Origin of the sequence: Streptomyces sp. DH12 (assembly GCF_020873895.1) — a bacterium.
In the GTDB taxonomy this organism is placed as follows: domain Bacteria; phylum Actinomycetota; class Actinomycetes; order Streptomycetales; family Streptomycetaceae; genus Streptomyces.
On record NZ_JAHWGT010000008.1, the window covers coordinates 56952 to 234181 of the forward strand.

At 75.8% G+C, this 177230-nt stretch carries 146 protein-coding genes, 2 pseudogenes and 1 riboswitch; of the genes and pseudogenes, 54 read left to right on the plus strand and 94 right to left on the minus strand.

Translation table 11 applies throughout. The features are described from left to right. Positions 1–109: 109 nt before the first annotated feature. A complete protein-coding gene (locus tag LPA54_RS09365) occupies positions 110–1033 on the minus strand; it encodes a S1 family peptidase (protein ID WP_228975693.1) in 924 nt (307 codons plus the stop codon). 605 nt (positions 1034–1638) lie between these two features. Beyond that, a complete protein-coding gene (locus LPA54_RS09370) occupies positions 1639–2868 on the minus strand; it encodes a cytochrome P450 (protein ID WP_228975696.1) in 1230 nt (409 codons plus the stop codon). A gap of 299 nt (positions 2869–3167) precedes the next feature. Here LPA54_RS09370 and LPA54_RS09375 point away from each other — a divergent pair, with 299 nt between their 5' ends. Further along, a complete protein-coding gene (locus LPA54_RS09375; RefSeq protein ID WP_228975699.1) occupies positions 3168–3554 on the plus strand; it encodes a rodlin in 387 nt (128 codons plus the stop codon). A 147-nt stretch (positions 3555–3701) separates the two neighbouring features. Here the strand turns inward: LPA54_RS09375 and LPA54_RS09380 are convergent, their stop codons facing one another. Continuing rightward, entirely contained in the window at positions 3702–4895 is a 1194-nt protein-coding gene (locus LPA54_RS09380; protein WP_228975701.1) for an anhydro-N-acetylmuramic acid kinase, read from the minus strand. Between the two features lie 63 nt (positions 4896–4958). Further along, positions 4959–6272, minus strand: a complete 1314-nt coding sequence (locus tag LPA54_RS09385; protein ID WP_228975704.1) for an MFS transporter — start codon at positions 6270–6272, stop codon at positions 4959–4961. Between the two features lie 386 nt (positions 6273–6658). Between LPA54_RS09385 and LPA54_RS09390 the strand changes: the two genes are divergently transcribed. The 9 genes and pseudogenes from LPA54_RS09390 (at position 6659) to LPA54_RS09425 (ending at position 15048) form a co-directional block, all read left to right on the plus strand. Beyond that, positions 6659–8158 (plus strand): ATP-binding protein, encoded by a 1500-nt coding sequence (locus LPA54_RS09390; RefSeq protein ID WP_228975977.1) that lies wholly within the window; start codon positions 6659–6661, stop codon positions 8156–8158. Continuing rightward, positions 8155–8565: a roadblock/LC7 domain-containing protein gene (locus LPA54_RS09395; RefSeq protein ID WP_058942805.1), complete on the plus strand. Its 411-nt coding sequence runs from the start codon at positions 8155–8157 to the stop codon at positions 8563–8565. The genes LPA54_RS09390 and LPA54_RS09395 overlap by 4 nt, the downstream gene beginning before the upstream one ends. Next, the gene (locus LPA54_RS09400) at positions 8562–8924 is read left to right on the plus strand and encodes a DUF742 domain-containing protein (protein WP_228975707.1); all 363 of its coding nucleotides are present in this window, start codon (positions 8562–8564) and stop codon (positions 8922–8924) included. Before LPA54_RS09395 ends, LPA54_RS09400 begins: the two co-directional genes overlap by 4 nt. After that, positions 8905–9555, plus strand: coding sequence for an ATP/GTP-binding protein (locus LPA54_RS09405; RefSeq protein WP_228975715.1), 651 nt, complete (start codon positions 8905–8907; stop codon positions 9553–9555). Before LPA54_RS09400 ends, LPA54_RS09405 begins: the two co-directional genes overlap by 20 nt. Further along, positions 9552–10988: a cytochrome P450 gene (locus tag LPA54_RS09410; RefSeq protein WP_228975717.1), complete on the plus strand. Its 1437-nt coding sequence runs from the start codon at positions 9552–9554 to the stop codon at positions 10986–10988. The genes LPA54_RS09405 and LPA54_RS09410 overlap by 4 nt, the downstream gene beginning before the upstream one ends. A gap of 163 nt (positions 10989–11151) precedes the next feature. Then, the gene (locus LPA54_RS09415) at positions 11152–12279 is read left to right on the plus strand and encodes a selina-4(15),7(11)-diene synthase (protein WP_228975720.1); all 1128 of its coding nucleotides are present in this window, start codon (positions 11152–11154) and stop codon (positions 12277–12279) included. Between the two features lie 214 nt (positions 12280–12493). Beyond that, a pseudogene (locus tag LPA54_RS09420) lies at positions 12494–13861 on the plus strand (rhodanese-like domain-containing protein); the annotation flags it as partial. 72 nt (positions 13862–13933) lie between these two features. After that, a pseudogene (locus LPA54_RS42630) lies at positions 13934–14215 on the plus strand (rhodanese-like domain-containing protein); the annotation flags it as partial. Continuing rightward, positions 14212–15048: a sulfite exporter TauE/SafE family protein gene (locus LPA54_RS09425; RefSeq protein ID WP_228975723.1), complete on the plus strand. Its 837-nt coding sequence runs from the start codon at positions 14212–14214 to the stop codon at positions 15046–15048. The pseudogene LPA54_RS42630 and the gene LPA54_RS09425, both read left to right, overlap by 4 nt. Before the next feature lie 23 nt (positions 15049–15071). Here LPA54_RS09425 and LPA54_RS09430 read toward each other — a convergent pair whose 3' ends face one another. Further along, positions 15072–15359: a metal-sensitive transcriptional regulator gene (locus LPA54_RS09430; protein ID WP_228975724.1), complete on the minus strand. Its 288-nt coding sequence runs from the start codon at positions 15357–15359 to the stop codon at positions 15072–15074. A 273-nt stretch (positions 15360–15632) separates the two neighbouring features. Here LPA54_RS09430 and LPA54_RS09435 point away from each other — a divergent pair, with 273 nt between their 5' ends. After that, positions 15633–17015, plus strand: coding sequence for a cytochrome P450 (locus LPA54_RS09435; RefSeq protein WP_228975725.1), 1383 nt, complete (start codon positions 15633–15635; stop codon positions 17013–17015). Between the two features lie 55 nt (positions 17016–17070). Next, the gene (locus LPA54_RS09440; RefSeq protein ID WP_228975726.1) at positions 17071–17349 is read left to right on the plus strand and encodes a hypothetical protein; all 279 of its coding nucleotides are present in this window, start codon (positions 17071–17073) and stop codon (positions 17347–17349) included. Positions 17350–17465: 116 nt separating this feature from the next. On the opposite strand, the gene LPA54_RS09445 is transcribed toward LPA54_RS09440, so the two are convergent. Then, entirely contained in the window at positions 17466–18617 is a 1152-nt protein-coding gene (locus LPA54_RS09445) for a PEP/pyruvate-binding domain-containing protein (RefSeq protein WP_228975727.1), read from the minus strand. Between the two features lie 150 nt (positions 18618–18767). Next, complete coding sequence (locus LPA54_RS09450; protein ID WP_228975731.1) at positions 18768–19661, minus strand: universal stress protein; 894 nt, start codon at positions 19659–19661, stop codon at positions 18768–18770. A 250-nt stretch (positions 19662–19911) separates the two neighbouring features. Between LPA54_RS09450 and LPA54_RS09455 the strand changes: the two genes are divergently transcribed. Continuing rightward, entirely contained in the window at positions 19912–20214 is a 303-nt protein-coding gene (locus LPA54_RS09455; protein ID WP_228975733.1) for a DUF1876 domain-containing protein, read from the plus strand. Positions 20215–20383: 169 nt separating this feature from the next. Here the strand turns inward: LPA54_RS09455 and LPA54_RS09460 are convergent, their stop codons facing one another. Together LPA54_RS09460 and LPA54_RS09465 are read right to left on the minus strand one after the other, a co-directional pair. Then, entirely contained in the window at positions 20384–21013 is a 630-nt protein-coding gene (locus LPA54_RS09460) for a CBS domain-containing protein (RefSeq protein ID WP_228975738.1), read from the minus strand. Between the two features lie 123 nt (positions 21014–21136). Next, a complete protein-coding gene (locus tag LPA54_RS09465; RefSeq protein WP_228975740.1) occupies positions 21137–21595 on the minus strand; it encodes a Crp/Fnr family transcriptional regulator in 459 nt (152 codons plus the stop codon). 246 nt (positions 21596–21841) lie between these two features. Between LPA54_RS09465 and LPA54_RS09470 the strand changes: the two genes are divergently transcribed. Continuing rightward, the gene (locus LPA54_RS09470) at positions 21842–22525 is read left to right on the plus strand and encodes a pyridoxamine 5'-phosphate oxidase family protein (RefSeq protein ID WP_228975743.1); all 684 of its coding nucleotides are present in this window, start codon (positions 21842–21844) and stop codon (positions 22523–22525) included. A gap of 120 nt (positions 22526–22645) precedes the next feature. Further along, a complete protein-coding gene (locus LPA54_RS09475; protein WP_228975746.1) occupies positions 22646–22993 on the plus strand; it encodes a DUF3040 domain-containing protein in 348 nt (115 codons plus the stop codon). Between the two features lie 158 nt (positions 22994–23151). Here the strand turns inward: LPA54_RS09475 and LPA54_RS09480 are convergent, their stop codons facing one another. Next, on the minus strand, positions 23152–23412 hold the full coding sequence (locus tag LPA54_RS09480) for a hypothetical protein (protein WP_228975750.1): 261 nt from the start codon (positions 23410–23412) through the stop codon (positions 23152–23154). Between the two features lie 346 nt (positions 23413–23758). Between LPA54_RS09480 and LPA54_RS09485 the strand changes: the two genes are divergently transcribed. Continuing rightward, positions 23759–23965 (plus strand): hypothetical protein, encoded by a 207-nt coding sequence (locus LPA54_RS09485; protein WP_228975752.1) that lies wholly within the window; start codon positions 23759–23761, stop codon positions 23963–23965. A gap of 75 nt (positions 23966–24040) precedes the next feature. On the opposite strand, the gene LPA54_RS09490 is transcribed toward LPA54_RS09485, so the two are convergent. After that, the gene (locus LPA54_RS09490; protein WP_228975754.1) at positions 24041–24325 is read right to left on the minus strand and encodes a hypothetical protein; all 285 of its coding nucleotides are present in this window, start codon (positions 24323–24325) and stop codon (positions 24041–24043) included. Positions 24326–24548: 223 nt separating this feature from the next. Here LPA54_RS09490 and LPA54_RS09495 point away from each other — a divergent pair, with 223 nt between their 5' ends. After that, entirely contained in the window at positions 24549–27314 is a 2766-nt protein-coding gene (locus tag LPA54_RS09495) for a SpoIIE family protein phosphatase/ATP-binding protein (protein ID WP_228975756.1), read from the plus strand. Between the two features lie 11 nt (positions 27315–27325). After that, complete coding sequence (locus tag LPA54_RS09500) at positions 27326–28057, plus strand: class I SAM-dependent methyltransferase (protein WP_228975758.1); 732 nt, start codon at positions 27326–27328, stop codon at positions 28055–28057. Positions 28058–28090: 33 nt separating this feature from the next. Here the strand turns inward: LPA54_RS09500 and LPA54_RS09505 are convergent, their stop codons facing one another. Further along, entirely contained in the window at positions 28091–28282 is a 192-nt protein-coding gene (locus LPA54_RS09505; RefSeq protein ID WP_228975760.1) for a DUF2795 domain-containing protein, read from the minus strand. 234 nt (positions 28283–28516) lie between these two features. Here LPA54_RS09505 and LPA54_RS09510 point away from each other — a divergent pair, with 234 nt between their 5' ends. Then, positions 28517–28726: a DUF5133 domain-containing protein gene (locus LPA54_RS09510; RefSeq protein ID WP_058941940.1), complete on the plus strand. Its 210-nt coding sequence runs from the start codon at positions 28517–28519 to the stop codon at positions 28724–28726. Positions 28727–29051: 325 nt separating this feature from the next. On the opposite strand, the gene LPA54_RS09515 is transcribed toward LPA54_RS09510, so the two are convergent. Further along, positions 29052–29975, minus strand: coding sequence for a MurR/RpiR family transcriptional regulator (locus tag LPA54_RS09515; RefSeq protein WP_228975979.1), 924 nt, complete (start codon positions 29973–29975; stop codon positions 29052–29054). A 129-nt stretch (positions 29976–30104) separates the two neighbouring features. Between LPA54_RS09515 and LPA54_RS09520 the strand changes: the two genes are divergently transcribed. The 3 genes from LPA54_RS09520 (at position 30105) to LPA54_RS09530 (ending at position 36513) form a co-directional block, all read left to right on the plus strand. Further along, on the plus strand, positions 30105–32744 hold the full coding sequence (locus LPA54_RS09520) for a SpoIIE family protein phosphatase (RefSeq protein WP_228975762.1): 2640 nt from the start codon (positions 30105–30107) through the stop codon (positions 32742–32744). A gap of 100 nt (positions 32745–32844) precedes the next feature. Then, positions 32845–35310: a SpoIIE family protein phosphatase gene (locus tag LPA54_RS09525; protein ID WP_228975765.1), complete on the plus strand. Its 2466-nt coding sequence runs from the start codon at positions 32845–32847 to the stop codon at positions 35308–35310. A gap of 171 nt (positions 35311–35481) precedes the next feature. Beyond that, positions 35482–36513: a DNA topoisomerase IB gene (locus tag LPA54_RS09530; protein ID WP_228975767.1), complete on the plus strand. Its 1032-nt coding sequence runs from the start codon at positions 35482–35484 to the stop codon at positions 36511–36513. 40 nt (positions 36514–36553) lie between these two features. On the opposite strand, the gene LPA54_RS09535 is transcribed toward LPA54_RS09530, so the two are convergent. Next, a complete protein-coding gene (locus tag LPA54_RS09535) occupies positions 36554–37303 on the minus strand; it encodes an SDR family oxidoreductase (RefSeq protein WP_228975769.1) in 750 nt (249 codons plus the stop codon). Between the two features lie 296 nt (positions 37304–37599). On the opposite strand from LPA54_RS09535, the gene LPA54_RS09540 reads away from it, so the two are divergent. Together LPA54_RS09540 and LPA54_RS09545 are read left to right on the plus strand one after the other, a co-directional pair. Then, the gene (locus tag LPA54_RS09540) at positions 37600–38991 is read left to right on the plus strand and encodes an MFS transporter (protein ID WP_308112824.1); all 1392 of its coding nucleotides are present in this window, start codon (positions 37600–37602) and stop codon (positions 38989–38991) included. Positions 38992–39475: 484 nt separating this feature from the next. Then, positions 39476–40417: a GNAT family N-acetyltransferase gene (locus LPA54_RS09545; RefSeq protein WP_228975776.1), complete on the plus strand. Its 942-nt coding sequence runs from the start codon at positions 39476–39478 to the stop codon at positions 40415–40417. Between the two features lie 159 nt (positions 40418–40576). Here the strand turns inward: LPA54_RS09545 and rfaE2 are convergent, their stop codons facing one another. The 11 genes from rfaE2 to LPA54_RS09600 all read right to left on the minus strand — a co-directional run bounded on the left by rfaE2 (position 40577) and on the right by LPA54_RS09600 (position 53109). Beyond that, entirely contained in the window at positions 40577–41989 is a 1413-nt protein-coding gene (gene rfaE2 / locus LPA54_RS09550) for a D-glycero-beta-D-manno-heptose 1-phosphate adenylyltransferase (RefSeq protein WP_228975778.1), read from the minus strand. Beyond that, positions 41986–42663, minus strand: coding sequence for an SIS domain-containing protein (locus tag LPA54_RS09555; protein ID WP_228975780.1), 678 nt, complete (start codon positions 42661–42663; stop codon positions 41986–41988). The genes rfaE2 and LPA54_RS09555 overlap by 4 nt, the downstream gene beginning before the upstream one ends. A gap of 81 nt (positions 42664–42744) precedes the next feature. Next, the gene (locus LPA54_RS09560; RefSeq protein ID WP_228975781.1) at positions 42745–43986 is read right to left on the minus strand and encodes a glycosyltransferase; all 1242 of its coding nucleotides are present in this window, start codon (positions 43984–43986) and stop codon (positions 42745–42747) included. Next, on the minus strand, positions 43983–44948 hold the full coding sequence (locus tag LPA54_RS09565) for a glycosyltransferase (protein ID WP_228975782.1): 966 nt from the start codon (positions 44946–44948) through the stop codon (positions 43983–43985). The genes LPA54_RS09560 and LPA54_RS09565 overlap by 4 nt, the downstream gene beginning before the upstream one ends. Continuing rightward, the gene (locus tag LPA54_RS09570) at positions 44945–46633 is read right to left on the minus strand and encodes a carbamoyltransferase C-terminal domain-containing protein (protein WP_228975785.1); all 1689 of its coding nucleotides are present in this window, start codon (positions 46631–46633) and stop codon (positions 44945–44947) included. Before LPA54_RS09570 ends, LPA54_RS09565 begins: the two co-directional genes overlap by 4 nt. A gap of 106 nt (positions 46634–46739) precedes the next feature. Next, positions 46740–47714, minus strand: a complete 975-nt coding sequence (locus tag LPA54_RS09575; RefSeq protein WP_228975787.1) for an NAD-dependent epimerase/dehydratase family protein — start codon at positions 47712–47714, stop codon at positions 46740–46742. Between the two features lie 221 nt (positions 47715–47935). Continuing rightward, positions 47936–49030, minus strand: a complete 1095-nt coding sequence (locus LPA54_RS09580; protein WP_228975789.1) for a glutamate--cysteine ligase — start codon at positions 49028–49030, stop codon at positions 47936–47938. 245 nt (positions 49031–49275) lie between these two features. Continuing rightward, entirely contained in the window at positions 49276–50229 is a 954-nt protein-coding gene (locus LPA54_RS09585; RefSeq protein ID WP_228975791.1) for a glycosyltransferase family 9 protein, read from the minus strand. Next, positions 50226–51233 carry a glycosyltransferase family 9 protein gene (locus tag LPA54_RS09590; RefSeq protein ID WP_228975794.1) on the minus strand — a complete coding sequence of 336 codons (1008 nt, stop codon included), beginning with the start codon at positions 51231–51233 and terminating at the stop codon, positions 50226–50228. The genes LPA54_RS09585 and LPA54_RS09590 overlap by 4 nt, the downstream gene beginning before the upstream one ends. Next, positions 51230–51769, minus strand: a complete 540-nt coding sequence (locus tag LPA54_RS09595) for an HAD-IIIA family hydrolase (RefSeq protein ID WP_228975981.1) — start codon at positions 51767–51769, stop codon at positions 51230–51232. The genes LPA54_RS09590 and LPA54_RS09595 overlap by 4 nt, the downstream gene beginning before the upstream one ends. Positions 51770–52089: 320 nt before the next feature. After that, entirely contained in the window at positions 52090–53109 is a 1020-nt protein-coding gene (locus LPA54_RS09600) for a glycosyltransferase family 2 protein (RefSeq protein WP_228975797.1), read from the minus strand. Positions 53110–53510: 401 nt separating this feature from the next. On the opposite strand from LPA54_RS09600, the gene LPA54_RS09605 reads away from it, so the two are divergent. After that, the gene (locus tag LPA54_RS09605) at positions 53511–53924 is read left to right on the plus strand and encodes an SRPBCC family protein (RefSeq protein WP_228975799.1); all 414 of its coding nucleotides are present in this window, start codon (positions 53511–53513) and stop codon (positions 53922–53924) included. A 34-nt stretch (positions 53925–53958) separates the two neighbouring features. Here the strand turns inward: LPA54_RS09605 and LPA54_RS09610 are convergent, their stop codons facing one another. Continuing rightward, positions 53959–55203 (minus strand): aromatic acid exporter family protein, encoded by a 1245-nt coding sequence (locus tag LPA54_RS09610; protein WP_228975801.1) that lies wholly within the window; start codon positions 55201–55203, stop codon positions 53959–53961. Positions 55204–55342: 139 nt separating this feature from the next. On the opposite strand from LPA54_RS09610, the gene LPA54_RS09615 reads away from it, so the two are divergent. Next, the gene (locus LPA54_RS09615; protein ID WP_228975803.1) at positions 55343–56140 is read left to right on the plus strand and encodes an SDR family oxidoreductase; all 798 of its coding nucleotides are present in this window, start codon (positions 55343–55345) and stop codon (positions 56138–56140) included. 172 nt (positions 56141–56312) lie between these two features. On the opposite strand, the gene LPA54_RS09620 is transcribed toward LPA54_RS09615, so the two are convergent. The 7 genes from LPA54_RS09620 to LPA54_RS09650 all read right to left on the minus strand — a co-directional run bounded on the left by LPA54_RS09620 (position 56313) and on the right by LPA54_RS09650 (position 62346). Continuing rightward, positions 56313–57944, minus strand: a complete 1632-nt coding sequence (locus LPA54_RS09620; RefSeq protein WP_228975807.1) for a catalase — start codon at positions 57942–57944, stop codon at positions 56313–56315. Between the two features lie 84 nt (positions 57945–58028). Further along, positions 58029–58826, minus strand: coding sequence for a metallophosphoesterase (locus tag LPA54_RS09625; protein WP_228975809.1), 798 nt, complete (start codon positions 58824–58826; stop codon positions 58029–58031). Beyond that, the gene (locus LPA54_RS09630; RefSeq protein ID WP_228975811.1) at positions 58823–59077 is read right to left on the minus strand and encodes a hypothetical protein; all 255 of its coding nucleotides are present in this window, start codon (positions 59075–59077) and stop codon (positions 58823–58825) included. The genes LPA54_RS09625 and LPA54_RS09630 overlap by 4 nt, the downstream gene beginning before the upstream one ends. Then, on the minus strand, positions 59074–59697 hold the full coding sequence (locus tag LPA54_RS09635; protein ID WP_228975983.1) for a nucleotidyltransferase family protein: 624 nt from the start codon (positions 59695–59697) through the stop codon (positions 59074–59076). Before LPA54_RS09635 ends, LPA54_RS09630 begins: the two co-directional genes overlap by 4 nt. A 218-nt stretch (positions 59698–59915) precedes the next feature. Further along, entirely contained in the window at positions 59916–60719 is an 804-nt protein-coding gene (locus LPA54_RS09640; RefSeq protein WP_228975813.1) for an amino acid ABC transporter ATP-binding protein, read from the minus strand. Further along, positions 60716–61516 (minus strand): amino acid ABC transporter permease, encoded by an 801-nt coding sequence (locus tag LPA54_RS09645; RefSeq protein WP_228975816.1) that lies wholly within the window; start codon positions 61514–61516, stop codon positions 60716–60718. The genes LPA54_RS09640 and LPA54_RS09645 overlap by 4 nt, the downstream gene beginning before the upstream one ends. Next, complete coding sequence (locus tag LPA54_RS09650) at positions 61513–62346, minus strand: ABC transporter substrate-binding protein (protein ID WP_228975818.1); 834 nt, start codon at positions 62344–62346, stop codon at positions 61513–61515. Before LPA54_RS09650 ends, LPA54_RS09645 begins: the two co-directional genes overlap by 4 nt. 288 nt (positions 62347–62634) lie before the next feature. On the opposite strand from LPA54_RS09650, the gene LPA54_RS09655 reads away from it, so the two are divergent. Beyond that, positions 62635–64608 (plus strand): NAD(P)-binding protein, encoded by a 1974-nt coding sequence (locus tag LPA54_RS09655; protein ID WP_228975985.1) that lies wholly within the window; start codon positions 62635–62637, stop codon positions 64606–64608. A gap of 223 nt (positions 64609–64831) precedes the next feature. Here the strand turns inward: LPA54_RS09655 and LPA54_RS09660 are convergent, their stop codons facing one another. Both LPA54_RS09660 and LPA54_RS09665 read right to left on the minus strand, forming a co-directional pair. Next, positions 64832–65110 (minus strand): hypothetical protein, encoded by a 279-nt coding sequence (locus LPA54_RS09660; RefSeq protein ID WP_228975820.1) that lies wholly within the window; start codon positions 65108–65110, stop codon positions 64832–64834. Between the two features lie 56 nt (positions 65111–65166). Continuing rightward, a complete protein-coding gene (locus LPA54_RS09665; RefSeq protein ID WP_228975821.1) occupies positions 65167–65646 on the minus strand; it encodes an NUDIX domain-containing protein in 480 nt (159 codons plus the stop codon). 51 nt (positions 65647–65697) lie between these two features. On the opposite strand from LPA54_RS09665, the gene LPA54_RS09670 reads away from it, so the two are divergent. Further along, complete coding sequence (locus LPA54_RS09670; RefSeq protein ID WP_228975823.1) at positions 65698–66597, plus strand: uracil-DNA glycosylase; 900 nt, start codon at positions 65698–65700, stop codon at positions 66595–66597. Positions 66598–66699: 102 nt separating this feature from the next. On the opposite strand, the gene LPA54_RS09675 is transcribed toward LPA54_RS09670, so the two are convergent. Further along, a complete protein-coding gene (locus LPA54_RS09675) occupies positions 66700–67437 on the minus strand; it encodes a GntR family transcriptional regulator (RefSeq protein WP_228975826.1) in 738 nt (245 codons plus the stop codon). Between the two features lie 209 nt (positions 67438–67646). Here LPA54_RS09675 and LPA54_RS09680 point away from each other — a divergent pair, with 209 nt between their 5' ends. Further along, positions 67647–68837: a zinc-dependent alcohol dehydrogenase gene (locus LPA54_RS09680; RefSeq protein ID WP_228975828.1), complete on the plus strand. Its 1191-nt coding sequence runs from the start codon at positions 67647–67649 to the stop codon at positions 68835–68837. A gap of 6 nt (positions 68838–68843) precedes the next feature. On the opposite strand, the gene LPA54_RS09685 is transcribed toward LPA54_RS09680, so the two are convergent. The 16 genes from LPA54_RS09685 to LPA54_RS09760 form a co-directional block, all read right to left on the minus strand. Further along, positions 68844–70259, minus strand: coding sequence for an FAD-dependent monooxygenase (locus LPA54_RS09685; protein WP_228975830.1), 1416 nt, complete (start codon positions 70257–70259; stop codon positions 68844–68846). Between the two features lie 84 nt (positions 70260–70343). Then, positions 70344–70949, minus strand: a complete 606-nt coding sequence (locus LPA54_RS09690) for a PadR family transcriptional regulator (protein ID WP_228975831.1) — start codon at positions 70947–70949, stop codon at positions 70344–70346. A gap of 69 nt (positions 70950–71018) precedes the next feature. Further along, positions 71019–73046, minus strand: coding sequence for an FAD-dependent oxidoreductase (locus tag LPA54_RS09695; RefSeq protein WP_228975835.1), 2028 nt, complete (start codon positions 73044–73046; stop codon positions 71019–71021). 144 nt (positions 73047–73190) lie between these two features. Continuing rightward, positions 73191–74078, minus strand: a complete 888-nt coding sequence (locus LPA54_RS09700) for an ATP-binding cassette domain-containing protein (protein ID WP_228975838.1) — start codon at positions 74076–74078, stop codon at positions 73191–73193. Beyond that, complete coding sequence (gene cbiQ, locus LPA54_RS09705) at positions 74078–74824, minus strand: cobalt ECF transporter T component CbiQ (RefSeq protein WP_228975840.1); 747 nt, start codon at positions 74822–74824, stop codon at positions 74078–74080. Before cbiQ ends, LPA54_RS09700 begins: the two co-directional genes overlap by 1 nt. A gap of 4 nt (positions 74825–74828) precedes the next feature. After that, entirely contained in the window at positions 74829–75167 is a 339-nt protein-coding gene (locus tag LPA54_RS09710) for an energy-coupling factor ABC transporter substrate-binding protein (protein ID WP_228975841.1), read from the minus strand. Beyond that, positions 75164–75856, minus strand: coding sequence for an energy-coupling factor ABC transporter permease (locus tag LPA54_RS09715; RefSeq protein ID WP_228975843.1), 693 nt, complete (start codon positions 75854–75856; stop codon positions 75164–75166). The genes LPA54_RS09710 and LPA54_RS09715 overlap by 4 nt, the downstream gene beginning before the upstream one ends. A 28-nt stretch (positions 75857–75884) precedes the next feature. Then, positions 75885–76115: riboswitch (cobalamin riboswitch) on the minus strand. Between the two features lie 66 nt (positions 76116–76181). Beyond that, complete coding sequence (locus LPA54_RS09720) at positions 76182–76631, minus strand: PTS-dependent dihydroxyacetone kinase phosphotransferase subunit DhaM (RefSeq protein WP_228975845.1); 450 nt, start codon at positions 76629–76631, stop codon at positions 76182–76184. Next, positions 76628–77245, minus strand: coding sequence for a dihydroxyacetone kinase subunit DhaL (dhaL, locus tag LPA54_RS09725; RefSeq protein ID WP_228975987.1), 618 nt, complete (start codon positions 77243–77245; stop codon positions 76628–76630). The genes LPA54_RS09720 and dhaL overlap by 4 nt, the downstream gene beginning before the upstream one ends. 5 nt (positions 77246–77250) lie before the next feature. Beyond that, a complete protein-coding gene (gene dhaK / locus LPA54_RS09730) occupies positions 77251–78237 on the minus strand; it encodes a dihydroxyacetone kinase subunit DhaK (protein WP_228975989.1) in 987 nt (328 codons plus the stop codon). A gap of 59 nt (positions 78238–78296) precedes the next feature. Next, positions 78297–79874, minus strand: a complete 1578-nt coding sequence (locus tag LPA54_RS09735) for a polyamine aminopropyltransferase (protein WP_228975847.1) — start codon at positions 79872–79874, stop codon at positions 78297–78299. A 10-nt stretch (positions 79875–79884) separates the two neighbouring features. Next, positions 79885–80322 (minus strand): DUF350 domain-containing protein, encoded by a 438-nt coding sequence (locus LPA54_RS09740; RefSeq protein WP_228975849.1) that lies wholly within the window; start codon positions 80320–80322, stop codon positions 79885–79887. A gap of 58 nt (positions 80323–80380) precedes the next feature. Further along, positions 80381–80788: a DUF4247 domain-containing protein gene (locus LPA54_RS09745; protein WP_228975851.1), complete on the minus strand. Its 408-nt coding sequence runs from the start codon at positions 80786–80788 to the stop codon at positions 80381–80383. Beyond that, positions 80785–81279, minus strand: coding sequence for a DUF2617 family protein (locus tag LPA54_RS09750; protein ID WP_228975854.1), 495 nt, complete (start codon positions 81277–81279; stop codon positions 80785–80787). The genes LPA54_RS09745 and LPA54_RS09750 overlap by 4 nt, the downstream gene beginning before the upstream one ends. 348 nt (positions 81280–81627) lie before the next feature. Beyond that, a complete protein-coding gene (locus tag LPA54_RS09755; protein WP_228975857.1) occupies positions 81628–82089 on the minus strand; it encodes a hypothetical protein in 462 nt (153 codons plus the stop codon). A gap of 43 nt (positions 82090–82132) precedes the next feature. Further along, positions 82133–83554 carry a family 2B encapsulin nanocompartment shell protein gene (locus LPA54_RS09760; RefSeq protein WP_228975858.1) on the minus strand — a complete coding sequence of 474 codons (1422 nt, stop codon included), beginning with the start codon at positions 83552–83554 and terminating at the stop codon, positions 82133–82135. Positions 83555–84409: 855 nt separating this feature from the next. Here LPA54_RS09760 and LPA54_RS09765 point away from each other — a divergent pair. Together LPA54_RS09765 and LPA54_RS09770 are read left to right on the plus strand one after the other, a co-directional pair. After that, positions 84410–86224: a S8 family serine peptidase gene (locus tag LPA54_RS09765; RefSeq protein ID WP_228975860.1), complete on the plus strand. Its 1815-nt coding sequence runs from the start codon at positions 84410–84412 to the stop codon at positions 86222–86224. A 209-nt stretch (positions 86225–86433) separates the two neighbouring features. Continuing rightward, complete coding sequence (locus LPA54_RS09770) at positions 86434–89319, plus strand: LuxR family transcriptional regulator (protein WP_228975862.1); 2886 nt, start codon at positions 86434–86436, stop codon at positions 89317–89319. A gap of 101 nt (positions 89320–89420) precedes the next feature. Here LPA54_RS09770 and LPA54_RS09775 read toward each other — a convergent pair whose 3' ends face one another. Both LPA54_RS09775 and LPA54_RS09780 read right to left on the minus strand, forming a co-directional pair. Next, positions 89421–89636, minus strand: coding sequence for a hypothetical protein (locus LPA54_RS09775; RefSeq protein ID WP_228975865.1), 216 nt, complete (start codon positions 89634–89636; stop codon positions 89421–89423). Positions 89637–89791: 155 nt separating this feature from the next. Next, entirely contained in the window at positions 89792–90997 is a 1206-nt protein-coding gene (locus LPA54_RS09780) for a DUF6777 domain-containing protein (protein WP_228975866.1), read from the minus strand. Positions 90998–91088: 91 nt separating this feature from the next. Here LPA54_RS09780 and LPA54_RS09785 point away from each other — a divergent pair, with 91 nt between their 5' ends. Continuing rightward, entirely contained in the window at positions 91089–92396 is a 1308-nt protein-coding gene (locus LPA54_RS09785) for a streptophobe family protein (protein WP_228975867.1), read from the plus strand. A gap of 57 nt (positions 92397–92453) precedes the next feature. Here LPA54_RS09785 and LPA54_RS09790 read toward each other — a convergent pair whose 3' ends face one another. Genes LPA54_RS09790 through LPA54_RS09800 form a run of 3 tightly spaced genes read right to left on the minus strand, consistent with a single transcriptional unit; the run spans position 92454 to position 96968 of the window. Next, positions 92454–93461, minus strand: coding sequence for a serine/threonine-protein kinase (locus tag LPA54_RS09790; protein ID WP_228975869.1), 1008 nt, complete (start codon positions 93459–93461; stop codon positions 92454–92456). Then, positions 93461–94450, minus strand: coding sequence for a hypothetical protein (locus tag LPA54_RS42635; RefSeq protein WP_306806485.1), 990 nt, complete (start codon positions 94448–94450; stop codon positions 93461–93463). The genes LPA54_RS09790 and LPA54_RS42635 overlap by 1 nt, the downstream gene beginning before the upstream one ends. 7 nt (positions 94451–94457) lie before the next feature. Further along, positions 94458–96968 (minus strand): FHA domain-containing protein, encoded by a 2511-nt coding sequence (locus tag LPA54_RS09800; RefSeq protein ID WP_228975872.1) that lies wholly within the window; start codon positions 96966–96968, stop codon positions 94458–94460. A gap of 107 nt (positions 96969–97075) precedes the next feature. Here LPA54_RS09800 and LPA54_RS09805 point away from each other — a divergent pair, with 107 nt between their 5' ends. After that, complete coding sequence (locus LPA54_RS09805) at positions 97076–97966, plus strand: SDR family oxidoreductase (RefSeq protein ID WP_228975874.1); 891 nt, start codon at positions 97076–97078, stop codon at positions 97964–97966. Positions 97967–98054: 88 nt separating this feature from the next. Here LPA54_RS09805 and LPA54_RS09810 read toward each other — a convergent pair whose 3' ends face one another. After that, positions 98055–99053 carry a YihY/virulence factor BrkB family protein gene (locus tag LPA54_RS09810; RefSeq protein ID WP_228975877.1) on the minus strand — a complete coding sequence of 333 codons (999 nt, stop codon included), beginning with the start codon at positions 99051–99053 and terminating at the stop codon, positions 98055–98057. Positions 99054–99147: 94 nt separating this feature from the next. Here LPA54_RS09810 and LPA54_RS09815 point away from each other — a divergent pair, with 94 nt between their 5' ends. After that, a complete protein-coding gene (locus LPA54_RS09815; protein WP_228975879.1) occupies positions 99148–100539 on the plus strand; it encodes an NADP-dependent succinic semialdehyde dehydrogenase in 1392 nt (463 codons plus the stop codon). Between the two features lie 124 nt (positions 100540–100663). Here the strand turns inward: LPA54_RS09815 and LPA54_RS09820 are convergent, their stop codons facing one another. Together LPA54_RS09820 and LPA54_RS09825 are read right to left on the minus strand one after the other, a co-directional pair. Beyond that, positions 100664–101647, minus strand: a complete 984-nt coding sequence (locus LPA54_RS09820) for a glutathione S-transferase family protein (RefSeq protein WP_228975882.1) — start codon at positions 101645–101647, stop codon at positions 100664–100666. 76 nt (positions 101648–101723) lie between these two features. After that, positions 101724–102548, minus strand: coding sequence for a helix-turn-helix domain-containing protein (locus LPA54_RS09825; protein ID WP_228975885.1), 825 nt, complete (start codon positions 102546–102548; stop codon positions 101724–101726). Positions 102549–102902: 354 nt separating this feature from the next. Between LPA54_RS09825 and LPA54_RS09830 the strand changes: the two genes are divergently transcribed. Next, positions 102903–103964, plus strand: coding sequence for a hypothetical protein (locus tag LPA54_RS09830; protein WP_228975887.1), 1062 nt, complete (start codon positions 102903–102905; stop codon positions 103962–103964). A gap of 325 nt (positions 103965–104289) precedes the next feature. Here LPA54_RS09830 and LPA54_RS09835 read toward each other — a convergent pair whose 3' ends face one another. From LPA54_RS09835 to LPA54_RS42255, 3 genes are all read right to left on the minus strand, one after another. Beyond that, positions 104290–105312, minus strand: coding sequence for a PHP domain-containing protein (locus LPA54_RS09835; protein ID WP_228975991.1), 1023 nt, complete (start codon positions 105310–105312; stop codon positions 104290–104292). Further along, on the minus strand, positions 105312–107411 hold the full coding sequence (locus LPA54_RS09840) for a SpoIIE family protein phosphatase (RefSeq protein ID WP_228975889.1): 2100 nt from the start codon (positions 107409–107411) through the stop codon (positions 105312–105314). The genes LPA54_RS09835 and LPA54_RS09840 overlap by 1 nt, the downstream gene beginning before the upstream one ends. Before the next feature lie 227 nt (positions 107412–107638). Then, positions 107639–109207, minus strand: a complete 1569-nt coding sequence (locus tag LPA54_RS42255; protein ID WP_267486937.1) for a helix-turn-helix transcriptional regulator — start codon at positions 109205–109207, stop codon at positions 107639–107641. Positions 109208–109545: 338 nt separating this feature from the next. Between LPA54_RS42255 and LPA54_RS09850 the strand changes: the two genes are divergently transcribed. After that, on the plus strand, positions 109546–112092 hold the full coding sequence (locus tag LPA54_RS09850) for an alpha-L-arabinofuranosidase C-terminal domain-containing protein (RefSeq protein ID WP_228975891.1): 2547 nt from the start codon (positions 109546–109548) through the stop codon (positions 112090–112092). A 249-nt stretch (positions 112093–112341) separates the two neighbouring features. Next, a complete protein-coding gene (locus LPA54_RS09855; RefSeq protein ID WP_228975994.1) occupies positions 112342–113367 on the plus strand; it encodes a LacI family DNA-binding transcriptional regulator in 1026 nt (341 codons plus the stop codon). Positions 113368–113483: 116 nt separating this feature from the next. Here LPA54_RS09855 and LPA54_RS09860 read toward each other — a convergent pair whose 3' ends face one another. From LPA54_RS09860 to LPA54_RS09895, 8 genes are all read right to left on the minus strand, one after another. Beyond that, positions 113484–114233 carry a tyrosine-protein phosphatase gene (locus tag LPA54_RS09860; protein WP_228975893.1) on the minus strand — a complete coding sequence of 250 codons (750 nt, stop codon included), beginning with the start codon at positions 114231–114233 and terminating at the stop codon, positions 113484–113486. 225 nt (positions 114234–114458) lie between these two features. Then, positions 114459–115205: a hypothetical protein gene (locus LPA54_RS09865; protein WP_228975895.1), complete on the minus strand. Its 747-nt coding sequence runs from the start codon at positions 115203–115205 to the stop codon at positions 114459–114461. A 44-nt stretch (positions 115206–115249) separates the two neighbouring features. Further along, positions 115250–117661, minus strand: a complete 2412-nt coding sequence (locus LPA54_RS09870; protein WP_228975897.1) for a glycoside hydrolase N-terminal domain-containing protein — start codon at positions 117659–117661, stop codon at positions 115250–115252. Next, positions 117658–119631, minus strand: coding sequence for a beta-galactosidase (locus LPA54_RS09875; protein ID WP_228975899.1), 1974 nt, complete (start codon positions 119629–119631; stop codon positions 117658–117660). The genes LPA54_RS09870 and LPA54_RS09875 overlap by 4 nt, the downstream gene beginning before the upstream one ends. Continuing rightward, positions 119631–121811: a sialidase family protein gene (locus LPA54_RS09880; protein WP_228975901.1), complete on the minus strand. Its 2181-nt coding sequence runs from the start codon at positions 121809–121811 to the stop codon at positions 119631–119633. The genes LPA54_RS09875 and LPA54_RS09880 overlap by 1 nt, the downstream gene beginning before the upstream one ends. Before the next feature lie 105 nt (positions 121812–121916). Beyond that, a complete protein-coding gene (locus tag LPA54_RS09885; RefSeq protein ID WP_228975902.1) occupies positions 121917–122831 on the minus strand; it encodes a carbohydrate ABC transporter permease in 915 nt (304 codons plus the stop codon). Further along, positions 122831–123811, minus strand: coding sequence for a sugar ABC transporter permease (locus LPA54_RS09890; protein WP_228975996.1), 981 nt, complete (start codon positions 123809–123811; stop codon positions 122831–122833). Before LPA54_RS09890 ends, LPA54_RS09885 begins: the two co-directional genes overlap by 1 nt. 256 nt (positions 123812–124067) lie before the next feature. Continuing rightward, entirely contained in the window at positions 124068–125759 is a 1692-nt protein-coding gene (locus LPA54_RS09895; protein WP_228975905.1) for an extracellular solute-binding protein, read from the minus strand. A gap of 353 nt (positions 125760–126112) precedes the next feature. Between LPA54_RS09895 and LPA54_RS09900 the strand changes: the two genes are divergently transcribed. Together LPA54_RS09900 and LPA54_RS09905 are read left to right on the plus strand one after the other, a co-directional pair. After that, positions 126113–128974 (plus strand): glycoside hydrolase family 3 C-terminal domain-containing protein, encoded by a 2862-nt coding sequence (locus LPA54_RS09900; protein ID WP_228975907.1) that lies wholly within the window; start codon positions 126113–126115, stop codon positions 128972–128974. Positions 128975–129159: 185 nt separating this feature from the next. Further along, positions 129160–131289: a SpoIIE family protein phosphatase gene (locus LPA54_RS09905; protein ID WP_228975909.1), complete on the plus strand. Its 2130-nt coding sequence runs from the start codon at positions 129160–129162 to the stop codon at positions 131287–131289. Positions 131290–131456: 167 nt separating this feature from the next. Here the strand turns inward: LPA54_RS09905 and LPA54_RS09910 are convergent, their stop codons facing one another. From LPA54_RS09910 to LPA54_RS09940, 7 genes are all read right to left on the minus strand, one after another. Beyond that, positions 131457–132617: an aldose epimerase family protein gene (locus LPA54_RS09910; RefSeq protein ID WP_228975911.1), complete on the minus strand. Its 1161-nt coding sequence runs from the start codon at positions 132615–132617 to the stop codon at positions 131457–131459. A gap of 98 nt (positions 132618–132715) precedes the next feature. Beyond that, complete coding sequence (mmsB, locus tag LPA54_RS09915; protein ID WP_228975913.1) at positions 132716–133948, minus strand: multiple monosaccharide ABC transporter permease; 1233 nt, start codon at positions 133946–133948, stop codon at positions 132716–132718. Between the two features lie 9 nt (positions 133949–133957). Next, on the minus strand, positions 133958–135493 hold the full coding sequence (gene mmsA, locus LPA54_RS09920; RefSeq protein ID WP_228975915.1) for a multiple monosaccharide ABC transporter ATP-binding protein: 1536 nt from the start codon (positions 135491–135493) through the stop codon (positions 133958–133960). A 38-nt stretch (positions 135494–135531) separates the two neighbouring features. Then, positions 135532–136647: a multiple monosaccharide ABC transporter substrate-binding protein gene (gene chvE / locus LPA54_RS09925; protein ID WP_228975916.1), complete on the minus strand. Its 1116-nt coding sequence runs from the start codon at positions 136645–136647 to the stop codon at positions 135532–135534. 3 nt (positions 136648–136650) lie between these two features. After that, on the minus strand, positions 136651–137619 hold the full coding sequence (locus LPA54_RS09930; protein ID WP_228975917.1) for a hypothetical protein: 969 nt from the start codon (positions 137617–137619) through the stop codon (positions 136651–136653). 254 nt (positions 137620–137873) lie between these two features. After that, positions 137874–138842, minus strand: coding sequence for a zinc-binding dehydrogenase (locus tag LPA54_RS09935; protein ID WP_228975999.1), 969 nt, complete (start codon positions 138840–138842; stop codon positions 137874–137876). A 131-nt stretch (positions 138843–138973) separates the two neighbouring features. Then, positions 138974–140137, minus strand: a complete 1164-nt coding sequence (locus LPA54_RS09940) for a mandelate racemase/muconate lactonizing enzyme family protein (RefSeq protein ID WP_228975918.1) — start codon at positions 140135–140137, stop codon at positions 138974–138976. A gap of 278 nt (positions 140138–140415) precedes the next feature. Between LPA54_RS09940 and LPA54_RS09945 the strand changes: the two genes are divergently transcribed. The 5 genes from LPA54_RS09945 (at position 140416) to LPA54_RS09965 (ending at position 143758) form a co-directional block, all read left to right on the plus strand. Then, positions 140416–141186: an IclR family transcriptional regulator gene (locus LPA54_RS09945; protein WP_228975919.1), complete on the plus strand. Its 771-nt coding sequence runs from the start codon at positions 140416–140418 to the stop codon at positions 141184–141186. After that, complete coding sequence (locus LPA54_RS09950) at positions 141183–142034, plus strand: SMP-30/gluconolactonase/LRE family protein (protein WP_228975920.1); 852 nt, start codon at positions 141183–141185, stop codon at positions 142032–142034. Before LPA54_RS09945 ends, LPA54_RS09950 begins: the two co-directional genes overlap by 4 nt. Before the next feature lie 182 nt (positions 142035–142216). After that, positions 142217–142750: a SigE family RNA polymerase sigma factor gene (locus LPA54_RS09955; protein WP_228975922.1), complete on the plus strand. Its 534-nt coding sequence runs from the start codon at positions 142217–142219 to the stop codon at positions 142748–142750. Then, positions 142750–143448 (plus strand): hypothetical protein, encoded by a 699-nt coding sequence (locus tag LPA54_RS09960; RefSeq protein WP_228975924.1) that lies wholly within the window; start codon positions 142750–142752, stop codon positions 143446–143448. The genes LPA54_RS09955 and LPA54_RS09960 overlap by 1 nt, the downstream gene beginning before the upstream one ends. 103 nt (positions 143449–143551) lie before the next feature. Next, complete coding sequence (locus tag LPA54_RS09965; protein ID WP_228975926.1) at positions 143552–143758, plus strand: hypothetical protein; 207 nt, start codon at positions 143552–143554, stop codon at positions 143756–143758. A 187-nt stretch (positions 143759–143945) separates the two neighbouring features. Here the strand turns inward: LPA54_RS09965 and LPA54_RS09970 are convergent, their stop codons facing one another. Further along, positions 143946–145550, minus strand: a complete 1605-nt coding sequence (locus LPA54_RS09970) for an FAD-dependent oxidoreductase (protein WP_228975928.1) — start codon at positions 145548–145550, stop codon at positions 143946–143948. Positions 145551–145652: 102 nt separating this feature from the next. Here LPA54_RS09970 and LPA54_RS09975 point away from each other — a divergent pair, with 102 nt between their 5' ends. Both LPA54_RS09975 and LPA54_RS09980 read left to right on the plus strand, forming a co-directional pair. After that, entirely contained in the window at positions 145653–145886 is a 234-nt protein-coding gene (locus LPA54_RS09975; RefSeq protein WP_228975930.1) for a DUF6480 family protein, read from the plus strand. 184 nt (positions 145887–146070) lie between these two features. Continuing rightward, positions 146071–148359 carry a serine/threonine-protein kinase gene (locus LPA54_RS09980; RefSeq protein WP_228975932.1) on the plus strand — a complete coding sequence of 763 codons (2289 nt, stop codon included), beginning with the start codon at positions 146071–146073 and terminating at the stop codon, positions 148357–148359. A gap of 143 nt (positions 148360–148502) precedes the next feature. On the opposite strand, the gene LPA54_RS09985 is transcribed toward LPA54_RS09980, so the two are convergent. The 3 genes from LPA54_RS09985 to LPA54_RS09995 all read right to left on the minus strand — a co-directional run bounded on the left by LPA54_RS09985 (position 148503) and on the right by LPA54_RS09995 (position 150999). Further along, complete coding sequence (locus tag LPA54_RS09985) at positions 148503–148679, minus strand: hypothetical protein (RefSeq protein WP_228975933.1); 177 nt, start codon at positions 148677–148679, stop codon at positions 148503–148505. Between the two features lie 166 nt (positions 148680–148845). Then, a complete protein-coding gene (locus LPA54_RS09990) occupies positions 148846–149046 on the minus strand; it encodes an antitoxin (RefSeq protein WP_228975936.1) in 201 nt (66 codons plus the stop codon). Positions 149047–149166: 120 nt separating this feature from the next. Next, complete coding sequence (locus LPA54_RS09995; protein ID WP_228975938.1) at positions 149167–150999, minus strand: serine hydrolase; 1833 nt, start codon at positions 150997–150999, stop codon at positions 149167–149169. A gap of 206 nt (positions 151000–151205) precedes the next feature. Here LPA54_RS09995 and LPA54_RS10000 point away from each other — a divergent pair, with 206 nt between their 5' ends. Further along, the gene (locus tag LPA54_RS10000) at positions 151206–152384 is read left to right on the plus strand and encodes a calcium:proton antiporter (protein WP_228975941.1); all 1179 of its coding nucleotides are present in this window, start codon (positions 151206–151208) and stop codon (positions 152382–152384) included. A gap of 3 nt (positions 152385–152387) precedes the next feature. Here the strand turns inward: LPA54_RS10000 and LPA54_RS10005 are convergent, their stop codons facing one another. Further along, entirely contained in the window at positions 152388–154763 is a 2376-nt protein-coding gene (locus LPA54_RS10005; RefSeq protein WP_228975943.1) for a penicillin acylase family protein, read from the minus strand. Positions 154764–154828: 65 nt separating this feature from the next. Beyond that, the gene (gene paaK / locus LPA54_RS10010; RefSeq protein ID WP_228975945.1) at positions 154829–156160 is read right to left on the minus strand and encodes a phenylacetate--CoA ligase PaaK; all 1332 of its coding nucleotides are present in this window, start codon (positions 156158–156160) and stop codon (positions 154829–154831) included. Between the two features lie 402 nt (positions 156161–156562). Here paaK and LPA54_RS10015 point away from each other — a divergent pair, with 402 nt between their 5' ends. Continuing rightward, a complete protein-coding gene (locus tag LPA54_RS10015) occupies positions 156563–157063 on the plus strand; it encodes a hypothetical protein (RefSeq protein WP_228975947.1) in 501 nt (166 codons plus the stop codon). Positions 157064–157083: 20 nt separating this feature from the next. Continuing rightward, entirely contained in the window at positions 157084–157482 is a 399-nt protein-coding gene (locus LPA54_RS10020; RefSeq protein ID WP_228975948.1) for an RNA-binding S4 domain-containing protein, read from the plus strand. 117 nt (positions 157483–157599) lie between these two features. On the opposite strand, the gene LPA54_RS10025 is transcribed toward LPA54_RS10020, so the two are convergent. Then, positions 157600–159819: a terpene synthase family protein gene (locus LPA54_RS10025; protein WP_228976000.1), complete on the minus strand. Its 2220-nt coding sequence runs from the start codon at positions 159817–159819 to the stop codon at positions 157600–157602. 325 nt (positions 159820–160144) lie between these two features. Continuing rightward, on the minus strand, positions 160145–161260 hold the full coding sequence (locus tag LPA54_RS10030; RefSeq protein WP_228975950.1) for an aminoglycoside phosphotransferase family protein: 1116 nt from the start codon (positions 161258–161260) through the stop codon (positions 160145–160147). A gap of 231 nt (positions 161261–161491) precedes the next feature. Here LPA54_RS10030 and LPA54_RS10035 point away from each other — a divergent pair, with 231 nt between their 5' ends. After that, the gene (locus tag LPA54_RS10035; RefSeq protein ID WP_228975952.1) at positions 161492–162988 is read left to right on the plus strand and encodes a hypothetical protein; all 1497 of its coding nucleotides are present in this window, start codon (positions 161492–161494) and stop codon (positions 162986–162988) included. Positions 162989–163139: 151 nt separating this feature from the next. Here LPA54_RS10035 and LPA54_RS10040 read toward each other — a convergent pair whose 3' ends face one another. Continuing rightward, positions 163140–164612 carry a PP2C family protein-serine/threonine phosphatase gene (locus LPA54_RS10040; protein ID WP_228975954.1) on the minus strand — a complete coding sequence of 491 codons (1473 nt, stop codon included), beginning with the start codon at positions 164610–164612 and terminating at the stop codon, positions 163140–163142. Positions 164613–164923: 311 nt separating this feature from the next. On the opposite strand from LPA54_RS10040, the gene LPA54_RS10045 reads away from it, so the two are divergent. After that, positions 164924–165958 (plus strand): NAD-dependent epimerase/dehydratase family protein, encoded by a 1035-nt coding sequence (locus tag LPA54_RS10045; RefSeq protein WP_228975956.1) that lies wholly within the window; start codon positions 164924–164926, stop codon positions 165956–165958. A 54-nt stretch (positions 165959–166012) separates the two neighbouring features. Here the strand turns inward: LPA54_RS10045 and LPA54_RS10050 are convergent, their stop codons facing one another. Then, positions 166013–166822: a VOC family protein gene (locus LPA54_RS10050; protein ID WP_228975957.1), complete on the minus strand. Its 810-nt coding sequence runs from the start codon at positions 166820–166822 to the stop codon at positions 166013–166015. A 205-nt stretch (positions 166823–167027) separates the two neighbouring features. Between LPA54_RS10050 and LPA54_RS10055 the strand changes: the two genes are divergently transcribed. Further along, the gene (locus LPA54_RS10055; protein WP_228975959.1) at positions 167028–168521 is read left to right on the plus strand and encodes a DUF6056 family protein; all 1494 of its coding nucleotides are present in this window, start codon (positions 167028–167030) and stop codon (positions 168519–168521) included. 35 nt (positions 168522–168556) lie between these two features. Here the strand turns inward: LPA54_RS10055 and LPA54_RS10060 are convergent, their stop codons facing one another. From LPA54_RS10060 to LPA54_RS10070, 3 genes are all read right to left on the minus strand, one after another. Beyond that, on the minus strand, positions 168557–169531 hold the full coding sequence (locus LPA54_RS10060; RefSeq protein ID WP_267486938.1) for a glycosyltransferase family 2 protein: 975 nt from the start codon (positions 169529–169531) through the stop codon (positions 168557–168559). A 272-nt stretch (positions 169532–169803) separates the two neighbouring features. Then, positions 169804–170013 carry a hypothetical protein gene (locus tag LPA54_RS10065; RefSeq protein WP_228975961.1) on the minus strand — a complete coding sequence of 70 codons (210 nt, stop codon included), beginning with the start codon at positions 170011–170013 and terminating at the stop codon, positions 169804–169806. Between the two features lie 343 nt (positions 170014–170356). Then, complete coding sequence (locus LPA54_RS10070) at positions 170357–170629, minus strand: hypothetical protein (protein WP_228975963.1); 273 nt, start codon at positions 170627–170629, stop codon at positions 170357–170359. A gap of 220 nt (positions 170630–170849) precedes the next feature. Between LPA54_RS10070 and LPA54_RS10075 the strand changes: the two genes are divergently transcribed. Then, positions 170850–171683, plus strand: a complete 834-nt coding sequence (locus tag LPA54_RS10075; RefSeq protein WP_228975965.1) for a lytic polysaccharide monooxygenase — start codon at positions 170850–170852, stop codon at positions 171681–171683. A gap of 92 nt (positions 171684–171775) precedes the next feature. Here the strand turns inward: LPA54_RS10075 and LPA54_RS10080 are convergent, their stop codons facing one another. Continuing rightward, entirely contained in the window at positions 171776–172552 is a 777-nt protein-coding gene (locus LPA54_RS10080) for an NIPSNAP family protein (RefSeq protein ID WP_308112828.1), read from the minus strand. A gap of 90 nt (positions 172553–172642) precedes the next feature. On the opposite strand from LPA54_RS10080, the gene LPA54_RS10085 reads away from it, so the two are divergent. Further along, a complete protein-coding gene (locus LPA54_RS10085) occupies positions 172643–173629 on the plus strand; it encodes a YafY family protein (protein WP_228975967.1) in 987 nt (328 codons plus the stop codon). A gap of 84 nt (positions 173630–173713) precedes the next feature. On the opposite strand, the gene LPA54_RS10090 is transcribed toward LPA54_RS10085, so the two are convergent. Further along, complete coding sequence (locus LPA54_RS10090; protein WP_228975968.1) at positions 173714–176167, minus strand: SpoIIE family protein phosphatase; 2454 nt, start codon at positions 176165–176167, stop codon at positions 173714–173716. A 112-nt stretch (positions 176168–176279) separates the two neighbouring features. Next, positions 176280–177074, minus strand: coding sequence for a VOC family protein (locus LPA54_RS10095; RefSeq protein WP_228975970.1), 795 nt, complete (start codon positions 177072–177074; stop codon positions 176280–176282). Between the last annotated feature and the right edge of the window lie 156 nt (positions 177075–177230).

Consider the following 177230-nt stretch of genomic DNA (forward strand, 5'->3'; position numbering starts at 1 on the left):
GGCCGGCTGATGCCGCGCGAGGCCGTAGGCGCGAGACCGCGCGCCCGGCCGCACGCGCGAGGCCGGCGGCCCGCAGGGAGCGGACCGCCGGCCGGGGTGGGACGGGAGATCAGATGATGCTCACGCCGTAGGCGCTCAGGGCCTCGGTGACGGGCTGGAAGAACGTGGTGCCGCCCGTGCGGCAGTTGCCGCTGCCGCCGGAGGTCAGGCCGAGGGCGGTCGAGCCGGAGAACAGGGCGCCGCCGCTGTCGCCGGGCTCGGCGCAGACGTTGGTCTGGATCATGCCGTAGACGACGTCGCCGCCGCCGTAGTTGACCGTGGCGTTGAGGCCGGTGACGCGGCCGCTGTGCAGGCCGGTGGTGGAGCCGCTGCGCTGGACCGTCTGGCCGACGGTCGCGTTGGCGGCGCCGGTGATGTCCCGGTAGCTGCCGTTGTACAGGGAGACCCGGCCGTCGGCGGCGGCGGAGTTGGAGTGGCGGATGATGCCGTAGTCGTTCACGGGGAAGCTGGAGCCGGTCCGCGAGCCGAGCAGGGCCGTCTGCCCGGAGTTCGTGTACCAGGTGCTGGCTATCTCGGTGCAGTGGCCGGCCGTGAGGGCGAAGGTGGCGCCGCTGCTGTTGCGGACGTTGAAGCCCAGCGAACACCGGCCGCCGCCCGCCGCGTAGATGGCCTGGCCGCCGGCGATGAGCTTGTTGAACTTGCCGGGCGTGCGCTTGATCTCCAGGGCGCCGGCGCGGTCGCCCGCGGCCTTCCGCAGCTCGGCCAGCTCGGCAGCCGAGACGGTGGAGTCGGCGGTGATGACCAGCTTGCCGGACTTGGCGTCCGTGTACCAGGCGGTGCCGGGCACGTCGGCGTCCAGGACGGCCTCGCTGACCTGGGCGAGTTCGGCGGTGGTCGCCCGGGTGGCCTCGGCGGTCTGCGCCCCGGCGCTCGGGGCGGCGAGCGCGGTGGCGGTGACCAGGGCGGCGGCGACGGCGGTCAGCCGGGCGCCTCTCGCGAGACCGCCGCGGGGGGTGAAGCGCTTGACGTTCACTGCGTCCTCCGGTGGGGGATGAGTGAGGCCCGCTGGGTGGACGGGCCCGCCAGGCAGTGCCCGCCCCGGCGGTTCCCGAGGAGGTCATGTGCCTGACAAGTGGTGACCCGGGAATCGTGGCGTCCGGTTCACCCTCCCGACAAGACCGGCTTTCGGTCGCGCTACGCGCGTCCCGGCGATACGGGCGTCGAACGACCGGTTTCGCCATGACACGCCGTCGCCGCGCCCGGTGCGGCCCGACCGCCCGGCGCCGCCCGGGCGCACGGCGGTCGAGGGACGCGGCGGCGGCCCCCGGCGCGGGGCGGACGCCCGGGCCGGGGGACGGGGCGGGCCGACCGTTCGCGCTGTTCAGCGTTGAACGGACGGCCCGTCACCCTTCGTTCACCCGGCCGCGCCGCACCGGCCCGGCGGACCGGCCGCCCGCGCCCGCTGCCCGCCCCGCGCCGGGTGGCGGGAGCCCGGGCCGGGACCCGTCCGGGCTCCGTGGGAACGGTCCCACGCGCCTCGCCCTTATGCGTCAATCACGCCCGTTCGCCCGGGACGGCCCCTGTCCGGATTCCGACCCTCGGCCACCGGGGACCGGAACCGGACCGGCGGACACGCCGTCACCACGTGACGGGCAGCGCCTGCGGACCCCGGATCAGCGCGCTGCGCCGCCACGGCACCCGCTCGGCGGGCACCGCGAGGCGCAGGTCCGGCAGCCGGTCCAGGAACGCCTCGACCAGCAGCTCGATCTCCATCCGCGCCAGCAGTGCCCCGGTGCAGAAGTGCGGCCCGTGCCCGAACGACACATGCGGGTTGGGTGAGCGGTCCACGTCGATCCGCTCCGGGTCGGGGAAGACCTCCGGGTCGCGGTTGGCCGCCAGGTACGACACGTACACCGCGTCCCCCGCCGCGATCCGCATGCCCCGCAGCTCCACGTCCTCCAGCGCGATCCGCGCCAGTCCCACCGACGAGCGGTGCGGGATGTACCGCAGCAGCTCGTCCAGCGCCCGGGGCCGCGCCTCCGGCTCCTCGCGCAGCCGCTCCCGCAGCCGCGGCCGGGTCAGCAGCAGGTAGAGCATGTTGCCGCAGTTGTTGGTGACGGCCTCCCCGCCGATCTGCACGGGGCCGACGAGCCCCACCGCCTCCTCCTCGGTGATGTCGCCGGCGGCGACGGCCGCGCCCAGGAGCGACAGGATGTCCTCACCGGACCCCGGGGCCGCCCTGCGAGCCGCGATCTCCCGGGCGAACCACCCGTACATCTCGTCCTTGGCCCGGCCCGTCGCCGCGGCGCCCTTCGCGGTGAACAGGATGTCGTCCACCCAGCCGCTCATCCGCTCCCGGTCGCCGTCCGGCACGCCCATCAGCTCGCAGATCACCGCCGTGGGGAACGGGCCCAGCACCCGCTCGACCAGGTCCGCCGGGGGCCCGTCGCGCAGCATGCCGGCCACCAGCTCGTCGAGCATCTCCCGCGCCCGCTCCCGCAGCCGCTCCACACCGCGCGCGGAGAACGCCGGTGCGACGGCGCGGCGCAGCCGGTTGTGGTCCGGCGGCTCGGCGAAGGCCAGCGACCCGGGCTTCGGCTTGAAGTGCGGGGCGACCCGCGTGACCGCCATGTCCGGCACCGGCGCGCGGCTGAAGCGCGGGTCGTTCACGACCGCCTTCACGTCCTCGTACCGGGTCACCAGCCAGGCCCAGCCCTCGCCGTGCGGCAGCTGGATCCGGCTCACCGGCCGCTCCCGCATCAGCTCTTCGAGCACCGGGTCGAAATCGGTGGCCTTGAGGTCGAGCGCCGGCCAGGACCGCACGGGCGGCGGTTCCAGGGGCGGTGGTGCGACGGTGTCCTCGATCACGCGCGTGTCTCCGTTTCCTGACTGACGGTGGTTCCCGACGGCGCTCCCCGGCGGTGTCCGGGCGCCCCCTCCCTCACCTTCGGCCCCACCCGCGCGGACCACCCGCTGGACTACTCCGGACGGTCCGCCCCCGGCCGCCCGGACCGACGGCCCTCGGCCGCACGGCCCCGGGACCCGGCCCCGAACCGGAGACGAACGGGTGAATCCGGCCACGTCAGCGCCCCCGGAGCGTGACGGGCCCCGGGGCCCCGGGTTAGCAAGGCGGCCCGGGATCCGGCCCCTGACGAGAAGGAAAAAATATGATCAAGAAGGTCGTTGCCACCGCGAGCGTCGCCGCAGCCGCCCTCGGTCTCTGGTCGCCGGCGGCCTTCGCCGTCGGCGACCACTCCGTCGACACGCAGAACGGCAACCACTCCCAGCAGGTGTACGGCAACACCGTCACCGGCGGCACGGCGAGCCCGCAGCTGGGCCTCGTCCAAGGCTCCCTGAACAAACTGTGCGCCGGCGTGCCCGTCGCGGCCGACGTGCAGAACATCCTGCTCCTCAACGTCGGCGTGCAGGACCTGGCGAACGACGACCAGAACCAGCAGTGCGCGGAGAACTCGACGGCGGTCAAGGGCGACAGCGCCCTGTCGCACCTCCTCGGCAACGTCCTCTCGGAGAACGGCTCCGCCTCCGTCCGCTGACGCGCGCCCCGCGACGGGCCGGCCGGGACCTCCCGGCCGGCCCGTCGGCGTGCGCGGTCGCGAACCGGCGCACGCCGACGGCGGCGGCACGCCCCACGGCGGCGCCGGGCGCGCACCGCGCCCGGCGGGACCCGGACCGGACACCCCCTAGGGCCACGGGGGCGGCAGGACGTCCAGCCGTACCGGTGCCGCCGCGGCCGGCTCCGGCAGCCGCAGGCCGCCCGCCCCGGGGGTGAGCGAACCGAGGACCCGCGCACCGCGGGCACCGGTGCACCCCGGCAGCGTGCCGGGCAGGCCCAGGACCGTGAGGAAGCCCAGCACGGCGAAGGCGTACGCCTCCTTGGCCGCCGCGGGCAGCCCCAGCTCGTCGGAGACGCGCAGCGGGATCCGCCCCAGCGCGGCCCGCAGCATCGCCGTGAGCGTCGGGTTGCGCACGCCGCCGCCGGACGCGACGACCTCGGTGCCGCCGAGGCCGCGCACCGCCCCCGCGACCGTCTCGGCGGTGAGCCGGGTGACCGTGGCGACCAGGTCCGCGGCCGCGACCGGGGCGCCGTGCGCCGTGAGCGCCGCCCGCAGGTACTCCGCGTGGAACAGCTCCTTGCCGGTGGTCTTCGGCGCCGGCGCCGCGTAGTACGGCTCGGCGAGCAGCCGCCGCAGCAGGGCCGGGTCCACCCTGCCCCGCGCGCCGAGCGCGCCGTCCTCGTCGATGTCGCGCGCGCCGTCCGTGACGAGCCGCACGGCCGCGTCGACGAGGGCGTTGCCCGGGCCGGTGTCGAAGGCGACCGGCCCCGCCGGGCCCGCCGGGCCCGCCGCGACGGTGACGTTGGCGATGCCGCCCAGGTTCAGTGCGACCGGCCGGCCCGGGCGGCCGCTCAGCCACAGCACGTCCACCAGGCTCACCAGCGGCGCGCCCTGGCCGCCCGCGGCGACGTCCCGGGTGCGCAGGTCGGAGACGACCGTTCGGCCGGTCGCCTCGGCGATCCAGGCCGGCGCCCCCAGTTGCAGCGTGCCGTGGACGCGGCCGCCCTCCACCCAGTGGTAGACGGTCTGGCCGTGGGAGACGACGAGGTCGGCGCGCCCGCCGCACAGCTCCCGGTCGGCCCGTACGGCCACCTCGGCGAAGGCCCGGCCGACGCCGGTGTCCAGCCGGCACACCTCGTGCAGCGTCGTCGCGGCCGGGGGCAGCGCGGCGGCCAGTGCCGCGCGCAGCGCGGGCGGGTAGCCGGCGCTGACCAGGCCCAGCGGCCGCAGCGCGAGGGTGTCCCCGGTGAGCGTCAGCTCCGCGGCGGCCGCGTCGACCGCGTCGTACGAGGTGCCCGACATCATCCCGATGACCCGCATGACCTCCGCCTTCCCTGTGCTCCGGCCCCCCGGCGCGCCGGCCCCGACCGGCCGGCAGTGCGGTCACTCCCGCAGCGCGTGCCGGTGGTCGTCGCCCCGCAGCGTGGCCAGGGCGAGCGTGCCGACGGCGCAGCAGGCGATGACGTAGTAGGCGGGGATGTCGGGGCTTCCCGTCCGCCGGGCCAGTTCGGTGACGAGCAGTCCGGCGCAGCCCGAGAAGACCGCGTTGGCCAGCGCGTACGTCACCCCGAGCCCCGTGTGGCGGACCCGGGTGGGGAACATCTCGGCGAGCATGGCCGGGCCGGGCCCGGCCATCAGCCCCACGACGGCCCCGGCGGCCGCGACCCCGGCGCCCTTCGCCCACGGCGGTGCGGCCGGGTCCTGGAGCAGGCGCAGCAGCGGCAGGGCCACCACCGCCGCCAGGAGCGCGCCGCTCACCATCACCGCCCGCCGGCCGACCCGGTCGCTCAACGCGCCGGCCGGCAGGATCGCCGCGGCGAAGCCGAGGTTGGCGACGACGGTCGCGGCCAGCGCCTCTCGCAGGCTCGCGCCGAGCGACGCCTGGAGGTAGGAGGGCAGCACCACGAGGAAGGTGTAGCCGGCCGCCGACCACGCCATCAGCCGCCCCGCGCCGAGTACCACCGCCGCGGCCGACTCCCGCGCGGAGGCGGCGGCCCGCGCCGCCGGAGCGGCGGCGCTGGCCCGGCGGAACGCCGGCGTCTCCTCCAGCGCCAGCCGCAGCCACAGCGCGGCCAGCCCCAGGGGCAGCGCCATGAGGAACGGCAGCCGCCACCCCCACGCCTCGACCTGCGGGCCGGTCAGCGCCGTCGCGACGAGGGCGGCGGCGCCGGCCCCGGCGAGCAGCCCGAGCGCCACCGTGAACGACTGCCAGGCCCCGTACAGGCCGCGCCGCCCGGGTGGCGCCGACTCGGTCAGTACCGCGACCGCGCCTCCGAACTCGCCGCCCGCCGACAGGCCCTGCACGACCCGCAGCGCCGTCAGCAGCCAGGGAGCGGCGGCTCCGGCGACGGCGTACGTGGGCAGCAGCCTGATGAGGGTCGTCGCCGCCGTCATCAGCGAGAGCACCAGGACGAGCGTCGGCCGCCGCCCGATCCGGTCGCCGAGCCGGCCGAAGAGGAGGGCGCCCACGGGGCGGAAGAAGAAGGCCAGCGCGAACGCCGCGTAGGTGCGGACGAGCGCCTCGGCCCCGTCCCCGCCGTCCGGGGTGAAGAAGTTCCGGGCGACGACCGTCGCGAGGTACCCGTAGACGCCGAACTCGTACCACTCGATGAAGTTGCCCACCGACCCGGCGACGAGGGCCCGGGTGGGGCGCGCCGCCCCGGGGGTCCCCGCCGGGTCCCGCACGGACGTGGTCATGGACCGAGCCTGCCACGCGGCGCGGTGTTCACGGGAGCAACCGGAAGGTCGGCGCGTTGCCCCGGCCGGGTCCGCGCGGCCGCGGTGCCACCCCGACGGCCGGGGGAGTACCGCCGCCCCGCGTACGGGCGTCCGGCGCGCGCCGGACGGGGCGGGCGTCGCGGCGCGTGAAGGAGAGCCGGGCACGCGCGGGCGCCGGGCGGAGGCGGGGGAGAACCTCGCCAACGGGGATCAAGTCCCGTTCACCGCCCCGGACTCACCGGAAGCGGAACCTTGGGCAAACATCGGGCCATTACGTGACCCTGCGTCAAGAGCGCTCACTCGAAAGGGCTATGCTCGGCGATCGTCGTCATTGATCTTTCTCGTCGATGGGTTTGAGGGTGCTGATGGTCCGCGAGGAATCGTCGCCCGGAAGTGGAAGCCCGCGGTCCGCGGCATCTTTCGTGTGGCTGCTGCCCGCCGCTCTGATCGCCGTCGCCACCGGGGTCGCCGTGGCCCTGGTGCCGACCGCCGCACGGGGGCCGGTGGCGGCCTGCGGGGTGGTGTCCGCGCTCGCGCTGGCCCTGCTCGGCGCCGAGGTCGCACGCCGGGGACGGGTGATCGAGGAACTGCGCCGTACGGTCGCCGCCCGGGACACCGCCCTGGCCCGGCGGCACGCCGAGACCGCCCACCTGGCGGGCACGCTGCTGCCGGACGCCGTCCGGCGGCTGCGCCAGGGCGACTTCCCCGAGGACGTCCTCGGCGCGCTCACGGCCCCCGACGAGCACCAGGCCGTCGTCCGCGTCGTCGTCGACGCCGTCGTCGCCGAGGAGGACCTGCGCGAGTCCGCGCAGCGCGCCTTCGTCAACATCGCCCGCCGCGTCCAGGCGATCGTGCACCAGCAGGCCCAGGAGCTGCGGGAGATGGAGGACCGGCACGGCAACCGCCCCGAGGTCTTCGGCGACCTGCTCCGCATCGACCACGGCACCGCCCTGATCGGCCGTCTCGCCGACTCGATCGCCGTCCTCGGCGGCGCCCGCCCGGGCCGCCAGTGGAGCCGTGCCGTCCCCCTGTACAGCGTGCTGCGCGGCGCCATGTCGCGGATCATCGACTACCAGCGAGTCGAGCTGCACTCCGTCACCGAGGTCGCCGTCACCGGTCCCGCCGTCGAGCCCCTCATCCACGCGCTGGCCGAACTGCTCGACAACGCCACCCGCTACTCGCCGCCGCAGACGAAGGTCCACCTGACCGCCGTCGACGTGCAGTCCGGCATCGCCGTCGAGATCGAGGACGGCGGCGTCTCCATGAGCGAGGAGGCCCGCAAGCGCGCCGAGCGGATGCTGCGCCAGGCCCAGCAGGGCATCGACCTCAACGACCTGGGCGAGACCCCCCGCCTCGGCCTCGCCGTCGTCGGCCGGCTGGCGCAGGCGTACGGCTTCCAGGTGTCCCTGCGCTCCTCCGCCTACGGCGGCGTCCGGGCGGTCGTCGTCGTGCCGCAGGAGCTGATCACCACCGTCGCCGCGGCCTCCGGCCTCGCCCACGGCATCGGCGCCTCCTCCGTGCCCCGCACCGCCGTCCCGGCCGTCCCCGCCGCCTCCGCCCCCCTCCCGGCCCGCGCGGAGCGTCCCGCGACCGGACCGGCGGCGGACGGCGAGGCCCCGCCGGTCGTCGAGCGGGCCCCGAACGGCCTGCCGCAGCGGCGCCGCAGGCAACCGCTCGCCGAGCCGCCGCAGTCCGCGGCCGCCGCACCGGCCGCACCCTCGGGGCAGGCGTCGCCGACGCCCGCGACCCCGGCTCCCGACCAGGAGCCGTCACCTCAGGTGCAGCCCGGGATGTGGCTGGCCGCCTTCCAGAGCGGCCTGACCGGGGAGCCCAACGACGCAAGCAAGGGGAACTCGCAGCAATGATCAAGCAGCAGGCCAATATGGACTGGATGCTCAAGGACCTCGCGGAAGGCGTGCCGCAAACCCGACACGTGGTCGTGCTCTCCGCCGACGGTCTGCGCATGGCCCAGTACGGCACCGACGACGACACCGCCGACCGGCTGGCCGCGGCCTGCGCCGGCCTCCAGTCGCTCGCCGGCGCCGTCGCCTCGGAACTGCCGCACAGCGACGGGCGCATGCGGCTCGTCGTGATCGAGATGGACGGCGGCTTCTTCTACCTGATGGCCGCGGGCGTCGGCGCGTACCTGGCCGTGCTCGCCGGCGAGGGCGTCGACGCCGGGCTGATGGGCCAGCGCATGAGGGACCTGGTCCTGCGGATCGGGGAGCACCTGAGCAGCCCGCCGCGCCAGGACGGGCAGGGCGCCAGGTGAGTGACGCGGGCGGCGGTGACTGGGAGGAAGCCAGTCCCGAGCGGCTCTACGTGATCACGGGGGGACGCAGCGGCGGGTCGGCGCCCGCCGAACTGGACCTCGTCACGCTCATCGTGGCGAAGTCCGGGGCGAAGCCCGGGATGCAGCCCGAACACGCGGCGATCGTGCGACTGTGCCAGTCGCCGCTGTCGGTGGCGGAGGTCTCCGCCTACCTGGGCCTCCCGGTCAGCGTCGTCACGGTGCTGCTCGGCGACCTCCTCGCCGACAACCGCATCGTCGCCCGCGCCCCCGTCCCACCCGCCCGACTCCCCGACCGCGCGTTGATTGAGGCAGTGATCGATGGACTACAGAAGCTCTGAGCAGCCCGGCTCCGAGCAGCACGGCGAGGGCGCGGTGCGGGGACCGCGCACCGAGGACGTGCTGCCGGAGACGGCCACCACCGCCGTCAAGGTGGTGATCGTGGGCGGGTTCGGCGTCGGCAAGACCACCTTCGTCGGCTCCGTCAGCGAGATCCGCCCCCTCACCACCGAGGAGACGATGACGCAGGCCGGGGTCGGCGTCGACGACACCTCCGGCGTCGACGGCAAGACCTCGACGACCGTGGCCATGGACTTCGGCCGGATCAGCATCAACCACGAGCTGGTCCTCTACCTCTTCGGCACGCCCGGCCAGGAGCGCTTCTGGTTCCTGTGGCGGGGACTGTTCGAGGGAGCGCTCGGCGCGGTCGTCCTCGTCGACACCCGCCGCCTGGAGGTGAGCTTCGACGTGCTCGGCCGCCTGGAGGAGCGGCGTGTGCCGTTCGTGGTCGCCGTGAACACCTTCCCCGACGCGCCGGCCTACCCGCTCGAGGATCTGCGCACCGCCCTGGACCTGCCCGCGTCCGTGCCGATCGTGCCCGTCGACGCCCGGGAGCGCGGTTCGAGCCGGGACGTCCTGATGACGTTGATGCGCTACCTCCAGACCCTCGCCATGACCCAGGAGGCGTCATGACCACCCACGGGCCCGACCCGGCCGCCGGCCTGACCCCGCCTCCCGGCTGCCCCGCGCACGCCCTCGGGGCCGGTACCCCCCGCCGCATCCACGGTCCCGAGGCTGAACGCGACCCGCGGGCCTTGTACGAGGAACTGCGCCGCCGCCACGGCCCGGTCGCCCCGGTCCTGCTCCACGGCGACCTGCCCGCCTGGATCGTCCTCGGCCACCGGGAGAACCTGGAGGTCATGCGGTCGCCGTCGCGGTTCTCCAACGACTCGCGGCTGTGGCGGATGTTCGAGGAGGGGCGGGTCCCCGCCGACTCGCCGCTGCGCCCCATGGTCGAGTGGCAGCCGCTGTGCGTCTTCACCGACGGGGCCGAGCACGAGCGCCTGCGGTCGGCCGTCCGCGACGGCCTGGAGCAGTTCGACCGCCGCGGCGTCCGCCGCTACGTCATCCGCTACACGGACCAGCTCGTCGACGGGTTCGCGGCGGAGGGCCGGGCCGACCTCATCGAGGACTTCGCGGAGAAACTGCCGATGCTGGTGATGACCCAGCTGTTCGGCATGCCCGAGGAGTACGGGCCGCACCTCGTCGACGCCACCCTCGACCTGATGAAGGGCACCGAGACGGCCGTCGCCAGCAACGAGTTCGTCGTCGGGACGCTGCGGACGCTCATGGAGCGCAAGAAGGCCGACCCCGGGCAGGACTTCGCCAGCCGGCTCATCGGCCACGAGGCCGGCCTCACGGACGACGAGGTCCTGGAGCACCTGCGGCTCGTACTGATCTCCGCCAACGAGACCACCGTCAACCTCATGGCCAACACGCTGCGGCTGGTCCTCACCGACCGCCGCTTCCGCGCGAACCTGGCCGGCGGCCACATGACGCTGCCGGACGCGCTGGAGCAGGTCCTGTGGGACGACCCGCCGCTGTCGGCGATCACCGGCCGCTGGGCCACCGGGGACACCGTGCTCGGCGGGCAGCGGATCCGGGCGGGGGACATGCTGCTGCTGGGGCTCGCCGCCGGCAACGTCGACCCCGAGATCCGCCCCGACCTCGACCGCCCGCTGCTCGGCAACCGGGCCCACCTTTCCTTCAGCAGCGGGCCGCACGAGTGCCCCGGCCAGGACATCGGCCGCGCCATCGCCGACACCGGGGTGGACACGCTGCTCTCCCGCTTGCCCGACCTGCGGCTCGCCGTGCCCGAGGGCGAACTACGCTGGTCGGCCTCGTGGTTGTCCAAGCGGCTCGCGGCCCTGCCGGTGGAGTTCACGCCGCCCGCCTCCGCGGCGGTGCCGAGCGGGGCGGGCGCGCCGAAGGACTTCGCGTCGACCGTGCCCGGACCGCTGCCCGCGCAGGTGCCCGGTCCGCCGTCGGGCGCTGCGGACGCGCCGCGGGCCCCGGCGCCCGCCCGGAGGAGCCGGTGGAGCGCTTTCTTCCGCTCCGCTGACTGAAGTCGGGTGACATGTCCGGGTCGGGGGTGATCGTCCCGGTGGGAACGGTGACGACAGCTGGCTACTATGCGCCGTAGTTGATCAGATTCAGGCGCGGATGGCGTCTTTTTGACGCTTCGTCGCGCCGGAACGACACGTCGCACCGCGACGAGAGGAGGCCGCAGTGGGGCCCGGTCTGAGAGTGCCGCCGCTCTTCTCTCCCATCCCGCCGGCGATCCACCCGTGCCACGCGCGGGCCGACGTCCAGACGGCGGCCTGGGCCGAGACCTTCCGCATAGGCTCCGACGAGCTGCGCGGACGGCTCGTCTCCCAGTCCATCGGCACCTTCGCCGCCCGCATCCTCCCCGAGGGGCGCGAGGAGGTCGTGTCGCTCCTCGCCGACTTCGTCCTGTGGCTCTTCGGCGTCGACGACGGCCACTGCGAGGAGGGCGCACTCGGCCGCCGCCCCGGCGACCTCGCGGGCGAGCTGCACCGCCTGCTGCGCGTGGCCCAGAACCCCGAGGCGCCCCTGCTCCTCGACGACCCGCTGGCGGCCGGCCTGCGGGACCTGCGGCTGCGGATCGACCGCTACGGCACCCCCGGCCAGGCGGCCCGCTGGGTGGACGCCCTGCGCGAGTACTTCTTCTCCGTGGTCTGGGAGGCGTCCCACCGCCGGGCCGGCACGGTCCCCGACCTCAACGACTACACGCTGATGCGCCTCTACGACGGCGCCACCTCGGTCGTCCTGCCCCTGCTGGAGATGGGCCACGGCTACGAGCTCCAGCCGCACGAGCGCGACCGGACGGCGGTGCGCGCGGCGGCGGAGATGGCGTCCTACGTCATCACCTGGGACAACGACATCCTCTCGTACCACAAGGAGCGGAAGGAGAGGGGGGCCACCGGCTACTACCTCAACGTGCTCAGGGTCCTCCAGCACCACGAGGGGCTGACCCCGCAACAGGCACTGCGCGCGGCGATCTCCCAGCGCGACCGGGTCACCTGCCTGTACCTGCGCCTCACCCGTCACCTGGCCGCGCACGGCAGCCCGCAGCTGCGCCAGTACCTGCGCACCCTCGACAGCTTCATCCGCGGCGCCCAGGACTGGGGCGTCAGCTCGGTCAGGTACACGACGCCGGATGACCCGGCCTCGATGCCCGCCACCTTCCGCGACACCCCCGCGGACGACAGCGGCGAACCCCTCGACACCCCGGCCGTCTCCTGGTGGTGGAACCTCCTGGCCCCCGGGGGCCCAGCCGACGCGACAGCCGGCCCGTCGTCGCGCGACGCCGCCCGGAAGACCTCGCAGAGCTAGGCGGGCCGCGGAAGCCGACACCCCGGGCGGCCTTCGGCAGGGCCCGGCCCGCTCCCGCTGCGCGTGGTTCCGCGGACCGCGCGGACGGCTCGATCTGCCCTTGTGCCGTACCGGCGTACCGGCGAACGATACCCCCGGGGGTACCGCGCCACACTCGCCCGGACACCCCCGCAGGTACGTTCCGCGACCCGGAAACGCCGAAAGGAGTGTGCCGGTGTTCTTCGTCGACACCATCCGGACCGAGGGGTTGGGCAACCGCAGCTACCTGGCGGGAGGGGCGGAGCAGGCGGTCGCCGTCGACCCGCCGCGCGACGTCGACCGGGTGCTCGCCGCCGTCGCGGCGCGCGGCGTCCGCCTCACGCACGTCGTCGAGACGCACGTCCACAACGACTACGTCACCGGCGGCCTCGACCTCGCCCGCCTCACCGGCGCCGCCTATCTCGTCCCCGCCGGCGCGCGGGTCTCCTTCGCCCACGTCCCGGTGGCCGACGGCGACCGCGCCGCGATCGACACGGGGCTGGCGCTGCGGGCCATCGCCACCCCCGGCCACACCCCGCACCACACCGCGTACGTCCTGGAGGACTCCGGCACCCCGGTCGCCGCCTTCACCGGCGGCTCCCTCCTCATCGGCACCGTCGGCCGCCCCGACCTCGTCGAACCGGGACTCACCGAACGGCTCGCCCGCGCCCAGCACGCCTCCGCGCACCGGCTCGCCGCCGAACTCCCCGACGACACCGCCGTCCTGCCCACGCACGGCTTCGGCAGCTTCTGCGCCTCCGCGCGGAGCGGCGCCGGCGGCGAGACGTCCACCATCGGCGCCGAGAGGACCGGCAACACCGCCCTCACCGCCCAGGACGTGGACGCCTTCGTCGCCGACCTCCTCGCCGGCCTCGACGACGTCCCCGCCTACTACGCGCACATGGGCCCCCTGAACGCCGCCGGCCCCGCCCCCGTCGACCTGACGCCGCCCGCCCTCGCCGACGCCGACGAGATCGCCGCCCGTCTCGCGGCGGGGGAGTGGGTCGTGGACCTGCGCAGCCGCGTGGCCTTCGCCGACGGGCACGTCGCGGGGTCGTTCAACATCGAGGCGGACGGGCAGCTGGCCACTTGCCTCGCCTGGCTCGTCCCCTGGGGGCGCCCCGTCACCCTGCTCGCCGAGACCCCGCGGCAACTCGCCGAGGCGCAGCGCGAACTCGTCCGCGTCGGCGTCGACCGCCCCGCCGCGGCCGCCACCGGCGATCCCGCCGGCTGGATACGGGACGGCGAGACCCTCGCCTCCCACCCCCGCGCCACCTTCGCCGACCTCGCCGAGGCCACCTCCCGCGACCCGCGGGACGTCGTCGTCCTCGACGTGCGCCGCGACCGCGAACGCGCCGCAGCCGGTCACGTCGAGGGCTCGGTGCACATCCCCCTGCACCTACTCCGCGCACGACAGGGCGAGATCCCCGCCGGGACGGTGTGGGTGCACTGCGCGGCCGGGACGCGCGCCGCCGTCGCCGCGTCGATGCTCGGCGCGGCGGGCCGCGACGTCGTTGCCGTCGACGACTCCTTCGACGCCGCCGCCGGCACCGGACTGCCCCTGGTGCGCCCCCTCTGCGAGCGGGTGACCGCCCGTCAGGCCCGCCACCGGACGGCGCCCGCCGGCGGGGCGGTCCTCCTCGACGTCCGGGAGGAGCCGGAGTGGCGGGCCGGCCACGCCCCCGGGGCGGTCCACGCGCCGCTCTCCGCGCTCCGCTCCGGCGCCCCGCTCCCCGCCGCCGCGCGCGACCGGCCGCTCGTGGTGATCTGCCGCTCCGGGCAGCGCTCCCAGCACGCGGCGGCGCTCCTCACCCGGCGCGGCCGGCGGGCCGTCGACGTCGAGGGCGGCATGCACGCCTGGGCGGGCGCCGGCCTCCCCGTCGTCGACGCGGGCGGGAACCGCGGCTCGATAGCGTGACCGTCCTCGTCCTGGCCCTCACCGCGGGCACCGTCGTCGGCCTGGCGCTGGGGGCGCTCGGCGGGGGCGGCGGAGTCCTCGCCGCACCCGCCCTGATCTACCTGCTCGGCTTCGGCCCCGTCGAGGCCACCACCGCGGGGCTGGTCGTCGTGGCCGTCACCTCCGCCACGGCGCTCTACGGGCACGCCCGGGACGGCCGGGTGCGGTGGACGGCCGGCGCGCTGTTCGCCGCCGCGGGTGCGGCACCGGCCGTACTCACCGCGTCGCTGGCGGACGGGGTGCCGCGGCCGCTCCTCACCCTGGCCTTCGCCGCCGTCGCCGCCCTCGCGGCCGTGCGGATGCTGCGCCCCGCCGCCGGGACGGAGGAGGACCCGGAGCCGGTGGAGGCCCCGGAGCCGGTGGAGGCCCCGGAGGGACGGCCCTCCACCGGCGGCGGGCCCGCGCGCGCGGGTTCGCGGCCCCGCCCGCTGCGGGCCGCCGGGGCCGGGGCCGGGGTGGGGGCGCTGACCGGGTTCCTCGGGGTCGGGGGCGGTTTCCTCGCCGTACCCGCCCTCGTCGGCATGGTGGGGCTGCGCATGCGCGCGGCCGTGGGCACCAGCCTGCTCGTCATCACCGCCAACGCGCTGACCGCGCTCGTCGCCCGGGCCGGCACCGCGGCCCCCGTGGACTGGGGCGTCGTGGCCCCCTTCACCGGAGCGGCCGTCCTCGCCGCCTGGGACGGCCGGCGCCTCGCCGCCCGGGTCCCGGCCGCCCTTCTGCGCCGGGTCTTCGGGTGCGCGCTGCTCGCCGTGGCCGCGCTCATGGCCGCCGACGGGGCCGTACGCCTCCGGTGAGCGCCGGCGGCGGAGAGCGGCCCTCAGGCCAGGGAGAGGAAGAGCTTCTCCAGCCGGGTACGCGCCTCCTCGCGGTCGCCGACCGGCCCGCCGCCCTCGCCGTCCCCCGCCAGGCACTGCCGGAGGCCCGTGGCGATGATCGCGAAGCCCGCCCGGTCGAGGGCGCGCGCCGCCGCGGCCAGCTGCGTCACGACCTCCTCGCAGTCGCGTCCCTCCTCCAGCATGCGGATCACCCCGGCGATCTGCCCCTGCGCCCGCCGCAGCCGGTTCAGCACCGACTTCAGCTCGGCGCCCGCGAGTTCCAGCTCCACGACCCCTCCAACACCGCGCCGGGGCCCCGAACGCCCCGGACTCCCCGGATACCCCTGGGGGTAAAGTACCCGCCCCGCCGCCCCGGCGGCGGACGGGGCGGGCGTCAGGGCCGCGCCCGCACCCCGGCGCCGCGCGGGGCACAACGGCCGGAAAGGGCGGCTGCCCTGACGCGATCACGGCTCCCGCGTCGGGGCTCGTGCGGAAGAATCACCCCGTGCGCGGCCGCCCGCACCGGGTCGTGCCCCCGTTCCGACCGGCGCAGGGAGAGACCGATGACGACCAGCACCAGCACGCGCGTCCCCGGCCCGTCGGGGCTGCCCCTCGTCGGCTCGCTCCTCGACCTCAAGCGGGACCTCCTCGGCACCCTCATGGCAGCCCACCGCGCCCACGGCGACGTCGTGCGGATCACCGCCGGGCCGCCGGGACTGCGTTCGGAGCTGTACGCCGTGTTCTCCGCCGAGGGCGCCCAGCAGGTCCTGGCGACCTCGGCGGCGAACTTCCGCAAGGACAACGCCTTCTACCAGGAGGTGCGCCTGTCCTTCGGCAACGGCCTGCTCACCAGCCAGGACGACGAGTACCTACGGCAGCGGCGGCTGGTCCAGCCGCTGTTCACCCCCCGCCGCGTCGACCGCTACGCCGACGCCCTCACCGCCGAGGCCACCGCCCTCACCCGCGCCTGGCGGGACGCCCCCGGCGCCACCGTCGACCTCGCCGACGAGATGAACGAGCTGACGCTGCGCTCGGTCGCCCGGATCCTCTTCGGCGCCGACGTCGAGTCCGCCGTCGACGTCATCGCGCGCTGCTTCCCCGTCATCAACGACTACGTCCTCGGCCGCTCCTACGCGCCCGTCACCCTCCCGCGCCAGTGGCCGACCCCCGGCAACCGCCGGGCCGCCGCCGCGGCGGCGGAGCTGTACGCCGAGTGCGACCGCATCATCGCCCGCCGGCGCGACCACGGGGCGCCGGCCCAGGAGGACCTGCTGTCCCTGCTCACCCGGGCCGGCGGCGAGGACGGCGACCGCCTCGACCCCTCGGAGGTCCGCGACCAGGTGCTGATCTTCCTGCTCGCCGGGCACGAGACCACCGCCAGCTCGCTCTCCTTCGCCCTGCACCTGCTGGCCCGCCATCCCCGGGAGCAGCGCCTCGCCCGCGAGGAGGTCCGCGGGGTCCTCGGCGGCCGCGCCCCGCGGGCGGAGGACCTGGCGGCGCTGCCGTACCTCGGCCAGGTCGTCAAGGAGGCCCTGCGGCTCTACCCGGCCGGCCCGATCGTCAGCCGCCGCGCGGTCGCCGCCACCCCGGTCGGCGACCACGTCATCCCGGCCCGCGCCGACGTCTTCGTCGCCCCCTGGGTCACCCACCGCCACACCCGCCACTGGCCCGACCCGGAGCGCTTCGACCCGGGACGGTTCACTCCCGAGCAGGAGAGGAAACGTCACCGCTACGCGTGGTACCCCTTCGGCGGCGGGCCGCGCGCCTGCATCGGCCAGCACTTCTCGATGCTGATGTCGACCCTCGCCCTGGCGGTGGTCCTCCAGGAGTACGAACTGGAGGCCGAGACGCACGACGTGCCGGTCGACACGGGCCTCACCCTCTGCTCCAGGGTGCCCCTGCGCTGCCGGGTGCGGCCCTCGTCACACTCGCGCCTCCGAACGTGACCGAGGCGCCCCTCGCACCCTCATCCCCGGTGTGAGCGAAGGAGACGGGAGCCCGATGAGCGGTGTGAGCGACGAGGAGATCGTCCGCGCGGTGCGCGCGATCGCCGAACTGGAGGAGCGGCGCGAGGCCCTGGCCGAGCGGGTGGGGGAGCTGCGTCTCGCCGCGGCGCCCGAGGAGCTGGCCGAGCGCGACCGCACCGGCACGGAGATGGCCGCGGTGACCGACCTGATCCTGCTGGAGTGCGTCGAGACGCTGGACCGGCTGGGCCTGACGACGGCCGCGCAGGCGGTCCAGCACATGATCGACGAGGAGGGGCTCGCCGACGAGGAGTGACCGCCCGCCGGGCCGGGGAGACACCCGGCCCGGCCGGTCCCGTCCCTTCTCCGGCCGGTCCCGTCCCGACCCGGCGGGCCTGGGCGGGACAGGCACTCGACCCGGTCGCCCGGACCTCAGCCCTGCCCGCCGCCCGCCGCCGGCCCCGGTGCCGCGCCCTCGGCGGCGGGGCGCGCCACCGTGCCGGCCGCAGCCCGTACGGCCGGCTCGCCCACGTGGCTCCGCAACGTCCACAGCCGGCCGCGTTCCACGGTGAAGTCGAGGCCGCACACGTCCCGGTGGTGCTCCTCGAGCCGCCGCAGGTGCCCGCACAGCGCGCCGTACGCGGCCGGGGCCAGCCGGGCGAATTCCGCCGGCGGCAGCGCCTCGCGCGTACCGGAGGCCACGTCCTCGCCCTGCGCGCCGGGCAGGTAGCCGCCGCACACCCCGGGCCGGCCGGTGGCGGGGTCGTGGGTGAGGGCCACGCCGCTGCCGGACTCGGCGTCCCGGTTGCCGAAGACCATCGTCTGCACCGTCACGGCCGTGCCCGGCTCGTCCGGCACCCCCGCCCGGCGCCGGTGGAGCCGGGCCGGCTCCCCGTCCCACGACGCGAACGCGGCCCGCACGGCCCGGCGCAGCTGCTCGAACGGGTCCTGCGGGAAGTCCTCGCCGGTCCGCTCGCGGACGACGTCCTTGTACGTCTCGACGATCCGGATCAGGTCGCAGGCGTCCAGCCGCGACTCGTCGGCGACGTGGTGCTGGTCCTCGACGCGGTGCAGCACGCCGTCGAAGAGCGCCGGGTCGACGCCCATCACCGCCGTGCCGAACGCCCGCACCAGGCGCCGGTAGGAGTCCCACGCGAACCGCTCCCGCGCGGGCGTCCCGGCCAGCCCCAGCACGGCGTGGTCGTTGAGCCCGACGTCGAGGACCGTCGGCATCAGCCCCGGCACGGCGACCCGCGCCCCGGGCCGCACCGAGAGCAGCAGCGGGTCGTCCACCCGTCCGAGCCGTCGCCCGGAGACCCGCTCCAGACGGGCCAGGTGCTCCGCCAGCTCCGTTTCGAGCCCCGGCGGCGGCGCGCCGGTCGCGCGGAAAACCCGGTACGCCTCGGTCGTCACGGTGAAGCCGGCCGGTACCGGCAGGCCCAGGCGCGCGAGCCCGGCCAGGTCGGCTCCCTTGGCGCCGAGCAGCCCGGCGGCGTCGGCCCCGGGGCGGCCGGGAGCGCCCGCGCCGGGCTCGTCGCGGCCTTCTCCCGGCTCCTCGGCGATGTCGTACACGTATCGGACCATCGCGGCACGTCCTCCAGCTCCAGGGTTCGACGCGAACCGGGCGGCTGCCTCACGACCAGCGTGCCACCGCGGGCGCCCGGGCCGCCCGACCCGTCCGCGCCGCCGTGTCCCCGCCCGGGGCGGCCACGGCGGCGCGCGGCACGGGGCAGGTCACGCGTGGGGCACGACGGCGACCGGGCCCGGCGCGTGGTGCAGCACCGCGTGCGCCACCGAACCGATCCTCGTCCCCACCGGCGAGCGCCGCACCCGGCGGCCCACGACGACGAGGCTCGCGCCGGTGACCACCGACAGCAGCACCTGGCCCCCGCTGCCCAGCTCCACGTGCTCGGTCACCGGCACGTGCGGGTAGCGCTCGCGCCACGGTGCCAGCGCCTGCGCCAGCGCCTTCTCCTCGTACGGCACCAGGCCGCCGGCCTCGTCGACGGGCGCCAGCCCCCCGGGGCCGTAGGCGTACACCGGCGGCAGGCTCCAGGCCCGCACCGCGCGCACCCCGACGCCCCGCGCCGCCGCGGCGGCGAAGGCGAAGCCCAGGACCGCCGCGCTCTCCTCCGGGTCGCCCTGCTGGCCCACGACGACCTCGCCGCGCTCCGTCCCCGGCGCCGGCCCGTCCCCGCGCGGGGAACGCACCGCCACCACCGGGCGCTCCGCCGCCGCGATCACCTGCTGCCCGGACGACCCGAGCAGGAAGCCGAGCAGCGCCCCGTGCCCACGCGAGCCGATGACCAGCATCTCGGCCGCGTTCCCGGCGGTCAGCAGCGCGGGTACGGGCGGCGCCGGCAGGAGCTCGGCGGTCACCTCCACCTCGGGGTGCCGGCCGCGGACGTCCGCCGCCATCTCGTCCAGGGAGCGGCGCGCCCGCCGCTCCTCGGCCTCGCCGTCCTTCTCCGGCGCCCCGTCCACGGCCTGCCACAGCCAGGCCCGCACCAGGCGCAGCGGCAGCCCGCGCAGTGCGGCCTCCCGGGCGGCCCACTCGGCCGCCGCCAGGCTCTCGGGCGAGCCGTCCACTCCCACCGCGACCGCGCGGTGCGCCGGGGCCTGCGCCATGGTTCCTCCTCCGTCTCCGCGGTCCGGGTGCCGCGCCGCCGGGTGGTCCCAAGCGGCCCCCGGTCGACCCCGAGGGGTCGGAGGGCCCCGGTTCCCCGGCCCCGGCACGGCAAACCGGCCTCACCCGGCCGGTCCCGTCCGGGGCCCGCGCGACGTTCCGGCTCGTCCATGCGGGGCACACGGGTGGATCCTGGAGTCGAGGCCGGCAGCGCACCGGCCCGCACCCGATCGACGTGTCGAGGAGGACACCATGGCCCGGACGCTCGAGTGGAAGATCAGCATGGAGCTGGTGGAGGACGGGGACACCACCGAGGCGCGCGCGGTGCTGGACACCGGCAAGTCGACCGTCACCGGCCGCGGCTCCGCCCGCCGCAACCCCGAGGACGCGGACGTCCCGCTGATCGGTGACGAACTGGCCGCCAGCCGCGCGATGGGCGATCTGTCCCGGCAGCTGATGCGCCTGGCCTACAAGGACATCGGCGAGGCGGGCGCTGGCCTCTCCGACCAGGTCGAGGAGGACGCGCAGTACGGCTGGACGACGCCGGTCAGCTGAGGCCGGGGCAGGCCGCACCCCGGCCCTCGCGGGCCGGGGTGCCCGAGTACGCTCGCCCCCGGCGGCGGCGCCCCCGGCAGCGGGGCGCCGCCGACCGGGGCGCCGCCTGCCGTCGGCACGCCGGGCGAGGGCCGCCCGCCCGTCGGGGGCGGCCTGTGCAGGGCGCCGCTCAGCCCGGGACGTCGCCGGAGGCCAGGGCGCCCGTGTCGTCCGTCTCGTACGCGAGCCGGTCGTCCACCGCGACCACCCCGTCGACGGTCTCGCAGAGCCGCACCAGTATCGGCACGAGGCTGCGGTGCTCCAGCACGCCGCTGAGCGTGACCGTCCCGTCGTTGACGTCGATGGTGACGGCGGACGGCGGCAGCCCCATGGTGCGGGTCACGACGTCCTCCAGGATCTCCTCCTGGATGGCCCGGTCGCGCCGCAGGAACAGCTGGAGCAGGTCCCTGCGGCTCAGCACGCCGATGAGCCGCCCCGTGCCGTCCACGACGGGCAGCCGCTTGATGCGCCGGCGCTCCATGACGCGGGCCGCCTCGACGGCGCTCCACCGCGGCCGCGCCACGACGGCCGGGCTCGACATCAGCCCTTCGGCGGTGCTCGGCCCCTGCTCGCCGGAGGTGTGCCGGTGCAGCAGATCCGCCTCGGACACCACGCCGACGGGCCGGCCCTCCTCGTCGACGACGGGCACGGCGGTGATGCCGAACTCGTCGAGCAGCCGCGCGATCTCCTTGAAGGAGGTGCCGCGCTGTACCGCGACGACCTCCGGCGTCATCAGATCGGCCACGCTGCGCTGCCTCATCGCTCGCCCGTCCCTTCGCTCGGTCCCCCCACCGAGGATGGGGGACGCGCCGCCCGCGCGCGCCGGCACTCGCCGGTGACACCCCGGAAACGGACGGAACGCCGCAACCGTCCCCGCCCGCCCTCAGAGGACCCCGCTGCCGTGCGGGGCGTACAGGTCGAGCAGCCGCTCCCGCGTCGCCTGCAACCGGTGGGACAGCACCTGTCCCACCCACTGCGTCAGCGCCAGCCCGAAGGGGGGCTCCGCCTCGCACAGCGCCCGCACCACCGCCGCGTCGAACTCGTACGCCCGCACCAGGCTCATCGCCTCCGCGCCGAGCTCCCACTCGTACGGCGGGAACAGCCACGACAGCCCCACGAGCTCGCCGTGGCCGAGCATCTCGATGACGGCGGGGCGGCGGCTGCCCGGCACCCGCGAGTCGAGGTTGACCGCGCCCGTGCGGACGACCCAGAACCGGTCCGCGGGCCGGTGCTCGTCGAAGACCCGCTCGCCCGGTTCGAACGACACCTCCTCGGCGAGGGCCAGCAGCCGCTCCCGGTGCGGGGCGGGCAGGGCGTTGATCCTGGGTGCTGTGGTGCTCATGTGTACCTCCTGGTGGACCCGCGCACCAGCGTCGTCCGCGCCGCCGCCGAACGGCGGCGGCCCCGGGTGCGCCGGGCGCACGCCCCGCCCCCGTCCGCGCGTCCCGCCCGGTACGACGGTGTCTTTCGAGCCTACTCACCAACCGGCCGGTAGGCCCCGGCCGCGGACCACCGGCCCGCCGGACCCCGCGCCCGCCCCCGCCCCCGCCGCAGTGCGGGCGTCCGGCGGCGCGGCTAGCGTGAGGCCATGTCCGGAGCCGAGCACCCGAGGAGCGGCATCGGCCGCCGCGTGGCCGCCCGCCGCGTGCAGCTCGGGCTGTCCCGCGAGGAGGTCGCCCTGCGCGCGGGGTCGGCCCCCGGCTACATCCAGTACCTGGAGGAGCAGGCGGCCACACCCGGCACGGGGTTCCTGCTGCGCCTCGCCGAGGCCCTGGAGACCACCGCCGTCGCCCTCGCCGACGGCACCGGCGGCCTGCCGCCCGGCGTAGGGCGCGGGATCCTCCACCCGGAGCTCGTCGAACTGAGCCCCGCCCAGTGCTGGACGCTGCTCGGCACCCACGGGGTGGGCCGGGTCGCCGTCACGACCCGCGAGGGACCGGCGATCCTGCCCGTCAACTACCTCGTCGCCCGTGGCGAGGTGGCGTTCCGTACCTCCTCCGAAGCCCTCCCGGCCGGGGCCGAGGGCACGGAGGTCGCCTTCGAGGCGGACCACATCGACGAGGCGTTCAGCCGGGGCTGGAGCGTCCTCCTCGTCGGCGAGGCCCACGCCGTCACCGAGCCCGGCGCGGTCCGCGAACTGGCCGAGAGGGCGCACGGCACGCCGTGGGCCGACGACGGGCGCGACCTGTGGGTCGCGCTCACGCCCCACCGGGTCGGCGGGCGGCGTTTGGAGGTCCGGCACGGCGACGACGAGCCGGTCCGCGACGCCTGACGGCACGGGGCCGGGAAAGGTCCGTGCGAGCGGGCCCCTGGCGGGTACCCGGTGCGGGCGGCCGGGCGTCACCCGGCTCGGCAGCCCGCACCAGCAGGACGAGGACCGGAGGTGGTCGCGATGGCGCCCGGCATGGACGAGGGCCGCCTGCTCGCCGAGATCGAGCGGCTCCTCGCACGCGAGGACCCCGAGCTCGACGCCCGGATGTCGGCCCTCGGCAGGCAGCTGACCGGCGATCCGTACGACCACGCCGGGCCCCCGGCCGACCTCCCGCCCGACTGTCCGGCCGTCGGGCCGGGGCCGGACGGCCCGGTCCGACGCGACTGGCGCAAGGTCGCCTTCCTCGTGGCCGTCGTCGTGGCGGTGGTGGGACTGGTCCTCACCGCGGTGCTGACGCAGCCCGCCGACCCGGGTACCGACCCGGCACCCCCGCCCGCGCCGCCCGCAGGGGCGCCCCTCCAGCCGTGACCGGCCCGAGGGTCGGAGGCCGCGCGCGGCCTCCGACCCCGGCGGCGGCCCCCACCCCGCCGCGGCGGCCGCAGGCCACGACCGGCCGGTGACCCCCGCCGCCCGGTGACTGCCGCCCCCCCGCCCGGCGACTCGGCCCGTCCGCCGGCCGCCCGCCGTCACATCCCGGCCGGGGCGCCGCCTTCGGCTCCGCCGGCCGGCTCCGCCTGGGGACCGTCCGGCAGGCCGGGCAGCAGCAGGAGCAGGTCCGGCACCCCGCAGACCCGTACGTACGGCGACAGCCCCGCCAGCACCGCCATGACCTCCGGGCGGGCACCCGCCGCGCGGGCCGCCGCGCACAGCCCGTCCCTGCCGACCCAGCCCGAACCGAACGCCCCCCGGGTACAGGCGGTGATCTCCTGCCGCGTCACCCTCGTCATGGCTGCCGTCCTCCCGCTCCGTCCACCCGCCGTCACCGGCCGCGATCGTACCGTCACACCGAGCGCGCGCACCCGCCCTTCCGGCCGGGCGCCGGTGAACGGCGCGGGGCGGGCGCACGGCGTCCCCGCGACCTCGCGGGGAATTGCCCGGAGCGCCCCCGCGCAGCGGTCCGACAGCGCGTTCGAGGGCCCCTCCGCTGCGCTAGATTGGTGCCGCGCCGACACCCCGCGCCCCGCAGGCCCGGGGAGGCGCCCGAGCCGCCCCGGGCGGCCGCGCCGACCGCTTCGCGACACCCCGCCGTACCCACGCCGCCGACCTCTTCGCGCGCTCACACCTGGGGGAGCCATGGCAGACGACGTCACCCGCACCGAGATCGCCGACCACCTGTCCGCCGTCTTCGCCAACGGGGCGCTGACCCGCAGCGACCTGCTGATCGCCGCCGCCTCGGCCCGCCCGGAGGTCCGCGCGGTCCTGGAGGGCCTGCCCGACCGCCGCTACACGGAGCTGCGGCAGGTGTGGGAGGACCTCCCGGCGCTCCCCGTCGGCCCCTGACCGGGGCGCCCCCCAGGCGGTGTCCCGTCGATCATGCCGGGCGCCGTGGCCCAGGCGGGACTTTCCGGACAGGGCCTAGCGCCGGGCCCGGTGGGCGGCCTCGGCGACGTCCCGGACGCGCGAGGGCGGCAGCCGCAGCAAGTACACAGTCCGGCCCAGGACCGCGCGGACGCAGCCGCGGGGCACGTACCACGGCTCCGCGAGCCGCACCTCGGCCAGGGGCGCGCTGTCGATCTCGCTGCCCCGGCTGTTGAGCAGCGTCAGCCGCCCCCCGGCCACCCGGACCCGCCCGGCCGTCGTCAACTGGCGCCACCCCCGCCGGATGAGCACGCCCCGCTCCTCGAACTCACGCTTGGCCACGCTCCGTGCCCCCAGTCCCCACCGTCGGCCCTGCGGGGACCATACCCGCGCCAGGACGGCGGGAAATGCACCCTCGGCACGTCATCGCCGGAGCACCCCGCGCCCGCGTCGACGCCCACCGGCGGCGCGGGGCGCCGGCGCCCAGCGGAGCGAGACGTGCCGGATGGCACCGTTGGTCCCCCTGATCTGGCGCCGGACGAGGGGGACAGTGTTACAAATAGGCGTGGCCGCATTCACAGACCGGTTCCGGGGCGTGTCGGTCCGGTCACTGGCCGAAAGGCTTCCCCGCAGCGTCGCCGGGCAGGTGTTCGCCCTCCAGGTGACGCTGATCGTGCTGCTGGTGCTCGGCGCCGTCCTCGCCCTGCTCCTCCAGTCGCGGTACGACGGCGACCGCGAGGCCCGCAACCGGTCCGTCGCCGTGGCCGAGACCTTCGCCCACTCCCCGGGACTGCTGGAGGCGCTGGAGGCATCCGCCCCGTCCCGGGAGCTCCAGCCGCTCACGGAGACCGCCCGCAGGCGGGCGGGCGTGGACTTCATCGTCGTCATGGACACCGACGGCACCCGCTACACCCACCCCCAGCCCGAACGGATCGGGCAGCGCTTCGTCGGCACCATCGAGCCGTCCCTCGCCGGTGAGGTCCTCACCGAACGCGTCCAAGGGCCGCTCGGCGACGAGGTGCAGGCCGTCGTCCCGGTCACCGACGCGGACGGCGAGGTCGTCGCCCTCGTCTCCGCCGGGCTCAAGGTCGACAACGTCACCGGCGTCGTCAACCGCCAGCTGCCCGTCATCCTCGGCACCAGCGCCGCCGGGCTGGCCGTCGCGACCGCCGGCTCGGCCCTCGTCACCAGGCGCCTGCGCCGCCAGACCCACGGCCTGGGCCCCTCCGAGATGACCCGGATGTACGAGCACCACGACGCGGTCCTGCACGCGGTCCGCGAGGGCGTCGTCATCGTCGGCGGCGACGGCCGCCTCGTCCTCGCCAACGACGAGGCCGTCCGGCTCCTGAAGCTCCCGCCCGGGGCCGAGGGCCGGCCCGCCTCCGAGCTGCCCGGCCTCGACCCCCGGATCGCCGAGCTGCTCGCGTCCGGACGGCCCGCCACCGACGAGGTCGTGCCCGCCGCCGGCCGGCTCCTCGCCGTCAACCAGCGCCTCACCCACCCCTACGGCGGCCCGGGCGGCACCGTCGTCACCATCCGCGACACCACCGAGCTGCGCGCCCTCACCGGCCGCGCCCAGGTCGCCCGCAAACGGCTCAACCTGCTGTACGACGCCGGCGTGGGCATCGGCACCACCCTCGACGTGGGCCGCACCGCCGAGGAACTCGCCGAGGTCGCCGTGCCGCGCTTCGCCGACTACGTCACCGTCGACCTCGCCGACCCCGTGCTGCGCGGCGAGGAACCCACCGGCACCGGCACCGAGATGCGCCGCACCGCCTCGCGCGGCATCCGCGAGGACCACCCGCTGTACGCGGTCGGCCGGATGATCGCCTTCGTCCCGTCCACGCCGCAGGCCCGGGGCTTCGGCTCCGGCCGCGCCGAGCTGGTCCCCGACCTGTCCCGCGCGCCCGGCTGGCAGGCGCAGGACCCGGAGCGGGCGGGGCAGATCGTGGCGTACGGCATCCACTCCCTGATCACCGTGCCGCTCAAGGCCCGGGGGGTGGTCCTCGGCGTCGCCAACTTCTGGCGCTCGGAGAAGCCGGAGCCCTTCGAGGACGAGGACGTCACGCTCGCCGAGGAACTGGTCGCCCGCGCCGCCGTCGCCATCGACAACGCCCGCCGCTACACGCGCGAGCACGCCATGGCCGTCACCCTCCAGCGCAGCCTGCTGCCGCGGGCGCTGCCCGAGCAGAGCGCCGTGGAGGTCGCCCACCGCTACCTGCCCGCCCAGTCCGGCGTCGGCGGCGACTGGTTCGACGTGATCCCGCTGCCCGGCAGCCGGGTCGCCCTCGTCGTCGGCGACGTCGTCGGGCACGGGCTCCACGCCGCCGCCACCATGGGCCGGCTGCGCACCGCGGTCCACAACTTCTCCACCCTCGACCTGCCGCCCGACGAACTCCTCGGCCGGCTCGACGACCTGGTGGGCCGCATCGACCAGGACGAGGCCGACGCGGGCCAGGGCGGCCCCGACGCCGGCGCCGGGATGACCGGCGCCACCTGCCTGTACGCCGTCTACGACCCGGTGACGCGGCGGTGCGCGCTCGCGCGGGCCGGGCACCCCATGCCCGCGCTGGTCCACCCCGGCGGCCACGTCGAGTACCCCGACATGCCGGTGGGCCCGCCGCTGGGGCTGGGCGGCATCCCGTACGAGACGGCAGAGCTGGAGCTGACCGAGGGGAGCCAGCTGGTCTTCTACACCGACGGGCTCATCGAGGAGCGGACCCGCGACATCGACGTCGGCCTGGACCTGCTGCGGCGGGCCCTCGCCCCGCCCGACGGCGTCGACCGCACCCCCGAGGAGAGCTGCCGGGCCGTGCTCGACGCCCTCCTGCCCGCCCACCCCAAGGACGACGTCGCGCTCCTCATCGCCCGGACCCGCTCCCTCGGCCCCGACCGCGTCACCGACTGGGACGTGCCCTTCCACCCCGGCGCGGTCGCCGGAATGCGGGCCGCCGCCGCCGAGCAGCTCGCCGCCTGGGGCCTGGACGACGCGGCCTTCACCACCGAGCTGATCCTCAGCGAACTCATCACCAACGCCATCCGCTACGGCACCGCCCCGGTCCACGTGCGCCTCATCCACGACCGCGTCCTCACCTGCGAGGTCTCCGACGGCAGCAGCACCTCGCCGCACCTGCGGTACGCGGCCACCACCGACGAGGGCGGCCGGGGGCTGTTCCTCGTCGCCCAGCTCTCCGAGCGGTGGGGGACCCGCTACACCGGGCAGGGCAAGGTCATCTGGGCCGAGCAGCAACTGACCGGACCGGGCGCCGCGTTCGGCGCGGGGCGCGGAGCGGAGTTCTTCCTCGACACCTTCGACGCCGACCCCCTCTAGACGAGGCAGGCATGTTCACCCCCACCGGACCGACCGCCGCGGAGCTGGCCGTGCAGGCGCTCTCCTCCACGCGGCGGGGGTACGACCTGCTCGCCCCGAAATTCGACCGGACGCCCTTCCGCACACCGCCGCAGGTGCTCGACGCGGTGGCGGACGCCCTGCGCCCGCTCGGCCCGTTCCGGTCCGGGCTCGACGTGTGCTGCGGGACCGGGGCCGGCGTCTCCGTCCTGCGGGGACTGTGCGGCGAGCGGGTGACCGGGGTGGACTTCAGCGCGGGGATGCTCGCCCGCGCCCGCGCCACGGCCCCGCCCCGACCGGGCCGCCCGGACGCCGCGTGGGTACGGGCCGACGCGCGGGCGCTGCCGTTCCGGGAGGCGTTCGACCTCGCGGTGAGCTTCGGCGCGTTCGGACACTTCGTGCCCGCCGAGCGGCCGGGGCTCTTCGCGGGGGTCCGCGCCGTGCTGCGGCCCGGCGGGCGGTTCGCCTTCCCCGTGGCGGCGCCGCCCCGCCCGGGCTCGGCGGCGTACTGGGCGCTGTGGGGCTTCGACGCGGCGATGCGGGTGCGCAACGCCCTGTGGCGGCCGCCCTTCGTCATGTACTACCGGACCTTCCGGCTCCCGGAGGTACTGGCGGACCTGGAGCGGGCCGGCTTCGCCGCGGAGCTGCTGCCGCTGCCGGCCCTCGGGTCCCGCGCGGACGGCGCGCCGCGCTGCCGCCTGGTCGTGGCGCGCCGCCCCGGCTGACGCGGGGGCGGCGCGGCGCGGGTGGGACCGGTGTCAGGAACCTCTGCCGACCTCCTTGTTCACGGCGGCGGGGGAGTCGTACTCCTTGTCCGGCATGGACTTCAGCGCGTCCACGACCTTCTCGCTGGCGCCGTGCTGCTCCGCCTGCCGGACGATCTCGTCCTTGGAGGCCGGGTAGCTGACGCCGCCCAGGTTCTTCTGCATCTCGATGGGGTTCACAGCCATGGCCGCCGAGTACCACCGGCACGGTCGGCCACACCTCGCGGCGCTCCGCAGGGCGAAGCCATCACGGTTGCATCACAATGTCGTGTGAAGGTCGGTCAGTGCGGGCATATCCCGCGCGGGGGCGGTGCCCCGCGCCCGGGAGCGCCGCCGTCACCCGACCTCATCGCAAGGCCCCCGGGAGACGTGCGTCGCCGTCCTCCCTCACCCCATGGCGTCGGAAAGGCAGGTACGCCCATGCTGTTGGCGCATCCCGCTGTGCTTCGCGAACTCGTGGCCCGGTACGAATCCCTCTGCGCCGCCGCGCAGGAGCGCGCCATCGCGCCGGATCTGCAACGCCGCCTGGAGGACGTGACGTACACGCTGTGCGTGACCACCGGGACCCGGCAGCTGGAGCACGCGCTGGCGGCCGCCCGCGCCAGGCTCGCCGCGACGGCGGCCGGCTGAGGTGAGGGTTCGGCGGCCCCGGCCCAGGGGTAGACCGGGGCCGCCACGGGTGTCCGCAGGGGAGAGCGGAGCACCCGGTGACGAACACGAGGGCGGCGCGAGGAGGGAGCGCCGCCCCGCCGTGTTCGGTCAGCGGGCACCGCGTGGCGCCTATCGGTGCCGCGGTGTCGTGCGAGCAGTAAATATATATACCGTTGAGTAAGCAAGGGCATGAAAAATTTCATGCTCGCCGATGGCCGAAAAAAGCCGGCGCCGCCCTAGCGTGCCAGGCCCACCGGGACACCCGCCGGAGCACCGGACGGAGCCGTCCGCGCACCGGCCGCCCTCAGTCGTCGATGAAGAAGTCGTGCTGCATCGCGACCTGCTCGTACCCCTCCAACCGCGCCTGGGTGCGCTCCGGTTCGGCGTCGGCCATCGCCTGGAGCACCGCCGCCGACAGCACCCCGGGCGCGGCGTACGAGTCGAACACCAGCCGTGCGCCGGTCGGCGCCGTCAGTGTCACGTCCGCCTGCTCCACCAGCGGCCCCATGGTCAGATCCGTGATCAGCGCCACACGCAGCCCCGCGCTGCGCGCCGCCCGCACCGCCGCCAGCGTCTCGTTCGCGTGCCTCGGCATGGCGAAGGCCAGCGCCCACGAACCGCCCGCCTCCCGCGCCTGGAGCAGCGTGTCGTAGGCGACGCTGCCGCCCCGCGTCACCACCCGCACGTCCGGGTGGATCCGGCGGGCCGCGTAGGCGAAGTACTCCGCCAGCGACACCGAGATCCGCAGTCCCACCACCGTCAAGGGCACGGAATGAGCCAGCTGCCGACCCACCTCCAGCACCTGCCCGGGATCGGCGAGAACCCGTCGCAGGCTCTCCAGGTTCTCGATCTCCGCGTCGATCGCCGCCTGGAGCTCGTTGTGCCGGACCCCCTCCCGGGTGTCCGGGGAACCCGCCACCGCGCTCAGCGCGATCGGCTGGAGCGCCTCGCGCAGCGCCGGGAAGCCGCTGTACCCGAGCGAGGTGGCGAACCGGGTCACCGACGGCTGGCTCACCCCGGCCCGCTCCGCCAGGTCCGTGATCGACAGGAACGCCGCCTCCGTCAGGTGGTCGACCAGGTACTGCGCGATGCGCCGCTGCCCCGGCGACAGCCGGTGCCCCGTGAACAGGGCCCGCACCCGCTCCGCCGGAGTCCGGTCCGGCTCCGGTGCCTGCCGCCCCTGCCTGATCGCGGCCGCCTGCGCTCGCGCCTGCTGACCGGATGGCACTGATGGCACGATCCGCCTCCTTCTCGTCCCAATTGCGCACAACATAACGCACGCCCGGTCCGCCCCCACCCGGCCCGACCCCGCTCGACCGGAGTGCGGCGGCCCCCCGACCGGGCGCATCCTGACTGTGTGACCCGGTACGGAGCCCCCGGCCCCCTCCCGCCCCCGCCGGACGGGCCGGGACGGGGCGGCGGGCCGCCGGACGACGGACGTGCCACCGACACCCTGGCGACGGCGCTCGCCCCCGCCGCCGTCGAGGCCGTCGACTCCGTCGGCGGCTACGCCGGGGGCGTCTACCTGCGCTCCCGCTCCCAGGGGCTGCTGCGCCTCGCCGTCCTCGCCGGACTGCCCGTGGACCTCTTCCGGCCCTGGTGGCGCATGCACATCAACCGCCCCTTCCCGGTCGCCGAGGCGTTCCGCTCCGGGCGACCCGTCCACCTCGCCGACGCGGAGGAGGCGATGCGCCGCTTCCCCCAGCTCATGGCGGGCCTGCCCTACCCCTTCGGCTCCCTGTACGTGCCCGTCGCCGCCGGGCGCGACCGGTACGGCGTCCTCGTCGCCCTGCGCACCGCCACCCCCGGCCGGCCCGTCGACGACGCCGACCGCCGGCGGATGCGCGACGCCGCCTCCCGCCTCGGCGCCGACCTCGCCCGCCTCGACACCGCCGGCGTCCCCGTCGCCTGGGACCGCGCACCGGAACCCGTCCACCTCCCGGCGAGCGCCACGCCCCCGCTCCGCATCAGCCACCTGGAGTGGCACGTCGGCAGCGGCACCCTGACGGCCGACGCCGAGCTGTGCCGCATCCTCGGCGCCGACCCCGAGGACGTCCCGGGCAGCGTCGCCGCCCTGGAGGCCCTGCTCGCGCCCGAGGACGTCCTCGGCCTGCGGGCCGCGGCCCGCCAGGTCGCCGCGGCCCCCGACGGCGGCCGCCCGGGGGCCCGCCGGATCTGGCTGCGCGGCCGCGACGGCCGGCCCCACCTCCTCGAACTGACCCGCCGCTTCCCGCCCGCCGCCCACGGCCCCGGACCCCGTCCGGCGCACCTCGCCGGCGTCCTCGTCGACCCCGGATCCGGCCCGATCGCCGCGGCCGCCGTCGACCGGCTGACCACCGGTGTCCTCTCCCTCGACCGGCTCGGCCGCGTCACCCACGTCAGCCGCCGCGCCGAGACCCTGCTCGGCCGGGCCGGCCCCGCCCTCCTCGGGCGCGTCCTGTGGGACGCCCTGCCCTGGGCCGGCCACCCCGCCTACGAGGACCACTTCCGTGCCGCGCTGATCTCCACGGACCCCGACCCCGACCCGATCGAGTTCCTCGCCCACCCCGCGCCCTCCTCCTGGCTGTCGGTCGCCCTCCACCCCGGCCACGACGGGCTCACCGTCACGCTCGCCGCCGTCGACGAGCCCGCCTACGCCCCCCGCTCCGTCGCCGCGCCCGGCGGGGGCCTCGGCTCCCCGGCCGACCGCGCCGCCGTCCTCTACCGGCCCGTCGCCCTCGCCATCGCCCTCACCGAGGCCGTCACGGCCCGCCAGGTCTCCGAGGTCGTCACCGAGGAGCTCCTGCCGGCCTTCGGCGGCCGCCAGCTCGCCATCTACCTGCTGAGCGAACGCCACCTCCACCTCGCCTGGGAGACCGGCTTCCCCCAGGGCTTCCTCGACCGGTTCGACGGGGTCGGCCTGGACGCCCGGCTGCCCGGCGTCGAGACGCTCACCTCCGGCCGGCCGATCTTCTTCGAGTCCATGCAGCGCCTCGCCGCCGCCTACCCCGGCATCCCGCTCGACGCGCACGTCGGCGCCCGCGCCTTCCTCCCCCTCATCGCCTCCGGCCGGCCCGTCGGCTCCTGCATCCTCGGCTTCGACCAGCCCCGCGGCTTCAGCCCCGAGGAGCGCACCGTCCTCACCGCCCTCGCCGGGCTCATCGCCCAGGCCCTCCAGCGGGCACGGCGCTACGACTCCGAGGCCGCCCTCGCCCGCGGGCTCCAGGACGCCCTCCTGCCCCACCGGCTGCCCCGCCTGCGCCAGGTGGACACCGTCGCCCGCTACCTGCCCGGCACGCAGGGCATGGACGTCGGCGGCGACTGGTACGACGTGGTCATGACGCCCCGGGGCCTCGCCCTCGTCATCGGCGACGTCCAGGGGCACGGCGTGTCCGCCGCCGCCACCATGGGCCAGCTGCGCAGCGCCGTACGGGCCTTCGCCCTCGCCGGGCACGACCCGAGCGAGGTCATGAGCGGCACCAACCGCCTCCTCATCGACCTCGACCCCGGCCAGTTCGCCAGCTGCTGCTACGGCGTGCTCGCGCCGGGGACCGGGCTCCTCCAGGCGGTCCGCGCCGGCCACCTCCCCCCGCTGCTGCGTCACCCGGACGGCCGAACCGAGGTCGTCGACCTGCCCGGCGGGGTCGTCCTGGGCGTCGACGCGGACGCCCGCTACCCCGTCACCGAACTGCGCCTCTCCCCGGGCGCGGTGCTCGCCCTGTTCACCGACGGACTGGTCGAGCAGCCCGGCGTCGACATCGACGTGGGCATCGAACGGGTGCGGGCCGCGCTGTCCGTCGTCGGCCCCGCCTCCCTCGCCGCGACGGCCGACGCGCTCATCGCCGGGGCCGGGCAGAGCGAGGACCGGGCCGACGACGTCGCCCTGCTCCTGGCCGCCCGCCGACCCGGCCGGGACGGACCCGGCCCCGCCCCCCGACCGGCCGGCGGGCCGGCCGGCGGCGGGGGAGACCGGCGGCCGGGCGGGAGCGGTCCGCACCGTGACGGGCCCAGCCGGTGACCGGCCGCCCGCGCGGCCGGCCGGTGACCCGCCCGGACCACCGCGGTTGTGGCCCCGCGAGCGGCGGCCGACGATGGGGACGACGGACGAGGCAGGTGCCATGGGCGCGGTGAACGCAGCGGAGGGCTCCGACTTCCGAGGCCCCCTGGACGCGACGAGAGCGGCGACGGCCGTACTGGACGCCGACGACCGCATCGTGGGCTGGAGCCCCGCGGCCGAACGGCTGCTCGGCTATCCGCCCGACGAGGCGCTCGGCCACCCCATCGGCCGCCTCGTCGTGGACCGCGCGGGCGCCTACCAGGTCGCCACCGAACTGCCCGGCGCGGCCCACGCCCGCCGCCAGGTGCTGCACATGCGCCACCGCGACGGCCGCATCGTCCGCGTCACCACCGCGACCCTCCCGCTCGCCCACGGCGAGGCCGGCCCCGCCCGACTCCTCGCCGTCGCCGACGCCGACGACACCGAACGGTGGGAAGCCCTCCAGTCGATGCTCCGCGGCCTGGCCACCCAGTCGCCCGTGGGCCTCGCCATCTACGACACCGGCCTGAGGGTCGTGTGGACCAACTTCGCCCTCTACCGAGAGATGGGCAGCTTCCAGTACGCCGGCCTGGGCCCCGACGAGATGGTCACCGGCGGCGAGGTCCTCTCCGCCGGCTACCCGCCCACCCTGGAGGAGACCATGCGCCGGGTCCTCGACTCCGGGGAGCCGGTCATCGAACTCCACTACCGGGGCCGCCCGCCCGTCGACCCCGACCACGACCGCGTCTGGTCCTGCTCCTACTACCGCCTCCAGGACACCGACGGCACCGTCCTCGGCGTGTGCGAGGAGACCGTCGACGTCACCGACCGCTACCTCGCCCAGCAGCGCCTCGACCTCCTCGTCCGGGCCGGCGGCCTCGTCGGCACCACCCTCGACATGAGCCGCACCGCCCGGGAGCTCTCCGCCGTCACCGTCCCCCAGTTCGCGGACAGCGTCACCGTCGACCTGGTCGACTCCGTACTGGAGGGCGACCAGCCCGCCCCGGGCACCGCGCGCTCCGGCCGGCTCGTCCGGGTCTGGGGCCGCTCCGAGGGCACCCCGGCGGACGCGCCGGCCACCGGCCCGGCGGACGGCCCGGACGGCGCCGCTCCCGCCGCCCGGGAGGCCGTCGACTACCCGCCCGACGCGCCCCAGCTGCGCTGCCTGACCACCGGCCACGCCGTCGTCACCGGGCGGGGCCCCTCCACGCTCGTCGTGCCGCTGCGCACCGACGGCGCCCCCCTCGGCGTGGTCACCTTCCGCCGCGAACGGCACCCCGACCCGTTCGACGCCGACGACCTGCCCGTCGCCGACGAACTCGTCGCCCGTACCGCCGTCTGCATCGACAACGCGCGCCGCTTCACCCGGGAGCACACCGCCGCGCTGACGCTCCAGCACAGCCTGCTGCCCCGCAACCTCCCCCGGCTCACCGCCGTCGACTTCGCCCACCGCTACCTGCCCGCCGACAGCAAGTCCGGTGTCGGCGGCGACTGGTTCGACGTCGTCACCCTCTCCGGCGCGCGCGTCGGGCTCGTCGTCGGCGACGTCGTCGGCCACGGCCTCGGCGCCGCCGCCACCATGGGCCGGCTGCGCACCAGCGTCCGCGTCCTCGCCCGCCAGGACCTCGCCCCCGACGAACTGCTCACCCGCCTCGACGACCTCATCACCCAGGCCGCCGACGAGGAGGCCGCCGCGCCCGGCTCCGTCACCGGCGGCCCCCCGCCGCCCGCCGGGCCGGGAACCGGCGACATCCCCGACGACCAGGCCGTCGGGGCCACCTGCCTGTACGCCGTGTACGACCCGGTCACCGGGGTCTGCCGGTTCGCCCGCGCCGGGCACCCCGCGCCCGTGGTGCTCGACGCGGCGACCGGTACCGTCACCGTCGCCGACGTCCCGCCCGGACCGCCCCTGGGCCTCGGCGGCCTGCCCTTCGAGACCGCCGAACTGCACCTGCCCGAGGGCAGCCTCCTCGCCCTGTACACCGACGGACTCGTCCGCGACCGGGCCCGCGACGACGACACCGGGCTCGACGGGCTCGGCGCCCTCCTCGCCGACCACCGGGACCGCCCCCTGCCGGAACTGTGCGACCGGGTCGTCACCGCCCTGCTGCCCGGCCCGGTCGAGGACGACGCGGCGCTGCTGCTGGTGCGCACCCGGATGCTCGACGGCGACAGCATCGTCACCTGGGACCTCGCCGCCGGACCTGAGGAGGTCGGCCGCGCCCGCGCCCTCGCCGCCCGCCAGGTCGCCGCCTGGGGGCTGGACGAGCTGGGCTTCACCACCGAGATCGTCGTCAGCGAACTGGTCACCAACGCCCTGCGGTACGCCGCCGGTCCCGTCCAGCTGCGCCTGGTCCGCGACCGAGCCCTGCTGATCTGCGAGGTCTCCGACACCGGCCACACCGCTCCCCACCTGCGCCGCGCCGCCATCGACGACGAGGGCGGCCGCGGGCTCTTCCTCGTCGCCCAGATGACCCAGCACTGGGGCACCCGCTACACCGCGACCGGCAAGACCATCTGGGCGGAACAGGCCCTGCCCCCGCCGTAGCCGGTGCCCGGCCGGGTTTGCGGACCACGGCGTCGGCAATCCGTTGAGTGCGCGCGGTGCGCACCGCACCGCGTGCGACGCGCACCGCGCGCACGCCGTACGAACCGACGGGAGCACACCATGGCAGCGTCCGCCCCGACCACCGCCGACCGGCGGGCGTGAGGGACGGCCGTGCGCCTCGCCCACGTGCGTCCCACGGACCCCGGCTACACCCGCCTCCGCCACGGGCGCGGCTTCCGCTACCTGGACACCGCCGGCCGGCCCCTGCGCGACCCGGCCGAACTCGACCGCGTCAAGGGCCTGGTGATCCCCCCGGCCTGGCGGGACGTGTGGATCTGCGCCCGCCGCAACGGCCACCTCCAGGCCGTCGGCACCGACGCCGCCGGTCGCCGCCAGTACCTGTACCACCCGGCGTTCCGCGCCCAGCAGGAGCAGAGCAAGCACGACCACGTCCTCGACGTGGCCGAGGCGCTGCCACGGGTTCGCGAGGCGGTGGAGGCGGCGCTCGGGGACCGCGGCCTGACCCGCGAGCGGGTCCTCGCCACCGCCGTGCGCCTGCTCGACCTCGGCTTCTTCCGCATCGGCAGCGAGCGGTACGCCGACCAGAACCAGACCTACGGCCTGACCACCCTGCTGCGGGACCACTCCCGGTGCAGTCGCGGCGAGGTCCTGCTGAGCTACCCCGGCAAACACGGCAAGCAGCGCCTCCACGTGGTGGCCGACCCGCCGACCTGCCGCAGCCTCACCGCGCTCATCCGCCGCCGCGACGACGGCGACCGGCTCCTCGCCTACTGGGAGGGCCGCGCGTGGCACGAGGTGAACGGCGCCGACGTCAACGCCTACCTGCGCGACCTGGCCGGCATCGAGGTGAGCGCGAAGGACTTCCGCACCTGGCACGCCACCGTCATGGCGGCCGTCGCCCTCGCCGTCTCCCAGTCCGTGGCGCACAGCGAGACGGCCCGCCGCCGGGCCATCGCCCGCGCCGTCCGCGAGGTCTCCGGCTACCTCGGCAACACGCCCGCCGTCTGCCGCGCCTCCTACATCAACCCGCGGGTCATCGAGCTGTACGAGGAGGGCGTCACCGTCGCCGCCGCCCTGCCCGGCCTCGGCGCCGACACCACGCACGGCGTGCCCGCCACCCAGGGCCCGGCCGAGCAGGCCGTCCTGCGCATGCTCCGCACCGGACGCCCGCCGGGCGGCTGACCCCGCCCCGTCCGCCGACCGGCCCGGCCGGCGGGAAGCGCTACGGCCAGGAGGGCTCCCTGCGCGGTACGACGACGATCTCGCCCGCCACGCTGCCGGCCGGCACCGACAGGGCGTACAGCACCGCGTCGGCGACCACGTCCGGGCTCTGGAGCATCGACACGTCGGCGTCGGGGAAGCGGTCCATGATGAACGGGGTCTCCATGCCGCCCGCGATGATCCCGGTCACGCCGATGCCCGGGCAGTCGCGCTGCGCCTCCTTGAAGAGCGTGTGCGTGAACGCCCGCAGCCCCGTCTTGCCCGCCGCGTATGGACCGGCCTCCGTCCAGGTGCGGTTGGCGGCCGTCGACAGGATGTTCACGATGTGTCCGCCGCCGCGGGCGATCATCCGCCGGTAGCCCTCCAGGCAGAGGTACACCGGGCCCAGCAGGTTCGTGGTGACCACCCGGGTGACCTCGTCGGCCGTCAGGTGCTCGATCGGCTTGGACACGTCGACGGCCGCGTTGTTCACGAGGACGTCCACGCCCCGGCCGGCGCCGTCCAGCTCGCGGAAGACACCGGCCACCGCGTCGGGGTCCCGCACGTCCAGCTCGACGAAGCGGGCGTCACCGCCGTCGCCGTTGAGCTCCTCGCACAGCTCCCGGGCCAGCTCCTTGCGGACGTCCGCCACCAGGACCGACGCGCCCGCCCCGGCCAGCCGCCGGACGATCGACGCCCCGAGGCCCCGGGCGCCCCCGGTCACCAGGGCCTGCCGGCCGTGCAGGTCCACGCGCACTCCACCGCTGCTCATGCCGCCTCCGCCTTCCGTGGATGTGGTGCCACTGCCACCCACTGTGACCCCGGCGTCGCGCTCCGGCACCCCGGGCGGTCACTGTGAGCAACCCCACGCGGGGCGCCGGAACCCAGACGGCACAAGGGCCACACGCCCCGCCCGGCCGGCCGGCGCGGTCCCCGGCGGCGCAGGTCACGGCCGGGGCGGCGGCGGGCCTGCCACCATGGTCGACGCACATTCCCCGGTGGCGGGGCCGCGCAGCGCGGCCGGCGTCGACCGCCCGCCCCGATCCGCCATTCGAGCCCCTGATAGACGTGTCGCTTCCTCCTGCCCCTGCGCCCTCCTGCGCCTCCGCCCCCTCGGCGCCCTCCGCCCCCGCCGCGCCCGGCGACCGCTCGCCCTGGCGTTCGCTCCGGTACCGCAGCATGCGCTGGTGGTCCCTCGCCAACTTCGTCTCCAACGCCGGTACCTGGATGCAGCTGACCGTGCAGAACCTGCTGGTCCTGCAGATCACCGGCTCCGCCGCGGCGACCGGCCTCTCGCTCTCCGTGCAGGCGGCGCCCGGCCTGCTGATGGGCGTGGCCGGCGGCGCGGCCGTCGACCGCTGGCCCCGCAAGGCGACCGCCGCCGTCAGCCAGGCCCTGCTCGGCGCGGTCGCGTTCACCACCGCCCTCCTCGTCGCGTTCGACCAGCTCGGGCTGGGGGTGCTCATGGGTCTCGCCGCCGTCACCGGCCTCGTCGCCACCGTGGACGGCCCCGCGTGCGCCCTGCTCGGCAACGACCTCGTACGGACCGAGGACGTGCCGTCCGCCATCGGTGTCGGCTCGCTGGTCCACAACGCCGGCCGCCTCGTCGGCGCCGGACTCGGCGGCGCCACGGTCGCCTTCCTCGGCACGGCGGCGGCGTACGCGGCGAACGGCCTGTCGTTCCTCTTCGTGACGGCCGTGATCCCCTTCCTGCGCCCCCTGCGGGCGGCCGCCCCGGCGGCGCCGCGGGCGCCCCGGACCGGCCGCCGGCGCGGAGAGGGTCGCCGGGCGCGCGGCGCGGAGGGGATGACGGTCCGGGAGGGCCTGGTCTTCTTCGCCCGCCGCCCGCGCCTCCTCGGCCTCGCGGTGATCACCGGAGTCAGCTCGGTGTTCGGGCGGAACTACAGCCTCACCCTCGCCGTCCTCGTCACCGGTCCGCTCGCCGGCGGGGCGGGCGCCTTCGGCACCGTCTCCACCGCCCTCGCGGTCGGCGGCATCGTCGGCGCGGTGCTGGGCGCCCGGCTGCGCAGGCCCTCCGTGCGCCTGGTGGGCGTCCTCGCGGCGGCCGGCGGCCTGCTCCAAGCCGCCGCCGGCCTGTCGCCGTCCCTGGCGGTGCTGGTCGTCCTCGTCCTGCCGATGGCCGTCGTGGAGTCCCTCTCCGACACGGCCGGCACGACCGTCCTGCAGACCGACCCGCCGCCGCGGCTGCGCGGCCGCGTGCTGGGCGTCTGGGGCAGCGTGCGCACGGTGTGGGCGCTCGCCGGGCCGCCGGCGCTGGGCCTGCTCATGGAGGTGGCGGGGGCCCGCGGCGCCCTCGTGGCGGGCGGCCTGCTGATCGCCGCGGTGGTCACCGCCGGGTACGCCGCCCACACCCGCCGCGCCCCCTTCCCGGTGCCCGTACCCGCCGCCGCGCCGGCCCTCGCCGCGCGTCCGGCGGCCGCCCTGGGCACCGCGGCCTGACCGCGTCACCCCCGGACAGCGGTTCGCGCTCCCCGTCGGCGAACGCGCGCGGGAACCCGCGGGCCCGGTCCGGGGCGGTGTCGAGCGCCGCCGCCACCTCCCGCCAGGTCGCGGCCGGCCCCGCGGCCTCCCGGACCCGGGGCGCCACGCCCGTGGTCCATCTACCGGCGGATGCACTCCCGCGGGGCAGGCCCGGCCGGCGCGCCGCCGGCGTCACCGCGATCGGCATGGCCGGACGAGGGGAGTCGGTCGCGGAACAGCCCGGCGTCGGACACGACGGAGAGGGACTCCCATGACCGCTGACCACCGGGGCGCCCCGACGGCACTCGTCGACTGGACAGAGGGGGACCGGCCCGGTCCCCGGATACCGGTGCACCCTTCGCCTCGCTCACGGCGGACGCCTGTGGTGCGATGAACCAGGGAGGTCCGGAAGGAGAGAGCGATGATCCCACCGGCAGGGGAAGGCAGGAGCGGCACCGGCCCCGTGTCGGTCCGCCCGCTGGGCGAGGCGGACCTGGATCGGGCCGACGAGATCTTCAGGGTCGCCTTCGGGACGTTCTTCGGAGCTCCCGAACCGGAGACGTTCTTCGGGACCGCCGACTACGTCCGCACTCGCTGGGCGGCCGATCCGCGGGCGGCCTTCGCAGCGACGGTCGGTGGCGAAGTCGTCGCGTCGAACTTCGCCGTCAACTGGGGCAGCGTCGGTTACTTCGGCCCGCTGACCGTACGTCCGGACCTGTGGGACAAAGGCATCGGCAGGCGTCTCATGGAACCGGTCATGGATTGCTTCGAGACCTGGGGGAACCGGCATCGGGGCCTGTTCACCTTCTCGCACAGTCCCAAGCACCTCGAGCTCTACCGCCGGTACGGTTTCTGGCCGCGGTTCCTCACAGCCATCATGCGGAAGCAGGTCGCGGGCGGCGGCCCGGCGGTCGCGGGCCGAGTACTGTACGGCGGGCTTCCCGCCGCCGAGCGGCTCGATGCCTTGGGCCTGTGTCGCACGCTGACCGGGGCCGTGTTCGAGGGCCTGAGCGTGGAACGCGAGATCGTGGCCACGCACGCGCAGGGACTCGGCGACACCATCCTGCTCCAGGGGGCCGGCTCAAAGCTCGACGGCCTGGCCGTCTGCCACTGCGGAGCCGGGTCGGAGGCCGGAGAAGACGTGTGCTTCGTCAAATTCGGCGCCGTGCGCCCCGGCCCGCAGGCGGCCGACCGGTTCGAACGGCTCCTCACCGCGTGCGAGCAGCTCGCCGCCGAGCGCGGCCTCGGGCAACTGGACGCCGGGACGAACCTGGCGCGCCAGGACGCCTACCGGCGGATGATCGACCGCGGTTTCCGCACCTGGTTGCAGGGCGTGGCCATGCACAGGCCCAACGAACCCGGCTACAGCCACCCCGACGCCTACGTGATCGACGACTGGCGCTGAGACCTCGCCACACCCGGCTCGCCCGTGGCAGCACGCCCGTGGCAGACGCGATGCAGGCTCGGTGCTGCCCCGGTGGGCCGGCGGCGCCGTGCGGCGCCGCGGGCGTCGAGCCGCCGGCCGGCCCCCTGCGGGCCGGCCGACCGGGGCGTACCGGGCCCGTCAGCCGGCGGGGCGGCGGACGGCGGTCGCCGCGGCCCGCGCCGCCCGGTGGGCCAGCTGGGTCGTGGAGCGCCCGTCCAGGTAGGGCAGGACCACCGCCTGACCGCCCCACGCCCGCAGCACCTCCGCCTCGGGCAGGTCCTCCGCGGAGTAGTCGCCGCCCTTCACCCACACGTCGGGCCGCAGCCGCGTCAGCAGCTCCGCCGGGGTGTCCCCGTCGAAGACCGCGACCGCGTCGACGCTGCCCAGACCCGCCAGCACCCTCGTGCGGTCCGCGATCGGGTTCAGGGGGCGGCCCGGCCCCTTCAGCCGGCTCACCGACGCGTCGGAGTTCACGCAGACGATCAGGCAGTCGCCGATCCGCCGGGCGCTCTCCAGCAGGCCCACGTGGCCGGCGTGCAGCAGGTCGAAGCAGCCGCCGGTCGCCACCACCGTGCCTCCGCGCGCCCGTACCCGCTCCGCGACGGCGAACGGGTCGGTCACCGGCGCCGCGTGCCGCCCGGTCGGCGGCGGCGTCCGCCACAGCGCCGGGTTCCCCGCGCCGCCGGCGGCGACGAACGCCGCCGCCTCCGCGACGCCGCGCTGCACGGCCTCCTCCGGCAGCGCGCCGTCCGCCAGGGCCGCGGCGGTGGCCGCGGCGAAGCAGTCGCCCGCGCCGCAGGGGTCGCCCGACGCCCGGTACGGGGCGGGCACCAGCATCGGCGTACCGGCGTCCGGCCCCGGCCGGGTCAGCAGCACGCCCCGCTCGCCGAGCGTCACGGCGACGGCGGCGGCGCGCCACCGCTCGGCGAGCGCCGAACCGCGCTCCGCGTACGCCCGCAGGGACTCGCCGCCCGCGCCCGGCTCCAGCGACCGGGTCTCCGCGGCGTTCGGCGTGACGACCCGCACGCCCGGCACGGGGTCCCCGCCCCGCGGGTGCGGGTCCCACACGAGCGGGACGCGCGGGGCGATGGCCGCCAACTGCTCGCGGACCGCGCCCGCCGTACGCCGCCCGTAGTCGGCGACCAGCACCGCCTGGGCGGCCGCCAGCGTCTCGCGGACCGCGTCGCCCGGCCGCCCCGGGGCGCCGCCGCCCCGGTCGATCCGCACCAGCGGCCGACCCGACGCCAACACCCGCGTCTTGACCGGCAGCGTCCCGCGCAGAGGCAGCTCGACGAGCCGGACGCGGCCCTCCAGGGAGCGCCGTACCGCGTCGCTGGCCGGGTCGTCGCCCAGCGCGGTCACGAGGACGACCTCGCGGCCGCCGCGGGTGGCCAGCGCGGCCGCCAGCGCGGCGCCGCCGGGCCGCCGGTGGTCGCCCGTCACGTCCACGACCGGAGCCGGCGCGTCCGGCGCCAGGCGTGTCGCGACGCCCTCGACGTCCTCGTCGAGCAGGGCGTCGCCGACGACGACCAGGGGGCGGCGGGCGTTCACGACATCCTCCGCCGGGCCGCCGCCGGCGCGAACGCGCCCGCCGCCCGGCCGCCGCGCATCGGCGGGCCCGCCGCGAGCGCCGCGTCGAACGACTCGCACAGCACGTGCACGGCCACCAGGTGCGCCTCCTGCACGGTCGCCGTCGTCGCCGCGTCGACGCACAGCGCCTCGTGCGCCGCCTCGGCCAGCGGGTTGGGCCCGGGGCCCGTCAGCGCCCACACGCGCAGGCCCGCGGTGCGCGCGGTCGCCGCCGCCGTGATCAGGTTCGCGCTCCGCCCGGAGGTCGACAGCAGCAGGAGCACGTCACCGGGGCGGCCGTGCGCCGCGACCTGCCGGGCGTACACCTGCTCGAAGCCGTAGTCGTTGCCGACGGCCGTCAGGCTGGAGGTCTCGGCGTGCAGGGAGATCGCCGAGTACGCCGGCCGCTCACGCCGGTAGCGGCCCACCAGCTCGGCCGTCAGGTGCTGCGCCTGGGCGGCGCTGCCGCCGTTCCCGGCGGCGAGGAGCCGCCCGCCGCCCGGGAGGACGGCGGCGAGCCGCCCACCCCAGTCGGCGATCCGGTCCAGGTGGGCGCCGCGGAACCGGCCGAGCGCGTCCTCGAGCGACAGGCAGTGCCGCCTCGCCGCCTCCAGGGCGGCGGCGGGGAACTCTTCGGGGAGGGGGAGTTCGGTCATGTCTGGTCGGGGCGCCTGCTCCGGCGTGGCCGCCGCGGCGGACCCGCACCTCCTTCGGTCCGTTGGCTGTGGTCCGCGGCGTCAGACCGCGTCGGTCACGGCGGGCCGTGCGGCCCGCACCTGCACGTACACGGCCTCGGTGGCCGCCCCCACCCGCGCCCAGTCGTACCTGCTGAGCACCCGGCGCCGCCCCGCCGCCCCGCACGCCGCGCGCAGCGCCGGGTCGGCGAGGAACCCGGCCACCGCGCGCGCCAGAGCGTCGGGGTCGCGCGGCGGGACGAGCCGACCGCACTCCGGGTCGGCGACGGTGTCGAGCTGCCCGCCCACGGCGCTGGCCACGACCGGCCGTCCGCAGGCCATCGCCTCCAGCGGCACGATGCCGAACGGCTCGTAGTCCCCCGGGCACACCACCACGTCGGCGCTCCGCAGCAGCGGCGCCACCTCGTCCCGGCTCACCGCGCCGGTGAACAGCACCCGGTCGGCGACCCCGGCGAGCCGGGCCACGTCCCGCAGCCGCCGCACCTCCGGGTCCCCGTCGAGCCGGTCCGCGGGCGGGCCGCCCACGATCACCAGCTCCGCGTCGGGCAGCCGGGTCAGCGCCGTGACGGTCACCGCCGCGCCCTTGCGCGGCACCAGCCGGCCCAGTTGGAGCAGCCGGAAGCGGGCCGGGCCGCGCCCGGCCGCGGGCCCCGTCGGGCTGAACTGCTCGGGGTCGACGCCGCAGGGGACGACGCTCACCCGCTCCGGCGGTATGTGCATCCGGCGCAGCTCCCGCACCTCGTCGCGGCAGGTGGCGATGATCCGGTCGCAGGCCAGGCCCACCTCGCACTCGGCGGCGATCCGCTCCGGCGGGCTCGTGTCGGACGCCCGCTGGTGGCGTCGCTTGACCGTGCCGAGCGCGTGGTACGTGTGCAGCAGCGGCACCCGCAGCGTGCGCGTCGCGAGGACCGCGGCGACGCCCGACATCCAGAAGTGCGAGTGCATCACGTCGGGCGGACGCGCCTCCAGGGCCCGCGCCACGTACCGGCCGAACGCCGGCATGTACGGCAGCAGTTCGTCCTTCGGGACGGGCTCGGGCGGTCCCGCCGGGACGTGGTGGACGACGACGCCGGGACGCATCGTGACGAGCTCCGGTGCCGTGGGGTCGTCCCGCCGGGTGAACACCGTCACGTCGTGGCCGCGGTCGGCCAGTGCCCCGGCGAGTCGCGCGACGTGCACGTTCTGCCCGCCCGCGTCCACGCCGCCGAGCGCCGCGAGCGGGCTCGCGTGCTCGGAGACCAGCACGATCGACAGGGGCTCCACGGAGCCGTGGGTGGTCGTCATGAGCGCACCTCCGTCAACACGCGCTCCCAGTCCGCCAGGAAGCGCTTGAGCCCGTACCGTTCGAGGGCCGCCTGCCGGGCCCGGGCGCCGTCCTCGGCGGCCGCGCCGGGCTCCGCCACGTACCGCCGCACGGCCCGCGCGAGCACCTCCGGCCGGGTCGACACAATTCCGGTGCCCGCCGGGACCGCCTCGACCGCCTCCGTGGTGGCCAGTGCCACCACGGGCATGCCCAGGTGCATCGCCTCCAGCAGCGACAGTCCGAGCGACGTCCAGCGCACCGGGTGCAGGTACACCCGCCGCTCCGCCATCGCCGCGTGCAGCTCCCGCTGGGGCAGGTCGCGGGCGCGGCACCGGTCCTCGGGCAGGCCCAGGTGGGCGGCGAGGCCCTCGGTGCGCATCCCGAACACGTCGAGCGGCGCCGCGTCGGCGAACGCGGGCAACAGGTCCGTCCCGGTGTACCGGCCGCGCCGCACAGGCTCGTTGACGACAACGGCCGCCCGGGCCAGCCGTCCCGTGTACAGGTGGCCGGGGTCGACCACGCCGTGCTCGATCACCACGGCGCGGGCCCGCCCGCTGTCCCAGAACAACCGGTTGAAGTGGGTGACGTGGACGAGCGTGAGGCCGTCGCGGTCGGCGCACGGGTGCCGGGTGTCGGGCACGTCGCCGTCGGGGGCGTTGTGCTCCAGGTACACGGCCGGCACGTCACGGCCGGGACGGCGTCCGCCAAGCCACCGCTCGGCGAGCGCGAACTCCTCGGGCCGCTGGAGCAGGACCACGTCGACGTGCTCCTCGCGCAGCTGCTCCGGCGTCACCTCCCGGACGCTGTCCGGCCAGCTGAAGGTCCGCGCCCGGCCGCGGCCGTCGGGGCCGCGGTCCGGCAGCACGGGGACGAGGTAGGTGTGGGGGCCCTGGACGAACGCCGTCGTCCACGAGCCGTGCACGTGCCACAACAGGATGTTCACCGCGCGGCCCTCCTCACGGACTGCGAGTCCTGCGAGTCGGAGGTGAAGAAGGGGCCGCGGCGCACCGCGTACGGGCCGATCGCCAGCAGGTCGACGGGGGTGGAGCCGAAGCACTCCAGCGCGTCGCGCGGGTCGTCCACCATCGGCCGGCCGGCCGTGTTGAGGCTGGTGTTGACCACCACGGGCAGTCCGCTGAGCCGTTCGAACTCCTCCAGCATCCGCGCCACCAGCGGCTCGCCGACCCGGTCGACGGTCTGGATGCGGGCCGTGCCGTCGACGTGCACCACCGCCGGGATGCGGTCGCGCCACTCGGGCGCCACCTCGTGCACGAAGAGCATGTACGGGCTGGGCAGCTGCCCGGTGAAGATCTCCGATGCACGGTCGGCGAGCACCATCGGCGCGACGGGCCGGAACTGCTCGCGGCCCTTCACGTCGTTGAGCCGCTCCAGGTTCCCGGCGTGGCCGGGGTGGGCCAGCAGCGAGCGGTGGCCCAGCGCGCGCGGTCCGAACTCGGAACGCCCCTGGAACCAGGCGACGATCGCGTTGTCGGCGAGCGCCTCGGCCACGGTCGCCGCGATGTCCGGCGGCCGTTCGAACGGTACGGCCGCGGTCTTGAGCCAGGCGCCCAGCTCCGCGTCGGACCAGTCGCGGCCCAGGTCGGCGCCGCCCATCGGCAGCACCTCGTCCCCGCCGCCCGCGGCGAGCAGCACCGCCCCGCCCAGCGCGGTGCCGGCGTCGCCCGCGGCGGGCTGTACCCACACGTGGGAGAAGGGGCCCTCACGCGCGATGCGGGCGTTGGCCACGCAGTTCAGGGCGACGCCGCCGGCGAGGGTGAGGAGGGAGTCGTGGGTCTGGCCGTGCAGCCAGCGCACCAGGTCGAGCAGCGTCTCCTCCAGCACCGCCTGGGCGCTGGCCGCGAGGTCGGCGTGGTCCTGCGTCCACGCCTCCTGCGCGCCGCGCGGCGGGCAGAGCTCGCGCCACGGGACGCCCGCCGCGTGGAAGCCGCCGTCGCCGGTCGGGTACACGTACCGGCGCAGCTCCTCGCGCATGCGGGGGCGGCCGTACGAGGCGAGGGCCATCACCTTGAACTCGTCCGAGGAGCGCAGGAACCCGAGGTGCTCGGTCAGCTCCTCGTAGACCAGGCCCAGCGAGTGCGGCAGGTCCTGCGCGGCGAGCGGCTCCAGCCGGTGGTGGACGCGCCGGGCCGCGAGGTGCGAGGCCCGCTCACCGCGCCCGTCCAGGACCAGCACGGACGACGTGTCCGCCCCCGCGCCGTCCGCCGCGAAGGCGCTGGACGCGGCGTGCGCCATGTGGTGGGGGACGAACCGCACCGCCTCCGGGTCGAGGCCGGGCAGCGCGGTGCGCAGGAAGCCGGGCGCCTCACGCGCGTAGGTGAGCCGCAGGTGGTCCCACGGGTCGTCGAGCCCCATCTCGCCCGCGGGGCGGGCGAGCGCGGGGTCGAAGGAGTACGCGACGGCGTCGAGGTCCTGCGGGCGCAGCCCGGCCCGTTCGAGGCACCACGCGGCGGCCTTCTCCGGGAGTTCCCAAGCGGAGAACGGCAGTGGTCGCTTGCCGTGCTTGCGCCGAGAGAAGCGTTCCTCCTCCGCGGCGGCGACCACACGTCCGTCGACGACCAGCGCGGCGGCGGGATCGTGGAAGAGGGCGTTGATTCCGAGAATGCGCATGGGGTCCCTGTCTTTCGGCACGTCGGCCGGGGAGGCGACGGCGGGGGGAAGGGGAGGAGGTGGAAGGGGAGGAGGAGGGAAGGGGAGGGGAGCGGCTGGGGGGGTGTCAGGCGCCCGGGTCCGCGGCGGCGGTCGAGCGGAACCAGTCGATCGTGCGGCGCAGCCCGTCCTCGGCCGTCACGCGCGGCTCCCACTGGAGCTTGTCGCGGGCCAGGGTGATGTCCGGGCAGCGCACGGCCGGGTCGTCGGTGGGGCGTTCGATGTAGCGGATCTCGGAGGAGGAACCGGTCAGCTCGATGACCAGGCGCGCCAGCTCGAGCATGGTCAGCTCCGCCGGGTTGCCGATGTTCACCGGCCCGCGCAGCCCGTGCGCCGCGGCGGCGAGCACACCGCGCACCGTGTCGTCGACGTAGCACAGCGAGCGGGTCTGGAGCCCGTCCCCGGTCACCGTCAGCGGCTCGCCGGCGAGCGCCTGGCGGACGAACGTGGGCACCGCGCGGCCGTCGTGGCCGCGCATCCGCGGCCCGTAGGTGTTGAACAGCCGCACGATGCCCACGTCCGTGCCGCAGGTCTCGGCCTGGGCGGTCGACAGGGCCTCGCCGAACCGCTTCGCCTCGTCGTACACGCTGCGTGGGCCGACGGGGTTGACGTTGCCCCAGTAGCGCTCGTTCTGCGGGTGCTGCTGCGGGTCCCCGTACACCTCCGACGTGGAGGCGAGGAGGAAGCGCGCCCCCGCGCGGTGTGCCAGTGCCAGCGCGTGCCGGGTGCCGGAGCTGCCCGTCTCCAGGGTGTGCAGGGGCAGTCGCAGGTAGTCGGCTGGCGACGCGGGCGAGGCGAAGTGGAGCACCAGGTCGGGCGGGCGGTCGACGTCGAACGGTTCGGCGACGTTCGCCTCCAGCAGGGTGAATCCGGGGTCGTCCAGCAGGTCCGCGACGTTCTCGCGGCGTCCGGTGCTGAAGTCGTCCACACAGGTCACGGCCGTGCCGTCGGCCAGCAGCGCGTGGCAGAGGTGCGAGCCCACGAAACCGGCGCCGCCCGTCACGACGGCGTGCTGCCACTTCTGCGCGGGGGACGTGCTCATACGTGCTCCTTCGGTCGTCGGTCTTCGGTCGGCCGGCCGTCCGCCGGTCCCGGTGGGTCCGTCCGGCCCGTCCCTCGTCGGTGGGCCGTCGGTCGCCGGGGGCGAACGGGTCGTCAGGTGGTCGGCGGTTCGGTGGGATGGCTCGGGCCGGCCGGGTCGGTCGGTGGGGTGGCTGGGGGCGGTCCGGTCGGTCGGGGTCGCGGTGGTCGGGCGGCGGACCGTCAGGGCGCCACGGTCTCGGAGATGAGCAGGTCGGCCAGTGCGGACGTGCCGCCCTCGGCGAGCACCCGGCGTTGCAGATCGGCCGGGGTCCCCTGCTGGAGCAGCCGGTGGACCAGGGAGGCGACCTCCCGGTCGTCGCCGGCCTCCTCCAGCGCCGGGGTCACGGAGTCGAGCAGCCGCGCCAGGACGTCGCCGGCCCGTCGGCACCTGCCCTCGGGGTCCATGAGCAGGTCGCTCAGACCGTGCCGGGCGGCGTACCAGTTGGCGGCCTGGAGCCGCTCGGGCGGGCAGTCGGGCGGGGGCTCCCCGGTCTCCTCCGCACGCAGGGCGGTGGACACCATGGCCCGTACGAGCCCGACGAACATGACGGCGGCGTCCGCCCTCAGCTGCACGTCGGTGCAGCGCACCTCCAGGGTGGGGTACCGCTCGGAGAGCCGCGCCTGCCAGTAGATCTGGCCGGTGTCGCTGATCGCCCCGGAGTCCAGCAGGACGCGCACGCGCCGGTCGTGGTCGGCGGAGTCGGCGAAGGAGGGGGGCGGGCCGCTCACCGGCCACCGGCCGAAGATGACCGTCCGCCAGCTCGCGAAGCCGGTGTCGCGGCCGTCCCACAGCGGCGAGTTCGCCGACATCGCGACGAGGACCGGCAGCCAGGGCCGGATCCGGTTGAGGACGGCGACGGCCCGGGCCCGGTCGGGGACGGCGACGTGCACGTGCATGCCGCTGACGAGTTGCTCGTCGACGAGCTGGGGCGCCTGGGAGCGCATCGCCAGGTACCGGGCGCTCGCGGTGACCGGCTCGGGGCCGGGCCCGCGGAAGGGGGCGGTACCGGTCGCCACGATCCGGCAGCCGTTCTTCTCGGCCGCCGTACCGAGGGCGTGCCGCAGTCGCAGGAGGTGGCCGCCCACCTCGTCGAGGTGGGAGCAGATCGGTGTGGCGACCTCGATCTGCGACTGGAGGAGTTCCGACTGGACCTCCTGGTCGTCCACGATCGGGCCCAGCCCCGCCGCCGCGCGGACCTCGTCGGCGAGGGGCACGGGGAGGCAGGTGACCGGATCGACGAGGAAGTACTCTTCCTCGACCCCAACTGTGATCATGTCGCCTCGGGTACCCGTAAAAACCCCAACAAATCGGGCATAAGGCGCGTAGCGCTGCGCTCACCCGAACGGCTCACGGCGGCGTGCGGAACGCGGCCGGGCAGGTCAGCGCGGTACGCGCCGGCACAAAAGGCCGGAGCGCGCAGCCGGCGGCAGGGGCCCGGCGGCAGGGCTCCGGGGGCCCGCGGGCCCCGACCGTATGGCCCCGGAAGATGCGGGCCCCTGCCCCGCGGGCCAGGGAGAGGTCACCCCCCTCGCCCGTCCAGGCGCTCCAGGACGGCGTCGAGGACCTCGTCCGGGCCGATCCGCAGCAGCCGCGGGTCCGGCCGCGCGGCGTGCGGGTCGCCGGGCGGGCCCGGGTGCCAGAGCGCCGCGTGCCGCGGGTCCGGCGGCGGGCCCCACAGGCGCGGCGGCACCGGACCGAAGAGGGTCACCGAGGGCGCCCCGTACGCCACCGCGACATGGGCGACCCCCGTGTCCCCGCTGACCACGGCGGCCGCCCCGGCGCACAGCGCGGCGAGCCGCCCGAACGGCAGCCCGCCCGCCAGCACGTCCGACCCGTCCAGGCCGGTGGATCCGGCGATCCCCGCGAGCAGCGCGTCCTCCCCGGGCCCGCCGGTCAGGACGACGCGGTGGCCGCGCCGCCGCAGTTCCCGCACGACCGCCGCGTATCGCTCCGGCGGCCAGCGCCGCGCCGCGCTCGCCGCGCCCGGGTGGACGACCACGGCCCCGGGGGCGGGGGACGGCCCGCCGGGGGGCGGCAGCCGGAGGTCGCCGGGGTCCGCCGGGGCGCCGTACCACGCCAGCAGCCGGCACCAGCGGTGCCGCTCGTGCTCGTCCGCCGTCCACGCCGGGCCCGCGATGTGCGGGGTCCCCGGGTGGGCGAAGGCCAGCAGCCGCCCGGGCCGCGTCCGCTCCAGCAGCAGATGGCTGGAGGGGCCCTTCCCGTGCAGGTCGACGGCGGCCTCCGGCGGCGGCCCGGACCACGGCAGCCGGGCGGGCACGGCGCGCCCGGGCGCCGACGCGGGCAGCAGCGCGTCCACGGCGTCGACGGCCGCCACCACCCCGCGCAACGCCTCCGGGGCGGCGAGGACCACCTCGTGGCCGGGAAAGCCGCGCCGCACCGCCCGCAGCGCCGGCACCCCGGCCAGCAGGTCGCCGAGCCCCAGCGCGCGCAGCACCAGGACGCGGGGCCTCACGCCCCCGTCCCCAGCAGCTTGTCCACCGCCGCGACCACGTCCTCCGCCGTCACCCCGTCGAGGCAGGGGTGGCCCGCCACCGGGCACACGCGGGCGCGGGTACCGGCACAGGGGGCGCCCTGGTCCCCCAGGAGGACGTGCGGAACGCCGTGCGGCCCCCAGCGCTCGGCGGGGACGACCGGAGAGAAGAGCGACACGACGGGCGTCCCGACGGCCGCCGCGAGGTGCGCGGGGCCGGTGTTGCCCGTGACCACCGCACCCGCCCCCGCCAGCACCGCGGCCAGCTCCGGCGGCCGGGTGCGGCCGCCCAGGTCCACGCCGTGGGCGCCGGCGACGTACGCGGTCAGCTCCCGTTCGTCCGGGCCGCCCGTCACCACGACCCGGTGGCCGGCCACGGCGAGCAGCCGGACCGCCTGCGCGCACCGCTCGGGGCTCCACCTGCGGGCGGGGACGCTCGCGCCCGGGTGCACCACGACGTAGGGGCCGGGGCCCGTCAACTCCGGCGCGGCCGGGGCGTGCCGCACCCGCAGCCGCCCGTCGTCGCCCGGCGGGCGGGGGTGGCCGGCCGCCTCGGCGAGGGCGAGCGCCGCCTCCGCCTCGTGGGCGTGCGGCGCCCGCCGGTGGCGCACGTCCAGCAGCGAACCGGGCGCGTCGACGCTGTCCGCCGCGATGTACGCGACGCCCGCCATGCGCAGCAGCAGCGCCGCGGGCAGCGGGCTCTGGTGGAACGAGGTCAGGACCAGCGCCGCGTCGAACCGGCCGGCGGCCACCCGGTCGACGAGCCGGCCGACGTCCGCCCGGTCCACGGCGGGCGGGTCGAAGCCCACCCAGGGCGCCTGCCACACCAGCACCTCGGCGACGCCCGGCAGCAGCCGCGCGGCCGGCGCGCCCTGCGGGCCGCACAGCATCGCCACCCGGTCCGCCCGGTGCGCGACCGCGCGGACCGCGGGGCCGGCGAGGAGGACGTCACCGAAGCTGTCCAGGCGGACGACGAGCGCCCTCATGCGGGCCTCCGGACGGTCGAGGGGCGCCCCAGCACGTGCCGGACGGCGCTGAGCAGGTCCCGGCAGACGTCCGGCGCCTCCGCCACCTCGGCGGGCAGCGTCCGCGTCGTCGGGACGAGCACGCCCCGGGCGCCCGCGGCGCGCGCGGCACCCATGTCCGCGCCGATGTCACCGATCACGACGCACCGCTCCGCGGTCACGCCCAGCGCGGCCGCCGCCCGCAGGACGAGACCGGGGGCGGGCTTGCGGCAGGCGCAGCCGTCCTCCGGTACGTGCGGGCAGTGCACCCACACGTCCAGGGGGCGGCCCAGCAGGGCGTCGACCTGGGCGTTCACCTCCCGTACCGCCGCCTCGGTGAGCAGCCCGCGGCCGATGCCCGACTGGTTGGACACGACGCCCACCGGCACGCCGCGGGCCCGCAGCAGCCGCACCGCCGCCCGCGCGCCCGGCATGAGCCGCACCCGCTCGGGATCGCCGTTGTACGGCACGTCCACGACGAGGGTGTCGTCGCGGTCGAAGAGCACCGCGGCGGGCAGGCCGCCGCCGCGCCCCCCGGCCCCGCCGCCGTCGGCCGGTGCGGTCGAGCCGTCGACGGCGCGGGGTGCGGCACCCGCCCGCCCGGGGCGGCCGGTTCCTTCTCCGGCGGGCCCCGGGCAGGCGCCGCTCGTACGCGTCCGGGCGCGGCCGGTACCGGCCCGGGCGACACCCCAGGCGTCCGCCTCGGCGGCGCTGTCGGCGGCCGCGCCGCCGTCCGCGGCAGCGGCCCCGGCGGTGCCCGTACCGGACGGGCCGACGCCCGCCGTGGCCGCCCCGGCTCCGCCGCCGTCCGCCGCCGCGCGGACGGGGTCCGGCCCGCTCACGTCCCGCCGCCGTTCCAGCACCCGGCCGAGCGGTGCCGCACCTCGCCCGCGAGCCGGTGCCAGGTCGCGAGCACCGGGATGGCGGCGCTGGTCAGCGCCATGGTGACCACCTCGTCGCGAGTGCGGGGCCCCGGGGCGATACGGGCGCGGGCGAACTCCGCCGTACCGAGCAGCCAGGCGCCCGCGGCCCAGGCGGCGGCCGTGCGGCGCCCGCCCGCCGCCAGCACCACGGCGAGCGCGCCCGCCGCGGTGATCGCCGCGTGGCGGCGGATGCGGCCGCGCGGGGCCGCGGCGCGCTCCCACCAGTCGGGGCCGTGCAGCCGCGCCATGAGCGCGTCGTCGGCGTTGCCCCGCTGGACCCGCAGCGAGACCCACCGGTCGGCGGGCCGTACCGGGTGCTCGGTGCGGCGGGTGCCGCGCCGGATGGCCCAGCCCGCGTCGATCAGCCGCAGGGCGAGGTCCGCGTCCTCGCGGAAGGCCCGCGGGAACCGCTCGTCGAAGCCGCCCACGGCGCGCAGCGCCTCGGTGCGGTACGCCATGTCGGCGGTCGCCCACAAGGCGCGCTCCAGACCGGCGGTGTTGCGCTCCCAGTCGGTGGGGGGCCGCCCGCCGGGGAGTGGGACGCGCAGGACGCCCTGCACGCCGCCCGTGCCGGGGGCGGCCCCGGCGAGGTCGCGGGCGAGTTCGGCGCGCCAGGTGGGGCCGACGCGCACGTCGTCGTCGAGGAGGACCGTCCACGGCTCCCGCACCGCCCGCAGCCCGGTGTTGCGGGCCGCCGCCGGACCGCGGCCGCCGCTGCGCAGCACGACCGCCCGGTCGGCGAGCGGACCGAGCGCGTCCAGGGGCAGGGGGGCGGGGCACTCCCCGGGGGGCGGCTCGCCCGGCCGGTCGTCGACGAGGACGACGCGGGCCGGCTCCGGGCCCTCGCCGGTCGCGAGGGCCCGGAGGCAGTCGGCGAGACAGGGCCGCCCGATGGTGGGGACGACCACGGCGTACGGCGCGGGCGGAGAGCTCATGGGGCGGCGCCTCCCGATATGGGCCGGTCATGAGGGCGGGTGATGCCCGTTTCGGTCACCTTATGCATGGATCACCCGGTTCCGCAGGGTGATCCGCCGCGGGCGGGGTGGCGGCGGATCGGGGCGCGCGGGGGAGTGGCGGAGGGCCGGACGCGGGCTCGGTGGGGTGTTTCGGCCGATTGGCTCGAACGGCCGAGGATGGTTTATCGTTCATCTATGCGGAGGTGGGGCAGCCCTTCACCACCGCGTGAGCTGCCCCGGCTGGTTCCCCCGTCCAGCCGGGGCTTCCCCTTTTCCGGGCCGGGCGTCCCACGGCCCGAAGGGCCCGCTCCCCGCGCCCCCGCCTGCCTCCCTCGCCACCTCCCGGGCATGACTTCGCCGTGCCGAGGAACTGTGGAGGGATGACCGAATACGAACGCTCACGCACCATGCCCGCCCCGCCCGAGCAGGTCTTCGACCAGGCCGCCGACGTCAGCCGGCTGGACGACTGGCTGCCGGGGGACCTCCACGTCCGGGCCGGCGACCCGCCGGCGGTCACCGTCCACGAGGACCGCACCGACGAGGACACCCCCGCGCTGCTGCGTCCGCGCAAGGAGCAGATGCGGCTGGAGTGGGGCACCCGCGAGCAGGGCTCCTACGCCGGCTGGCTCCAGGTCGCCGGCATCGACAGCGGCGCCAGCGAGGTCACCGTGCACCTCTCGTTCTTCGAGGGGTCCCACGACCCGGGCGAACAGCGCGTGAACGAGGCCCTGGACGGCAGCCTGAGCAGCCTGGCCGAACTCGTCCGGCTGCGGGTCGACACCCCCGGCGGCTGACGGCGCCCCGCCGGCCGGCGGCGGGGCCCTCGCCTCACGTCTCCACGCTGGGCCGCGAGGGCCCCGAGCCGCTGCCCCGCAGCCGGGCGGCCAGCGCCGCCAGTCGGGGATGGCGCTCACCGAGCTCGGCCGACCTGCGGTCGAGCTCCTGCATCAGCCGCTCACCGCGCTTGTCGACGTCCAGCTCGTCCAGGATCCGGTCGACCTCGCTCAGCAGCGCGCCGTGCAGCTGCCACTGGCGGGGATGCTCCTGCACGTCCTCCAGGAGCAGGTCGGCGACCCGGTCGCGGACGGCCCGCCCGTCGGCGAGGGCCTCGGTCAGCCGGGTCTCCGCCTCCTCGGCGCTGGCGGCCACCTGGGTGGTCGTCAGCCGGGCGAAGCTCTCCACGGCCCGCGCCATGTGCCCGAACAGCTCGCGCAGCAGCGCGGCCACGTCCGCGGGGACCAGCGCCTCGTCCGTACGGAACTTGGCGAGGTCCGTCATCGTGCGCGACAGCACGCGCAGCACCACGGCGCAGATCTCCAGGGTGTCCAGTCCGGTCCGCAGCACCACCCGGGCGAGCAGCCCCTGCCGCACCCGCGGGTTGAGCAGGAGGCTCTCCTCCGCCTGCCGCAGCGAGGCGTCGACCTCGACGATGGCGTGGTCCAGCCGGCGCGCCTCGTGCAGCCGGGCCGCCGCGTGCGCGACCGGCACGTGGCCGAGCCCGGCGACGTCGTCGCCCATGGCCCGCAGCATGCGCCCTATGTCGTCGGCCAGGCCCTCGATGGACGCCCCGGCGGGCTGCACCCACACGGGAGGGGCGAGCAGCAGGTTGAACAGCAGGCCCACCCCGGCGCCGATGAGGGTCTCCAGGATCCGGTGCCAGGCCGCGGAGCCCACCTGGGTGACGCCGAGCACCAGCATCGCGCTGATCGCCACCTCGGGGACGAACTCGCTCACCCGCACCAGGTGGCCCACGATCAGCGCGGCGAAGATGGTGAGGCCGAGGCTCCACCAGGTGAGGCCGACGAGCGCGCTGAAACCGATCGCGACGACCACGCCGGCGATGACGGAGTTCACGCGGCGGATCCCGGTGGTGAGCGTCGCGTAGAGGGTCACCTGCACCACGAGGAGCGCCGTCAGCGGGGCCGTCAGGGGGGCTGGTTGGGCGGGCAGCACCATGAGGGCCACCACGTAGGAGATGACGGCGGCCACCGTCGAGCGGAGGGTCTGCACGGCGACGGGTTCCCTGGTCCGTCGCACGAGTTTGAACACGGGGGCTGTCGATACGTCCGGCATCCCGTTCCCCTGCCCTCCCGTGTCGACCTGTCACTCCTGCAACTCCGGCTAATTCGGGTACATGACTGTCACTCCTGTCACGTCCGCCACTCGCATCAGGGTGTGTTTACCGTCGACCGGGCGTGGTACCGGCCGCCACATGAACCAAGGCACGCGCGTCGCCGTCGTCACCGGCGCCGACTCCGGGATCGGCCGGGCCACCGCCGTCCGGCTCGCCCGGGACGGCATGGACGTCGGCATCACCTGGCACACCGACCGTGAGGGCGGACTGCGGACCGCGCAGGAGGTGCGGTCGCACGGCCGCCGCGCCGCCGTGGCGCGGATGGACCTCACCGACCTGCCCGGGGCGGCCGGGGCCGTCGACGACCTCGCCGACGAACTCGGCAGGCTCGACGTCCTCGTCAACAACGCGGGCACCGGCACCGCCACGCCCTTCCTGGACATCGACTACGAGGCCGTGCGGGAGGTGGTCGACGTCGACCTGATCGGCCCCTTCCTCTGCGGCCGGCTCGCCGCCCGGCGCATGATCGCGCAGGGCGGTGGCGGGCGGATCGTCAACGTCACCTCCGTGCACGAGCACCAGCCCCGCGTCGGGGCCGCCCCCTACTGCGCCGCGAAGGGCGGGCTCGGGCTGCTCACCCAGGTCATGGCCCTGGAACTCGCCGAGCACGGCATCACCGTCAACGCCGTCGCCCCCGGCGAGATCGCCACGCCGATGACCGGCCAGGAGGACCGGGACGTGCACGCCGAGCGCCGGCCGGGCGTCCCGATCGGCCGCCCGGGGGACGCCCGCGAGGTCGCCGCGGTCATCGCCTTCCTGGCCGGGGAGGAGTCCTCCTACGTCACCGGGGCGTCGTGGGCCGTCGACGGCGGCATGCTCCGCATGGGCCCGATGGCCGGCTCCCACCTGGAGGGCGACGCCTGGCGGCGCCCCTGACCCCGTACCGCGGCCGAGCCCGTACCGGCCCCCGACCCCGTGCGGTCCGTGTGCCGGCCCCCGACCCCGTACCGACCCCTGGCCCCGTGCCGGTCCGTGTGCCGGCCCCCGCGCGAAGCGGCCCGCCCCGAGGCTTTGGGGCGGGCCGCCTGCGTACGCCGTCGACCTCGGGTCACCGCGTGACGACGAACCGCTCGTTCGGCACGCAGTGCGTCATCGTCAGCCCGGACACGTCTCGCGGCGGGTTGTCGCCGAGGTTGGCGAGCCGCTTGCGGTCCTCGTCCGTGAGGTTCTGGTTCGGCAGCGGCTCCAGCCCCGCCACGTCCCGCGCGGAGATGCCGATGCCCTCCCCGACCCGCTGCCCCAGCTCGTTCTCGACCAGCAGGAAGTGCCACACCATGCGCTCCTGCACCGGGCGGTCGCACTGCTTGAGCAGGGTGACGAAGTTGTGCACCAGGTCGTCGCGCTCCCACTCCTCCATGAGGCGGAAGCGCTGCCCCGCCTGGAGGTAGTCGTTGGTGCGCGGGATCCGGCTGCGGGTGAGCCGGCCGCGGATCTCGGGGCCCTGCTCGTCGTGGCCCGGGTGGTCCGCCTCGCTCAGCCCGCCCGTCACGGACGGCTCGTAGTTGACGATCGGGTTCTCGCCGCCGCCGTCCACGTGGTACGCCATCTGGCCGTCGCGCTGGTTGGTGCGCACCTCGGCGTTCTTGGCCTGGTTCACCGGGAGCTGCAGGTAGTTCGGGCCCACCCGGTAGCGCTGGGTGTCGCTGTACGAGAAGGTCCGCCCGACCAGCATCTTGTCGTCCGAGAAGTCCAGGCCGTCGACGAGCACGCCCGTGCCGAAGGAGATCTGCTCGTTCTCCGCGAAGAAGTTCTCCGGCATGCGGTCGAGCACCATGCGGCCCACCGGCTTCGGCGGGAACTCCTGCTCGGGCCAGACCTTGGTGTCGTCCAGCGGGTCGAAGTCCAGCTCCGGGTGCTCGTCGTCCGACATGATCTGCACGAGCAGCTCCCACTCGGGGTACTCGCCGCGCGCGACCGCCTCGTACAGGTCCTTGGTGGCGTGGCCGAGGCCCTGCGCCTGGACGTTCGCGGCGTCCTCCTCGGTCATGCTGCGCACGCCCTGCTTGGGCATCCAGTGGTACTTGACCAGCACGGTCCCGCCCTCGGCGTTCACCCACTTGTAGGTGTTCACGCCGAATCCCTGCATGTGGCGGTAGTCCGAGGGGATGCCGCGCGGGCTGAAGAGGTTGACCAGCATGTGCATGCTCTCCGGCGTCTGCGACATGAAGTCGAAGATCCGCCGCGGCTGCTGCTCGAAGGTGACCGGGTCGGGCTTGAGGGCGTGGATCACGTCCGGGAACTTGATCGCGTCCCGGATGAAGAACACGCCGAGGTTGTTGCCCACCAGGTCCCAGTTGCCGTCCTCGGTGTAGAACTTCACGGCGAAGCCGCGCGGGTCGCGGGCCGCCTCCGAGGAGTCGCGGCCGCCGATCACGGTCGAGAACCGCACGGCGAGGTCGGTGCGCTTGCCGCGCTCCTGGAACAGCTTGGCGCGGGTGTAGCGGCTGATCGGCTCGTCGCCCCACGACCCGTAGGCCTCGAAGTGCCCGTAGGCGGTGACGCCGCGGGCGTGGACGACGCGCTCCGGGATGCGTTCCCGGTCGAAGTGGCTGATCTTCTCCAGGAACTGGTAGTTCTCCAGCGTGGCCGGGCCCCGGGCCCCGACCGTGCGCTGGTTCTGGTTGTCGTGTACCGGGTGCCCCTGGCGGTTGGTGAGCACCTTCCGGCTGTCGTCCGTCACGATCTCCGACTCCTCTCGGGGTACTGCGCTGTCGGATTAATCCGATAAGTCGCAGTACCCCCGTTACCCGCCCCGAGGGTCGGCCTAACGGGCCGGGCCGCCCCGACCGGCGGCCGCCCCCTCCGCCGCGCCGGCCCCGGCCGCCGCCCCGGCGGGCTCGGGCACCGGCAGGTGGTACACGGCGAAGGCCCGTCCGAGCACCGGCTGCGCGACGTTGCGCACCCGGACGCCGCCACCCGTCATCCCGTGCTCGGAACCCATGTGCGCGTGGCCGTGCACGGCCAGGTCGGCGCCGGCGTCGTCGACGGCCTCCGCCAGCAGGTAGCTGCCGAGGAAGGGGTAGATCTCCAGCGGCTCGCCGGCCAGCGTGTCCGGCACCGGCGAGTAGTGCGTCAGGGCGATCCGCACGGCGCAGCCGTCCTCCTCCAGCCGTCGCAGCGAGGCGCCCAGCCCGTCCGCGCACCGGCGGGTGTAGCGGATGAAGGACTTCATCTCCGGCTCGCCGAACTCGCCGCCGCTGCGCCCGGCGAACCCGCCGCCGAACCCCTTGGTACCGGCGATCCCCACCCGCGTCCCGTCGACCGTCACGACCGTGCCGCCGCCCTCCAGGACGGTCACCCCGGCCTCCTCCAGCAGGCCGGTCACCTCGTCCTCCAGGTCGCTCTGGTAGTCGTGGTTGCCCAGCACCGCCACCACGGGCACCGGCAGCCCGGCCACCTCGCCGGCGACCACCCGGGCCTCCTCGACCGTGCCGTGCCGGGTCAGGTCCCCGGCGAGCAGCAGCAGGTCGGCGCAGTCGCCGAGCGTCTCGAACGCGGGCCGCAGGGCGCCGGCGCTCTCGGGGGACAGATGGATGTCACCGACCGCGGCCACCCGGATCATGAGAGCTCCTCGGGGTGGGTCGGGGCGTCCGAACAGGCCACCAGCAGGTCCTCGTGGAGCGGCAGCCCGGCCAGCTCCTCCCGGGCGATCCGCAGGACCTCGCTGCGGCAGGCGTCGCTGGAGACCGTCCCGTACAGCATGACGCCCGCGCCGCGCTGCTCGATCCGTACGCCCAGCTCGGCGATGTCGTCGCTGGCAAGCCGGTCCCGCAGGTGGGCGATGCGGTACTCGGCCGTGTCGGCACCGCTCATGCGGATGCCTCCCTCCGCTCGATCACGTTCAGCCGCTCCAGCAGGAAGAGGAACGCCTCCGGCATCGGGGCGCCCTCGTTCTCCCGGCGCAGCAGGTCCCAGTCGATCTTCTCCCGCAGCACCCGGGCGATCGGCAGGACGGACCCGAAGTCGCAGTGGTGCTCGGAGAAGGCCGCGAGCTGGCTGGCCATGAGGTCGGTCGGCGCGAGCACCGGCATGTGCACCGAGTCGACCGGCAGGACCTCCGCCCGCTCCAGCATCTCGACGGTGACAGGGTGCCGGGCCAGCTCGAAGATCAGGTCGATCTCCTCGCCGCGGCACGTGGCCTTGATCAGCCAGTCCTCCGGCGGCTTGCGCACCCTGATGCCGGCGTTCTCCAGCTCCCGCGTGACGGCCTCCTCGTCCTCCCGCAGGATGGCGAAGTCGGTGTCGTGCTGGAACCTGGCGGGCACCCCGTGCCCGTACGCGGCCACGCTGCCGGCGAGGGCGAAGCGGTGCCCCCCGGCCTTGAGCAGCCCGGCGACCTGCTTGGTCGCCTCCAGGATGGACTGCGTGCGGTCCGGCGGCAGGGGCAGGGGCGCCCCGCTCGCCAACTCGCCGGGCGTCGGTGCCACGGCCAGGTACGCGGCCTCGTCTGCGCGTTCCTTCACGGTCTCCGCCCCCTTCTTCGGACTGGGAGGGCGATCGGGTACCCCGCCCCGGCCCGGCGTATGCTGCCCGCCCGGCGATCACTCACCCGTCCGGTGGACGCAAGCCGCTTCCCGCCACCCGCACGGGCCCGTCCGGGCGGCTCCCACCGGTCCCGGGCACCCGTCCGCTCCGGGCCGGATCCGACCCGTCACGAGGCCCCGTCCGCGTCCGGGTCCGGCCCCGGCGGCGCGGCGGCGGCCGGGTCCAGGACGCGCAGCAGGAAGTCACGCGTACGGGCCTCCCTCGGCGCGCCCACGACCTGCCGCGCCGGGCCCTCCTCCACCACGCGCCCGGCGTCGAGGAACACCACCCGGTCGGCGACCTCCCGGGCGAAGCTCATCTCGTGCGTGACCACCATCATCGTCATGCCGTCCCCGGCCAGCCCGCGCATCACGGCGAGGACGTCGCCGACCAGCTCGGGGTCGAGGGCCGAGGTCGGCTCGTCGAACAGCATGACCTCCGGGTCCATCGCCAGCGCCCGCGCGATCGCCACCCGCTGCTGCTGCCCGCCCGACAGCTGCGCCGGGTGGGCGCCGGCCTTCGCGGCCAGGCCGACCCGCTCCAGGTTCGACCGCGCGACCCGCAGGGCCTCGGCCCGGTCGCGCCGCAGCACCCGGCGCTGCGGCAGGACGAGGTTCTCCTCCGCCGTCAGGTGCGGGAAGAGGTTGAACTGCTGGAAGACCATCCCGATCCGGCGCCGCACCGCGTCGATGTCGACGTCGGGGTCGGTCACCTCCGTACCGCCGACGAGGATCCGGCCCGCCGTGGGCTCCTCCAGCAGGTTCACGCACCGCAGCAGCGTCGACTTGCCCGACCCGGACGGGCCGATGACGCACACCACCTCGCCCCGCGCCACCTCCAGGTCGATCCCGCGCAGCACCTCGGTGTCGCCGAAGGCCTTGTGCAGGCCACGGACCTCGATCTCGGCACGCCCACCCGCGTCCATGGTCATCCGGCCTTCCCGGTACGGGCCTCGAGGCGGCGCACCACGAAGCTCAGCGGAACCGTCACGAGCAGGTAGCACAGGCCGGCCACGAGGATCGGCGTGGAGTTCGCCGTCTGGCTGGCCAGGTCCCGGCCGAACTTGGTCAGCTCCCGCTCCGTCAGCGTGACCCCGAGGAACAGCACCAGCGACGAGTCCTTGAAGAGCAGCACCAGCTCGTTCGTCAGCGGCGGGATCACGATGCGGAACGCCTGCGGGATGATCACGGACACCATCGCCCGCCCGTGCGAGAAGCCGAGCGACCGCGCCGCCTCCATCTGCCCCCGGGGCACCGCCTGGATGCCCGCGCGGATCGTCTCCGCCATGTACGCGGCGGCGACGAGCCCCAGTCCCAGCGCGACCTTGCCGTACGTCCCGCCCGGGATCGCCGTGCCGGGGAACGCCAGCGGCACGGCCACCCCGACGAAGATGAAGATCAGCAGCGCCGGCAGGCCCCGGAAGAGTTCGATGTACACCGTGGCGAGCCACCGGTACGGCGCGACCGACGACAGCCGCATCAACGCCACCAGTAGCCCCAGCAGCAGGCCGAAGACGAAGCCGGACACCGTGTACACGACCGTGTTGCGCAGGGCCGTGGTGATGATCTCCGGGAACAGCTGCCGCGCCAGGTCCACCTGCGCGAACTGGTTGCGCAGCCGCCCCCAGTCCGCCTGGAGGGCGACCACCGCGACGACGGCGACGAACAGCGCGTACTGCAGGCCCTGCGAGACGCGCCGGCGCTGGCGCCTGGTCAGCCGCGAGGTCACGGGCGCGCCTCGGGCAGCGGGCCGATCCACTCCTCGTACAGCTTGTCGTACGTGCCGTCGGCCTTGGCGTCCGTGATCGCCTTGTCGATCGCCGCGCGCAGCCGGTCGTTGCCCTTCTTCACCGAGAAGCCGTACCGCTCACCGGTGTCGACGTTCTCGCCCAGCACGAACGCGGCGGCGTTCGCCTTGTCCTTCAGCCACCCCTGCACCACCGGGTAGTCGATGACGACCGCGTCGACCTGCCCCGTCCGCAGGCCGTTGAGGACGGCGTCGGAACTCTCGAACGCGACCGGGTCGAAGCCCTGGCTCTTGGCGTGGCTCTCGCCGGTCGTCTCGGCCTGCGCGCCCAGCCGCAGCTTGCGCGCCTTGACCTCCGCGAGCGTCCGCACCCCGCTCCGCCTGGACGCCAGGACGGCCTGGGTGGCGTCGAAGTACGGCACGGAGAAGTCGACGTTCTTCTTGCGCTCGTCGGTGATGGTCATGCCGGCGGCCGCCAGGTCGCACTCGCCGGAGTTCAGGAACGCCCCGGTCTTGAAGTTCTCGAACGGCGTGTCCAGGATCTCCTGTTCGACGCCGAGGTCCTTCGCCACCAGGTCGACCAGGGCCACGTCGAACCCGACGACCTTCCCGCCCCGCTCGAACTGGAACGGCGGGTACGGCAGGTGTGTACAGGTGGTCAGCTTGCCCTTCTCCACCACGGGGACGCCGCCCGCGGCCTCTCCGGGGCCCTCCCCGCCGGACGAGCAGCCGGCGGTGAGGAGCAGCGCCGCCGGGACGGCGGCGAGGGCGGCGCGGACGCGGGTGCTCGTGCGGCCGTCAGTCGTCGACACGGTGGACCTCCAGGGGCGCGGGCGGCGGACGCGAGGGGGGAGCCGTCGGCGGCGATCGTATGCCACGAACGTCACGACATGGCGGAGATCGCCCGATTCCACCGTCCGGTTCCGGCCGGGTGATCCGCCCGGCCGAACGCACGCCCGCGGAACCCGGCGGGGACCCGCCCGCAGTGATCACCGTCACCTCCGGCGGCGCCCCGTGGACAGCGCCCGCGGGGGCGGCCCCATGCTGGGACCGTGTTTCCGATACCCCCTCAGATACCGGGCCCCGCCGGCCGCGGCCACATGGTCGTCTGCGGCGACGACGCGCTGGCCGACCGCCTCGCCGACGAGCTGAACGACGTCTACCGCGAGCGGGTGACCCTCGTCGTGGCCGGGCGCCGCGAGGCCGCCCCGCACCGCCCCGACGGCCGCGCGGGCCGCGGCCCCTTCGCCCTGTTCGGCCGGGTCTCCGCGGCGATGGCCCGGCCCCCCGGCGCGGCCGACCCCCGGGCGGGCGGCCCGACCGGGCGCGCCGGCAGGACGGCGCCGACCCCCGCGCCCCCCGCCTCCCCGTACGACACGCTCGGCGGCGGGGGGACCCGCCGGACGGTCGAGGTCGTAGAGGTCCGGGAGACGGACGAGGCGGTCCTCGTCGCCGCGGGCGTCGAACACGCCGCCGCGCTCGCCCTGGTCCACGAGGACGACGAGACCAACATCCGCACCGCGCTGCTGGCCCGCCGCCTCAACCCCCGGCTGCGCCTGGTCATCCGCATGTACAACCGCCGGCTCGGCCAGCACCTGGAGCAACTCCTCGACCAGGCCGCGGCCGTCGCCGTGCCGGACATCGACCCGGAGGTGCTGGACGCCTCCACCACCGTCCTGTCGGACGCGGACACCGCGGCGCCCGCCCTGGCCGCCACCGCCGTCGCCGGTACCAGCAAGATCGTCCACGCCGGCGGGCTGCTGCTGCGGGCCGTCGAACGCACCCCGCCCGCCCCCGGCGAGGTCGCCGACCCGGGCCTGTGCACCCTCGCCCTGCTCTCCTCCACGGCCAGCGACCCCGCGGGCAGCGAGGGCGCCGACAGCAGCGGCGAGCAGGGCCCCCGCCTCCTCCCCGACGACCGGGCCGCCGCCTCCGCCACCGGACGGGGCAGCGTGGTCCTGGAGGCGATCACCTACGCCGGGCCGAACCTCCCCGCGACCCGGCTGCCCGCCTCCTCCCTCCCGCTCGCCTCGCTCTTCTCACGCCGCCTGCGCTGGTCGCTCACCGGCCTCTTCGGCGCCGTGGCCGCCATCGCCGTGGCGACCTGGCTCACCACCGACCACCACCCGCTGCACGCCGCCTACCTGACGATGCTCGACATCTTCGCCATCGGCGACCCCGCCCTGGAGGACCCCGCCGAGCGGCAGGTCCTGCAGATGCTCGCCGGCTTCGTCGGGCTCCTCCTGCTGCCGATCCTCGTCGCCGCGCTGCTGGAGGCACTGGGCACCTTCCGCACCGCCACCTCGCTGCGCCGCCCGCCGCGCGGGCTCTCGGGCCACGTCGTGCTGCTCGGCCTCGGCAAGGTCGGCACCCGGGTCCTGACCCGGCTGCGGGAACTGGGCATCCCCGTCGTGTGCGTCGAGTCCGACCCGGAGGCCCGCGGCATCGCCACGGCCCGCCGGCTGCGCGTGCCGGTCGTCCTCGGCGACGTCACCGAGGACGGCGTCCTGGAGTCCGCCCGCGTCCACCGGGCCCGCTCGCTCCTCGCCCTGACCAGCGTCGACGTCACCAACCTGGAGGCCGTGCTGTACGCCAGGTCCGTCCGCCCCGACCTGCGGGTGGTGCTGCGCCTGTACGACGACGACATCGCCACCGCCGTCTACCGCACGCTGCGCGCCGCGCACCCCCGGGCCCTCACCCGGAGCCGCAGCGTCTCGCACCTGGCGGCGCCCGCCTTCGCCGGCGCGATGATGGGCCGACAGATCCTCGGCGCCATCCCGGTGGAGCGGCGCGTCCTGCTCTTCGCCGCGGTGGTCGCGGCGCGCCACCCGGAGCTCGCGGGCCGCACCGTCGCCGAGGCGTTCCGACCGGGCGCCTGGCGCGTGATCGCCCTGGACCCCACCGAGCCGGGGGAGCGCCGCCCCGACCTGACGGCCCTGGACGCCGACGACACCGACCGGCGGACCGGCCTCGTGTGGGACCTGCCCCCCGGCTACGTCCTGCGCCCCGAGGACCGCGTGGTGCTGGCCGCGACGCGCCGGGGCCTCGCCGAACTCCTCGGCCGCCGGCCGTAGACGCGCGCCGGGCGCGCCGGGCGGGACCGGCGGGCGGGCGCCGCCCATGGATCCGGCGGGCGGACGCGGCCGTGGCGGACGGACGGGCGGGCGGCGTGCCCGGTGGAACCGGCGGGTCGGCACGGCCGTCCCGTACGGGCGGGCGGCGGGCGGCGGGCGCGGCCCGTGCGGGCGGGCTGCCGTGCCGGGTGGCATGGCCGCGCCGGGAGGGGAGCCCGGCCGCCTAGGCGGGGTCCCGCGGGCCGCGCCCGGCGCCGTCCCGCGACGGTCCCGGTGGCGCGCCCTGACCGCGCAGGGCCGCCGCGAGGCTCAGCAGCCGGGCCTCGTTGCCCGCCAGGCCCGCCCGCCGCAGCGCCTCGTCGGCCTCCGCCATGGGCGACGACAGGTACGCTCCGGCCAGGGGCGCGAGGCCCGGGTCCGCCAGCACCGCCCGCGCCGTCTCCACCAGACGGAGGTAGGCCTGCGCCGCGGCGCGCTCCCGCATCGTGAGGCTGGTGGTCATCTCTCGCTCCCTGTCGACGGCTGTCCGGCCCCCACTGTCGCGCACGGCACTGACAGTCAGCCCGCGCCACTCCCGCCCAGGTGCGCCAAGAGCCGTTCCACGAAGACCCGCTGACCCGCCACCAGCCGCTCGGCCGCCTCCTCCGGGGTGCACCAGGCGACCCGGTCCACCTCCGGGAACGCGCGCGTCTCACCCGACCCGCGCGGCCACTCCATGGTGAACGTCCCCGGCACCACCAGCGCCGGGTCCAGGTCGCCTTCGACGGCCCACACCGTGACGACCTTGCCGCCCGCCTGGCGCGCCTCCCCGAGCGGCAGCGGCGGCCCGTCCGGCGCGGGGAGGCCCAGCTCCTCGGCGAACTCGCGGCGCGCCGCGGCCTCGGGCGCCTCGTCGTCCCCGTACTCGCCCTTGGGCACCGTCCAGGCCCCCGCCTCCCGCTCCGCCCAGTAGGGGCCGCCCATGTGGGCGAGCAGCACCTCCGGGCGGCCACCGGACGTACGGAACACCAGCAGACCCGCGCTGCGCTTCACGACCATGGCGCCAGTGTGCCCGCCGCACCCCGCCGCGCCGCGTTACCGTCGTCCGGTATGCGACACGACCACCCCGAAGGCCGCGAAACCCCCACCGGCACCCCCGCGGAGGCCCGCCGCGAACCCTCCGGCTCCTCCGGTCGTCCGGGTCCTCCAGCCGCCTCGGGCTCCGCGGGTGCCTCCGGCACTTCAGGGCCTTCCGGCCCCGACGACCCGGCGTTCCCCGACCGTGCCGGGCGCGCGGCGGCAACCCTGGGCGCCCTGGACGCCGAGGTGGCGCGGTGCCGGGCCTGCCCGCGGCTGGTCGCGTGGCGCGAACAGGTGGGCCGGGAGGGGCGCCGCGCCTACGCGGGATGGGAGTACTGGGCCCGCCCGGTCCCCGGGTACGGCCCCGACGACGCCTCCCTGCTGGTCGTCGGGCTCGCCCCGGCCGCGCACGGCGGCAACCGCACGGGCCGCATGTTCACCGGCGACCGCTCCGGCGACGTGCTGTACGCGGCACTGCACCGCCTCGGCCTCGCGAGTCAGGCGGAGGCGGTGCACCGCGACGACGGGCTGCGCCTGCGCGGGGTGCGGGTGACCGCCCCGGTCCACTGCGCGCCGCCAGCGAACCGGCCCACGCCCCGCGAGCGCGACACCTGCCGTCCGTGGCTGGCCCGGGAGCTGGAGCTGGTGCGCCCCACCGTGCGGGCCCTCGTCGTGCTCGGGGCCTTCGGCTGGCAGGCGGTGTTCCCGGCGCTCGCGGCGGGCGGCTGGACGGTGCCGCGCCCGAGGCCGCGCTTCGCGCACGGCGCCCGGGTGCGGCTGCCGGCCCGGGACGGCGGGCCGGACCTGGAGGTGTTCGGCTGCTACCACGTCAGCCAGCGCAACACCTTCACCGGACTGCTGACGCCGGACATGCTGACCGACGTCCTGGGCGCCGCCGCCCGCGCCGCCGGCCTCCCACCGGCCCCGTGACCCGGACCGCGCGGGAGGCCGCGCGCCGGACGGTGGGCGGGCCCCGGACCGCGGGCCGGGGCGCGGCGGGCCGGCCCGGCGGGCGGCGGGCGGCCGCAGGGCTCAGCCCGTGAACTCGTACGTCAGCGGCGCGGATTCCGGCGCGAAGCGGATGTCGGTCACCTCCAGCACGTGCCCGTGCTGGTCGTACACCTCCCGGTGGACCGTCAGGCAGGCCGCCGCCGCGGGCGCCCGCACGCCGATCGACTCGCGCCGGGTGAGCCGCAGCCCCGCCCGGTGCATCCAGTGGTACAGCAGCCGGAGGTCCGGACGGCGCCCCACCCGCGCCTCCGGCCGCCGGTAGCGTCCGAGTTCGGGCACCTCGGTCAGCGCGTACCGGGAGAAGCGCGAGACGGCGTGCCGCTCCACGGAGCCGTCCGCGCCGAAGACCCGCTGCCGGTGCACCAGGGAGGACTCGCCGGGCGGCAGCCCGAGCAGCCCGGCGGTCTCCGCGGGGGCCGCCTCCCAGGTCAGTACGGCTTCGGCGGGCCGGTCGCGGCCGCCTCCGCCGCTGGGGAACTCCAGCAGCCCGGGTGCCAGGACGGGGCCGGAGCAGCCGCTTGCCGCATCGGCGTCCGCCGCGTAGGTGCCGCGCCGGTCGGTGACGACGAGCCCCTCGTCGCGCAGCAGCCGCAGCGCGCTGCGCACGGTCTGGCGGTTGACCCGGAAGCGGTCCACCAGGGAGCGCTCGGAGGGGAGCCGGGAGCCGGGAGCGACGCGCCGCCCGGTGAGATCGTCGCGGAGAGCCGCCGCGACCTGGAGGTAGAGCGGAAGCGCCGCGGAGGCGTGGGGTTCAGCCATGTTCAACCCTCAAATTTCGCTCAGCGTAGCTGAATGAGCCGTGTCGGTGAGCACATCCCTATCATTGGTCTAAACCTATTAGGAAGGGGAGCCCCGGCATTCCCCACCGCGCCGCCCGAACTCTGGCCGAAACGGATTCGCGGGGAGCCGCCCGGGTACCCGGGCCAGCGCATGCCGCAAGGACGCCCCGACGGAGGGAGGACGGCGCCATGAGGGCCGTGACCTGGCAGGGAAAGCGCGACGTCCGGGTCGAGGACGTCCCCGATCCGCGCATCGAACAGCCCACGGACGCCGTCATCCGCGTCACCTCCACCGGACTGTGCGGCTCCGACCTCCATCTGTACGAGGTGTTCGGCCCGTTCATGACGCCCGGTGACGTCCTCGGCCACGAACCCATCGGCATCGTCGAGGAGGTCGGCCCGGACGTGCCGGACCTGCGGCCCGGCGACCGCGTCGTGGTGCCCTTCCAGATCGCCTGCGGCAGCTGCTGGATGTGCGTGCGCGGATTGCCCACCCAGTGCGAGACGACCCAGGTGACCGGGGAGGGCATGGGCGCCGCGCTCTTCGGCTACTCCCGGCTCTACGGCTCCGTCCCCGGCGCCCAGGCCGAGTACCTGCGCGTCCCGCAGGCCCAGTTCGGCCCGATCAAGGTGCCGCAGGGGCCGTCCGACGACCGGTACCTGTACCTCTCCGACGTCCTGCCGACCGCCTGGCAGGCCGTCCGGTACGCCGACGTGCCGCCGGGCGGCTCCCTCGCCGTCCTCGGGCTCGGGCCGATCGGCGAGATGTGCTGCCGCATCGCCCTGCACCAGGGCGTCGAACGGGTCGTCGGCATCGACCTCGTCCCCGAGCGGCTCGGCCGGGCCCGGGCGCGCGGCGTGGACGTCCTGGACCTCACCGCCTTCGACGGCCAGGACGAGCTGGTCGCCGCCGTACGGGACCTCACCGGCGGCCGGGGCCCCGACTCCGTCGTCGACGCCGTCGGCACCGAGGCCCACGGCAGCCCGGTCGCCAAGGCCCAGCAGCAGGTGGCCGGGCTGCTGCCGCGCGCGTGGGCCGCCCGCCTCCACCAGAAGGCCGGCTCCGACCGGCTCGCCGCCCTCTACCTGGCCATCGAGCTCGTGCGCCGCGGCGGGACCATCTCGCTCAGCGGCGTCTACGGCGGCGCGGCCGACCCGCTGCCGCTGCTGACCCTCTTCGACAAGCAGGTCCAGCTGCGCATGGGCCAGGCCAACGTCCGCCGCTGGGTGGACGAGATCCTGCCGCTGCTCACCGACGACGACCCGCTCGGCGTCGACACCTTCGCCACCCACCACCTGCCGCTCTCCGACGCGCCGCACGCCTACCGCATGTTCCAGCGCAAGGAGGACGGCGTCAGCAAGGTCGTCCTGCGTCCCTGACCGGGCTCAGTGGTCGTCCGCGGCGCGCCACAGGGGCGGCTGCCGGGGGCCTTCCGGCGCCGCCCCGAAGAGGACCGCCCGCGCCACGGCCGGCGCGAACAGCGCCGCCGCCGGCTCGGTCAGCATCACCACCGACCGGAAGGCCCGCCCCACCTCCGGGACGCGCGGCGCCCGCGCCACCACCCGGCGCATGTACCAGTCGGCGGCCCGGCCCAGCGGCCCGGGGGCCGGCGTCCCCCCGGCCACGCCCGGCATCTTCCTGTCCGCGCCCGCGGAGATGTCCCACGCCTGCCGCGACGCCGCGCACAGCGCCCGCTGCACGCGCACCGTCGTCGGCGTGCGCCGCCGGTCCGCCAGCGCGTCCCGCAGGGCCACCGCCGTCAGCGCCGCGACCGCCATCCCCTGGCCGTAGACCGGGTTGAAGGTGCACAGGGCGTCGCCGACGGCGAGGAAGCCCGCCGGCCGGCGCCCGGGCCGGTCGTAGCGGCGCCTGACGTTGGCGGTCCCGCGGAAGCCGTGCGCCGCGGACACCGGTTCCGCCTTGGCCAGCCAGTCGCGCACCAGGGGGTGCGGCAGCCGGCCGGCGAACTCCTCGAACGCGTCGCCGTCCGTCGGCGGCTCCTGGCCCCGCAGGCCCGACAGGGTGACGACGAAGCGGCCGCCCTCGACCGGCAGGGCCACCCCGCCGTACGTCTGCTCCGGATTGGGGATGATGTTGAAGCCCAGCGCGTCCGTGTCGGCGTCGTGCCGCTCGTTGCGGTAGAACCGGGTCGCGTACGCCAGCCCCGTGTCCAGGACCTCCTCGAGGGGCGGCTCGGCGCCGAGCGCCGACAGCCATCCGGGCGCCCGCGACCCCCGCCCCGACGCGTCCACGACCAGGTCGGCGTCGATCGTCCGGGGCTCCGCGTCGCGGCCCGCGCCCCGCTCGCGCACCAGGACGCCCCGCACCCGGGCGGCGTCGCCGGTGAGGCCGACCGCCTCGGCCCCCTCCACGGCGGTGATCCTCGGGTCGGCCAGCACGCGCCGCCGCACCACGTGCTCCAGCAGCGGCCGCGACGCGCTCAGGATGTGCGCCGTCGCGGGCGTGCGCCGGTACCACCGGCCCCCCTGCCACTGCACGAGGTCGGCGGGCATGCCGACCCGGGGCGCGCCGGCCGCCGCGACCTCGTCGACGACACCCGGCAGCAGCCGCTCGATCGCCTGCCGGCCACCCTCCAGCAGCACGTGCAGGTGGCGGCCCTGGGGCACCCCGGGCCGGGGTTCGGCCTCCTGGGGGAAGCGGTCGCGCTCCACGACGGTGACCTGCTCCGCGTGGTCGGCCAGCGCCCTGGCCGCCAGGAGCCCGGCGACGCTCCCGCCGATCACCACCGCGTGCCGTGTGCCGCCCGCCGCCTGGTGACCGCTGCCCAACTCGTCGACCATGTCCGCCCCTTCACGTCGCAGAACCGGGAGCGACCAGTATCCACGGTCCGCCGCCGCGCGATGGGCGGCCGGGCCGCGAACCGTTCAGCTCCCCGCGCCCCCCGGGCCGCGCGCGCCCCCGCCGCGCTCCGTGCCGCCCCCGTCCGGCGCGGTGGCCGGCAGGGCCGCCACGCCCGCCAGCGCCTCCGTCAGCCACGTGACCCAGAAGCGCTCCAGCTCGATGCCGCCGCGCAGGACGAGGTGGCGAAGCCGGTCCGGCTCCGCGTCGCGCTCCGGGGGGAACTGACGCCGCTCCATGGCCAGGTACTCCTCCAACTGCGCCCGGTGCAGCTCCAGGTGGCGGCGCAGCTCCTCGGCCATGCCCTCGGTCCCGACCACCGCCGCGGCGCGCAGCCGCAGCAGCAGGGCGCTGCGGATCGGCTTGGGGTCCTCGACGCGCCGCGTCCAGTCCGCCAGTTCGGCCCGGCCGGCGGGCAGCACCTCGTACTCCTTGCGCTGTCCGCGCGCCGGCGCCGTGGCCGACAGGGCGCGGATGTGGCCGGCCTGCTCCAGCTTCCCCAGCTCGCGGTAGATCTGCTGGTGGGTCGCCGACCAGAAGTAACCGATGGACCGGTCGAACCGCCGGGTCAGTTCGAGTCCCGAGGACGGCTTCTCGAGCAGAGCGGTGAGGATCGCGTGCGGGAGTGACATGCCCGCATCCTAGGGACCGGGCCGACCGGGCCGCCCTGCCCGGGCGGGGTGCTGCCGGCGCCGGACGCCCTACAGGGTCGCCGCGAGGCGGGTGCCCTGGTCGATCGCCCGCTTGGCGTCCAGCTCCGCGGCGACGTCGGCGCCGCCGATCAGGTGGGCGCGGACGCCCGCGGCCGTCAGCTCCTCGTACAGGTCGCGGCGGGGTTCCTGGCCGGTGCACAGGACCACGGTGTCGACCGGGAGGGTGCGCGCCCGGCCGTCGACGGTGATGTGCAGGCCCTCGTCGTCGACGCGCTCGTACGACGCCCCGGCGACCATCTCCACGCCCCGGTGCCGCAGCTCCGTGCGGTGGATCCAACCGGTCGTCTTGCCCAGTCCCGCGCCCACCTTGGTGGTCTTGCGCTGGAGCAGGGTCACCTGCCGCGGCGCCCGCGGCCGCTCGGGCGCGCGCAGGCCGCCGCGCTCGCCGTAGGCGGTGTCGACGCCCCACTGGCGGAAGTACGTCTCGGCGTCGCGGCTCGCGCCCTCGCCGCCGTCCGTGAGGTACTCGGCGACGTCGAAGCCGATGCCGCCGGCGCCGAGGATCGCGACGCGCTCGCCGACGGGCACGCCGCCCCGCAACACGTCCAGGTAGCCGACGACGCTCGGGTGGTCCACGCCGTCGAGGTCCGGGACGCGCGGGGTGACACCGGTCGCGACGACCACCTCGTCGTACCCGTCCAGCATGCCGGCCGAGACGCGGGTGCCCAGGCGCACCTCGACGCCCCGCAGGTCGAGCTGGGTGCGGAAGTAGCGGAGCGTCTCGTCGAACTCCTCCTTGCCGGGGACCCGCCGGGCGACGTTCAGCTGGCCGCCGACCTCGTCGGCGGCGTCGTAGAGGACCACCTCGTGGCCGCGCTCGGCCGCCGACACGGCGCAGGCGAGGCCGGCCGGGCCCGCGCCCACGACGGCGACGCGCCGGCGCAGCCGGGTGGGGGAGAGGACCAGTTCCGTCTCGTGGCAGGCGCGCGGGTTGACGAGGCAGGAGGTGATCTTCCCGCTGAACGTGTGGTCCAGGCACGCCTGGTTGCAGCCGATGCAGGTGTTGATCGTCTCGGGGCGGCCCGCGCGGGCCTTCGCCACGAACTCCGGGTCGGCGAGGAAGGGGCGGGCGAGGGACACCATGTCGGCCCGGCCGTCGGCGAGGACCTCCTCGGCCACCTCCGGCGTGTTGATGCGGTTGCTCGTGACCAGGGGCACGGAGACCGCCCCCATCAGCCGCTTCGTGACCCAGGTGTACGCGGCCCGCGGCACGGACGTGGCGATGGTGGGGATGCGGGCCTCGTGCCAGCCGATCCCGGTGTTGATGATCGTCGCGCCGGCCGCCTCGATCTCCTTGGCCAGCGCGACCACCTCCTCCAGCGACGACCCGCCGGGCACCAGGTCGAGCATCGACAGCCGGTAGATCAGGATGAAGTCCTCGCCCACCCGCTCGCGGGTGCGGCGGACGATCTCCAGCGGGAAGCGCACCCGGTTCTCGTACGAGCCGCCCCACCGGTCCTCGCGGTGGTTGGTGGCCGCGGCGATGAACTCGTTGACGAGGTACCCCTCCGAACCCATGATCTCGACGCCGTCGTAGCCGGCCGACTTCGCCAGCTCCGCCGCCCGTGCGTAGTCCTCGACCGTCTGCTCGACCTCGGCGTCCGTCAGGGCGTGCGGGACGAACGGGCTGATCGGGGCCTGGAGGGCGCTCGGCGCCACCAGTGCCGGGTGGTAGGCGTAGCGGCCGAAGTGGAGGATCTGCATCGCGATCCTGCCGCCTGCCGCGTGCACGGCCTGCGTCACGACGCGGTGCTGCTCCGCCTCCTCCGGGGTGGTCAGCTTGGCGCCGCCGTCGTAGGGCCGGCCCGCCTCGTTCGGGGCGATGCCGCCCGTCACCATGAGGGCCGCCCCGCCGCGGGCGCGGGCGGCGTAGAAGGCGGCCATCCGCTCGAAGCCGTTCTCCGCCTCCTCCAGGCCGACGTGCATCGACCCCATGAGCACCCGGTTCGGCAGGGTGGTGAAACCCAGGTCCAGGGGGCTGAGCAGGTGCGGGTACGGGGTCGTGGTCGGGGTCATGAGGGGCGCCTCCTCGCGCGCGGTGTCATCGCCCCTGTTGTAGACGACCGCGACCGCTTTATGCAACAAGTTGCACAACGATCGCGGCGTGAGGTGCGCTACGTCCCCGCAGCCGCGCCGCGCGGCGCGCCCCCGCTCCGGCCCTCAGCCGCGGCGCGCGAGGTGCGCCCCCCACGCGTCCAGCCCCTCCGGCGTGCACGGCACCGTCCCCCACGGCGTCGCCTTCCCGCCGCCCGGCGGCGCGGCGGCGCCCGCCTCCGGCAGCCCGTGCGCCCGCAGCAGCCGGGCCACCGCCATCGCCCACGGCCGCCGCAGCCGCGCCGCGGCCAGCAGCTCCGCGTCCGCCAGCAGCTCCTCCACCGGGCCCGTGCGCACCCCGTCCGGTGTGAGCACCGCCGCGTCGTCCGCCCAGCGCAGCGCGAGGTCCACGTCGTGCGTGGCCATCACCACGGTCGTCCCCGAAGCCCGCAACCCCTCCAGCACCGCGAGGAGCCGCTCCTGCCCGTGCGGGTCCAGCCCGGCCGTCGGCTCGTCCAGGACGAGCACCCGGGGCCGCATGGCGACGGCCCCCGCGATCGCCGCCCGCTTGCGCTGCCCGTACGACAGCAGGTGCGTCGGTCGGTCCTCCAGCGCCACGATGTCCAGGGCCTCCAAGGCCCCGCGCACCCGGTCGCGGACCTCCTCCTCCGGCAGGCCCAGGTTCATCGGGCCGAACGACACGTCCTGCCCGACCGACGCGGCGAACAGCTGGTCGTCCGGGTCCTGCACCACCAGCTGCACCGCCATCCGCAGCCGGGTCAGGCCCGCGCGGTCGTACGCCACGTCCTCGCCCGCCAGCCGCAGCCGCCCGCTCGCGCACCGCAGGCCGCCGCTCAGCAGCCGCAGCAGCGTCGTCTTGCCGCCGCCGTTGCGGCCCAGCACCGCCAGCGACCGCCCCTCCGGCACCGCGAAGTCGATCCCGCTCAGCACGGCGGGACCGCCCTCGTAGGCGAACCCCGCTCCCACCAGCTCCACCACCGGCGACCCGGTCATCACACCACCCGTTCGAGTCCGAGGGCGGCCGCCACCAGCACCGCCAGCAACACCGCCGTGGCCGCCAGGAAGCGGCGGTCCAGCCGCGCCGGGGGCACCAGCACCCGCAGCGTCCCGTCGTAGCCCCGCCCGGCGAGACCGCTCTGCAGCCGCGCCGCCCGGTCGAAGGCCCGGACGAACGCGGTCGCCCCGAGGCCGGCCGCCGACCGCCACGCCGCCGCCCGGCTCGCCGTCCCCAGCCGCGCGGCCTGCGCCTGCCGGATCCGCGCCACCGCGTCCAGCAGCAGGAAGCCGATGCGGTACATCACCAGCGCCACGTCCACCACCGGCGCGGGCACACCCGCCCGCACCAGCCGGGGCAGCACGTCCGAAACGGGCGTGGTGAACGCGAAGAGCAGCACCCCCAGCGACGCCGCCGACGAGCGCAGCAGCAGCTCCCCGGCCCGCTCGGCACCGCCGGGCGCGGGCGCCACCCAGCCCGCCGGGCCGCCCACCTGGAACAGCAGCGGCACCACGCCCGTGACACAGAAGCCGAGCGGCACCCGCCACGCCCGCCACAGCTGCCGCGGCGCCACCCCGGCCGGCCCCAGCAGCACCACGACGGCCACCACCGCCACCAGCGCCGCGCCCGGCCACGGCGGCAGTGACACCGCGCAGACCGTCAGACCGAAGCCGAGCACGGCCTTCTCGCCCGGGTGGCGGCGCCGCCAGCGGCTGCCGTGCGCCGCCACGTCGATGGGCAGCACCCCGCTACTCCCCGCCCGCCGGGGGCCGCCCGGCCGCCCCGGCCCGCTCCTCACCCTGCCGGCGCCCGCGGCGCAGCCCGAAGTAGTACGCCAGCACCCCGGCGCCCAGCGCGGCCTGGAGGGAGAACAGCGCCGACTCCACCTCGCCCGACGGCGGTTCGTACAGCGGGCTGAACCACGGCTCGTAGTCGGGGGCGTTCTCGGTGATCGCCACCTCCGCCTGGGCGTCCGCGCCCGCGAACGGCTCCTCCTTGTGGTCGCCGAGGCCCAGCACCAGCGGCAGCACCGCCAGCACCACCACGACCAGCAGCAGCAGCGCGTTGATCCTCGTGTTCCGGCTCATCGGACCGCCGCCTCCTTCGCTCCGCCCGCCGCGGGGAGCACGCCGAGCCGGGCCAGCTCGCCCCCGCTCGACTGCCGCAGCAGCCGCATCACCAGCACCGTCAGCAGGCCCTCGCTCACCGCCAGGGGCAGCTGCGTCACCGCGAAGATCCCCCCGAACTTGGCGAGCGCGCCCGTGAAGCCGCTGCCCGGGTCGGGGAACGCGAGCGCCAGCTGCACGCTCGTCACGCAGTACGTGGACAGGTCCGCCGCGAACGCGCCGAAGAAGACGGCCACCATCAGCGGCGCCCCGCAGCGGCGCAGCAGCCGGTACAGCCCGTACCCCGCCCACGGTCCGACGACCGCCATCGAGAAGGCGTTGGCGCCGAGCGTCGTCAGACCGCCGTGCGCCAGCAGCAGCGCCTGGAACAGCAGCGTGATCGTGCCGAGCACGGCCATGACGGGCGGCCGGAACAGGATGGCGCCGAGACCCGTACCGGTGGGATGACTGCAACTGCCCGTCACCGACGGGATCTTCAGCGCGGACAGGACGAACGTGAACGCCCCGGCCGCGCCCAGCAGCAGCGTGGACTCGGGGTTGGCCCTGACCTCCCGGGTCAGCGCCCGAACGCCGTGGACGACGAACGGAGCGGCCGCCAGTGTCCAGGCGACCGCGTGTTCCCGGGGTAGGAACCCCTCGGCGATATGCATGTGTGGGAGACCCTCTCCAGCACCTCGTGGATGGACAACGCGCCCTGGCCGGTCTCCTGGCTGACGGGTACTACCGCCTCGACCCCGCCTTCCCGGACGCCGCGGTCACCCGCGGCGGTCCAGTGGCTTCCCCGCTCGCGCGGGGGGTGGGGCCGGACTTCCCGATCACAGTGGCGAGGGCCGCGCCGGCTTCGCACCGGCTTCCCGTACACCAAGGCCCTGCGACACTAGTGCGTTGACCAGGTACATCACAACCACGCGGGCCGGGGGGTGTCCCGTCGACCAGGCGGGGCTCCCGGCGCCCGGCATGATCGACGAGACACCCCTACCGCTTGCGGTAGCCGTACGCCTCCGAGGCCGCCGCCTCCACCGCGTCGAGGTCGCCGCCCGCCGCCGCGGTCACCACGGCCGCCACCGCGCCCTCCACGAACGGCGCGTCCAGCAGCCGCGTCCCCGCCGGCAGTTCCCCGTCCTCCTCCAGCAGCGCCTTCACCGTCAGGACGGCGCTGCCCAGATCCACCAGGACCGCCACGCCGGCGCCGCCGTCGGCCTCCCGCGCCGCCCGCGCGACGAGCTCGGCGCTGGTCCCGAACCCGCCGTCCGGCCCGCCGCCGGCAGCCGCCACCGGTACCCCGCCGGCGCCCCCGGCCAGCCCCCGGGCGAGGTCGGCGACGGCCCGCGCGACCGGGGCGCTGTGCGAGACGAGCACGACGCCCACGGGCGCCCCCGCCCGGCTCCCGCCCGTCCCGCCCTGGGGCGTTCCCGCCCCGCTCACGCCGTCGCCCCCGTGGCGTCGGCGAGCGCCGCGAAGAGCAGCGCGGCCGACGCGGCGCCCGGGTCCCGGTGCCCCACCGACCGCTCGCCGAGGTAACTGGCCCGCCCCTTGCGGGCGCGCATCGCGACGGTCGCCTCCGCGCCCTCCGCGGCGGCCCGCGTGGCCGCCGCGACGGCGTCCGGCCGGTCCTGCCCGAGCACGGCGACGGCCGGCTCCAGCGCGTCCAGCATCGTCTTGTCCCCGGCCCGCGCCCCGCCGAGCCGGGCCACCGCCGCGACACCGGCGCCCAGCGCCTGCGCCAGCCGCGCGGGGGCCACCTGCGGCTCGTCGCCCAGCTCCTTGCCGGCGCCGCGCAGCAGCGTGCCGTACAGCGGCCCCGACGCCCCGCCCACCGTGGAGATCAACCGCCGCCCGGCCAGCACCAGTACCGCGCCGGGCGTCGCCGGGGGCTCCTCCTCCAGCGCGGCCGCCACCGCCGTGAAGCCGCGCCGCAGGTTGACCCCGTGGTCGGCGTCGCCGATCGCGGAGTCCAGCTCGGTGAGGAGGTCGGCGTCCCGGTCCACGGCAGCCGCCACCGCGGCCATCCACCGCAGGAACGTCCCGGCGTCCAGCACCGCGCTCACCACCCCCACCGCAGCGCCGGCGTCCGCACCGGCGCGTCCCACAGCCGCAGCAGCTCCTCGTCCGCCCGGCACAGCGTCACCGAGGCGCCGGCCATGTCGAGCGACGTGACGTAGTTGCCGACGAGCGTCCGGGCCACCGGCACCCCGCGCTCGGCCAGCACCCGGTGCACCTCGGCGCCGAACCCGTACAGCTCCAGCAGCGGCGTCCCGCCCATGCCGTTGACCAGCAGCAGCACCGGGCCCGACGGCCCCAGGTCGTCGAGGACGGCGTCCACCGCGACGTCGGCGATCTCCCGCGACGTCATCATCGGGCGCCGCTCGCGCCCCGGTTCGCCGTGGATCCCGACGCCCAGCTCCAGCTCCCCGGGCGGCAGGTCGAAGGTGGGGCCGCCCTTCGCGGGCGTGCTGCACGCGCTCAAGGCCACACCGAAGCTGCGCGACGCGGCGTTCACCCGGCGCGCCACCGACGCGACCCGCTCCAGCGGCGCGCCCTCCTCGGCGGCGGCGCCGGCGATCTTCTCCACGAACAGCGTCGCCCCCGTCCCGCGCCGCCCGGCCGTGTACAGGCTGTCGGAGACGGCCACGTCGTCGTCGACGAGCACCCGGGCCACCTGCACGCCCTCGTCCTCGGCGAGCTCCGCCGCCATGTCGAAGTTGAGCACGTCACCCGTGTAGTTCTTCACCACGAACAGCACGCCGGCGCCGCTGTCCACCGCGGCAGCGGCCCGCACGATCTGGTCGGGCACCGGCGAGGTGAACACCTCGCCCGCGCACGCGGCGGAGAGCATCCCCGGGCCGACGAACCCCGCGTGCAGCGGCTCGTGCCCCGACCCGCCGCCCGACACCAGGGCGACCTTCCCCGCGACCGGCGCGTCGCGGCGGACCACCACCCCGTTCCCGACGTCGACGGTGAGTTCCGGATGCGCCGCCGCGAAGCCCCGCAGGGCGTCGGCGACGACGGTCTCGGGCACGTTGATCAGCATCCTCACGGCTACTCCTCACGAGACGTACCCGCACAGTACCCACAAGGGAGGCGCGGCTCTCAGTAGTCGCGCCACTCGTGCCGCGCGTACTCCAGCACCGCCGGGTCCATGAGGGTGCTGGGCCGGGCCTCGACGGGGCGGCGGTCGCGCGGGAAGACCGTCGCCGCCTGAAGCACGGCGCCGTCCAGGAAGCGCAGCGGCGGCGCGTCCGGGGCGAGCCGCGGCGCCGGCGGCGGCCCGCCCGCGCCCGGGACGGCGAGGACGAAGCCCCAGTTGCCGAAGCTCGGCACGTCCACCTGGTACGCGGTCGTCGCGTACCCGGCCTCCCGGATCGTCGCGGCGACCGACCAGTACGTCCGGGGCGCGAAGAAGGGCGACCCGGCCTGCACCACCACCCGGGCCTCGGGCTCCAGGGCCCGGCCGAGGAGGTGGTAGAACTCCACGCTGTACAGCTTCGCCAGCGCGGCGGTGTCCGGGTCGGGGAAGTCGACGACCACCGCGTCGTAGCGCCGCCCCGGGTCGCGGAGCCAGGTGAACGCGTCGGCGTTGACGACGGTCACCCGCGGGTCCTCCAGGGCGCGCCGGTTGAGGTCGACCAGGGGGGCGAAGGTGCGGGCGAGGCGGGTCACCGCCGGGTCGAGGTCCACGAGCGTCACCTGCGAGACGTCGTCGTAGCGCAGCACCTCCCGCAGGGCCAGGGCGTCGCCGCCGCCCAGCACCAGCACGGACGCCCGTTTCCCGGAGAGCGCGGGGTGGACCAGGGCCTCGTGGTACCGGTACTCGTCGACGGACGAGAACTGGAGGTCGCCGTCGAGGAACAGCCGCGTGTCCGGAGCCCCGGTGAACGCCGTCGACCGGGTCACGACGACGTCCTGGTACGGCGTCGTCTCGGCGTGCACGATCGGATCACGGTACAGCTGCTGGCGCGCGGTGACCTCGATGTCGTCGGCGAGGACGTACACCGTTCCCAGCACGGCGAGGACCGCGCCCACCCCGGCGAGCAGCCCCGCCCGCACGGCGCGGCGGGTCTCCCGTCGGAAGATCCACAGCACGACGCCGCCGCCGGCCACGGCGTTCACCGCGCCGACCACCAGGGCGCCCTTCAGCTGCCCGAAGACCGGCAGGAGCAGCAGCGGGAAGCACAGGCCGCCGACGAGTGCCCCGACGTAGTCCGCGGCGAACAGGTCGGCCACGGCGCTGCCCGCCTCCTGCCGCCGGATCCGCTGGAGCAGTGTCATCAGCAGCGGTATCTCCGCGCCGATGAGCAGGCCGACGACGAACGACACCACGACCATGGCCGGCATGTAGATCCGCAGCCACGAGAACGCCACGTACAGCAGGAGGACGGAGAGGCCGCCGACGAGCCCCAACACCAGCTCCACCAGGGCGAACGCCCCGACGGCGCGCCGTTGGAGCGGTTTGGCGGCCAGCGAGCCGACGCCCATGGCGAAGACCATGACGGAGATGACCACGGAGGTCTGCATCACGGAGTTGCCGATGAGGTGGCTGCCGAGGGCGGTCAGCGCGAGCTCGTAGACCAGTCCGCAGGCGGCGCAGACGAACACCGCGAGGAGCAGCAGCACCCGGGTGCCCCGCGGGTGGAGCGCCGGCGGGGCCGGGGCGGTGGTGGCGGTCATGGCGGGCCGGTCAGGAGACGGCGGCGCCGACCATGAAGGCCGTACCGAGGTACAGGGCCGCCTGGACCCAGGCGGCGGGGTGGGGGCGGCCGTCCTGGTCGTCGAGGACGGCCGCGCCGAGCCGGCCCGGCGTCAGCACGCCGACGACCAGCGAGGCCAGCGTCATGACGACGACCCCGGCCAGCCCGTACAGCAGGGTGCTGAACAGCCCCATGACCAGGCCGAGTTCGGATTCGCTGGCCCGGATCGACTGCTCGATGACGAGACCGACGGCGAGGGTCTGACCGGCGAGGATCACCGCGGCGCCGCGGTTGCGCTCGGTCCACACCACGTGGAAGAGCTTGCCGGGGGTCACCCAGTCGAGCGCGACGAAGCCGGCCGCCATCACGGCGAAGCCGACCAGGCCGTACAGCACGGCCGTGCCGGCCGACTCGAGGATCTCTGCCACGGGGGTTGCCTTTCGGGGACGTCGTCGGGGGTCGCGGGCGCGCGGGCGGGCGCGCGGGTCACTTGCCGGAGCCGGGCCCGCCGCCCCGGAAGCCGGCGCCGTCGGGGTCGGGCCACACCCTCCCGAGGTGCGACTTCCAGCGGCGGTAGCCGGTCCGGTAGTCGGCGACCTCGATCCGGCTGCCGGCCAGGTGCGGGCTGATGGCGACGATGTCGTCGCGGTAGCGCAGGAACACCCGGTCGCCGGAGTCGAACCGGGCGGTGGCGCCGGCGTGGCCGTCGATCTCCCGGGCCACCGTCGCCGGCGCGTCCCGGGGGTCGTGGCGGTCGGCGCCGAGGGCCCGGTACTGGCGGCTGATCCAGCCCGACGGCACGGTGTCGCCGTCCCCGTCGTCGGGGGCGCCGCCGCACCCGCCCAGGGCGGCCGCGACCAGCAGGAGCGCGCAGGCGCGTCGGACGGTCCTCATCGTGCCTCCAGCCGGGAGCGGGTCGCCACGATCCGGCGGCTCCCCGGGTACGTGTGCCAGGTGCGCCAGGTCAGCGCGCTGCCGTCGGTGTCGACGGTCAGCGCGGTGACCGCGTCGGCGGAGCCGGGGAACAGGCCGTACAGGGCCCGCGGGTGGGCGTCGGCCCGCTCCCGTATGCGCGCCACCTCCGCGCCGAACGCGGCGGGGTCCAGGGTGCTGGTACGGGCGCCGAAGGAGTAGCGCCGGCCGGCGAAGTCCCGCGCCGCGCTCTCCGGCAGCCCCCGCGCGGAGCCCGGCAGGCAGGCGACGGTCTCGCGGACCGGGCCGGCGAACACCTGGTGCGAGGCGCCCAGGAGGCGCAGGCGCACGTCGACCCCGCCGACGGTGAGGGTGCGCTCGGCCAGGGCCCGGCGGGCGGGGTGCCCCAGGGTGAAGGCGAGTTGGTCGGCGTCGGTGTCCAGGTAGGGGGTGTCCAGGACTATGCCGTTCATGATCCCCCGAGAGCCGTACCGCACCTGAGCGCCGCCGAGTATGGCACAGGGCGCGGGGGCCGCCGCGCCGGGGAGCGCGGTCCGGCCGCACGGGGGAGCGGGGTCCGGAGGCACGGGGGAGAGGCCGGACCGCACGGGTGCGGCCCCGACCGCACGGGAGGCGGCGCACAGCGGCCGGCCGCGGCACGGTGGCCGCGGCCGGCGGGCGGGGGGACCCCTCTCACGGTCAGCCGGCCGAAGCCGGCCGTCCGCGTCCGGTCGGCCGGCCGGGCACTCCCCGGCCCGCCGGACGCGTCGCTCGTCGGCCCGGACCCGAGCGCGGGGGGCGTCGCGTCCGGCCGGTGGGCCTTACCCCCGGGGCTCGGGTGGTCCGGGGCGTGCGGCCGGTGCGGGGGCCGGGAAGTCGACCGTCGCGTCCCGCAGATCGAGGAAGGGCAGCTTCGCCGCGGCCGTACCGACCCCGTGGGCTCCCGCGAGGCCCTCCACGAGCGCGCCCGGCACGAGCGACCCCATGGTCACCGCCCGGTGGGCGACCGCGCCGGCGCGGGCCGCAGCGGGTGACGGTCCGGCCGGTACGGGCGGCCGCCGGCCGGCGGCGCCCTGCGGGCGGGGCGCCGTCCGGGCCGACGTGCCCAGGCCCGTGGGCCCGGTCGGCAGCCGGTGCGCGGCCGGCGGCGCGGTCGCCGGGTCCGGCGGGCCCGGCGGGTTCGGCGGGGCGACGTGGGCCGCCGGACCCGCGAGCGGCGCTCCGGCCGGCCCGGCCGTGTCGCGCGCGGCCGGTGCGGCGGACGTCCGGGAGGGCAGTGTCACCGCTCAGCCCTCCCGCAGCCGTGCCGCCGCCGGGGCGGGGCGCTCACGCACGCGGCCTGACCTCGACGTTCTCGAGGATCCCGATCGCGTCCGGGACCAGCACCGCGGCCGAGTAGTAGGTGCTGACCAGGTACGAGATGAGGGCCCGCTCGTCGATGCCCATGAAGCGCACGTTGAGGCCGGGCTCGTACTCGTCGGGCAGCCCCGTCTGGAACAGGCCGATGACGCCCTCGTTGTCCTCGCCGGTACGCATCGCGAAGATCGACGACGTGTGGTGCTCGCTGATCGGGATCTTGTTGCACGGCAGGATGGGAATGCCCCGCCAGGCCGGGATGTGGTGGCCGTCGACGTCGGCGCTGCCGATGTACAGGCCGCGCTTGTTGCACTCCTTGCCGAACGCGGCGATGGCGCGCGGGTGGGCGAAGATGAACTGGGTGCCGCGCCGCATGCTGATCAGGTCGTCCATGTCGTCCGGCGTGGGCGGCCCGTCCGGGGTCTGGATGCGCTGGCCGTAGTCGGTGTTGGCGAGCAGGCCGAAGTCCGGGTTGTTGACCAGCTCGTGCTCCTGGCGCTCGCGCAGGGCCTCGATGGTCAGCCGCAGCTGCTGCTCCGTCTGGTTCATCGGCTTGTTGTAGAGGTCCGCGACCCTGGTGTGGATCTTCAGCACCGTCTGGGCGACGCTCAGCTCGTACTCGCGGGGCGCCGACTCGTAGTCCACGTACGTGGTGGGCAGGGGCGGCTCGCCCTCGTGGCCGGAGAGGAAGTCGATCGCCTTCTCGCCGTACTTGTTGGTCTTGTGGCCGTTCGCGGTCATCCCCTGCACGTGGTCGCGCAGGACCTCGTACTGGTCGGCCACCGCCTTGTACGCGGACTGGCTGAGGGCGAGCACCGTCGTCGAGGTCAGCGCGCGGACCGTGAACTCCCAGGTGCCGCCGGAGCCGGCCATCATCCGGCCGCCGAAGGAGTCGCCGTCGGCGAGCATCCCGAGGCGGGACTCCTGCTGGTCGTACTTGCTGCGGCCGACCTTCTCGACCTTGCCGTGCGCGATGAGGAAGACCTGGTCGGCCTTGCGCCCGGCCTCGACGATCAGCTGGCCCGGCTGGTACTCCTTCTGCGTGAACTTGGCGGCGAGGGCGGTGAGCGCCTCGTCGTCGTCGAAGCCGTTCAGCAGGGGCAGTTCGGCCAGTTCGGCGGGGACGACCTGCACCTTGGAACCGGTCTGGACGAACGTGACCCGGCCGTCGCCCACGGCGTAGGACAGCCGGCGGTTGACCCGGTAGGTGCCGCCGGGGATGTGGACCCACGGGAGCTTCCGCAGCAGCCAGCGGGAGCTGATCTCCTGCATCTGCGGGCGGGACTTGGTGGTCGTCGCGAGGTTCCGGGCCGCGTGGGTGCTGAGGCTGAGCCGGTCCTCGTCCGTCATCCGGCTCTCCGTCGCCCGGACCGTGCGCGTCTCGACAGACATGAATGCCCTTCGGCTGGGGTGGCGGGCGGCGTGCGCCCGCCTCGATCACTGTCGGCACCCAGAAGTAACGGAAAGTGGTGGTCGAGCGTTCGAGACACGCACGCGGGCTTGGCCCGCGTCGGGTGGCGGGAGCAGGTGCGATCGACGCGCGCCGATCGAGTGCGCCCCAAGTGCGCCCCCCGATCGTGGGCTGCCGGAACGATTCGTCGGTGGGTGGTGCCAGGGGGGCTGTCCCGTTCCGCTGTTGTGCGTTGCGTTCCGTCAGCTTCTTGCCGGAATGTGGGGCTTCATGCCGGTTGTCCGTGATTCGGGGGTGCCGAGACGCCCGCCCCCCGTCCGGGGGCTTCCCGCTTGCCCGTTGACCGGCCGTCACACCGGGCGGTTGGCCGGTGTCGGGCCTCGCGGCGGCGGCCGGTACCCTCGCCCGGTCCGGCCGCGGCGGGGGCGACGGGGCGGGAAAGCGCCTGGTGCGCGGAGCCCTGGGTGGAGGTGCCCCCTCCCTCCACCACCCCCCGTCCGGGGGTGACAAGGGTTTTCCCCGTATCGGCTTCATGGCGCGTTTCCCTACTGTTCCGGCACCGGCGGTTCCCCCTTCTGGCACGTGAATGTCAGGTGCATGTAACCCCATGCATGCGACCCGGGGGCCCCACCGGTGACGGCCCCGATGGCGAGGCCGTCGCGCCGGCGGCGGCGCGGGGGCGTACCCGGCCCCAGGGACTGTGGAGGCACCCCACAAGCAGCCAGAGTCCCGCGCCGCCGCCCGCGCTCCGCACCGTCAGCTGCTCCGGGAGTCGCCGGAGACGCCCCTTGAAAGGGAACACCTTGAACGGTTCCAGGCGGAGACTCATATCCGTCGTGGCAGCGAGTGCCACGATCCTCGGCGTCACGGCCACCTCGGCGGTGGCGCTCGCCGTGGAGGCCACCCCCTCCCCGAAGCCGGCCGCGCCGGCCTCGCAGGCCATGAACCCGGCCGCCACCACGCCGACGGCGCCCGTCGAGAAGGTCATCGTGACCTACAAGGCGCGCACGGCGGAGGCCACCTCGAACGCCGCCGCGAAGACCGACACCGCCGAGAAGGCCGCCGAGACCGGCGAGCGCCTCTCCTTCGAGCGCCGCCTCGCCGACGGCGGCGCGCTGGTCGACCTCGGTGCCACGCCGACCCGGCAGGACGTCGCCGAGGTCATGGACGCCTTCCGCGCCGACCCGGCCGTCGCCTCCGTCGAGGCCGACATCCGCGCCTACCCGATGGCCGTCACCCCCAACGACACCGACTACGCCAAGCAGTGGGACCTCTTCGAGCCCACCGGCGGCATGAACGTGCCCGGCGCCTGGGACAAGACCACCGGCAGCGGCGTCACCGTCGCCGTCATCGACACCGGCTACGCGGCCCACTCGGACCTGGCCGCCAACACGGTCGCCGGTTACGACTTCATCTCCACCTCGGCCGACGCCCGCGACGGCAACGGCCGCGACGCCGACCCCAAGGACGAGGGCGACTGGAACGCCACCGACGGCGAGTGCGGCACCGGCTCCCGCGCGAGCAACTCCTCCTGGCACGGCACGCACGTCGCGGGCACCATCGGCGCCGTGACGAACAACGCCAAGGGCATCGCCGGCATCGCGTACGGGTCGAAGGTCCAGCACGTCCGCGTGCTCGGCAAGTGCGGCGGCTCGTCCTCGGACATCGCCGACGCGATCACCTGGGCCTCCGGCGGCAGCGTCCCCGGCATCCCGGCGAACCCGAACCCGGCCAAGGTCCTCAACCTGAGCCTCGGCGGCGCCAGCGCGACCTGCCCGACCGTCTACAAGAACGCCATCGACGGGGCGGTCGCACGGGGGGCGACCGTCGTCGTCGCCGCCGGCAACAGCAACGCCAACGCGTCCGGCTTCACCCCCGCCAACTGCGCGAACGTCATCAACGTGGCGTCCACCAGCCGCGAGGGCAACCGCTCGTACTACTCGAACTTCGGCACCGTCGTCGACGTCTCCGCGCCCGGCGGTGAGACCCGCCGCGCCACCGACACGCCCGGCACCGTCACCACCCCCGAGAACGGCATCCTCTCCACGCTGAACTCCGGCACGACCGGGCAGTCGCTGGAGAACTACAAGCCCTACCAGGGCACCTCCATGGCCGCCCCGCACATCGCCGGGCTCGCCGCGCTGCTCAAGTCGGCCAAGTCGACCCTGACCCCGGCCCAGATCGAGTCCGCGATCAAGAGCAACGCCCGCCCGCTCCCCGGCACCTGCTCCGGCGGCTGCGGCACCGGCATCGCCGACGCCGCGAAGACGGTCGCGGCCGTCACCGGCGGCTCCACCACCCCCGGCGGCGCCACCTTCACCAACGCCGCCAACGTGACGATCTCCGACAACGCCACCGTCACCTCCCCGATCGCCGTCACCGGCGTCGCCGGCAACGCCCCCGCCGCCCTCAAGGTGGACGTGGACATCAAGCACACCTGGCGCGGCGACCTGGTCATCGACCTCGTCGCCCCGGACGGCAGCGCCTACCGGCTCAAGGGCTCCAGCGGCGACGACTCCGCGGACAACGTCCTCGCCACCTACACCGTCGACGCCTCCTCCGAGGTCGCGGCCGGCACCTGGAAGCTCCAGGTCCGCGACGTGGCCACGGGTGACACCGGCTACATCGACTCCTGGAGTCTCACCTTCTGAGACCCGGCCCGTACCCGCATCACCGCAGGTCACAACCGCGCCCCCGGCTTCCCGCCGGGGGCGCGCCCGGTTCTGTGAGCGGTGCCCGCCGTCCACATGCCGGACACCGGCCCTGGACTCCCGGCCCCTACTTCGTATCCTCACAGGGCGCGGGCAGGGGGCCCGCCGCGTGCGGGCGGGGCCCACGCGCCGGAGGGTGGTGGTGGCACATGAGGACGACGCCGTACCCCGCCGCGCCGGTCGGGCGGGCACACCTCCTCGACCGCCTCGACCGCACCCTGCACACCCGGGGCCGCGCCGTCCTCACCGGACCGGCCGGCGTCGGCAAGACCGAGGTCGCCCAGGCGGCCGCCGCCGAGGCGGCGGCCCGCGGCGAGACGGTCCTGTGGCTCGCCCCGCAACCCGCCGACCGGAACATGCCCGGCGCCGCCGCCGCCGCGCTCGTCGCCTCCGTGCCGCCCTCCGCGCTCGACGGCCTGCCCGGACCCCAGCGCGCCGCCGTCGCGGTGCTCTGCCGCGAGGCCGCCGCCCCGGACGCCGGCCGGGACCCCATCGCCCTGCGCCTCGGCCTCTCCCGCGTCCTGCGCACCCTCACCGACAAGGGCCCGGTGCTCCTCGTCGTCGACGACACCCGCCACGTCGACCCCGACAGCGCGGACCTCCTCCGCTTCGCCCTCCACCTCGCCCCGCCGGGACTGCGCGTCCTCGCCGTCGAGACGCCCGCCCCCTACGGCCCCGACGCGCCCTACGGCGACGCGGGCGGCCCGTGGCGGGACCAGGCCGCCGGCGGCGCCGACCCCGAGACCGCCGCCGACGGGACGCCCGCCGCCCTGTGGGTGCCCTCCGAGGCGGACGTCCTGCTCGTCCCGCCCCTCCAGGCGGACGAGATCGCCGAGCTGCTCGTCCACCACCGCCTCGCCTCCCGCATGGCGGGGCGCATCCACAAGGCGAGCGGCGGCAACCCCCGCCTCGCCCTCGCCGTCGGCCGCTCCCTCGCCGACTCCCGCACCCCGGTGCACCACGCCGAGGCGCTGCCCCTCTCGGGGCGCGCCCGCGACCTCGCCCGGCGCATGCTCGCCCCCGCACCGCCGCCGGTACGCGCCGCGCTGCTGCTCGCCGCGCTCGCGCTGCGCCCCACGGCCGCCCTGGTGCGGCGGGCCGGCCGGCCGACGGCCGAGGCGGAACTCGCCGCCGCCGAACGCGCCGGGCTGGTCGCCCTCACCGAGGACGGCGCCGTCACCTTCACCGCCGGCCTGCTCCCCACCACCCTCGTCCACGACACCTGCTGGACCGAGCGCAGCGAGGCGCACACCGCCCTCGCCCGCGTGGTCGACGACCCGGTCGAGGCGGTGCGCCACCGGGCCCTCGCCACCGACGTGCCCGACGAGCGGCTCGCCGCGGAGGTCGCCGCCGCGGTGGAGACCGTACGGCGCCGCGGCAACAGCGCCCTCGCCGCCGAGCTGGCCCTGCTCGCCGCCGAGTCCACCCCCGTCGACCTCGGCCCCCGCCGCATCGCGCGGCTCGCCGACGCCGCCGAGGAGGCCGCCCGCGCCGCCCGCGCGGACCTCGCCGTGCGCGCCGCCGCCGACCTGCTCGCCCGCGACGCCTCCCCGCAGGACCGGGTACGGGCACGCCTCGCCGTCCTCGACACCGCCGGGCAGGGCCTCACCGACCTCGACGAGCTCTACGTGCACGCCATGGAGGACTCCGAGGACCACCCCGCGCTCCGGGCGGCCGTGCAGCTGCGCCTGGCCGTCAAGCACGTCCTCGCCGACGGCGACCCGGTCCGCGCCCGCGCCGCCGCCGTCGAGTCCGCCGCGCTCGCCGGCTCCGTGGGCGACCGGCACACCGCGGCGCGCGCCCTCACCCAGCAGGCCCGCATGGACCGCGTCCTCGGTTCGCCCGACGCCGAGCGGACCCTCGCCGAGGCCCGGGCCCTGGAGACGGCCGACCGGCCCCTCGGCGTGCACAACGCCGCACAGATCCTCACCATCCGGCACGCCCTCTTCGACGACCGGCTCACCGAGGCCCGCGACCGGATCAACGCCCTGCTGCCGCTGGTCGAGCGGCGCGGCCCGGTCGAGGACCGGATCGAGCTGCTCCACACCCTCGCCGCCGTCGAGGCCCGCCGCGGACAGTGCGCCGCCGCCCTCCAGCACGCCCACCGGTCCCTCGCCCTCACCCTGGAGGCGGGGCTGTCGCCCGGCCCCGCCTGGTACACCCTCGCCCTCGCCGAGACCGCGGGCGGCTCCTTCGCCCGCGCGGCGAGCTACGCGCGGCGCAGCGCCCAGGCGTCGGAGGAGGAGGGCGACCACGTCTTCCTCTCGCGCAGCCTGTACGCGCTCGGCCGGGTCCAGCTGGTCACCGGCGACGTCGCCGGCGCGCTGGAGACCCTGCGGCGGGTGCGGGAGGGCGAGCGGGCGCAGGGGAGCGTCGACCCGTCGATGCTGCGCTGGCACGAGGAGCTGGCCGAGGCGCTGCTCGCCCACGACGCCCGGGAGGAGGCCGAATCGCTCCTCGCCGACGTCGGCCCGGTCGCCGAACGCCTCGGCCGCACCACGGTGCTGCTGGGCTGTGACCGCGCCTACGCCCAGTGCCTCGCCGCGGGCGGGAAGTCGGAGGAGGCGGCCGGTCTGCTGGCGGAGACGGCGGAGCGGTTCGGCGCGCTCGGGCTGGTCCTGGAGCAGGGGCGCTGCCTGATCGCCCTGGCGCGGGTGGAGCGCCGGCGCCGCAGGCGCTCCGCCGCCCAGCAGGCGCTGCACGCCGCGGCCGCCGTCTTCGAACGGGCCGGGGCGGCGCCCTGGCTCGACCTGGTGGCGGAGAGCCCCACCCGGACCGAGGCGGTCGCGGCGGGGGACGGCGCCCTGGCGCGGCTCACGGAGGCCGAGGTGCGCCTGGCGCGGATGGTGGGGCAGGGGGCGAGCAACCAGGAGGCCGCCGCCCGGCTGTACCTCAGCGTCAAGACCGTCGAGGCGCGGCTGACCCGGATCTACCAGAAGCTCGACGTCCGGTCCCGGGCGCAGCTGGCGACGGTCATCAACACCGGCCCGGCGCCCCGGCCGGGCGCCGCCGCGGCGGGCGACGAGGCGGGCTGACCCGAATCGGCCCGGACCCGACCAGGCCCGGACCCGACCTGACTCGGCCCGGACACGGCTCCGCCGCGCGGCACCGGGGTGCGGCGCGGCGGAAGGGCGTCTCAGTGCTGTACGGTCTCGCCGCCCGCGTGGGCGGTGGAGCCGGCGTTGTCGTCCGTGGCGCCCTCCATCAGGGAGTTGACGGTGTCCGTGCCGAGCAGGGAGCCCGGGTCGGGCAGGGCGCTGCCGCCGACGACGGCGTGCGAGGAGGGGGTGACGAGGGCGGTGACGACTCCGGCGGCCAGGGACGCCACGGCGAGCATGCTGCGCTTCTTCATGCCCAGAACAACTGCCGAGGCGCCCGGGGGTCACGGGCGGGACACGGAGAAATTCAGCGTTCCGCCGCGCCCCGCGCCCGCCGCACCCGCTGTGCCCCGGGCGGCCGTGGCCGGGGGCCCGCCGGCGCCGGGGGCCCGCCGGCGGCGGCCCCGGCTCAGGCACCCGGGGCGGCGGCGCCCGGGCCCATTCCGTCTTCGGTTCCGGTGTCCGTCTCCGTCCCCGTCTCGGTGGCGGGGTCGGTGGCGGTGCGCTCGGACGGCGAACCCGGGCTGCTGGGCGGCGCGTCCGGGGGCGGGGCGTCCGGGGACGCGGTATCGCCGGGGCTCTCCGGGGGCCTCGGCTCGTCCGGCGCGTCAGGGGGCGGCGGTTCGGGCGACACCGGCGGCTTCGACGTCGGCGGGGACGTCGGAGGCGAGGCCGGCGGTGACGTGGGCGGTGACGACGGCGGCTCGGGGCTCGGCGACCGGCTGGTGACACCCTGGTGCGGGCGTTCGGCGCGCTTGCCGGTCCGCACGTCCACGAGGGTGAACGTGGGCACGGGTGTCGGCGCCGGCACGACGACGACGATCTCCTCCTGCTGGAAGCCGGGCCACGTCTTCCCCTGGACCTTCTCAGGCCGCTGGACACGGGGCCGGTCGAGCGGGTTCCCGCAGGCGCAGCGCACCCGTGGGACGCCGTACTCGTCGATGAGCACGGCCGTACCGGCCTGGAGGACCGCCTGGTAGGGCCGGGCCCTGCCGTCCCGGTAGCCGTGGTTGGTGACCAGGGTGTCCAACCGCAGCTGCACCGACGTCAGTCCGCGCAGATGGTCGGGGAGGGCCTGCGGGGCCACGTCGAGCACCGAGGCGAACGCGCGGGTCTTGGCGGGGTCGGAGGCCAGGTACGAGATCTGCCGTTCCACGTCGCAGGCCGCGCGGTCGCCGCTGCCGCCGTACAGCTCGGGGGCCGACCCCGCGTACTGGTGGCGCTGCTGCGTCGGCAGCCGCTCGACGCCGCGGTCGGCCGTCGAGGTGCTGGGGGTCCAGCTGTCGGGCGCCCGGTAGGAGACGCTCTCGGCGTTGACGGCGGCCTGCGCCTGGTCGGGGCGCGACAGCACGACGGCCAGCGCGACCGCGGCGACGACGACGCCCGCCAGGGAGGCCACCACCGGGACGGACCGCCACCAGGGACGGCCGCCCCGGCCGCCTCCGGGACCGCCCCCCGTGCCCCCGCCGTCGCCACCGCCACCGCCGCCGCGGCCGCCCGTGGGCGGTGGCGGCGGGGCGGGGGGCTGCTCGGGGCCGGAGGGCTCGGGCTTGGGGTGGGAGAGCGGACCCGACGGGGGACCCGTGGGGCGGCCGGACGCGGGGTCGGAAGTCACATTCGTCCCTTTCTTCCTTTCCGCGCCATTGTGTGCCCCGTCCGGGTGCCGTCCGCAAGCCGAGCGCCCGGCGCGGGCCTAGCGTGACAGTGTGAGCAGCCAGCCAGCCGCCGAGCGCGGCACCCCGCCGGACGGCCCGCGCCGCGCGGCGCGCGGAGCGGGCGACGCGCTCGCGGCCGTGCTCGCCGCCGTCGCCGCCATGGCGGTCACCGCCGCCCTCGGCCTGTGGGCCGCCGGCGCGGCCGGCCTGCCGGGCGGCGCCTTCCCCAGGGTCGTCGCCGCGGTCGTGGTGATGGCGGCGGGCGGTGACGTCGAACTCGCGGGCGGCGCCGGCGACCTCGCCCGCACGGACGCCGAACTGACCGCGGTGCCGCTGTCCGTCTCCCTCGTCGGCGCCCTCGCCCTGGGCGCCGCGTTCGTGAGGCCGCTGCGCCACCGGGCCGTCGTCCCCGCGCGCGAACTCCTCGGCCGGTCGGCGGCCACGGTCGCCCTCTGGCTGGTCGCGCTGGCCGTGCTCGCCGCGGTGGCCCGGCACACCTTCACCGACCTCCTGCCGGCCGACTCGCCCGCCGACCTCTTCGGGGACCTCCTCGGCGCCTCGCCGACCATCGGCTTCCGCGCCGACACCGGCGTCACGCTCCTCTACGGCCTGCTCTGGGTGCTCGGCGTCCTCGCCGTGACGCTGCTGGTCTCCCGCCGGGCGCCGCTCCCGCCCCGGCTGGTGCGCTACCAGGAACCGGTGCGGCCGGCGGCGTCCGCGATGCTCTTCCTGCTCCTCGCGTACGTCCTCGCCGGCCTCGTCGCCGGGCTCGTCGTGGCCGCCACGCGCGGTCACGCGTCCGACACCCTCGCCGTGCTCCTCCTCGGCCTGCCCAACGTCGCGTGGCTCGCCCTCGGCCTGGGGATCGGCGGGTCCTGGGACGGCCGGGTCGACGGGCCCTTCGGCCTGCCCATGCCGCACGTCCTCGACCAGGTCCTGCGCGGCCCCCGGAACACCACCCTCGACGTGCGGGCGCTCGCGGCGCACGACGAGCGCGCCTGGTGGCTGCTGCCCGCGGCGGCGGTCCTCCTCCTCGCCGCCGGATGGGTGGCGGCGGTGCGCTCGCCCGCCCGCACCCGGTGGTGGCAGCACGCCCTGCGCCTCGCGGTGGCGTCCGCCCTCACCCTGCTGGTGGTGGCCCCGCTCACCCGGCTCGACGCGCGGCTCGGCCTGTCGGTGCTCGGCATCTTCGAGGTGGAGGACATCGGCGGCCACGTGGCCCTCCACCCGCACCTGTGGGCCCTCGCGGGCCTGGCCTTCCTGTGGGGCGGGGTCGCCGGGCTCCTCGGCGGGCTCCTCGCCTCCCGGGCACGCCACCACGGCGAGGTGGACCACCGCAGCGACCGCGCCTCCGGGTGACCGGCCCCGGCCCGCCTCCCGCCCGTCCGCCGGGGGCCTGCCGGCGCACCGCGCCGCTCACCGCGGCGGGCCACCGCCGCGGAAGACCGGCAGCGCCCACCGCGGTGGCGCCGGCGGCGGAGGCGGCGGCCCCGCGGGCGGCGCCCCGCCCGGTCGGCTCAGCGCCCGGCTCCCGCCGCCGCCCGCCCGCTCCAGCGCGACCTGCCGCAGCTCGGTCACGAACCGCAGGCACGAGGCGTACCGGTCGTCCGGCGCCTTCGCGAGGGCCTTGGCGAGCACGTCGTCCACCCCGGCCGGCAGCCCGGGCCGCTCCCCGCTCAGCGGTGGAGGCGGGTCGTACTGGTGCGCCCACAGCAGCGCCATGTCGTCGTCCCGGCGGAACGGCGGGGCGCCCGCCAGCGTCTCGTACACCACGCAGCCGAGGCTGTACACGTCGCAGCGGCCGTCGACCGGCCGCCCGGAGATCTGCTCCGGCGCCACGTAGTCGAGGGTCCCGACGAACTGGCCCACGCTGGTGAAGCCCGTCAGCGACAGCGACTTCTTCGTCAGGCCGAAGTCCGTGAGGTACACGTGTTCGGGCCGGTCGCTGTCGGTGCCCTCGGCGACGAGGACGTTGCCCGGTTTGACGTCCCGGTGCACCAGGTCGTGCGCGTGCGCCGCGTCCAGCGCGGACGCCACCTGCACCGCGATGCGCACCGCCACTGCCACGGGCAGCGGGCCCGCGCGGTCCAGCAGCGCCCGCAGGTCCTGTCCGGGGACGTACCGCATCGCGATGTACAGCAGCCCCTCCGTCTCGCCCGCCTCGAAGACCGGCACGATGTTCGGGTGGTCGATGGCGGCGGCCACCCGCGACTCGTGCGCGAACCGCCGGCGGAAGGTGTCGTTGCGCGCCAGCTCCGGGGCGAGGAGCTTCAGCGCCACCGTCCGGCCGAGCCGCAGGTCCGTCGCCCGGTACACCACGGCCATGCCGCCGCGGCCGATCTCGGCCTCGATCCGGTACTCGGCGACGCGCCGCCCCACCAGTCCCGAGGCCCGTCCGGCGGGCAACTCCTCGTGCGGGTCCATCAGCCGTCACCCGTCCCCGTGCGACCGCCCGCGCCCTTTCCCGCGTCCGGGGCGCGTCCGGGGGGCCGGTCCACCGCCCGGGTGGGCTCGGCGGCCGCCCGGTCCGCGGCGGGGCCCGGCCGGTCCGCCGGGTCCTCCGGGTCCGCCGGGTCCTCCGGGTCCGGCCGGTCCGCCGCCCGGTCGGCTCGGTCCCGTGCGTCCGGTCCGGGCGCGGGGGAGGCGCCCGGGCCGTGGGGGCCGGCCGGGCCGTGCCGCCCCTCCGGGCCGGTGCGGGTGCCCGGCGCGCCGCCCGTACCGCCCGGCCCGGTGATGCGGACCGGGCCGCCCGTACCTCCCGGCCCCTCGGGCAGCGGCACGACCTGCGTCGGCTCGGGTGCGGCGGGGGGCGCCGCCGGGCCGGGCGTCACCACGCGGGTCGGCTCGTGCCCGGACCCTTCCCCGGCCGCCCGGTCCGCCGGCGCGCCCGCCCGCGGGGTCCCGCCCGGGGCACCGGCGTACTCGGCGAGTCGGGACCCGTCGCAGTACAGCCAGCGCTCGTGCCCGGCGTCGTACAGCCACATCGCCTCGCCGTCGACGACCACCCCGATCCGCAGCCCGCCTGTGTTCCGCCGGAACCGCTCGCCGTCCGACCTGCCCGCGGCCAGGTCCTCGACGGCCCGCCGGTACCGGCCCAGCGACTCCTCCGCGCGGGCCAGCAGCGGCCGCGGGTCGGCGGCCCGCGCGGTGTCGCGGGCCGCCGCCGGCGGGTCCTCCGGCACGGACACCAGCAGCCGCCCGTCCACCCACGCCGACCAGCCGTTGGCGCAGAGCACCCGCGCCCAGTCGCCCGTCCGCTCCAGCAGCCGCACCGGCAGGAAGGGGTCGAGCGGCACCGTCGGGCGGGCCGTGTCCGGCGACTCCCACGCCGCCATCCCGTGGCGCGGCACCACGTGCGTGGGGCGGAAGTCCGGTACGGCCGGCTCGTCGGCGGGGACGGCGGCTGAGGCCATGGGGCGCCTACTTTCGCATGATCACCGGCTCGTGGCGGCGCAGCAGCCGCACCACCGCGAAGCCGAGGACGACGGCGAGCGCCACGAGCGCGCCCATGTCGAGGAGCCAGGCCGTCAGGGTGTGGTCGAACAGCGGGTCCTGCGTCCGCTCGCCCGGGACCGTCGCGCCGAGGTCCACCGTCGACGCCATGGCGGCGAAGGCCCACCGGGAGGGCACCAGCCACGCCAGCTGCTCCAGGACGGGCGTGCCCCGCACGGACAGCAGCGCGCCGCAGAACACCACCTGCACGATCGCGAGGAGGACCAGCAGCGGCATGGTGACCTCCTCCTTGCGCACCAGCGCGGAGACGAAGAGGCCCAGCATCATCGCCGTGAACGACAGCGCCGCCACGGCCACCGCCACCTCCACGAGTGGCGGCAGCAGCACCCCGCGCCCGTCCGGCACGCCCATCGGCACGCCGACGAGCGCGACCAGCGTCAGCACGACGGCTTGCACGACCGTGACCAGCCCCAGCACGGTCACCTTCGACATCAGGTACGCCGACCGGGACAGGCCGACCGCCCGTTCCCTGCGGTAGATGGTCCGCTCCTTCACCAGCTCCCGCACGGCGTTGGCCGCGCCGGTCAGCACGCCGCCCACGCAGAGGATGAGCAGCACGTTCAGCGTGGACTCGCCGCCGAGCCTGCCCTCGGACAGCGCCCGGGCCATCGCGCCCATGACGAACGGCAGCGCCACCATGATCGCCAGGAAGGTGCGGTCCGCGCTCAGCGCCGCCGCGTACCGCCGCACGAGGGTGCGCCACTGGGCGCCCCAGCTCTGCGGCTTGGGCGGCGGCGCCGGGGGCGGCGTCGCGGCCGTGCCGGGGAGGTCCGGGGCGGGGCGCCGCATCGCGGCCTCGACGTACCGCTCGTGGTACGCGGAGGAGCGGAAGCGCCCCGCCCAGTCCCGCTCCCGGTCGTTCTCGAAAGCCTCGAACGCCTCGGGCCACTGCGCGCAGCCGAAGAAGTCGAGCGCCTCGGCGGGCGGCCCGTAGTAGGCGATCCGCCCGCCGGGGGCCAGCACGAGCAGCCGGTCGCAGACGTCCAGGCTGAGCACGCTGTGGGTGACGACGACGACGGTCCGCCCGTCGTCGGCGAGCCCGCGCAGCATGTGCATCACCGACCGGTCCATGCCCGGGTCCAGCCCCGACGTCGGCTCGTCGAGGAAGAGCAGCGACGGCTTGGTGAGCAGCTCCAGGGCGACGCTGACGCGTTTGCGCTGACCGCCGGAGAGGCTGTGCACCGGCTGCCCGGCCCGCTGGTCCAGGCCCAGCTCGCGCATCACCTCGTCGACGCGGGCCCGGCGTTCGGCCGCGCGGGTGTCCTGCGGGAAGCGGAGCTCCGCCGCGTACCCGAGGGCCCGCCGCACGGTCAGCTGGAGGTGCAGGATGTCGTCCTGCGGGACGAGGCCGATGCGCTGGCGCAGCTCGGCGTACTGCCGGTACAGGTCCCGCCCGTCGTAGAGGACCGTGCCCCGGTCGGCGGGGCGCAGCCCGGTCAGGGCGTTGAGCAGCGTGGACTTGCCCGCGCCGCTGGGGCCGACCACGCCGAGGAGGGTGCGCTCGCCGACGGGGAACGAGACCCCGTCCAGCAGGGTCCTGCCGCCGTCGACCGTGACGGCGAGCCCCTGCACGTCGAGGGAGACCTCGCCCGTGTCGGTGTACTCCACCAGGCGTCCGCCGACGACGCAGTAGGCCCGGTGGCCGATGCCGATGATGTCGTCGGCCGTGACGCGGGCGTCGTCGACCGGGCGGCCGTTGAGGTACGTGCCGTTGTGGCTGCCCAGGTCGTGGATCCGGTACGTGCCGTCCGGGAGGGAGCGCAGCTCCGCGTGGTGGCGGGAGACCACCAGCTCGTCCACGACCACGTCGTTGTCGGCCGCGCGGCCGATGCGCACGGCCCGGGTGGGCAGGGGCCGTACGGAGGTGGGGCGCCGGAAGGTGCCGGTGGCCCCCGGCATCGACACCGACGACGGCCGCGCCGCCGGCCCCGACGGGGGCTCCGGCCCCCGCTCCGGCGCGCTGGGCTCCGGCAGGGGCCGCGCGACGTCGGGCGGCGGCTCGGGTGATGCGGCGACGGGCCCGGACCGGGGCCCAGGCTCGGCGGCTGACGGTTCCGGCGCCGCGGCGGGCGGTCCCGGCTCGGCGGCGGGCGTCCCCGGTACCGACAGCACGGCCAGGGGGCCGTCCGCCGGGTGACCGAAGCGCAGCGCGGTGCCGTTCCCGACCTCCTGCCCGGCGCCGACGCGCGCTCCGTCGGCGAACGTGCCGTTCGTGCTGCCCTCGTCGCGCACCGTCCACCGGCCGTGCTCCGGCCGGAGCACGGCGTGGTGCCAGGAGACGCGGACGTCCGCCAGCGCGATGTCACTGGCGGGGTCGCGCCCGACGCGGTAGTCGCGGTCGGGGCGCAGCACCGTATGGCGCCCGCCGACCTCGACGACCAGCTCGGGTGCGGTAGGCGTGCCGGGCCGCTCTCCCATGAGGGAATTTTATCTTTTCCTCCTGGAACGCGCCCTATGTGCTGTTTGTACGTGGGGGAGGCGGGGGAACGCGAACAGCGGAACCCGACAACCGACAGGAGGCCCCCGTGCCGCAGGAGCAGACGCCGCGCCCCGACCCCACGACCGCCCACCCGCGTCCCGACTACCCCGAACAGCAGCAGGAGCACCCCGGCCGGACCGAGGAGATGAGCCCGCGCCCCGACCACGGGGAGGAGTCGTACCGCGGCAGCGGCCAGCTCAAGGAGCGCGCCGCCCTGGTGACCGGCGGCGACTCCGGCATCGGCCGCGCCGTCTGCCTCGCCTTCGCACGCGAGGGCGCCGACGTGCTCTTCACCCACCTCCCGGAGGAGGCCGAGGACGCCCGCGAGACCGCCCGCCTCGTCGAGGACGCGGGCCGCAAGGCTGTCGCCGTGCCGTGCGACATCCGCGACGAGGACGCGTGCAGGGCCCTCGTCGAGCGGGCCGTGACCGAGTTCGGCCGCATCGACGTGCTGGTCAACAACGCCGCCTACCAGATGGCGCGGCAGGAGGGGATCGAGGCCATCCCCACCGAGCAGTTCGACCGCGTCATGAAGACGAACCTGTACGGCATGTTCTGGATCACCAAGGCGGCCCTGCCGCACATCCCGGCGGGCGGCTGCGTCATCAACAGCGCCTCGGTGCAGGCGTACAAGCCGAGCCCGCCGCTGCTCGACTACGCCATGACCAAGGGCGCCATCGTCACCTTCACGCAGGGACTCGCCCAGGACCTCGCCCCGCGCGGCATCCGCGTCAACGCCGTGGCCCCCGGTCCCGTGTGGACGCCGCTGATCCCGGCGACCATGCCGGACACGGCGGAGTTCGGCAAGCAGTCGCCCCTGGGACGGGCCGCGCAACCGGCCGAGATGGCACCGGCGTACGTCTTCCTGGCCTCCCCGGGGGCGAGCTACATCACCGGCGACATCGTCAACGCCACCGGCGGCACCCCGCTGCCCTGACCCCCGCCCGGTACGGCACCCCGAGCCGCGGCCGTCCGACCGCCGGCCGCCTCGGCCCGGCGGCGGGCGGGCTGAGGCGGACCCGGTGTCAGGCGCCCCCGCCGCCGGCCTCCGCGCGGCGCTCCCGCTTCCACAGGGCGGCGCGCCCGCGGAGCCCGGCCGGCCACTTCCTGGTGTCGCGCGGCTCCACGTACGGCTCCTCCGTCGGCGGCAGCCCGCCGCGGATGGCCCGCTGCCGGGCCAGCTCCGCGTTGAGCTCCAGGCCCAGCAGGATCGCCAGGTTGGACAGCCAGAGCCAGACCAGGAACACCACCACACCGGCCAGCGTCCCGTAGGTCTTGTTGTACGAGGCGAAGTTGGCGACGTAGAGGGCGAGGCCGCCGGACGCCAGCAGCCACAGGAGCACCGCGAGCACGCTGCCCGGACCCAGCCAGCGCAGGCCGGGGCCCCGCACGTTGGGCGCACGCCAGTACAGCAGCGCCACCATCAGCACCACGAGCACCACCAGCACCGGCCACTTGGCGATGTCCCACGTGACCACGGCGGCCTCGCCGACACCGATCGCCTCACCGGCGCGCCGCGCGACCGGCCCGGTGAAGACCACGATCACCGCGCTGACCGCCAGCAGCACCATGAGCACCAGGGTGAGGAGGACCCGCAGCGGCGTCAGCTTCCACACCGGCCGGCCCTCCGGCACGTCGTACACGGCGTTGGCCGTGCGGATGAAAGCCGCCACGTACCCCGACGCCGACCAGACCGCCGCCACCAGGCCCACGACCGCCATGACCCCGCTCGTGGACCCGCTGCCCTGCAGCTGCCGCACCGCGTCGCTCAGCAGGTCCCGCACGGCGCCGGGCGCCAGCCCGCCCAGGTTGTCCAGCACCGACCGGGTGGCCGAGTCGCCGACCACGCCCAGCAGCGAGACCATGACGAGCAGGGCGGGGAAGACCGACAGGACGCCGTAGTAGGTCAGCGCGGCGGCCCGGTCGGGCAGCTCGTCGTCGAGGAACTCCTCGGCCGTGCGCTTGAGTACCGTCCGCCACGAGCGGGCGGACAGGTCCGCCGGCCCTCCGCCAGGGTTCGTCATACGGGCAAGGGTTACCCGGTACGGGTGGCTCAACCAGGCCGTCGGCGGCTGCCGCGCGGACGTGACGAGAGACCAGAGACGAGAGAGGACCTCCATGCCCATCGCGACGGTGAACCCCGCGACCGGTGAGACGCTCGAGACCTTCCGGCCGCTCGGACCCGACGGGATCGAGGAGCGGCTGGCCGCCGCCGACCGGGCGTTCCGCGCGTACCGCGCCACCGGCTTCCCCGAACGGGCGGCGCTGCTGCGGCGCGCGGCCGACCTGCTGGAGGCGGACGTGCCGGAGATTGCCCGGACCGTCACCACCGAGATGGGCAAACCGGTGACGGCGGCCCGCGCCGAGGCGGCCAAGTGCGTCAAGGCCATGCGCTGGTACGCCGACCGCGCCGAGGCGCTCCTCGCCGACGAGCGCCCCGACGAGGCGGACGTGCGCGACGCGGGGGCGTCCGGCGCCCGGGTGCACTACCGGCCCCTCGGCCCCGTCCTGGCCGTCATGCCGTGGAACTTCCCGCTGTGGCAGGTCGTGCGCTTCGCCGCGCCCGCCCTGATGGCCGGCAACACCGGACTGCTGAAGCACGCGTCCAACGTCCCCCGGACGGCCCTGTACCTGGAGGAGCTGTTCCGCCGGGCGGGCTACCCAGAAGGGGTCTTCCAGACGCTGCTCACCGGCTCGGACGCGGTCGAGGGCGTCCTGCGCGACCCGCGCGTCGCCGCGGCCACGCTGACCGGCAGCGAGGCCGCGGGCCGCTCCGTCGCCGCGGTGGCGGGCGACGAGGTGAAGAAGACCGTGCTGGAGCTGGGCGGCAGCGACCCCTACCTCGTGCTGCCCTCGGCCGACGTGGCCCGCGCGGCGGCGACCGCGGTGACGGCCCGCGCCCAGAACAACGGCCAGTCGTGCATCGCCGCGAAGCGGTTCGTCGTGCACGCGGACGTCCACGACGAGTTCGTGGAGCGGTTCACCGCCGGGATGGCCGCCCTGGAGGTGGGCGACCCGCTCCGGGAGTCCACCGAGGTCGGTCCGCTCGCCACCGAACGGGGGCGCGCGGACCTGGAGGAGCTCGTCGACGACGCCGTGCAGCGCGGTGCCGAGGCCCGGTGCGGGGGCCGCCGTCCGGCGGGCCTGGACCGGGGCTGGTACTACGAGCCGACCGTCCTCACCGGCGTGACGCCCGCCATGCGCGTCCACCACGAGGAGACCTTCGGCCCGGTCGCCGCCGTGTACCGCGCGGAGGACCTGGACGAGGCGCTGCGCATCGCCAACGACTCGCCGTTCGGGCTGAGTTCCAACGTCTGGACGCGGGACGACGCCGAGGTGGAGCGCTGCGTACGGGACCTGGAGGCGGGCGGCGTCTTCGTCAACGGGATGACCGCCTCGCACCCGGCACTGCCGTTCGGCGGGGTCAAGCGGTCCGGGTACGGGCGCGAGCTGGCGGGCCACGGCATCAAGGAGTTCTGCAACGCCACGACGGTCTGGCGCGCGGACTGACCCGGCGGGCCGGGCAGGGCGGCGCGGGGCGCGCTCCGCCCGGCCGTCCCCGCCGCGAACCGCCCCGTCGGACCGCCGGGCCCGCGCCTCGGAGCGGCGCCCCGAGAGCGGCGCCTCAGAGGGGTCAGAGGGGGACGACCACCTCGTCCGGCGGAGGCGGCGGGGGAGGGGTGCCGTCCCCGAAGGGGCGGCCGCCCAGCTCCTCGCGGTGGTGCGGGGAGCGCCAGCTCCGCAGGTCCGGGCCGCGCGGCACGATCCTCGTCGGGTTGATGTGCTCGTGCACCGTGTAGTAGTGGCGCTTGATGTGGTCGAAGTCCACCGTGTCGCCGAACCCGGGCGTCTGGAACAGGTCCCGCGCGTACGCCCACAGCACCGGGTCCTCGGTCAGCTTGTTGCGGTTGCACTTGAAGTGGCCGTGGTACACGGCGTCGAACCGGACGAGTGTCGTGAACAGCCGCACGTCCGCCTCGGTGAGCGTGTCGCCGACCAGGTACCGGCGGGTCGCCAGGTGGTCCGAGACCTGGTCGAGCCGTGCGAACAGCCGGGCGTACGCCTCGTCGTAGGCGCCTTGCGCGGTGGCGAACCCGGCCTCGTAGACGCCGTTGTTGACGTCGCGGAAGATGCCCTCCATGCGCGCGTCGATCTCGTCGCGCAGGTGCTCGGGGTAGAGGTCGGGGGCGCCGGGCCGGTGCAGCGCGGTCCACTCCGTCTCCAGGTCGAGGGTGAGGCGCTGGTAGTCGTTGGTGACGAGGCGGCCGCTCGGCACGTCGACGACCGCCGGGACGCTCACCGCGTCGGTCCGCTCCGGGTCACGGGCCTCGTACGCCTCGGCCAGGTACCGGATGCCCAGCACCGGGTCGCGACCGTCGGGGTCGAGCGTGAACCGCCAGCTCCGGTCGTCCTGCACCGGGTCCGCGACGGCCAACGACAGCGCCTCCTCCAGCCCGAGCAGCCGCCGCACCACCAGCGACCGGCTCGCCCAGGGGCAGGCGCGGCTCACCACCAGCCGGTAGCGCCCCGCCTCCACGGGCCAGCCGTCCCGGCCGTCGGCCGTGATGCGGTCGGTGAAGTGCCCGGGGGCCCGCCGGAACCGTCCTTCGTCTGCCATGCGCCCCGGGTACCCGCCCCGTCCCGCCCGAAGCCCGGACCCGCCCGGACGCCGGGCCGGCTCCGGGCGGCGTCCGTCAGCCCCTGGCCCGCAGGGGGCGCAGCCGGCCCCCGGAGTGGTGCTCCCCGGCACGGAACGGCAGGATCAGCAGCCGCGCGCGGGGCGCCGCCATCGGCTGCGCGGCGCACACGGTGATCCAGCCGGGGCCGTGCTCGGCGTGGTGCACCGGCCGCTCGCTGCCGTCGGGGTGGACGTACGCGCTCGCGGACTCGTAGACGCGGGCGGCCGGCGGGTCGTCGAGCACCTCCTTCTCGATGCCGCACAGGGTCGGGTCCTGCGGGTCCGCGGCGATGGCGGCCCGCAGCTGCGGCAGCAGGAGCGGCGCCCACGAGGTCTCCCAGTGGCGCAGCACCGACCGCGCCTCGGGCTCGACCGTCATCCACCGCATCACGTTGGCCGGGACCCGGCGGCCCGGGAAGAGCGCGGCGAACGGCTCGTTGTACGCCAGCAGGTTCCACGACCGGTCACTGATGTACGCCATATGGGTGATGCCGTCGAGAGCCAGCTGCCACGTGCCGGGGACGGCCTCACCGGCCCGCGCGTTCAGCGGGTGCGGCGGGTCCTGGCCGAGGGCGTACCGCCACAGGGCCACCCACTCGTGCTCGTTCATGCCGAGCAGCCGCGCCACGTCCTCCAGCAGGTCGACCGGCGGGTTGGGATACCGGCCCGACTCCAGGCGGCCGTAAGTGTCCGGCGCCCGGTGCAGCAGTTGGTCGATCTGCGCCTGCGACAGGCCGGGGGCCCGCCGGCCCTGCCGGGCGGGGCGTGACAGCCCGTGGCTCTCGGGCGCGATCAGGGCACGGCGCTCCCGCAGCAGGAAACGCAGGGCGACCTTGTCCAAGACGGGTCCCTCCCCCAGAGGGACGGCCGCCCGGTGGTCGTCGGTCGGCGGCCGTCGCGGCGAACGGTGTGGCGGTTCAGCGGTGCGGCGCCCGGTCCGGTGCGAGGGCTGCCGGGCCGGGTGCGGCCGGGGCGGCCGCGGCCGGGGGGTGGCGGGCGGCGGGGGAGGGGCGTTGCATCGGGACGCGTCCGTTCATGGGCATGCGGAAGGGACGGCGCCCGCCACCGCCCTCCAGGGGGCGCGGGGCGCGGGCAGCCGCACCGGTACGCTGACGCGTCGTGCGCCGGCGATCAAGTGCCCACGTGGTGCGTACCTGCGCACGGCGCACACACGCAGTCGTGAACGGGGGCAGAGATGAGCGAAAGGGACGGTCCCAGCCGGCCGGAAGGACCGTTGTCGGGGGCCGCCAGAGAGCTCTACGCCCGGATCACCCGGGGGGAGCCCGTCGGGCCGCAGGACGCCGACGCGCTGGCCGAACTCGTCGGCTGGCGGCTCGTGACCGTCGACGCGGACCGCCCCGGCCCGCCGATCGCCCTGGACCCGCAGGAGGCGGCCCGCCGCCGGCTGGACGAGGAGCTGCGCGACATGGCCGCCCGCGCCGCCCGGATCGCCGCCGTCCCCGGCGTCGGCGACGAACTGGGCCTGCACTTCGAGCGGGCCAAGTGGCGCTCCGGCAGCGGCAGCGAGTTCCTCGCCGGGCGCGAGCAGGTGTCCGCGCGGATCGGGGAGGCCGTCGACCGGGCGGAGAGCGAGGTCCTCACGGCGCTGCCCGCCGGACCGGCCTGCCCCGACCTGCTCGACGACGACACCGCCCGCGCCTCGCGCGCCCTCGCCCGCGGCGTGCGGATGCGCACCCTGTTCGGCGACGGGGTGCGCGACGACGCGGCGGCCCGCGCCTGGGCGAGCGTCATGTCCGGGCGCGGCAACCGCTTCCGCACCCTGCTCGCCCCCTTCCAGCGGTGCGTCGTCGTCGACCGGCGCCAGGCGTTCGTCTCCGACCACGTCGTCGGGGGCGACCCCGAGCAGACCGCCTGGCACGTCATGGACCGGGCGTTCGTCGCCTTCGTCGCCGAGGGGTTCGAGGACGCCTGGCGCCGCGCGGACATCTGGCACGGCGACCCGCGCCGCGCCGTACCGGACGACGGCACCGGCCGGCTGACGGACCGCCAGCGCGAGATCCTCATCGACACGGCCGCCGGCGTGGACCAGCGCATCACGGCCCGCCGGCTCAACATCGGCCTGCGCACCCTCACCAAGGAGCTGGGCCTGCTGCGCGCCCGCTGGGGCGCCACCACCCTCGCCGCCCTCGCCTACCAGTGGGCGCTCTCGCCGGAGCGGCTGCGGACGGCCGACGCGGGCGGGGCGGGCGGCGACCGGAGCGGACAGCGGGACGGGAGCGACGGCTCCGACCCGTGACCGCCCGCACCCGGTCGGTTTTTAAATGAAAAAGCATCAGAGGAAAAACGGGGCGGGGCTGCTGCATCCTGGAGGAGGTCGGGAGGTCAACCGGCCCTTCGAGGAGCGCCGAGACTCCGCGGAGCCGTTATTACGGGGGTCGTTATCCGCGCCTCATGCCAGAACCGGGCAGAGCAGGGCACGGGCAGCGTGTCCTGCCGGGCATCGTGCGGATACCGCAAGGTCACTGCCAGGGCCTTCCGGACGCAAAACCGATCCTCTCGGTACGTCCCCCGTGATACGGCCTCCCCCGCGGCGCTCCCGCCCCCCGCCCCGGCCCCGCGCCTCACCCGGGTGGTGTCCGGGTCCGCGTCCACTCCAGGAGCTCCGCCGCCGACCAGGTGTTGACCACCCGTCCGGCCGGGACGCCGCACTCCTCGGCCCGCGCGCACCCGAGGATCTGCCAGTCCAGCTGGCCGGGCGCGTGGGCGTCCGTGTCGATCGCGAAGTACGCCCCCGACGCCACCGCGAGGCGCAGCAGGCGGCGCGGCGGGTCGAGCCGCTCCGGGCGGCTGTTGACCTCCACCGCGGTACCGGCCTGCGCGCACGCCGCGAAGACCCGCTCCGCGTCGAACTCCGACTCGGGCCGCCCGCGCCCCGACACCAACCGTCCGGTGCAGTGCCCCAGCACGTCCACCAGCGGGTCGGAGACGGCCCGCACCATCCGCCGGGTCATCGCCGGCGCGTCCATCCGCAGCTTGGAGTGGACCGACGCGACCACCACGTCCAGACGGTCGAGCAGCTCCGGGTCCTGGTCCAGTGACCCGTCGGGCAGGATGTCGCACTCGATGCCCGTCAGCAGCCGGAACGGCGCCCAGCGCGCGTTCAGCTCCGCCACCACGTCCAGCTGCTCGCGCAGCCGCTCCGCCGACAGGCCGCGCGCCACGGTCAGCCGGGGCGAGTGGTCGGTCAGGACCGCCCACTCGTGGCCCAGCTCCGCCGCCGTGCGCCCCATCTCCTCGATGGGGCTGCCGCCGTCCGACCAGTCCGAGTGCAGATGGCAGTCGCCCCGCAGCAGCGCCCGCAGCTGCGCGCCGGCTCCGCTCGCCGGCCGGTCCGCCTCCTCCTCCAGCCGCCGCAGGTAGGCCGGCACCTGCCCGTCCAGCGCCTCGCGCGCCACCTGCGCCGTCTTCGGGCCGACGCCGCGCAGCGCCTCCAGCGTCCCGGCCCGCGCCCGCTCGGCGACTTCCCGCGCGTCGAGCGCGCGCAGTGCCGCCGCCGCCGTGCGGAAGGCGCGCACCCGGTACGAGGGGGCCAGCGACCGCTCCAGCAGGAAGGCGATCCGCTCCAGGGCCTCCACCGGCTCCATCACGGCACCCCCCTCACACCCATGCCGTCCCGCCCGGGAGCGGGGCCGATCTCGCACCACACGGCCTTGCCCTCGCCCCGCGGCTCCACCCCCCAGCGCGCCGCCAGCGCGTCGAGCAGCAGCAGGCCCCGCCCCGACGTCGCCGCCTCACCGGGCGTGCGCCGCCGGGGCCAGGCGCTCGACCGGTCCTGCACCGCGAGCCGCACCCGGCGCACCGGTTCCGGCAGCACCTCCAGGGTGAGCACGGCGCCTCCCTCCGTGTGCAGCAGCACGTTGCCCAGCAGCTCGCCGGTGAGCAGCTCGGCGTCGTCGGCGTACTCGCGCATCCCCCAGTCGCGCAGCGCCCGCCGCACCACCGCCCGCGCCTCCGAGAGCCCCTCCGGGTCGGCCTGGTGGATGTACTGGTGGATGCGCGGCGCCCGCGTCGTGCCCGGGTCGGGGCTGCGCCGCAGCACCAGCAGAGCCACGTCGTCGCCCGCGCCCCACCGCTCCCAGAACCGCTGGGACAGGTGGTCGGCGAGCGCCTCCGCTCCCGGCGGGCCCGCGCCGATCGCCTCGGCCAGCGCCTCCATGCCCTGCCCGATGTCCGTGCCCGGCTCCTCGACGAGTCCGTCGGTGAACAGCACCAGCGTCTCGCCCGGCACGAGGTCGAGCCGCGTCTCGGGGTACTCCTCGTCCCCGAAGACCGACGCGATGCCGAGCGGCAGCCCGCCCTGGAGCTTCGGCACCCCGACCCGGCCGTCGGTGTGCCGGATCAGCGGGCCCGGGTGCCCCGCCCGTACCGCGCGGGCGGTGCCGCTGCCCAGGTCGACCTGGGCGTACGCGCAGGTCGCGAAGCGCTCGGTGTCCAGCTCGGCCAGGAAGCGGGAGGCGCGGGCGAGGACCGTCGACGGCGCGTGGCCCTCACCGGCGTACGCCCGCAGCGCGATACGGAGCTGACCCATGATCGCCGCGGCGTGCGTGTCGTGCCCCTGCACGTCGCCGACGACGATCCCGACGCGCCCCTTCGGCAGCGGGACGACGTCGTACCAGTCGCCGCCGACCTGCCGGCCGCTCCACGCGGAGTGGTAGCGCACCGCGATCTCACCGCCGCGGATCTCGGGGATGCGGCGCGGGAGCATCGTCGCCTGGAGCCCCGTGGCCAGCTCGCGCTCCTCGTCGAAGAGGATGGCCCGCTGGAGCGACTGGGCGACGATCGCCGCGAGGCCCAGCGCGAGGTTGCGCTCGTCGGCGGTGAACGTGGTGTGCCGCCGGTACAGCAGGGCCATGCCGCCCAGCGTGCGCGCCTGCGCGACCAGCGGAAGGTACGCCGCCGCCCGGAACGGCAGCCGCCCGGCGTGCGGGGCGAGCAGCGGATACCCCTGGATCAGCTCCTGGAAGGCGCTCGTGAACAGCGGGCGGCCGCTCAGCACGGTCTCGTGGAGCGGGAGGCCGTCCTCCAGCCGGCGCAGCCGCAGGTCGTCCAGGACGTCGAGGGACTCCCCGCTCAACGCGATGATGTTCAGCGAGCCGTTCTCGACCAGGCCCAGCGCCAACCCGTCGGCGCCCAGCCGCGCGAGCCCGCCCGGCCCGGTGAGCGCGGCCGTCACGTCGTCCACCGTCACCGCCCGCGACAGGGCGCGCGTCGACCGCTCCACCATGTCGGTCTGCCGCTTGCGGCGCTTCTCCAGCTCCATCACGAACTCCGAGTGCGTGACCTCGGACGTCGCGTCGCGGACGATCCCCACGATCCGGTGCGCCCGGCCGTCGCGGGCCCGCAGGATGCGCGCCTGGACGTGCGTCCACTGCTCGGAGCCGTCGTCGCGTTCCAACCGGAAGTACGCGGCGTACGAGGACCGGCCGCTGGTGAGCGCGTCGCGGATCACGCCGTCCAGCCGCTCCCGCTCCGGCTGGTCGAGCCGCCGCACCAGGGTCGCCGGCCGCGCGTCGAACGTCTCGGGCGCCTGCCCGAAGACCAGCAGCCCGGCGTCGTCCACGTCGATGGTGCCCGCGTCCACGTCCCAGTCGAAGCTGCCGGTGCGGTTCATGGCGAGCCGCTCGGTCGGCTGGATCTCGCCGCCGTGCTGCCGCTCCGCGCCGAGTGCCCGGTTGTCCGTCATCCCCCTCATTGTCGAGCCCGGCCGCGGCGAACGCCAAGGCATCGGCGGGCGCGTCGGGCCGACCGGGTGGCGGGCACCCCCGGCGTTCCGCCCCCGCCCGCCCCGGGTGCGCGAGGGCCGCCCCGCACCGCCACCGCCCGCCCCGGCGCGCAGGGGCTGCCCCGCACCGGCCCCCCGCCGCCCGCACCGCCGGTCGGGCGGCACGGTCGGTCGGGCCGCGCGCTCGGTCAGCCCGCCTCGAAGGGGCCCCAGCCGGCGGACCCGGGCGGGAACTGGTACGTCGGCATCCCCCGCACGGCGCTGGTGGAGAACGGCCGCCCCCGGTCGTCCAGCCGGAGCGTGCCGCTGCGCCCGCCGCTGCTCCACTCCAGCTCCAGGTACCAGCGCACGTGGCGGGCGCCGGTGTGCGCGGTGATCCTCAGCACCTGCGGGTCGTCGCGGGAGACGGTGTACGGGAAGTCCGACGCCGGCAGGAAGCGGTCGCCCTGATACCCGGCCACCGGCACGGGGCGCGGCCGGGCGGCGTCCAGGTTGACGTCGTGGCCCTGCAGCCGTGCCTCCCCGCCGCAGCCGACGCCCATCACGTAGGCGTTGCCGGGCAGCGGCTGCGAGGTCTCCACCGTCCGCACGTGCAGCGCCCTGAGGACGACGGTCTCGTCGCCGACTCCCTGGAGGGACACCTCGATCACCATCTCCCCGCCCGGTGTGCCGTCCAGCGGGGTCACCCAGCCGCGGGCGTCCTGCTCGGACGGCGGGGGAGGCACCCGGGCCGGCGGCCGGTCCAGGACGTAGACCTGGCTGCACGGGTCCTCCCAGACGTACGGGTCGACGTCGGCCGTCAGGGGTACGGCGGGCACCGGCCGCGCACCGGCGGCCCCGGGCGCGGTGCCTCCCCCGGTCGGGCGGCCGGAGGCCCCACCGGGGGAGGGGCGGGCGGACGGGGCGCCGCCGGCGGACGGGGAGGCGGCGGACGGGGGCCTGGCCGCGGGCGGCCGGGCGGCGGTCGTGGGGCCGGATCCGGGCCGCGTGCGCGTGGCGGAGGCGGCGGCGCTCTCCACGACGGCGGGCGCGTCCGCGTCGGACGTGGGCAGCGAGCGGTGGGTGAGCGCGACGGCGGCCCCGGACACCGCGAGGACCGCCGTCCCCGCCGCGGCGGCCAGCAGCCGTACGCGCCGACGGCGGCCCGCCGACCGGCCGGGGCGCCGCTCCGGCGGGTCCGCCTCGGGCCGCGGCCCGGGGCGCGCCTCCGCTCCGGGCCCGGTCGGAGGGTCCTCGGAGCGGGCCGTGTGTTCCCGCGCGGGCCGCGGAGCGGCATCGGCGTCCGGCGCAGACGCGGACGCGGGCGCAGACGCAGAGGCAGACGTGGGCGCCGGCCCTGGCCTCGGCCCCGGTACCGGTGCGGTGTCCGCCGCGGCTTCGGTTTCCGGGCCCGTGCCCGGGGATTCCGCTTGCGGGGCCGGCTCCCCTTCCGCCGGCGCGGCGGGTGGCGCGGCGGTGGGACCTCCGCCCGGCGCGGCCTCCTCCCCGGTGACGGGCGGCGCGGCGGCCCTGGCCCGGCGCCGCGCCTCGTCCGCCACGATCCAGGCCCGGTGCAGCCGCAGCAGCTCCGCGCGGTCCGCCCCGCACAGCCGCGCCAGCCTCTCGACGGGCGCGAACTCCGTCGGTACCGCGTCACCGTTGCAGTACCGGTGGAGCGTCGACGTGCTCATGTGCATCTGCTTGGCGAGGGCGCCGTAGCTCCGCCCGGACCGCTCCTTCAGCTCCCGCAGGAGGTCCGCCAGACCTGCCCTCTCCATCCCCACCCCGTGTGTTCCCTTCGGTTCGGCCGTCGCCGGAAAGGCGCCCGGGGGACGAACGTTCCCCGAGGTCGGACGCCGCGTGCGGGCGTTCCGGTTGCCTGTCATTGTCGCCGCCGCGCGCCGCGGCCGGCGACCCGGCCGGCCCGGTGGCCCCCGCGACCGCCCGTTTGGGGCGCGGCTGGTGACGCGGCGTCAGCCTTCACGGGCGGGGGCGGGCGGTCGTCACCGATCCGGTCCGCACCGTTGACGCGTCCACGCCCCCTGCCTATCTTCTGTTCGAAGTCCTGGTCAACGTCCGATATATCGAACAGATGAGATCCCAGGAGCACCCACACATGACCTCCATACGGCCGAGGCTCGTCCTCGCGCTGGCCGCCGCCCTGGTCGGCACCCTGCTGGCCGCCCCCACCCGGGCGGACGAGGCCCCGGCGGCCGAACCGGTCGACCACACGCTCACCGTCCACCCCGACCGCGCCGGCCCCGCGATCGACCCCACCATGTACGGAGTCTTCTTCGAGGACATCAACAACGCGGCCGACGGCGGGCTCTACGCCGAACTCGTGCGCAACCGCTCCTTCGAGTTCTCGGCCGCCGACAACCGCTCCTACACTCCGCTGACGGCCTGGCGGGAGACCGCGCACGGCGGCGCCACGGGCACCGTGCGCGTCGTCGACGACGCGCACCGCCTCAACGAGCGCAACCGCGCCCACGCCCGCCTGGACCTGTCGGGCGGCGGGGCGCCCGGCGCCGGTTACGGCCTCGTCAACGCCGGCCACGGCGCGGGCGTCGCCCTGCGCGCCGGGGCGCGCTACGACTTCTCCGTCTGGGCCAGGACCGACCAGCGCCGCGGCACCCGCCTCACGGCGCGGCTCCAGGACGCGGCCGGCGCGCCCCTGTCGGCGCCGCTCGCCCTCACCGTGCGCGGTGACCGCTGGACGAAGTACACCGGCACCCTCACCGCCGGCGCCACCACACCGGGCGCGCACCTCGCCGTCACTGCCCAGGGCGCCGGGGTGCTGCGCCTCGACATGGTGTCCCTCTTCCCGCGCGACACCTTCAAGGGCCGGCCCGGGGGCCTGCGCCAGGACCTCGCCGAGAAGATCGCCGCGCTGCGGCCCGGCTTCCTCCGCTTCCCCGGCGGCTGCCTGGTCAACACCGGCTCCCACCAGGCGTACGAGGCCCCGAACTGGGAGCGCGCCCGCTCCTACCAGTGGAAGGACACCATCGGCCCGGTCGAGCAGCGGGCCGTCAACGCCAACTTCTGGGGCTACCACCAGAGCTACGGCCTCGGCTACTACGAGTACTTCCAGTTCGCCGAGGACATCGGCGCCACACCCCTGCCCGTCGTGCCCGCCCTCGTCACCGGCTGCGGCCAGAACCGCGTCACGGACGACCCGGCCCTCCTGCGGCGCCACATCCAGGACACGCTCGACCTCATCGAGTTCGCCAACGGCCCCGTGACGAGCACCTGGGGCCGCAAGCGCGCCGAGATGGGCCACCCCAGGCCGTTCGGCCTCACCCACCTCGCGGTCGGCAACGAGGAGAACCTGCCGGACGCCTACTTCGAGCGCTTCCAGCAGTTCCGCGCCGCCATCGAGGCCAGGTACCCGGACGTCACCGTCGTCGGCAACTCCGGACCCGACGACTCCGGCGCCACCTTCGACCGCCTGTGGCGCCTCAACCGCGACGCGGGCGTCGCCATGGTCGACGAGCACTACTACAACAGCCCGCAGTGGTTCCTGGAGAACAACGAGCGGTACGACGCCTACGACCGCGGCGGCCCCGACGTCTTCCTCGGCGAGTACGCCTCCCGCGGCGACCGCTTCTCCAACGCCCTCGCCGAGGCCGCCTTCATGACCGGCCTGGAACGCAACGCCGACGTCGTCAAGATGGCCTCCTACGCCCCGCTCCTCGCGGACGTGCGCGAGAACCAGTGGCGGCCCGACATGATCTGGTTCGACTCCACCCGCTCCTGGGGCTCCACCAGCTACGAGGTCCAGAAGCTGTTCATGAACAACACCGGCGACCGGGTCGTCCCCAGCGAGGCCACCGGCACGCCGCAGTCCGCCGCCCCGATCACCGGGGCCGTGGGGCTGTCCACCTGGGCGACCAGCGCCGCCTACGACGACGTGCGCGTCACGGCGGCGGACGGCACCACCCTCCTCGCCGACGACTTCTCCGCCGGCGACGGCCGGTGGACCCGGGCGGCGGGACGCGGCACGTGGACCGTCAGCGACGGGGCCCTCGTCCAGTCCGACGAGACCGCCCAGGACACCCTCGTCACCGCCGGCGACCCCGCGTGGCACGACTACGACCTGCGGGTCAAGGCCACCAAGAAGGCCGGCAGCGAGGGCTTCCTCGTCGCCTTCGGCGTGCGGGACACCGGCAACCTGCACTGGTGGAACCTCGGCGGCTGGAACAACACCCGTTCCGCCGTGGAGAAGGCGGTCGACGGCGCCAAGGAGACGCTCGTGGAGGACGCCACCACCGTGGAGACCGGGCGCACCTACGACCTCCACGTCCAGGTGCGCGGCCGCCAGGTGACGCTGTACCTCGACGGGCAGCGGTGGGGCGGCTTCACCGACGAGAACCGCGCCGAGCCGTTCCGCCAGGTCGTGACCCGCGACGAGGCCACCGGCGACCTCGTGGTCAAGGTCGTCAACGCGCAGGCGGCCCCCGCCCGCACCCGGATCGACCTGGGCGCGGAGCCCGCCTCCGGGACCGCCCGGGCGACGACGCTGAGCGCCGCGCCCGACGCCGTCAACACCGCCGACGACCAGCCGGTCCGGCCGGTCGCCTCGACCGTGCGGGGGGTGGCGAGGACCTTCACGCACACCTTCCCGGCGCACTCGGTCACCTTCCTGCGGATCGCCACCCGGTAGCGGGGCCGGGGACCCGGCCGGCCGCGGCGCGCGGCCGGCCGGACCCGGGAGTCCGGAGCCTTCACTACCCTGGGCCCCGGGGGTCCCCGTGTACTCCCCCCCCCCACCCCCGCCCGGGCAAGGCCGTGGCAGAATCTGTCGAAGCGCTTCGACGGCCACCCTGGACAGAGGTCGGTGGCGCCTCTAATGTCAGTGGACAATCAGTCGAAGCGCTTCACTTCGCCTGTGCCCTACCGTCCGGGAGAGCCGATGGTCACCCTCGCCGATGTCGCTCAGCACGCCGGAGTCTCCGCCAGCACGGTGAGCTACGTCCTGAGCGGCAAGCGGTCCATCTCCGCCTCCACCCGGGCCCGTGTCGAGCGCAGCATCGCGCAGCTCGGCTACCACCCCAACGCCGGCGCCCGCGCCCTCGCCAGCAGCCGGTCCAACATCATCGCGCTGATGATCCCGCTGCGGACGGACATGTACGTCCCGGTGATGATGGAGATCGCCATCGCCGTCGCCACCACGGCCCGCGCCCACGGGTACGACGTGCTGCTGCTGACCGGCGAGGAGGGGCCCGCCGCGGTGCGCCGCATCGAGGGCAGCGCGCTCGCCGACGCCATGATCCTCATGGACGTCGAGCTGGACGACGACCGCCTGCCCCTGCTCCGCGGGGCGACCCGCCCCGGGGTGCTCATCGGCCTGCCGGCCGACCCCGCCGGCCTCAGCTGCGTCGACCTCGACTTCGAGGCCGCGGGCGCGCTCTGCGCCGACCACCTCGCCGGGCTCGGCCACCGGGAGATCGCCGTCATCGGCGAGGCCGCCGCCGTCTACGAGCGCCACACGGGCTTCGCCGAACGCACCCTGAACGGACTGCGGGAGCGCAGCGCCGCACTCGGAGTGCGGCTCCTGCACCGGCCCTGCGAGGGCAGTTACGCGGCCGTCGCCGCCACCCTCGCCCGCGTCTACGACGAGCGCCCCGGCACCACCGCCTTCGTCGTGCAGAACGAGGCCGCGACCGATCCGCTCCTGGCCCTTCTGCGCCAGCAGGGCCGCGCGGTCCCCGAGGACGTCTCGGTGGTGGCGATCTGCCCCGAGCAGGTCGCCGCGCACGCCTCCGTACCCCTCACCTCCGTGGCCGTGCCGGCCCAGCGGATGGGCCGGCACGCGGTCGAGCAGGTCGTCGCGAAGCTGGAGGGGCGGGGCACCGACGCGCTGGTCCTGCTCGCGCCCGAGCTGACCGTCCGGGAGAGCACGGGCCCCCGCCCGCTCGTCCCCGCCCCCCGCCCCTGACCTCCCGCCCCTGAGCCACCCCCGGCCTTCCGCCCCTGCGCCCCCGCGCCTGGGTCCCCGCCCCCGAGCCGTCCCGCCCCGGGTCCGTCTCCCGGTCCCGGCCCGCCGGTCGGCCTTCAGCGGGCGGCGGCGGCCGGCTCCAGCAGGTTCCGGCGCAGCGCTTCCACCAGGGCGCCGTCCACGCCCAGGCGCTCGGTCGCGTAACCGGCCGGCGACCCGTACCGCTCCGCCAGGCCGTCCAGGAACAAGCGCATGACCTCGCCGGGCGCGCGCCCGAAGTCCGGCCAGACGAGCTCCCGGCCCGGGTGGTTCGCCCGCCACTCCGCGACCAGCCGCTCCGTGGCCAGGCCCGTCAGCGCGAAGTCCGCCACGACGACGTCCTCCGGCACCCGCAGCAGCCCCAGCACCAGCGCGGCCAGCAGACCGGTGCGGTCCTTGCCGGAGGCGCAGTGGAAGACCACCGGCCCGCTCCCCGCGTCGGCGACCAGCTCCAGGGCGCGGCGCAGTTCGCGCACCCCGTCCTCGGCCACCTCCAGGTAGCGCTCGGCCAGGTACGGCCCGATCGGGACGTCCGCGGCCAACTGCGACTGGTCGTAGGGGCGGTGCTCCACGCTGAGGTTGTGGTACGCGAACGACGGGTGCGCGGGCACCCGCCCCCTGCCGTCGATCTCCCACGGGTAGCGCAGGTCGATGACGGTACGGACGCCGAGGCCGAGGAACCGGTCCCAGTCGGCGCCCCCGCGCAGCTTGCCCAGCGAGTCCGACCGGTACAGCCGCTCCCACCGCAGGACACGCCCGTCCTCGGTGGCGTACCCCCCCAAGTCCCGGAAGTTGTGCAGTCGTTCGAACGCCAGGTGTCTGTCCATGCGCCGATGATGGCACCCGCCGGACGGGCACCCGGCGGGCAGGCCGCCGCCGCGCGTCCCCCCTCGAAGACGCACGGCGGCGGCGGTGCGGACCGGGCGCGCGGCGCGACCCCGGGACGGCTCTCCCCGGGGGTGTCCCGCCGATCCGGCCTGATCGACGAGACGCCCCCTGGGTCCTGTCCGGAAAGCAGCGCCGTGGCCCAGGCGGGACTCTCCGGACAGGGCCTAGCGCGCGGAGACCGTCAGGTTCCTCGTGAAGAACTCCAGGCCTCCGGGCGAGGAGGTGATCTCGAAGCCGAACTGCACGTCGCCGATGGCCTCGTCGCCCCACCAGCCCTTCACGTCCTTGATCCACCGCAGGACGGGCAGGATGTCGACGGTGCCGGCGGTCGAGTCGGACGTCCGCACGAACGAGAACACCTCGTGGTACGAGCCGTCCGGGTTGGTCACGCGGCCCTTGTACACGTTCCAGCTGTGCCCGCCGAGCGTCGCGGAGCCCTGCGGGCTGCCCAGCGGGCCGACCGGGCCGTGGTGGTTGACCCAGAGCATGACCTCGTAGTCGTGATCCGTGTCCCAGATGTCGTAGGCGGTGTTGTACGCGCCCGCCGACGGGACCGTGACCCGGTAGTCGCTCGTGAGGGAGGACAGCCCGCTGATCTTCCGGTCCACCCGCTTCTTGGCGTTCGGGTACGACTTGATGCCGCCCGTGCCGGGGTGGTCGGCCCAGACCCCCCAGCTCGCCGCCGAGTCGGCCCAGGTGCACTGGGCGCCGGCGCCCTTGCCCCAGATGTTGTTGTACAGCGTGTAGCCGCCCAGCGAGGTGTTGCCCCACTGCTCGCAGCTGTGCCAGGCGGCGGCCTGCGCCGGGGCGGCCGTGAGGCCGAGCGTGACGCCGAACGCCAGCACCGGCGCGATGAGCGCCCTGCGGATCCGGCGGCGGGCGAGCGGGGGACGGGGGATGCGTCGTGCCATGGTGAGTCCTTCCCATGGGTGGGGGGCGGGGGATGGGGGGTGGGTCAGCCGGTGCCCAGTGTGAGCGACCGGTCCTCGCCGGCGGTCAGCTCCAGCAGCTGTCCGCCTGCGGGGGTGCGGAGGTCGATCCGTACCGTCCGGGACGGGCGGATCGAGGCGGTGCAGGTGCCGTCCTGCCACCGCAGGTCCACGCGGGCCCCGCACCGTGTGCGCACGCCGCGCAGCGCGCCCCGCGTCCACCCCCGGGGCAGCGCCGGCAGCAGCACGAGGCGCTCCGGCGTCGACTGCACCAGCAGCTCCAGGAGCAGGGCGGGCAGGGCGTGCGCGGCGTCGGCGTTGTACACGTCGCGGCCCGGGTAGTGGGCGCTCATCAGCGACGGGTGGAAGAAGTCGCCGCGCAGCACCCGGTCCAGCGCGGCCGCCGCCCGGTCGCCGTCCCGCAGCCGGGCGGCGACCAGGGCGTGGTGGAGGTGGCCGTGGGCGGAGTCGTTCTCCGCGCCCCGCAGCTCCAGTGCCCGGTGCGCGGCCCGGGCCAGCGCGGGGGTGTCGTACGGGTTGATCTCGTGCAGCGGCCAGACCGGGTAGAGATGGCTGAGGTGGCGGTGGTCGTAGCGGTCGGTGAGCCCGGGCCACGCCCACTCGGCGAGGGCCCCGTCGTCGTTGACGCGGTAGTCGGGCAGGCGCGCGGCCAGGGCCCGCAACCGGTCGGCGTCACCGGGGAGGTGGGCGGCGGCGGTCGTCAGCGCGTGCCGCGCGGCGGCGATGTCCATCGTGGCGTTGACGGTGACCCAGCCCGCGTCGGCGGGGCGGTTCTCCGGCGAGTACGACGGCACGACGACGATCCTGCCGTCGGGGCCGGTCCGGGTGAGGAAGTCCTCGTAGAACCGGGCCACCTCGGCGAGGGCCGCCACCAGTCGCGGGTCGACGGCCCCGGTGGTCTCGGCGTGCTCGACGAGCGGCACCAGCAGCCAGTCCGCGCCGGCCGTCCACAGGTGCAGCGGGTACTCCCGCTGGAAGTGGTACGCGTGCCCCGACGTGCCGTCCGTGTGGGACGGCGCGACGACCCCACGCGTCCCGAACACCTCGCGGGCGTTGTCGCGCCAGTCGGGCAACTGCCCGTACACCAGAGCCGCGTGGGCGTCCGTCACCTCCGGCAGCGCGGCGGCCGCGGCACAGGACGTCTGGAGGTTCAGGTTGGCGTTGGTGGTGAACGCGCCCGACCAGGCCGTGTCCCAGTCGCCGGTCCACAGCCCGACCAGGCGCGGCGGCAGCATCCCGCTGGACGACAGCAGGTGGTACCGCCCGGCCGCGAAGAGCCGTTCCGGCAGGGCCGTGCTCCCCGGCCGGCGGAGCAGGGCGCTGCCCGGGAGCGCCCGTTCGTCCGGGAGCGCCCCGAGGTCCAGGGCGACGCGCTCGTAGGCGGTGCGGTGTGCGCGCTCGTGCCGGGCGAGCAGGCGCCGGTACGCGGCCCCCGGGGAGCGGTCCGGCGGGAAGCCCTGCGCCGCCGTCGGGCCGTCGCCCGCCGGGGTGCCGTCCGGGGTGCCGTCCGCAGGGGAGTCGTCCGCCCGGGAGTCGGCCGCGGTGAGCAGGGCGCGCAGCGCGGCCGCCTCTCCGGGGACGTCGGCGTCCCCGGTGTGCCGGCGCACCCGCGTGAGCAGCAGCACCTCCCGGGCGCCGGTCAGACGCACGCCGTCGCCCTCGGCCGCGGTCGCCCCGCCGGCCGCGGCGACGAGCGTGACGCCGGTGAAGGACACCTGGCCGCCGGGGTACCGGGCCCGCAGGGCGAGGAGCGCGCCGTCCGGCGCCGGGAGGGCCTTCCGGTCGACGGCCAGCCCGGCCGGCGCGTTCGGGAGACGGGGGTCGAGGGTGATCCGCGCGTCGAGCGGGGCGCCGGTGACGTACTGGACGATCACGTCGTCGGCGCGCGAGACGAACGCCCGGCTCGCACATCCGGCCCACTCCGCCCGGACGACGCCGGTCGCGAAGTCCACCTCCCGCCGGTAGCCCGCCGGCAGGCCACCGACCCCCGTCCCACCGGCCGCTGTCCCACGGGCTCGCGTCCCACCGGCCGCTTCCGACCCGCCGGACGCGATGCGGCGCAGACGTACCGCGAACGCCGGGTGGAAGGCCCCCACCCAGCGCAGCCCGCGCCCGTCGGTGAACGCCTCCCCGGCCGCGGTGTCCCCGGCCAGCAGCCGGTCGCGCAACCGCTCCAGCCCCGACGCCAGCCGGGGCGGCAGCGTGTCGGCCTCCGGCACGGGCTCGACGAGCGCGTGGTGCGTGACGACGAGCCGGTCGTCGGCCGGATCGCCGAACACCAGGGCACCGTGCCGGCCGTTGCCGCTGAGGAACGCGTCCTCCCACCGCGCCGCCGGCTCCGCCTCCCACGTGCCGTGCACCGGCCCGCCGCCCGTCACGAGCCCGCCGCCTGATCCGTGTCCGGCCCCGCCGGTCACGAGTCCGCCTCGCGGAGCACCGCCACGCCGTACCGCTCCAGCGCCAGCGTCCCGGCGACGGGCACCCCCGCCAGCAGCTCCCGGTACTCCCCGGGCACCGGCACCTCCACCGGCGTCCGCCCGTGGTTGAGGACGAACAGCAGGTCGCCGCGGCGCACCGCCTCCACGCCCGCGGGCAGCCCGTCGAGGGCCGGCCGCACCCCGGCGCCGTGGGCGATCCGGGCCAGCAGGTCGCGCAGGGCCCCGGGCTCGGGGAGGGTCGACACGTACCAGGCGCGGCCCCGGCGCAGCACGGCCGGCCAGCCCGCCAGCTCCCCGCCCCGGTACGCGGCCACCACCTCGGCGTCCGGCGCCTCCAGTTCCTCCGACCACAGGCCGCCCGTGAACCCGTCGCACGCGACGGTCTCGTCGCGGTCCAGCGGCCACCACTCGTGCAGGGTGCGGATCCCGAACAGGGCGCGCAGCCGCTCGTCCATGCCGCCCGGCCGGACCCGGTCGTCCTCGTCGGCGACCCCGGTGAGGAACCCGCACACCAGGGTGCCGCCCCCGGCCGCGTACGCGACGAGGTTGTCGACGGCGGCGTCGGTCAGCAGGTACAGCTGGGGCACGACGACCACGCGGTAGCCGGCCAGGTCGTGCTCGGGGTGGGCGAAGTCCGCGGTGAGCCCGCCCTCCCACAGTGCCCGGTGCCAGGCCCGCACCACCTCCGGGTACGCGACCTCCCGGGAGGGCCGGCCCTCCTGCTCGGCGGCCCACCAGGCGTGCCAGTCGTGGAGCACCGCGACGTCCGACGCGACGTGCGTGCCCGCGACCCGCGGTCCGAGGGCGGCCAGCTCGGCGCCGATCCGCCTGACCTCCCGGAAGGTGCGGCCGTGCTCGCCGGCATGGGACACCATCCCCGAGTGGAACTTCTCCGCCCCCTGCCGGGACTGCCGCCACTGGAAGTAGCAGACGGCGTCCGCGCCGCGCGCCACGGACTGCAGGGACAGCAGCCGGTTCAGTCCGGCCGGCTTCGGGTGGTTGACGCCCCGCCAGTTGACCGGCCCCGCCGCCTGCTCCATCACCATCCACGGGCCGCGCGCCTGGGAGCGGGTCATGTCGCCGATCATCGCGTTGTACTGGCCGCCGAGCGGGTCCTTCGGGTCCGGGTAGACGTCCACCGAGACGGCGTCCTCCTCGGCGGCCCACCGCCAGGCGTCCTGGCCCGTCCAGAACGGCATGAAGTTCGTCGTGACCGGGACGCGCGGGGAGTGGCGGGCGACGATGTCGCGCTCCGCCGTGTAGCACTCCAGCAGCGCGTCCGACGTGAAGCGGCGGAAGTCCAGCAGGTGCGCCGGGTTGCGCAGGTACTGGGCGCGGCGCGGCGGGATCACCTCGTCCCAGGTGACGTACCGCTGCGACCAGAACGCCGTGCCCCACGCCTCGTTCAGCGCGTCGACGGTGCCGTACCGGGCGGCGAGCCAGCGGCGGAAGTGGCGTGCCGTGCCGTCGCACCAGCAGAACGTGCAGTACTCGTTGTTGACGTGCCACAGGGTGAGCGCCGGGTGGTCGCCGTAGCGCGCCGCCAGGTCCTCGGTGAGCGCGGCCGCGTAGCCCCGGTAGGTGCGGGAGCTGGGGCAGAAGTGCTGGCGGGAGCCCCACCACACGGTCCGCCCGTCCTCGTCGCGCGGCAGCGTGTCGGGGTGCCGCACGCCCATCCACGGCGGGGGCGAGGCGGTCGGCGTGGCCAGCACCACGCCGACGCCGTGGCCGTGCAGCAGCTCCGTGAGCCGGTCGAGCCAGCCGAAGTCGCGCACCCCGGGACGGGGTTCGATCCGGGCCCAGGAGAAGACGCCGACCGTCACCGAGTTGACGCCGGCGTCCCGCATCAGCCGGACGTCGTCGGCCCAGGTCTCCTCGGGCCACTGCTCCGGGTTGTAGTCGCCGCCGAAGAGGATCCGCCCCCGGGTGGCGTCGCCGAGCGCGGGCATCAGACGGGGTCCCCGTACTGGACGCCGCGGCCGTTCGTGCCGAGGTAGACCCGGCCGTGGATCCGAGGGTCACCGGTGACCACCTCGCCGGTCCACCCCCACTGGTGCGCGTCGTCGTTGATCCGCGTCCAGCCGCGCCCGGCGTCGTCCGACCGGTACACGCCGGTGACGTCGCCGACCGTGCCCGTCTGGAAGACGGCCGGGTAGCCGCCGCCGCGGGGCGCCGCCTTGCCGAAGCCGAGCGCGTACGAAGCCCGGCAGCCGTCCAGGCGGGTGAAGGCGCGCCCGCCGTCCGCGGAGCGGTACAGGCCGTGCTCCTTGGCGGAGAGCCACAGGTCGCCCCGGCGCCCCGGCGCGGCGGCGATCCGGTACTGGACGTCCCCGGCGGGCAGCCCGGTCGCGCCCGCCGTGAAGGTGGCCCCGCCGTCCGTGCTGACCCACACGGTGCCCGCGGTGGTGTCGTAGGCGTAGAAGCGGCGCGGGTCGGCCGGGTCCGCCACCGGGACGGCGCCCTTCGGGAAGGTGGGCACCTCGGTCCAGCGGGCGCCGCCGTCGGTGGAGCGGTGGGTGGGGTGGCGGGTGCCGTCCCAGTGGGTGAACGACCACAGCAGGACCCGGCCGTCGGCGCCGGCCGCGATGGGGCCGGGCGCGGTGGCGGCGATGGCCGGCTGGGCGGCGAACGGCGCCCACGTGCGGCCCCCGTCCGTGGAGTACGCGCCGTTCCCGCCGTCGCCCCAGCCCGCCCGCACCACGTACCCGGGCCGCAGCGGGGCCAGGGACAGGCCGGTCGCGGTGCCGAAGACCGGGTTCGAGGCCATGCCCCGCGACGGGGAGGCCGTCAGCCGCTCGTGGTACATCACGCCGACGTCGCCCAGCCCGCTCAGCAGGTGCGCCCGCCCGTTCGGCGGCGACACCAGCTGGCGCACGGAGCTCTCCTCCAGGCCGCGGATCTCCGGCGCCCACCGGCGCAGGTCCCGGGTGCCGTACAGGGTGGCGCCCGTCCCGAACACGATGTGCCGGGAGTCGAAGGGGTCGAGCGCCAGCGCCTGGATCCACCAGCCGAACTTGGGCCCCTGGCCGCCCCACTCCAGGAACGGCGTCTCGGTCACGTCGAGGACGGCGGAGTCCTCGAGCGACGTCCAGCTCGCGCCGCCGTCGGTGGAGCGGAACAGCGTGTCGACCTGCCCCCAGCGGTTGTTGGTGGAGACGACGACCGTGCCGGGGCGGCGCGGGTCGGTGGCCGCGCCGCCGTACCCGAACGTGTCCCCGGGGCCGGGCCGCGCCGGCGTCACGTCGGTCCAGGCGCCGGTCGCCGTGTCGAGCCGGTGCACGGACCCGTCCGTCTGGCCGTTGGGGCCCGGGGCGTCCGCGTACGTGACGTACAGGGCGCGGGCCCCCGCGTCGTACGCGGCGCGGACCGGCACCCGGGCGGAGCGGCCGCCCGGCCGGCCCGGCACCGCCTCCCAGCCGCCGCCGGCCGTCGTGCGGTAGAGGGCGCCGTCGCCGTCGCCCCAGCCGGCGTACACCGTACGGTCCGCCGCGACCAGCAGCGTGACGCCCTGCCCCGTCGGGGACGGGGCCGCCGGGAAGGGCGCCGCCGCCCAGGTGGCGCCCCGGTCGCGGGAGACCAGCAGGCCGTCGTGGCGGGTGCCCAGCCACAGCGTGGCCGGGTCGCGCGGGTCGACCAGCAGCCGCTCGCCGGTGCCCCGCCCGTCCTCGTTGGCGCCGAGCTTCACGTCCAGGTCGGTCCTGGCCCAGGTGGCGCCCCGGTCCTCGGAGCGCAGCACCGCGCCGTTGCCGGCCCACGGCTGGGCGTACGTGCCCAGCGCCAGGTACAGCCGGTCGGGGTGGGCGGGGTCGACGGCCATCGCCTCGACGCCCAGCAGGTTCCAGTCGTCCCAGCCCAGGTGGTCGGTGAGCGGCGTCCACCGGGCGGTGCGGTCGTCCCACCGGTAGGCGCCGCCGATGTCCGTACGCGCGTAGGCCAGGCCGCGCACCCGCGGGTGGAAGAGCACGCCCGTGACGAAGCCGGTACCGCCGATCACCGCGGTCCGCCAGCGGTACGGGACGGCGCCGGGTGCGGCCGGGACGGCGTGGGCGGGGGCGGACACGGCGGCGAGCGCCGCGGTGGCGGCCCCGCCGGCGAGGACGGACCGCCGGCTGAGCGGGGAGGGACACATGACACGCCTCGATCTCTGGGGGGTGGTGGGGTGGTGAAGGCGGCCCGGCGGGGGCACGTCCGCCGGCAGGGTGGGCGGGGCCGGCGGGGGCGGGGGCGGCCCGGCTCAGCCCTTGACCGCGCCGGTGAGCATGCCCTTCTTGAAGTGCTTCTGGACGAACGGCGACGCGACGGCGACCGGCAGGAGCGCCAGCACCATGACGGCCATCTGCACGGAGAGCGGCGACAGCTGGTTGGTCCTGATCATCTGGGCCAGGCCGGTCGGCGGCTCCTGCTTCTGCACGATCTGGATCATGACGTTCTGGAGCGGCATCATGTCCTGGTCGGTCAGGTAGATGGAGGCGTTGAACCACGCGCTCCAGTACCCGACTGCGTAGAACAGCGCGATCACCGCGATGACCGCCCGCGACAGCGGCATGACGATCTGCCAGAGGATCCGCAGGTCGCCCGCCCCGTCGATGCGCGCGCTGTCGATCAGCTCCTGCGAGATGTTCATGAAGAACGCCCGCAGCACCAGGATGTTGAAGACGCTCACCGCACTCGGCAGGATCAGCGCCGCGTACGTGTCGGTCAGCCCCAGGGCCTGGACCAGCAGGTACGTCGGGATCAGTCCGGCGCCGAAGAACATCGTCGCCAGCAGTGCCATCAGGATCCAGCGGTGGCCCAGCGACCCCGACCGCGACAGCCCGAAGGCGCACAGCACCGACACGGCCATGCTGAACAGGGTGCCGACGACGGTGACGCCCACGCTCACCAGCGCCGCCCGCTGCACCTGACCGCCGCTCAGCAGCTCCTGGTACGCGATGAACGTGACGTCCCTCGGGACGACGACGAGACCGCCGGCCTCGGTGATCGTCCGGTGGGACGACAGGCTCGTGACGACGACGATCCACAGCGGGAAGAGGACCGCGAGGCACGCCCCGGCCAGCACGATCCCCTTGGCCGCGAGTCCCGCCTTGCGGGGCTCCTCCTCCCACACGGGGCGGGGCGTCGCCGCCCACCCCCTGCGCAGTGCCGGCATCACTTCCGGTACACCCCCTGCTCGCCCATCAGGTGGGCGATCTTGTTGGCCGTGAGGACGAGACCCAGTCCGACGACGCCCTTGACCAGGCCCGCGGCGGCCGCGTAGCCGAAGTCCTGGTTGCGGATGCCGTTCCACCACACGTACGTGTCCAGCACCTCGGCGGCGTCCGGCCCCACCGCGTCCCGCTGCAGCAGCAGTTGCTCGAAGCCCACGGTGAGCGCGTCGCCGACGCGCAGCACCAGCAGCAGGGCGATCACCGGACGCAGCGCCGGCAGCGTCACGTGCCACATGCGGCGCCACCGTCCGGCGCCGTCCATGGCGGCCGCCTCGTACAGGTCCTGGCTGACGGCGGAGAGCGCGGCGAGGAAGACGATGACCCCCCAGCCGGCGTCCTTCCAGATGCCTTCGGACGTCACCAGGAACTTGAAGATCCCCGGGTCGGTCATCAGGTCGAACCCCTCGACGCCGTACTGCCGCAGCGTCTGCGCGATGATGCCCGCGCCGCCGAAGATCTGCTGGAAGACGGTGATGACCAGCACCCACGAGAAGAAGTGGGGCAGGTACACGATCGCCTGGGCGACCGCCCGGACCCGGGGCCGGACGATGCTGTTGATCAGCAGCGCCAGGACGATCGGCACCGGGAAGAACAGCACCAGCTGGAGGAGGAAGAGCACCAGGGTGTTCTCCACCGCCCGCCAGAACGCCGAGTCGGAGAAGACGCGGTCGAAGTTCTCCAGCCCGATCCACGGGCTCTCCAGCATGGCGGCGAAGCCGTTCTCGCTGAGGTAGGGGTCGTAGTCCTGGAACGCCACGACGTTGCCGAGCACGGGGACGTAGTGGAAGACGGCGACCAGCAGCAGGGCCGGCAGGGTCATCAGGACGAGCGTCCGGTCGCGCCGGAACCGGATCCGCAGGGGCAGCTTCCGCCCCCGGCCCCCGGCCCCGGCCGCCTTCCCGGCTGCCGTGCCGGTGTCGATCCCGGTGGCGATCCCGGTGGCGCGGGGGCCGCCCGCCGGCGGGCCGGCCCGGGCGACGGCGGCCGCCGCCCGGGCGGCCGGGACGGTTCCGGCGGCGGGGTCGCGGGCGGCCGGCTCGCGGGACGGCGCCCCTTCCGGTGCGGCTCCGTCCCGGACGGGGTCGGCGCCGGGTACCGCGCGGTGCTGCGACACGGTTCTCTCCTTGCGTGTCGGTCTGTCGGCCCGTCGGACCTCCACGGCGGGGCCGGAGGGCGGATCAGCTCGCGGAACCGGTGTCGTCGAGGAGCTTCCGGTACCAGTCGCGCAGCTTGTCGCCGCCCTTGCTCTTCCACTCCGACACCGCCTGCTGGACGTCGCCGATCTTCTTCCGGCCCCGCACGACGTCGTCCTCCAACTGCTCGAAGTCGTCGGCCAGGTTCGCCCAGCGGCCGGGCTCGGTGACCGTCAGCCCGTAGAAGGAGGTCTTCGTCGTGAAGGCGCCCATCCGCTGCTGCCACTCCACCTGCGCCTTGACCAGGTCCGGGCGGTCGGGGTGGGCGTTGTACGGGGCGGGGTCGCCGACCAGGTCGAACGCGCCCGTCACCTGGAGGTGGCCGGTGTCGTTCTTCACCGGCATGCCGCCCCGCAGGGTGTGGTGGGTGCCCTCGACGCCGTAGTCGGTGAGGAGCCGCTCCTTCGTCCCGTAGGGCGCCGCGCAGAAGTTGGCGACGGCGAGGAAGTCCCGGACGACCGCCTGGGGGGCCTTCGCGCTGACGAACGTGAAGATGTTCGCCGGCTGCTGGGCGTAGAGCTTCGGCGCCGACCCGTCATGGCCGAAGACGTCCATCGCGCCCATCCGGAACTTCGGGTTCTGGACGGCCTGCTCGATGCTCTTGACGTACCAGTGGGAGAGGTCGTTGTTGTAGACGAGGACCTGTCCCGCGGTGAACCGGTTGCCGGAGTCGCCCTGGTTCTGCGCGCGGGCGTCGGGGTGCACGACGTTCGCCGCGTACAGCTTGCGCACCCACTCCAGGGCCTCCAGGTACTCCTCCGTCTCGATCCGGTTGACGAGCCTGCCGTCGACGAGGTTCCACCACAGCGCCTTGTCGCTGCCCGGGAGGACCCCGAAGACGTTGAACGCCGTCCACTTCATGTCGTCGCAGGCCCACACCTTCGCCTTGGCGCTGGTGGCCTCCTTCGCCCAGGCGAGGAACTCGTCGGCGCTCTTCGGCACCTGGTAGCCGCGCGCCTCGAAGACGTCCTGCCGGTAGTACGGCGCGATGTTGGTGACGTACGAGGCCGGCATCGGGATGCCGCGCAGGGCGCCGCCGAAGATGGAGCGCTGCCAGGCGTCCGTGGGCACGGCGGCGAGGTTCGGGTAGTCCTTGACCTTGTCGCCTGACAGGTACGGGCCGAGGTCGGCGAACTTGGCGTTGACGGCGCTGGGGATCTTGCCGGTGAGGTTCCAGCCGGGCACGACGACGACGTCCGGGATGTCGCTGGAGGCCAGTACGGCGCCGAGCTTCTCGTCGTAGGTGTTGCCGTCCTGGTTCTGCCACCGCGTCCGCACGCCGATGGCGGCGTCCATCGCCTGGTAGTAGGCGTTGTCGCTCCGGGGAGGCGATCCCCACAGCGGGGCCATGATCCGCACCGTGCCGCCCTTGCCGAGCTTCTCCGGGACGGAGGTCTTGAGCCGGGCGGCCGCGAGCGCGCTGGTGAAGCCGGCGGCCGAGCCGTTCCTCGCCGGGATGTCCGGCCGCACGACGTCCTGCGCCACGTACGTGGGCAGGAGCTTCTCGGCGTCCTTCCCGCTGGTGGCGCCGTCCTTCCGCTCGCTCCGCGAGCCGCCCCCGCACGCGGAGAGCAGGGGCACCCCGCCCGCCACCGCGGCGGCGGCGACCGCCGTCGAGGCGAGGAAGCCCCTGCGGCCGGGGCCGGAGGGGCGGGTCGAGGGGGAGTTCGGCGTCATTGCGTCAACCCTTCGTGGCGCGCCAGGACACCCGGCGGCGACCGCCGGTCGGCTGCGGTGTCTGAGACGGGACGTGCGGAACTGGCCGATCCGAAGCGGCCCGCCGCGTCACGGCCGAAAGTCGGCCGCCTCAGTCGAAGCGCTTCGATGTTGCTGCGAGGTTAAGTGAACCCATCCGGCCGCACAAGGGTGGTCGGCAAGATTCCTCGGACCCGGCGCACCCCGCCGCTCCCCGTGGCTCCCGGACTCCATCGAGATGTTGCCGGGGTGTGTCTTGACACCCGCGCATCGCGGCACTCAGCATCGAAGCGCTTCGAAAGACTGCTCCTGGACACCCACAAGGGGAACCCCACGTGACCGCAGACCGGCTGCCCTTCCGCGACCCGCAGCTGCCGTTCGGCAAGCGCGTCGACGACCTGCTCGGGCGCCTCACGCCCGACGAGCGGATCGCCGTGCTCCACCAGTTCGCGCCCGCCGTGGACCGCCTGGGCGTCGCCGCCTTCCGCACCGGCCAGGAGGCCCTGCACGGCGTGGCCTGGATGGGCCCCGCCACCGTCTTCCCCCAGGCCGTCGGCCTCGGCGCCACGTGGAACGAGGAACTGCTCCGCCGCGTCGGCGAGGCCGTCTCCACCGAGGCGCGCGCCATGCGCGCCCGCGACGACCGGGTCGGGCTCAACGTCTGGGCCCCCACCGTCAACCTGCTCCGCAACCCCCTGTGGGGCCGCGGCGAGGAGGGCTACTCCGAGGACCCGACGCTCACCTCCGCCCTCGCCACCGCCTACACCCGCGGCCTGCGCGGCGACCACCCCGTCTACTGGCGGACCGCCCCCGTCCTCAAGCACTGGCTCGCTCACAACAACGAGACCCGCCGCGACACCACCTCGTCCTCCGTGCGCCCGCGGGTGCTGCACGAGTACGACCTGCGGGCCTTCCGCCCCGCCGTCGAGGCGGGCGCCGTCGCCGGCGTCATGCCCGCCTACAACCTCGTCAACGGCCGCCCCAACCACCTCTCGCCGTACCTCGCCGAGCACCTGCGCACCTGGACCGACCGGGAGCTGCTGGTCTGCTCCGACGCCGGCGCGCCCAGCAACCTCGTCGACACCGAGCACTACCTCGACACCCACGAGGAGGCCGTCGCCGCCGCCCTGCGCGCCGGCGTCGACAGCTTCACCGACCACGGCACCGACGGCGGACCCACCGCGGCCCGGGTGCGCGGAGCCCTCGACCGCGGTCTCGTCGACCCGTCCGACGTCGACACCGCCGTACGCCGGCTGCTCCACGTGCGCTTCGCGCTCGGCGAGTTCGACCCCGACCTCGACCCGTACGCCGGCACCGGCGCCTTCGACACCCCCGAGCACCGGGCCCTGGCACAGGAGGCCGCCGAGCAGGCCGTCGTCCTCCTCGCCAACGACGGCGTCCTGCCCCTCGACCCGGCCGCCCGCCCCCGGGTCGCCGTCGTCGGCCCCCTCGCCGACGCCTGCAAGCTCGACTGGTACAGCGGCACCCTGATCCACCGCTCCACCCCCCTCGACGGGCTGCGCGACCGCTTCGGCGCCGACCGCGTCACCCACGCCGAGGGCGCCGACACCGTCCGGCTGCGCTGCGCCGCCGGCCTCCTGCGCGTGCCCGAGGGCGGCGGCGAGGGGCCCGACCCCGCCGAGCGGGGCGCGCTGGACCCGGCCCTCCTCGCCGGGCGCACCGACCTGCCGCCGCTCACCGCCGACGAGCGGGGCAGCGAGTTCGCCCTCACCGACTGGGGCGACGGCGTCCTCACCCTGCGCGCCCCCGACGGGCGGCACCTCTCCGTCGCCGACGACCGGTGGGTGCGGGCCTCCGCCGACCAGCCGGGCGGCTGGGTCGTCCAGGAGACCTTCCGGCTCGAACCGCACGGTGACGGCCACCTCCTTCGGCACATCGGGACCGGTGGTCACGTCCATGTCGCCGCCGACGGCGTGAAGGTTGCCGCGGACGAGGAACCCCCGACCCCGTTCACCGTCGAGACGGTCCGCCGCGGCGCCGACGAGGTCGCCGCCGCGGCGGCGGACGCGGACGTCGTCATCGTCGTCGCGGGCAACGACCCCCACATCAACGGCCGCGAGACCGAGGACCGCACCACCCTCGCCCTGCCCCCGGACCAGGACCGGCTGTGGCGCGCCGCCCACGCCGCCAACCCGCGGACCGTCCTGGTCCTCACCTCGTCCTACCCCTACGCCGTCCCCGACGCCGCCGAACTGCCCGCCCTGCTGTGGACGGCCCACGGCGGCCAGGCCGCGGGCACCGCGCTCGCCCGCGTGCTCGCCGGCGACGTCTCCCCGGCCGGCCGGCTGCCCCAGACGTGGTACGCCTCCGACGACGACCTGCCGGACCTGCTGGACTACGACGTCATCGGCGGCCGCCAGACCTACCTCTACTTCGACGGCCGCCCCCTCCACCCCTTCGGCCACGGCCTGTCGTACACGTCCTTCGCCTACGCCGACCTCGCGGTCGAGCGGCGCGGCGACGCCTTCCGCGTGGCCTTCACCGTCACCAACACCGGCCCGGCCGCCTCGGACGAGGTCGCCCAGGTGTACGTCCGCGCACTCGCCCCGGCCGTCCCCCGCCCGCACCGCGAACTCGCCGCCCACCGCCGCCTCCACCTCGCCCCCGGGGAGGCGCGCCGTCTCACGCTCGACGTGCCCGTCACCGCACTGGGCTGCTGGGACGTCGCCCACGGCCGCTGGACCGTGCCGGCGGGTCGGTACGCCTTCGAGGCCGGGGCGTCCAGCGCCGACATCCGCCTCGACACCGTGGTGCGCCTGGACGGACCGCCGCCCGCGCCCCGCCCCGTCCTCACCCGCGGCCTCGCCGCCGCCGACTACGACGAGCAGCGCGGCACGGTCATCGCCGACCGCAGCCGCACGTCCGGCGACTGCGTCACCCCCGCCGGCGCGGAGCCCGGCGAACTCCTCTTCCGCGCCTGCGACCTCGGCACGGGCGTCGACGGGGTCACCGTCGAGGTCTCCGGCACCGGAACGGTCGCCCTCCGGGCCGGGGACGGCTCCGATCCGCTGCCCCTGGAGGTGGCCCTGCCGGGTGGGCCGTACGCCTACGCCACCCTCCGCCTGCCGGTCGCGGCGGGGGGCGAGCGGGAGCTGCGGGGTGTGCGGGACCTGCGCGTCACCCTCACGGGGACCGTGCGCCTCGCGGAGCTGCGCTTCACCCCCGCGGACGCCTGACCGCCCGCCGGACGCCGCCGGTGCCCGGTGTCCGCCCCGCCGGCGCTCCCCCCTGCCCCGCCCGCCCGGCGTCCGGCCCGCCCGGTGTCCGCCGCGCCCCGCGTCCGACCCGCGCCGCCGGCGAGCGCGCGGCCCGAGCGCGCCGCCGCACTGCGGCCCTCCGCCGGGCACGGCAGGCTGGGAGCGTGGAGCGGAGCGTACGGCCGGAGACGCGGGAGCTGGGCGCGGCCCTGACGGCCGCCCTGGAACGGACCGGCGCCTCCGTCGGCATGGTGTACCTCCTGCCGGCGGGGGCGCGGGCCCTGCGCCTCGCCGTCCTCAGCGGCGCCCCGCTCGACATCGCCGCCCCCTGGACCCGGGTGGCGCTCGGCGACCCCGTCCCCGTCGCCGACGCGGTGGCCGACGGCAGGCTGGTGTGGCTGGCCGACCAGGAGGAGATGGCCCGCCGCTACCCCCGGCCCGGGCTGGTCCTGCCGTACCGCTTCTCCCTCGCCGCCCTGCCCCTCGCCGCGGACGGCACCACGTGGGGCGGGCTGGTCGTGCTGTGGCCGGCCGGCCACCCGCCGACCCTGTCACCGCGGGAGACCGAGGCGCTGCGCGCCGGCGCCGAACGCATGGCGGACGTCGTGCGGACAGCCGCCGGCACCGGCGACCCGCTCCTCCCGGGCCCGCACCCGTTCCTCGCCCACCCCGCGGACCCCGCCGCCCCGGGGGCCGCGCAGGCCGCCGCCGCGCTCGCCTTCGCCGACCGGCTGCCCGGCGGCAGCTGCGCCCTCGACCTCGACGGCCGCGTCACCTTCGTCACCCGCGCCGCCGCCGAGCTGCTCGGGCTGCCCGCGGAGCGCCTCCTCGGCGCCCTGCCCTGGGAGGCGCTGCCGTGGCTGGACGCCCCCGCCGTCGAGGACCGCTACCGGGCGGCCCTCATCAGCCGGGAGACCACCGCGTTCACCGCCGTGCGCCCGCCCGGCCACCGGCTCCGCTTCCGCCTCCACCCGGACGCCTCCGGCATCAGCGTCCGCGTCATCCCGCTGCCCGACCTCCCGGAGGGAGGGACCCGGCCCCGGTCGGCCGGGGAGAGCGCCGGGCGGCGTCCCGCCCCGCCCGCCACACCGGGCCGGGCGGGCACCCTCTACCACCTGATGCACCTGGCGGCGATGTTCACCGAGGCCGTCGGCGTACGGGACGTCGCCGAGCGGACCGCCGAGCAGATGACCCCCGCCCTGGGGGCGCAGGCGCTCGCCCTGCTCCTCGCGAGGGACGGGCGGCTGAGGCTGGTCGGCCACAGCGGCTGCGACCCGGAACTCGCCGAGCGGCTGTACTCCGTCCCCGTGGGCGCCGGCACCCCCGAGGTCCGGGCCTTCACCGGCGGCTCGCCGCTGTTCTTCCAGAGCGCGCGGGAACTGCGCGCCGCCTACCCGTCGGCGGGCGACCGCACCCCCGAGGGGGCCTGGGCCTTCGTCCCGCTCATCGCCTCCGGCCGCCCCGTGGGCTCCCTCGTGCTCGGCTTCGACCGGCCGCGCGGGTTCCACTCACCGGAGCGGGCCGTCCTCAGCTCCCTCGCGGGCCTGATCGCGCAGGCCCTGGACCGGGCTCGGCTGTACGACGCCAAGCACGAGCTGGTGCACAGCCTCCAGGCCGGGCTGCTGCCGCACGGCCTGCCGCGGGTACCCGGCCTGGACGTGGCCGCCCGCTACCTGCCCGCCGCCGTCGGCATGGACGTGGGCGGCGACTTCTACGACGTCATCCGGCTCGGCGACACCGCCTGCGCGGTGACCATCGGGGACGTCCAGGGCCACAACGTCGACGCCGCCGCCCTCATGGGCCAGGTCCGCACCGCCGTCCACGCCACCGCCGGGGCGCCGCCCGGCGAGGTGCTGGCCCGTACGAACCGGCTCCTGCTCGACCTGGACCCCGGCCTCTTCACCAGCTGCCTCTACGCCCACCTGGACCTCGCGCGGCACCGCGCCGTCCTCGCCACCGCGGGCCACCCGCCGCCCCTGTGCCGCCACCCGGACGGCCGCACCGCGAGCCTGGACGTCCCGCCCGGGCTGCTCCTGGGCATCGAGGCGACCGCCGAGTACCCGGAGACGGAGGTCCCGCTGCCGCCCGGCGCCCTGCTCGCCCTGTTCACCGACGGGCTGGTCGAGGTGCCCGGCGTGCACCTCGACACGACGATCGCGGACCTCGCCGCCCGGATCGCCCGCGGTGACCCCGCGGACCTCGACGCCCTCGCCGACGCGGTGGTCGAGCACGCCTGCAGGACCGCGCCGCGCAACGACGACATGGCCCTGGTCCTGCTGCGCACGCACCCGTGACGGCGCGTCGCCGGCCCGGTGGTCCGTGCGCCGGGCGGCCGGGCGGTCGGGGGGCCGGGCGGCCGGGCGGTCGGCCCGCAGGCCCCCTCACCACCCGGGCGCCGGCCCGCCGCCGTCGCCGGCCGACGGGCACCGCCCGACGGCACCCGTCACCGGCCGCCCGGGTCTCACCGGGCCGAGAAGGCGTGCACCGTCGTCGAGCGGTACGTCCGACCCGGGCGGAGCACCGTCGTGGGGAAGTGCGGCCTGTTCGGCGAGTCCGGGAAGTGCTGGGTCTCCAGGCACAGCCCGTCGCCCTGCCGGTAGGTGCGCCCCGAGGGCCCGGCGAGCGTCCCGTCCAGGAAGTTGCCGGAGTAGAACTGCGTCCCCGGCTCCGTCGTGGAGATCCGCATGGTCCGCCCGGACACCGGGTCGCGCAGGGTCGCCGCGTACCCGGGGGTGCGGGTGGCGCCCTTGTCCAGGACCCAGTTGTGGTCGTACCCCTGGGCGGTCACCAGCTGCGGGTGCGCCTCGCGGATCCGCCGGCCGATCGGCTGGGCACGGCGGAAGTCGAACGGCGTGCCCGCCACCGGTGCCAGCTCCCCGGTGGGGATGAGCGTCGCGTCGGTCGGCGTGTAGCGGGACGCGGCGAGCCGCAGTTCGTGGCCGAGGACGTCCCCGCTGCCCTCACCGGCCAGGTTGAAGTAGGTGTGGCTGGTCAGGTTGACGACGGTCGGCCGGTCGGTGGTGGCCGTGTAGTCGATCCGCCAGTCGCCGTCGCCGGTCAGGGTGTAGGTGACGGCGGTGTCGAGCCGGCCCGGGTAGCCCATCTCGCCGTCCGCGCTCACGTACCGCAGTACCAGGCCGACACCGCCCGGGCCGCTGAACGGCGTCACGTCCCACACCCGCTTGTCGAATCCGGCCTCGCCGCCGTGCAGGCTGTTCGGCCCGTCGTTCACGGACAGCCGGTACTCGCGGCCGTCGAGCGTGAAGCGGCCGCCGGCGACGCGGTTGCCGTAGCGCCCGATGAGCGCCCCGAAGTAGGGGCTGGCGGCGGCGTAGTCCTCCAGGCGGTCGAAACCCAGGGAGACGTTGGCGTACCGGCCGCGGCGGTCGGGCAGTTCCAGCGACTGGACGATGCCGCCGTACGAGAGCACCCGCATGCGGGTGCCGCCGTTCGCCAGCGTCCAGCGGTGGACGACCGTGCCGTCGGCGAGCGTGCCGAAGACCTCCCGCACGGGCCGTCGGCCCCCGCCGGCGTCCGCGCGGGCGTGGGCGGTGCCGGGGGCGGCGACCGCGGTGAGACCGGCGGCGGCCGCCGCCAGCAGGGTGCGCCTGTTCGTGTCCATCACGGCTCCAGACGAGGCAGAGGAAGAAGAGGACGGTGAAGAGGAATGAGGACGGTGAAGGGGGAGTGGGGTGAGGGCGGAGTGGTGGGGGCCGGGGGTCACGTGCCGGCCTTGCGCTTGTTCCACACGTCGAAGCCGACGGCGGCCAGCAGCACCAGGCCCTTGATGACCTGCTGGTAGTCCGTGCCGATGCCGACCAGCGACATGCCGTTGTTGAGCACGCCGAGGACGAGCCCGCCGATGACCGCGCCCATCACGGTGCCGACGCCGCCGCTCATGGAGGCGCCGCCGATGAACGCCGCCGCGATGGCCTCCAGTTCGAAGTTGAGGCCCGCCTGCGGTGTGCCGGCGTTGAGCCGGGCCGCGTACACGCAGCCCGCGAGGGCGGCCAGCACGCCCATGTTGACGAAGACGAGGAAGGTGACCCGCTTGTCCTTGACGCCCGACAGCGTGGCGGCGGCCTTGTTGCCGCCGAGGGCGTACACGTGGCGGCCGACGACCGCGTTGCGCATCACGAAGCCGAGGCCGATGAGCAGCGCGCACATGACGAGCATCACCACGGGCACGCCGTGGAAGGACGCCAGCGTGAGGGTGAACGCCACCACGGCCGCGGTGATCGCCACGCACTTGAGCACCCACACGCCGGCCGGCGGCACGTCGAGCGCGTAGGCGAGCTGGCGGCGGCGGTCCCGCCACTCCCGCAGCAGCAGGACGACGACGGCCGCCAGGCCCAGCAGGAGCGTCGGGTTGTGGTACTGGGTGTACGGGCCCATCTCCGGGAGGAACCCCTTGGCGAGGTTCTGGAAGCCCTCGGGGAAGGGCGCGATCGACTGGCCCTCCAGCACGATCTGGGTCAGGCCGCGGAAGAGCAGCATGCCCGCGAGCGTCACGATGAAGGAGGGGATGCCGAGGTAGGCGATGAAGTACCCCTGCCAGGCCCCCGCGACCGCGCCGATGAGCAGTGCGAGGAGCAGCGCGGGCACCCAGGGGATGTCGTGCTTGACCATCATCACGGCCGACATGGCGCCGACGAAGGCGACGAGCGAGCCGACGGAGAGGTCGATGTGCCCGGAGATGATGACGATCATCATGCCCATGGCGAGGATGAGGATGTAGCTGTTCTGCTGGACCAGGTTGGAGACGTTGTTCGGCAGCAGCAGCGTGCCGTCGGTCCAGATCTGGAACAGCAGGACGATGGAGGCCAGGGCGATGAGCATGCCGTACTGGCGCATGTTGCCGCGCAACCCGCGCAGGAGGACCTCGCGTGTCGACGGCCGGCGGGCCGCCGCGCCGGGCGCCGCGTCCTTCGGTGGGGTGGTCGTGGTGGTCATGGCGGGGCCTCAGCTTCTGTTCATGGTCATCTGACGCATCAGGACTTCCTGGGTGGCGTCGGCACGGTCGACCTCTCCGGTCAGCCGGCCCTCGGCCATCGTGTAGATCCGGTCGCACATGCCGAGCAGCTCCGGCAGCTCGGAGGAGATGAGGAGCACCGCCTTGCCCTGCGCGGCCAGCCGGTCGATGACGGTGTAGATCTCGTACTTGGCGCCGACGTCGATCCCGCGCGTCGGCTCGTCGAGGATCAGCACCTCGGGGTCGGCGTGGATCCACCTGCTGAGGACGACCTTCTGCTGGTTGCCGCCGGACAGCCGGCCCACCTGTTCGAAGACGGTCGGCGCCTTGATGTTCATGGAGGTGCGGTACCGCTCGGCGACCCGGCGCTCGTGGTGCTCGTCGACGACGCCGCGCCGCCGCATCCCGGGCAGCGACGCGAGGGAGATGTTCCGGTTGACGGTGTCGATCAGGTTCAGGCCGTACTGCTTGCGGTCCTCGGTGACGTACGCCAGGCCCGCCCCGATCGCGGCGGGCACGTTCCTCGCCACCACCTCGCGCCCGCCCACCTCCACCGTCCCGGCCACGTACCGGCCGTAGGAGCGCCCGAAGAGGGACATCGCGAGCTCCGTGCGGCCCGCGCCCATCAGCCCCGCCATCCCGACGATCTCCCCGCGCCGCACGGTCAGCGACACGTCGTCGACGACCGTCCGCTCGGGGTCCACCGGGTGGCGGACCGTCCAGCCGCGCACGGCCAGCGCGACCCGGCCCGCGTCCTCGGCCGCGCAGGGCGTGCGGTCGGGGAAGCGCTGGTCGAGGTCTCGGCCGACCATGCCCCGGATGATCCGGTCCTCCGAGAGCCCGGGCCCGCCGTCGGGCGTCCCGCGCACCGGCAGGGTCTCGATGGTGCGCCCGTCGCGCAGGATCGTCACCGTGTCGGCGACGCGGCGGACCTCGTTCAGCTTGTGCGAGATGATGATGCAGGCGATGCCCTGGTCGCGCAGTCCCAGCACCAGGTCGAGGAGCTTCGCGCTGTCCTCGTCGTTGAGCGCGGCCGTCGGCTCGTCGAGGACGAGCAGCTTCACCTCCTTGGCCAGCGCCTTGGCGATCTCCACCAGCTGCTGCTTGCCCACGCCGATCTCGGCGACGGGCGTCTGCGGCTTCTCCCGCAGCCCCACCCGCTCCAGCAGCGCGCCCGCCCGGCGCAACGTCCCGTTCCAGTCGATCACGCCGCGCGTGGCCTGCTCGTTGCCGAGGAAGATGTTCTCGGCGATCGACAGGTAGGGGACGAGCGCCAGCTCCTGGTGGATGATCACGATGCCGTGCCGCTCGCTGGCGCGGATGTCGCGGAAGGCCACCGGCGCTCCCTCGAAGCGGATCTCGCCCTCGTACGAGCCGTGCGGGTGGACGCCGCTGACCACCTTCATCAGCGTCGACTTGCCCGCGCCGTTCTCGCCGCAGATCGCGTGGACCTCCCCGGCCCGCACTGTGAGGTCCACCCCGGCGAGCGCCTTGACGCCGGGGAAGGTCTTGGTGATCCCGCGCATCTCCAGTACGGGCGGCGCCGTCCCGTCCGTCCCCGGCCTCACCTCAGCTGCCCGGCGGTGAAGTAGCCCTCGTCGACGAGGAGGCGGGTGTTGGACTTGTCGATGCTGACGGGGTCCAGCAGGAACGACGGCACGACCTTCTTGCCGTTGTCGTAGTCCTTGACGTTGTTGACCTCGGGCTTCTTCCCGTTGAGCACGGCGTCGCCCATCCGCACGGCCTGCGCGGCGAGCTTGCGCGTGTCCTTGAAGACGGTCTGCGTCTGCTCGCCCCGGATGATCGACTTCACGGACGCCAGCTCCGCGTCCTGCCCGGTGACGACCGGCAGCGGCCGGCTCTTCGTGCCGTACCCGGCGCTCTTGAGCGCCGAGATGACGCCGATCGAGATGCCGTCGTAGGGGGAGAGGACCGCGTCGATCCGCTCCGCGCCGTAGTTCTTGCTGATCAGGTCGTCCATGCGCTTCTGCGCCGTGCCGCCGTCCCAGCGCAGGGTGGTCGCCTGGTTCATGCGGGTCTGCCCGCTGCGCACGACGAGCCGGCCGCTCGCCAGGTACGGCTGGAGGACCTTCATGGCGCCGTTCCAGAAGTACCGGGTGTTGTTGTCGTCGGGGGAGCCCGCGAAGAGCTCGATGTTGTACGCCTTCCCGCCGGAGCCCGGCGGGCCGAGGCGGAGCTTGTCGACGATGTACCGCGCCTCCAGCTCGCCGACGCGCTCGTTGTCGAACGAGGCGTAGTAGTCGACGTGTTCGGTGCCCATGATGAGGCGGTCGTAGGCGATCACCGGGATGCCCGCGTCCTCGGCCCGCCGCAGCACCTCGGTGAGCGCCGACCCGTCGATCGCGGCGACCACCAGCAGCGTGCGCCCCTTGGTGATCATGTTCTCGATCTGGGCGATCTGGTTCTCGACCTTGTCGTCGCCGTACTGCAGGTCGGTGGCGTAGCCGGCCTTGCGGAACTGCTCCGCCATGTTCTCGCCGTCGGCGATCCACCGCTCCGACGCCTTGGTCGGCATGGCCAGTCCGATGGTGCCGCCCCCGCCGGCCGGCGGCTTGTAGCGGCTGCCTCCCCGGGCCTCCTGGCCGCACGCGGTGAGGGAGACGGTGAGCAGGGCCGCCGCGAGGGCGGCGCCCGCGAGGCGGGCTGTGCGGGTGGGCATGGGTCAGTCACCTTCCGGGACGGGGAAACGCCGGAGTTCGCCCGGCAGCCGGGCGCCCAGCGGCGACATGCCGCCGTCCGCGCCGTGCCGGGCCAGCAGGTCGAGGGCGAGGCGGCCGCGCCGCACCCGCTCCCGCGCGGTGGCGAGCGCGGTGTCGCGCAGCTGGGCGCCGTAGGGGTAGATGCCCGGGGAGCGGCTCAGCCCGAACTTGAGGTACAGGGGCGCGCCGCGCCGGATCAGCTCGGCCACCTCGTACATGCGGACGTAGCCGCCGAGGTCGTCGGGCGCCTCCACGTACATGTCCATGGGCGCCCCGCTGACCCGGCGGATCTCGGTGAGGTGGTCGAGCGTCAGGTCGGAGGGCACGTTGAGGGAGTCGGCGCCGAGCCGCTCGTACACGGCGTACGAGGCCGGGTTGACGGGGCCGGTGAGCGCGGACAGCTTGAACGTGGTGTCGGCCGGGAGCGCCCCGGCGGTACGCAGCCGGTGCAGCGTCCACAGCACGCCCTCGTCGGCGACGAGCAGGCAGCGCACGCCCAACGCGGTGGCCCGCAGCGCGTCCTCGACGCAGCCGGCCAGCGCGTCGTGGCCCCGGGCGCGCAGCCCCGCGCCGCCCGAGTCGGTGCGGGTGCCCGCGCCGATGTCCCAGGTGCCGCGCGGGCCGGTGAACAGGCACAGTTCCACGTCGCGGGAGGCGCAGGAGTCGACCATGTCGGTGATCTCCGCGTCGGTCAGCATCCACACGCCGCTGCCCTGGCTGACCCGGTGGACGGGGACGTCGAGGCGGGCGCTCTCCTTCAGGATCACGGCGAGCGCCTCGGGCCCCTCCACGGAGGGGATCTCGGTGCGCCACGTCCCGCCGTCGGGGAAGGCGTGCGGGGAGGCGTCGGCCGGGTCGGGGCCGGGGGAGGGGTGGCCGATGCGGTCGAGCGCGTCGGCGCCCGGTCGGCGGGGGGCGGGCGGGGGAGTCACGGGTCTCCTCGGGGTCGGGTCGTTCTCGGTCGGGTCGGTGGGCCGGGCCCTCGGGCGGGTGGCTCCGGGCGGGCGGCTCGGGGCGGGCGGCTCGGGCACGTGGCTTCGGTCGGGTCGGTGCCGTCGGGTCGTCGCCGCCGGTTCCGACGGGCCGTTCGGTCGTGTTCGGGATCTCGGACGTCGTCCGGATCGGTGGGTACGCGGCGGTACGGGGGCCGGGCGCCGCCCGTACCGCCGCGCGAACGGGGTGCCCGTCAGGGGCGCAGCAGCACCTTCCCGGTCGCGGGGTCGCCGCCGCCCACCAGCGCGACCGCCTCCCCGAACCGCTCCAGCGGGAACTCGTGCGTCACGAGCGGCGCCGGGTCGAGCAGCCCGAGGGCGAAGGCGCGCACCGCGTCCGACCACGCCGCGGAGGACGCGCCGAAGACGCTGCGGACCTCCAGCTGGCTCACCGACAGGTGCACCGGGTCGATCCCGGTCGCGCCGGCCGTGAACATCCCGGTCAGCACCACCCGCCCGCCCCGCCGCGCCAGCAGGCACGACGACGCCGCCGTGGAGGGCGCGCCCGCCGTCTCCACCACCAGGTCGTACCGGCCGCGCAGCGCGTCGGCGCCGTCCGGCCCGAGCGACCGCGTGGCCCCGAAGCGCAGGGCCGCGTCGGCGCGCGCCACCCTGGGGTCGACCACGGCGAGTTCGGCGGGGGACGTCGCGGCCAGCAGCTGCACGGCGAGCAGCCCGAGGGTCCCCGCGCCGACCACCACGATCCGCTCCGCGGGCCGCGGCCGCCCCGCCCGTACCGCCGCGGCGACCACCGCGGCCGGCTCCAGGAGCGCCGCGGCCCGCAGGTCGGCGTCGTCGGGCAGCGGGTGCAGCAGCCGCGCGGGCACCACCAGGTGGTCGGCGAAGGCGCCGGGCTCGGTGAACCCGGTCTCGGCGTACCCGCCCAGGCACAGGTTCGTCTCCCCGCACCGGCACCGCTCGCAGGCGCCGCAGGCCCGGAAGCCCTCGGCCACCGTGCGCCGGCCCACCAGCGCCGGGTCGACCCCGCCGCCCACGGCCAGCACGGTCCCGGCCCACTCGTGGCCGGGGGTCACCGGGTAGCGGACGTACTCGGCGGCGCGGTGGCCGTCGAGCACCTCGCGGTCGCTCAGGCAGATCCCGGCCGCGGCGACGCGCACCAGCACCTCACCGGACCCGGGCGCGGGCACCTCCCGCCGCACCAGGCGGTGGACGCCCGGCCGGTCGACGACGACGGCCCGACCGGTGGCGGGGCCACCGCCGCCGGCGCGGTCCCCGCCGCGGGCGGAGCCACCACCGCCGGCGCGGCCGCCACGGCGGGCGGGGCCCTCCGGGGTCACCTGCCGCCCTTGGGGGCGCGCTTCTCCCAGCCCTCGGCCCACAGGTCGAAGCGGGCCTGCTGCTGCGGGAACTCGGCCGCCGCGTCCACGTCCAGCTCGACGCCCAGCCCCGGCGCGTGCGACACCTCGAAGCAGCCCGTCTCCGGGTCGACCTGCGGCGCGCCCCGGACGACCTTCTTGATCTCCGCGTCGGCGAAGTCGTTGAAGTGCTCCAGGATCTTGAAGTTGGGGGTGCAGGCGGCGAGCTGGAGCGAGGCCGCGGTCAGGACGCTGCCGCCGACGTTGTGCGGCGCGACCAGCATGTAGTGCGTCTCGGCGGTCGCCGCGAGCTTGCGGGTCTCCAGGATGCCGCCGATGTGCCCGAGGTCGGGCTGGATGATGTCGACGGCCTGCGACTCGAACAGCTCCCGGAACTCGATCCGGTCGTGGATCCGCTCCCCGGTCGCCACGGGCGCGTCGACCTTGTCGGCGAACTTCGCCAGCGCCTTGAGGTTCTCCGGTGGGACGGGCTCCTCCAGCCAGGCCGGGTGGTACGGCGCCAGCTCGCGGGCGAGCCGCACGGCGGTGGCCGGGCTGAACCGCCCGTGCATCTCCACCATCAGCTCGGCGTCGGGGCCGATCGCGTCCCGCACCGCCTCGATGAGCGAGACCGCGTACCGGGTCTGCTCGGCGTCCAGTTCGAGGTGGCCGGTGCCGAACGGGTCGATCTTCAGCGCCCGGTAGCCGCGGGCCACGACCTCCCCGGCGGCCTTGTGGTACGCCTCGGGGGTGCGCTCGGTGGTGTACCAGCCGTTCGCGTACGCCTTGACGCGGTCCGTGACCTTGCCGCCCAGCAGCTGCCACACCGGCACGCCGAGCGCCTTGCCCTTGATGTCCCAGCACGCCATCTCCACGACCGCGATGCCGGACATCACGATCTCACCGGCCCGTCCGTAGTCGCCGTACTTCATCCGGCGGACCAGGTCCTCCACCGCGAAGGGGTCGGAGCCGGCGATGTGGTTGACCTCCGCCTCGCGCAGGTAGCCGAGCAGGGCGTCCGTGTGGCCGAGCATGCGCGTCTCGCCGACGCCGGTCAGCCCCTCGTCGGTGTGGACGAGCACGTAGGTGAGATTGCGCCAGGGGGTCCCGACGACATGAGTGGTGATTCCCGTGATGCGCACGGTAGTTGCCCCTATGGTCCGTTCGGTGATGTCAGGTCTGTTCGGTATTTCGTCACGCGTTCGAAATCGTGGCGTGACCGTAATCAGCCCCCGTGCGGGGTGTCAATGGGCCGCGCTCACCTCGTCGTTGGGTCGGGTGGCGGCGCGGGGCCGAGTAGGGGAGTGTCGGGCGGGGCGAGGACGCGGGCCGGCCATTGTCCGCGAACGGCGCCGCCGCTAGCCTGTGTTCGTCATACCGGTCACTGGCCGGGGTTTCGAACGAAGGGGTGGGTGGCGTCATGGGACGTCTGGTTCCCGCGGTGACCAGGGCGCTCGACATACTGGAGCTCTTCCTCGACGGGGACGGCACGCTCTCCGCACCCGAGATCACCCGCAGGCTCGACCTGCCCCGCACCACCGTGCACGAGCTCGTCACCACCCTCGCCGCCCGCTCCTACCTCGACCCCGCCCCCGGCCGGCCCGGCCGCTACCGGCTGGGTGTGCGCGCCTACCAGCTCGGCAGCCGGTACGCCGAACAGCTCGACCTCGCCGCCGAGGGGCAGCGCGTGGCCCGCCAGGTCGCGGAGACCTGCGACGAGACCGTCCACGTCGCCGTCCTGGAGGACCTGGACGTCATCTACATCGCCAAGGTCGACTCCACGCACGCCGTGCGCATGGTCTCCGCCGCCGGCCGCCGGCTCCCCGCCCACTGCACCTCGGTCGGGAAGATGCTGCTCGCCTCGCTCCCCGCGGAGGAGTTCGACGCCCGCGTGGAGGGGCGCGAACTCGTCGCGATGACCCCGAACAGCATCACCGACCCAGACCGGCTGCGCACCGAGCTCGCCGCCGTCCGCGAACGCGGCGTCGCCACCGAGCACAGCGAGTCCAACCCGGACGTCAGCTGCGTCGCCGCACCGGTCCGCGACGGCGGCGGCCGGGTCGTCGCCGCCCTCTCCGTCTCCGTCCCCATGGTCCGCTGGAGCGAGGAGCGCGAGGCCGAGCTGGCCGAGCTGGCCGCCAAGGGCGCGGCCGACCTCTCCGCCAGCCTCGGCCACCGGGGCGGCCGGTGAGCGCGCCCCGCGCGGAGGTGGCCGTCCGGGAGACCGCGGCCCTCGGCGAGGGGCCGACGTGGGACCCGGCCACCGGCCGGCTCGTCTGGGTCGACGTCCTCAACTCCCGCGTGCACACGCACAGCCCGGCCGACGGCCGCCGCGGCGTGCTGCTCACCGGCCAGCACGTAGGCGCGGCCAAACCCCGCGCCGGCGGCGGACTCGTCGTCAACCTCCGCGACGGCGTGGGGCTCCACGACCCCGACGGCACCTTCCGCTGGCTCGTCCACGCGCCGGCCCCCGGCCGCCGCGGCAACGACGCCGCCGTGGCCCCCGACGGGTCCCTGTGGGTCGGCACCATGCGGTACGACGAGGCGGACGGCGGCGGCGCACTCACCCGCGTCGCCCCCGACGGCACCACCACCACCGTCCTGCCCCGGGTCACCGTCAGCAACGGCACCGACTGGAGCCCCGACGGCCGGCTCGTCTACTACGTCGACAGCCCCACCCGCCGCGTCGACGTCCTGCGCGTCGACGGCGGGCGCCTCGTCGACCGGCGGCCCCTCGCCACCGTCGAGCCCGGCGCCGGCTTCCCCGACGGGCTCACCGTCGACGCCGAGGGCTGCGTCTGGGTCGCCCTCTGGGACGGCGCGGCCGTCCGCCGCTACACCCCCGACGGACGGCTGGACCGGATCGTGCCCCTGCCCGTACAGCGCCCCACCGCCTGCGCGTTCGGCGGCCCGCACCTGCGCGACCTGTACGTCACCACCGCCCGCACCGGCCTCACCGACCCGCACCCGCTCTCCGGTTCCCTGCTCGTCCTCCCCGACGCCGGACAGGGGCGCAAGGCACACGCGTTCGCCGGGTGACCGTCGCCTGCGCTAGCATCCTCCGCCATCCCGGTGATCACTCCGGTGCGGACCATCCGCGCCGCGGTCCGGTCGACCGCCGACCGACGACCCACCGGGCGACCGGCCACCGCCGCCGACGGCGGCACCGTGGCGGTATCGCGACGAAGACACGCGCGACGAAGCGCAGGGAGGGGGCGCCCGTGGGCACGACCGCCGATGACGCCGCCACGGAGTTCCACGACTTCTTCGAGCGTCACCACGCCGAACTCGCCCGCCTCGCCCACCTGCTCACCGGCGAGGCGGACGCCGCCGACGACCTCGCCGCCGACGCGCTGCTCGCCCTGTGGCACCGCTGGGACCGGGTCCGCGCCGCACAGCACCCCGTGGCCTACGCGCGGGGCGTCGTCGCCAACCTCGCCCGCAGCCGCATCCGCAGCGCCGTACGCGAGCGCCGCCGCGTCGCGCTGTTCTGGTCGCAGCGCGCGGAGCACGTCGACGGCCCCGACGTCCCGGCCGTCCTGGACGTGCGCAGCGCCCTGCGCCGGCTGCCCTTCCGCAAGCGGGCCTGCGTGGTCCTGCGGCACGCCTTCGACCTGTCCGAGCGGGAGACCGCGCTGACCCTCGGCATCTCGGTCGGTACGGTGAAGAGCCAGACGTCGAAGGCCATGGCACAGCTGGAACAACTGCTCGGCCACGAGGCCGCCGCCTCGGAACTGGTCGGAGGAAGGAAGTAGTGGACGAGCTCCAGCGCGCACTGAAGGAGGCCGCGCGGTCCCACCGGCCCGACCGCGCCCGCATGCTCGCCCGGGTCGAGCGCGGCATGGCCGCCCAGCCCCCGGTACGCGCCCCCCGGCGTCCGCCGGGCCCCCGGTGGGCCAGGATCGCCGCGGCCACCGCCGCCGTCGCCGCGGTGGTCGCCGCCGGCGGGCTGACCGCGCGGGCCGTCCTGCACGAGGACCCGGCCCCCGCCCCGGTCGCCGTCCCGGCGCCCGACGACCCCGTCTCCCCGCCCGCCGGGCGCGCCGCGGACGGCTTCCTGCGGGGCGCGGCCGTCGTCGACCCGCACAGCAACCGCTACTGGGCCCAGTCCAACATCACCTTCAGCACCGCCACGGCCCTGCGCGAGCTCACCGTGGAACTGCGGGTCGCCCGGACCGGCGGGGTGGCGCCCACCGGCAACTGGCGCACCCTGCCCGCCGACGACTTCGCCGTCTCCACCCGCGAGGAGGCCGGCGCGCTGGTCTTCACGTGGACCCTGCGGCCCGGCCGGGGGGTCCCCGCCGGGCAGCACGTCTTCGCCGCCCAGTACAACCACGCCGAGGGCGGCCGCGACGCCCGCGGCGACCGGTACACGGTCACCGCCACCTCCACCGGCGGCGCGCGCGCCGCCGTCACCGGCGGCGTCACCGCGGCCGCCGGCACCCCGCGCTGACCCGGCCGGGCCGCCGCCCCCGTCGGCCGCGCGGACGGCGAGGGGATGCGTGAGCCCGGGGCGGGGACGACAATGGCGAGTGCCGGACGAACAAGGAGGCGGCATGAGTGAAGAGCCCGAAACGACCTCCAGGCCCCGGCAGGGGGGCGTCTCCCCGGACGCCATCCTGCACAGCGGCGCCGAAGGCGAGTTCACCGCCGAGGACCTGGTCCTCGCCTCCGGGCGCGACGTGAACCCGAAGAACATGGCCTGGGCCGAGCGCAGGCTCGCCGAGAAGGGCAAGGCCGCGCTCGACGAACTGCTCCCCTGACCCCTACCGCCCCGGGGGCCGTGCCGCGGCACCACCGCGACGCGGCCCCTCCACCACGCCCGCCCGCACCACCACGCCCGCCCGCACCGCCGGGCCCGCGCCCGCACCGCCGGGCCCGCGCCCGCACCGCCGGGCCCGCGCCCGCACGGACGGGGCCCCGTCCCTCAGCTCCTCCGGGACGTCCGCGTCACCGTCCGCCGCCCCCGTCGTCCTGCCGCCCGCCGCCGTCACCGTCGCGGCCGTCACCGTCGCGGTCGCCGCCGTCCACGGGTGTCCGCTCCAGCGGGCGCGTCGCCGGGCCCTCGACGACCCGCCCGTCCACGCCGAACCGCGACCCGTGGCACGGGCACTCCCAGGCGGTCTCCTCGTCGTTGAAGTGCACCACGCACCCCAGGTGCGTACAGCGGGCCGACACCGCGTGCAGCGCCCCCGCCTCGTCCCGGTGCACCGCCAGCAGCCGGCCCCCGACCCGCACCACCGCGCCCTGGCCCGGCCCCACCTCGTCCACCGAGTCGACGTACGCGCCGGGCGTCCGGTCGCCGACGAAGTGCTTGGCCACGTGCGCCTGGAGTTTCAGCATCGCCGGCACGTCCCGCGTCGGGTGCAGCCGCACCGGGTCGTACAGCGACGTCCACGCCGGTTCCCTGCCCCGGATGCGGTCCGACAGCAGCGAGCCCGCCATCACGCCGCCGCTCATGCCCCACCCGGCGAACCCGGTCGCCACGAAGACGTGCCGCGTCCCGGCGTGCAGCCGGCCCACGTAGGGCACCCGGTCCGTCGTCGAGTTGTCCTGCGCGGCCCACCGGTGGGTGAAGTCCACCTCGCCGAACCGCTCCCGCGCCCACCGCTCCAGCCGGGCGTACCGTTCGCCGACCTCGCCCTCCTCGGTGGTCCCCGGCGTGAACTGCTCGCCGGTCACGATCAGGGTGCGGAACCCCTCACGCCCCGAGGGCGCCGTCCGCACCGAGCGCGTACCGCCCTCGGAGGTCAGGAACACCCCGCCCGGGTCCCGGTCCGCCGGGACGGGGCCGGCCACCACCAGCTCGCGCTTCGGCTCCAGGCGGGTGAAGAGCAGCGACCGGTCGAACACCGGGTAGTGCGTCGCGACCACGACGTACTGGGCCACGATCGTGTGCCCCCGCTCGGTGGTCAGCTCGCACGGCGAGCCTTCCTTCAGCCGCGTCACCCGGGTGCGCTCGTAGATGCGCGCGCCGAGCCGCTCCATGTGCGCCGCGAGTCCCAGCAGGTACTTGCGCGGGTGGAACTGCGCCTGGCTCTCCAGACGCACCGCCCCGGCCACCGGGAACGGCAGCGAGGTCTCCGTCACGTACGAGGCGGGCAGCCCCGCCTCCAGCGCGGCGTCCGCCTCCGCCCGCAGCTCGCCGGTCCGCGCGGGGTCCTCCGTCCACGTGTACGCGGGGAGCCGCTCCAGGTCGCAGTCGATGCCCAGTTCCTCGCTGACCTCGGCGACCCGCTCCACGGCGAGCTGCTGCGAGTGCGCGTACAGGCGGGCGCCGCGCGCCCCGTGCACCTTCTTGACCTCGGCGTACACCTGGCCGTGCAGGGCCGACAGCTTCGCCGTCGTGTGGCCGGTCACGCCGGTGGCGATCCGGTCGGCCTCCAGCAGGACCACCGAGTGCCCCGCCCGGGCCAGCTCCCACGCCGTGCAGATGCCGGCGATGCCGCCGCCCACGACGGCGACCTCGGTCTCCACGGCCCCGTCGAGCGCCGGACGCGGCGGTCCCGGCGCGTACTCCAACCACAGCGAACCGGTAAGGGCGTCGTAGGCCATGAGCGCACTCCTCGTCGACGACCGGGCCGCCGTGCGGTCCCGGAAGATCCGAGGTACCCGGAGATCGCGCATGAAACCCCCGGAGCTGCGCACTCGTACCCCATGACGCACATCAACCCCGACCCCGACCCCGACCGCACGACCGGCCTGGACGCCGGCGGCGGCGTACCGCCCGGCGAGACCCCGCCGGCCGAGGGCAGCACGCCGGGGGCGGGCCCCCGGGAGACCTACAACCCGCCGACGGGCTGGGCCAAGGCCCCGCTCGCCATGATCCTGGTCATCGTCGTCCTGGTCGCCGCGCTCTTCGCGGTGATGGCGGTCATCATCGCCATGTGACCGCGCGGCCCGGACCGCCCCGCAGGCCGGCCCGCCCCGTACCGTCCGGCGTCGTGCGCCCCGGTCCCCGCGTCCTGCGGTCCGGGGCCCGACACCCGTACGGCTCCGTACGAACTTCGCAGACGGGGCGCCATACTGGACGGGCCGGGGAGGGCGGAGCGGACCGACGGGGGCGACAGCGGCGATGGCGGACACCAGGCTGATCCACGGCCGCTACCGGCTGCTGGAGGTGATCGGGCGCGGCGGCATGGGGGAGGTCTGGCGCGCCACCGACGAGTCGCTCGGGCGGCGCGTGGCCGTCAAGTGCCTCAAACCCCTCGGACCGCAGCACGACCCTGGCTCCGTCCGCGTCCTGCGCGAGCGCTTCCGCCGCGAGGCCCGCGTCGCGGCGTCGCTCCAGCACCGGGGCGTCACGGTGGTCCACGACTTCGGCGAGTGCGAGGGCGCCCCCTTCCTGGTCATGGAGCACCTGGAGGGCCGCAACCTCAGCCAGCTCCTGGAGGACAACAAGCACCATCCGCTGCCCGTGGACGATGTCGTCGACATCGCCGAACAGGTCGCCGACGCCCTCGCCTACACGCACCGGCAGGGCATCGTCCACCGCGACCTGAAGCCGGCGAACATCATGCGGCTCGCCGACGGCACGGTGAAGATCTGCGACTTCGGGATCGCGCGACTCGACGCGGGCCCCGGCAACTCCTCCCGCCTCACCAGCGGTGAGATCACCCTCGGCACACCGCACTACATGTCACCCGAGCAGATCGGCGGCGGCCGGGTCGACCACCGCAGCGACCTGTACTCGCTGGGCTGCGTGCTGTACGAGATCTCCACCGGCGTCCCGCCGTTCGACCAGGACGACGCGTGGGGGATCCTCGTGGGCCACCGCGACACCCCGCCGGAGCCGCCCCGTACGCACCGCGCGGAGCTGCCGGCGCCGTTCGAGCGGATCGTCCTCGACCTGCTCGCCAAGACGCCGGAGGCCCGACCCGCCGATGCCGGCGACGTGCGGCGCCGCATCACCGGCGCCCGCCGCGCCGCTCCGCCCGCAGCCGCACCGCACCCCGCGGTGCCACCGCAGCCGGCGCCACCGCACCCGGTGGCGCCGCCGCCCGCCCTCCCGGCACCGCGGCTCCCGGCGTGGACGCGCACCATGACCGCCGGCCGTACGGCGGCCGGCGCACCCCGCCCCCGACCTCCGTGGGACGAGGACCCGGCGACGGCGCTCACCGGCACGTGGACCACCGGCGCGGGCGGCCCGCCCGGCCCCGGCCCCACCGGCGCGGGCACGAGCACGGACACGGGCGCGGGCGGCGGGGACGGGAGCGGCCCGGCCGCCGCCGACACGGGCGGCGGCCCCTGGAGCGGCCCGCCCGCGGGTCCCGGCGCGCCCGGCGCGGGGGCGGACTGCGGCACGCACCGGTTGGCCCTCCCCCCGCCGCCCGGTCGACCGCCCCGCGGACCGGAGCCGTGGACGGCGCCTGCCGACCGGCACGGCGCCGCGCTGCACCTCGCCCGCCTCGGACGGTGGGCCGAGGCGGGCGAGGCGCACCGCGCCCTCGCCGCCGAACGCGAGCGGACCCTGGGCGCGGACCACCCCGACACCCTGGCCAGCCGCCACGAACGGGGCGTCGCCCTCAGCCGGGCCGGGCGCGTCGCCGCCGCGCTGCGCGAGCTGGACCGCGTCGCGGCGGCCCGGGAGCGCGTCCTGGGCCCGGACCACCCCGACACGCTGAGGACCCGTCAGGAGTCGGCGTACGCCCTCACCCGGCTCGGGCGCCACGCCGAGGCCCACGAGGCGCACGCCGCCGTACGCGCCGCCCGCGCCCGCGTCCTCGGCGCCGGCCACCCGGACACCGTGGCCGCGCTCCAGGAGGTCGCCCACGCGCTCGGCCGGCTGGGGCGCTGGGAGGAGGTGCTGGGCGCCTGCCGGGAGGTCGCCGCCGCGCGGGCCCGCGCACGGGGCGCGGACCACCCCGACACGCTCGCCGCCCGGTACGAGGTCGGCATCGCCCTCGGCCGCCTGGACCGGGGCCACGAGGCGCTGGAGCTCTACCGCGACCTGACGGCCGCCCGCAGCCGGGTCCAGGGACCGGAGCACCCCGAGACGCTGCGCGCCCGGCACGGCCTGGGCGTCAACCTCGGCCGGCTGGGCCGCTGGGGCGAGGCGCTGCGCGAAGCCCGCGACGTCGCCGCCGTCCGCGCCCGCGTGCTGGGTCCGGACCACCCGGACACGCTGGTCAGCGGCCGGGAGGTCGCCGTGTGCCTGGGGTGGCTGGGCCGCTGGGCCGAGGCGCTCGACGGCTACCGGCACGTGGCGGACGCCCGGGAGCGGGTCCTCGGGCCCGACCACCCGGACACGCTCGCCAGCCGCAACGACGAGGCGCAGTGCCTGGAGCAGCTGGGCCGGCACACCGAGGCCGTCGAGCTGCACCGGAGGGTCGCGGCCGCCCACCGCCGCCGCCCTCCCGGCTGACGTCCCGTCGCCCCGCGCCCCGCGCCCCGCGCCCCGCGCCCCGCGCCCCGCGCCCCGCGCCCCGCGCGGGCGCGGGGCGCGGGAAAAGGTTCGGGTGGGCACCCCCCGAAGGGACGCCCACCCGTGACCGTACGTCAGCCGTGTCAGCCGACGTGCCAGCAGGTGCCTTCGAACCCGGCGACGTGGACGTCGCCCGCCGAGAGGTGACCGCCGGACACCCAGCAGCCCTTGACGTCGTCCGAGTGGGCGGCGGCGGGGGCGGCCGTGAGGAAGCCGACAGCGAGCAGACCGGCCAGAGCGATCGAGATGCGCCGAAGCATGTTTCTCTCCTTCGAGTGTGGGGACTCGGCACGACTCTCCATCAGCCGCGAGCGCACCGCACGCCGGGACGGTCGACCGGGTGGTGCGGGCGCCGCCGACGCGCGAGGCCCCCGGTCCGGCCGTGCGCGACGGCGGACCGGGGACCTGAGGGCGGGGCGGGGCGGATCAGTGGCGCGGCGGCTCGCCGCCGTGCCCGCCACGGCGGCGGCCCAGCTGGTCCTTGAGCCGTTCCTGCGCGGTGTCGACGTGGCGGCTGTACTTGCCGCGGGTCCGGCGGTCGACCATGTCGCCGGCCTTGTCGACGCCCCTGCCGGCCTGCCCCTCGTGGCCCTTGAGCATGCTCTTGAGCTTGTCCATCATCGCCATGGGTCGTCCTCTCACCGAGTGACCCCCTGGCCACCAGTCTCCCCGCCCGCCCCGGCCCCCGCATCCGCGCGACGGACCGCCCCGCGGGCGACGGCCGTGGGGCCCCGCCCCCGGCCCCGGTCAGTCGGCCGACGCCACCCAGCCCCGCGCCTCGACGCGCGCCGCGTCCGCCGGCCGGGCCTCGTCGAACAGCGCGCGCTCCCCGTCCAGGACGCGCAACCGGTCCACGTACACGCCCCGCCCGACGTACCGTCCGTCCGTCGTGTACCGCCAGCGCAGCCGCACCGCACCGGAGCCGGACCAGGCCGACAGATCGGCCTCCGCCCGGTGCCACACCCGCCCCGACCAGCCCGACACCGCACCCCCCGGGTGCGTCGCCGGCTCCCCGCCCGGCGGCACGGTGGTGAACGGGACCGGCCGCCACCCCGCCTCCGGCGGACCGTCCGCCGCGGACGCCTCCAGCACCAGCGCGTCCGTGCCGGGTTCGGTGTCCCACCACAGGGCGCACCGCAGCCGCGCCCGCGCCGTGGCCGGCCGTACCGCGGGGAGGGTGAGCGTCGCCGTCGTGGCGGAGGCCATGCCGGAGAACCAGGCGGTACGGCCGTGGGCCGCCCGCACCGGCACCGCCCGCGCCAGCCGGTCGGCCACCGCGACGCGCGGCGCCGACCCCGAACGCCACGTGCGCACCGGGTGCACGGAGTTGCCCAGCAGCACCAGGAACGCGTCGGTCGTCGGGTCGAGGACCAGGCTCGTCCCGGTGAACCCGGTGTGCCCCGCCGAGCGGGGTGTCGCCATCGCCCCCATGTACCAGTGCTGGTACAGCTCGAAGCCGAGCCCGTGCTCGTCGCCGGGGAACGCGGTGTTGAAGTCGGTGAACAGCAGCTCGACGGAGTCCGGCCGCAGGATACGGGCGCGCCCGTACGCCCCGCCGTTCAGCAGCGTGCGGGCGAGGACGGCCAGGTCCCAGGCGCGGGAGAACACGCCCGCGTGCCCGGCGACCCCGCCGAACGCGTGCGCGTTCTCGTCGTGCACCTCGCCCCACACCAGCCCCCGGTCGAGCCCCGACCACGGGGGCCGGGCGTCCTCGGTCGCGGCGATGCGCGGCCGCCAGGAGGCCGGCGGGGTGAACCGGGTCCGGCGCATGCCGAGCGGCCCGGTGATCCGCTCCCGCAGCAGCGCGTCCAGCGGCCGCCCCGTCACCTCCTCCAGGAGCAGCTGCAGGGCGATCAGGTTGAGGTCCGAGTAGCGGTACAGCGTGCCCGGCACGTCGGTCGGGCGCTCCTCCCACAGCATCCGCAGCCTGCCCTCGCGGGTCGGCTCCCGGTACAGCGGCAGCCAGGCGCGCAACCCCGACGTGTGCGTCAGCAGCTGGCGGACGGTCACGTCGCCCTTGCCGCCGCCGCCGAACTCCGGCAGCCGCTCCGCGACCCGCCCCTCCAGTGCCAGCTCGCCGCGCTCCAGCAGCTGCACCACGAGCAGGGAGGTGAAGAGCTTGGTGAGGGACGCCAGGTCGAACACCGTCTCCTCGTGCATGCGGATCCGCCGCTCGGGCGGCAGCTCCACGCCCCGGTCCGCCGCCGCGTCGTACGCCGCGTAGCGCAGCGCGTACCCGGCCGCCCGGTGCAGGGCCACGGTGGTCCCGCGCCCGGCGAGGACGACCGCGCCCGCGTACCAGGGGTGGGTGGGGGAGGGGCCGAGGAACCGCTCCACGTCGTCGACGAGCCGGTCGAGGTGGTCCGGCAGCAGCCCGGCCCGCTCGGCCGTACCCCGCCGCAGCACCGGCCCGGCGCCGCCGCCGGGCGCGCCGCCCGCCCCGCGCGGGGGCACCTCGCCGGGTTCGGCCGCCGCGGCCCCCGGAACCGGACCGATCACCAGCGCACCTCCGAGTGCCAGTACCCCACCGCCGAAAGCCCGCCGTCCCATGCCGTGCCCGTCCGCCGGTCCACGTCCCATGCCCGCCCTCCCCGCCGAAGGAGACCTCCATCCGCGCGCGTACCGGGGAAACGTTCTTACCGCCGCACCGGCCCGTCAAGGAGGCGGGCGGGGCGGCCCCGCCGCCGCACCCGCCCGGGGACCGCCCCCGGGCGGCCCGCCGCCGTCCGGAGCAGTCACCGCGCCGACCGCGTGCGGCCCGCGCACCGCCCTGGCAGCGTGGCCGCATGGCCAAGGAGACGGACGCGGACCGGGACCACCCCGCGGACACCGACCGCCCCCCGGACACCGACGGCACCGCGGACGGGGCCGTCACGGCGCGCCCCTGGCGGGAGCGGACCACGTGGGTGCCGGCCGTCGCGGTGCTCGTCCTCGCGCTGTGCTGGGGCCGCGACCTGCCCGGCCCGGTCGTCGCGGCCGTGGGCCTCTGCCTCGCCGGGGCCGTGCTGTCGGCCGTCCACCACGCCGAGGTGGTCGCGCACCGGGTCGGCGAGCCGTTCGGCTCCCTCGTCCTCGCGGTGGCCGTGACGGTCATCGAGGTGGGCCTGATCGTCATGCTGATGGCCTCGGGCGGCGACGACGCGTCCACGTACGCCCGCGACACCGTCTTCGCCGCCGTGATGATCACCTGCAACGGCATCGTCGGCCTGTCCCTGCTCGTGGCGACCCTCCGGGGCGGCCGCGTGGCCGTCTTCAACGCCGAGGGCTCCGGCGGCGCCCTCGCCACGGTCACCACCCTGGCCACCACGGCGCTCGTGCTGCCCAGCTTCACCACCGGCAGCCGCGGCCCGGAGTTCACCGGGGCGCAGCTGGCCTTCGCCGCCGTGGCCTCACTCTGCCTCTACGGGCTCTTCGTCACCGTGCAGACCGTCCGCCACCGCGACTACTTCCTCCCGGTCGCCCGCACCGGGGAGCCGCCCGACGCGGCCGCCCACGCGGTGCCGCCCACCCGCGCCGCCACCTGGTGGAGCCTGGGCCTGCTGCTGGTGGCCCTGGTGGCCGTCGTCGGCCTCGCCAAGGTCGTCTCCCCGACGATCGAGTCCGGGGTGGAGACGGCCGGCCTGCCCACGGCCGTCGTCGGCGTCGTCATCGCCCTCATGGTGCTGCTGCCGGAGACCCTGGCGGCCGTGCGCGCGGCCCGCGGCGAACGCGTCCAGATCAGCCTCAACCTCGCCTACGGCTCCGCGATCGCCAGCATCGGCCTGACCGTGCCGGTGATCGCGCTCGCCTCCCTGTGGCTGTCCGGGCCCCTGGTGCTGGGGCTGGGCCCCGTGCACCTGGTGCTGCTGGCGCTCACCGCGGTGGTGAGCGCCCTGACCGTGGTGCCCGGACGCGCCACACTCCTGCAGAGCGGCGTCCACCTGCTGCTGTTCGCCGCCTTCGTCTTCCTTTCGTTCAACCCCTGACGGTCACTGCGCCACCCGCACCACCCGCAGGGCCGGGTCGCTGAGGATGTCCCGCTCGCAGAACCGCGCCGTCACCCACCGCTCCTGGGAGTACAGCCGCGTCTGGTCGGCGTGGTGCGGCGAGCCGGGGTCCGACGACTGCCCGTACGACAGCAGCGTCCGCGCCACCGGGCAGCGGCTGTCGTCCCAACCCACCGCCTGGACGTGGCTCGTGCCGTGCTGCACCTCCGTGTAGGCGCCGCGCGCGGCGTCCCACACGGGCACCGTCATGTTCCACACGCCCGTCCCCGTACCGCCGTGCACCGGGAACCGCTCCCCGCCGCGCACCACGTACTGGTGCTCGCCGAGGGGCGCGTCGAACGGCACGCCCGCCGTCCGCAGGTCGGCGACCGCGCCGCGCAGCGCCGTGGCGAAGCCGGGCGCCGCGGTGTTCAGGGACCGGGGCGTGCCCACGGGGTCGGCCGCGGAGAACGGCACCTTCCACCGGTCGGCTCCCGGCACCTCCCGCTGGAGGCGCAGCCAGAACCGGTCGAAGAGCAGCGCGCCCCGGCTCGTGGTGTCCGCCTTGCGGTCCCAGCGGGCGAGGGCCCCACACGCCGCGGGGTCGTCCGGCAGGGCCGCCGGGCAGGCCCGTACGACGTCGTCGAGCGTGAGGTCGGCGGCGGGCACGCGGTTGGCGAACTGCTGCCGCTGGAGGTCGGCCACGGTCAGCCCGCCCCGGCCGGCCATCGCGGCGACGTCCTCGACGGCGCCGCGCGTCCGCAGCGACCGCTCGGTCCCGATGTCGCCGAAGACCCGCTCGTACCGGGTGAACGGCCGGTCCGCGTTGGCCAGCCAGGCGCTGTCGTTGGAGTTCTCGGCGTACGCCGCGTCCCGGAGCACCGGCCAGCGCGACGGGCCCATGATGCCGGGCTGCACCGCGTCCCGGTCCCTTCCGAGGGCGCACGCGCCGCGCGACCCGTCGAGCACGGCGATACCCGTCGCCGGGTAGAGGGCCCGCCCCAGCGGCGTGGAGCAGCGCCCGGCCAGCTCGTCGGTGATCCTGGGCAGCACCTGCGCCTGCGCGTAGAACGTGCCGCCGTCGCGGTCGGCCGCCACGGTGTTGACCCACGGCAGGCCCTGCGTGCGGCGCAGCGTCCGCTCGACGTCCCGGGTGGAGCGCGCCTTGGCCAGACCGAGCGAGGTGTCCGCCATGCGGAGGTTCTCGGCGTTCGGGTCGTTCAGCGCGTACGCGGTGGTCGCCGTCCACGGCAGCGGGTCGCCGGCGAAGGCCGTGACGACCGGCCCGTACCGGGTCCACCACTGGGTGCGGGTGACCGGGGCACCGTCCGCGACCGGCACCGTGACGGTGCGGCGCACCATCCGCTCCGACCGGCCGTCCACCACGTACGCGGTGGGGTCGGCCGGGTCGAGGGCCAGCTGGTGGAGGTTGAAGGTGCGGCCGGTCGCCACGGTGTGGCTCCACGCCACCTTGTCGCTGAAGCCGATCTGCACGAGCGGCGCGCCGAGCAGCGAGGCGCCCTGGACGTTCAACTCGCCCGGGATCGTCTGCTGCGACTGCCAGAACCGCCGCCCGCCGTGCCACGGGTAGTGCGGGTTGCCCAGCAGGAGGCCCCGGCCGTTCGCCGTGGTGCCGCCGGCGAACGCGACGGCGTTGGACCCCATCGTCGCGTTCCGCTCGTCGAACATCTCGCGGGCCGCCTCGGCGAGGCGCCGCGCGTCGGGCGCCCGGCCCGCGGCGGGGCCCGCGGCGGGCGGGGCGGCGGCGGTGATGGCCTCCACGGCGGCCCCCTGGCCGCCGAGCACCGCGAGTGCGAACGTCCGCCGGGCGACGTCCAGGGAGGTCACCGGGCGCACCCACGGCTTGCCCGCGCACGCCGGGTCGGTCACCCGGTTCTTCGCCAGCCAGGCGTTGTACCCGGCCGCCCAGCCGCGCATCAGCTCCTTCTGCGCCCTGCTCGGACCGGCCGGCGCGGGCCGCTCCAGCAGCCGTTCGACGGTCCGCGCGTCCCGCACCCCGGTGAAGTACAGGTCGCTGGAGAGGTTCTTGCGGGCCGACGACAGCGATCCGTCCGGCGCGGCGTCCGGCCCGAAGTACCGCGACCGCTCACCCCGCACCGTGACGAACCCGTCCGCCAGGACGCACGCCTGGTCGGCGGCCTGCGCCCAGCCGGTGCCGAAGCCGAGCCCGGCGTAGTCCCGGGCCAGGATGTGCGGGATGCCGTACTCGGTGTAGCGGATGGTGGCCGACAGGCCGCCCGCCGAGGGGCGCTTGCCCTCGGCGGGTGCGGCGGCGGTGGCCGGAAGAGTGGTCGCGGCGGTCGCCAGTAACGCGGCGGCGGCCGGCAGCAGACGTCTCAACTGGTTACGGAAGAGCACCGTGCCTCCAACGGGGCTGCGGACGAGATCAGTTGGTCCATGCACTCATCCGCCGCGCCCCGCTGTCATCCTCCCTGGGGCGGATACGCCCTCCCTCCCGGGGACCCCTCGCCGCGGAGGTCCACGATCCGTTTGATCTTCCCCACCGACCGCTCCAGCGTCTCCGGTTCGACCACGTCGACCGCCACCGCCACGCCGATGCAGTCCTTCACCGCCGCCGCCACCTCCCGGGCGGCCTCGGCCCGCCGGTGCGGGGCCGTGCCGGGGCGGGCCTCGACCCGTACTGCCAGCGCGTCGAGCCGCCCCTCGCGCGTGAGCCGCAACTGGAAGTGCGGCGCCAGCCCGGGGGTGCGCAGGACGATCTCCTCGATCTGCGTCGGGAAGAGGTTCACCCCCCGCAGGATCACCATGTCGTCGCTGCGCCCGGTGACCTTCTCCATCCGCCGGAACGCGGGCCGCGCCGTGCCCGGCAGCAGCCGGGTCAGGTCGCGGGTCCGGTAGCGCACCAGCGGCATGGCCTCCTTGGTGAGGGAGGTGAACACGAGCTCCCCCCGCTCGCCGTCCGGCAGCACCTCGCCCGTCACCGGGTCGACGACCTCGGGGTAGAAGTGGTCCTCCCAGACGTGCAGCCCGTCCTTCGTCTCGACGCACTCCTGGGCGACGCCCGGGCCGATCACCTCGGAGAGCCCGTATATGTCGACCGCGTCGATCGCGCACCGCTCCTCGATCTCCCGCCGCATCTCCTCCGTCCACGGCTCCGCCCCGAAGATCCCCACCTTCAGCGACGTCGACCGCGGATCGACGCCCTGCCGCTCGAACTCGTCCAGCAGCGTCAGCATGTACGACGGCGTCACCATGATCACCTCGGGTGCGAAGTCCCGGATGAGCCTCACCTGGCGGGCCGTCATGCCGCCGGACGCGGGAACCACCGTGCAGCCCAGCCGCTCGGCCCCGCCGTGCGCGCCCAGCCCGCCGGTGAACAGGCCGTACCCGTACGCCACGTGCACCACCTGCCCCGGCCGGCCCCCGGCCGCGCGGATCGAGCGCGCCACCACGTCCGCCCACATGTCGAGGTCCCGCTCGGTGTAGCCGACCACCGTCGGCCGGCCGGTGGTCCCGCTCGACGCGTGGAGGCGCCGCACCCGCGACCGCTCCACGGCGAACATCCCGAACGGGTAGTGGTCCCGCAGGTCCGCCTTGGTGGTGAACGGGAAGCGGCCGAGGTCCGCCGGTGACGCGCAGTCCTCCGGCCGCACCCCGGCCGCGTCGAAGGACCGCCGGTAGAAGGGCACGTTCTCGTAGGCGTGCCGCAGGGTGGCGCGCAGCCGCTCCCGCTGCACCGCGGCGAGCTCGTCGCGGCTCATCCGCTCCCCGGCGTCCCGCAGGTCCTCCGCCATGTGGCCCCTCCTCCGTCGGCAACCGACCGTTCGGTCGCCCCGGATCACTTACCGCACCGCGCGGCGCCGGGGCAACCCCCGGAAGCCGCCCCACGGCGGGGGGAGGGCCGTCCGGGGCGCCCCCGCGGGTGCCGGCGGCGCCACCGGAGCGACTTCCGCGGTGCCCGATGCCCCCGATCCCGGGGAGGTGACCCGCCACGGCCCCGCCCCCACCCACCGGGCGGGCAGGCGGCCCACGGCCCCGAACAGCCCCGGCCACCCGTCTCCCCTGAGGGCCCCGCGCGCCCTTCCCCCGAACCGGTGAACCCCCCGGCCGGGACGGGCCGTCCGGACGGTGCGGCGCCCCGACCGCCCCGTCGCCCCACCCGCCGCGCGCGGGCCCCGGCCACGTACCATGGCCCCATGTCCTTCCTCCGCCGCCGCAGCCCCGCCACACCCGCGGGCCCGGACTTCGACGTCCTGGCCATGGACCCGGGCGACTGGCCCGGGAACCTGGGAGCCGGCCTGCTGCCCGCCCCCGACGGCAGCTGCCAGGGCGTCTTCCTCCGCTACGACCTCTTCGGCGGCCGCGGCCCCGCGATGATCATCGGCAACCTGCCGGAGGGCTCCCCGGCCCGGGACCTCGTGGAGGGGCAGATCCCCTTCGAGGTGGCCCAGCTCCTCGCGGCGCTGGACATGGACGACCACGTCGAGGTCGCCGAGACGGAGGACGTCCCGGTGATGCAGGGCGACAACCTCCTCATCGTGCGCCGGCTGAAGCTCACCGAGAGCCGGATCTCCTGCGTGCAGTTCGACCGCAGCGACAAGGTCCTCGTGACCATCGCGAGCTGGGACCGGCCGATCACGGACGACCTGTACGCGCTCCTCAAGCCCCTCCCCGCGGAACTCTTCCAGCAGGGCTGACCCCACGGGGGACCGAACCCATGGCAGTGACGGACGAGGCCCAGGCGAACGCCGGCGTGCGCGTCGACAGCTGGATCTGGGCGGTGCGCCTCACCAAGACGCGCTCGCAGGCGGCCACCGCCTGCCGCGCCGGTCATGTCCGCGTCAACGGCGACCGTGCCAAGCCGGCCCAGGCGGTCAAGCCGGGTGACGAGGTGCGCGTGTTCCACGCGGGCCGCGAGCGTGTCGTCGAGGTGCGGCGGACCTTGACCAAGCGGGTGGGGGCGCCGGTGGCGGCCGAGGCGTACACGGACCGCACGCCGGCCCCGCCGCCCCGCGAGCATGTCGCCCTGGCCGCCGTGCGCGACCGGGGCGCCGGCCGCCCCACCAAGCGGGAGCGCCGCGAACTGGACCAGCTCCGCGGCGCCCGCCGCCCGTAGACCACCGCCCCCGGACCCGCCGGAGGGCCGCGCCCCGGGAGCCGCCCCGGCTGGGTCCTGTCCGGAAAGCGGCGCCGTCTGCCCGGAGCGGCCCAGGCGGGACCTTCCGGACACCCCCTAGGGCGCGAGCAGCGCCGCGACCCGGGCCGCCGAGGTGCCGAGGCCGGTCGGCCCGGCCAGGGAGGGCGCCGCGGCCACGGCCTCGGCCCGGTCCTGGAGGAGGACCTCCTCCTGGTACCGCTTGCAGTCGCGGTGCCAGGTGTGGATGCCCGCCATCCAGTTCTCCAGCTCCCGCACGTACCCGTCGAGGACCGCGCGCGTCTCCTGGTCCAGCCCGAAGTCCTCGTACAGCACGGGGAACTCGTGCGCGGCGACGTGCTGGAACTGCCGCATCCGGGAGTTCATCAGCTCGCCGGTCATCGCGACGGCCGTCGGGTGGTCGACGTCGAAGAACCGCTGGACGACCAGCACGCAGTTGTGGATCTCGCCCTCGAACTCGATCTCCTTCTGGTACGAGTAGAGGTCGTTGAGCAGGGTGGCGAAGTCGATCGCCGCGTTCTCCAGGGACCGCACGGGGCCGCTGAGGTACACCTCGGGCGGCACGCGGTTGCCGTGACCGATCCGGCACAGGGCGATGGTCATGTCGGAGCCGAAGGTGGCGCGCCGCATCTCGATGTAGTCGACCGGGTCGGGGATGCGGTGGTGGGCCTGGTTGACCAGCTCCCACTCCCAGCTGTCGATCATGACGCAGACGGCGTCGCGGAACGCGGCCCGGTCCCGCTCCGCCATGGGGCCGACCGTCCGCGGCCACAGGTCGGCCAGTCCCCGTTCGAGAGCGTTCGCCGGCGCCGGGACGCCCGCCGCGGCGGCGTCCAGCGGCATGAGGGACTTCAGGCGGTCGTTCTGCGCCCGCGCCGATGCGAGGTCGCGGGTCCTGCCGTACACGACGGGGTACAGGTCGTCGCCGTAGGTGCCCCAGGCCAGCCAGTGGGAGGCGAGGTCCAGGTCGTCGGCGCTCGCCGTCGGGTGCAGTCCGGCCGCGCAGAGCGGCAGGTCGTACCCGGCGATCTTCCGCTCGTTCCAGACGCCGGAGCCCGGCTGTCCGGGCTGCTCGCGCAGGAAGCCCATCGCGCGGCCCCACTCGACGCACCGCGTCCGGGCGCCGTCGAGGTGCTGGTTGTGCGTGACCTGGAAGGGCATCTCGATGTGCGGCAGCAGGGAGGGGCCGACGCGCTGGAACGGCACGTGGGAGAAGCCGCGCCACCGGGCGGTCTCGGCGCGCGGCGTCAGCCGGATCGACGCGGCCGCCATGCCGAACGCGCCGCCGCCCGGGTCGGCGCCGACGGCTCCCTCGTTCATGTAGCGGCTGGAGCGCATGTGCCACTCGTGGCCGCCGGACTGCCAGTCCTGGAGGCCCTTGGCGTACGCCAGGACCGCGGCCGTCTCGCGGGGGTCGAGCCCCTTCTCGGCGCAGACGGGGGCGACCTCGGTGAGCGCCGTGTGCTCGAACTGCTGGAGCCGCGACGTCAGCAGGTCGTTGACGGCGTCCGCGGCCTCCTGCGTGGAGCAGCCGAGGAACCGCTCGAGTACGAGCACGCCGTTGCTGTTCTCGCCCTCGTCCTCGACCTCGCGCTGGTAGGAGAAGAGGTCGTTGCGCAGGTGGACGGCGTCGGAGAAGGCGTCGCGCAGCACGCGCAGGGGCCGCGACCCGGCCACGGCGGCCGGGACCTCGGCCCCGGCGGCGTACTCCACCAGCCCGGCGGACCAGGGGGCGCCGCCGACCTTGCGGCGCATCTCGATGTACTCGACGGGGTTGGCGACCCGCCCTTCGTCGATGTTGGACAGCTCCCACAGGGACTCGTTGAGGAGGTTCTCGGTCGCCACCGAGAACCGCTCCCGCCACGCCGACGACATGGCCGGTACGGTGCGCGCCCACAGGTCGGCGAGGCCCGCCTCGACCGGGTTCTCCGGCTCGGGCACGGGCGCCGACAGGTCCGTCGGCATGAACGCCGGCAGCCGGTCCAGGTACGCCTTGCCGCCCTCGCGGTCCAGGGTCCGCTTGAAGGTCTCCAGGAAGTGGTCGTCGAAGAAGAAGACCCACACGTACCAGTCGGTGACCAGCGACAGCGCCTCCGCGTCGCAGTCGGGGTGGGTGTACGCGCACAGCAGCGCGTAGTCGTGGGCGTCCAGGTCGCCTTGGTCCCAGATGCCGGAGCCCTCCAGCATCCCCATGCGCCGGGCCCACTCCCGGGTGTGCACGCGGGCCGCGTCCACATGGGGGTTGAGGCGTGCCGGGTACGGCACGTAGAAGTCCGGGAGTGTGAACGGCTGTGCCATGCGTGTCATGCCTTTCGATGTACGTAGCCCTGCCGCGCGAGGCCCTACCCCTGTCACGGGCGCCCCACGCGAAACGCGCGTTAGTCGTATGAACGCCGACATCGGGGTGAAGGTCACGATGCGGCCGGGTCCAGCATGGGTCCGAGGGACGCCGACACCCGGCGGGACGCTCCGGCCGCCCACCACCCCGCCGCGACTCCGCCCATCCCACCCACATCCCCGCCCCGCACCATCCGCCGAGCTCCCGGACGCGCGGCGGCGCGCCGTGGGTCCGGTGGTGGGGGTCACCGGGCCCACGGCGCGCCGTCCGCGCGCGGTCGCGGTCTCAGCGTGTGCCGACCGCCGCCCGCACGGCCCGCCGCGCCAACGCGCAGTCGTCGTGCAGCCGCCGCAGCAGCAGCCGCTGCTCCTCCCCGGGGGACACCGCCCCGGGCTGGACCGGGATCGAGCCGACCGGCGGTGCCTCCCGCATGGTGCGCTGCACCGCCGTCTCGTACGTCCGTATTTCCCGCGTCAGCACGAGCATCAGGTTCACGAGGAACGCGTCGCGCGCCGCCGGTCCGGCCGCCTGGGCGTGCTGGCTGATCTGGCGTCGCGCCACCGGCGCGTCACCGAGCACGGCCCACAGGGTCGCCAGGTCGTAGCCGGGCAGGTACCAGCCGGCGTGCTCCCAGTCGACGAGCACGGGGCCGGCCGGCGACAGCAGCATGTTCGACAGCAGCGCGTCCCCGTGGCAGAACTGCCCCATGCCCTGCCGACCGCCGGCCTGCGCGAGGCCGTGGAGCAGTTTCTGCAGGTCGTCGCGGTCCCGGTCGGTGAAGAGCCCCAGCTCGTGGTAGCGCGAGATCCGCGAGGCGTAGTCGAGGGGAGCGTCGAACGTCCCGGCCGGCGGCCGCCACGCGTTGAGCCGGGCGACCGCGCCGAGCACCGCGCGGATGTCCGCCCGCGGCGGTGCCTCGACGGGGTGGCGGCTCAGGGCGGCCGCCCGCCCGGGCATCCGCTCGATGACGAGGGTGCCGTTGTCCGGGTCCGCCGCGATCAGCCGGGGAGCGCGCACCGGCGGGCGGTGCCGCACGAAGGTGCGGTACGCGGCGATCTCGTGCTGGAACCGCTCGACCCACACGGGGGAGTGGTCCAGCAGGCACTTCGCCACCGCCGTGGCGCGCCCGGTGGTGCCGACGAGCAGGACGGAGCGTCCGCTGCGCCGCATCACCTGCACCGGGTTGAACTCGGGGCAGATGCGGTGGACCGACGCGATGGCCTTCCGCAACTGGGCCCCCTGGGGACCGGAGAGGTCGATCCTCCCGCTGAGCGGGCCGGTCACCGTCCCCGCCCAGCGCCTGGCCCGGCCCGCCTGGGCGGGGCCCAGGTAGGGTCCGCCGCCGACCGGGACGGTGCGGGGCCGGGGCGGGGCGGACACGGAGGACGATGCTGTGTACATGGGCGAGACAGATCCCTTCGTGTGCCGACGACTGCGTACGCTGCCCCGTCCCGCCGCCGGTCGACACCCTGGGGAATGAGGGCCGTCGCCGGGACGGGGTGGCGCTTTCCTACCTGACACCCGTCCGCGGGTGGCTAACCATCTTGCGCACCCTGGCGAACCCTGGCGAATAGTCGCCACCCCCATGGCGGCGGGCTACTGTCAACTCAGCCGAGAACCTGGGGGCTTGACGTGACAGGACAACCCAACACCCGCCTCTGCGACCTGTTCGGCCTCGCCGGCTGGTCCAAGGGCGAACTCGCGCGGCTGGTGAACCGGCAGGCGGCGGCCATGGGCCACCCGCAGCTGGCCACGGACACCTCGCGGGTGCGGCGCTGGATCGACATGGGGGAGATCCCCCGCGATCCGGTGCCGAGGGTGCTGGCGGCCCTGTTCACCGAGCGACTCGGCCGTGTCGTGACCATCGAGGACCTCGGGTTCGTACGGCACGGGCGCGCCGGGAAACGGCGGGACGTCAGGCAGGAAGACAACCCCGACCAGCTGCCCTGGGCGCCCGAACGCACGGCCACGGTCCTCACCGAATTCACGGGAATGGACCTCATGCTCAACCGACGCGGCTTGGTGGGCGCGGGTGCCGCGCTCACCGCGGGCTCCGCCATCTCCGGCGCCATGCACGACTGGCTCCGGACCGACCCCCGGAAGACCGACACCCCCGGCACCGGCCTGCCCGACCCCCTGCACGCCGACCCCGCCGGACACGACCGCTACGAGGCCGCCCCCATCGGGTGGCAGGAGATCGACGAACTGGAGACGTCCGTCGAGGTGTTCCGCGCCTGGGACGCCGCCAGAGGCGGGGGCCTCCAGCGCAAGGCCGTCGTCGGCCAGCTCAACGAGGTCGGCGGGATGCTCGCCTACCACCACTCCGAGCCGATCCAGCGGCGCCTGTGGGGCGTCGCCGCCAACCTCGCCGTCCTCGCGGGCTGGATGTCCCACGACGTCGGGCTGGAACCGACGGCGCAGAAGTACTTCATCATCGCCGCGCACGCCGCCCGCGAGGGCGGCGACCTGCCCCGCGCGGGGGAGGCCCTGTCCCGCGCCGCCCGGCAGATGGTCCACCTCGGCCGTCCGGACGAGGCGCTGGACCTGATGCAGCTCGCCAAGGCCGGTTCGGGTGAGCGGGTCCTGCCCCGTACGCGGGCGATGCTGCACACCATCGAGGCGTGGGCCCAGGCCGCCATGGGCCGCGGCCAGGCCATGCGGCGCACCCTCGGCGAGGCGGAGGACCTGTTCGTCTCCGACCAGGGCGACGTGCCGCTGCCGAGCTGGATGCAGACCTTCAAGAGCGAGGACCTGTACGGCATGCAGGCGCTCGCCTACCGGACGCTCGCGGAGCACGAGCCGGCCGCGGCGAAACAGGCGCAGTACTACGCGCAGAAGGCCATGGAGCTGCGCGTCGACCACCGCAAACGGTCGCTCATCTTCGACCACCTGTCCATGGCGTCGGCCTGCTTCATCGCCGACGACCCGGAGCAGGCCGACCGGTACGCGCGTCTCGCCCTGTCGGCGATGGGCGCGAACTCCTCGCAGCGCACGTGGGACCGGCTCCGCGAGATGTACCGGCTCACGGGGCGGTACGCGGGCTACGCCAAGATCAAGGAACTGCGGGAGCGCATCGAGGTGGCCCTCCCGAAGGACCAGGCCAGGAAGCTGGGTCCACGGGCCGTCTGACCGGGGCGGCCACCGGCCCGTGCCCCTCGGCCACCGGCCCGCTGCTTCCGGCCACCGGCCCGCTCCCGCCGGCCACCGCTCCGTTCCCGCCGCCCGTCCGCACCTCCGCCACCGCGGCCGCGCGCCGTCCCCGCCCCGGGGGCGCGGCCGACTACGACGGGTCGCCGATCCTGGCGACCACGACACAGGCGTCGTCCACCCGCTCGGTGTCACCGAACTCCTCGACCACCGCCCGCACGCACTCCCGCGCGTCACGCGCGCGGGCGAACCGCGGGGCCAGCCCCAGCAGGCGCTCCGTGCCCGGCGCGTCCCGGCCGGGTGCGGCCGTCTGGCCGGTGAGCCCGTCGGTGGGGAGCAGCAGCACGTCTCCGGGGCGCAGCCGGGCCTCGGCCTGCTCGTACGCGGCGCCCGAAGCCGTCGCGCCCAGCAGAATGCCCTCCGGCCCGGTCAGCGCGCACCCCGTCCCGTCACGGAACAGCAGCGGGGCGGGGTGTCCGGCGCGCGCCCACCGCAGCGTCCGCGTCGCCGGTGCGTAGCGGCAGCACAGCGCGCCGGCGAGCGCGGGCTGGGCCGAGGACTCCATCAGCCGGTTCACATGGCCGAGGAGCGGCCCCGGCTCGACGCCGGCGACGGCCAGTCCGCGCAGCGCCCCGAGGAGCATCGCCGTGGCGGAGGTCGCGAGGACGCCGTGGCCCGTGAGGTCGCCGACGGACAGCAGGACGTCCCCGTCGGGCAGCTCCAGCGCGTCGTACCAGTCGCCGCCGATGCGGCTGCTGCTGCCGGAGGGGAGGTAGTGGCCGGCGAGGTCCAGCGGGGCGGGGGCGTCGCCGGCGGGCGGCAGGGGGCCGCGCCACGGCGGCAGGACCGCCTCCTGGAGCTCCACCGCCGCGCGGTGCTCGGCCCGTTCGGCCTCCTGGCGGCGGCGCAGCGAGTCGCCCGACTCGCGGACCGCGCGCTCGCTGCGGCGCAGTTCGCTGACGTCCCGCAGGACGGCCCACATGGACGCCGTACGGCCGTCGCCGTCGAGCACCGGCTCGCCGACCATGTGCAGGGTGCGCACGCGGCCGTCGGAGCGGACGACGCGGAACTCCCCGTCGATGGGCTTGCCGTCGACGAGGCAGCCCGTCACCAGCTGGGTGAGCCGGGGCTGGTCCTCGGCGAACACCACCGACGGCAGCTCGTCGAGCGACATCGGGCCCGCCGCGGGCGGGCGGCCGAAGATGGCGAACAGCTCGTCGGACCACTGGGCCTCGTCCGTCAGGAGGTTCCACTCGGCGCTGCCGACACGGCTCAGCAGGGAGCCGGTGGCCGCCTCCCCCGACGGGCGGCCGTCACGGGCGCTCGCGCCGGTGCGGCCGGCCGCGGCGGGCGGGGGCGCGAGCTGCTCGGGCACGCCGTCCCTGAGCTGACCGAGGTGGGCGCGCAGGTCGTCGAGCTGGTGGACGGCCAGGTCGCACAGGGCGCGCTCCCAGCGGTGCCGGGGGTCGTCCTCGTCGACCGCGGCGTCCCGCCGCACGGCGTCCACCTCGCCGCGCAGACGGCGCGTCTGCGAGATGAGGGCGTCCACCGCGCCGCGCTGCGGCGGCTGCGGGCTGGGACGGTCCGCGAAGAGGGGGGACGGCATCTGGTACTCCGATACGGGCGCGGTGGCCGGAGCCTGGAGGGCAAGGACCGGCTATCGACTTTGGCACAGCTCAGGACCGGTCGTAAGGGATTTCCCCACACTCGATCCGGTGGTGCTCACGGCATATGCCGGCGGCCAGAAGGGTTCCGGCCACACCGGCCGGATCCCTCGGTGCGGGCCCCCGGATCGCCCTTCGGCTCCCGGCCGCGACCCGCCGCGCCACCGGAGGTGAACCGGCGCGAACCGGGTACCCGGCACCCCCGGGGCGCGCGTCCGCGCGCCTCGGCGGAGCAGGACGGAGGGACCCAGCCGTGACCGCACCCCAGGGAAAGAGGATCGTCGTCACCGGCGCGACCGGGAACGTCGGCACGAGCGTCGTCACCGCGCTCACCGCGGACGACCGGGTCGCGTCCGTCCTCGGACTCGCCCGCCGGCGCCCCGAGTGGTCGCCGCCCCGCACCGAGTGGGCGCGGGCCGACATCGAGAAGGACGGCGACGCGGAGCTCGCCGAGCTCCTCGCCGGCGCCGCCGCCGTGATCCATCTGGCCTGGGCCTTCCAGCCGACCCACGACCCGCTGGCCACCTGGCGCACCAACGTCCTGGGCGGCATGCGGGTCTTCCGCGCGGTCGCCGCCGCGGGCGTCCCGGCGCTGGTGTACGCCTCGTCCGTCGGGGCCTACTCGCCGGGGCCGAAGGACCGGTACGTCGACGAGTCGTGGCCCACGCACGGCTGGCCGGAGGCGGCGTACAGCCGCGAGAAGGCGTACCTGGAACGCGCGCTGGACGGCTTCGAGGCACGCCACCCGGAGATCCGCGTGGTCCGCCTCCGCCCCGCGTTCCTCTTCAAGGAGGAGGCGGCGGTCGAGCAGCTGCGCATCTTCGCGGGGCCCTGGGTGCCCGGCCGGCTCGCGAGCCCGCGCTTCCTGCCGGTCGTGCCCGACGTCGAGGGCCTGCGCTTCCAGGCCCTGCACACCGACGACGCCGCCGACGCCTACCGCCGGGCGGCCCTCGACGAGGACGCCCGCGGCGCGTTCAACCTCGCGGCCGAGCCGCCCGTGGGCCCGGACGAGCTCGCCGCCCTCCTCGACGCCCGCGTGGTCCGCCTGCCGCGCCCCGCCGTCCGCGCCGCGCTGGCCGCCGCGTGGCGGCTGCGCCTGGCGCGGTCCTCGCCGCAGCTGTTCGACGCGTTCCTGCGGCTGCCGCTCATGGACGCCTCCCGCGCCCGCGAAGAGCTGGGCTGGCAGCCCCGCCACACGGCCCTGGAGGCGGTCGAGGCGCTGCTGCGGGGCCTGCGCGAGGGGACCGGCATGGCGACGGCGCCCCTGCACGGACGCGGGAGCCGCTGACCCGCCGGCCCGGCGGCGCCCCCGCGCGGCCCCGGGCGCCGGCCCGGCGGCGCGTCAGCCGTCGGCCGCCGCGGCGTCCGTCAGGGTGAACAGTCCGCCGTCCGGGTCGCGCAGCGTCGCCTGCACCCCCGGCTCGTGGGAGATCACCGTGCCGCCGTGCCGCAGCGCGACCGTGACGCGCCGCTCCACGTCCGACACGGGGAAGTGCACCTGCCAGCGCGGCCGGATGGCGGGGTCCGGCGCCTCGCCCAGCGCGCCGGACGACAGCCGGGCCACCGCCCGCTCGCCGCTGCGCAGCACGACCTCGTCGCCCACGTACTCCACGTCGCAGCAGCCGGGCCGCCCGCACGCCCAGTCCAGGATCTCCCCGTAGAAGATCGCCGCGTCGAACGCGTCGCGGGTGTGCAGCCGCACCCACGCGGGCGCCGCCGACCGCCACGCCTCCCATCCGGTGGGCAGCTCGCCCTCCCAGATGCCGAACACCGCCCCGTCGCGGTCCGCGGCCAGCGCCCCGCGGCCCAGGACGAACGCCACGGGCCCGACCGCCACCGTCGCGCTGCGCTCCCGGATGCGGGCCGCGGTCTCGTCCGCGTCGCGCACGGCGAAGTACGGCGTCCAGGCCACCGCGACGTGGAAGGCGGACGCCAGCGCGCCGATCCCGGCGACGGCACGGCCGCCCGCGAGCGCGACGCTGAACTCCTCACCGAGCCGCGCGGGGCGGAACTGCCACCCCATGACCGCCCCGTAGAAGTCGTGCGCCGCCCGCAGGTCCCGGGTCATGAGGGTGACCCAGCAGGGCGCGCCGTAGACCGCGCTGCTGGATGTCGCCGCCTCTACCGCGGCAGGTGTGGGTTCTTTTCTCATGTGCTGCCAACCGTCCCGGTGTCGCCTCGCGCGTCGCGTCCGCACTCCATCCTTCCACCGTTTACCCGCCGAATGCCCCTTTCGCCGCCTTTCGTCGCCCCGGCGGCCCGTTCGCGCGGCGTGCCGCGCCCGGGGCGGAACGGGAGCGTGGAAAAAGCCCTCTACGGTGGCGGATCAGTGTTTTCCCCGAAAGGCAGTGGTGAGAATGGCCGTCGGCGCGCCCCGCGTCACCGACCGCGACGACGAGGACGGGGGGGACGGCCCGCCCCGCACCGGGCGCACCGTGCGGGCGGCGGTGCCCGCCCTGGCGGCCCTGCCGCTCGGACTGCTCGTGATGGCCTCCGTCCTCGGCCGCCACGTCCGCCCCGGGGCGGACGAGTGGTGCTTCCTGCCCGTGGTCCGCGACCACGGCATCGCCGGGCTCGTCGAACAGTTCTACGTCACGGACAACGGCCGCCTCGCCAACGGCCTGCTCGTCGGCCTCTACGCGAAGTTCCCCGTGGCCGGGCACCAGTGGTACGGCCCGGTGAGCGGCGCGCTGGTGCTCGGCCTGCTGTGGGCCCTGACCGCGCTGCTCCTGCGCCGGGTCGGCCTGGGGGCGCCCCGCGGCACGGCGCTGGTGGTGGCCGCGATGACCACCGCGGTGTTCCTCTTCGCCACCCCCAACACGTACAAGACCTTCTACTGGCCCGCCGCCTCGGTCTCGCACACGCTCGCCCCGGTCCTGGCCGCCGCGGCCGCCCTACCGCTGCTGCGGGCCCGCGGCCGCCGCGGCCGGGTCGCGGCGGTGGTGACCATCCTCCTCGCGGGCGTCTTCATGGGCACCCTGTCCGAGGAGGCCTCGGTCGTCGCCCTCGTGGTCCTGGGCGCGGCCGTCGTCCTCGCCCCCGTCGTCCTCGTCGAGCGCGTCCGGCGCCCGTTCCGCGTCTGGGCGCTGACCGGGATGGGGGGCGTCGCGGTCGGCACGCTGCTGCTGGTCACCTCGCCAGGGTCGCGCAACCGCCGGGAGCGCTACGACGCCGAGACCGTCTCGATGCTCGCCCCGGACTCCCTGATCGCCTCGCTGAAGCTGTTCGCGCGGATCGCGGAGAGCGTCCTGACGACCTGGACCTACGCGGGCGCCGTCGCGGCGGGCGTCCTGCTCGGGCTGCTCGCGCGGCGCCGCGCGGACGCGGGCCCCGCCGTCCTGCTGCCCTGGCGCCCGGTGCGGCTGCTGTCCCTCGGCGCCGTGGTGCTGCTCGTCTGCGGCTACTTGTGCACCGTGATCACCTACCCGGCCTTCGGCAGCCGGGTGCTCACGACGGAACGCACCTGGAACGACTACCTGCTGCTGTACGTCCTGCTGCTCGTCGCCGCCGGCGCCGCGCTGGGCCGGTCCGCGCGCCGTGCCCGGCGGCCGGTGGTCCTCGCCGCCGCGGCCGCGTCGGCCGCCGTGTGCGCCGCGACCGTCCTCGGACTGGCGGTGCCGCTGCACCACCTGGGCGACGACATGCGGGCGCGCGCCGAGCGCTGGGACCGCCAGGACCGCTACCTGCGGGAACAGGCCGCGAGCGGCGCCCGGACCGCCCCGTACACCCCGAACTCCGTCGCCCGGATGCTGGAGCCGTTCGGCGCCGGCGGCAAGAAGCGGTGGCCGGCGGGGTGCGTCGCCGACTACTACCACCTCGACCGGGTCACGTACGGCGGACCGACCCCGTAGGTCCGGGCCCCGCCTCCCGGTGCCGGGGCGGCCGGTCAGCGCCGGCCCGCGCGCGCCGCGGGCCGGTCGGCCCCCGGCCGGGGCCCGGCGTCCCGCTCGGTCTCCCGCACCACGTAGTGCGGCCGCCGCTTGGTCTCGTGGTAGATCCGCCCGACGTACTCGCCGATCACGCCGAGCGTCGCCAGCTGCACCCCGCTCAGCCCGACGATCGCCGTGATCAGCGTCGCGTAGCCGGGGGTGTCGACCCCGTCGAGCAGCGCGTTCGCCACGATCCACAGGGCGTAGGCGAGCGCCGACAGGAACAGCCACAGGCCGGTGTGGATCGCGAGCCGCAGCGGCCGGGTGTTGAACGAGAGCAGCCCGTCGATGCCGTAGTTCAGCAGCCGTCTGCCGCCCCACTTGGAGGCGCCGGCGGCGCGCTCGACGTTCTCGTAGCGGAAGCTCACGGTGTCGAAGCCGATCCACGAGAAGAGGCCCTTGGAGAAGCGGTTGCTCTCCGGGAGGGTCAGGACCGCCTCCACGGCGCGGCGCGACAGGAGCCGGAAGTCACCGGCGCCGTCGACGACCTCGACGTCCATGAACCGTCGCACCAGGCGGTAGTACGCCCGGCTGAACGCCTTGCGGACCGCGCCCTCACCGGAGCGGTCCCGCTGCGCGACCACCTGGTCGTAGCCGTGCCGGTGCAGGTCCAGCATGCGCGGCAGCAGCTCCGGGGGGTGCTGGAGGTCGGCGTCCATCAGCACCACGGCGGAGCCCCGCGCCATCCGCATCCCGGCGAGCATCGCCGACTCCTTGCCGAAGTTACGGCTGAAGGAGGTGTACCGGACGCGGACGTCGGCGCGGGCCAGTGCCCGCAGCCGGTCGACGGTCGTGTCGCGGCTGCCGTCGTCCACGTAGCAGAGCTCGAAGTCGGCCCCCGTCGGCTCCAGCGCGGCCACCACCGCCTCGTGGAAGGCGTCGACCACCTCGCTCTCGTCGAAGCACGGGACGACGACCGAGATCTCCACCATTGCTGACCCACTCCATGCACGCCGATGCGGGACGCCCCTCCGGTACCCGCCGCACGGGGAAGATGCGGGCCGGGCCGCCGAGGTTGCCTCCACCTCGGTACCAGCGCCGCACACCCGTCGGCCCGCCACCACCCGGGTCACCCACCCGGGTGCCCCCGCGCCCACGTGAACGGCCCCGGCCCCCACCAGGGGGACCGGGGCCGGGCATCGGCGCTCACGGTGTCCGCGCGGAAGGCGGCGGGGTCATCCGCCGGCCGCCCGCGCGGCCCTCCTCACCGCAGCGCCCGCAGGAGGGCCTGGGCCGGCTCCGCGGCGCGGAGCGGGGCCTCGGCCTCGCCGGGTCCGGTGTTGCCGTAGGACTGCTCGGAGTGGTTCCCGAGCTGCGTGCTCACCCGGTCGTCGCCCACGGCGGCGGCCGCCGGCGCCCAGACGCCCACGGCGGCCGCGGCGAGACCGGCCGTGGCCAGCACCTTCTTGATCATGGTTCATCCTTCGTGTCGGGGACCCGGTCCCCCGGGTCCCCCTGCCCAACCGGCGACCGGGCCGCACGTCACGCGGGAACCGCGTGCCGGCCCGGCATTCACCCGTTCGCCGCCCTCCGCCGCCGAGAGCCCCGGGTGGAGGGGCTCGGCCGGCGCCGGTCGGCGGGACCGGTGCGTGTCCTGTGGGATGCCGCCAGTGAAGCGCGCGCCGCCCGCACCGGGAAAGAGGGAAACCCCTGGCCCACCCCTAGACCCCCCTCGCCGCCGGGTGCGACGGCCCCGGCGGGGCGCGGGCGGGCCCGGCCGGCGGGCCGCGCGCGGACCCGCCGGTGCGCCGCGCGGGTCAGCCGCCGATGGGGAGGGCCGGCAGGGCGCCGGTGGGCAGGCCGCCGAGGAGTCCGCCGCCGACCGGCAGCGCGGACGGCTTGCCCGGGGTGGCGCCGTCGCCCTGGGCGGGGGTGCCGAGGAGGCCGGTGGAGTTGAGGTTGGACACCACCGGCGCGCCGACCGACGCGGGCGGCTGCTCGGCGGCCGCGGCGGGGACGGCGGCGGCCATTCCCGCACCGGCGATGCCGGCGCAGACCGTGAGGAGGCGGGTGCCGGTACGGATGCTCATGTGTCGCTCCAGAGGTGAGGTACGCGTGGTGCGTGCGGTACGTGAGACAGGTGGCGTACGGGCGGAGAGGCCGCCTTCCAGCCGCGCTGTGCAACGACCGGCGCCAGGCGACGACACGGTCCGACTCCCGCACCACCCCTTGAACTTGGTCTAGTCCAATGCCAAGCTGCTTGTGAGCCGCCCCACTTGAGTCCCCCGGGGAAAAGAAGGGACCCCCCACATGACAGCGAGAACGTTCACCCGCCTCGCGGCGGTAGCGGCCACGGTGCCGCTGTTCGTCGTCCTGACCCCCACCCAGGCGAGCGCCCACGGCACCATGCACGGCCCGGTCAGCCGGGTGGCGACGTGCTACGCCGAGGGTCCGGAGCACCCGGACACCCAGGTCTGCAAGGACCTCGTCGCGACGAGCGGCACCCAGCCGCTCTACGACTGGAACGAGGTCAACATCGCCAACGCCAACGGGCAGCACCGCCAGCTGATCCCCGACGGCAAGCTCTGCTCGGCCAACCGGGAGAAGTACAAGGCGCTGGACTGGGCGCGCACCGACTGGGCCGCCACGCCGGTCTCCGCTGGCCCGCTCGCCTTCCGGTACCGCGTCACGGCCGCGCACCCCGGCACCATGACCGTCTACATCACGAAGGAGGGTTACGACCCCACCAAGCCCCTGAAGTGGTCCGACCTCGACGAGAAGCCGGTCGCCGTGGCCAACGTCGCCAGGACCGCGCCGAGCGGCTGGTACGAGTTCGGCGGGACGCTTCCCCAGCGCTCCGGCCGCCACATGCTGTACAAGATCTGGCAGCGCAACGACAGCCCGGAGGCGTTCTACAGCTGTTCGGACGTCACCTACGCCAAGGCCGCGGCGGCCGCTCCCCAGGCCCCCACGGAGAAGCAGATCGAGGCGGGGCTGTCCAAGTCGACCGTGAGCCACCACGGCCACGGCGGCGACCTGCCGGGCGAGCAGCAGACCGTCCTGCCCCAGACCCTGGCCAGTGTGGCCGCGGTGGGCATCACGGCCGCCTGCTTCCTCACCACCCGCCGCCGCAGGACGAACTGACGGCGCGCCCGGCCGGCGCGTGACCCGTGGTCGCGCGCCGTACCGGCGGGCGCGCGCCGCCGGTGGCTCCCCGCCACCGGCGGCGCGCGTGGTCAGCGCAGCAGCGAGCGGGCCGTCGGCGCGAGGCGCAGGACCAGCGCGGGCGCGGTCAGCTCCTTCTCCAGGGGCGCCAGCACCCCCTCCCGCGTGAGCCGGTCCCCGTGCAGCCGGGCCAGGTGGCCCCGCCGGGCGGCCTCGTCCGGGTAGGGGGTCAGCGCGACGACGACGTTCTCCCCGGTACGGACCGGGAGCCGGGGGAAGGTGTTGGCCGCCGGCTCGGTGGCCAGCACGGCGACCGGCGCCGGGCCGGTCCGCCGCAGCGCCGGCAGCAGCCCGTCGCGGACCAGGCCGAGGCCCCCGCTGCGGCCGGGCGGGAAGGACCACACCACCGCCGACACCACGCCGCCCGGGTCGGGGGCGCCCACGGCGGGCCGCGCCGCCGCGCGCGCGACGGGACCCTGCCCGGGGGTGAGGGGCCGCAGCAGCAGCACGTCGTCCGAGGACACCATCGTCGCGTTGGCCGCCGGCCCGTGGCGCGCCCAGACCGGGCCGCCGTAGAACGCGCCCAGCCCGCGGCGGCGGGCCTCCATGTCCCGGAAGCCGCGCAGCCAGACGAACCGGTCGGGGTCGTCCAGGTCGCGGAACTGGCCGAGCACCGCCATCCCCGCCTCCTCCTGCGGCTCCACGAACTCCCGGTCGAACAGCTCCACGAGCTCGTCGCGGCGGCCGGGCCGCAGGGCGTACCGGCGCAACTCGACCACGGACGGGCCGCGGGGCCCGGGGGCGGGCGCCGCGGACGCTCCGGTGGGGGACAGGGGGGATGCGGGCACGGTGGTCTCCTCTTCGACGCCGGTGTGCGCCCCGACGGTAGGGGAGGGGTGTGCCAGGGGCTGTCAGGGTTCCCGGGCACAATCAGCGGCATGTCCGCCGGCCGTCTGCTCTCGTTGCTGCTGCTGCTCCAGTCCCGCGGCCCGGTGACGGCCCGCGCCGCCGCGCAGGAGCTGGGCGTCTCCGTCCGCACCGCCTACCGCGACCTGGCCCGCCTGCGCGACGCGGGGGTGCCGCTGCGCGCCGAACCGGGGCCGGGGGGAGGGTACGGGCTCGTCGACGGCTACCGCACCCGGCTCACCGGCCTCAGCGAGGGCGAGGCGCGCGCCCTGTTCCTCGCCGGGCTGCCCGGGCCCGCGGCGGACCTCGGACTCGGGGCGGAGGCCGCTGCCGCCCGGCTGAAGCTGCTGGCCGCCCTGCCGGCGGGCTCGCGGGCGGAGGCGGCCCGCACCGCCGCGGTGTTCCACCTGGACGCGCCAGGCTGGTACCGCGAACCCGAACCCGCCCCGCACCTGCCGGTCCTCGTCGACGCGGTCCTCGCCCGCCGGGCGGTGGACGTGCGCTACCGGCGGTGGCGCGCCCCGCGGGAGGTGGGCCGCCGGCTGCGCCCCTACGGACTGGTGCTGAAGTCGGGCACCTGGTACCTCGTCGCGGCGGGCGACCGGGTCGCGACCTACCGGGTCGACCGGGTCCTCGACGCCGTACCGACCGGGGAGCCCTTCGACCGGCCGGGCGACTTCGACCTGGAGGCGTACTGGACGGCGTACCTGGAGGACTTCTCGGCGCGCCGCCACACCGGTACGGCGACCGTGCGGCTCTCCCCGCGCGGCCGGCGGCGGCTGCCGGACAACGTCCCGCCGGAGGTGGTGCGGGCCGTCGACGCCACGGCCTCGCCCGTGGGGGAGGACGGCTGGGTGGAGGCGGTGGTCCCCGTCGAGGGCGTCGGGCACGCCTGCGGCGAACTGCTCAGGCTCGGGGCCGACGTGGAGGTCGTGGCGCCGCCGGAGCTGCGCCGGGCGATGGCCGCCACGGTGCGCGCCCTCGCCCGCCTCTACGACGGCGTCCCGGCACCCGACTGAGCCGGCGCGGTACGCGGCGGTCCCGTACGCGGCCGGTCCGGCGCCGGGTGCCCGGCCGCCGGGCAGCGGCCGGCACGTCCCCCGTCAGGCGTCGGCGAGCAGGGCGGCCAGGGCGTCGGCGCGCCCGTCCAGCGACTGCTCCGTCCAGACCGTCTTGCCGTCGCGGGTGTACCGGGAGCCCCAGCGGTCGGTGAGCTGGGCGACCAGGAACAGGCCGCGGCCGCCCTCGTCGGTGCTGCGGGCCCGCCGCAGGTGCGGGGCGGTCGTGCTGGCGTCGGAGACCTCGCAGACGAGCGCCGAGTCCCGGATCAGACGCAGCTGCACCGGGCCGGAGGCGTACCGGTAGGCGTTCGTGACCAGTTCGCTGACGACCAGCTCCGTGGTGAACGCCAGCTCCTCGAGACCCCACTCCGCCAGCTGGGACGCCGTCAGCCGGCGGGCCAGCTGGGCCACGGTCGGCTCCGTCGGGAGCGTCCACGTGGCGACGTTCTCCGCCGGCAGGACCCGGGTGCGGGCCAGCAGCACCGCCACGTCGTCGGTGGGCCGGTCGGGCAGCACCGTCCGCGTCACCCGCCCGCAGAGCGCGTCCAGATCGGGCTCGGCCGCGTCGAGCGCCGCGTACAGCAGCCGCAGCCCCTCGTCCACGTCGTGCCGGCCCGACTCGATGAGGCCGTCCGTGTAGAGGGCGATGAGACTCCCCTCGGGCAGCTCGAACTCCGCCGTCTCGAAGGGCAGCCCGCCCAGCCCGAGCGGCGGGCCCGCCGGCAGGTCCACGAGCGCGGCCCGCCCCCCGGGGGTGACCAGGACGGGCGGCGGGTGCCCGGCCCGCGCCAGCGCGCAGCGCCGCGAGATCGGGTCGTACACCGCGTACAGGCAGGTCGCGCCCACGATCTGGTCCCCGGTGACCGGACCGGTCGCCTCCTGCTCCCGGGCGATCCGGCCGACGAGGTCGTCCAGCTGGGACAGCACCTCGTCGGGGTCCAGGTCGAGCCCGGCGAGCGTGTGCACGGCCGTGCGCAGCCGCCCCATGGTCGCCGCCGCCGGCACCCCGTGGCCCACGACGTCACCGACGACGAGCGCGACGCGGGAACCGGACAGGGGGATCACGTCGAACCAGTCCCCGCCCACCTCCGTGGCGCCCCCCGCCGGGAGGTAGCGGTGCGCGACCTCGACCGCCGGGTGCTCCGGCACGTCCGACGGCAGGAGGCTGCGCTGCAGCGACAGCGCGGCCTCGCGCTGCTGGGTGAACCGGCGCGCGTTGTCGATGGAGACGGCGGCCCGCGCGGCGAACTCCGCCGCCAGCGTCAGGTCGTCCTCCTCGAAGGGCTCGGGCCGGTACGCCCGCCACAGGCTCACCACCCCCAGCAGCACACCCCTGGCGGTGAGGGGCACCGCCATCATCGAATGGGCGTCCGAGGCGCGCCCCGGCCCCCGGGCGGCGGCACCGGCCGGGGCCGCCCCGGCCAACGTCTCCCGGACGGGCCGCCGTTCGCGCAGGCAGCGCGCCTGGGCCGAACCGGGCGCGAAGGCGACCTCACCCCCGGCCCGCCGGGCGGCCGGCGGCGGCTCCGACGTGACACACGCCAGCGCCACCCGGCACAGCCGCCCGGAGGCGCTGCGCGCGGGCTCCCAGCCCCGTACCACCGGCTCCAGGAGGTCCACCGCCACGCAGTCCGCGAGGCCCGGTACCGCCACCCGGGCCAGCTCCTCGGCCGTCCGGGTGACGTCGAGGGTGGTGCCGATCCGCGCGCTGACGTCGTTCAGCAGCGCGAGCCGCCGGCGGGCGAGCTCCCGGTCGGTCACGTCCTCGATGAACTGGGTCACGCCGAGCACCTGCCCGGCGGGGTCCTCCATGCGGAAGGCCGACACGGCGACGAACCGCTCCCGGCCCGGCGGGTCGGTGCGCAGGCGGCAGGGCTGCTCGGTGAAGATGAGCGGCTGTCCGGTCTCCAGCACCGACCGCAGCCCGCGCTCGGCGATCCGCGCGTCGGGAGTCACGAGGAAATCGCCCATCCGCAGCCCGTGCATGGTCTCCGCGGGCGCGCCGCCGAACGTGGCGATGGCCCGGTTGACCCGCAGGATCGACAGGTCGGGGCCGTGCACGGACACCCCGATGGGGCAGCGGCGGAAGATCCCGTCCAGCAGGGACCGGTCCGTCTCCCACTGGATGACGTCCTCCGCCGGGGCCCCTACGAGGAACCACTCCTCGCCGTGCCCGGCGCGCACGACGAGCCGGGACCGGAACCCCATCCGCAGCCGCCGCCCGTCCCGGCGCCGCACCGGCAGGACGCCGAACCAGCCGCCCGCGGCCACGCACGCGCCGATCGCCGTCACCGCCGCCGTCCGGTCCTCCGCGTCCACCAGCACCTCCAGCGCCCGGCGGCCGATGACGTCCTCGGGGCGGAATCCCAGCAGCCGCTCGGCGAGGGGGCTCCAGCCGACGACCGTGCCCTGCCCGTCGAGGACGGCCGTCGCGGCGCGGTGCAGCGCGAAGGGGTCCTCCGGGCTCTCGCTGAACGTTCGCAGCGGCGTGTCCATCGCCCTCACCCTCGTACGGGAGGCCGGCCGCGGCCCGCGCGGCCGGGGTCCCGCGGGCGGGTCGCCCGCGGTCCGGGTACCGGGTGGGGCCGGTCCGTCCGGCCCCACCGGTTCAGTTGGGGGAGGGCGTCAGGACGACGAAGTCCGCGCCCGCCGGGTCGAGGCAGACGGCCAGCCGGCCGACGCCCTCCGCGTCGTCGGGGCCCATCCGCACGCTGCCGCCGGCCGCGGTGACGCGGGCGACGGTCGCGTCGCAGTCCTCGGTCGCGAAGACGGGGTGCCAGTACGGGCGGCCGCCGGTCGGTTCGAGCTGCTCCGCCGGCAGCTCCATCACCCCGCCGTGCATGCGCTCGTCCGGCAGCTCCGCCGGGGTGATCAGCGAGTAGGTGCCTCCCCCGCCGGGGAGGTCCATGTCCTGCGTCCGCCAACCGAACAGGTCGCCGTAGAACGCCTTGGCCGCGGCCGCGTCCGTCGTGAGCAGCTCCACCCACGACAGCGACCCCGGTTCGTCCACCGCGTCGAGGCCCTGGTGCGTGCCCGGCTGCCAGACGGCGAACTGCCCGCCCTGGGGGTCGGTGTACTGCGCCATCCGGCCCTCGTCGCCGGCCTCGGTCGGCTCCACCCGTACGGTGCCGCCGGACCGCCGCACCGCCTCCGTGGTCGTGTCGACGTCCCGGGTGCGGAAGTAGACCATCCACGCCGAGCGGGCGCCCTCCTCGGTGAGCGCGCCGAGCCCGGCCACCGTCCTGCCGTTCAGCTGGAAGAAGCCGTAGTCGCCCGCCTCCTCCCCGAACGAGCGGTACTCCCAGTCGAACACCGACCCGTAGAACGCGGCCGCGGCGTCGACGTCGGGCGCGCCGAGGTCCAGCCAGCAGGGGGATCCGGGGACGAAGTCGGTGGTGATCACGGCGCGGTTCCTTCCGTCGCGGGCGGGGGAGGGGCCGCGGGTGCGGCGGGGCCCACGGGACCAGCGTCGCACCGCCGCCCCCCGGCCGCGCCCCGTGGCGGACGAACCGGTGACGCGCCCCCGGGCGGCCCGGGCGGTCTCTTAGACCCATCTCCG

Coding starts and splice junctions, on each gene's coding strand:
- LPA54_RS09375 (WP_228975699.1), top strand. CDS start 3,168: ATGATCAAGAAGGTCGTTGCCACCGCGAGCGTCGCCGCAGCCGCCCTC.
- LPA54_RS09380 (WP_228975701.1), bottom strand. CDS start 4,895: ATGCGGGTCATCGGGATGATGTCGGGCACCTCGTACGACGCGGTCGAC.
- LPA54_RS09385 (WP_228975704.1), bottom strand. CDS start 6,272: ATGACCACGTCCGTGCGGGACCCGGCGGGGACCCCCGGGGCGGCGCGC.
- LPA54_RS09390 (WP_228975977.1), top strand. CDS start 6,659: ATGGTCCGCGAGGAATCGTCGCCCGGAAGTGGAAGCCCGCGGTCCGCG.
- LPA54_RS09395 (WP_058942805.1), top strand. CDS start 8,155: ATGATCAAGCAGCAGGCCAATATGGACTGGATGCTCAAGGACCTCGCG.
- LPA54_RS09405 (WP_228975715.1), top strand. CDS start 8,905: ATGGACTACAGAAGCTCTGAGCAGCCCGGCTCCGAGCAGCACGGCGAG.
- LPA54_RS09410 (WP_228975717.1), top strand. CDS start 9,552: ATGACCACCCACGGGCCCGACCCGGCCGCCGGCCTGACCCCGCCTCCC.
- LPA54_RS09435 (WP_228975725.1), top strand. CDS start 15,633: ATGACGACCAGCACCAGCACGCGCGTCCCCGGCCCGTCGGGGCTGCCC.
- LPA54_RS09440 (WP_228975726.1), top strand. CDS start 17,071: ATGAGCGGTGTGAGCGACGAGGAGATCGTCCGCGCGGTGCGCGCGATC.
- LPA54_RS09445 (WP_228975727.1), bottom strand. CDS start 18,617: ATGGTCCGATACGTGTACGACATCGCCGAGGAGCCGGGAGAAGGCCGC.
- LPA54_RS09450 (WP_228975731.1), bottom strand. CDS start 19,661: ATGGCGCAGGCCCCGGCGCACCGCGCGGTCGCGGTGGGAGTGGACGGC.
- LPA54_RS09455 (WP_228975733.1), top strand. CDS start 19,912: ATGGCCCGGACGCTCGAGTGGAAGATCAGCATGGAGCTGGTGGAGGAC.
- LPA54_RS09460 (WP_228975738.1), bottom strand. CDS start 21,013: ATGAGGCAGCGCAGCGTGGCCGATCTGATGACGCCGGAGGTCGTCGCG.
- LPA54_RS09465 (WP_228975740.1), bottom strand. CDS start 21,595: ATGAGCACCACAGCACCCAGGATCAACGCCCTGCCCGCCCCGCACCGG.
- LPA54_RS09470 (WP_228975743.1), top strand. CDS start 21,842: ATGTCCGGAGCCGAGCACCCGAGGAGCGGCATCGGCCGCCGCGTGGCC.
- LPA54_RS09475 (WP_228975746.1), top strand. CDS start 22,646: ATGGCGCCCGGCATGGACGAGGGCCGCCTGCTCGCCGAGATCGAGCGG.
- LPA54_RS09480 (WP_228975750.1), bottom strand. CDS start 23,412: ATGACGAGGGTGACGCGGCAGGAGATCACCGCCTGTACCCGGGGGGCG.
- LPA54_RS09485 (WP_228975752.1), top strand. CDS start 23,759: ATGGCAGACGACGTCACCCGCACCGAGATCGCCGACCACCTGTCCGCC.
- LPA54_RS09500 (WP_228975758.1), top strand. CDS start 27,326: ATGTTCACCCCCACCGGACCGACCGCCGCGGAGCTGGCCGTGCAGGCG.
- LPA54_RS09505 (WP_228975760.1), bottom strand. CDS start 28,282: ATGGCTGTGAACCCCATCGAGATGCAGAAGAACCTGGGCGGCGTCAGC.
- LPA54_RS09510 (WP_058941940.1), top strand. CDS start 28,517: ATGCTGTTGGCGCATCCCGCTGTGCTTCGCGAACTCGTGGCCCGGTAC.
- LPA54_RS09525 (WP_228975765.1), top strand. CDS start 32,845: ATGGGCGCGGTGAACGCAGCGGAGGGCTCCGACTTCCGAGGCCCCCTG.
- LPA54_RS09535 (WP_228975769.1), bottom strand. CDS start 37,303: ATGAGCAGCGGTGGAGTGCGCGTGGACCTGCACGGCCGGCAGGCCCTG.
- LPA54_RS09555 (WP_228975780.1), bottom strand. CDS start 42,663: ATGACCGAACTCCCCCTCCCCGAAGAGTTCCCCGCCGCCGCCCTGGAG.
- LPA54_RS09560 (WP_228975781.1), bottom strand. CDS start 43,986: ATGACGACCACCCACGGCTCCGTGGAGCCCCTGTCGATCGTGCTGGTC.
- LPA54_RS09570 (WP_228975785.1), bottom strand. CDS start 46,633: ATGCGCATTCTCGGAATCAACGCCCTCTTCCACGATCCCGCCGCCGCG.
- LPA54_RS09575 (WP_228975787.1), bottom strand. CDS start 47,714: ATGAGCACGTCCCCCGCGCAGAAGTGGCAGCACGCCGTCGTGACGGGC.
- LPA54_RS09580 (WP_228975789.1), bottom strand. CDS start 49,030: ATGATCACAGTTGGGGTCGAGGAAGAGTACTTCCTCGTCGATCCGGTC.
- LPA54_RS09590 (WP_228975794.1), bottom strand. CDS start 51,233: ATGAGGGCGCTCGTCGTCCGCCTGGACAGCTTCGGTGACGTCCTCCTC.
- LPA54_RS09600 (WP_228975797.1), bottom strand. CDS start 53,109: ATGAGCTCTCCGCCCGCGCCGTACGCCGTGGTCGTCCCCACCATCGGG.
- LPA54_RS09605 (WP_228975799.1), top strand. CDS start 53,511: ATGACCGAATACGAACGCTCACGCACCATGCCCGCCCCGCCCGAGCAG.
- LPA54_RS09610 (WP_228975801.1), bottom strand. CDS start 55,203: ATGCCGGACGTATCGACAGCCCCCGTGTTCAAACTCGTGCGACGGACC.
- LPA54_RS09615 (WP_228975803.1), top strand. CDS start 55,343: ATGAACCAAGGCACGCGCGTCGCCGTCGTCACCGGCGCCGACTCCGGG.
- LPA54_RS09625 (WP_228975809.1), bottom strand. CDS start 58,826: ATGATCCGGGTGGCCGCGGTCGGTGACATCCATCTGTCCCCCGAGAGC.
- LPA54_RS09630 (WP_228975811.1), bottom strand. CDS start 59,077: ATGAGCGGTGCCGACACGGCCGAGTACCGCATCGCCCACCTGCGGGAC.
- LPA54_RS09640 (WP_228975813.1), bottom strand. CDS start 60,719: ATGACCATGGACGCGGGTGGGCGTGCCGAGATCGAGGTCCGTGGCCTG.
- LPA54_RS09655 (WP_228975985.1), top strand. CDS start 62,635: ATGGTCGTCTGCGGCGACGACGCGCTGGCCGACCGCCTCGCCGACGAG.
- LPA54_RS09660 (WP_228975820.1), bottom strand. CDS start 65,110: ATGACCACCAGCCTCACGATGCGGGAGCGCGCCGCGGCGCAGGCCTAC.
- LPA54_RS09665 (WP_228975821.1), bottom strand. CDS start 65,646: ATGGTCGTGAAGCGCAGCGCGGGTCTGCTGGTGTTCCGTACGTCCGGT.
- LPA54_RS09670 (WP_228975823.1), top strand. CDS start 65,698: ATGCGACACGACCACCCCGAAGGCCGCGAAACCCCCACCGGCACCCCC.
- LPA54_RS09675 (WP_228975826.1), bottom strand. CDS start 67,437: ATGGCTGAACCCCACGCCTCCGCGGCGCTTCCGCTCTACCTCCAGGTC.
- LPA54_RS09680 (WP_228975828.1), top strand. CDS start 67,647: ATGAGGGCCGTGACCTGGCAGGGAAAGCGCGACGTCCGGGTCGAGGAC.
- LPA54_RS09685 (WP_228975830.1), bottom strand. CDS start 70,259: ATGGTCGACGAGTTGGGCAGCGGTCACCAGGCGGCGGGCGGCACACGG.
- LPA54_RS09690 (WP_228975831.1), bottom strand. CDS start 70,949: ATGTCACTCCCGCACGCGATCCTCACCGCTCTGCTCGAGAAGCCGTCC.
- LPA54_RS09695 (WP_228975835.1), bottom strand. CDS start 73,046: ATGACCCCGACCACGACCCCGTACCCGCACCTGCTCAGCCCCCTGGAC.
- LPA54_RS09700 (WP_228975838.1), bottom strand. CDS start 74,078: ATGACCGGGTCGCCGGTGGTGGAGCTGGTGGGAGCGGGGTTCGCCTAC.
- LPA54_RS09710 (WP_228975841.1), bottom strand. CDS start 75,167: ATGAGCCGGAACACGAGGATCAACGCGCTGCTGCTGCTGGTCGTGGTG.
- LPA54_RS09715 (WP_228975843.1), bottom strand. CDS start 75,856: ATGCATATCGCCGAGGGGTTCCTACCCCGGGAACACGCGGTCGCCTGG.
- dhaK (WP_228975989.1), bottom strand. CDS start 78,237: ATGCTGATCAACGTGCCCGAGACCGTCGTCGCCGACGCCCTGCGGGGC.
- LPA54_RS09735 (WP_228975847.1), bottom strand. CDS start 79,874: ATGACCGCCACCACCGCCCCGGCCCCGCCGGCGCTCCACCCGCGGGGC.
- LPA54_RS09745 (WP_228975851.1), bottom strand. CDS start 80,788: ATGAGGACCGTCCGACGCGCCTGCGCGCTCCTGCTGGTCGCGGCCGCC.
- LPA54_RS09750 (WP_228975854.1), bottom strand. CDS start 81,279: ATGAACGGCATAGTCCTGGACACCCCCTACCTGGACACCGACGCCGAC.
- LPA54_RS09760 (WP_228975858.1), bottom strand. CDS start 83,554: ATGTCTGTCGAGACGCGCACGGTCCGGGCGACGGAGAGCCGGATGACG.
- LPA54_RS09770 (WP_228975862.1), top strand. CDS start 86,434: ATGAGGACGACGCCGTACCCCGCCGCGCCGGTCGGGCGGGCACACCTC.
- LPA54_RS09775 (WP_228975865.1), bottom strand. CDS start 89,636: ATGAAGAAGCGCAGCATGCTCGCCGTGGCGTCCCTGGCCGCCGGAGTC.
- LPA54_RS09790 (WP_228975869.1), bottom strand. CDS start 93,461: ATGGACCCGCACGAGGAGTTGCCCGCCGGACGGGCCTCGGGACTGGTG.
- LPA54_RS42635 (WP_306806485.1), bottom strand. CDS start 94,450: ATGGCCTCAGCCGCCGTCCCCGCCGACGAGCCGGCCGTACCGGACTTC.
- LPA54_RS09800 (WP_228975872.1), bottom strand. CDS start 96,968: ATGGGAGAGCGGCCCGGCACGCCTACCGCACCCGAGCTGGTCGTCGAG.
- LPA54_RS09810 (WP_228975877.1), bottom strand. CDS start 99,053: ATGACGAACCCTGGCGGAGGGCCGGCGGACCTGTCCGCCCGCTCGTGG.
- LPA54_RS09815 (WP_228975879.1), top strand. CDS start 99,148: ATGCCCATCGCGACGGTGAACCCCGCGACCGGTGAGACGCTCGAGACC.
- LPA54_RS09820 (WP_228975882.1), bottom strand. CDS start 101,647: ATGGCAGACGAAGGACGGTTCCGGCGGGCCCCCGGGCACTTCACCGAC.
- LPA54_RS09830 (WP_228975887.1), top strand. CDS start 102,903: ATGAGCGAAAGGGACGGTCCCAGCCGGCCGGAAGGACCGTTGTCGGGG.
- LPA54_RS09835 (WP_228975991.1), bottom strand. CDS start 105,312: ATGGAGCCGGTGGAGGCCCTGGAGCGGATCGCCTTCCTGCTGGAGCGG.
- LPA54_RS09840 (WP_228975889.1), bottom strand. CDS start 107,411: ATGACGGACAACCGGGCACTCGGCGCGGAGCGGCAGCACGGCGGCGAG.
- LPA54_RS42255 (WP_267486937.1), bottom strand. CDS start 109,207: ATGGAGAGGGCAGGTCTGGCGGACCTCCTGCGGGAGCTGAAGGAGCGG.
- LPA54_RS09850 (WP_228975891.1), top strand. CDS start 109,546: ATGACCTCCATACGGCCGAGGCTCGTCCTCGCGCTGGCCGCCGCCCTG.
- LPA54_RS09855 (WP_228975994.1), top strand. CDS start 112,342: ATGGTCACCCTCGCCGATGTCGCTCAGCACGCCGGAGTCTCCGCCAGC.
- LPA54_RS09860 (WP_228975893.1), bottom strand. CDS start 114,233: ATGGACAGACACCTGGCGTTCGAACGACTGCACAACTTCCGGGACTTG.
- LPA54_RS09865 (WP_228975895.1), bottom strand. CDS start 115,205: ATGGCACGACGCATCCCCCGTCCCCCGCTCGCCCGCCGCCGGATCCGC.
- LPA54_RS09875 (WP_228975899.1), bottom strand. CDS start 119,631: ATGCCCGCGCTCGGCGACGCCACCCGGGGGCGGATCCTCTTCGGCGGC.
- LPA54_RS09880 (WP_228975901.1), bottom strand. CDS start 121,811: ATGTGTCCCTCCCCGCTCAGCCGGCGGTCCGTCCTCGCCGGCGGGGCC.
- LPA54_RS09885 (WP_228975902.1), bottom strand. CDS start 122,831: ATGCCGGCACTGCGCAGGGGGTGGGCGGCGACGCCCCGCCCCGTGTGG.
- LPA54_RS09895 (WP_228975905.1), bottom strand. CDS start 125,759: ATGACGCCGAACTCCCCCTCGACCCGCCCCTCCGGCCCCGGCCGCAGG.
- LPA54_RS09910 (WP_228975911.1), bottom strand. CDS start 132,617: ATGGACACGAACAGGCGCACCCTGCTGGCGGCGGCCGCCGCCGGTCTC.
- mmsB (WP_228975913.1), bottom strand. CDS start 133,948: ATGACCACCACGACCACCCCACCGAAGGACGCGGCGCCCGGCGCGGCG.
- mmsA (WP_228975915.1), bottom strand. CDS start 135,493: ATGCGCGGGATCACCAAGACCTTCCCCGGCGTCAAGGCGCTCGCCGGG.
- chvE (WP_228975916.1), bottom strand. CDS start 136,647: ATGCCCACCCGCACAGCCCGCCTCGCGGGCGCCGCCCTCGCGGCGGCC.
- LPA54_RS09945 (WP_228975919.1), top strand. CDS start 140,416: ATGGGACGTCTGGTTCCCGCGGTGACCAGGGCGCTCGACATACTGGAG.
- LPA54_RS09965 (WP_228975926.1), top strand. CDS start 143,552: ATGAGTGAAGAGCCCGAAACGACCTCCAGGCCCCGGCAGGGGGGCGTC.
- LPA54_RS09970 (WP_228975928.1), bottom strand. CDS start 145,550: ATGGCCTACGACGCCCTTACCGGTTCGCTGTGGTTGGAGTACGCGCCG.
- LPA54_RS09975 (WP_228975930.1), top strand. CDS start 145,653: ATGACGCACATCAACCCCGACCCCGACCCCGACCGCACGACCGGCCTG.
- LPA54_RS09980 (WP_228975932.1), top strand. CDS start 146,071: ATGGCGGACACCAGGCTGATCCACGGCCGCTACCGGCTGCTGGAGGTG.
- LPA54_RS09985 (WP_228975933.1), bottom strand. CDS start 148,679: ATGCTTCGGCGCATCTCGATCGCTCTGGCCGGTCTGCTCGCTGTCGGC.
- LPA54_RS09990 (WP_228975936.1), bottom strand. CDS start 149,046: ATGGCGATGATGGACAAGCTCAAGAGCATGCTCAAGGGCCACGAGGGG.
- LPA54_RS09995 (WP_228975938.1), bottom strand. CDS start 150,999: ATGGGACGTGGACCGGCGGACGGGCACGGCATGGGACGGCGGGCTTTC.
- LPA54_RS10000 (WP_228975941.1), top strand. CDS start 151,206: ATGGCCAAGGAGACGGACGCGGACCGGGACCACCCCGCGGACACCGAC.
- paaK (WP_228975945.1), bottom strand. CDS start 156,160: ATGGCGGAGGACCTGCGGGACGCCGGGGAGCGGATGAGCCGCGACGAG.
- LPA54_RS10015 (WP_228975947.1), top strand. CDS start 156,563: ATGTCCTTCCTCCGCCGCCGCAGCCCCGCCACACCCGCGGGCCCGGAC.
- LPA54_RS10020 (WP_228975948.1), top strand. CDS start 157,084: ATGGCAGTGACGGACGAGGCCCAGGCGAACGCCGGCGTGCGCGTCGAC.
- LPA54_RS10025 (WP_228976000.1), bottom strand. CDS start 159,819: ATGGCACAGCCGTTCACACTCCCGGACTTCTACGTGCCGTACCCGGCA.
- LPA54_RS10030 (WP_228975950.1), bottom strand. CDS start 161,260: ATGTACACAGCATCGTCCTCCGTGTCCGCCCCGCCCCGGCCCCGCACC.
- LPA54_RS10040 (WP_228975954.1), bottom strand. CDS start 164,612: ATGCCGTCCCCCCTCTTCGCGGACCGTCCCAGCCCGCAGCCGCCGCAG.
- LPA54_RS10050 (WP_228975957.1), bottom strand. CDS start 166,822: ATGAGAAAAGAACCCACACCTGCCGCGGTAGAGGCGGCGACATCCAGC.
- LPA54_RS10055 (WP_228975959.1), top strand. CDS start 167,028: ATGGCCGTCGGCGCGCCCCGCGTCACCGACCGCGACGACGAGGACGGG.
- LPA54_RS10060 (WP_267486938.1), bottom strand. CDS start 169,531: ATGGTGGAGATCTCGGTCGTCGTCCCGTGCTTCGACGAGAGCGAGGTG.
- LPA54_RS10065 (WP_228975961.1), bottom strand. CDS start 170,013: ATGATCAAGAAGGTGCTGGCCACGGCCGGTCTCGCCGCGGCCGCCGTG.
- LPA54_RS10070 (WP_228975963.1), bottom strand. CDS start 170,629: ATGAGCATCCGTACCGGCACCCGCCTCCTCACGGTCTGCGCCGGCATC.
- LPA54_RS10075 (WP_228975965.1), top strand. CDS start 170,850: ATGACAGCGAGAACGTTCACCCGCCTCGCGGCGGTAGCGGCCACGGTG.
- LPA54_RS10085 (WP_228975967.1), top strand. CDS start 172,643: ATGTCCGCCGGCCGTCTGCTCTCGTTGCTGCTGCTGCTCCAGTCCCGC.
- LPA54_RS10090 (WP_228975968.1), bottom strand. CDS start 176,167: ATGGACACGCCGCTGCGAACGTTCAGCGAGAGCCCGGAGGACCCCTTC.